This is a genomic window from Aquamicrobium terrae (assembly GCF_052978165.1).
The window spans coordinates 3,251,982-3,475,429 of record NZ_JBRKLZ010000001.1 but is presented as its reverse complement, the minus strand read 5'-3'; the positions used below and the strand labels follow the sequence as shown (position 1 = coordinate 3,475,429).

Genomic DNA, 223,448 nt, shown 5'->3' with positions numbered 1-223,448 from the left:
TCGACGCGGAACTCGACGGCGCCGCCCTTCGAAGCCTTGACCGCACCGGCCACGTCGGTGGTGACGGTGCCGACCTTCGGGTTCGGCATCATGCCGCGCGGGCCGAGCACCTTGCCGAGACGGCCGACGAGCGGCATCATGTCCGGCGTGGCGATGCAGCGATCGAAGTTGATCTCGCCCTTCTGGACGGTTTCGACCAGATCCTCTGCGCCCACGATATCGGCGCCGGCAGCCTTGGCCTCCTCGGCCTTGTCGCCACGAGCGAACACGGCAACGCGGACCGTACGGCCGGTGCCGTTCGGCAGGTTGACCACGCCGCGGACCATCTGGTCGGCATGACGCGGATCGACGCCGAGGTTCATCGACACTTCGATGGTCTCGTCGAACTTGACCGTGGAACGGTCCTTCAGGAGCTTGATCGCATCTTCGAGGGCATAGACCTTGTTCGGGTCCAGACCTTCGCGGGACTTCGCTACGCGCTTGGAAATCTTAGCCATCTGATCAGCCCACCACTTCCAGGCCCATCGAACGGGCAGAACCTTCGACCATGCGCATCGCCGCTTCCACGTCGTTTGCGTTCAGGTCCTTCATCTTGGCTTCGGCGATCTCGCGCACCTTGTCGCGGCTGATCTGGCCGGCCTTGGCCTTGCCCGGCTCCTTGGAGCCCGACTTCAGGTTGGCGGCCTTCTTCAGGAAGTAGGTCACCGGCGGCGTCTTCATGACGAAGGTGAACGACTTGTCCTGATAGTAGGTGATCACCACCGGAATCGGCGAACCCTTTTCCATCTCCTGGCTCTGCGCGTTGAACGCCTTGCAGAACTCCATGATGTTGATGCCACGCTGACCAAGCGCAGGGCCGATCGGGGGCGACGGCGTGGCCGACCCCGCGGGAACCTGAAGCTTGAGCTGGCCTGCAATCTTCTTAGCCATCTCTCATCTGCCTTGTTTCATGCCGGCCCGTTTCGGGAAACGCCGGCGGTTGCAGTCCGGTGGTGCGGTCCCGGCAGCCGGCTAAAGCCGCCCTTGCCTCCCACCATTAAAAGCGACGCAAGAGGTGCGCCGCCCTTGCGGTGCCGCCATACGGACGACACCGATACGGGTCAGCCCTTTTCGACCTGCCCGAATTCCAGATCGACAGGCACGGCGCGCCCGAAGATCGAAACCTCCACCTTGAGCCGCGCGCGCTCCTCGTCCACCTCCTGCACGAAACCGTTGAAGGAAGCGAAGGGGCCGTCGGAAACACGGATCGCCTCGCCCACCTCGAAGGTGACCGACGGCTTCGGCCGCTCCACGCCCTCCTGCACCTGGTGCAGGATGCGCTCGGCCTCCTTGTCGGTGATGTGCATCGGCTTGGCGGTGTGCTTGTCCTCGCCGAGGAAGCCGGTGACACGCGGCGTGTTCTTGACCAGCGAGATCACCGCATCGTTGAGATCGGCCTTCATGAGCACGTAGCCGGGGAAGAACTTGCGCTCGGCATCGACCTTCTTGCCGCGGCGCACCTCGACCACCTTCTCGGTCGGCACCACGATCTGCTCGATCCTGTCGCTCAGGCCCTTCTGGCGGGCCTTGTTCTCAATGTCGTCCGCCACCTTCTTCTCGAAGTTGGAATAGGCATGGACGATGTACCAGCGCGCGGTCATGTAAAGACTTCTCCGTATTCGCCGAACTTAACGCCCGATGCCGAGGATCAACTCGACGGCGAGGCCCATGAGCTGATCGGCGGCGAAGAAGAAGAGCATCGCCAGCAGCGAGAAGATCAGCACCATCACCGTGGAAATCAGCGTCTCGCGCCGTGTGGGCCACGTGACCTTGCTGACCTCGGTTCGAACCTGCTGAAGGAAGACGAAAGGATTGGTTGTCTTCGACGCCATATGCCGCTCTGCTTTCGGGACCCGTGGGCCGGACCCTCTGGATGATCCCGCCAGGCGGGACGTGAGGCATGAATTTCAAGGCTCGCAGCGAATCAGCAAACCATTCCGTTCATGCAAATCAGACGCGCAAAGCCGGATTCCCAGCTCCACGCGTCGCGTGTCTGTTAATGCCTACATAAAACCGATTCTTGGCACGCGCAAGTGGCAAGCATCCGTTTTACGACCACACGCCGCCTCGGAACCATCCAGTCGTCCCGTCCCGGCTATGCCTTCTTATGCCGCAAATCGCCCAATATGGCAATACACTGCCGAATTCACGCAAGTGCGGCAGGAAATGGCAGGGGCAGCAGGGCTCGAACCCGCGACCTGCGGTTTTGGAGACCGCCGCTCTACCAACTGAGCTATACCCCTAACTCATCGCGCTTTAGGCGCGACAGGCGCTTCCTAGTGGCTTGGACGCCGTCTGTAAAGAGAGAAAGCGCGTCCTGTGCCGCTTGAACAAGGCCTGTCCCGGCCGGCTAGGCCAGACGCCTGAACAGGCCGGGATAATTGGTGACGAAGCCGTCCTTGTCGAACTCGATTTCGGCGCGGAAATCGCTGACGAGCGATTCGTAGAGATAGCGCCTGCGCACGTCGAGGCAGGTGTAGCGCTGGGGATCGGCAAACACGTCGAGGCTCGGCACATCGATATAGGCGGTGCGGATTTCCGCGCTTTCGCCCTTCGCCAGGCCAAGGCGCCTGACCGGAAAGGTGTTGGTCAACGGCGTTATAGAAATGTCCGGGTCCACCGCGCCCGCCAGTTGCGGCAACGCCAGCCCCTCCCTCGTCCAGTTGCCAGCTCCATCGCCTTCCAGCCGCAGCGACGGGCCGCCGCTTACGGCAACCTCGACGCGCCGCGACCGCCAACCGTCATCGGCGACGAGGCGAAAGCTGGCGGCAAAATCCGCGGTGTCTGAGCCGATCACGACCGCTTCGGCGGTGAGCCAGCCGTCCCGTTCCGTCAAAACGACATGCTGCAGGCCCTGCCCGCTCCATTGCGCCCAGCGCAGCACCGTCATGGCATCCTCCTCCCGATCGAACGGTGCAGACTACCGCCAAGATGGAAAAGGGGCGACCCGAAGGCCGCCCCTTTCCGAGTTCCTGCTGACAGGAACCGTCAGCTTATTCGACGATTGCGGCGACGATGCCGGCGCCGACGGTGCGGCCGCCCTCGCGGATGGCGAAGCGCAGGCGCTCTTCCATGGCGATCGGCACGATCAGTTCCACGTCCACCGTCACGTTGTCGCCCGGCATCACCATCTCGGTGCCGGCCGGAAGCGTCACGATGCCCGTCACGTCCGTCGTGCGGAAGTAGAACTGCGGACGGTAGTTGGTGAAGAACGGCGTGTGACGGCCACCCTCCTCCTTCGTCAGAATGTAGGCCTCGGCCTTGAACTTCTTGTGCGGCTTCACCGAACCCGGCTTGGCCAGAACCTGGCCGCGCTCGACGCCGTCACGGTCAACGCCGCGCAGCAGCGCGCCGATGTTGTCGCCAGCCTGGCCCTGGTCGAGCAGCTTGCGGAACATCTCCACGCCCGTGCAGGTCGTCTTGGTCGTCGGGCGGATGCCCACGATCTCCAGTTCCTCACCCACCTTGACCACGCCGCGCTCGACGCGGCCGGTCACAACCGTGCCGCGGCCCGAGATCGAGAACACGTCCTCGATCGGCATCAGGAACGGCTTGTCGATCGGACGCTCCGGCGTCGGGATGTAGGCGTCGACCTCGGCCATCAGCTTGCGGATCGCGTCCTCGCCCAGCTCCTTCGAGGAATCCTCAAGCGCCGCCAGCGCCGAACCCTTGACGATCGGCGTGTCGTCGCCCGGGAACTCGTACTTCGACAGAAGCTCGCGAACCTCCAGCTCGACCAGCTCCAGAAGCTCCGGATCGTCAACCTGGTCGCACTTGTTCAGGAACACAACGATCGCCGGAACGCCAACCTGGCGGGCCAGAAGGATGTGCTCGCGCGTCTGCGGCATCGGGCCGTCAGCCGCCGAAACAACCAGGATCGCGCCGTCCATCTGCGCCGCACCCGTGATCATGTTCTTCACATAGTCGGCGTGGCCGGGGCAGTCGACATGCGCATAGTGACGGTTCTCCGTCTCGTACTCCACATGCGAGGTCGAGATCGTGATGCCGCGCGCCTTCTCCTCAGGCGCGTTGTCAATCTGGTCATACGCCCGGAAATCGCCGAAGAACTTCGTGATCGCCGCCGTCAAAGACGTCTTGCCATGGTCAACGTGACCAATCGTGCCAATGTTCACATGAGGCTTCGTGCGCTCGAATTTACCTTTTGCCATAGTCTCTTTCCTTGGGCGCGTGGACCTTTGGTTCAGTCGAATGCGGGGCGATTAGCGAGAACGGCCACAAAACACAAGTGTCTTTTGGCCGGCCGGGGTTCCGCCATGCCCCCGGAGCATGCGACTGCGGGTGAATGACGCAGATATAGGAAGCCACCGGCGCCACTTTAAGAGGGGCCCGGAATGCGGCCGAAACCGGCGGAAGCTCTTGGGTACTGGAGCAGGAGGATTGGAGCGGGTGAAGGGAATCGAACCCTCGTATTCAGCTTGGAAGGCTGCTGCTCTACCATTGAGCTACACCCGCATTTCAAGTCTCCGGTCCGGCAGTGGTGGAGGAGGTTGGATTCGAACCAACGTAGGCTAAGCCAACGGATTTACAGTCCGTCCCCTTTAACCACTCGGGCACTCCTCCAGTCTGCCGACGGAGCCTTGCTGCAAGGCATTTGCAAGGATGCCGGAGCCCCTTACGGATGCCCGTCATCAGCGAAGCGCCTTATGGCCGCAAGGTTGTTTTGTGTCAACCGCGCCGGAGGCGTTTTCTCCGCAGAATTTTCATGCATGCCGCAGACATAGGCAAAGCGGGCCTCCCCGGCTATAGGACAGCAATGAGCGACATGAAGAAAACCGGCACCCCGAAGGATTCCCACTACGCAAGGCTGCGCCGCGCCCATCGCGACGAGAAGGCCGGCGGGCCGCCCCAGCATCGGCCCCGGCGCAAGGTCGCCCCCGGCGAAGGGCCTGCGGACGGGCTAGTGCATCTGTACGGGCTGCACACGGTGCGGGCGGCCATCGCCAACCCGGCGCGCAAGGTGCGTTCCATGCTGGTCACCCGCAACGCGGCGGAGCGGCTGGACATCGGGGCGCTGGAGGCCCTGCCTTTTCCGGCCCGCCTCGCCGAACCGCGCGAGATCGAGAAGATCACCGGATCGGATGCCGTGCACCAGGGCGTGCTGATCGAGGCCGAGCCGCTGAGTCCCAAGCCGCTCGATGCGCTGGGCGAATCGAAACTGGTGCTGGTCCTGGATCAGGTGACCGACCCGCACAATGTCGGCGCCATACTGCGCTCGGCGGTGGCGTTCGGCGCCGGCGCGCTCATCACCACCGCGCGCCATAGCCCGGCCGAATCCGGCGTGCTGGCGAAATCCGCCTCCGGCGCCCTCGAACACATCGATCATATCGAGGTGCGCAACCTGGCGGAGGCATTACAGACCCTGCACGAGATGGGCTTCCAGAGCATCGGCCTCGATTCGGAAGGTCCGGCCGAGCTGGAAAAGACGTTTTCCGGCGACCGCATCGCGCTGGTTCTGGGGGCCGAGGGCAAGGGCCTTCGGCAAAAGACGCGCGAGACGGTGAGCGCGCTCGCCCGTCTCGACATGCCCGGCGCCATCCGCTCGCTCAATGTGTCGAATGCGGCGGCCGTGGCGCTCTACGCGGCAGGCAGGTTCCTGAACGCATAGTTCCCTTGCGCTTCCCAACGGAAGCGCGAGATTTCCGGTCAGATACTGTAACGGGCGGCACAACGGAACGCCGGTGGGAACATCCCGACGCCCCGTCTGCCACCCGCTACTGGTACTGGCTGTTCGCCAATCCCGTTCCTGCGATCAGGCTACATCATGCCCGGCCATGCGCTCCAGCGCGCGCACCATGGCCGAATGGTCCTCCTTGGCCCCGCCATTGGCGGCGCAGGAATTGAAGAGCTGCTGCGCAGTCGAGGTGTTCGGCAGCGACACGCCCAGCGAGCGGGCGCCTTCGAGCGCCAAGTTGAGGTCCTTCTGGTGCAGCTCGATGCGGAAGCCCGGATCGAAGGTGCGCTTGATCATGCGTTCGCCATGCACTTCCAGGATGCGCGACGAAGCCAGCCCGCCCATCAGCGCCTGCCGCACCTTGGCGGGATCGGCGCCGGCCTTGGAGGCGAACACCAGCGCCTCGGCCACGGCCTCGATGGTCAGCGCCACCACGATCTGGTTGGCCACCTTGGTGGTCTGGCCGACGCTGTTGGGGCCGACCAGCGTGACGTTCTTGCCCATCTTGTCGAACACCGGCCTGGCGCGCTCGAAAGCCTTCTCCTCGCCGCCGACCATGATGGTGAGCGAGGCCGCCTTGGCGCCGACCTCGCCGCCCGAGACCGGGGCGTCGAGATAATCGCAGCCGAGCTCGTTGATCTTCCTGGCGAACTCCTTGGTGGCGATCGGGGAGATCGACGACATGTCGATGACCAGCTTGCCCTTCGACAGGCCCGAGGCGACGCCGTTGTCGCCGAACAGCACCTCGTCCACCTGCGGGGTATCCGGCACCATGGTGATGACGATATCCGCCGCCTGCGCCACCGCGGCATTGCCGGTCACGACCTTCAGGCCCTTGGCGACGAGATCCGCAGGCGGTTTCGACCTGTGGTCGGTGGTGACGACCGTGTAGCCGGCATCCAGCAGATGCCCGGCCATCGGTGCACCCATGATACCCAGCCCGATGAAGCCGATGGTGTCCATTGCTCTGTCCTTTCGATCCGTCACGCTGCCGCGCTGTCCTTGGCCGCCAGTTCACGCAGCCAGCCAAGACCGGCCTCGGTGCCGTCCTTGGGCTTGTATTCCGCACCGATCCAGCCGGAATAGCCGAGGCGGTCGATGAAGTCGTAGAGGAACGGGTAATTGATCTCGCCCGTGCCCGGCTCATGACGGCCCGGATTGTCCGCAAGCTGGATATGCGCGATGCAGTCGAGATTGGCCTCGATCGTGCGGGCGAGATCCCCCTCCATGATCTGCATGTGATAGATGTCGTATTGCAGATAGAGATTCTGCGAGCCGACCTTCTCGATCAGGTCGAGGGCCTGTTGCGTGCCGGTCAGGAAGAAGCCGGGAATGTCGCGGGTGTTGATCGGCTCGATCAGCAAGCGCACGCCCGCCTCGCCCAGCTTGTCGGCGGCGAATTTCAGGTTCTCGACGAATACCTTCTCAAGCTCTTCCCGCGAAGCGCCGGCCGGCGCGATGCCGGCAAGGCAGTTCACCTGACCGCAGCCGAGGGCCTTGGCGTAGGTGATGGCCTTGTCGACGCCGGCCTGGAACTCCTCGACCCGGCCCGGCAGGATGGCGATGCCGCGCTCGCCGCCGGCCCAGTCGCCCGAAGGCACGTTGAAGAGAACCTGCGTCAACCCGTTCTTCGTCAGGCGGGCCGCCACCTCCTCCGGAAAGTGGTCGTAGGCTCCGAGATATTCCACGCCCTTGAATCCGGCGCGGGCGGCGGCCTCGAAGCGGTCGAGGAAGTCATACTCGTTGAAGAGCATGGAAAGGTTGGCTGAAAACCGTGGCATAACGCTGTTCCCTGATAAAATGAATCTACTCCCCGGCGCGGCCTGCCGGCCGCGAGCCGGCTCAGTCGAGCATGACGATGGCCGTCGGGGCATCCTCGTTGCGCTCGGCAAGCTCCTCGAATTCGGTGATGTTGTCGATCTCGGTGCCCATGGAGATATTGGTGACCCGTTCGAGGATGAATTCAAGCACGACCGGCACCTGATGCTCTTCCATCAACCGCCGCGCCTCGGCGAAGGCGTGCTCGAACTCCTCCGGCCTGCGCACGCGCACCGCCTTGCAGCCCATGGCCTCGGCGACGGCGACGTGATCGACACCATAACCGACTTCCGAATGGCCGACCGTGTTGATGTTCTCGAAGGCGAGGCTGACTTCAAAATCCATCGAGAAGCCGCGCTGGGCCTGGCGGATCAGGCCGAGATAGGCGTTGTTCACGACGATATGGATGTAAGGCAGCTTGTGCTGGGCGCCGACGGCCAGTTCCTCGATCATGAACTGGAAGTCGTAATCGCCTGACAATGCAACGATATTCGCATCCGGCCGCGCCGCACGAACGCCGAGCGCCGCAGGCAGGGTCCAGCCGAGCGGGCCGGCCTGGCCGCAATTGACCCAGTTGCGCGGCTTGTAGACGTGCAGGAACTGCGCGCCCGCGATCTGGCTGAGGCCGATGGTGGTGACATAGGTCGTGTCGCGGTCGAACGCCCGGTTCATCTCCTCATAGACGCGCTGCGGCTTCAGCGGCACCTGCTCGAAATGGGTCTTGCGCTTCATTTTCTTCTTGCGCTGCTGGCATTCCTTGGCCCAGCCGGACCAGTCGCGCAGCTTGCCGGCCGTCTTCCATTCCGTCGCGACGTCGAGCAGCATCTTAAGCGCAGCACCGGCATCGGAGACGATGCCGAGATCGGGGGCGAAGACGCGGCCGATCTGGGTCGGCTCGATATCGACATGGATGAACTTCTTGCCCTTGGTATAGACATCGACGGAGCCGGTGTGGCGGTTGGCCCAGCGATTGCCGATGCCGAAGACGAAATCCGACTCGATCATCGTGGCGTTGCCATAGCGGTGCGAGGTCTGCAGGCCGCACATGCCGGCCATCAGCCGGTGGTCGTCGGGGATCGAGCCCCAGCCCATCAGGGTCGGGACGACGGGCACGCCGGTGATCTCCGCGAACTCGATCAGCAGATCCGAGGCATCGGCGTTGATGATGCCGCCGCCGGCGACGATCAGCGGCTTCTCCGCCTCGTTCAGCATGGCCAGTGCCTTTTCGGCCTGGATGCGGGTCATGGCCGGCTTGAAGTCCGGCAGCGGCTCATAGGCGTCGATGTCGAAGTCGATCTCGGCAAGCTGGACGTCGATCGGCAGGTCGATCAGGACCGGACCCGGCCGCGACGAGCGCATGAGGTGGAACGCCTTCTGCAAGGCCATCGGAACCAGATAGGGCTCCATGACGGTGACCGCCCACTTGGTGACCGGGCCGGCAATCGCCGCGATGTCGACCGCCTGGAAGTCTTCCTTGTTCAGCCGGGCGCGCGGCGCCTGCCCCGTGATGCACAGGATCGGGATGGAGTCGGCCGAGGCCGAATAGAGGCCCGTGATCATATCGGTGCCGGCCGGGCCCGAGGTTCCGATGCACAGGCCGATGTTGCCGGCCTTGGCGCGGGTGTAGCCTTCGGCCATGTGCGAGGCGCCCTCGACATGGCGGGCAAGGATATGGCGGATCGAGCCGCGCGCCTTCAAGGCGGAATAGAACGGATTGATCGCTGCCCCCGGCACACCGAAGGAATAGGAAATCCCCTCCTTCTCGAGAACGAGAACAGCGGCATCGACAGCACGCATCTTGGCCATGGCGGCACCTCCAGCAATTCAGATGCTGCAAGGATGACACCGGATCCGGTATTTTTCAATTTTTTCAAAAAAGTTTTTCATTTTTTGTTCTTTTCGTCAACATGATGATTTTTCGTTCATTTTCATTTTTCAGATCGTTCATCCGAAGCTCTCCATAAAAAACTTTTTCATTGCGATGCGGAGAAAATGGGGGACAATGAATCATGGATAAGATCGAGAAACGCCAGCGCGGGCGGCCACGCGCGTTCAATCCCTCCCCGGAAGCGGGACAGGTACAGTCGCTGGACCGGGCCTTGCGGATACTGGCCATCGTGGCGGAGGGAAGCGGGCTTTCGCTGAGCGAACTCGCCGACAGGTCCGGCATCGCCGCCGCCACGGCCTATCGCATGCTCACCACCCTCGAAGCCCACGGCATGGTCGAGTTCGACCGCACCGAGCAATTGTGGTCGATCGGCGTCGAGACCTATCGCATGGGCTCGGCTTTCCTGCGCGGGCGCAAGCTGGTGGACCGGGCGCGCGTGGTGATGCAGGAACTCATGGAGAAGACCGGCGAGACCGCCAATCTGGGGCTTGCCGAGGAAGATTGCGTGGTGTTCGTCAGCCAGGTCGAAACGCATCAGGCGATCCGGGCCTTCTTCCGCCCCGGCACGCGCACGGCCTTCCATGCCTCCGGCATCGGCAAGGCGGTGCTGTCCCATCTCGACTCCGAAAGGGTGTCGGCCATCATCGCCCGTTCCGGCCTGGAAACCTACACCGACCGAACGCACTCTTCCCTGACCGAGCTGATGCGGGATCTTGCCGATGCCCGAACGCGCGGCTGGGCGGTGGACGATGAAGAGCGCAACATCGGCATGCGCTGCGTGGCTGCCGCCATCTTCAACGAATATGGCGAGCCGGTGGGAGGCGTGTCCGTATCCGGCCCCACTGTGCGCGTCACCCCCGAGCGGCTGGCCCAGATCGGGCCGGCAGTGCGGGACGCGGCGGCGGAAGTCACCGTCCTCATCGGCGGCCGGCGTTGAGGAAGTGGCCTCCCCCTCAGCCCATGCCGCTCACATGGCGCAGATAGAAGGCGAGCACCACGAAGCCGATCATGAAGGCGACACCTGTCCAGTCGATCTTCATGCCCCTGAACACCCTGATGGTGTTGAGCAGCAACACCCAGGCGGCAAGCACGATCAAGGCGATGATGACGAAACGGATCATCTTCTCCCTCCGGGATGGCTCTTGCCACTGATGTAGGAAACGAAGCTGCGAGTTTCAGCCCATCCAGGGCGTCCCGGTTCGGATTTGTCTTTACTGGCGCGGCAAATATGCTAACCGAAGCGCGTTGCCCTTGTAGCTCAGCTGGTAGAGCAGCGGTTTTGTAAACCGAAGGTCGCGGGTTCGATCCCTGCCGGGGGCACCAGTTCTCCTGCCGAAAGCATTGCAGAAGCCGTATCGATATCCTGTTGAAAAAGTCTGACAGCTTCCGTTGCGCGCGCCGGATCTGGCAGGCGCAGCAGATAGGCCGGATGCCATGTCACCAGCGCCGGAACACCAAACATCGTGTCAATCGTCCGACCACGCAACACGGTCACGGAAGCGCGCTTTCCGGTCAGCGATTGGACCGCGGTCGCTCCCAGCGCCAGAATGAGCTTTGGTTTGACCAGTTCTATCTCGCGTTTCAGCCACCAGCGACAATGATCGATGTCGCCCCGGTTCGGGCTCTGGTGGATGCGCTTCTTGCCACGTGCAACGAACTTGAAATGTTTCACCGCGTTGGTGAGCCAGAGCTTTTCCCTTTCGATCCCGTGATCTGCCAGAGCCTTGTCGAGCAACTGACCCGCCGGGCCGGTGAAGGGGCGGCCGGTCAGGTCCTCGACATCGCCCGGCTGCTCCCCCACGATCATGAGATCGGCCTGGGAAGACCCCTCCCCGAACACCGTCCGGGTGGCGTTGCAGTGCAATGGGCATTGCATGCAGGCGGCGGCGTGTTTGCGCAACTCATCGATATTTGCCGCAAGCGCCCCTGTCCCTGCCTGCTCCACAGGTTCCCGAACTGAAGACCGGCGTGCAGCGAGGCGATCATGAAAAGCCGGTGTTGCAAGCTGCCTTTGCTGGTGAACCATGTGCGCCGCGCGCTGCCCCGCCCCCGCGACAAGAGCGGGTATCAGGGAAGCCTCCGGCAGATTCTTCCAGTATTTCTTCGGCATCTCCGCCTGCATCGCCTTCACCTTCAATCGCGCCGGATTGAAGATGGAAGCGTAGTAGGTGCGCCACAGCGCTTCGGTAGCATCCGACAGGTCCGGGCGGACCGCAGGCTTTTCCGACAGCGTAAGCTGACCGCCTTCAAGACCCGCGCTGCCCTTCGGCGTCAGGATCATCCAGTCCATGTCGGCGAAGCGCTTGGCGAAAAACGGGGCGGTGCGGGCAACGATATGATGATCCGGCTCGAACCAGGCCACGAAACGGCGGCGCGCTCCCGGCTTGCCGGAACATTCGCGGAAACGCACGAAAGCCGTCATCTTGTGGCAGTCGCGGCGCACGGATTTTTCCATGCGATGCAGGCGCTGCATGTCAGGATCGGGCAGAAAGCCGATCAGATGAGGGTCGCCCTGCAACCGCCACAAGGTTCGATAAAGCAGGGAGAAGCGGCCGGGATCGCTGTGGCAGACCACGGCCTCGGCCATATCCAGAAAGCGGCGCGGCACAGACGGCGTGGGGGCTTCCGCTCCGGGCAGCGGTACTTCGGTCGGCACTGCACCAAAAAGATCCGCATCGCGCTGCGACCATTCCACCTCCTCCGGCGGCACGCCGGCCAGAAGCAGCGAACGCGCCGCATCGCGCCACTCGCCAAGGTCGGCGGCACGGTGCAGACACACACGCGCACTCACAGCAACACCATCTGCTCGGGCTGCGGGGTGAAGAAATCGCGCAGATCGGACCGGTCGATAAGGCGCAGCGGCGTCCACCCGCGAGCGCACAGGAAGGCGCGTACCTTGCGGACCGAAATGTTCAGCCTTGCCAGATCGTCCAGCCCCAGGCTGCGCTGCCGGCGCGCGATGATAATGGCGGACACCGATTTCGTGCCCAGCCCCGGCACCCGAAGCAGCATCTCCCGCGAGGCCCGGTTGACGTCGACCGGGAAATCCTCGCGGTGCGAGAGCGCCCAGGCAAGCTTGGGATCAAGGTCGAGATCAAGCATGCCGTCCGGCCGGGCGGAGGTTATCTCGTCGATGCCAAAGCCATAGAAGCGATAAAGCCAGTCCGCCTGATACAGCCGGTGTTCGCGCATCAGCGGCGGTTTGGCGGGAGGCAGGCGGGAAGAGGCATCGGGTATCGGGCTGAAGGCCGAATAGTAGACGCGCTTGAGGTCATAGCTGCTGTAGAGCCGCGAGGATGTGCCGAGGATCGTCGCATCGCTCGCGCCATCGGCACCGACGATCATCTGCGTCGATTGCCCGGCCGGGGCAAACCGCTTGCGCCGCTTCGTAAACTTCGTCGGCTCGCTTGCATCCTCGATGCGCAGGCGCAAGTCGCCCATGGCGCGACGGATCTGCCCCGGCTGCTTCTCCGGCGCAAGATCGACAATGCCCTCATCCGTCGGCAGTTCGATGTTGATCGACAGCCGGTCGGCATAAAGGCCGGCTTCCTCAAGCAATCCTACCGACGCCTCGGGGATGGTTTTCAGATGGATATAGCCTTTGAATCCATGGGTCAGCCGCAGGTCGCGCGCCACGCGCACAAGCTGCTCCATCGTGTAGTCGGCGCTGCGGATAATGCCCGAGGACAGAAACAAGCCCTCGATATAGTTGCGCCTGTAGAATTCCAGCGTCAGCCATATCACTTCCTCCGGCGTGAACCGGGCGCGCTCGACATTGCTGGACGACCGGTTGATGCAATAGGCGCAATCATAAATGCAAAAGTTGGTGAGCAGGATCTTCAGCAGCGAAATGCAGCGCCCGTCCGGCGCATAGGCATGGCAGATGCCGGAACCTTGCGTAGACCCGATCCCACCATTGATGGAATCGCGCTTTTCAGTTCCGCTCGATGCGCAGGAAGCATCGTATTTCGCGGCGTCGGCGAGAATGGCGAGCCGCTCTTGCAGCGTCTTTTTCATGTATGTTCACTATATGTTCCGGATTGCGTTTTCAAGATCACGCAAGGGAAGGGTCGCTCTGGCAGGCTAACGGCGTGGCATGATCAGCCAGACGAGACCTGCAGCAATCACGCCGAGTCCCAGCCACAAAGGCAGCGGCACACCAAACACGGGCGGGCCATATTCGAACAGGCGCGGCGCGAGCCCAAGGGCGAAAGCGGCCGTAACGATAGAGACGGCGATACGCGTCGCCGCCCAGCGTATGTCGCCTCCGATGCGCTCCAGCCCCTGCAACTCGACGCTTGCCGAAATGCGCCCCTGCCGAACCCGCAGCGCCAGCAGACGGATCAAAGCCGGCAGGTCCGAGGCAAGGCCGGCGAGATCGAAGGCCAGCGCCCTGCCCTTGCCGGAAACCGCGCCGGGCGCATAGCGGCGCAGCATCTCGCTCTGCACCATGGGCGCGGCCACAGCTATGGCGTCGAATTGCGGATCGAGGCCGCGCATGACGCCATCGGCGGTGATCAGGGCCTTGAACAGCAAGGCAAGGTCCGGGGGGAGCGCCAGATCATGTTCGCGGGCCATGGTCACGAAGTCGCCGATGGCGACACCAAGCCTGAGGGGCGGAGCGCCATGGCGGGCAACGTATGCGTCGCAGGCAGCTTCGAGGCGCGACAGATCCGCGCCGGCACCGCCGGACCATTCGATGAGCAGATTGGCCACCCGGTCGCCGCTGCCCTCCACGATTGCCGCCAGCAGCACCAGCAACTGCTCGCGCCGGCGACCGCCCAGCCTGCCCACCATGCCGAAATCGATGAAGGCGACACGATCATCGGGGAGCGCACGCAGATTGCCGGGGTGGGGGTCGGCATGAAAAATGCCGTCGATGAGTGCCATGTGAAGGAACGCTTCCGTGCCGCGGCGCGCCAGCAAGGCGCCGTCATGGTGACCTGCGGCAAGCGCGACCCTGTCACTTGGCGCAGTTCCGTCGATAAACTCCTGAACCAGAAGGCGCTCACCGGTCCATTGCCGGAATATGCGGGGAATGACGATGAAATCCATGTCCGCCAGATTGGCGGCCACCGTCTCGCAATTGCGCGCTTCGGCGGCGAGATCGAGTTCCTCCGCCATGGCCGAACCGAGATGGTTCAGAATTTCACGGGGCCGGTAGCGAGCCAGATCAGGCCATTGGACTTCGGCAAGTGCCGCCGCATGCGAAAGCAATCGCAGATCGGCATCGACCAGAGGGCGCAGGCCCTCGCGCCTTACCTTCACGACAACCTCGGTGCCGTCCTTCAGCAAGGCACGATGCACCTGCGCGATGGAACCGGCCGCCAGCGCCTGCGTGTCGAACGACGCGAAGACGGCATCGACCGAACCGCCGATATCCCCTTCCACCTGCGCGCGGATCGCCTCCCACGGCTGCGGGGCGACATGGCTTTGCAGTTTTTCAAGCTCCGCCGTCCAATCAGGCGTCAGCAAATCGCCGCGCGTCGACAGGATCTGGCCGAGCTTGACGAAGGTCGGCCCCAGTTCTTCGAGCGCGAGTCGCAACCGTTCGGGTGCGTCAGCCTGCATGGCCTCCCCGCCATCCCGACGGGAAGAAGATGCGAGGCCCGAAAGCCCTATCCTGGCCAGAACGTCGTCTATGCCGAAACGGGCGATAACCGCGACGATTTCGGCAAGGCGCTTGCGGTCGCGTATGGCGACCAGACCCGTTTCGAGCAGACTCATGACATCCTGACCCTTCATCCCGCCAGATATCGATAGACGAGGTAGAGCAGCACCAGCCAGATGGCCACGAACAACGCCAGTATCACGACGATGGCGATCAGCGGCCGCTTGAACCAGCGTGCGATCCAGAGATCAGCATTTTCGCCTGCCTCGGCACGCACGCCCTGCGGCAACCGTCTTGCAATGAAGCCGACCAGCAGCGGCACGACCACCAGATCGTCGACCACGCCGAGCACCGGCACGGGAAAGGGGATGAGATCGATGGGGCTAAGCAGATAGAGCCCTGCAAACAGGCTCGCCGCTTTCAGATAGAAAGGGGTCCGCCGGTCGCGAAAGGCGTACCACAGCATCACGGCCTCACGGCGGAAAAGCATGAAACGCCGTTTCAGCAGGTTGAAGATCATCGCAATTCCTGTTCCCGAAATGAATTGCCGCTTTGGAAAAAGGAAGGGCACCGTCGGAAGCGCGTGATGTAGGGCGCGACTGCATAGAATCGAGGGCAGTTCCAACGCACAGTACAATCGAGGCCCGCAGGACAGGGGCTTCCCGGACCTGTTGAGACGCGCGGACCGCGCGCTTTACGCAAGTAAAGACAAGGCGGCCGTAATCGTGTGGAAACCGGCCTACCTAGTGCAGGGGAGCAACTGGCGCAGCGAAAGCTGCCGCCTCGTTCACGCTGGCGGCAGTTCGAACAGGCTGGCGCCGTTCCCCTGTAGCTGGATGTAACCGATGATGCGGAACCATCTGGCCACTTCCGGTTCTTCCAACCAGCTTCTCGACCGAATCGGCAGATTGCCGGTCAGTTCCTGAATGCGCCTTATATGCTTCTTGCAGAAACGCACCGTCGCGGCATTGAAGAACCCCTCGCGCGCCGCAAACGCCGTTTCGGCGGCGTGGTCGATTTCATGCCAAGTGATAATGGCCACCACCGTATCGCCATCCAGCAAGGCATGGGCGCGGCCTTCCTTCAAATCCATCATCAGGCTGTCCTGCGCACCCTCCAGGGTCAGGCCTGCCGCGACATAGTCCGCGGACATGCGACCGGAAAGGTCGCGGAATACCGTTTCGAGATCGCCGATCGTGGCTGTCCGTGCCCTCATTCCGTCTCCTTGTCGAAAAAGGGCATTATGACGCCGCGAAACGGCAAGGCCAAGCAAACTATGACCATCGAGCCCCGTTGTTGGGGCAAAGCTGTCCCGTTTCCATGACAGGCCGATGACTACAGGGGGCGCTTGGTCGGGCAGGCCACGCCTGTCGCCTCACCGCAGGTCACGGACGAGGATTGCGGGCGTGAGGCGCCGCCATCCGTGTGCTTTGCCAGCCCGGAAAAGGCCATGGCAAAGCCGGCCATGAGGAGAGCGATGATGAACATGCGTGTAAACGGCAATAGAGGTTCCTGTCGGTCAGGCCCCCGCCTTCCGTTTCCGGAGCAGCATGCGCCGCGTCCGTTTACGCCAGCTTAAGGCCAGTCTTAACAATGGTAAACCGGACAGGCCGGATGAAGGCGCGGCAATATGCAGCGGCTTTGCCAGCCAGCCCGACCCGTGTTAGGTCGCACATTTGCATCGCCACCGGGGATCGACGCCAGGACAATGAGAGACAAGCCAGGGACGGGGAAGCCAAGGCGGTTCGCATTCGTTTCCTCCGAGACGCCGGATGCGCGCACGGCGCTGGATGCGCTCGCCGCCGAATATGGACAGTTCCCGGTAGACGAGGCCGACGTCGTCGTGGCGCTGGGCGGCGACGGCTTCCTGTTGCAGACGCTGCGCGACACGATGGGCACCGGCAAGAAGGTGTACGGGATGAACCGGGGCACCATTGGCTTCCTGATGAACGAATATGCGCTCGACGCCCTGCCCGAACGCATCGGCGCGGCGGTTGCCGAAACCATTCGCCCGCTGGAAATGCGGGCCACCACCATGGACGGCGAGACGGTGACGGCGTTGGCCATCAACGAGGTGGCGCTGTGGCGCCAGTCCTACCAGACCGCCAAGATCCGCATTTCCGTGGATGGCAAGCTCAGGATGGAAGAACTGAGCTGCGACGGCGTCATGGTGGCGACGCCGGCCGGCTCCACCGCCTACAACCTTTCGGCGCACGGGCCGATCCTGCCGCTTGATGCGCCGCTGCTGGCACTGACGCCGGTGAGCCCGTTCCGGCCCCGCGCCTGGCGCGGCGCGCTGCTGCCGAACCGGTCCGAAGTGCGCTTCGAAGTCCTCGAGGCGGACAAGCGTCCGGTCAACGCGGCTGCCGACCATACCGAGGTCAAGAGCGTGCAATCGGTCACCGTGCGCCAGTCGAAAAGCGTCACCGCAACGCTGTTGTTCGACCCCAGCCATTCCTGGAACGAGCGTATCCTGAAGGAACAGTTCAGGTATTGATGGCGGTTTTTGCCGCTATAAAGCCGTTTCCATTAAGCTTAGATAGGGCAAATGCTGCGATTCTGCCCTGTTTGTGTTGACAAGACGCGGGCTTGAGCCTATCGCGATGCACATTATTGCGTGCCCGGACGGCACGCCGCGACGCAGACCGCCGCGCTACCCGAACCATCAAAGACAGCAAGCGAACTTGTCCTCAGACACCCAGACCGCTCAAGAAGCGTTGACATTCGCAGACCTCGGCCTATCGCCGAAGGTTCTTTCCGCAGTCGCGGATGCCGGCTACACGCAGCCGACTCCCATTCAGGCAGGCGCCATTCCCCATGCCCTCCAGGGCAAGGACGTGCTCGGCATTGCCCAGACCGGCACCGGCAAGACCGCTTCCTTCGTGTTGCCGATGCTGACACGGCTGGAAAAGGGCCGCGCCCGCGCCCGCATGCCGCGCACGCTGATCCTCGAACCGACGCGCGAACTCGCCGCGCAGGTCGAGGAGAACTTCATCAAGTACGGCAAGAACCACAAGCTCAACATCGCCCTGCTCATCGGCGGCGTGTCCTTCGACGAGCAGGATCGGAAGCTGGAACGCGGCGCCGACGTGCTGATCGCCACGCCCGGACGCCTGCTCGACCATCGCGAGCGCGGCAAGCTGCTGCTCACCGGCGTCGACATCCTCGTCATCGACGAGGCCGACCGCATGCTCGACATGGGTTTCATCCCCGATATCGAGCGCATATGCGAGATGATCCCCTTCACGCGCCAGACGCTGTTCTTCTCGGCCACCATGCCGCCGGAGATCACCAAGCTGACCGAAAAGTTCCTGCAGGCGCCGGTGCGCGTCGAAGTCGCGCGCGCCGCGAGCACGGCGACGACGGTCACCCAGCGGCTGGTCAAGTCCCGGTCGAAGCCCTGGGAAAAGCGCGATGTGCTGCGCAAGCTGATCAAGCAGGAAGAAGAAGACCTCAAGAACGCGATCATCTTCTGCAACCGCAAGGTCGAGGTTTCGGAACTGTTCCGGTCGTTGGCACGCCACGAGTTCAATGTCGGCGCACTTCATGGCGACATGGACCAGCGCGCCCGCATGACCATGCTGAGCAATTTCCGCGACGGCAAGCTCAAGCTGCTGGTGGCCTCGGACGTCGCCGCGCGCGGCCTCGACATTCCCGATGTCAGCCACGTCTTCAACTACGACGTGCCGATCCATGCCGAGGACTACGTCCACCGCATCGGCCGCACCGGCCGTGCCGGCCGCCTCGGCAAGTCCTTCACCATCGCCACGCGCAGCGACACCAAATATGTCGAGGCCATCGAGAAGCTTATCGGCCAGACGATCGAGTGGCACGATGGCGATCTTTCGACGGTCGAGGAGAGCGAGTCTGCGGACGAAGCGCCCCGCCGGGGCAAGGGCTCGTCCCGCCGCGGCGGACGCAAGGATGAGGGCCGCGAGCGCAAGCCGCGCGGCGGACGCCATCACGATGCGGCACCCAGCGAGGCCAAGGCCGAGGCTCAGGAGGAGCCGGCGCCGAAAAGCACCTCGCGCCCTGCCGGCAACGAGCGCAAGCCGCGCGACTGGGCCAATGACGACGCCCGGCCGGCCCGCGAGCACCGTGGCCGCCGCCGGAACGACGACGATGGCGACACGCCGGTGGGCTTCGGTGACGATGTGCCGGCCTTCATGCTGATCGCGGCCAAGGTCTGAGCGAAAAGGCTTCCAAACGAAAAGGGCGGATCAATGCAATCCGCCCTTTTCGTTTCATGCCCGCCGATGCCGGTCAGATAGCGGTTCCGGTCCAGTTGACGATCTGCGCCGCGGCATCGCCGAATGCCCGGTCGAGCGCCGAAACATAGGCCTGGTTGCCGCTGCCGGAGACCGGGGCCGAAGCGGTGAAGCTTTGCGCCGCGCGCACTTCGCCGGTGCGGTCGTTGAGCAGCCGCACGAACAGTTCCACCACCGCTTTTTGGCCGCCGGCGACCTGCACGTCGAAGGCGCGTATCTCGGTGATCACCTGATAGTCGATCGCCAGCCCCTCGCCCGGCTTGCCGACACCGGCGAAGCGGCCTGAGCGCTGGAAGGTTTCGGCCAGCCGTGCCTGTACGATCAAAGGCAGGCGGTCGGCCCATTGGGCCCCCTTCAGATACTGGATCGAGCCGTCCGCCGGCTTGATGACGATGTTCTGGCCATCGAACGCTTTCAGCGCCGCCGGCTCGGCAATCAGGATCTGCCGGCGGCTGAGGCTGCCTGAGTTCACGCTGGCTGCCGACAGCTCAAAGGTGTCGAGCGGTGCCGGGCCGCCGCCGGGCAGCGCGGCGCACCCCGCAAGGGTACAGGCGAGCAAGGCGGCCACGAAACGAAACTTCACGGAACTCACGGATGCGACCCTCGCCTTCAAAAGCTCGGTTGCTGATGGAATTCGGACGGGGATGGCTGGTGTTGCAGACAGGCGATCAACTGGCATCAACGGCGAACCCTTCCGTCATATTGCCTCACTTCCCCCTCGCCACCCGACAGGATGCGTTGCGGATTGCGTTGCAGGTCGGTGACGGCCTGCTCGATGCGGTTGATCGAGCGGCGACTGTCGTTGACCAGCGCCTCGACATTCTGGAGCCCCTTGCCGGAGAAGCGGGCCAGATTGTCGGTGATCGTGCCGAGCCGCGCATTCAGCGTGTCCGCCACCTGCTTGAAGGATCTCAGCGTCTCGCGCGCATCCGCCATCACGCCGTCGGCCTGGTCGGAGCCCAGCAAGTTGTCGACCTTGACCAGGATGCCGTCGACGCGCACCGAGGCGTTGTTCAGCCGCTCGGCAAGCTGGCGGGCATCGGAGATGGTCTGGTCGATATCGTCGGCACGACCGCTGAACTTCTCGGTGACCTGCGCGACATCGGCGGCCGCCTTGTTGGCGTTCTCGCTGGCGGTGCGGATATTCGCGAGCGCCTCGCGCACGTCCCTCGGATCGACGCCGTCCAGAACGCCGTCCACCTTGGCCAGCGTGGTCTGCGTGCGCTGGGCGAATTCATTGATGGAAGCGACCGCCTTGTCGACTCCCTCGATGACATCGTCGAACTTTTCGCCCGACCTGTTCAGGTTCTTGGTGAAATCGTCGATATTGGTGACGATCTGCCTGACCCGATCCTGATCGATCGAGTTCAGCAGCCCTTCGGCGGCCTTGATGGTGCCGTCCAGCTTGCCGGAAACGCCCTGCAACTCCTCGGACAGCGAGCTGACGCTGCTGAGGAATCTGTCGATGGAATCGGCATTGCTGGCCAGCGCATCGGAGAATTTCTGGGCGTTCTCGACGGTCTGGGTCAACGGACCGCGCACATCCTTGGTAAACCCCTCCAGTTGGGTCAGCACCTGGTCGGCACGCGAGAAGATGTCTTGCGCGGTCTGCAACAGATTGGTCACCGCCGACGGATTGGCGGTGATCTCGGCGATCCTGCCTTGCGCCTCGGCCTCATCGAGCAGCTTCGGCTCGTCGCGGTTGGCGCCCTTCAGCTCGATATTGGCCTGCCCGGTCAGGCCGGCCAGCCCGATATCGGCCTGCGTCGAACGCGTTATCGGGGTCAGCCGGTCAACCTCGGTGTCGGCAATGGCGACGCTCGGATTTTCCACGTCGATATAGACGCGGCGCACATCGCCCACCTTGACGCCATTGAACAGCACGAAGCTGCCGCGTCCCAGCCCGGAGGCGGAGCCGGGGATGCGCACGCGCATCACTACCGTCTCGCCGCGCTCGCCGATCGCCGCCGTCCAGTAGACGAAGCCGAAGGCGGCCAGGATCGCAGCCAGGGTAAAGATGCCGACGATGACGTAGTTGGCTCTTGTTTCCATTGCTTCACTTATCGCTATGCGCGGGCTTTCAGATCAAGTTGGCGGGCACGTTTTCCGCGGAAATAGGACTTTACCCACGGTTCTTCACTCTTGAGCATATCTTCGATGGTGCCCTCCACGATGACGCGCTTCTTGCCGAGCACCGCAACGCGGTCGCAGGCGGTGAACAGCGAATCAAGGTCATGGGTGACCATATAGACGGTCAGGCCCATGGTATCGCGCAGCTTGACGACCAGTTCGTCGAACTCGGCCGCGCCGATCGGGTCGAGGCCCGAGGTCGGCTCGTCGAGGAACACGATGTCGGGGTCCAGTGCCAGCGCGCGCGCCAGCGCCGCACGCTTGATCATGCCGCCCGACAGTTCGGACGGGAATTTGTAGGCCGCATCCGCCGGCAGGCCGACCAGCTCGATCTTGAGCATCGCCAGCTCGTCCATCAGCTTCTTCGGCAGGTCGAGATATTCGCGCATGGGCACCTGCACGTTTTCCAGCACCGTCAGGGCGGAAAACAGCGCCCCGTGCTGGAACAACACGCCAAGGCGCATATCGATCCGCATTCTTTCGGCTTCGCTCGCCTCGTCGACATCGACCCCGAACAGGCGGATGGTGCCGGACCGCTTGGGCGTGAGGCCCAGAATGGTGCGCAGGAGCACCGACTTGCCCGAGCCGGAGGCGCCCACGAAGCCGAGGATTTCACCACGCCTCACCTCGAGCGAAAGGTTCTCCAGAACCGTCTTGGTGCCGAAGGCCACGGTCACGTCCCGCGCCGACAGGACCACCTCGCCCTGCCCTTCCGTTTCGGGCATTTCCGCCAGATTTCCGCTCACCGCCACCATCTCAGAAATCGATCGCCGCGTAGAACATGGCGAACAGGCCATCGAGCACGATGACCACGAAGATCGCCTTCACCACCGATGTGGTGACCTGCCGACCCAGCGATTCGGCGCTGCCGCCCACCTTCATGCCTTCCACGGAAGCGATGGTGCCGATGATGATGGCCATGAACGGAGCCTTGATCAGCCCCGCCGAAATGGTGCTGACATCGATGGCCACCCGCAGCCGGTCGATGAAGGCGGCGGGCGGAATGTCGGAATAGAGCCAGGCGGCCACAATGCCGCCGCCGAGGGCGGCGAAATTCGCCAGTATGGTCAGGCAGGGCAACGCGATGACCAGCGCCACCAGCCGCGGAAACACCAGGACACCGATCGGATTGAGGCCGATCACCTTGAGCGCATCGACCTCCTCGCGCATCTTCATGGAGCCGATCTCGGCGGTGATGGCGCTGCCCGAACGGCCGGCGATCATGATGGCCGTCAACAGCACGCCAAGCTCGCGCAGCACCAGCACGCCGACCAGATCGACCACGAATATGTCGGCGCCGAAATAGCTGAGCTGGTAGGCGCCCTGCTGGGCGACGATGGCGCCGACGATGGCCGACATCAGGAACACCACCGGGATGGCTCCGACCCCCATGCGGTCGATCTGGTTGAAGATCGCCGCCGGGTTCACCGCATGGCCGCGGCCGAGCTTCATCTGTGCCCCGCGAATGGTGGCGCCGAGGATGTTCATGCCGGCGATGAAATCGTCGCGCATCGAATAGACGCCGCGCCCGACCAGCTCCAGAAAGCGGATGAGGATGTTGACCGAGGGTTCCGGCGCCGCCTCGCTGCGACGGCGCGAGATTTCCCCGACCGCTCCCAGCAATATGCCGGCGACGTCGCTCTGGCCTTCGACCCGGACGGTCGCACCACGCGATTCGGAGGCCACGACCAGCCGGTCGATCAGCCATGCGCCGGCGGTGTCGAGCTTCTCGATGGCCGACAGGTCGAGAACCAGCGGCTGGCCGGCCACGCGCCGTTCGACATTGCGCATCTGCCCGTCGACATCGGCAACCGTGCGCGTCGTCCATATGCCCGAAAGGGCGCAGACCAGCCCGCCATCGCGCTCGTCGAGCGCGACGCGCGGCTTGTGCGCGTCCCTCTCCGCCTTCGATGCGCTTGCGTCGCGTTTGCCGATGGTCAACATGGCACCCTGTTTAACCCGGCCACGCCGGGCTGTCGATTTGCAGGCACCCCTTCAAGGCTGCCGGGGAGAAAGAAAGATATGGCGCGTGTCATTTCGGTCGAGGTCGAAAAATTCCCGATTGCCGGAAGCTTCACCATCTCGCGCGGCTCCAAGACCGAAGCGGAAGTCGTGACCTGCACGATCCGCGACGGGAACAATGCCGGACGCGGTGAATGTGTTCCCTACAGGCGTTACGGCGAGACCGTGGAGGGCGTATGCGCGGCGATCGAGGAGATCTCCGCCCGAATCGCCGCCGGCCTCGACCGGCAGGCGCTGCTGGACGCAATGCCGGCAGGAGCGGCCCGCAATGCGGTGGATTGCGCGCTATGGGACCTGGAAGCCAAGGCGTCCGGCCGCACGGTCGCAAGCCTCGTCGCACGGCAGGCAGGGCCGCTGGAAACCGCCTACACGCTTTCTCTCGGCGAACCCGAAGCCATGGCCGCTCAAGCGCGCGCCAACGCCACGCGGCCGCTGCTCAAGGTCAAGATCGGCGGCGGCGGGGACGACATCGCCCGCATCCGTGCCGTGCGTGAGGCAGCCCCGCAAAGCCGCATCGTCCTCGATGCCAATGAAGGCTGGACCGAAAGGGACATCGAACGCAACCTTAGCGCGGCGGCCGAACTCGGCGTTGCGCTGGTGGAGCAGCCCCTGCCGGCCGGCAAGGATGGCATGTTGCGCGACATTGCCCATCCTGTGCCGATCTGCGCCGACGAAAGCGTTCATCAGGCTGCCGATCTGGCAGCTCTTGCCGGGCTCTACGATGCCGTCAACATCAAGCTCGACAAGGCGGGCGGGCTCACCGCCGCGCTAATCCTGCGTGATCGGGCCCGCGAACTTAGGCTGAAAGTCATGATCGGCTGCATGGTCGGCACGTCGCTGGCCATGGCCCCGGCCGTGCTGCTGGCGCAAGGCGCGGATTTCGTCGATCTCGACGGGCCCCTCCTTCTGGCCCGCGACCGCGAGCCCGGCCTCGCCTATGAAGGTTCGCTCGTTTTTCCGCCCCGGCCGGAACTGTGGGGTTGATCATCGCCCCCTGTCGGTTATGGCTTCGGTGCAAGGCCGACTGCCTCGCAATTGCCACGGTGCGTGCTAAAACACGCCTCGAACGACCCTGAAGCGGGTCACGATCTTCCAGATGCCTGGCCCGCTTCGGATTCTTGTTTTTTACGCATGTCCTTGTCCCGAAACCGGTTCCCACTTTCGGGAGACATGCTCTTAGGGGGACTGCTTTCATGGATAACGGCAACGGCAAAAGAACACGCTCCGACATCGAAGAGGCGGCGCTGTTCTTCCACCAGCATCCGGTGCCGGGAAAGCTGGAAATCCAGGCCACCAAGGCGCTCGGCAACCAGCGCGACCTGGCTCTGGCCTATTCGCCCGGCGTGGCCGCCCCCTGCCTCGAAATCCAGGACAACCCCGAAACCGCCGCCATCTACACCACCCGCGCCAATCTGGTCGGCGTGGTTTCCAACGGCACGGCGGTGCTCGGCCTCGGCAATATCGGCCCGCTCGCCTCCAAGCCGGTGATGGAGGGCAAGGCCGTCCTGTTCAAGAAATTCGCCGGCATCGACGTGTTCGACATCGAGATCGATGCGCCCGAGATCGACCAGATGGTCAGCACCATCTCGGCGCTGGAGCCGACCTTCGGCGGCATCAATCTGGAAGACATCAAGGCGCCCGAGTGCTTCGAGGTCGAGGAGCGGCTGAAGGAGCGCATGAACATCCCCGTCTTCCATGACGACCAGCATGGAACGGCCATCATCGTCGCAGCCGCCATCCTCAACGGGCTGGAAATCGCCGAAAAGAAGATCGAGGACGTCAAGATCGTCACCTCGGGCGCGGGCGCTGCGGCCCTTGCCTGCCTCAACCTGCTGGTCTCGCTCGGCGCGAAGATCGAGAACATCTGGGTCACCGACCGTTTCGGCGTCGCCTACAAGGGCCGCACCGAGGAGATGGACCGGTGGAAGGAGCCCTATGTCAAGGACACCAAGGCCCGCAAGCTGGCCGATGTGATCCGGGGCGCCGACGTGTTCCTCGGCCTTTCCGCCGCCGGCGTGCTGACGCCGGACCTGCTCAAGCTGATGGCCGAGAAGCCGCTGGTTCTGGCGCTTGCCAATCCCTCGCCAGAGATCATGCCGGAAGTCGCGCGCGAGGCACGGCCGGATGCGATGATCTGCACCGGCAGGTCGGATTATCCCAATCAGGTCAATAACGTACTGTGCTTTCCTTACATCTTCCGTGGAGCGCTGGATTGCGGCGCCAGGGCCATCAATGAAGAGATGAAGATGGCGGCGGTGCGTGCCATCGCCGCGCTCGCCCGCGAGGAACCGTCCGACGTCGCCGCCCGCGCCTATTCGAGCGAGACGCCGATGTTCGGGCCGGACTTCCTCATTCCCTCGCCCTTCGATCCGCGCCTCATCCTGCGCATTGCGCCGGCCGTTGCCAAGGCCGCGAGCGACACCGGCGTGGCGACGCGGCCGATCACCGATATGGCGGCCTATATCGACAAGCTGAACCGCTTTGTCTTCCGCTCCGGACTGGTGATGAAGCCGGTGTTCACCACCGCGCGAAACTCGGCGAAAAACCGCATCGTCTATGCCGACGGCGAGGACGAGCGGGTGCTGCGCGCCACGCAGGTGGTCATCGAGGAAGGCATCGCCAAGCCGATCCTGATCGGACGCCCGCACGTCATCGACGTGCGCCTCAGGCGCTACGGCTTGCGCATCCGCGCCGGCGAGGACTTCGAACTCATCAACCCCGAGGACGATCCGCGCTATCGCGACTACGTCGACCTGCTGATCCGGATCGCGGGCCGTCGCGGCGTGACGCAGGAGGCCGCGCGCACCATGGTGCGCACCGACAACACGGTGATCGCGGCGCTCGCCCTCCAGCGCGGCGACGGCGATGCCATGCTGTGCGGGCTGGAAGGCCGCTTCGGCAAGCACCTGCGCAATGTCTCGCTGATCATCGGCCCGCGGCCGGGCATCCAGGATCGCGACCTGTCGACGCTGTCCATGCTGATCACCCAGCGCGGCCCCCTGTTCTTCACCGACACCTATGTGACGGTGGATCCGTCGGCCGAGGAGGTGGCGGAGATGACGATCCTGGCGGCCGAGGAGATCCGCCGATTCGGCATCGAGCCCAAGGCGGCGCTGCTGTCGCATTCCGACTTCGGCTCGCGTGATGCGCCGAGCGCCCACAAGATGCGGCGGGCGGCCGAGATCATCCATGAGATCGCGCCCGACCTCGAATGCGACGGCGAGATGAACGCCGATTCGGCGCTGTCGCCGCTGCTGCGGCAGCGCGTCTATCCGCATTCACGCCTGAAGGGTGAAGCCAACCTGCTGGTCTTCCCCAATCTGGATTCGGCCAATATCGCCATGGCGACGGTCAAGCAGATGATGGATGCGCTGCATGTCGGCCCGATGTTGCTGGGCGCCGCCATGCCGGCCCACATCCTCACCCCGTCCGTCACATCGCGCGGCGTGGTCAACATGACCGCCATCGCGGTGGTCGAGGCCGCCCAGAAGGCGCAGGCGACCGTGGATGTGGAATTACTGGCGGCCGCATCGAAGTAGCGGCAAGGCGGGGTTAACCGGCCGCTGCTAGCCTGTGCGCTGCTAAGGGGCAGCGAGGTTGGCGTGGCGGGCACGGTTCGCAGACTGGCGGCGGGCATGATGTGGACATTGGGGCTGGCGGCCACGCTGGCCGTGTCCGGCATCGCCACCGCCCATGCCGTGCCGTCCTGTCGCCAGCTCGAGGCCGAACTCACCCGTGCATCCGGCTCCGGTGGCGCCAAGGCGACAAGGAAATATGACGACGCCATCACCCGGCAACGCCAGCAGATCGACAAGGCCCGCCAGCGCGCCAGAAGCGCCGGCTGCGGCTTCTCCTTCTTCGCCCGCCCGGGCTCGCAATGCGGCGAGCTGAACGCCACCGTCAAGCGCATGCAGGCCAATCTTCAAAGCCTGCAACAGACCCGCGAACGACTGGGCAAGACCGGCAGCAGCTCCGACCGCGCCCGCATCCTGGCCGCCCTCGACGCCAGGGGATGCCGGCCGAAGAAGAACTCTGCCACAGCGGCAGCGGGCGACGGCGCCGCACGGACCGACGCCAATGCGGGCGTCGTCATCCGTGGCACCGGCAGTTCGTCGATCTACTATCCGCTGAACCGGCCCTACCGCACCCAATGCGTGCGCACCTGCGACGGCTATTTCTTCCCCATGTCGAAATCGGCCACGCCGGCTGATTTTCAGCGCGACCAGAACCGATGCGAGGCGGCTTGCCCCGGCACGCGCGTGGAAATGTTCTATGGCGAAGGCGCGGCGGCAGAGCCCGCGAACATGATCTCGGCGGTCACCGGAAAGCGCTATGCGGACCTGCCCAACGCACTCGTGTTCCGGCGGCTGGACATTCCTGTCGATCCGGCTTGCAGTTGCGGGGCTGCAACCCCGCAGGGCGGCGCCTCCTTTGTCGGCGGCAATGGAGCACCGGGCACGCGGATCATGGCAAGGCCCGGCTCGTCGGTGCTGAGCGTGGAAGCACCGCGCGGGCGCGCCGGCACGGCAAAGGCACAGCCTTCCGCGCCTGCGCCCGAGCGCGAGGCAGGCGAAGACCGCAAGGTCAGGGTCGTCGGGCCGACGTTCCTTCCGGACCAATGAGCGGCAGCAGTTCGGCCAGTTCAGGACCGGATTCGCGTCCCGTCAGCGCCAGCCGAAGCGGCGCGAACAGTTCCTTGCCCTTGCGGCCTGTCGCCTTGCGAGCGGCAGCGGTCCATTTCTTCCAGACGCCTTCATCCCAAGGGGCCTCGGGCAGCAGATCGAAAGCCTGACGCAGGAATTCGCGGTCCTCGGCCTCGAATTCCTGCGCTTCCATCGGCCCCTCGTTGACGATGCGCCACCAGTCACGCGCATCCGCCAGCTTGTCGAGATTGCCGCGCACCGCGTTCCAGAACGCTTCGGCCCGTTCGTCGGAAATGCCGAGCAGGGTCAGCCTGTCGCGCACATCCTCGAACGGCATTTGGTGCAGCAGCGTACGATTGAGGACGTACAAATCGTCCGGGTCAAACTTGGCTGCGGACTTGGACGTCGAGGCCGGATCGAAATGCTCGGCCAGCTCGGCCATGGTGGCAAGGGCCTGCACATTCTCCGATGTGCCGATCAGCACCGCCAGCGATGCGATCGCCATCGGTTCGACCCCGGATTCGCGCAGGCTCTCGACCGAAAGCGCGCCGGTGCGCTTGGAAAGCCCCTCACCGGAAGAGGTGGTGAGCAGATTGTGGTGGCCGAAGACCGGCGGCTCCGCCCCCAGCGCCTTGAACAGCGCGATCTGCACGCCGGTGTTGGTGACGTGGTCGTCGCCACGGATGACATGGGTGATGCCCATGTCGATGTCGTCCACCACCGAAGGCAGCGTGTAGAGATAGGTGCCGTCCTCACGCACCAGCACTGGATCGGACAGCGAGGCCAGGTCGACCGTTTCCTCGCCACGCACCAGATCGTTCCACTGCACCTCGGTGCGCTGCGGCTCGGCCGGATCGGTGATGAAATTGGGCAGCAGGAAACGCCAGTGCGGGCGCCGTCCATCCGCCTCATACTGGGCGATCTCGTCCTGCGTCAGCGCCAGCGCCTCGCGCCCGTAGACGGGCGGCAGGTTGCGCGTGCGCCTGATCTTGCGGCGCAAATCCAGCTCTTCCGGCGTCTCGTAGCAGGGATAGAGAACTCCCGCCGCCTTCAGCTTCTCGACCGCCTGGTCGTACACGTCGAAACGCCTCGACTGATATTCGATGCTGTCGGGGAAGATACCCAGCCAGTGCAGATCGTAGAGGATCGAATCCGCGAATTCCTTGCGCGAGCGTTCCAGGTCGGTGTCGTCGAAACGCTGGATGAAACGGCCGTTGTTCTTTTGCGCGAACAGCCAGTTGAACAGGGCCGTGCGGGTGTTGCCGATATGGATTCGGCCGGTGGGCGAAGGGGCGAAGCGGACAGTAACGGTCATCCTCGGGGGCGTAATGGATGGCGTGCAGGTTGACAAGACAACCATTCGCACAGCGCTGTATCATTTAGTTGGCGGCATATGGCATCAACGCACCAGCCGCATGTACATGCCATCATTGGACACTTCAAAGCCGAAAGCTTCGTAGAAGGACTGCGCGTCGGTGGTGCGCAGGCTGAAAGCCAGTACCCCGGCGAGCTCCGGATGGTCGAGCAGCGCCCCGACCAGCTTCTTGCCGATACCGGCGCCGCGCCGGTCGGGCCACACGACCACGTCGCACAGATAGGCAAAGCAGGCATAGTCGGTCATGACACGGCCAAAGCCGACCTGCTCGCCGTCAATGAAGGCGGCCACGCACAGCGAATTGTCGAAGGCGCGGCGGTTGCCGGCGTCGGTGCGCCGCTTGCCCCAGTAGCTGGCCCGGATCAACCGCGAGGCGGCCTCGAAGTCGATCCGGTCGCGGTCGAAGGAAATTTCGACCTCCGGCCTGTCAGCCACGGTCCCGGAACCTGTTGGTGATCGGATAGCGGCGGTCGCGGCCGAAATTCTTCTTCGTGATCTTCACGCCGGGAGCAGCCTGCCGGCGCTTGTATTCGGCGATGTAGAGCATGTTCTCCACACGCGCGACCGTCTGGCGGTCATGTCCGCGCGCGACGATGTCGTCGACGCCCATCTCGTGCTCGACCAGGCATTCGAGAATGTCGTCAAGCACCGGATAGGGTGGCAGCGAATCCTGATCGGTCTGATTTTCGCGCAACTCGGCGGAGGGCGCCTTGTCGATGATGTTGGCTGGGATCACCTCCCCGGACGGTCCGAGCGCGCCCGGCGGCACCATCGTATTGCGCCAGCGCGAAATGGCGTAGACCTGCATCTTGTAGAGGTCCTTGATCGGATTGAAGCCGCCGTTCATGTCGCCATAGAGCGTGGCATAGCCGACCGACATCTCGCTCTTGTTGCCGGTGGTCACCACCATGGAGCCGAACTTGTTGGAAATCGCCATCAGAAGCGTGCCGCGCGCACGGCTTTGCAGGTTCTCTTCCGTAATGCCGGGCTCGGTGCCCTCGAAGAGTTGCGTCAAGGCATGCTGGAAGCCTTCGACCGGCTCGGCAATCGGCACGATGTCGTAGCGGCAGCCGAGCGCGCGCGCGCAATCCTCGGCATCCTTGAGCGATTCCTTCGAGGTATAGCGATAGGGCATCATCACGCAGCGCACCCGCTCTTCGCCCAGCGCATCAACGGCCAGAGCCGCGCAGATGGCCGAGTCGATGCCGCCCGAAAGGCCAAGCACGACGTTCCTGAAACCGTTCTTGTTCACATAATCGCGCAGGCCCAGCATGCAGGCGCGATAATCGGCCTCCTCCTTTTCGGGAATCTGCGACATCGGCCCCTGCTCGCAAGCCCAGCCTTCTCCGTCGTTGTTTCGCGCGCCTGCGGCGACGCGGACGCGCTTCCACGTGGTGACGGCCAGCGTCTCCTCGAACTGGCTCATCTGGAAGGCGAGCGACTTGTCGGCCCCGATCGCAAACGAGGCGCCGTCGAACACCAGTTCGTCCTGCCCGCCGACCTGGTTGGCATAGATCAGCGGCAGGCCGCTTTCGATCACCTGCCGGATGACGACCTGCTGGCGCACGTCGACCTTGCCGCGATAGTAGGGCGAGCCGTTGGGCACGATCAGCAGTTCGGCCCCGCTTTCGGCCAGCGTCTCGCACACGCCATGCTCGCCCCAGATGTCCTCGCAGATCGGGATGCCGAGACGCACGCCGCGGAAATTGACCGGTCCCGGCATGTCCGGGCCGGGCTGGAAGACGCGCTTCTCGTCGAACTCGCCGTAGTTCGGCAGGTCGACCTTGAAACGCTCGGCAAGGATCTTGCCGCCATCGGCAACGATGACGGCATTGTGGGTGCCGCTCTTGCGCTTCAGGGGAACGCCGATGACGATGCCCGGTCCGCCATCGGCCGTGTCGTTCGCGATATCCCCGGCCGCCCGCTCGCAGGCCTTGAGGAAGGCCGGCTTCAGGATCAGGTCCTCCGGCGGATAGCCGGCGATGAACAGTTCCGTGAAGAGGACGAGGTCGGCGCCCTGGCGGGCCGCATCCGCCCTCGCCTCCCGTGCCTTGGCAAGATTGCCGGCAACGTCACCCACCGTAGGGTTGAGCTGGGCAATGGCGATACGGAGGATGTCGGGAGCGGTCTTCTTGGTCATGGATGCCGGTTTAGCGGGAGTCCGCGCCGAAGGAAACAGCCAGCCTATACCGGCGTGCCGACCAGGCGCTCCAGTATGGCGACCAGCCAGACGCCGCCCGCCAGCACCACGGCGATCAGCACGGCCAGCGAGCCGCAATCCTTGGCAAGCTGGATGTCGACGTTGAATTCACGGCTCACGGCATTGCAGGCCGCCTCGATGCCGGTGTTCAGCACCTCGATGAGGATAAGGAACAGCACCGCGGCGATCAGCAGCGCGTAACCCGCCCAGGACGACGACACCAGCCAGCCCACCGGAATGGAGATCAGCAGCAGGATCAGCTCCTGCTGGAAGGCTGTCTCGCTGCCCGCCAGCCGGCGGAAAGCGCGGACCGAGTTGAAGAACGCATCGACCAGCCGCTTCATGTCCTGATTGTCTCCTGAAAGTCGCGAGCGAGGAACGGCACGATTGTGACCGTTCGATGGAACGCCTGCCTTATCCACCAGCGATCAGGAATCGGCAACCTTGATGGTGGGCGGAGACTGCTCGAACTGCGGCAACCCGTCGGTGATTTCGTAATAGTCACCCTTGTCCGCCACGAAGATATGACTTTCCGCGACCAGTTCCGACGGGGTGTCGAAGGTGCCGGCGGTCACCGAGATCTCGTCCAGATCGTTATGCTTCCAGAACATCACCGAGCCGCAGGTGCCGCAAAAGCCGCGCCGGGCAAAATCCGAGGCGGCATACCAGACAAGCGCTTCCTCCCCTTCGATGGCGATGTCGGCCATGGAGACGTTGGTTGCGGCCAGGACGTGGCCCGTCTGCCGGCGACATTGCGAGCAATGGCAATAGACCACGCTGCGCAGCTCTCCCCTCGTGGTGAAGCGCACCTTGCCGCACAGGCAGGCGCCCCGACGCTCATTCGACATGATTTCCTCCTCGATATCCCGCTGCTCGCGGCTTCCAATATGCACGTTTTTAATAAAGCTTTAGCCGACACCGAATAAGACTTTTTCGGCGGGGCTCGTATGGGGGCATGGAACCTCGCTACATATCTGGGTCACCGGATGCTCCCGACCCGGCGAACGCCTGCCAAGCAAGCCGGAACAAGGGTCGAACGGGTGTCATCCATGCAGCCGGCAGCAGCCTCCCCGGAAAGTCCCCAGAAGGACATCGCAGGCGCGGTGCTGGCCACCATGCGCCGCCTGGGCGTCATCGGCCTGCCGCGTAACTACGAGATCTTCTACGAAGCCATGACCGGCACCGATCCGGCTCTCGGCCTCGCGGTCGTCGCCCTCGGCAACCATCCCACCCAGCAGGAGCTGGACGACATCGGCAGGCGCTTCTTCACCCATCACCATGGCCAGAGCGTCGTCGAGCAGGCACGCGAGGTGCTGGCCCGGGAACTGGAGGACGTCGCCTCGCTGCTGCGCACCGAGCGCACGCAGGTGGAGAAATACGGCCGCATCCTGAACGAAACGTCGGACGGGCTGGCCAACCGCTCGATCATCTCGCGCGAACTGCTGCAGAAGATCGTCGGGGCGGTGGCCGCTGCGACCAGTTCGAGCATCGATCGCGGCAAGCAGGTGGAAAGCACGCTCAGCGACAAGTCCGCCGAACTCGAGGCCGTGAAGTGCAAGCTGGAGGAGTACAAGCGGCTCGCCGACACCGATCCGTTGACCCAGATCCTCAACCGCCGCGCCTTCGACAAGGAAATCGCGCGCATCTACAGCAGCCGCAAGGACATATTGTTCAATGCGCTGATCCTGGCCGACATCGATAACTTCAAGAAGGTCAACGACCGTTTCGGCCATCCGGTCGGCGACAGGATCATTCGTACGATCGCCAACATATTGCAGTCCAGCGTGCGGCGGGGCGTGTTCGTCGCCCGGACCGGGGGCGAGGAATTCGCCCTGATCGTCGAGGGCACCAGTGAAGACACCACTCTGGAGATCGCCGAGCGGCTGCGCAGGCTGGTCGAACAGACCCGGTTCACCGATCCGGCGACCGGTGCCGAATACGGCCCGGTCACCATCTCCATGGGCATTTGCATGGCCGCCGAGGCGGAAAGTTCCGGCGACCTCTACAGCAAGGCCGACAGGGCACTGTACCGCTCCAAGGTCACCGGTCGCAATCGGGTGACGAAGCACTCGTCCATCGCCGGCCAGAGCGGCAACAAATGGCTGCTCTACCGGAAGGACTGACCGGCCAGCTCTCCGCTTTCAATCATCATCCCAACCCCTGAAACGAAAAAGGCGCCCTGCAATGAGGGCGCCTTTCACATTCAAGTCCTATGCCGTCAGGCGGTCGCGGCCTGCTTCTCCACGACCGGGCTGTTCTTGCGCAGCAGGTCGGAGACCAGGAAAGCAAGCTCAATGGCCTGGTCGGCATTGAGGCGCGGATCGCAATGGGTGTGGTAGCGGTCCTGAAGCTCCTCGGCCGTGATGGCGCGGGCGCCGCCGGTGCACTCGGTGACGTTCTTGCCGGTCATCTCGACATGAATACCGCCCGGATGGGTGCCTTCGGCGCGATGCACGTCGAAGAAGGTCTGCACCTCCCTCAGGATCTGGTCGAAGGGCCGCGTCTTGTAGCCGGCCGCGGTGATGGTGTTGCCGTGCATCGGATCGCACGACCAGACCACCGACCTTCCTTCGGCCTTCACCGCCCGCACCAGCTTCGGCAGATGCTCTTCCGCCTTGTCGGAACCGAAACGCGCGATCAGCGTCAGGCGGCCCGGCTCGTTCTCCGGGTTCAGCCTGTCGATCAGATCAAGGAGGCCGTCCGCAGTCATCGACGGACCGCATTTGAGACCGAGCGGGTTCTTGATGCCGCGGCAGTACTCGACATGGGCGTGATCGGGCTGGCGCGTGCGGTCGCCGATCCAGATCATGTGGCCGGAGGTCGCGTACCAGTCGCCGGAGGTGGAATCGACGCGGGTCAGCGCCTCCTCGTAGCCGAGCAACAGGGCCTCGTGGCTGGTGTAGAAGTCGGTTTCCCGCAACGCATAGTTGGTTTCCGAGGTGATGCCGACGGCCTTCATGAAGTCCATCGTCTCGGTGATGCGCCGGGCGAGCGATTCATACTTCTCGCCCTGCGGGCTGTCGGCCACGAAGCCCAGCATCCAGCGGTGCACGTTCTCGAGGCTGGCATAGCCGCCCTGCGCGAAGGCGCGAAGCAGGTTCAGCGTCGCCGCCGACTGGCGATAGGCCATGACCTGCCGGCGCGGATCGGGAATGCGCGAGGCCGCCTCGAAATCGATGCCGTTGATGATATCGCCGCGATAGCTCGGCAGCGTCACCTCGCCCCGCGTCTCGTTGTCGGCGGAACGGGGCTTGGCGAACTGGCCGGCAACACGGCCGACCTTCACCACCGGCTGCGAGCCGGCGAAGGTCAGCACGACCGACATCTGCAGGAAGACGCGGAAGAAGTCGCGGATGTTGTCCGCGCCATGTTCCGCGAAGCTTTCGGCGCAATCGCCGCCCTGGAGGAGGAATGCGTCACCGGCAGCCACGCTGGCAAGCTGCTTCTTCAGCTTGCGCGCCTCGCCTGCAAAAACGAGTGGCGGAAAGCTGGAAAGCTGGGCCTCGACGGCCCTCAGGGCGTCGGTGTCCGGATAAGCCGGAACCTGCTGGATCGGCTTTGCTCTCCAAGAATTCGGGGACCACTTCGTCATTGTCTTAACCACTCTTTATTGCGGGGCCAGCGCCCCATCACTCCCCTATATAAGTATAGGAAACGTCGCTCCATACATGAAGCGGCGTATCTGTGCCAGTCCGCAATTTACCTTACGTCTGCTCTACCATCGGAGCCGGGCTCACCGCTCACGGCTGACCCCACCGCAAAGTGATTCGATTCGGGGTCAAAACCTGCTCGATGACGGGCCGGTCACGCTCGAAATGGCCTTCCCCGTCGCGCATAGCCGGCTGCCGATACTTGGCCAGTTTACCATGCGTTAACCATCAGGCCGATTCAAGACATCTCCAAATCAATTTGATTTTGTTGATCTTTTTCCGGCGCACTCAGCCTTTTGCACGTATAGCGCGCTGTTGCGCGGAGGCAACTTCAGCCAGTCGGCGCATGGCTACGCCCATTATCTTCATTGAATCTGATCAAGGAGTGTTACCATTTGTAACAGAGAAAGAGAGGTTTAAGCGAAACGTGTTGAGGCTCGGCAGAGCGCGCCCAGAGGCGAAAGGAACCGGCGAAAGAAAAACGCCGCCGCTCCGCACGCCGGTGTCTGCGATGCTTTCGTTCTGGAGCCTGATGCGGGCCTACTGGTTCTCCGACAAGTGGAAGGAAGCTTGGAGCCTGACGCTGGTGGTGGCCTTCCTGACCGCCCTTTCCAGCAAGGCCGGCGTTTGGTTCGCGGAGGCTTCCGGCGAGCTGATCAACTCGATCGCCTATTTCCACAGCAGCACCAACGAGGCGCCGCTCGCCACCCTGCTCGGCCATGCTGCCTTCCTCGTCGCGCTCGTCATCTTCAAGGACGCGGGCATCACGGGAACCAAGAGCTTCGTTTCGGCAACCCTGCACCGGCGCTGGCGCGGCTGGCTGAACGGCAGGTTCAACGATGCGCTGCTGGATGCCAACCACACCCACTTCCACGCCCAGCACGGAGCCGACACCGCGCCCGACAACATCGACCAGCGCGTGCAGGAATCGATCAAGGGCATGACCGGCGGCGCCATCGGCCTTGCCATGGGCGTGATGGCGGTGGCCAGTTCCGTCTTCTTCGTCGGCCAGAAGCTGCTCGAAACCTCCACGGAAGTGCGCGGCTTCGAGTTCCTGGGCGAATATGGCAGTGTCGTCTTCGCCCTTGTCGCCGTTGCCGCCTATGTCCCGGTGAACACATGGATCGCCGTCAAGCTCGGCGGCATGCTGGAGCGGCTTTCGATCAGGATGCAGAAGGCGGAGGGCAGCTATCGCGGCGAGCTTTCGACGCTGCTGCGGCGCAGCTTCCACGTTGCTTCTGCCCGTGGCGAAGCCGTGCAAAGGACCATGCACGAGCGGCTCTACACCGAGATCGACCGCACATGGAGCCGGCTGATCTGGGTGAATGCAGGCTACGGCTCGTTCGAGCGCATCTACAACTTCGTCGGTGCGCGCGTCGTCGCCTATGCGCCGGGCCTGCTGCCCTTCGTCCATAACCGCATCGACCTGAAGGGCTACATAACCGGAGCCGAACTGGTCAATTCACTGATCAGCCAGTGCTCCTGGTTCATTCACGTCATGCCCGCCATCGCCACGCTGCGCGCCAACAGCCGCCGCGTCATCGACCTGGCGCGAGCCATCGAGAACGTGCAGAAGCCGGTGGAGTTCTACCGGCGCACCGGCGACAGCGACTTCCGCTACACCACCCAGAACCCGGTTTTCGGCCTCAGCGTGCAGAATTTGCGCCTCAACCATCAGGGCCACGGCAGCGAACCGTTCCTGGTCTGCGACCGGCTGGGCTTCCGCCGTGGCGAGTGGACCTTCCTCAAGGGCGAATCCGGTTGCGGCAAGACCTCGCTGATCAAGGCGCTCAACGGCTTGTGGCCCTATGGCGGCGGCACCATCGCCTTCCCGCAGGGGGTCACGACTTTCTACGCGGCACAGGAAGTGAAGCTGCCTCCGGTCACGCTCAAGGAACTGGTCTGCCTGCCTCAGGGACCGGAGAACCACCATGACGCCGCGGTGGCGGCAGCGCTGCACAAGGCGGGACTGGGCGAATTCATCGAGCATCTGGCGGACGAGGCAAAGGCCGGAAAGAGCTGGGACCAACTCCTGTCCGGCGGCCAGAAGCAGAAGCTGGTCGTCGCCCGTATCCTGCTGCACAAGCCCGGCCTGCTGTTCCTCGACGAGGCGACCGGCGCGCTCGACCCCGAAAGCAAGATCGCCTTCCACCAGGCCATCAAGGACAATTGCCCCGGCGTCACCGTCATCAGCGTCATGCACGAAGCGGTGCCGCCGCGTTCGGCTTCAGGCGAGGAGTTCTATCACAGCGTGCTGACCATCGCCGACGGCGTGGCCACCAAGGAGCCGCTCGCGCCCAGCCTGCCGGCCGAGATCACCGAAATCCTCACCCAGCCATCGGCGCTTGCGGAAGGCTGGCTGCGCATCCCCCGCCGCCTGCGGGCCGTCACCCGCAACGAGGGTCAGGCTCGCCTTCCCGGTTGACTTGCCCGGCAACCCTCCTATGTTGCGGCCGCTCGCAGCCTTCAACCAAACCTGCGAGTGGAAAGGTCAACCCGCCATGTCTGGCGACAGTCACAGTCGAATAAAATCGCCGTCTGCCTGACGTGACCCTTTCGGGCTCGCCTCCGGCCGACGGCAAGGAGTGAGCCCATGAACAAGTTTTCGCCCGTTGCGAACGGCGATGCCATCGCAATCGCCCGTGTCCTCGCCAATGATCACGTCGCCGACATCGTCGAGGCGCTGAACAGCGAGCCCCGCGAACTCGCCTCCGAACTGCTGGCCCAGGTGCCGTTCGAACGGGCCGTCGAGATATTCGACCAGCCCGAGCTCGACGGCGCCCCCGAGCTGATCGCGGCCCTGCCCCGCGATCGCGCCGGCAAGCTGCTTGCGGAAATGTCGGCGGACCGTGCCGCCGATGTGCTGCGCGAGCTCACGGAGCCTGCCCGCTCGGAACTCCTGCATGCGCTGGCGCCGCCGCTGCGGCATTCGCTGCTGTCGATCCTGGGCTATCCGGAAGGCAGCGCAGGCTCGATCATGACCACGGAATATGTCTGCGTGCCGCCCGACTGGACGGTCGCGCGCACGCTGGACTATATCCGCCAGGTGGAGCGTACCCGCGAAACGGTCTACGCCATCTATGTGGTCGATCCCGATACGCATCACCTGCTGCACGCCTTCGGCCTGAGAAGGCTGATCATCAGCCAGCCGGACGAAAAGATCGGCTCCATCGCGGCCGACACCACGCCGGTCACGGTGCCCCCGCTGATGGATGTCGAGCAGGTCGCGCAGCTCATCCGCAAATACGACCTGCTGGCGGTGCCGGTGGTGGACGAGGACAAGATTCTCGGCATCGTCACGGTGGACGACGTGCTGGACACGATGATCGAGGAAAACACCGAGGACGTGCACCGTTTCGGCGGCATGGAGGCGCTGGACGAGCCCTACATGAAGATGGGCTTCCTCTCCATGATCGGCAAGCGCGGCGGCTGGCTGTGCGCCCTGTTCCTCAGCGAAATGCTGACGGCGAGCGTCATGCAGCATTATGAGGTCGAGCTGGAAAAGGCCATCGTGCTCACCCTGTTCATCCCGCTCATCATGAGCTCGGGCGGCAATTCCGGTTCGCAGGCCACCTCGCTGGTGATCCGCGCGCTTGCCCTGCGCGAGCTGACGCTGGCGGACTGGTGGCGGGTGGCCATGCGCGAGTTGCCGAGCGGCGTCGTGCTGGGCGCGATGCTCGGCACGGTCGGCATGGCCCGCATCGTGCTGTGGCAGTATCTCGGCCTCTACGATTATGGCCCCTACTGGCACCTGATCGCGCTTACGGTGGGCCTCGCATTGGTCGGCATCGTCACCTTCGGCTCGCTGACCGGCTCGATGCTGCCCTTCGTGCTGAAGCGCATCGGCTTCGATCCCGCCAGCGCCTCGGCGCCTTTCGTGGCCACGCTGGTCGACGTGACCGGCCTTGCCATTTACTTCACCGTGGCGGCCATGGTGCTCACCGGCACCATTCTTTAAGCCAGGTCACGGGCGGGCGGATCAGTCGATCCGCTCGCCTTTCTTCACCCGGTAGCTCGGCTTGTACATGGTGACGAATTCCTCGGCCGCGGTCGGATGGACCGCCATGGTGCGGTCGAAATCGTCCTTGGTGACCCCCGCCTTCAGCGAAATGCCGAGCAGTTGCGCCATCTCGCCGGCATCCGGCCCCATGATGTGGGCGCCGACCACCTTGCGCGAGGCAGCGTCGACCACCAGCTTCATCAGCATCTTCTCGTCGCGGCCGGAAAGCGTGTTGCGCATGGGCCGGAACGAGGCGCGATAGACTTCCAGTTCCTCGAATTTCTTCGCCGCCTCATGTTCGGACAGGCCGACCGTGCCGATCTCCGGCTGCGAGAAGACGGCGGTGGCGATGAGGTCATGGTCCGGCGCGGTCGGATTGTCCTTGAATGCCGTCTCCACGAAGCACATCGCCTCGTGGATCGCCACGGGCGTGAGCTGCACCCGGTCGGCCACGTCGCCGATGGCCCAGATGTTGTCGACATTGGTGCGCGAATAGCGGTCGACCACAATGGCGCCGGTCACCGAGGTTTCAACGCCTGCGGCCCCGAGCCCCATCCCTTCGGTGTTGGGCGAGCGCCCCATGGCGAGCATGAACTGGTCGACGGTGCGCGTCTCCCCATTGTTCAGCCGCACGTCGAGGCGGCCGTCGTCACGGCGCACGACCTCTTCTGCCACGGCGTGACAGACGATCTCGATGCCCTTGTTGGCCATCGCCTCGTGCAGGCCGGTGCGCAGGTCCATATCGAAGCGATTGAGGATTTCCATGCCGCGATAGACCAGCGTCGTCTCGACGCCCAGACCATGGAAGATGTTGGCGAATTCGACCGCGATATAGCCGCCGCCGCCGATCATGATGGATTTCGGCAGGGTCTCCAGATGAAATGCCTCGTTGGAGGTAATGCAGTGCTCATGGCCCGGAAGCGCCGGATGGGGTGCTGGACGCCCACCGGTGGCGATCAGGATCTGATCCGCAGTGATCGTGCGTCCCTCTCCCGCCAGCCGCACCGTGTGGCGATCGACCAGCTCGGCGCGCGTATCGAAGATCGTGGCGCCGGCCCCCCCCACGTTCCTGCGATAAATACCTTCAAGGCGGGCAATCTCGCGATCCTTGTTGGCAAGGAGCGTCTGCCAGTCGAAGCTGACCGGCGGAACGCTCCAGCCATAGCCGGCGGCGTCCTCGAAATGCTCGCTATATTGCGAAGCGTAGACAAACAGCTTCTTCGGCACGCAGCCGCGAATGACGCAGGTGCCGCCGAATCGATATTCCTCGGCTATGGCCACGCGCTTGCCGAGTGCGGCCGCCACCCGTGCCGCCCGCACGCCGCCCGAACCGCCACCAATGACGAAGAGGTCGTAATCGTAAGCGGCCATGTGAGGAATCCCTTGAGCGGAAAGAATGCCCGACAGGTAAGACGCACAGGCCAAAAAGAAAAGCCCGGCACAAGCCGGGCTTTCTGCATTGTCGTTTCGGCGGCGCGTGGACCGGTCGGATCAGTTGCCGCTCGCGGGGGCCTGCCCCGCGGCCGGAGCCTCCGTCCCGTCTGCCGGCTGCACCTGAGCGCCCGGGGCGGACTGCAAGACCTCACCGACTTGCTGGGCGAGGTCGCGGGCAATGCCGTTCTGCCAGATCTCGGCGGCGCGAACCAGTTCGCGCGAGACGATCGGGCCGCTCTCGAGCAGCTTCTTGCCTGCGGCCGAATTGTAGAAAGCGGCGATTGCCGTCAGGTCTTCCTCGGAAAACACCTTGGCATAGGCGGTGGCGGCTTCGCGCTCCAGATCGGCGCGGCGCGAGGCCATCGCCAGGGCCTTGCTCGAAACCGTGCTGCTGATGAGTTCCTGGAGATCGGGATTCTTCTGGATCAGGCTTGCCTGCAACGCGGCGGCGGCCTGCGGCAGGATGCCATCGAAGGAATCGGTCGCGCCAATCGCGTCCACCGCATCGCGCGCCGCCTTCAAATGGCTCTCGGAAATGTCCTGTGCGAAGGCCGGCATGGCCAGGCTCAGCACGGCGGTCGCCGCAAGCGCGGTCGCAAGGCGACGAATCCGGTTCTGAAATTTCATGATCGGCAGGGCTCCCTGATTTACCGGACAGCGTGGATTGTCTCGATGCCGCCGCTGCCGGCGACAATCGCCGCAGACGCCAGCCCGATGAAAAGACCGTGCTCCACCACACCCGGAATGGCGTGCAAAGCATTCGATAGCGCTCTTGTATCCGGAATGCGGCCAAAAGATGCATCCAGGATGAAATGGTCGCCGTCTGTAACAAATGGCTGTGAACCCGTCATCCGCAATTTGATTTCGCCCGACAGGCCGAGCTTCTTCGCGGCGGCGGCAATGGCGAGTTCGGTGGCACGCAGGCCGAAGCGGTTGACCTCGATCGGCAACGGGAAGCGGCCCAGCGTTTCGACCAGCTTCGACTTGTCGGCGATGACGACCATGCGCGCCGAAGCGGCCGCCACGATCTTTTCACGCAGCAGCGCGCCGCCCCCGCCCTTGACCAGGGTCAGCTCCGAATCGATCTCGTCGGCGCCGTCGATGGTGAGGTCGAGTTCCGGCGTCTCCTCCAGCGTGGAAAGCGGAACGCCGAGCTCGCCGCACAGCGCCGCCGTACGCTCCGAGGTCGGCACGCCAACGACGTCGAGGCCGGCAGCCACTTTCTCCGCCAGCAGGCGCACGAATTCCTCGGCGGTCGAGCCGGTGCCGATGCCCAGCCGCATGCCGTTTTCGACATAGCCGAGCGCCTCGCGCGCCGCCTCGATCTTCAACTGCTTCTGGTCCATGCGGTGCCTGCCCTTTTTCGCGATGCCGGCTCCTAGCATTTTTGTCGTTCCGGTCAAAGCTTCGTATCGATGCACGCGGCCGCGAGCCCGTGACAGAGGGCACGCTTGCATGTGCAGGCCTTGCGGGCTATCGCCTGCATGAAAAAGCAGGGAAAACCATGTCCAGACCCACCATCGTATTCGACCTCGACGGCACATTGGTCGACACCGCGCCCGACCTCATGGACAGCCTGAACCACACACTGGCGGTCGGAGAGCTTGCCGCCGTGGACGAGGCTGCTTTCCGGCGCTTCGTCGGCAATGGCGGGCGGGTGATGATCGAGCGCGCCTTCGCGGCCCAGAACAGGCCCCTGCCCGTCGAGGAGCATGACCGGCTGCTGGGCGTGTTCCTCGAACACTACACCGACAACATCCCCGGAAGGTCGCAGCCATTCCCCGGCGTGGCCGATGCCATCGCCCGCTTCGAGCGGGACGGCTATCTGCTGGCGATCTGCACCAACAAGTATGAGGCGAACTCGCTGGCTCTGATCGAGTCGCTGGGGTTGAGCCGGCATTTCGCGGCCAATTGCGGCCAGGATACCTTCCCCTTCCGCAAGCCCGATCCGCGCCATCTCACCGAAACCATCCTGCGCGCCGGCGGCGATCCGCGCCATGCGCTGATGGTGGGCGATTCCCGCACCGACATCGACACCGCCAAGGCGGCCGGCATCCCGGTGGTGGCGGTGGACTTCGGCTATACCGACCGGCATGTGCGCGAATTCGACCCGTCGGTGATCGTCTCCCATTTCGACGAGATCACCCTCGACCTGGCCCGCGACCTGATGAGCGCCGCCGCGCTCTGAAGCCGGCACGCGGCAGTCCGCCTTCGCGTGATCGAAATGTTTGTGCGAAGGCGGCCGCGGGGTGGTTGACAGGAAGGGACGCCGCCCCTTATATCGCGGCGCGCTTGGCCGACAAGGCAACGAGCGGGCGATTAGCTCAGCGGGAGAGCACACCCTTCACACGGGTGGGGTCGCAGGTTCAATCCCTGCATCGCCCACCATCCAACCGCTTCATGCCGTTGGATGAGTTTACCGGCGAAAATCAACCGACAAGGCACGTGCTGTTCGGCCAGGGACACGCCAGCCTCATCAGCATGCGGGCACCCGAGTTCGCCCCGCTGAACGGTCTGGCCCTCACCCGGATGAGGTCGACCCGTCCCCATATGCTGCACCCCCTCGCCATATTGGCGTAGGTCCAAGTAATTTCACTCGCCTGCGAAATAGCCTAGCATGATCGCCAGGGGGCTGGAGACGTCTGCCTCGCAATGCACGCCGACATTGACCGCGTCGATCTTCACAAAGGTGCATCACATGGCAAGCAAACTCATAATCGATGTCGGCATGCACAAGGGCGAGGACACCGGTTTTTATCTTGAGCGCGGACACAAGGTGGTAGGGGTCGAGGCAAACCCGACGCTTGTTGCCGAACTCAGGTCCAAATTTTCCTCATATATATCGACGGGAAACCTCGTCATCATTGACAAGGCGATCGCGGAAGAGCCCGGAGTCGTTGATTTTTATATAAACGACCAAAATTCCGTGTGGGGTTCGATCGATCCCGCCTTCGTGAAGCGCAATGCAAGGGATGGTCACACCGCATCCCAGGTCATCCAGGTCCCGTGCATAACGATGGAGGACGTCGTCAGCAGGTTTCCGGACCCCTACTACATAAAGATCGATATCGAAGGCATGGACCTGTCCTGTTTGCGTTCGCTTTCCCGCTCTGCTTGCCGCCCCAAATATATCTCGATCGAATCCTCCGTGAGCAGCCCCGCCGACAGGTGGTCCGAAGAGCTGACCCTGTTCCAGGATATGGGCTATGACACCTTCAAATTCGTGGATCAGGCGCGTCTCGATCACCTGAACGGATCGATCCTGAACCGCGAGGGCAGCGCCACCACCTACAAGCATGTGCGCGAGGCAAGCGGTCCCTTCGGGGAGGAAACGCCCGGCGAGTGGATGAGGGTCGACCACGCCGCCAGCACGGCGCGTCGCCTGCGCAGGGAGTTCGAAACCTATTCACCCATGTCCAGCACGCCGCGGCCCGTCGTGAAAATGTTTCGCGGCCTGAGGAAGCTCCGGGGGCTCCCGGTTCCGGACGGCTGGTACGATCTGCACGCCCGGCATTCGTCTCATTGAGCGGCAGGCGCCGGACCGCCCGGAAATCTGAAGCATGCCGTCCGAAAGGGAAAACCGCTTTCGGGACAATGTCATACGCAAAAACAAAGACTTGAGGCGCAAGGAGCGAATTTGGAAGATCGCGACACGCTTCAAGCCCCTTCCGGCTCGGTCGCGCCCTTACCGATGGCCGCGGCCGCCGCCTCGTTTCCGGCACTGCCCTCCTGTCGGGGCGGTGCGAGCGGCGCGGGCATGGGTTGCGTGCCCTTGAGCAACTGCTTGCCGGCATAGAAGCCCCCAACGACCTGCAGGTCGAGCCGCTCGATGTCGCGGCGGCGCACCTCGTCCATCAGTTCCTCAGCCTCCTCTTGCGGAATACTGAGACGGTCCAGCGTGGCACGCCCGAACAGCAAGGCCGATTCCAGCGTTTCGCGGATCTGGTAGTCGACGCCGGCCTTCATGAGATCGATCGCCACGCTGCGGTCTGCCGCGCGCACCAGAAGCGGCGTTAGCGGAAACTCCGCCTTGACGTGCTGGACGATGCGCATGGCGGCATCCGGCTTGTCGATGCAGACCAGGATCGCCTTGGCATGCTCCGCCCCGGCGGCATGCAATATGTCCAGCCGCGTGCCGTCGCCATAATAGACCTTGAAGCCGAAATCGGCGGCGGCGCGGATCATGTCGACATCGTTGTCGATGATCGACACGTCCTCGCCGCGCAACAGCAGCGGCTGGCTGACGATCTGGCCGAAGCGGCCGAAACCGATGACCAGCACGCTGCCCTTAAGGTCGCGGGCGACCTCCACGCCGTCCAGCGACTGCGGGGACGGCGGCGTCAGCCGCTTCAGCACCATCATGGCGAAGGGCGTCAGCACCATCGATATGATGACGGTGGAGGTGAAAACCGCGTTCACCGCGCCGTCGATCAGGCCCACGCTCGCCGCCGTGGCATAGAGCACGAAGGCGAATTCACCGCCCTGCGCCATCAGCACGGCCCGCTCCAGCGCCTCCGCATGGGGCGTCCTCAGCAGGCGCGCGACAGCGTAGATGCCGAGCCCCTTGACCACCATGAACGCCAACACGGCCACCGCGACAAGGCCGACATTGCGGGCGATGACATCGAGGTCCAATGACATGCCGACGCCAAGAAAGAACAAGCCCAGCAATATGCCGCGAAAGGGTTCGATATCGGCCTCGAGTTGATGGCGGAACGACGATTCCGACAGCAGCACCCCGGCGAGGAACGCTCCCATGGCCATGGACAGGCCGCCAAGCTGCATGGCCAGCGCCGAACCGAGCACGACCAGCAGCGCGGCCGCCGTCATCACCTCGCGCGCGCCGGCCCGGGCCAGCACCCGAAACAGCGGGTTGAGCAGGAAGCGCCCGACCAGCACGAGACCGGCAACAGAGCCGAGCGCAATCGCCACGGACAGCCAGCGGGATTGGGTGCCCGTGTCGGCGGCGCCGGGAGCGATGAAGGCGACGAAGGCCAGAAGCGGCACGATGGCAAGGTCTTCCAGCAGCAGGATGGACACGATGCGCTGCCCCTTCGGCGTCGAAAGCTCGCCGCGCTCGTTGAGCAACTGGAAGACGATTGCCGTGGAGGTCAGCACGAAGCCCATACCGAAGACGAAGGCCACCGAGGCGGAATAGCCCAGCAGCATGCCGACGCCGGTGAGCAGCAGCCCGCAACAGCCGACCTGAAGCGCACCGAGCCCGAGGATTTCCCCGCGCAGGCTCCACAGGCGCGATGGCTGCATTTCCAGCCCGATGATGAACAGAAACATCACCACGCCGAGTTCGGCGACATTGATGATCGCGGCCGGATCGCTGAACAGGCCGAGGCCGAAGGGGCCGATGGCCAGGCCGGCGGCAAGATAGCCCAGCACCGAATCGAGCCCGACGCGCCTGAACAGCGGAACGGAAACCACTGCGGCTGCAAGCAGCACCACGACCGGGACAAGGTCTACGCCATGTTGTGCCGCCTCGCCTGCCATGCCGTGCCTTTCCCGCGATTTCGCGCGCCCGCACCCTGCAGTCTATGCGCATGGCGCGGGCGAGAAAACCGGTCGCCGTTCATTTCCGCTCCCGGCATCAACGTATTTGTGAACGGCCGGTTGCGATCGGCCTGCCTATACTGGCCCGTCGCCGCAACGTGGAGGAACAGTCGATGACACGCCTCACAGCGAAGGATTTCCCGCAGGAACTGCTCGAACTTTACGACTATTACGCGCATGGCAGGATCACCAAGCGTGAGTTCCTCGACCGTGCCAGCAAATTCGCGGTCGGTGGCGTCACGGCCGCTGCCATCCTGGCCTCGCTGAGCCCGGACTACGCGCTTGCCCAGCAGGTCGAGTTCACCGATCCCGATATCCTGCCCGAATACATCACCTACCCCTCCCCCAACGGCAATGGCGAGGTGCGCGGCTATCTGGTTCGCCCGGCCGCCGCCTCCGGGCCGGTTGCCGGCGTGGTCGTCGTTCACGAGAACCGCGGACTGAACCCCTATATCGAGGACGTGGCGCGGCGCGTCGCCAAGGCCGGCTTCGTCGCGCTCGCGCCCGACGGGCTGACATCCGTGGGCGGTTATCCCGGCAATGACGAAAAGGGCCGCGAATTGCAGCAGCAGGTCGATCCCGAAAAGCTGATGAACGATTTCTTCGCGGCGATCGAGTTCCTGACGAAGCATGACGCGACAACCGACAAGATCGGCATCACCGGCTTCTGCTATGGCGGCGGGGTGTCCAATGCGGCGGCGGTAGCCTATCCGGAACTTGCCGCCGCCGTGCCGTTCTACGGCCGGCAGCCCAGGGTGGAAGACGTGCCGCGCATCCAGGCGCCGCTTCTGATCCACTACGCCGAGCTGGACGCCGGCATCAACGAAGGCTGGCCGGCCTATGAGGCAGCGCTGAAGGAAAACGGCAAAACCTACGAGGCCCATATCTACCCCGGCGTCAATCACGGCTTCCACAACGACTCGACGCCCCGCTATGACGAAGCGGCGGCCAAGTTGGCCTGGGACCGCACCATCGAATGGTTCAAGCGTTACCTGGCGTAAGGCCAGGCCCGGGTTTGACGACAAAAGCGTCGCTGATGTAAGCGCGACCACCCCAAGAGATCGCTTCTGTTTTTCCTGCGAATCGCAGAAGTGCTCTATCTCCTTGTTTTCCTGCAATTCCCCGGGGAAAGCGGTTTCCGCTTTTCCGGGGTTGCCTTTGGTGTGGAGTCGCCCAGCGTGCAGAAGCTTGTCCAGATCGTCCTGATCACCGTCGTTGCAGCCATCGTCGTCGTGGGCTGGAGGTGGCATGGCTATGTCACCAACACCGAAAGCCCCTATGACGAGGTGGGGATCGAGCTGAACAGCCGCATGCCGGGGCCGATCAACAAATGGGGCTGCGACCGGCTGCATGCCACCTTCGGCAATGTGCTGCCGCCCTATGGGTGCCAGACCGGCGATGACGGCCGGTCCTGGCGATAGGATCATCCGGAAATACGCGGCAAGGCCCGGCGCGGAAGCGGCAAAAGGTCCGCGCCGGCCTACTTCTTCTTGTTCAGCGACGACACAGCCAGATTGGTGAGCTTGTTGTTGGCGGCCTTTTCCTGATCGAGGATTTCGGTCAGCAGATTATGCGCCTCGGTGTTGCCGAGCACCTTGGCCCATTCGCGCAGCGAACCGTAGCGCGAAATCTCGTAGTGCTCCACGGCCTGCGCGGCTGAAAGCAGCCCGGCATCCAGGGCCGTGCCTGTCGCCTCTTCCATCAGGCCTTCACTTTCCTTGATAAGCCCTTCAATGGCATCGCATTTCTCACCCTCGGGTTTGACCCCGATGGTCCCGAACACCTTTTTCAGCGTCTCGATCTGCCCTTTGGTTTCCTTGAGGTGGCCGTCGACCGCCTTCTTCAGATCCGGATTTTTCACGGCCTTGGAGACTTTCGGCAGCGCCTTGGTCAGCGCATTCTCCGCATAGTAGACATCCTTGAGCGTGTGCTCGAACAGGTCCGCCAGAGTTTTCATCGCTTGTCCTCATGAAAAGAGAGACCTCCCGCCTTCCCAAGAATGTGAACCCTCCCACTTGGTTCCGCCGGCATCGTAGGCCACGAGACAAATGGAAAACCCGCCACCCTTGCAGGTGGCGGGTTGGAACAGGCGGTAAAGCCGGTCGAAGCGGTCAGGCGTTGGCCGCCGCCACCGCCCGCTTTGCCATGACGACGACCAGATTGGCGCGATATTGCGGGGAAGCGTGCATGTCGCTCATCAGCCCCTTGTCCGGCACGGTAACGCCCTCCAGCGCCGCCGCATCGAACGACTTGGCCAGCGCGGCCTCGAGCGGGCGGGAACGGAAAACGCCGTCATCGCCGGCACCGGTCACGCCCACCCGCACCTCCTCCTTGCCGTTGGCCTTGCCCCTGGCCACGAATACGCCGACCATGGCATAGCGCGAGGCTGGATTGCGGAATTTCGCATATCCTGCCTTGGCCGGCGCCGTGAAGGTGACGGCGGTGATGATCTCGCCGTCCTTCAACGCCGTTTCGAACAGGCCCTTGAAGAACTTCTCGGCGGCGATCTCGCGCTTGTTGGTGACGATGGTGGCGCCAAGCGCCAGCATCGCGGCCGGATAGTCGGCGGCCGGATCGTTGTTGGCGATGGAGCCGCCGAGGGTGCCCTTGTGGCGAACGGCGGGGTCGCCGATCATCGAAGCCAGATCCGCCAGCGCAGGACAGGCCTTTTTCAGCTTTTCGTCGGCGGCGACCTCGGCATGCGTGGTCGCCGCCCCGATGGTGACGGCCTTGCCCGTCACCTTGATGCCTTTCAGCGCCGCGATGCGGGAGATGTCGATGACATCCGAGGGCGCGGCAAGCCGCGTCTTCATGGCCGGGATCAGGGTCATGCCGCCGGAAAGCAGCTTGGCATCGTCCCGCGCCAGCTTGGCGGCTTCGGCGACGGAGGCCGGACGGTGGTAGTTGACCGAATACATGATCGTGCCTCCCTCAATGCTTCCGGGGCTTCCGGGCCTGAAGCGCCGCCCACACCTTCTGCGGTGTCGCCGGCATGGTCAGGTCCTCGGTTCCGATGGCGTCCGTGATGGCATTGATGACGGCCGGCGGCGAGCCGATGGCCCCGGCCTCCCCGCAGCCTTTCATGCCGAGCGGATTGGACGGCGACGGCGTGTTCGAGGTCGAGACCTTGAACGACGGCAGGTCGTCGGCGCGCGGCATGGTGTAGTCCATGTAGCTCGCCGTCAGCAGCTGGCCGCTGCCGTCATAGTGGGTTCCTTCCAGCAGCGCCTGGCCGATGCCTTGGGCAATGCCGCCATGCACCTGCCCCTCGACGATCATCGGATTGATGATGTTGCCGAAATCGTCCGCCGCCACGAATTGCACGATGTCGGTGACGCCCGTTTCCGGGTCGACCTCGACCTCGCAGATGTAGCAGCCGGCCGGGAAGGTGAAGTTGGCGGGATCGTAGAACGCCGTTTCCTTCAGGCCGGGCTCCATGCCGGCCGGCAGGTTGTGCGCCGTGTAGGCCGCCAGCGCCATCTGGAACCACGGCACGTTCTTGTCTGTGCCGGCCACCTTCAAGGCGCCGTTCTCGATGACGATGTCGGCTTCGTCCGCCTCCATCAGATGCGCCGCGATCTTCTTGGCCTTGGCCTCGACCTTGTCGAGCGCCTTGGCGATGGCGCTCATGCCGACCGCGCCGGAGCGCGAGCCGTAGGTGCCCATGCCCATCTGCACCTTGTCGGTGTCGCCATGGACGATGGAGATGGACTCCAGCGGCACGGAAAGGCGCTCGCCCACAAGCTGGGCGAAGGTCGTTTCATGACCCTGCCCATGGCTGTGCGAGCCGGTCAGCACCTCGATCGTACCGACGGCATTGACGCGCACCTCGGCAGATTCCCACAAGCCCACGCCGGAGCCGAGCGAGCCGACTGCCGCCGACGGCGCGAGGCCGCAGGCCTCGATATAGCAGGAGAAGCCGATGCCGCGCAGCTTGCCTTCCTTCTTCGCCTTCTGGCGGCGCTTCTCGAAGCCGGCATAGTCGGCCGCCTTCATGGCCGCGTCGAGCGAGGTGGCGAAGTCGCCAGCGTCATAGTTCATGATGACGGGGGTCTGGTGCGGGAAGGCGGTGACGAAGTTCTTGCGCCGCAGTTCCGCCGGCGAAACGCCGAACTGGCGCGCCGCCACCTCCATCATGCGCTCGACCAGGAAAGCCGCTTCGGGTCGTCCCGCCCCGCGATAGGCATCGACCGGCGCGGTGTTGGTGTAGATGGCCCTCACATTGCCGTGGATCGCCGGGATATCGTACTGGCCGGAGAGCAGCGTCGCGTAGAGATAGGTCGGCGTGACCGACGAGAACAGCGACATGTAGGCGCCGAGATTGGCCAGGGTGTCGACCTTGAAGCCGAGAATCCTGTGGTCCTTGTCGAAAGCCATCTCGGCATGGGTGACATGGTCGCGGCCATGCGCATCGCACAGGAAGCTCTCGGTGCGGTCCGCCACCCATTTCACCGGAACGCCGGTCTTCTTCGAGGCCCACAGGCACACGATCTCTTCCGGGTAGATGTAGATCTTGGAGCCGAAGCCGCCACCGACGTCAGGGGCGATGACGCGCAGCTTGTTCTCCGGCGCGATATTGTAGAAGGCGCTCATCACCAGCCGAGCGACATGCGGGTTCTGCGAGGTCGTCCAGCAAGTATAGTGGTCTTCCGCCCGGTCGTAATGACCAAGCGCGGCGCGCGGCTCCATGGCGTTCGGCACCAGGCGGTTGTTGACGACGTCCATCTTGATCACATGCGCCGCCTGCTTGAAGGCCGCCGCAGTCTCCTTGGCGTTGCCGATCTCCCAGTCGAAGATCAGGTTGCCTTCCGCTTCCGGATGGATTTGCGGCGCACCCCTGGCGATCGCCCCGGTCACCTCCGTGACCGCCTTCAGCTCCTTGTAGGTGATCTCGACGGCCTCGGCCGCGTCGCGCGCATGGGCCTTGGTGTCGGCCACGACGACGACAACCGCGTCACCGACATAGCGCACCTTGTCGACGGCGAGCGGCGACCAGGCACCCATCTTCATCGGCGTGCCGTCCTTGGAATGGATCATCCAGCCGCAGATGAGATTGCCGATGCCGTCGGCCTTCAATTCCCTGCCGGTCAGCACACCGATGACGCCCGGCATCGACTGCGCCGCCTTGACGTCGATCTTCTTGATCTGCGCATGCGCGTGCGGACTGCGCACGAACGCCGCGTGCTTCATGCCGGGCACCACCATGTCGTCCACATAGCGGCCTGCGCCGGTGATGAAGCGCCTGTCCTCCTTGCGCGCCACACGCGCGCCGACGCCTTCGATACCCATAGTCGTTCTCCTCCAGAACCAGATGAGCCGATAGCGAATGAAGTCCGGCAAAGCGGGAAGAAGCGGAAAGGCGATGGATGATACCAATGCGGAAATGACAATTCCGCTATTTCGCTCTTCCCCGTTCGCTTTTCCTCAAGCCGCCTTCTTCGCCCTTCCCTTCGGCGCCTTGGCCATGGTCCTGGACGCGGCCAGGATCGCCTTGACGATGTTGTGATAGCCGGTGCAGCGGCAGATGTTGCCTTCCAGCTCGGCGCGCACGGTCGCTTCGTCCAGCCCCTGCGGGTGACGCCGGATCATGTCCACGGCGGTCATGATCATGCCGGGCGTGCAAAAACCGCATTGCAGGCCGTGGTGCTCGCGGAACGCCGCCTGCACCGGGTGCAGATCGCCCATGCCGGCAAGGCCTTCGATGGTGATCACTTCCGAGCCGGACGCCTGCACGGCCAGCATGGAGCAGGACTTCACCGCCATGCCGTCGACATGGACGACGCAGGCGCCGCACTGCGAGGTGTCGCAGCCGACATGGGTGCCGGTAAGCCCCAGGTGTTCCCTCAGGAAATGAACAAGAAGTGTCCGGTCCTCGACGGAGGCGCTGACCTGCCTCCCATTGACCGTCATTGATACATCCGACATGGAGCCTCCCCTGGGTTTTTAACCTTGGTACCCGGCATCCGACGAAACGCCGGCGAGGCGTTATTCTTATACGCAATAGCGCCGACGACAATAGCTGCCGTCGACGCAAGCACGCCAAGTTGAATGCGCCTAAAGTCTAATGTCGCAGGAATGCGCCGCCGAAGGAGGAGAATCCGTCAGGTGGCGCTGTCGGGTGGCGGAGCTTCCGCAGGTGCCGCCTGTCCCTTCTCGGCCGCCTCGCGCTCGGCCTCCTCCCGGGCGCGGCTGCGTTCGATCATGCGCGCGGTCCAGATCGAAATCTCGTAGAGGATGATGGTGGGGACGGCGAGGCCGATCTGGCTCAGCGGATCGGGCGGGGTCAGCACTGCCGCCACCACGAAGGCGAGGACGATTGCCCATTTGCGCTTGTCTTCCAGGGCCTTCGACGAGAGCAGTCCTACCCTCGCCATCAGGCTGGTGACCACCGGCAACTGGAACACCAGGCCGAAGGAGAAGATCAGCGTCATGATGAGACTGAGATATTCGGAGACCTTCGGCAGCAGCGAAATCTGCACCTCGCCCTCGCCGCCGGACTGCTGCATGGTGAGGAAGAACCACATCACCATCGGCGTGAAGAAGAAATAGACCAGCGAAGCGCCGATCAGGAACAGGATCGGCGAGGCGATCAGGAACGGCAGGAAGGCGGCGCGCTCGTTGCGATAGAGGCCTGGCGCGATGAACTTGTAGATTTGCGTCGCGATCAGCGGAAAGGCGATGACCATGCCGCCGAACATGGCGAGCTTGATCTGCGTGAAGAAGAATTCCTGGGGCGCCGTGTAGATCAGCTCGACCTTGGTCGGATCGAGGCCGGCCCAGCTCGTCGCCCATTTGAAGGGAATGACCAGCAGGTTGAACAGCGCCTTGGCGAAGAAGAAGCAGAACAGGAAGGCCACGAAGAACCCGCCGATCGACCACATCAGCCGGGTCCGCAGTTCCATGAGATGCTCGATGAGAGGCGCCGACGACTGGTCGATCTCATCCTTTTCGCTGGCGCTCACTTGGGCGTCCTCGTCGTCTTGCTTGCAGTCCTGGCGGCGCTCGGCTTGGCGGCGGGTTTCTTCCCGGCAGGCTTGGCTTCCGCCGCCTTGGCCGGCGCGGGCTTCGCCGGCGCCTTGCGGCTGGCGGCGGCCTTGCGACCGAACCCGTTCGTCGTGGCCTTCGGAGCGCTGGCCTTCACGGCAGCCGCCTTGGCGACTTTCGCTGTGCCCGGGGCCGCCGGCTTCGCCGCCCCTGCCCTGGCGGGCGGCGCCTTGTCACCGGCCGCCTGCACGGGCGGCACGGAAGCATCGGTCATGGCCGGAAACGGCGCCTCGGCTTCGGATGGCTTGGTCTCGGGAACCGGCGTCGCCTTCGGCTTGCCGGCGTCGTCGAGACTGGCCTTCACATCGGCCGCGGCCTTCTCGAAGGGATTGAGCTGCTTGCGAATTTCCGCCGCCGGATTGAGGCTGCGCAGCGAATCGACGGACTTCTTCACGTCCTCGAGTTCCGCTTCCTTCAGCGCCTCGTTGACCTGCTTCTGGAAATCATTTGCCATGCCGCGCATCTTGGCCGTCATCCGGCCGAAAGTGCGCAGCATCTGAGGCAAATCCTTGGGTCCGACGACCACGATCAGCACGACCGCGATCACCAGCATTTCGGACCAGCCGACATCAAGCATGACTACTCAACCCGAAAGGCGGAAACGGAATTAGCTCTTGCCGGCCTTTTCCTTGGAAGGCGAAACCGTTTCGTCGGCACGGTGCTCGACAGTGCGCGTATCGTCATCGTCGTCGGCCATGCCCTTCTTGAAGCTCTTGATGCCCTTGGCCATGTCGCCCATCAGTTCCGGGATCTTGCCGCGGCCGAATACCAGCAGCACGATCACCAGCACGATCAGCCAGTGCCAAATCGAAAACGAACCCATTGCACTCTCTCTCGTAAGTGTTCCAGAAACTGATCTATGCGCTTTCGCGCCCAGTTTCAAACGCAACTGGCACAATCTTCACGAATGATTTGAGAATGTCACGCGGTTTCGAGCAGCACGCCCGCGCAAATGCGCGCACCCCGGATCAGACGCTCAGTCTTCAGTCACCTTTGGGGTGAGCAGGCCCAGATCCTCCAGATCGAGATCGGTCAGCGGGTCCTCGTCCTCGGTCAGCGCGTCCGAATCGACGGGAGGCAGCGGAATGGCGAAATTGGCCGGCATGCGGCTGGACAAAAGGCCCGCCCCCTTCAGTTCCTCGATGCCCGGCAGGTCGCGCAGTTCCTCCAGCGAAAAATGATCGAGGAAGGCGTCGGTGGTGCCATAGGTAACCGGGCGGCCGGGCGTCTTGCGGCGGCCGCGCATGCGCACCCATTCGGTTTCGAGCAAGGTGTCGAGCGTGCCTTTCGAGGTCTCCACGCCGCGGATTTCCTCGATCTCGGCCCGGGTCACCGGCTGATGGTAGGCGATGATGGCCAGCACCTCCAGCGCGGCGCGCGACAGCTTCTTCTGCTGCACCGTATCCCGGCTCATCAGGAAGGCGAGATCACCGGCGGTGCGGAATGCCCACCCCTCGCCGACCCGCACCAGATTGACGCCCCGCACCGCATAGATGCGCTGCAGTTCAAGCATGGTCGCCGTCACGTCGACGCCATCCGGCAGGCGAGCCGCAAGCTGCTTTTCGCTGACCGGCCCGGCACTTGCGAAGACGATCGCCTCGGCCATGCGCACCACCTCATGCGCATTGGTGCGCACGAGCCGGGCGCGCGGATCGTCGCCGTCTTCCTCGTTGGGGAACGGGATGACGGATGCGTTGCCGCCCTCGCTCATCACGACGCCTCCCCGGCCGCGCGAGGCCCTCGCCCGCGAAGGTAGAGCGGCGCGAAGGGCTCCTGCTGGCGCATCTCGACCGCCCCCTCCCGGACCAGTTCCAGCGACGCGGCGAAGGAACTGGCGATGGCGGTGCGCTTGTCCTCGGGCGTGGCCAGATAGCGGATCAGGAAGCCGTCGAGGGCAGTCCAGTCGTCCAGTTCGCCGATCATGCGCGTCAGGATCTCGCGGGCCTGCTTGAGCGACCAGACGCCCCGCCTGGCGATCTGCACATTGGTGGTGGCCTGCCGCTGGCGCTGCGACGCATAGGCGCTCAACAGATCGTAGAGCGTCGCCGAATACTGGTTGCGCTTTTCGACGATGACGATTTCAGGCATGCCGCGTGCGAAGACGTCGCGGCCGAGGCGGTTGCGGTTGACCAGCCGGGTGGCCGCATCGCGCATGGCTTCGAGGCGACGCAGGCGGAATTGCAGCACCGCCGCCAGTTCCTCGCCGCTCTGACCCTCCTCGCCCGGCTGCTTGGGGATCAGCAGCTTGGACTTGAGGAAGGCGAGCCAAGCCGCCATGACCAGATAGTCGGCAGCCAGTTCAAGCCGCAGGGCGCGCACCCGGTCGATGAAAACCAGATACTGCTCGGCCAGCGCCAGCACCGAGATACGGGCGAGGTCTACCTTCTGGTTGCGGGCCAGATGCAGGAGCAGGTCGAGCGGTCCTTCGAAGCCGTCGACATCGACAACCAGTGCGGGATCGTCGCTGCGCCGGTCATCGTCGGCCCACAGCCGTTCCATCGGCGTGAGCCTCGGTGCCTTCTGCTCCCCTGCTGCCGTCTGCGCCACGTTTCCTTGCTCCTGACGGCCCTGCCGCCCTTGCCGGCGGGATCAGGCCACCGCCGCGAAATACTCCGCAAATTCCGCCCGAAGCTCTTCTTCGGCACCCTCGTTTCGCGTGCCGATCACGGCCAGCGCCTGTTCGGCACGCTTCCGCGCCCGGCCTTCCAGGGCCTTCGCCTTCGACGCGGCGGCCGCCATTTCCTCCATGACGCCGTTGCAGTGAAGAACGATATCGACGCCAGCCGCAAGGATTGCCGCCGCCTTGGCCCCGAAATCCCCAGAAAGTGCCTTCATTGAGATGTCATCGCTGATCAGCAGCCCGTCGAAGCCGATTTCCCCGCGTATCACTTCCTCCACCACCTTGCCCGAAGTGGTGGCCGGGCCCTTCGGATCGATGGCGCTGAACACCACATGCGCGGTCATCGCCGCCGGCAGGTCGTTCAACGCTCTGAACGGGGCGAAATCGTGTCGGCGCAGCTCGTCCAGCGATTCATGCACGGTCGGCAGCTCGAAATGCGTGTCGGCCGAGGCGCGGCCATGGCCGGGAATATGCTTCATAACCGGCAGCGCGCCGCCTTCCATCAAGCCTTCGGCCGAGGCCCGGCCAAGGGCGGCCACCGCATCGGGGTCGCGTCCATAGGCGCGCTGGCCTATGACGTCGTTGGCGCCCTCCACCGGCACGTCGAGGACCGGCAGGCAGTCGGCGGTGATGCCGTAGCGGGCAAGGTCGAATGCATGCATGCGCGCATGCAGCCAGGCGGCGCGCAGGCCGGCCTCGCGATCGCGCCTGTGGATTTCGCCGACGGCGGCTGCCGGCGGGTAGTTCGGCGCCAGCGGCGGCCGCAGGCGCTGTACCCGGCCGCCCTCCTGATCGATGAACACCGGCGCATCCTCGCGCCCGACACAATCGCGCATGGAAGCGACGAGATCGCGGATTTGCTCCGGCTCGCTGATGTTGCGGGCAAAGAGGATGAACCCCCACGGGCTTTCACCCCGATAGAAGCGGATTTCCTCGCGGGTGAGCGAATGGCCGGCACAGCCGAGGATGAGCGTCTTTGATTCGGTCATACGCTGAATCTAGAGGGTTCGGGCGGGAAAGGGAATCGCCCCTTCGGAATGCAAAAGAGCCGGCGCGTTTCCGCACCGGCCCGGTTCGACTGGATATCCCGGCGTCCGTTACTTCGAGACGAAGCAGGCGCCGCCGGCAGCCTTGTACTTCTCGCACAGGCTGATCGCCTCGGCGCGCGAGTCCGCGGCAACGCGAACCCGGTAGAAGGTGCCCTTGCCGGCCACCTCGGCCTTGACGATGTTGACGCTGCGGCCCTCCAGCACGCTTGCGTAGCGGCGGGCGAGGTCCTGATAGGTGGACTGCGCCGCCTCGACGCTCGGCTGCGAGGCGATCTGCATGGCCCAGGTTCCCGCTGCCGCCGCATTCGGATCGAGCGCGGCAACCTGTCCGGGCTTGACCTCGCCAACGATATCGACGGGTTGCTCGGCCGGACGCTGGGGCGCGACGGGCGCTGCCGAAGGCGTATTGGCCGACTGCTGCGGAGCGGCGGGCGTCACGGCCCCGGTCTGCTCGGCGCCCGGCGCGCTGACCGCCTGCGGGGCAGGATCGGTCGGCTCCGTTGCCGCGATCTGCTGGGCGGGCGCGGGATCCTCGCGCGGGACGAGCGTTCCATCCGGCCTGACGACCATGGTGCGCACCTTGCGCGGCGCCACCGCCGGCACCTCGTCCGCGGCCGCATCGTTCTCGACGAGAGCCGGCGCGACACGATCCTCGGACTTGCCGGCCGGCTGCGCGGCTTCATCCACCGGCAACCCGCCCACGACGCGGGCTTCGGGAGCCGTGGAGGTCACGTCGATCGGCTGCTCGGCATCGGAAACCAGCTTTTCCTGGGTAGGGGCCGCAGGTCTGCCGCCCTTGGCCACCATGTCATAGACCTTGTTGTCCTGATTGGGGATGACGGTGCCGCCGGGGTTTTCCGGCTTGACCTTGATCGGCGCGTCATCAGCCTTGACCAGCACCGGCGCATCGCCGGAACCGCCACCGCCGAAGGACAGGGCAAAGGCTCCGATGCCGCCGATCAGCGCCACCGCGCCGACAACGGCGGCGGCCAGCAGCATGCGATTGCGCGGACGCTGCTCTTCCGTCTCGCCCGCTTCGGACATGGTTTCGCCGGCGTCCGGGTCGTAGTCGAACCCGTCATCGGCAGCCGCCTGCGGCGCATAGGGCTGGCTGGCGGCCGCGTCGAACTCGAAGTCATCGAACGCCTGGTCATAGGCATCGGCCGTGACCTGCGCCGAACCACCGGCGGCAGCCTGCTCCGGCTGCTGGCGGGGCGCCTGGAAAGCAGCGGCCTGCTGCGCCGGCTCCGGTGCGGGCGTCGGCTCGCCGACATTCATCTCGTTCAGGAGGCTGGAGAACTCGGCATCGAGGTCGTCATACGCCGGCGCTTCCGTCTTGTCCTCCTCGAAGGGGACATCCGGAATATCGAGATCGTCGGCAAGGGCCACGGCCTTTTCGGGAATCTCGATCGTCTCCAGCTCCGGTATTTCGGCAACCGGCGGACGGGCCGGCGCTGCCGCCACCTCGGACAGTTCCGAATAAGCCGCGGGCGTTTCTGCCCCGACCTGATCGGTGGTGCGATAATCCTGCTCCACCTCATAGCTGCCGGCAGCGGGCTCCGCCTCGTAGTGGTAGGCGGTGGCGCCGTTCTGCTGGACAGGCTGGGCAAAGCTCACCTGCGGCTGGACGGGATCCGGCTGCGGGCGGATGAAGGGCGTGCCGCGGCTCCAGTTATGCGCCTGGGCAGCGGCTGCGGCGACCGCGGCGGCGGTCGGAATGAACGGCTTCAACGCCTCGACCGGATCGGCCGAGGTCTCATCGGCATACTGCTCCCGCGCGTCGTCCGCGTGGGAGGCGGCGTCGAAGGCTGCAAGATCGATATCGAGGTCGAAGTCGTCCGGATTGGACACGGATTCCTGCGGCTGGGCCGAAGCCTCGTACACCGGTGCGGCGGCCGGCTCGACATGAACGTCGAGGGGCTTTTCCAGTTGGAAATCGGGCTCGTAGGCCGGCTCCGGGCGCGCCGACATCCTGTTGAGCAGCGCATTCAACTCGTCTTCGAGCGACGCGGCGGGCGCTTCAGGCGCGGCTTCCGGCTCGGAATATTCGTAGCTGTCCTGGCTGTAGGCCTGTTCCGCGCCGTAGTCCTGTTCCTCGGCATAGCCGGCCTGGGTGGGCTGCTCGTCGAAAACGGCGGCGGCCAGAGCGCGCTCGAAATCGTCGCCCTCTTCGTGAGGCTCGCTCGCGACCGGCTCCTGCGGCGCAGGGATTGCGGCTTCCGGCTCGTCGAAAACGAAATCGGAATCGTCGAACGCCGGAAACTCTTCCGCGGAAGCGGTCTCCCGGGGTGCATCCTCCTCAAATTCGGAGGCGAACGAAGCTTCGATCTCGCCGAGTTCCTGCTTGTCGGACTGCGGGGCATCCGGCAGGTCCGATGCCAACATCTTCTCGAAATCAGCAAAGTCGGGATGCTCTTCGGGAGCGGCCCCGGCAGACGCCGGCGGCGCGGCATCGGCGGACTGGTCGAAGGCGGATTCGTCGAAGAAGAAATCCTCGGCAGGCTGGGCGGCCCGCTCCTCGCCGGCATAGGGCTCCGCGACGGACTCTTCAGCTTGCGGATAGGCGGCTTCGGGTGCCGGCGCGGGCTGCGGCTCCTCGCCGAACTCGCCCATCAGTTCCTTCTCGAGGTCGATGGCGAAATCGTCCTCGGCCGCAGGTTGCGAACGGGCCTCGTCTTGCGGCTTGACCGGAACGCGCGGATCGAAACCCATGATCCGGGTCAGTTCCGCGAACGGATCGTCTTCCGCGATATCGTCGCGGTCTGCTATCCTCAGCTGGGTTCTGTCTGCCATCGTCGTTCCCGAACTCGCACAATCGGACGCCATCGACGTCGCGTAGGTTGGCCCCTACCAGCGCAATGTGGGCAAATGGTGACAGGTATTCCGCTGTAGTCTAACGCATCTCTTTCGGTGCATCGGCACCGACAAGCGTCAGACCGGACTGAAGAACGTCAGCAACGGCCTGCACCAGCCCTAGTCTGGCAAGCGTCAATTGTGGATCGTTAACCTTAACAAAACGTAAGTCGGGGTTATCGGTGCCACGATTCCAGTGTGCGTGGAAGGAACTTGCCAGGTCATAGAGGTAGAATGCCAGCCGGTGCGGCTCCTGCGAGGACGCCGCCTGCTCGATCAGCCTGGGATATTCCGCGAGCTTGCGGATCAGCCCGATCTCGCCCTCATCCGACAGGCCCGAAACGGCAGCCGACAGCGTCTCGCGGCCTGGTTCGGCGATGCCCATCTGCTCGCGCGCCTGCCGCAACACGGAATGGCAGCGCGCCGAGGCATACTGCACGTAAAACACCGGGTTGTCCTTCGACTGCTCGGTCACCTTGGCGAAGTCGAAGTCGAGCGGCTCGCTGTTCTTGCGGTAAAGCATCATGAAGCGGATCGGGTCGCGCCCCACCTCCTCGACGACCTCCCGCAGGGTCACGAAATCGCCGGAACGCTTCGACATGCGCACCGGCTCGCCGTCGCGGAACAGCTTGACGAGGTTGCACAACAGCACCGTCAGCTTCAGGTCACCGCCGGAAATGGCCTTCGCCAGCGCTTCCAGCCGCTTCACATAGCCGCCGTGGTCGGTGCCGAGCACGAAGACCAGCTCGTCGAAGCCGCGCCCATATTTGTCCTTCATGTAGGCCACGTCGCCGGCGAAATAGGTGTAGGAACCATCCGACTTGACCAGCGGCCGGTCCATGTCGTCGCCGACATCGGTGGAACGGAACAGCGTCTGCTCGCGGTCCTCCCAATCCTCGCTCTTCTCGCCCTTCGGCGGCGGCAGCTTGCCCTTGTAGACGAAGCCCTTGAAGGTCAGGTCGTTGATGGCGGTCTGGATCGCGCCGCCATTGCCGGCATGCAGGGTACGCTCGGAAAAGAACACCTCGTGATGGACGTTGAGCAGCGCGAGGTCATCGCGGATCATCACCATCATCGCGTCGATGGTGCGGTCCCTGACCAGTGCCAGGGCCTCCACCTCGGGCATTTCCAGCAGCTTGCCGCCGAACTCCTTGGCCAGGTCCTGCCCGACGGGCATGAGGTAATCGCCCGGATAGAGACCGGGCGGGATTTCGCCGATCGTCTCGCCCAGCGCCTCGCGGTAGCGCAGGAAGGCTGAGCGGGCGAGCACGTCGACCTGCGCGCCGGCGTCGTTGATGTAATATTCCTTGGTCACCTCATAGCCGGCGAAGTCCATGAGGTTGGCCAGCGCATCGCCCACCACCGCACCGCGACAGTGGCCGACATGCATCGGCCCCGTCGGGTTGGCCGAGACATATTCGACGTTCACCTTGCGCCCGCCGCCGAATTTCGAGCGGCCGTAGTCGGCCGCCTGCGCGAGGATACCGGTCAGGTGGTGCTGCCAGAAACCGTCGGTAAGGCGCAGGTTGACGAAGCCCGGCCCCGCCACTTCGGCGCTGGCGACATCGGCATCCCGGGAGAGCGCCGCCACGAGGCGTTCTGCCAGCGCGCGCGGATTCTGGCCGGCCGGCTTGGCCAGGACCATGGCCGCATTGGTGGCCAGATCGCCGTGGCTGGCATCGCGTGGCGGCTCGACGGCGATGCGCGACAGATCGAGCGCGGCCCCGTTCTTGTCTTTCAGATCAAGCGCTTCTACGGCTTTGATGATCCGCGCGGTGAAGTCGGCGAAGATGTTCATTCCAAATCTCGTGAGCTAACAGGCCTCGTTTGGCCAAGACTGCCAACAGTATGAACGTCATCCCGGAAGCCAAGTCGAGCGGAGCGAGAATGGCTATCCGGGATCCATTCCATAACCTGCAATCGTTCCGGCATGGATCCCGGACAATTGACCTGCGCTTCGCTCCGGTCACTTTCCGGGATGACGGCGCCTGCTCGACAGCCGCAGCAAAATCGGCTTCGCCCTAGCTCAAATCCGGCGTGTGGTCAAACAGGCGCCGGTGCTCCTTGAGTGCATAGGTGTCGGTCATGCCGGCGAGGAAATCGGCCACATGGCGCGCCTTGACGCGGTCTTCCGCACGGTCGAGCCCCTCACGCCAGCCCTCGGGCATGGCGCGGGGATCGGCAAAATAGGCATCGAACAGGTCGGCGACGATCCTCTCGGCCTCGGCGCGCACGCGCATGACTTCCGGGTGCCGGTAAAGGTGCTTGTAGAGGAACGCCTTCAGCTCCTTCTCCTCGGCGGCCACTTCCGAAGTGAAGGTGACGATGGTTTCGCCAGCCGCGCGCACCGCCTCGGCGCTGACGGGCCGCAGCCGGGCAAGGTTCGCGCCGGCGGCCGAAATCACGTCCTCGACCATCATGGTGATCTGGCGTCGCATCAGCTCATGACCGATGCGCACGTCGTCGAGCGCAGGATAGCGCTCGCGCACGGCACACAGGATCTTTCCCGGCAGTGCAAGGTCTTCCAGCATGTCGAGTTCAAGCAGGCCGGCGCGCAGGCCGTCGTCTATGTCATGGGTGTTGTAGGCGATGTCGTCGGCAATCGCCGCGCACTGGGCCTCGATGCCGGCATGGCGGTCCAGTTCCAGGTCGTGCAATTCGTTGTACGACCGGATGGTGGCCGGCAGCGGCCCGGCCAGCGCCTCGCCCTTCGCATCGACCAGCGGCCCATTGTGCTTGACCAGGCCTTCCAGCGTCTCCCAGCTCAGGTTGAGGCCGTCGAACTCGGCATAGCGGCGCTCCAGCCGGGTGACGATGCGCAACGACTGGGCGTTGTGGTCGAAACCGCCCCAGGCCGCCATCTTCTCGTTCAGCGCATCCTCGCCGGTATGGCCGAACGGCGTGTGGCCGAAATCGTGCACCAGCGCCACCGCCTCGGCGAGGTCCTCGTCACCCCGCAGCGCGCGCGCCAGCGCGCGGGCGATCTGCGCCACCTCGATCGAATGGGTGAGACGGGTGCGGTAGTGGTCGCCCTCGTGGGCGATGAACACCTGCGTCTTGTGCTTGAGGCGGCGGAAGGCGGTCGAATGGATGATGCGGTCGCGGTCGCGCTGGAACGGCGTGCGCGTCGGGCTTTCCGGCTCCGGGAACAGACGCCCGCGCGTGCGGGCCGGGTCCGTGGCGTAGGGCGCGCGCGGCCGGTAGCCGAAACCGATATTGCCGAGCCGGGCGGTTCCGGCCTGTCCTTCGTCCATGCTTTCCCCAGTGGTCGTGCCAGCGGTCGGGTGTGGGCGCATACCCACGACCGATTGTTGACTTGCTGGCGTGACGTACATACCTATCATGCGAAATCAAAAGCAAGGTGACGCCATGAGCGCGAACGCCGCAACCGCCATCAATGTCGAAGTGACCGAAGCCGCCGCAAAGCGCATCGCCCGCATCGTCTCCGACGAGCCGGGGAAAACCGCCCTGCGCGTTTCCGTCGAAGGCGGTGGCTGTTCGGGCTTCTCCTACAAGTTCGATCTGGTCGAGGGGCCCGACGATGGCGACGTCGCCATCGAGAGGGACGGCGCCACGGTGCTGATCGACGACATCTCGCTGGTCTATATGGGCGGCTCCATCATCGACTTCGTCGACGACCTGATGGGCCAGTCCTTCCAGATCAGGAACCCGAATGCCGTGGCTTCCTGCGGCTGCGGCACCAGCTTCTCGATCTGACCATGCCACGCGCCGGCGCGGTCCGTCAGGTCGCGCTGTCGGCGGGGCGCGATCTCGACGCTACCCTCGCCTATTGGCACGACGTGCTGGGCTTTCAGCCCCACGCCCGCTTCGACCCGCCCGGAATAGCCTTCATCCTGGCCGGCGGGGTACGGCTGCTGTTCATGGACGGGGTGCCGCCGGGCACCGTCTATCTCGACATCGACGGATTGCTGGACTTCCACGAAAAGGCCGATGCGGCGGGCGTTCCCTTCACCGCAGCGCCTGCCCTCTCCTTCCACGACAAGGACGGCCTGTTCGGCCCTGCCGGCGACAAGGAATGGATGGCCTTCCTCAAGGACCCGGCCGGCAACACGATCGGCCTCATCGAACGCCGGCAGGATTGAAAAGGCCGCCCTGCGGCGGCCTCTCCATCATTGCTTGATCGACGACAGCTAAGCCTCGGACGACATCGCCGCCTCGCGCAGGCCGTGCGCATCCCCGGTGGCGCCATTGAAGACCAGATTGAGCAGCACGGCGGCAATCGACGCCAGCAGGATGCCGGAATCGACCAGCGGGCCGATAGCCTTGGGCAGCCAGATGTGGAAATCGGGCGCCACCACCGGGATCATGCCGAAGCCGAGCGCAATCGCCACGATGAACAGGTTGTTGCGGTTGCCCTTGAAGTCGACGGCAGACAGGATGCGGATGCCGGTGGCCGCAACCATACCGAACATGACGATGCCGGCGCCGCCAAGCACGACGGTCGGCACGGCTTCCACCAGCGCGCCCATTTTCGGGATCAGCCCCAGCACCACCATGATGACGCCGCCGGCGACGCAGACGAAACGGCTGCGAATGCCGGTGACGCCCACCAGCCCGACATTCTGCGAGAAGCTGGTATAGGGGAAGGTGTTGAAGACGCCGCCCAGCACGGTGCCGAGGCCGTCCATGCGCAGCCCCGCGGACAGCGATTCGGGCGTGATCTTCTTGCCTGTCATTTCGCCCAGGGCCAGGAACATGCCCGTGGATTCGATCAGCACCACGATCATCACCAGCACCATGGTGAGGATGAGAACCGGGTCGAAGATCGGCATGCCGAAATGGAAGGGCATGATGGGCGCGAACCAGGCGGCGTTGGCCACCTTCTCGAAATGCATCATGCCGAGCAGGCCGGCGATGATGCCGCCGGCGATGATGCCGATCAGCACCGCCACATTGGACAGGAAGCCCTTGCCGAACCGCGCCACGCTGACGACGATGGCAAGCACCACCAGCGACAGGACGATGTTGGACACCGGGGCGTAGGCCGCGTTCGGCACGGTAGGGGCAAGCGCCAGCCCCGCGGGAACGGCCGGGACGGCCCCGCCCTCCGCGCCGGCCGCATCGGCGACAGCCTTCAGCCATGCGGCATGCTCGGGATTGACGAGCTTCGGAGCGGTCGGCCCCACCGGCATGCCGAAGATCCAGTTGATGCCGATCTTCATGATCGACACGCCAATGACGAGGATGATGGTGCCCGTGACCACCGGCGGGAACAGCCGCAGCATGCGGCTGACGAACGGTGCGATGAGGATTGTTATGATGCCCGCGCCGATGATGGCGCCGAAGATCATGCGCGCGCCCTCCTGGCCCGGATTGGCGACCGCCATGGAAACCATCGGGCCGACGGCGGCGAAGGTCACGCCCATCATGACCGGCAGCTTGATGCCGAACCACGGCGTGGCGCCGAACGATTGCAGGATCGAGACGATACCGCAGACGAAGAGGTCGGCCGAGATCAGGAATGCGACGTCCGCAGGCTCCAGTTGCAGCGCCCTGCCCACGATCAGGGGCACCGCGATGGCGCCGGCATACATGACGAGCACATGCTGGAGACCGAGCGTGAACAGGCGCGGCGCCGGCAGCATCTCGTCGACGGGATGCGTCGATGCTGTTGACATGTTGTCCTCCCTTTGCGCAACAGTCCGGAAGCGGGTTCCATAGACTGCCGCGATGGTGCAGGATCGCAACGATCGGGCAAAGAGACCATCAAGAACTGTTTGAAATAATCGCGAGAATTTCATGAAGATCGCCACCTGGAACATCAACGGCGTGCGCGCCCGCATCGGCAATCTCACCCATTGGCTGCGGGAGAGCGCGCCGGACATCGTGTGCCTTCAGGAGATCAAGACCGTCGACGACCAGTTCCCCAAGGCCGAGATCGAGGCGCTCGGCTATAACGTCGAAACCCATGGCCAGAAAGGCTTCAACGGCGTGGCGCTGCTTTCCAGGCTGCCGTTCGACGAGGTCAATCGCGGCCTGCCGGGCGACGATGCGGACGAGCAGGCCCGCTTCATCGAAGGCGTGTTCTCGACGCCGAAGGGGGCGCTGCGCGTCGTCTCGCTTTACCTGCCCAACGGCAACCTGATCGATGATCCGGTGAAGTTTCCCTACAAGCTTTCATGGATGGACCGGCTGGAAGCCTGGGCGCGCGAGCGACTGGCGCTTGAGGAGGCGCTGGTGCTGGCCGGCGACTACAACGTGATTCCAGAGCCCATCGACGCAAAGAACCCCCAGGCCTGGGTGAACGACGCCCTGTTCCAGCCGCAGACCCGGCAGGCCTTCCGGCGGCTGAAGAACCTCGGCTTCACCGAGGCGGTCCGCGCCGTCACCGACAAGGCGGACGTCTATACGTTCTGGGATTATCAGGGCGGCGCCTGGCAGAAGAACAACGGCATCCGCATCGACCATTTGCTGCTGTCGCCCGAAGCCGCCGACAGGCTGGGCTCGGCCTCGATCGAGAAGCACGTGCGGTCGTGGGAAAAGCCGTCCGATCACGTGCCGGTTGCGGTCGAACTGGAGCTTGAGGCGGCGTAACCCGCGTCAACGCGGCTTGCCGGCTGGATTTCAACCCGGCAGGAATGACGGCAGCATAGAGCAGAAAGCTACTGGTTGATGCCCTTGGCCAGCATGTCGTCGGCCAGCGCTATGGCGGTGCGGCGGTCAGCCTCGGCCGCCAGCGCGAAGGCTTCTTCCTGCATGCCGCGTATCCAGCCCTGGTCGGGCGGCTGCGCACGTTCCAGCGCGGCGGTCATCATGGCAAGGCCACGCACCACCTTGCCGCTGTGGAACAAAAGGTTGCCGAGCGTCGCCTGCGCGCCGGCATGGCCCTTCTCCGCTGCGAGTTGCAGCCAGCGGCCGGCCTGCTTGGCACTGGCCTTCATGCCGCCCTCGCCGGTCAGGAACATCTTGCCCATTTCATACTGGGCGTTCGGATTGCGGTAGTTGGCGGCGGCCCGCATGAAATATTCCTGCGCGGCCACCGGATCGGGCTGCACGGGCGTGCCGGGTATGCCCGTCTTCAGATAGTCGCCCAGCGCCACCAGCGCATCGGACACGTAGCTCTCTTCCGGAGAGCCCGGTTCGACATCCTGCGCCGCGATCTCGCTGAAGAACTTGTAGGCCTCGTAGTCGTTGCGGGTGACGCCGTCGCCCTCGGCATACATGCGCGCCAGTTTCCAGGTGGCGCCGATCTGGCCGTTCTCGGCCGCATAGCGATAGGCTTCGACAGCCTGCTCCTTGTGTCCGCTCTGATAAGCGGAAAAGCCGAAGCGGAACACAGCGAAGGGGTTGGATTTCGGCTTCACGCCGGTCTTGTCGTCAAAGACATTGTCATCGAAGGCAAGGGCGCGGTCCGTCGCCGACAAGGCCGCACAGGCCATCACCGCCCAGACGAGACAGGAGCGCAGCCGCCGCGCCATATTTCCCGAGGAGCCGGCCGCGCCTTGCGCCGAGAACGGGCGCGCACGAACGGTCCCTTCCCTTGCGGGAAGCACCATAGAACCTGAGCGGGAAATAGCCGGGACTTCCATACTCTTCCTTGCGCCTGCCACACCGCCGGCACACACTCTTCGATCGCGCATGACGACAAGGTGCAGCCGATATTCCAGCGGACCCCGTTCTTATGTCTTGCCGCTTTTGCCGGGGCCCTAATGAAGTGCTCCGGGTTTATGGCGGGAAGTAGGCGGTTCTCGCTGCGGCAGGCCTAGCACAGGGGAAGTTGAACGACTGTTGCAGATTCACCACAAACTCGACACGTCCCTAATCCTTGGTGAAGAGCGGGGGCATGCCGGAGTTGTGAAACAGAATCCGGAAAGGCGCTTAAGCGATTGAAGACAAAAGAAAAGCCCGGCGATTGCCGGGCTTGAAATTCTGGTCTTGCCTTCTACCACTTCGTTTTGAACGAAACCTGACCGGCATAAGAAACGTCACCATCAACTGTATAGCCGAATGAATGTCCAGGACCCACGCCGCCGCTTCCGAGAGCAGCTTGGGGCACGGTCCTTCCTGTCAGATAGCTTACGGCCCCGCCAAAGCGAAGCTCACCGCCCAGCACATCGGTCAGGGAAACACCGCCAGCCAGGATGTACGTATCGGTCAGCGCATCTTCGGTCGTGGAAACCCCACGGTCCCATGTCAGGCTGACGAAACCCGAAATGCTGTCGGTGAATTTGTGGCCAATGCCGCCCGTAACGGTCCAACCATCGCGAAAGAAGTATTCCTTGCGATTGTCCCCTCCACCAACAGTCGGAGGAGCAACAATTGTGTAGTCGAGGGTTTGCAGCACGCTCCAGTCCGTCCACTTGACGGACGCGAATGCCAGCCAACCCGGCGCAATGCCGGTCTGAACCTTCAGCTCCAGACTTTGGGGCAATGTTCCGGTGCCGAACGTGTCAAACGTGACTGGGAATGCGGCCGAGGACCATGTACCGTCCGGCTTGTGCTTGACCTCGGAGCGGTACAGGACCTGAGCGCGCAACGCATACTCCGGGATTTCATAGGCTGCACCAATACGATAGCCTGCCCTATAGTCGTCCTTGAAACCAAGCGTTGCCGGAGCAGCACCTCCTAGAAGAACTGTCTCCGAATAGGTGAAGTCTTCGGCAAACACGCCCCCCAAAACCCACAAATTACCGGGACCCACATTGAACTTGTAGCCGCAAGTCAGACCAAATTCGTTGGTCGAGAATTTTGTGGCCATGGTTCCTTTGCGACCGGCAGTAAAAGTAAGCTCCGCCTGTATGGCTTGAGGTCCATAGACGGAAGAAGCTCCGAACGGCGTCGTGTAGGTGCCAGCGCACGACATATCGTCCGTGATATTGAACTTGATGGCAGCGGACGGGATAACATAGTGCTCGGTGTATTTTCCGTCCGTTCCCTTTACCGAGACACCCGGAGCAATGTTAACGGTATCATAGCCGCGCTGCGGAGCCACGAAGGTCGCTCCTGTGCGCATGTTGAAGTTGCCCTGCTCGAACAGGATATCCGTGTCCGCCGTGCCGCGCGAGAACCCGCCGGCCTGCGCCGCGGCCGTGCCAAGAAGAGAAAGCGCGGTTGCTGCCGCAAGCGCCGCCAAACCCTTTTTATTCATGAATTCCTCTCCCCGAAAATTCGTGGTTGCTAGCTAGAACCAATTCGAAGTGGCGATGCAACATCGATGTTCATGGCGTACAAGTACGGCTTTTCGACACGATCCCGAACAGACTTAACGACATCTTCGAGAACGGCCGAAACTGGCCAATTTTGGCCCCGCCAATCTTAAATTCCGGATAAATCCGACCGTCCAAAGGGAAAAACGCCCCCTTTTCGACCCGGATTTGCCCGATTGTTACATTCCGGCAACAACGGGTCCAAATCTTCCGTTTACGTCAATTCTTACGTTACGGGAGACAGCCACAAAGCAGGATGACGGTGCGTGAGGCAGCGCATCCCTGCGTGCCCGAATTGCCCGGCGAAAAACGATGCGGCCCGAGGACGATCCAGTCCTCAGGCCGCATTCATTTCCGGTAAAAGTCGCTGGAGCAGCGGGCGTTCTGACGAACGCTGCTCCAGCTTGGTTTCCTTGGCCGCATTTATGCAACGCCAGACGATTCCGTCCGGCTGCAAAATGCTCTATCCGGCGGAACGCACCCGTTCGAGCGCCACGCCAAGCCGTTGCTGGGTTTCCTCGAACTCGGCCAGTTTCTCGCGCTCGGCCGTCACAACCTCTTCCGGCGCGTTGGCGACGAACTTTTCGTTCGACAGCTTCTTGGCCAGGCGCGCGATCTCCTGCGTCACCTTGGCGACCTCCTTCTGGAGGCGGGCGGCCTCGGCCTTGAGGTCGACCAGTTCGCCCAGCGGCAGGCAGACCGTAGCCTCGCCCAGCACCATCTGAGCGGAGCCCTTCGGGGCCGCATCGGCCAGCGAGATGTCGCCGACGCGGGCCAGCCGGCGGATGGCCGTCTCATGGCGGGCCAGCCGCTCACGCGTGGTCTCGTTGGCGTCCACCACGACCAGCGGCGCGATCGCCGCCGGCGGCACGTTCATTTCCGAACGCACCGAGCGGATGCCGGACACGAGATCGACCAGCCAGTTGATATCGGCCGCGGCCTCCGCATCCTCGAATTCAGGGGCCGGCCAGGTCGCGTGGCACAGCAGCGTCGACCGCTCACGGCCCTCGCCAGCCGTCTGCGCCCACAGCTCCTCGGTCATGAACGGCATCATCGGGTGCAGGAGCTTGTAGATCTCATCCAGCACGAAGGCGAAACAGGCACGGCTTTCGGCCTTGGCAGCCTCGTCGTCGCCCATGAACACCGGCTTCAAAAGCTCGACATACCAGTCGCAGACGAGGTTCCACACGAAGCGATAGGCCGCCCCCGCCGCCTCGTTGAAGCGATAGGTGGCGATGCCCTCGGTTACGGCGCGCGCCGCACGCGTCAGCTCGGTCAGGATCCAGCGGTTGACAGCCAGCTTGGCGTCGCCCAGCCAGAAATCGTCGTCGCGCGCCACGCCGTTCATCTGGGCGAAGCGCGTGGCGTTCCAAAGCTTGGTGCCGAAATTGCGGTAACCGGCAATGCGGGCCGGGTCGAGCTTCACGTCGCGGCCCTGGGCGGCCATGATGGCCAGCGTGAAGCGCAGCGCATCGGCGCCGTATTCGTCGATCAGTTCCAGCGGATCGATGACGTTGCCCTTGGATTTCGACATCTTGGCGCCGTGCTTGTCGCGCACCAGCGCATGCACATAGACGGTGTGGAAGGGCTCCTCGTCCATGAAGTGCAGGCCCATCATCATCATGCGAGCCACCCAGAAGAAGATGATGTCGAAGCCGGTCACCAGCACGTCGGTCTGGTAGTAGGTCTTCAGTTCGGGCGTCTGGTCCGGCCAACCGAGCGTCGAGAACGGCCACAGGGCCGAGGAGAACCACGTATCGAGAACGTCCTCGTCACGGGTGAGAATCTCGCCCGGCTCGAAATTCTCCAGCCGTTCCTCGACCCAGGCCTTCCAGGGGCCTTCCTGGGCCAGATAATACTGGACGGCGGCGTCCAACGCCTCCTGCTCCGTCTTCTCCACGAAGACATGTCCATCCGGGCCATACCAGGCCGGAATCTGATGGCCCCACCAGAGCTGGCGCGAGATCGTCCAGGGCTGGATGTTCTCCATCCAGTCGAAATAGGTCTTTTCCCAGTTCTTCGGCACGAAATTGGTGCGCCCCTCGCGCACCGAGGCGATGGCCGGCTTCGCCAGTTCGGCGGCATTCACATACCACTGGTCGGTGAGGAAGGGCTCGATCGGCACGCCGCCGCGATCGCCGTGCGGCACCGTGTGCCGGTGCGGCTCGATCCTGGCGAGGAACCCGCCCTCCTCCATGATCTTCACGATCAGCTTGCGCGCCTCGAAACGGTCGAGGCCGTGGAGCTGGTCCCACACGCCCTCGCGCGCCGGCGTCACCTCGACGCCTTCGAGGAAATCCTCATTGTCCTTGATGTTGATGGCCGCCTCGACGGTCAGCACATTGATGGCAGGCAGCTTGTGGCGCTTGCCGACCTCGAAGTCGTTGAAGTCGTGCGCAGGCGTGATCTTGACCGCGCCCGTGCCCTTCTCCGGGTCCGAATATTCGTCGGCGACGACCGGAATGGAGCGCCCGACGATCGGCAGCACGACCTTGCGCCCGACCAGCTTCCTGAAGCGCTCGTCATCCGGGTGAACGGCGACGCCGGTATCGCCCAGCATGGTCTCGGGGCGCGTGGTGGCGACGGTAACGTAGGTATCCGGATTCTCGGGATCGTAGGTGACGCCCTCGACCGGATAGCGGAAGTGCCACAGATGGCCGTCCATCTCCTTCTGCTCGACCTCGAGGTCGGAAATGGCGGTCAGCAGCGCCGGATCCCAGTTCACAAGGCGCTTGTCCTTGTAGATCAGCCCTTCCTTGTAGAGCGTGACGAAGACCTCCAGCACCGCCTTCGAGAGGCCCTCGTCCATGGTGAAGCGCTCGCGCGACCAGTCGCAGGAGGCGCCGAGGCGCTTCAACTGGTTGAAGATGGCGCCGCCGGATTCGGCCTTCCATTCCCAAACCTTGTCGATGAATTCCTCGCGGCTGAGGTCGCGGCGGTGGATCTGCTTTTCCATAAGCCGGCGCTCGACCACCATCTGCGTGGCGATGCCGGCATGATCCATGCCCGGCTGCCACAGCACGTTCTTGCCCCGCATGCGCTCGAAACGCACCAGAATGTCCTGCAGCGTGTTGTTGAGCGCATGGCCCATATGCAGGGAGCCGGTGACATTGGGCGGCGGAATGACGATGGCGAAGGCTTCCGCGCCATCCTCCGCACCGGCGCCGGCCCGGAAAGCATCCGCCTCGTCCCAGGTTTTGGCTATTCTCGGCTCGACGGTCTTCGCGTCGTAGGTTTTTTCAAGCATGGAGTGAGGTCCGGACTGTCGGGATTCGTCATCACGGTAAATCGGATGGGCCGCGCCAAGTCAACCGCGACGCCGCTCCATCGCGCTTGACCACCTGCGCCGTGATCGTCTAGCGTCCAGCCGCTGCTGTAGGGCGCATCGGCTTCGGGCCGGAGGGGCATTGCCCGCCTACGACATCTTCAACCGATATGCGCCATGCCAAACCTCGAACACGCCCGAAAGCAGGCCAAGCTTCATCTGAAGTGGCACCGTGAAGGCCATTATCCAGTGGCGGCGGCAATCCGCGCGCTGTTGCCACGCTTCCACGGCCTGAGCGACCGGCAGATCCTCGACAGCGAATTCAAGCTTGCCGACGCGCAGGAACTGGTTGCCCGCAAGGCGGGGTCCGAAAACTGGGAAGCGCTCAAAAAAGGAACCCTGACCATGAGCACCCCGATCCCCCAAGAGAAGGAGCCGCTTCTCGCCCTGGCCGAACCGCAGCTATTTGTCGCCGACATTAGCCGTGCCTGCGATTTCTACACCGGCAAGCTCGGTTCAGCATCCGCTTCACCTATGGGGAGCCGCCGTTCTATGCGCAGGTTTTCCGTGATGGCGCGCGCCTCAACCTGCGTTGTGTCGACAAGCCGGTGATGGACGGCGACCGGGTCAGGCAGGAACATCTGGTCGGGGCGACCATCGTGCTCGACCACGGCATCAAGCAACTGTTCCTGACCTATCAAGCCGCCGGCGTATCCTTCTTCCAGCCGCTCAAGACAGAAGCCTGGGGCGCACGCACCTTCATCGTCACCGATCCGGACGGAAACCTCATCTGCTTCGCGGCAGATGAAAACAGCGGCTGACGCGCGTTTCAGGCGACTCAAGGCTCGGCGATCAACGCCCGCAGAACCGGCACCAGCGCCAATGGCAGGTCCTCTGCGATCAGGCCCGGCCCGAAATGGCTGCCTGCCTCGGCATGCATCCACACCGCCGCGCAGGCCGCCTCGAAGGCCGGCATGCCCTGCGCCAGCAGTCCGGCGACAAGCCCCGCCAGCACATCGCCCGAGCCGGCGGTCGCCAGCCACGGCGCGCCGTTGGCGTTGATGGCTGCACGGCCGTCCGGCGCGGCGATCACCGTGTCCGGCCCCTTGGCAATGACGATGCCATGGCAGCGGGCCGCCGCCTTCCGCGCCCTCTCCGGCTTGGACAGGACCTCATCGGTCGCCAGATCGGGGAACAGGCGGGCGAACTCGCCGTCATGCGGGGTCAGCACCAGCGCCGGCCCATCCTTTGGAGCCGCCGCCGCAAACAACAGGTCCGGCTGCTGGCGAAAGGCCGTGAGGCCGTCGGCATCCAGCACCAGCCCTTCCACGCCGCCCTGCGCGCCCAGCACGGCCAGCGCGAAATCGCGTGCCTTTTCGCCCACCCCGAAGCCGGGGCCGAGCACCAGCGCCGACGGGCGGCGCTCGGCAAGGAAAGCCTCAAGCTCGGCCGTGTCGTCGATCTTGCGCAGCATGATCGAGGTGAGATGCGCGGCATTGACCATGAGCGCATTGGCCGGCGACAGCACGGTGACCGCCCCTGCCCCGCTGCGCGCCGCCGCAAGCGCCGACAGACGCGCGGCACCGGTAGAGGCTGGTCCGCCGGAAAAGACGCCGACATGGCCGCGCCGATATTTGTGGGTGTCGACATCCGGCACGGGCAACGCCGTCAGCCAGAGCGCCGGGCCGTTCTCGAACGTCCTGACCTGCAACCCGCCTATGACAGCATCGCCGATGCCGATATCGGCCACCACCACCTCACCGCAGTGGCCCCGCCCCGGCATCAGCAGGTGACCGGGCTTTTTGCGCGCGAAGGTGACGGTCAGTTCAGCATAAAAGGCAGGGCCTGTCGCCCGCCCGCTGTCGCCCGAGATGCCGGAAGGCAGATCGACGGCAACCACCGGCAGACCGAGCCCCGCGACGCGTTCGACCGCGCGCGCGGCCTCTCCGTCCAGCGGTTTGGACAGGCCTGCCCCGTAAAGCGCATCGACCACGATCGAACCGGGAGCAGCCGAAAAATCGGCCAGCGGCAGCGGCTCCAGCGGACATTCGGCGGCGGCAATGGCCGCGTCGCTTCCCGCCCGGGGTGGACCGGACGCCCAGAGCGACACCGCCGCGCCGCTTTCGGCCAGCAACCGCGCGACGACATAGCCGTCGCCGCCATTGTTGCCGGGCCCGCACAGCACGTGCACCGGCCCGGCCGCCGGGTAGCGCGCAAGCACCTCCCGCGCGATGGCCGCGCCGGCATTATGCATCAGCCCGATGCCGTCGAAGGGGCCGGCCTCGATCGCCCTTTTGTCGGCCTCCCCCATTTCGGCGGGCGAAAGGAGTTCTATGCGCATCGGGTGATTTTCTCCCAGATTTCGACGTTCAGCGCGAGCGCATACAGCATAAAGCATAAACGCAACCCGGGACGATGGGTGCGCAGGTGCAGAGCTGCGCGCAAAATAACCAGGCTGCCTAAATTTTATGCAAGGACTGGCTGGACATTGCCGCCGGCCTGCCTTCCACTGGCTGCCGCCTGACCTTGCCACCCCTGTCGCACTGGCGGAAATCACGATGAGTCCCGCTCCCTGTCGGAATTGGCACGGATCATGCTTGATGTTGCGCGAGCGGGGTTTCGCGCCCCTTTGCATTGGAGGTCCAGTTCATGAAGAAGATCGAAGCGATCATAAAGCCGTTCAAGCTCGACGAGGTGAAGGAGGCCCTTCAGGAAGCCGGCCTGCAAGGCATCACCGTCATCGAGGCCAAGGGCTTCGGTCGCCAGAAAGGCCACACCGAGCTTTACCGGGGCGCCGAATATGTCGTCGACTTCCTGCCCAAGGTGAAGATCGAGCTCGTGCTGGGCGACGACGCGGTGGAAACCGCGGTCGAGGCGATCCGCAAGGCCGCCCAGACCGGGCGCATCGGCGACGGCAAGATCTTCGTCTCCAATATCGAGGAAGTCGTCCGCATCCGCACCGGCGAGACCGGCACCGACGCCATCTGATTTCTCCCTCCAATCCTTCTCTCCCAAACGCAAGGAAAGCCTGAAAATGACCACAGCCGCCGACATCATGAGGCAGATCAAGGACAACGACGTGAAGTTCGTCGATCTGCGCTTCACCGATCCGAAGGGCAAGCTGCAGCACGTGACCATGGACATCGCCGAGGTCGAGGAAGACATGTTCGCCGACGGTGTCATGTTCGACGGCTCGTCCATCGCCGGCTGGAAGGCGATCAACGAGTCCGACATGGTGCTGATGCCCGATCCGGAGACGGTGCACATGGACCCGTTCTTCGCCCAGTCGACCATGGTCATCCTGTGCGACATCCTCGATCCGGTGTCCGGCGAATCCTACAATCGCGACCCGCGCGGCATCGCCAAGAAGGCCGAGGCCTACATGAAGGCCGAAGGCATCGGCGACACCATCTATGTCGGTCCGGAAGCCGAGTTCTTCGTTTTCGACGACGTCAAGTACAAGGCCGATCCCTACAACACCGGTTTCAAGCTCGACTCGACCGAACTGCCGTCCAACGACGACACCGACTACGAGACCGGCAATCTCGGCCACCGTCCGCGCGTCAAGGGCGGCTACTTCCCCGTGCCGCCGATCGATTCGTGCCAGGACATGCGCTCCGAGATGCTCACCGTGCTCACCGAAATGGGTGTGCGCGTCGAAAAGCACCACCATGAGGTGGCCGCGGCCCAGCACGAGCTCGGCATCAAGTTCGACACGCTGGTACGCAACGCCGACAAGATGCTGATCTACAAGTATGTCGTGCATCAGGTCGCCAATGCCTACGGCAAGACGGCCACCTTCATGCCGAAGCCGATCTTCGGCGACAACGGCTCGGGCATGCACGTCCACATGTCGATCTGGAAGGACGGCAAGCCGACCTTCGCCGGCAATGAATATGCCGGCCTGTCGGAGAGCTGCCTCTACTTCATCGGCGGCGTCATCAAGCACGCCAAGGCCATCAACGCCTTCACCAATCCGCTGACCAATTCCTACAAGCGGCTGGTGCCGGGCTACGAGGCACCGGTGCTGCTGGCCTATTCGGCCCGCAACCGCTCGGCTTCCTGCCGCATCCCGTTCGGCTCCTCGCCGAAGTCGAAGCGCCTGGAGGTCCGCTTCCCCGATCCGGGCGCGAACCCCTACCTCGCCTTCGCCGCGCTGCTGATGGCCGGTCTCGACGGCATCAAGAACAAGATCCATCCCGGCCAGCCGATGGACAAGGACCTGTACGACCTGCCGCCGAAGGAACTGAAGAAGATCCCGACCGTCTCGGGCTCGCTGCGCGAGGCGCTGCAGAACCTCGACAAGGACCGCGCCTTCCTGAAGGCCGGCGGCGTGTTCGACGACGACCAGATCGATTCCTTCATCGAACTGAAGATGGCCGAGGTGATGCGTTTCGAGATGACGCCGCATCCGATCGAGTACGATATGTACTACTCGGTGTGAGCGATCGGAACCGACTCCAGGCAAGGCCCCGCACGATGTGCGGGGCTTTTTTCCAGCCTTCGCGCCCGTTCCTGCCGCCACCGGCCATTCTTTTTTCGATTGCAGCCATCATCCGCAGATTGTTTGTCGGATATGTCTTGGCATTCGCGGCAGGATCGACTAGATGAGCCCCGCGCCTGCTGCTTTGCGGCGGCACGGCGTACAGGCAACCTTTGGTCAGGGATGCCGAAACGGCCTGGCCGTTGTTCGATGGGAAGTGTGCACTCCCGACCAGCACGGCGAAACCGGCCGATGCCTGCACACAAGACGGAGAGGTGGCCGAGTGGTTGAAGGCGCACGCCTGGAACGCGTGTATAGGGGCAACTCTATCGAGGGTTCGAATCCCTCTCTCTCCGCCATATACATTTGATTTCATTTACTTTTTCCGCCTTCGCCAAAGCTGCCGCACTGGCAAACCCAATGACCCCCTCAATTCCAACACAATCGGCATCTACAAAGGCGAACATCAGCCGGCTGCGGCTTGGAACGTCCTGCGAGATGCGTGGTGAGGTTCGGGCAAGCGGTTGCTGTATTTGATCCGATCGAACCGCGTTGACCATGAATGTACCGGCAGCGCGTTGACATCTCGGAAGTCGAAGGAAAGCGGGCTCAAGCCCGCTTTTTTGTTGGCTGCCCTGCGAAAGCGGAACTCCTTGGCCGATTTCGAGTTTTGCGGTGAAAGGAGAGCCAGTATGATTCGACTGCTTACACTCGCCGGCCTCGCGTGGCTGGCCTGCCGTGTCTTCCAGGAAAACACCCACCGTGAGCCAGCGGCTCTCATCCCCTCCCCGGGCCGCATGCGGCGCCAGGTCGCTGCGGCCAAGCTGCGGTCCGCCGCCGAGGGTCGGTAAAGTCAACCTTCCGGTCCATCATCAGATACATCAAGAACACAACCAGTGATTGCGTAAATCACTGGAACAATTCATTGAATCTCGCGTTGCCTAAAACCACCCCGCTGCAGGGCCTGCCGACGAGATGAAATGGAGCCGGAAATGGTTGACAGCACCGAAGAGATGAGCGGCGCCGAAATGGAGCAGATAAAGATCATATTCAATACGCTTTATCTGTGCATAGGCTATGCACTCAGGCATGTGGAGAACCGCGAGGGCGCCGAGGCTGCTTCCGATCTGAAAAACAACATGCTGGAGTCGCTTAAGAGCGGCGACATCAACATGGCTCTGCTGGAAGAAACAAAGACTTTCGATCTGGTCGTTTCCAAGATCGAAGAACTGACCTGGGCCGACGCCTAGGTGACGATCCCGCGTCCGGGCCCTGCTTCTTTCAATGCGGCGCGCTCATCGCTCCGGGCCGGCCGGTCCAGCTCACGCCTGAAAAATCCCTCGCCCACGCTGGCCTTGGCCGTCGAATCTGTCGTCGGTTGGATGCCTTGCCAATGTTCTTGTTTTGTTCTATAATTTGTCGCTATGCAAATGGCATTCGACTTCGGTGCTGTCGGGGATATGACGTGGATACGGGACCGGCTGAGGGCCCGCTTCGGCTCTCCCGCCCCGATCCCGGCCAGAGCCCCTATCGACCAACTCGTCAGATCATCGATCAGCGGGCGGACGTATGACCATATATCGTGGGGTGCCTATCGGCGGCTCGTCGAAACCTATCCCGCATGGTCCGGGCTCGCGAGGGCAACACGCGGCGACATCGAGACAACCATTGGCGATGTGACGTTTCCAGACGTCAAGGCCCGGCAGCTTCATGCCACGATCAACATCATAGCCGCGAGTCAGCCGGATTTCGACCTGACGTTCCTCGGCAAGCTGGACGTCGAAACTGCGCTTGCGTGGCTCGAGCGTTTGCCGGGTGTCGGGCGCAAGGTCTCGGCATCCACGCTCAATTTCAGCACATTGCAAATGCCGGCGTTCGTCGTCGACTCCCACGTTTTAAAGGTAATGGGCCGGTTCGGGTTCGTTCGATCCAAGCCGGAGACGAAAACCACCTACGAGGTGGCGATGGCGATCATGAGCGACTGGAGCGCCGGCGACCTGGTGGAACTCCACATATTGATGAAACATCTGGGCCAGACCCTCTGTCATAAGCATCGCCCGTGCTGTCGGGATTGCCCGATCAACGAGCGATGCCACGCGTCTCCTGTGCGTTCGCAACGTCACGACCTCCATTGAGGTACGGCCATCCTGCTGGTCCATGGCAGCCGGCGCGAAACCGCGAAGGAGCCGCCGACTATTTCTTCGCCCGTCTGGCCTGATTGAACTTCACCGCCGCGCGAACGAGGTCCTGAAGCGCGGTTTCGTCGATCTCATCGCCTTCGAAAAGATCGATGGCCCGCCATACCTTGCCGCCCAGGCCGGCATTGAAGAGGCCCTTTGGGTCAGGCAGGCTGGCCCCATGCGCGAAGGTCAGCTTCACCTTGTCCTTGTGGGCGTTGCCGACCAGAAGATTGCCGTCGCGGGACCATACCGGGCTGCCCTTCCACTTCCATTCCTCGACAATGCCGGGATTGGCACCCAGAATGGCCTTGCGCACCGTGGCCAGCGTCGTGCCGCGCCAATCCTGCAGGCCGGCGATCAATTGGTCGATCTGCTCGGATGCATTCATCACGTCCTGTCCATCATTCGGGCTTCGCTTTGAAGTTCGGCGCAACCTCGCGCCGGCCCGGATCATAGAGCCGATAGTCCGGCAGGTCAGGCGTGAATTTTCGGCTTCGATATTCCTCTCCCGTCAGATTGCCAGATATTCGTTGCGAAGCTCCTCGCTTTCGAGAAGCTCCCTGGCCGCGCCGGCAAAGACCAGCTCGCCGGTATCGAGGATGACGGCGCGGTCGGCCAGCCGCAGCGCCGCGACCGCGTTCTGCTCGACGATGATGGTGGTGATGCCGCGCTCCTTGATGCCGTAGACGATGCGCTCGATCTCCTGCACGATGACCGGCGCCAGTCCCTCATAGGGCTCGTCCAGCAGGAGAAGCTTCACCTCCCGCGCCAGCGCGCGGGCCACGGCCAGCATCTGCTGCTCGCCGCCGGACAGGGTGACGGCCTCCTGCCTGCGCCGCTCCGCCAGCCGCGGGAAATGCTCGTAAAGCTCCTCCACCGACATGCCGTGCCCCGGCGCCACCTGTGCCAGTATGAGGTTTTCCTCCACGGTCATGCCGGGGATGATGCGCCGGTCCTCCGGCACGAGCTGGATGCCGGCGCGCGAGGCCTGCCAGGACTTCATGGCGTGGAGCGGCTGGCCCTCCAGCCATATTTCGCCCGAACGCAATTGCGGATCGTCCATGCGGGCGATGGTGCGCAAGGTGGAGGTCTTGCCGGCGCCGTTGCGGCCGAGGAGTGCCAGGATCTCGCCCTTCTTCACGTCGAGCGTGACGCCCTGTACGATATAGCTTTCGCCATAATAGGCATGGATGTCCCGCACGGCGAAGAAAGCCTTGGACGGATCGGCCTCGGTGGCGGCCGAAATCGCTTCCCGTTTCATGGTCATGACGTTCATTGCACGCTCCCGCCGAGATAGGCTTCCTGCACGCGCGGGTCTTCCTTGATCTCCTGCGGAAGGCCCGACGCGATGATGCGCCCCTGCGCCAGAACCGAAATGCGGTCGGCCAGCGAAAAGACGACATGCATGTCGTGCTCAATGATGACCTTGGTCATGCCGCTGGACTTGATCTTGCGCAGCAGTTCGATCGTGCTGTTGGTGTCGTGCCGGCTCATGCCGGCCGTCGGCTCGTCGAGCAACAGGAGGCGCGGGCGCTGGATGAGGCACATTGCCAGTTCCAGCCGCCGCTTGTCGCCGCGCGACAGGGCGCCGGCATGGTCCTCGCGGCGGCCGTGCAGGCCGATGTCGTTGAGGATGTCCTCGGCCTCCTCCCGGATCCCGCGCTCGGACTCGACGCTGCGCAGCATGTTGATGCGGAAGGCCCCGTCACGCCGGGCAAAGGCCGGCGCCATGACGTTGTGCAGCACCGGCAGGTCGGGGAAGATTTCCGGCGTCTGGAACACCCGCGAGATGCCGAGCTGGTTGATCTCGTAGGGTGCCTTGCCGGTCAGCACGGTGCCGTCGAACACGACCGCGCCGCTCGACGGCGGAATGCGGCCGATGATGACGTTGAGCAGCGTCGACTTGCCGGCCCCGTTGGGTCCGATGATGGCATGCGTCTTGCCCTCCTCGACCTGAAGGTCGATGTCGGACAGGGCGCGCAGGCCGCCGAAGTTCTTGTGAACGTCGGCCGCGTGCAGGATGATGTTGGAGGGTGTGTGGTTCATCGCGCCTTCCTCCTATTCCGCCGGCTGGGTCGAGCCGACGCCGTCGCGTGCGTCTTTTCGTCGTTTCAGGCGCGCCACGAAGCGATTGAAGCCTTCGACCAGGCCGCCCGGCAGGAAGACCACGATCAGCACGAACATCAGGCCGAGCGTCAGGTGCCAGCCCTCGCCTACGAATTTCGACAGTACCGTCACCACGAAGCCCTGCACGCCGTCGGGCAGGAAGGAGAAGAAGTTGTTGAGCATGTTGGTGTTGATGGCCGAGAAGATGTTCTCGAAATATTTGATCAGCCAGGCACCGATGACCGGTCCGAACAGGGTTCCGACGCCGCCCAATATGGTCATCAGCACGACATTGCCGGACTCCGTCCACTTCATGCGCTCGGCCCCCGCCAGCGGGTCGGTGATCGACAGAAGGGCGCCGGCCAGCCCGGCGAACATGCCCGAGATGACGAAGGCCGCCAGCGTATAGGGCCGGGTGTTGAAACCGGTATAGTTCATGCGCGTCTGGTTCGACTTGATGCCGCGCAGCGCCATGCCGAAGGGCGAGGCGAAGATCTTCTGCGACACGTAGAAGGCGAGGATCAGCACCACGGCGCACAGATAGAAGCCCATGTAGCCGCTGACCGAACTGCCGAGCAGCGTGGGCTGCGGCAGGCCGGCGATATTGGCCTGCGCCCCGAAAATGGCGTCGATGTAGCGCGGATCGTTGCGCGCCAGCAGCAGGCCGGTCTCGCCATTGGTGATGGGCGTCAGCACCGAATAGGCCAGGCTGTAGCTCATCTGGGCGAAAGCGAGGGTGAGGATGGAGAAATAGATGCCGGTGCGGCGCAGGCTGAAATAGCCGATCAGCAGCGCGAACAGGCCGCTGACGATGACTGCGAAGACCATGGCCGGCATGATGTCCATGGTCAGCAGCTTGAACGACCACACCGTGGTGTAGGAGCCGACGCCGAGGAAGGCGGCATGGCCGAAGGACAGGTAGCCGGTGAGGCCGAACAGGATGTTGAAGCCGATGGCGAAGATCGCATAGATCGCGAACTTCTGCATGAGGCCGGGATAGGCGGCGCCGAAGGGCGCCAGCCAGATCGGCATGGCCAGCACCACGGCAGCGAAGACTGCCAGTGCTGCGAGGTCCTTGCGAGAAAGCGAGAACATGGCGGATCAGCTCTCCATGATTCCGCGCCGTCCCATCAGGCCGCGCGGGCGCACGAGCAGGATGACGACTGCGACGAGGTAGATGATGACCTGGTCGATGCCGGGAATGAGGGATTTCACCTCGGTCATCGATGCGAAGGATTGCAGGATGCCGAGCAGGAAGCCGGCGGCCACCGCCCCGGGCAGCGAGCCCATGCCGCCGACCACGACGACGACGAAGCTCAGCACCAGGAAATCCATGCCAAGATGGTAGTTGGGCGCCAGAAGCGGCGTGTACATGACGCCGGCCACGCCCGCCACCACGGCCGCCAGGCCGAAGACGATGGTGAAGCGGCGGTCGATGTCGATGCCCATCAGCCCGACGGTCTCGCGGTCGGACATGCCGGCGCGCACCACCATGCCGAAGGTGGTGAATTGCAGGAAGGCGAAGACGCCGCCGATGACCAGCGCCGAGAACAGCAGATAGATCATACGCCACCACGGATAGGTCAGCACATGCGGCGCCATGCCGAACCAGGCGCCGATGTCGGCCGCGCCGCGCAGGTCGCTCGGGATCGGCTGCGGGACGGGATTGGCGCCGAAGAAGCTCTTGACGATCTCCTGCAGGACGATGGCCAGGCCGAAGGTGACGAGGATCTGCTCGGCGTGGGTGCGCTTGTAGAAATGCTTGATGATGCCGCGTTCCATGGCGATGCCGATGAACAGCATCACCGGGATGGCGAGCAGGATCGAGATCGGCACCGAATAGTCGACCAGAACGGCACCGAAATCGCCGAACCAGTTCTGCACCAGCGGCGTGCGCACCTCCACCGGCGCGCCCCACGGCGACAGCTTTTCCGGATCGATGGTCACCGTTTCCAGGGTGATGAGATAGCGGAAGGTGACGGCGCAGAAGCAGCCGAGCATGAACAGCGCGCCATGGGCGAAATTCACGACGCCAAGCGTGCCGAAAACCAGTGTGAGGCCAAGGGCGATCAGCGCATAGGCGCCGCCCTTGTCCAGCCCGTTGAGCAACTGGGCCAAGAACACGTTCATCTAAGTAATCCTTCGGTGCGAGACGGTGCGCATTGCGAACGCCCGGGAGGAGGACGGCGCGGTCCCACGCCCCGCCGGCATGATGCAGGCGGGGCATGGGCCGGTATCGCCGTCAGCACTCGTTGGGTTCGTAAGGGCCCAGTTCCCCGCCGAAGACCGAGGCCTCGTAGGTGACGTCCTCGCGCGTCGTCTTGCCGATCACGTTGAGCACGTCGAACCGGCTCGACGGGTTCTCGTTGCCGCGCACGACCAGAACTTCCTTGAAGCACTGGTGGTCGGTGTCACGATAAAGCGTCGGCCCGTTGCCCATGCCGTCGAACTCGAAGCCTTCGAGCGCCTTGATGACTTCCGGCGGGTAGAAGGTGCCGGCCCGCTCCACCGCGTCGGCATAGAGAATGGCCTGCACATAGCCGGTGTGGGCCGACTGCGACGGCGGCGCGCCATAGGCCTCGCCATAGGATTTGGTGAAGGCCTTGGTGCCCTCGTCATCCAACGACCATTGCCAGTTGGATGTGCCGATGATGCCCTTCACCGCCTCGCCCGCGCCAACCGCCATCAGTTCGGAGAACATCGGCACGACGATCTCGAAATTCTTGCCGTTGGCCTGCCGGTCGCGCAGGCCGAACTGCACCGCCTGCGGCAGCGAGTTGACCATGTCATGGCCGTAGTGGTTGAGGATGAGCACGTCGGCGCCCGAATTCAGCACCGGGGTGAGGTATTGCGAATAGTCGCCGAGGCCGAGCGGGGTGCGGACCGTGGCCACCGTCTCCCAGCCGAGCGCCTCGGTGGCGTTCTTGATCGATTCCTCCTGCGTCCAGCCCCAGGTGTAGTCGGCGGTCAAATGATAGGCGCGCCGGTCGGTGCCGTATTCCTTGGCCAGGAACGGCGCGATGGCGACGCCGGACTGGTAGGCATTGAAGAAATGCCGGAAGCCGTAGCGGCGCTTGTCCTTGCCGGTGGTGTCGTTGGAGTGCGTCAGGCCGGACATGTAGATGACGCCCATTTCCTGGCACAGGCTCTGCTGGGCGATCGCCTCGCCGGAGGTGACCGAGCCGGTGACCATGATGGCCCTGTCGCGCTCGATCATGCGGCGGGCGCCGTCGCGGGCGGCGTCGGTGTTGGTCTGGGTATCGCCGGTCACATATTCGACCTTGCGGCCGAGCACGCCATTGCCCTTCAGCGCAAGCGGCTTGAGCGTCTTGAGCATGCCGCCGTCGCCCTCGCCGTTGATATGCTTGACGGCCAGCTCGTAGGCCTTGAGCTGCTCCAGCCCCTCCTCGGCGTAGGAGCCGGTCTGCGGCACGTTGAAGCCGAACACGATCTTGCCGCTGGTCGGGTCGTTGCAGAAATTCTGGGCCCATGCGCCCTTGGTGAAAATATGCGGCGTGCCGAGCGCCACGATGCCGGCGCCAGCGCCCTTCAGCAGGCTGCGCCTGTTGGTCCGAAAATTAGCCATTTCATCTCCTCCACGCGTCCGAATGTTCGGCTTCGCGCGAAGAGACTGTCACAGTTTGTTATATTCTCAATAAGTATTTGACATTAAATATGTTTTTTGTCAAAAATTGGAAATCAGTAAATTCACTTTAGTAAAGAATTTACAATGGCGAATAGCAGGATCCCAATCGGGGTGCGCATAAGGCGCAGGCGCCTGGAGGCCGGCCTGTCACAGGTGGCGCTGGCGCGCACGCTGGGGATTTCGGCCAGCTATCTCAATCTGATCGAGAACAACAAGCGCAGCATCGGTGGCAAGCTGCTGCTGCGCATCGGCGAGCGGCTGGGCATCGACCTAGAGCATCTGTCGGGCGAAAGCGAGGCGCGCAACATCGCGGCCATCGGCGAATTGATCGCCGATCCGCTGATGAGCGGCATCGAGATCGAACCACAGTCGATCCGCGATCTTGTCGCCCGCTTTCCGGAAGCGGCGGCCGCGCTGGCCCGCCTGCACCGGGCCTATGCCGATGCGAACATGGAGATCGAGGTGCTCCAGCACCGGCTGAAATCCGACCCGCTGCTATCCCAGCTCCTGCATGAGATCCTCAACCGCATCGCCGGCATCAAGTCCGGCGCCGAGATCCTGGCCGACATTCCCGATCTCACCGATGACGAGCGCAGGCGCTTCATCGCCACCATCAACACGGAAGCGCACGATCTGGTGCCGACGACGCAGAGCCTCGTCGCCTATTTCGACCAGACCTCGGCGCGCCAGCGGCCGGTCTCGCCGATCCGGGAGGTCGACGAAGCGCTCATCGTCCACAACAACCATTTCCCGCAACTGGAGACGGTTGCCGAGGCGCTGCGCCGCGAGCTTGCCGAAACGGACGCGATCGAGGAAGACGGGCTTGCCGCGGCCCTGGAAAGCCGCTTCGGCATCGCCTGCCGCATCGGCGGCGAGTCGCCTCCGGCCACCGCGGATAAGCCCGGGCTTGTCTTTTCGGACAGCATGCCCCGCCCCGCGCGCATCTTCCGCATGCTTCGCACCTACGCCTCGAAAGCGGCCGCCGACAGCCTGGCGGACACCATGGCAAGGCTTGAGCTGTCGACCGAGGAGGCCAGGGGGCTCGCCCTGCGCGCCCTCTCCTCCTATGTCGCCGGGGCCGTGATGATGCCCTATGACGATTTCCTCGGCATGGCCGAGGAGCGCCGCTACGACGTCGAACTGCTGAGCTCGCTGGCCGGGGTCAGCTTCGAGCAGGCCGCGCACCGGCTGGTGACGCTTCGCCGCAAGGGGCGCGAGGGCCTGCCCTTCGGCTTCCTGCGCGCCGACCGCTCCGGCCGGCTGACCAAGCGCTTTCCCCTGCCCGGCCTGACCATTCCCGGCTTCGGCCATGGCTGCCTGCTGTGGCCGATCTACGACGCGTTCTCGACGGGCGGCGTGGTGCGGCAGGTGTCGCTCTTTCCCGGCGGCGGGCGCTTCCTGCTGGTGGCAAGGACCGTCTCCAAGCACGCCGCGCGCTTCGGGCAAAAGCCGCTGGTGTTTTCGATCATGCTGGCCTGCGACATCGTTCATGCCGACCGCACCGTCTATGGCGACGGGCTCGACCTCGGCGACAGGCCGGTCGAAGTCGGCCCCTCCTGCGTGCCCTGCCCGCGCCTTCAATGCAGCCACAGGCAGGAAATTCCGGTCTAGGCATTTCCATTTTTGCCGGGACTTGTCCCCCCCCCCCCCTCTCCCCGCAAGCGGGGAGAGGGGGAGGACGCCAGCGTTGCTAACCGTCCCAGCAAGGGGGATGAGAGGCGATCTCGTCTGGACCAGAATTGCTAAACCTGCTCGGCGACCGGGGCGCGCTGCGTTCCCTGCCACAGCGGCAGCACGATGCGGAAGCAGGCGCCCGGCAGCGTGCCGTGGGTCAGTTCCAACCGCCCGTTCAGCTTGCCGACGATCTTGTTGCTGATGTTGAGGCCAAGGCCCAGCCCTTGTGAATCGGGCGCTCCGTCCGGCTCCGCGCGCACGAACTTCTCGAAGATTTTCTTGTGGTAATCCGGCGGAATGCCGGAGCCGTTGTCGGAAATGTCGACGACATAGCCATCATCGGTCAGCCGCGACGATATGTGGACCACGGGCTCCTTCGCGTCGTTGTGCGAAATGGCGTTGGCGATGATGTTGATGAACACCTGGCTGAGCCTGCCGGTGTCGGCCAGCACGATGCAGCTTCCGGCCCGCGCCCCGCTTTCGATCGACACGAAGCGTTTGCGGGCCAATGCCTCGCAAACCGCGATGGCCTGATCGAGAACACCCTCGGCATCGACCGGCACGTTCTCCCAGTCGCGCTCCCCCTGCTCCAGCGCACTGAGATCGAGAATCTCGTCGAGCAGCTTGGTCAGCCGCACGCTCTCATTGTGGATGGTGGTGATGAAGCGCGCCCGCTGCTGGGGCGTCAGTTCCTCCGGCACCATCAGGATTTCGGCGAAGGACCGGATCGAGGTCATGGGCGTTCGCACTTCATGGCTGACCTGCGACAGGAATTCGTCCTTTTGCTGATGCAGCTCCTTCAGCAGCGCGTTGGCCTCCTTCAACTGCTGCGCCGTCGAGTGCAGCTCCTGCGACTTCACCTCCAGCGCATGCGAATATTCGATCGCCTGCTGGGTCTCGTCGGCGATCTGCATCATCTCTTCCAACGAGATCGCATCGCCGGCGATGGCCTTGGTGAGCAGGATATGGGCCGAGGCCGAGCCGATCGAACCGGCGAGTTCCCGCTCCAGCCGGGCGATGAAATCGGCCGAGACGCCCTGCTGCGGAGCGGTCTGCCGGTGCGGCACGCCGGCCGACGCGAACAGCGCCCGCGCCCGGCTCCACCCCAGAACCCGCTCGGCCACGAAGAACAGCTCGCTTGTGGTGGCCGAGCCCCGCAGGATGCGCGGCTGGAAGGAGGCGGAGCGCCGGAATACATCCACGAAAAGCGAGGCCTGGATGCGCTCCAGCGCGTTCTGGCTGGTCAGCGCCGAAACGCACAGCAACATCGAGATATTGGCCAGCATGCTCCAGAACACGGAGTGGACAAGCGGATCCATGCCTTCCATGCCGAACAGGGCCTCCGGCCGCAACGCCCGGATGCCCCACGGGCCGTTGGCCATCACATCGGCAATGACGGGGCTGAACGTGTCGAAGGACGGCAGGAACAGCGTCCAGGCCCAGACGACGAAGCCGGCCGATATGGCCGCCAGGGCGCCCCTCATCGTGGCCGTGCGCCAGTAGAGCGCCGCCAGCATTGCGGGCAGGAACTGGGCGACGCCGGCGAACGAAATCAGGCCGATGGGCGCCAGCGCATCCGAGCCCTGCGTCAGCCAGAAATAGAGGAAGCCGAGCAACAGCATGCCGGCAATCGAGATGCGGCGGCTGCGCAGCAGCAGCCGGGCGATGTCGCGCTCGCCGGCTTCCTCCCCCGGCGATGCGGCTCGCAGCGCCAGCGGCACGACGATATGGTTCGACACCATGATCGAGAGCGCGATCGAGGCGACGATGATCATCGAGGTGGCGCTGGAAAAGCCGCCGATGAAGGCGAACAGCGCCAGCGCGTCATGCCCGGTCCTCATCGGCAGGGTGAGCACGAACATGTCCGGGTTCGAGCCCGGCGGCATGGTCGAGAGCCCGTAGAGCGCGATCGGCAGGATGAACACGCTCATGGCCAGCATGTAGCAGGGGAAGGCCCAGCTTGCGGTGCGCAGATGGTCCTCGTTGGAGTTCTCCACCACCGTGATCTGGAACTGGCGCGGCAGGCAGATCACCGCGCAGGCGGAAAGGAACAGCACCGCCACCCAGCGGCTGCCGAAGGGCTCTGCCTCGTGGATGCGCACACCGGCCTCGACCGCGCGCGCATAGATGTCGGAAATGCCGTCGCTGACGCCGAAGACGACGAACACGCCGACTGCCACCAGCGCCAGAAGCTTCACCACCGCCTCGAAGGCGATGGCGGCCACAACGCCCGGATGCTGTTCACGCGCATCGACATTGCGGGTGCCGAACAGGATGGTGAACACGGCCATGCCGATGGCGACGCCGAGCGCCAGCGTCACCTCGTCCAGCGTCGCCAGATGGTCGGTCCCGGCACCCTTGGCGACCGACACGGTCTGGATGGAGGTGGTGATGGCCTTGAGCTGCAGCGCGATATAGGGGGCGATGGAGACCACCGCGATCAGCGTGACCAGCACCGCCAGCCGGCTCGACTTGCCGAAGCGCGAGGACAGGAAGTCGGCGATGGAGGTGATGTGCTGGCTGTGGGCGATGCGGATGAGCTTGCGCAGCAGGAACCACCAGCCGACGAAGACCAGCGTCGGCCCCATGTAGATTGCCGCGAACTCGAGGCCGCTGCGGGCGGCGGTGCCGACCGCCCCGTAGAAGGTCCAGCTCGTGCAATAGACGGAGATCGACAGCGTGTAGATGGCCGGCGACCTGAGGAAGCCGGCATTGCCGCTCTTGGCACGCGCATCGGACAGATAGGCGAGCAGGAACAGCAGCCCGACATAGCCGACCGCGGTCAGGATGACGAAATCCGGCGAAAGCATCATGTGTCACCGGGCGGATCGGCCGGCAACGGCGAGACATTCTCCGCCAATGCCTTCGGTGCCGCCTCGCGGAACTGGCGGCGGCGCGAAAGCAGGATCGCGCCGACGATGACCAGAAGCCAGACACCGAACAGGTAGAGCACTTCGACCGGCACGCCGAAGGGCATCCGCCTGCCTTCGAACAGGTTGAGCAGCGGCGGCATCAACAGGACGACGCCGAAGAACGGCACCAGAAGCGCGACGTCCTCGCGCTCCGACCGCTCCTCCTTCGAAGGCGTGGGCGAGCCGGGCGAGCTAGGCATGGGCAGCGGAACAGGGCTGGCTGTCGAGGATGCGGCGAACCGCATCCACCACCTCGCCATTCGCATAGGGCTTGGTGATGAAACCGTCCGCCTTCAGGTCCATCGCCGCCTGCCGGTCATATTGCTGGCCGCGCGCCGTGAGGATGACGACGGAGGTGGACGCGAACGCCTCGTTGGAGCGCAGCGCCTTCAGAACGTCGAGGCCACCACGCTTGGGCAGCATGATGTCGAGCAGGATCATGCGCGGCCGGAACCGCAGGGCCGCCTCCAGCGCCGCCTCGCCGTCGCGCGCGACACCGACGGACCAGCCGCACCGGGTGAGAATGAACTCGAGCGACTCCGATATGGCCTGTTCATCTTCGACAATGAGAATATCCCTCATCACAGCAGCCCCTCCCAAAGGCTGTGATCGGTACGGCCGCGCCTTCATCAGGACGGCCCTGCCGGACTTGCAAATATCCGGTCTTGTTCTTGTGCCCCCTATCCCAGTCCAAACGGCAGGGTAAATCAAGCCATCTAAAGTCGCAGACGCGCCGGAGCCTCCTTAAAGCGGGGCGCGGCCTTCCAGATTCACTGCCGGCAATCTTCAGCCCTGAAATGAAGAAAACAGGTGCAGCCAAGCCCCGGCGCCATGGCGCAAGCAATGCACTGCACGAAGTGACAAGCTGCTGAAAACAGACGGCAATCATAGTTCGGATGCAAAAACAGCGCCGCACGTCCATGCGGCGCTGCCTCCAGTCCGGTATCGCTCAACCTGCCGAAAAGCGCGGTTTCGCCCGGCCCGCCTTCCGTAGACGAACGCGCCGGGCGCCAGGCTCAGAACGGAATTTCGTCGTCGAGGTCGCGGCCACCGCCGCCACCGCCGCCGCGCGAACCGCCGAAATCGCCCGGGCCGGACTGGCCGAAGTCGGACCCGCGTCCACCACCGCCACCGCCGGAATAACCGCCGCGCTCATAGCCGACCTGTCCGCCGCCTTCACCCTGGCCACGAGCGTCGAGCATCTGCAACTCGCCACGGAATTTCTGCAGCACCACCTCGGTGGTGTAGCGGTCCTGCCCGGTCTGGTCCTGCCATTTGCGGGTCTGGAGCTGGCCCTCGATATAGACCTTCATGCCCTTCTTCAGATATTGCTCGGCCACCTTGGCGAGATTGTCGTTGAAGATCACGACATTGTGCCACTCGGTCTTTTCCTTGCGTTCGCCCGACATCTTGTCACGCCAGGTTTCAGAGGTGGCGATGCGCAGGTTGACGACCGGATCGCCGGAGTTCAGCCGCCGGATTTCAGGGTCTGCTCCCAGATTGCCGACCAGAATGACCTTATTGACGCTGCCCGCCATGACGCTGTCTCCACGCTCGTCCTAAATTGGAAGTCTGATGCACCTTACAGTCTGCCGCGCCGTTTGGCCCGCGTGCCGCACCTGTTTCCCCAAAAGGTTTTTTTGTTCCTCTTATGTTCTAAATTCTCACGCCAAAGTCAAGGGAAACATGACATCGCCGCCGACCCTTTTCCCCGGCGTGAACTGGCGTCGGCAGGCGCGGGCGCCTATAGTGGCGCCATGAAACCGTTGCACATGGCCATCTGCGCTGCGCTGTCCCTCGCCCTTTCCTGCGGGGCGGCGATGGCCGGGGCCAAAGCCGGGGCCTCGACCCCTTCGGCGCCGGCCCAAAGCGGCCTGCCCGGCGTGGACGGCGGCTACAGCATCGTGACGCCCTTGCCGCCGGAACCCGATGACCAGCCCCGGTCCGGCCAGTTCGGGCATTTCAAGGTCGGAGATTTCGACGTGAAAGTCTCCGGCAAGCTCACCTTCGATATCGGCGTCGGCTCGTTGCGGCCACCCAAGCGCTGAACTGGGCATGTTGCCCTTCGATCCGGCGCGCCCTTTCTCAAGTGCTCCATCAAGCAATGAGCCCCGCCGCTGCGTTTGCTGCGGACGGGGCTTTTGATGGGCTCAACCCAAGATGCCGGGAGTGGTTTACCGGCTTTGAATTTCGGATGCTTCGCGGCGTTCAGCCGACGATCCGACAAAAGTCTCTGATTGTAGGGGGAACGATCGGGACGCTTTCGTTTCGCGGAAATTTCCGGCCGAAAAGCTGCCGATCGCGGCTCCGGTCAGGCGCGGAGCCCTTCGGGACTGTCCGGTGGGGTCATACCTCTCTCCTTCTGTCCGTTTCACCATAGGGTCCGAAAGCACTTCATCCGCACGCGCATCATCCATTCTGCGGCGTCTCGCAGATGCCATGCGCCTCGCGAAGATCAGCCTCTTGAGGCGATCGGCTTCCGTACTTGGAAAATCTGGCGTCTCCACCGCGTTCCGTCAACAGTCCAAAGCGGACTTGAGCAAAATGTGATCTTTGTAACAGGCGGCACCCGGATTTTGTCAGGAGCCTGTTCGTTTTTTGTTCTTTCTGCTTGCCTGTCCTGGCGAAAGGCGCTTAAACGCTGCGTGGAAAGTCGCGGCCTCTCTCGAAACCGCGCCGGGACGACCTATATTGGCGGAAGGCCGGGGAAGCCCGCCATTCCGAAACATTTCAGATCGAGGCGGCGGAACGGCCATGGCCGACCACAAGTTCATTTCCATTCGCGGCGCGCGCGAACACAATCTCAAGAATGTCGACCTCGACCTGCCCCGCGACTCCCTGGTGGTGATGACGGGCCTGTCGGGCTCGGGCAAATCCTCGCTCGCCTTCGACACCATCTATGCCGAGGGCCAGCGCCGCTATGTCGAGAGCCTGTCGGCCTATGCCCGGCAGTTCCTGGAGATGATGCAGAAGCCGGACGTCGACCAGATCGACGGCCTGTCGCCCGCCATTTCCATCGAGCAGAAGACCACCTCGAAGAATCCACGCTCGACGGTCGGCACCGTCACCGAGATCTACGACTATATGCGCCTTTTGTTCGCGCGCGTCGGCGTACCCTATTCGCCGGCCACCGGCCTGCCTATCGAGAGCCAGACCGTGTCCCAGATGGTGGACCGGGTGCTGGCGCTTGAGGAAGGTACGCGGCTTTACCTGCTGGCGCCCATTGTGCGCGGCCGCAAGGGCGAATACCGCAAGGAGCTGCTGGAGCTTCAGAAGAAGGGTTTCCAGCGCGTCAAGGTCGACGGCACTTTCTACGAGATCGCCGACGTGCCGGCGCTGGACAAGAAGTACAAGCATGACATCGACGTGGTGGTCGACCGCATCGTGGTGCGGCCGGACCTCGCCACCCGCCTGGCCGACTCCATGGAAACGGCCCTGAGGTTGGCCGACGGGCTGGCCGTGGCCGAGTTCGCCGACAAGCCGCTGCCGCCGGAGGAGACGGCCGGTGGCGGTGCTGCCAACAAGTCGCTCAACGACACGCATGAGCGCATCCTGTTCTCGGAAAAGTTCGCCTGCCCGGTGTCCGGCTTCACCATTCCGGAGATCGAGCCGCGCCTGTTCTCATTCAACAATCCGTTCGGCGCCTGCCCGACCTGCGACGGGCTGGGCAACCAGCGCGCCATCGATCCGAACCTGGTGGTCCCGGACGACAATGTCTCGCTGCGCAACGGCGCCGTGGCGCCATGGGCGAAGTCCACCTCGCCCTATTACGCGCAGACGCTGGAAGCGCTCGGCAAGGTCTACGGCTTCAAGCTTGGCGACAAGTTCAAGGACCTGTCCGACGAGGCGCGCGATGCCATATTGCACGGCACCGGCAAGCGCGAGGTGACGTTCAACTACGACGACGGGCTGCGCTCCTACCAGACGACCAAGACCTTCGAGGGCGTGATCCCCAATCTCGAGCGGCGCTGGAAGGAGACGGAATCGGCCTGGATGCGCGAGGAGATCGAGCGCTTCATGTCGGCTACCCCCTGCCCCGCCTGCAACGGCTACCGCCTCAAGCCGGAAGCGCTGGCGGTGAAGATCGCCGGCAAGCATATCGGCGAAGTGACAGAGCTTTCGATCCGCAAGGCGGACACCTGGTTCAACAAGCTGCCCGGCCAGCTCAACGACAAGCAGAACGAAATCGCGGTGCGCATCCTCAAGGAAATCCGCGAGCGGCTGCGCTTTCTCAACGATGTCGGCCTCGATTACCTGACGCTGTCGCGCAATTCCGGCACGCTGTCCGGCGGCGAGAGCCAGCGCATCCGCCTGGCCAGCCAGATCGGCTCCGGCCTCACCGGCGTGCTCTACGTGCTGGATGAGCCGTCCATCGGCCTGCACCAGCGCGACAACACCCGCCTGCTCGACACGCTCAAGCATCTGCGCGACCTCGGCAACACGGTGATCGTGGTCGAGCACGACGAGGACGCCATCCTGCATGCCGACTACGTGGTCGATATCGGCCCGGCCGCCGGCGTGCATGGCGGCCGCGTGATCGCACAGGGCACGCCGCGCGAGGTCATGGCCAATCCGAATTCGATCACCGGCAAATATCTGTCCGGCGAGTTGGAGATCGCGACGCCGAGCGAGCGCCGGCCCGGCAAGAAGGGCAAGCGCATCAAGGTGGTGGGCGCACGCGGCAACAACCTCAAGAACGTGACGGCGGAAATCCCGCTCGGCACCTTCAGCTGCGTCACCGGCGTCTCGGGCGGCGGCAAGTCCACATTCCTGATCGAGACGCTGTTCAAGGCCGCCTCGCGCCGGATCATGGGCAGCAGAGAGCACCCGGCGGAGCACGACCGCATCGAGGGGCTGGAATTCCTCGACAAGGTCATCGACATCGACCAGAGCCCCATCGGCCGCACGCCCCGCTCCAATCCGGCGACCTATACGGGCGCCTTCACGCCGATCCGCGACTGGTTCGCCGGCCTGCCGGAAGCCAAGGCGCGCGGCTACCAGCCGGGCCGCTTCTCCTTCAACGTCAAGGGCGGGCGCTGCGAGGCGTGCCAGGGCGACGGCGTCATCAAGATCGAGATGCACTTCCTGCCGGACGTCTACGTCACCTGCGACGTCTGCCACGGCAAGCGCTATAATCGCGAAACGCTCGACGTGACCTTCAAGGGCAAGTCGATCGCCGACGTGCTCGACATGACGGTTGAGGAAGGCGTCGAATTCTTCTCGGCGGTGCCGGCGGTGCGCGACAAGTTGCAGACGCTCAAGGATGTCGGCCTTGGCTACATCCATATCGGACAGCAGGCGACGACATTGTCGGGAGGCGAGGCCCAGCGCATCAAGCTGGCCAAGGAACTGTCGCGCAGGGCGACCGGCAAGACGCTCTACATTCTCGACGAGCCGACCACCGGCCTGCACTTCCACGACGTGGCCAAGCTGCTCGAAGTGCTGCAGGAACTGGTCGAGCAGGGCAACACGGTCGTCGTGATCGAGCACAATCTGGAGGTCATCAAGACCGCCGACTGGGTGCTCGACCTCGGTCCCGAAGGCGGCGACGGCGGCGGCGAACTGGTCGCCACCGGTACGCCGGAGGACATCGTGGCCGAGCCGCGCAGCTATACCGGCCAGTTCCTGAAGGAGTTGCTGGAGCGCCGTCCCGGCGGGAAGCAGGTGGCTGCCGAATAGGCTTTATCGGCTCTCATTGTCGGTTCCCGAGGCAGACGATCACTGTCTGCCGAGCCACGCGCGAGGGCTGTGCGGCCGTTCCGCATCATCGGGCTGTAGCGGCGCGATGATCGGCGTACCTTCGAAAGCCACCGCACGGTTGCGGCCTCCCTGCTTGGCGCGATAGAGCCGGGCATCGGCGCGCTTGGTCAGCGTGGACAGCGTATCCCGCTCCATTGCCTCGGCGATACCGAAGCTGGCCGTAACCTGCATTTTGCCGTCCATCTCGCCGAAACTCGCCTCGCCGATGGCGGCGCGCAGCAGTTCCACCCAGCGCATGGCGTCCGCACTTGTCTGACCATGGAGCAGGATGGCGAATTCCTCGCCACCGATACGGCCGACCGGATTGCCCGGGCCGGCCGCTTCCGCGAGCAAGGCGCCAAACAGGTTCAGGACCGCATCCCCGGCACCATGGCCAAAAGTGTCGTTGATGCGCTTGAAATGGTCGATGTCGCACAGGACCAGCGACAGCGGGCGCTGCCACTCCCCGGCGAAAATGGCTTTCGCCCGTTCGTCAAACCCGCGCCGATTGAAAACGCCCGTCAGGCGGTCGCTGTCGCGCTCACGGCGCAGGTCGTCGATGACATCCATGACCGCCGCCGCCAGGATTGCCACCGCCAGGATCGCCACCGCCAGGGCGGAGCCGAGGACCGCCATGGAAAGCTGCAACGTCTGCCAGAAAAGGGCCTGTCCGAAGGCCCTCGCCCCAAGCGGAGGCGCTTCGAAACCGATGGTCAACATCGTGCGGACGAAGAACTGCGCCGAAAAGGCGAGCAAGACGACAAACAGCGCCCTGTCCACGAAACGCGCTCGCCAAAGGTGGCGCAGGCGCACCGTGGCCCACAGCAAGATCAGGCCATAGCCGAAATTCATCACGTAGACGCGCGCCAGCAGGTTGCGGTCCACATAGTAGAAATACCAGACCAGCCCGACGATCACGGCACCTGCCGCAAGGCCCCAGCCAAGGCCGAGCCGCCGGCCGGAGCGCTTGAGAAGACCTTCGGCGGTCAGCAGCACCGCCGACGTGTAGAAGATGCAGGATACCAGCGCATTGGCGCCGGGGGTGCGCGGCCAATAGACAATCTGGACACAGGCCCCGACCACAAACAGGGCACAGGCACCCGCAAGCAGAAGCAGATAGGGTCGCTTGCGGTCGATGGCCCAGGCGGCGGCAAACACACAGCCGAAGACGGCCAGCGTGCCCGGCCCGATCAGCGTCAGCGTCATCCTGACCGTCGTGTCGTCCATTCACCGCACCTGCCGCCGGGCGGTGGAACCGCCTGTGGATGAAAGAAGTCATATATCTGGTCGACACTTCCTGTTCGACAAGAGATTACCCCCCTTCCGTGGCATGGTGACAACTGTCAGCAGAGAAAACGACATGGTTTGCGCCATAGATGCCGGAATGGAATACTCCGCCCGCCACATTTTCCGATGACACTCCCGAGGAGCGACAGATGGCCAAGTCAGGAAAGATCCGTGCCGGCATGGGCGGCTGGACCTTCGAACCGTGGGACAAATCCTTCTATCCCGACAAGCTGGCCAAGGCCAAGCAGCTCAACTATGCGACGCGGCAGGTGCCGACGATCGAGGTCAACGGCACCTATTACTCCTCCTTCAAGGAGCCCACCTTCGTCAAATGGGCGACGGAAGCGCCTGACGGCTTCGTCTATTCGCTGAAAGGCAACCGCTTCGTCACCAACCGCCGTGTCCTGGGCGAGGCCGGGGAATCGATGACGCGCTTCCTCGGCTCCGGCGTCGCGGCATTGGGCGAAAAGCTCGGCCCGATCCTGTGGCAGTTCGCGCCCACCAAGAAATTCGATCCGCAAGATTTCGAGGCCTTCCTGAAACTGCTGCCGGAAAGCCAGGACGGGGTGAAACTCCGTCATGCGCTGGAAGTGCGGCATGACAGTTTCGCCACGCCGGAATTCGTGGCCCTGGCGCGGAAATATGGCGCGGCCATCGTCTATGCCGACCATGCCAAATATCCGGCCATTGCCGATATCACCGGCGATTTCGTCTATGCCCGCCTGCAAACCGGCAGCGACGACAACCCAGACTGCTACACGCCCAAGGCACTGGACGAATGGGCCGCCCGCGCCCGGACATGGGCCGAGGGAAAGGTTCCGGCCGACCTGCCCCTGGCCGATCCATCGACCCCGGCGCCGGTCCAGCCGCGCGACGTGTTCGTCTATTTCATCACCGAGGGCAAGGTGCGCGCGCCGTTCGGCGCCATGGCCTTGATGCGGCGGGTGAACGATTGAGGCTGCAAGCCCGACTTGCCACAGGCGCGACTTGAAAAAGTGATTCAAGTCGTTCGCGCCTTGAGTCGGAAAGATCGCCTATCTAGCTGAAATCATAACCGAAATGGATTTGGCGGGCGCGAGCATGCTGCCCGCCCCAATTTCACGTGCCGCGGGCCACGCGCTCGATCTCTTCGCGCACCAGACGCTCGACAAGTGTCGGAAGATTGTTGTCGAGCCATTCCTGCAGCATCGGCCGCAGCATTTCCTCGGCCATCTCATCCAGCGATTTCTTGCTGCGGGCCGCAAAGGCTTCCGAAAGTTCCTCGAAAGCTGCCGCCACCTGGCGGCTGGTCTTCTCCGAAACCAGGGTGGGCCGCGCCGCGGCGGCATCAGTCGCCTCGCCGGCAGTTGCCGGGTCATGCATGGCTGCGGGGATGTCGGGCGAAGCGGTCTCCCCCGCCGTGCGTTCCGTGGAAGCGGCGGCGGATCGCGAAGGCATGGCGGCCGCCAGAGCCATCGCCTGATCGGCCTGCGCCTTCGTTTCGGCAGGCTCCGCCTCGGCGACTTCGACCGGCACGTGCCAATCGTCCGGCGTCCGCAGCGGCCTGGCCGTCTGCTCGGCGGCTGGACGAGTCGAATCGGGCCGGGTGAAATCGATCCGGGTAAATGCCGGCGCGCTTGCCGAAGCCGGAGAAACGCTTTCCTTCGACTTTTCCTCGGGCGAGTTGGCCGCAAGCGAAAGGGCGGCCCCGGGCGCGGTACTGGCTGTGCCCAACGGCTCCGTCACGGAAGGTTTCACCGGAGCGTCTTCCGTTCCGGATCGAAGTTCGCTGCGGAATACATCGACCACGGTCGGTTCCGGGCCTTCCGCCGTCTCGGCTTCGGTTCCGGTTTCGCCAAAAGCCTCGGTGGGCTTGCGGCCGGAATCGCTATCCTCGATGATCCGGCGGATCGACGCCAGGATCTCTTCCATGGAGGGTTCGCGCTGCACACTGCTTGCCGTCGCCATCGTCACGTCCGCCGCCCCTGTGATTTCGCTGTCCTGGTCAGCCCTCGGTGCCGCCATACACCGCCGGCAGCATCCGAATCATACGCTTACAGCGTAGCGGACCCTGCGCCATGCGAGAATCCCCAAACGTGAAGCGCACTTCATTTCAACAGATTAGAAGTATTCCGCAGCACAGGCGCGAACCGCCTTGCGTTCGGAAAAGCCGACTTGCCGATGAACGCTCTCAACGGCAAGGTTGCGGCATGGCTCCCGGCTCGCGCTCGCTATCGCTCCCTTGGCCGGTATGACGGGGAGATTTTTTCCACGTCATCCCGACCTCGCAATAGGCTCAGCAAATAGAGAGTGTCGGAAATCCATGCCGGAATCTCGGAACGGGCGGCACAACAAAAAAGGCGCCGAAGCGCCTTTCCGGTCTTGTCTCAAAAGGCCGCCGGCTCAGCGGCCATCCGGCGTGCGCAGGCCATACCATTTGTCCTTGACCGCGTTGTAGTGCTCTTCCGGCTTGTACTTCGCCACCTGCAGGCCGAGGCGATCGACCGAAAGACGACCCATCGCCTGAAGAATGGCGTAGCTCGCCAGAACGACATCGCGCTCGGCGCTGGCCAGATTGATCTTGGCGGTGATGACGTCGCGCTGCGAATCGAGAACTTCCAGCGTGGTGCGCTGGCCGACATTGCGCTCCTCGATCACGCCGTTCAACGCAAGCTGGGCAGCGCTGACCAGCGCACGGTTCGCAACCACGGCCTCCTGAGCCGCAGCATAGGCCGTCCACGCGGCGGTGACGGCCTGACGAACCTGGTCGCGGCTGACGTCGACCTCGATGCGAGCCTGGCCGAGCCGTTCCTTGGACTGCCGCACCAGTGCCGAGGTGCGGCCACCCTGGTAGATCGGGATCGACAGGGTCGCGCCAATATTGGCGGAATTCGAATAGCCGTCGCTGCTTCCGACTCCCGGCAGGCTGGAACCGCCGCCCGAGGTGTCGCTGTAGCTGCGCGAAATGCCGGCCGAAGCGGTGACCGAAGGCAGCAATGCACCTTCCGCCGACTTCACGCCGAAGGCTGCCGCATCGACCAGATGGCTGGTTGCAAGAATGGCCGGATGCTCGGCGGCAGCAATGGTCACTGCCGAATCGAGGCTGCGCGGCAGAAGCTTGGAAAGCGGCGCGGCAGCCTTCAACTGGCCGGGCTCCTCGCCGATGATCTGCCGGTACAGCGCGGCGCTGGCCAATGCCTGGGCACGGGCGGCGCTGACCTGGGCTTCCGCGCCGGAGCGCGCCGCATCGGCCTGCGCCACGTCGGTGCGGGTGCCTTCACCCACCTCGAGGCGCGAGCGTGCCGCACGGGTCTGTTCGTTGAGGAATTGCAGATTCTGCTGGGTCAGGGCCGCGACCTGCCGGTCGTGGATGACGTTCATATAGGCCTGCGCGGCGGTGAACAGCATGTTCTCTTCGGTGTTGCGCAGGCTTTCCTGCGAGGCGCGCACCCGCGCCTCGGCCGCAGCGACGTTATTCTTGGTCTGAAAGCCGTCGAACAGCGTCTGGTTGACCTGGACGCCGAAGCTGCCCGAGGTCAGCCGCGTCGACATATCGCCGCGCCGCCGTTCCGTGTAGTCGATATTGGCCGAGCCCATCACCGTCGGCCGATAGCCCGACTTGGCGATGGCCACGTCCTCGTCGGTGACGCGGACGCCGGCGCGCGCGGAATTGACCGAGGAGTTGTTGCGGTAGGCCTTTGCCAGTGCTCCGGTGATGGTTTCGGCCGAAGCCGCGACTGGCGAAAGTGCCGTGGCGGCAACCAAAAGGGCGGCAAAAACGGTCTTGCTAAAGGACTGCACGTCGACCCTCAACTTTACAATCAATAACGGCGCGCTTCAGGCCGGGAGACAGCCCACACGCGCCTTCTTCATTATCCCGCCAGCACGATCCAGGCGGATCGCAAACGGATTCTCTCAACGCAGCAAGCGAACATGAGTACGCCCCCGCTGCAAGAGAAATTCGATCAGAACTCGAAAACTTTGCTGCGTTCGAATCCCGGTAGTGGCCTAATTGCCGCATTGAAGGCACGCCGGCCGGTCACAACCCCGTTGGTTTTCAGGAAAACCTTGGCGATTCCCGCATTGCCACGGCCCTCGACGGCCACCAGACGGCCACCTTCGGCAAGCTGTTCATGTAAGGATTCGGGCAGTTCGTCCACGCTGCCCTGGAGCACGATGACATCATAGGGAGCGGCGGCCTTCCAGCCCTCCCGAAGCTCGCCTTCCACGACCGCAACATTGCCGCAACCGAGTGCGGCAAGCGTGTCGCGCGCCCAGCCGGCCAGGACGGGATCGTTCTCCAGTGCGGTGACCGAACCGGCCACCTTCGACAGGATGGCCGACGAATAGCCGGTGCCGCAACCGACATCGAGCACGCTATCGGTGGGCTGGATTTCGGCAAGCTGCAAAAGCCGGGCGAGCGGCGACGGCTCCATCAGGAAGCGCGGTCCGCCCTCGCCGCCGGCGATGCGGATGTCCTCGTCGATATAGGCGAGGTCGCGCAGGGTTTCATCGACGAACAGTTCGCGCGGAACGGAGAGGAAAGCGGCAAGCAGCGAAGCGTTCGTCACGTCGGTGGTGCGAAGCTGCCCATCGACCATTTTGACACGAAGCTCGGTGAATTCAGCGCTCATCTGCAAGCTGTCCCGCTTTGGCGCGCATCGCGCGCTCCCAAACCATTGGAACGCGGACAATCCTGCCGCTTGCAGGACGCCGTGGGACTTTGGAGGCCTCGCCCGGAATCGAACCGGGGTGCAAGGATTTGCAGTCCTCTGCGTAACCACTCCGCCACGAGGCCTCACGCTGTCCAAGCGTTCCAGCGGCCTCAATAGGTTAGCCCCTTTTCGCCGTCAAGCCGAACAGAGCCATTCTGGAAAATATCCTTTCGGCGCCCAAACCGGCCTGGGGCAAACATGCGCAAACGCCCGTTTCCTAGCGCCGCCGCCGCCGCTCCCACCACACGGCGAAGCGCCGCCGCCACCGCCGCACCAGCGCAAACTCATAGGAAAGCACCAGAAGCCCCAGGGGAATCATCCAGAAGCCGAGCACGGGCAGGAAGCCGAACAGACCGAACACGATCAGCACCACGCCTATGGCGACACGCGCGCGCCTCGACCGCGGCAGGGTGAACTCCTTGCCCAGCAGCGTGATCTTGCGCCGCGGAGGCCAGTCGCATTCGCTTAAGGGGTCGTCCTGAATCATACCACTCCATGGGCCTTGGCTGAACGCGACGGCGAATCCACCGCTTCATCGACGCGGTAACGCGCCCGCAAAGAAACTCGCCGCCGGACTATCCGTTCCAGGCCTTCCAGCCTGCGTGCGCAAGCCAATATGGCCATGCCGCTGCGACATTTCGAGCAGGCCTGTGCAAATGGAGTAAAAAAATGCAAATTGCTGCTTTGCAAAGCTGAAAGGGGTTTGCTATAGGCTGCCCCGTTCACGCAAGAGCCTGCTGTTCCCCGGTAGCTCAGCGGTAGAGCAACCGGCTGTTAACCGGTTGGTCGCTGGTTCGAATCCGGCCCGGGGAGCCATTTCATCTTTCATTTCCGCTTCTCTGCAAGCAGCCGCGCGAAAGCGCGGCGGGCGCCGCAAGGTGTCGCCGCCTGCTACAGCACACGGAAATAACAATCCTTTATTTTCAACGGGCTAGCCGAAATACCCGGCCGGCGGGTTGCGGGCGGGGGCTGCTTCCTTATCCTTTCGCGGCGGCATCCGCAGGGTGCCGCACCGACGAAAATAAAGAGATAGCAAGGAGGTGGATCGGGTGGCTGACACCGAAAATATCTTCGAGGAATTGCCGGACATGGATACGTTCGGCGGCCGGTTTTCCAGGGCTCTTGATGCATGTGACCTCGATGCGCGCGGGTTCGCGCGCCGCATCGGCGTCAGGACCGCGACCGTGCGGGCCTGGGAAACCGATCGCACCATGCCGAACTTTCATCGCCTGACCAAGATCGCCGGGCTGCTCGGCGTCAGCATCGCCTGGCTGCTGCATGGCGTGGGCCAGGGCCCCAATGAATCGGGTGCCGAGGCCGAATCTCCCGAGCATGTCGGCGAGCAGCTTGCCAAGCTGAAACTGCTGCATGCCGAGACCGGGCAACTTATTTCCCGGTTGCAGGGCGACCTCGACCGCATGGCGGCGGCCGGCCGCTGACGCGGGCCGGAGACACGACGGCATCCTGAAAACTAATAGTTGTCGGCGGCGGTGTTCACGCAGGTGACAAGTCGCCGCGACTAGGCTATGCATTCGTTCGTCGGGGGCCTAACGGCCTCAACTGTTTGCGGGAGAGAACAGCGCAAGGCTGTCGCCGAAGGGGAAATCGCCCGAAATCTCTCAGGCAAAAGAACCGTAGACAGGACGACACTCTGGAAAGTCGGGGCCTAACCACCCTGCGCCGAAGGTGTAAGTGCAGCCGACAGAGTTCCGGGTGCACGAGTCTCTCAGGCTTCAGACAGAGGGGCACGGAGGACCGCCGCAGCGGTCGGTTTCGTGTTGTTCTGGAGAAGTCATGGCAGGCGATGATACAAGGCACCTACCCCTAGAAGATCTGCATCAACAGGCCGGAGCGCGTTTTGGCGCCTTTGCCGGCTGGTCCATGCCGCTGACCTATCCGGCCGGCGTCATGAAGGAACACCAGCACACCCGCGAACATGCGGGTCTGTTCGACATTTCGCATATGAAGCTGTTCGAGCTTTCCGGCGCCGGTGCCGGCGCGCTGCTCGACCGCGCCTGCCCGCTCGATTCGGCGGCGCTGCCCCTGCTTCAGTCGAAATATTCCTTCCTGCTCAACGATGAAGCCGGCATCCTCGACGACGTGATCGTCACGCGGCTGGGCGACGACCGCTTCATGCTGGTGGCCAATGCCGGCAATGCGGCGGCCGACGAGGCGCATCTGCGCAAGCTTGCCGAAGGGCTCGACGTGGCCATCAATCCGCTGGAGCGCGTCTTCCTCGCCCTTCAGGGGCCGGAAGCCGAGGCGGCCCTCAACAAGGCCGGCGTCGAGACCGGGTCGCTGTCCTTCATGCACGGCATGGAGCCGCGCGCCGACTGGTTCGTGACCCGCTCCGGCTATACGGGCGAGGACGGGTTCGAGATCGCCGCGCCGGAAAAGGATGCCCGCGCGCTGCTGGAAAAGCTGCTTGCCGACGAGCGGGTGATGTGGGTGGGCCTTGCCGCCCGCGACAGCCTGCGCCTCGAAGCCGGGCTGTGCCTGCACGGCAACGACATCACGCCCGACACCAATCCGGTCGATGCCGGACTGATGTGGGCGGTGCCGAAGAGCGTGCGCGCCGAAGGCAATTTCGTCGGTGCGGAAGCCCTGCGTGCCCTGATTGCCCGCGGCGCCGCTGAAAAACGCGTCGGCCTCAAGCCGGAAGGTCGCCAGCCTGTGCGCGTCGGCGCAGCCCTTTTCGACGCCGACGGCAATGCCGCCGGCCGTATCACCTCGGGCGGCTTCGGCCCCTCGGCCGGTCATCCGGTCGCGATGGGCTATGTCCCCGCCGCCCTGGCAGCCGTTGGAAGCAGGCTGTACGCCGACGTGCGCGGCACGAAAGTGCCGGTCGACGTGCATGCCCTGCCCTTCACTCCGCATCGCTACCGCAAAGGATAATTTCTCATGGCAACGATCTACTACACCGAAGACCACGAATGGCTGAGCGTCGAGGGCGACATCGCCACCGTTGGCATCACCGACTATGCGCAGGAACAGCTCGGCGACCTCGTCTTCGTCGAACTGCCGGAAGCCGGCAAGAGCCTGAGCAGGGGCGACACGGCCGTGGTGGTGGAATCGGTCAAGGCCGCTTCCGACGTCTATGCGCCGGTGGACGGCGAAGTGACCGAGGCGAACGAAGCGCTCACCTCCGAGCCGGCGCTGGTCAACTCCGCCGCCACCGGTGACGGCTGGCTGTGGAAGATGAAGCTTTCCGACAAGTCCCAACTCGACGGCCTCATGGATGAGGCGGCCTACAATGCCCATATAGGCTGACAGGATAACAAGATGACCACGGCACCCTACGCTTTCACGGATCGTCACATCGGCCCCGGCGACGATGACATCCGCGCCATGCTCGCCCGGATCGGCGTCCCCTCGGTCGAGGCGCTGATCGACCAGGCGGTTCCGAAATCGATCCGTCTCGACCGGCCGCTCGACCTGCCGGCTGCGGCCAGCGAAGCCGAAGCTCTGGCCGAGCTTTCGGCCACCATGTCGCGCAACACCGTCATGAAGAGCTTCATCGGTGCGGGTTATCATGGCGTGCAGGTGCCGCCGGTCATCCAGCGCAACCTGTTCGAGAACCCGGCCTGGTACACGGCTTACACGCCCTATCAAGCCGAGATCAGCCAGGGCCGTCTGGAAATGCTGTTCCATTTCCAGACACTGGTGGCCGAGCTGACCGGCCTGCCGGTCGCCTCCGCTTCGCTGCTCGACGAGGCCACGGCGGTCGCCGAGGCCGTCGGCATCGCCGTTCGCCACCATCGCGACAAGCGCACCAAGGTGGCGCTGGCCGGCGTTCCCCTGCCGCAGACGCTCGACGTGCTTCACACGCGCGCCGAACCGCTCGGCATCGAGATCGACGGCGCGACCATCGACAACAACACCGCCGCCCTCATCGTCTCCTGGCCGGACGCCAACGGCGTCTATGGCAACCACAAGGCCGCGATCGAGAAGGCGCGTGCCGCCGGCGCCGTGGTCGTCTTCGTCTCCGACCCGCTGTCGCTGACCGTCACCAGCGCACCGGCAAGCCTCGGCGCCGACATCGCCGTCGGTTCCATGCAGCGCTTCGGCGTGCCGATGGGCTTCGGCGGCCCGCACGCGGCCTACTGCGCCGTATCCGACAAGCTTACCCGCCTGATGCCCGGCCGCCTCGTCGGCCAGTCGGTCGATGCACATGGCCGTCCCGGCTATCGCCTCGCGCTTCAAACGCGCGAGCAGCACATCCGCCGCGACAAGGCGACCTCCAACATCTGCACCGCGCAGGCGCTGCTGGCCAACATGGCGGCCGCCTTCGCGATCTGGCATGGCCCGGCCGGGCTCCAGGCCATCGCTTCGCGCATCCACGCGCTGGCGAACGGGCTGGCCGAAGGCCTTGCCGCCGCAGGGGTGAAGGTTCTGGGCTCCAGCCGCTTCGATACCGTGACCGTCGAGGCAAAGGGCAAGGCCGAGGCCATTGCAGCCGAGGCTGAAAAGGGTGATCGCCTGCTGCGCGTCATCGATGCCGACCATGTCAGCATCGCCTTCGACGAGACCTCGACGGAAGCCGACCTGGAAGCCATCGCCGCCCTGTTCGGGGCCAAGGCCAAGGCATCCAGCGCCAGCAGCCTCCCCGGCAAGCCGCGCGGCAGGGAATTCCTGACCCAGCCGGTGTTCCACGAAAACCGCTCCGAAACCGACATGATGCGTTTCCTGCGCAGGCTGGCCGACAAGGACCTGGCGCTCGACCGCGCCATGATCCCGCTCGGCTCCTGCACCATGAAGCTCAACGCTGCGGCCGAAATGATGCCGGTGAGCTGGCCGAACATCGCCAACCTGCACCCGTTCGCCCCCAAGGCGCATTCGGTCGGCATCCGCGCCATGATCGACGAGCTCGAGGCGTGGCTGGCCGAGATCACCGGCTTCGATGCCGTGACCTTGCAGCCCAACGCCGGCAGCCAGGGCGAATATGCCGGCCTTTTGGCCATTCGCGGCTATCACAAGTCGCGCGGCGAAGGGCATCGCAACATCTGCCTTATCCCCTCCTCCGCGCATGGCACCAACCCGGCTTCCGCCGCCATGGCCGGCATGAGCGTGGTGGTGGTGCGCTGCACGGATGACGGCAACATCGACATCGACGACCTCAAGGCCAAGGCCGAGCAGCACGGCGCCAATCTCGCCGCGCTGATGTTCACCTATCCGTCCACGCATGGCGTGTTCGAGGAAGGCGCCAAGGACATCTGCGCCATCGTGCACGGGCACGGCGGCCAGGTCTATTTCGACGGCGCCAACCTCAACGCGCTGGTCGGGCTGGCCCGCCCGGGCGACATCGGCGCGGACGTGTGCCACATGAACCTGCACAAGACGTTCTGCATCCCGCATGGCGGGGGCGGTCCGGGCGTCGGCCCGATCGGCGTCAAGGCGCATCTGCAGCCCTACCTGCCGGGCCACGTCGTGGAAGGTTCGGAGCATGCTGTGTCGGCCGCGCCCTTCGGCAGCGCCTCGATCCTGCCCATCACCTGGATGTACATCCGCATGATGGGGCCGGATGGCCTGAAGAAGGCGACCGAGATCGCCATCCTCTCCGCCAACTACCTCGTGGCGCGGCTGGGCAACCACTATTCGGTGCTCTACCGGGGTCGCGGCGGGCGCGTGGCGCATGAGTGCATCCTCGACACCCGCGTGCTCAAGGACCGCTCGGGCATCACCGTGGACGACATCGCCAAGCGGCTGATCGACTACGGCTTCCACGCGCCGACCATGTCGTTCCCGGTGGCCGGCACGCTGATGGTCGAGCCCACAGAGTCCGAACCGAAGGCCGAGGTGGATCGCCTGTGCGAGGCGCTGATCGCCATCGCCGACGAGGCGGCGAAGGTCGAAAAGGGCGAATGGCCGGCAGACGACAATCCGCTGGTCAACGCGCCGCATACGGCGGCGGAGACGCTGGCGGGCGACTGGGCGCACCCCTATTCGCGCATGGAAGCCGCCTATCCGGCCGGCAATGCCGATACCATCGTGAAGTACTGGCCGCCGGTGTCGCGCATCGACAACGTGGCCGGCGACCGCAACCTGGTCTGCTCCTGCCCGCCGGTTTCGGCATACAGCGACGCGGCAGAGTAAACCGCCCGCAGGACATTGCAAAAATCTCGGGAGGCCGGCGTTAAAATGCCGGCCTTCTGCCTTTCCGGACGGGTCCAACCCTTGCCCCGGCGGAAAATCGCCTGTATTGCCTGCATACGCTCCCGAACAGAACCGGAACCTCGGTCGCGCCCTGCTGCAAAGCGTGGCAAACTCTCAAGTGATTCGCAGCCTCCGCTCACGGACTCGCATGGACGACAGCAACGATCTTTTCGCCCGCATCGAAGACAAGCCTCAGCCGGTGCGCACGCCATCGCGACCGGCCGACCCGCTCGTGCAGGCGGCCCGCAAGGCCGCCGCTCCCGCGCCGGCCGCTTCTCCGCCAAAGGACAGCGGCGACGGCTACAGCGCCGCCGACATCGAGGTTCTGGAGGGCCTGGAGCCGGTGCGGCGCCGGCCCGGCATGTATATCGGCGGCACCGATGAAAAGGCGCTGCATCATCTGTTCGCCGAGGTGATCGACAACTCGATGGACGAGGCCGTGGCCGGTCACGCCAGTTTCATCGAGGTCGAACTCTCGGCTGACGGGTTCCTGACCGTGACCGATAACGGCCGCGGCATTCCCGTCGACATGCATCCGAAATTCAAGCGGCCGGCGGTCGAAGTGATCATGACCACGCTGCATTCGGGCGGCAAGTTCGACTCCAAGGTCTACGAGACCTCCGGCGGCCTGCACGGCGTCGGCGTGTCCGTCGTCAACGCGCTGTCGGAGGAGCTGGAGGTCGAGATCGCCCGTGGGCGCAAGCTCTACCGCCAGCGTTTCTCGCGCGGCAAGCCGCTGGGCGAACTGGAGCATCTGGGCGACGTGCACAACCGGCGCGGCACCAGGATCCGCTTCAAGCCGGACGACCAGATTTTCGGCAAGGGCGCCAAATTCGAGCCCGCGCGCCTCTACAAGATGACGCGCTCGAAAGCCTATCTGTTCGGCGGCGTCGAAATCCGCTGGAATTGCGATCCGTCGCTCATCGGCGAGAAGGACAACACGCCGGCCAAGGCCGAGTTCCATTACCCCGGCGGCCTCAAGGACTACCTGGCCGCCTCGCTCAACGGCGATTTCCAGGTCACGCGCGAAATTTTCGCCGGCAAGACCGAGCGTCAGGGCGGCCATGGCTCCGTGGAATGGGCGGTGACCTGGTTCGGCGGCGACGGCTTCCTCAATTCCTACTGCAACACCATCCCGACCGGCGAAGGCGGCACCCACGAAACCGGCTTCCGCAACGTGCTCCTGCGCGGCCTGCGCGCCTATGCCGATCTCACCGGCAACAAGCGCGCCTCGGTCATCACTTCCGAAGACGTGATGATCTCGGCCGCCGGCATGCTGTCGGTGTTCATCCGCGAGCCGGAATTCGTTGGCCAGACCAAGGATCGCCTGGCCACCGTCGAGGCGGTGCGCATCGTCGAAAGCGCCGTGCGCGATCCGTTCGACCACTGGCTGGCGGCCAATCCGCAGGAAGCCACCAAGCTGCTCGACTGGGTGATCCAGCGCGCCGACGAGCGCGTGCGCCGCCGTCAGGAGCGCGAGGTGTCGCGCAAGACGGCCGTGCGCAAGCTGCGGCTTCCGGGCAAGCTGGCGGACTGCACGCAGAACGCGGCGGCCGGCGCGGAACTGTTCATCGTCGAGGGCGATTCGGCGGGCGGTTCGGCCAAGCAGGCGCGCGACCGCGCCAGCCAGGCGGTGCTGCCGTTGCGCGGCAAGATCCTCAACGTCGCCAGCGCCGGCCATGACAAGCTGACCGCGAACCAGACAATTTCGGACCTGATCCAGGCGCTGGGCTGCGGCACCCGCTCGAAATACCGTGAGCAAGACCTGCGCTACGACCGCGTCATCATCATGACCGACGCCGACGTCGACGGCGCGCACATCGCCTCGCTGCTCATCACCTTCTTTTATCAGGAGATGCCGCAGCTCATCAAAGGCGGTCATCTCTACATGGCGGTGCCGCCGCTCTATTCGATCCGGCAGGGCGGCAAGGTGGCCTATGCGCGCGACGACGCCCACAAGGACGAGTTGCTGCGCACCCAGTTCACCGGGCGCGGCAAGGTCGAGATCGGCCGTTTCAAGGGTCTGGGCGAGATGATGGCGCACCAGCTCAAGGAAACCACCATGGACCCGAAGAAGCGCACGCTGCTGCGCGTGGAGGTGCTCGACGAGGAAGCCTCCACCCGCGACGCGGTCGACGCGCTGATGGGCACCAAGCCCGAATCCCGCTTCCGCTTCATCAGCGAACGCGCCGAATTCGCCGAAACTGACGCGCTGGACATCTGACACCGCGATGCGCGCCGGGACCAGAATGCGGGACCGGCTCGCAGGATTGATACGCCCCACGCGCAGCGACTGGATTTTTGCGCTGCGCACCACGCTGGCGGGGCTGGTCGCGCTGCTCGTCGCCTATGCACTGGGGCTCGGCCAGCCGCATTGGGCAATGATGACGGTGTTCATCGTCGCCCAGCCGGTTGCCGGCATGGTGCTGGCAAAGGGCTTTTTCCGCTTGGCCGGCACGCTGGCGGGCGCGCTGGCCGCGCTGTTCTTCGTCCCGGTTTTCGGCGGCAATGCGTGGCTGTTCTTGGCGATACTCGCCCTGTGGATCGGGCTTTGCACCTGGCTTTCCTCGCTGCTGCGCAATCCGGAAGCCTATGGCGCAGCCCTTGCCGGCTACACCGCCCTGATCATCGGCCTGCCGGCCTTCACCGAGCCGCAGCTTCTTCATGAACTGGCGCTGACGCGCTGCGGCGAGATCATCGTCGGCATCGTCTGTGCGGGACTCAGCAGCCGGCTGATGCTGCCGCAACTCGCCAGCGAGGCCCTGAGCCTGCGGCTGGCCCGCTCCATCAACGATCTCGCGGCCTATGCAGCCGGAGCCTTTTCCGGCGCCGAGATCACAAAGCTGCGGGCGCTGCATCGCAAGCTGATCGCGGACACGCAGGCGCTTGGCGAGATGCGGGCCTATGCCCGGCTCGAAACACCGGGCCGGGCGAGCCGCGCGCAATCCCTGCGCCGCACGATCGGCCATCTTCTGTCGGCCATCTCAGCGGCCCGCATGCTGCATGCCCACGCCATGCCCGACAACAAGACGCTGCGGCCGGTAAGGGATGCGCTGAAATCGGTGGTGGACGACCTTGCCACCGACGGACTGGACGACACCGGTCCCTTCATCGCACGCCTGGACGATGTCGCCGCCCGGACATCCACCCTGCCACGCGACATGGGAACCGACGATCCCGTCGCCACCGCCTCGCGCTTTGCCCTGGCGGCCGAGTTCACTCACGCCCTGAAAGGCGCCTTGCGCGGCCTCGACATGCTGCGGCAGGAGCCGCGAGACAGACTGCGCACGCGCCGGCAACCCGCGTTGCTGATCCACCGCGACCGCCATGCGGCATGGCGCAATGCCGTGCGCGCTATGGTGGCGACCGCGCTCGTCGCAGCCTTCTGGCTCGAAACACAATGGTCGGCCACGGAAGGCACCGTCATCATCGTGGCGGTCGTTTCCAGCCTGTTCGCGGCGCGCCCCTTCCCGGTCAAGGTTGCATGGGGCTTCTTCAAGGGCACCCTGCTCGCGCTGCCCTTCGCCTTCGTGGTGGGCCAACTCCTCCTGCCGGCCTTTCCCGGATTCTTCTGGTTCACGCTGTTCGCGGTGCCGATCCTGGTGCCGGCGACGCTGGCGATGGCCAATCCGCGCCTGACCGGCGTGGCAACGGCGTTCGCCATCAACTTCCTTGCATTTCTCAGCCCGCATCAGGTGATGACCTACGATCCGGTGGAATTTCTTGCCGGTTCGGGTTCCATCCTGATCGGGATTCTGCTTGCCATGGGTGTCTTCCAGGTAGTGCTTCCGGTCGACCCGCAGCAAACGGCGGAACGCATCGTGCGGGCCATGCGCGAGGATCTGGCGCGGCTGTGCCTGCATGAGCGCATTGCGCGGCGTTCCGCCTTCGAAAGCCTCGCCTATGACCGCATCAGCCAGTTGATGCCGCTGCTGCAAGCCAAGGGCAAGGACGGCGAAATCCTCATCGGCGGCAGCGTGGCGGCGGTGACGGCCGGGCTGGAAGTGTTGCGGCTGCGCAAGTTGCAGCTCGGCGGCGTGCTGACGCAACCCGCCAGGGACGCAGCCTCCCGGTTCCTGCGCGACATCGCGCGCGGCCTGCTCGTGCCGCCGTCCGGCCATTCATGGGACACGATCATCGCCAGGACCCGACAGGAAGCGCAGGACATCGCCGAGGCCGGTACGACCGAGGCCTTGCAGGCAGCGGCGGCCATGCGCGTCATCGCGGCGGCGATCGAGGATCACCCGGCCTTCTTCAACCGCAGGGCGTGAAGCGTTCCGTCAGGCGGCGGCGATAGCCAGCGCGTGGCCGCGCGCGTTTTCGCGCAGCGCATCGAGATGGATGGATTTCACCAGCGTGGCCAGTTCACCTTGCGCGCCCTGCCCGCCGAGCTCCTTCAGCATCAGCCAGCTCACCTCCTGCACCCCGGCGACGCGCTTGCCATTGGCAACCTCTCGCCAGACCTTGAGCGCCCGCAGGATGACGGCGTGGGTGGCCTCGGTCAGGCCGGCGCCGGTGAGCAGCGCGCGCAACGCCACATCGTTGCCGGCGGCGAGAAGGGAAGCCACCCGCTGCTCGCTGCGGCGGGTCAGCACCACCAGCGCGCTGCCGAAGAAATCGATCTTGCCATGCGCCACGGTGCGAATGAGGAAGGACGCCGTGAGGTCGCCGCGCAGGCGCAGATGTTCCGCCAGCGCGGCATGTTCGTCGCCTTGCGTGCCTTCGATCAGGGTCAGCGAAGCCTTGATGCAGGCATCGCGCATCAGGCGCTCGGCTCGTGCAGCGCCCATCAGCGCCTGCACCAGGGGCGACCCCTTCAACGTCTCGCCGAGCTTGACCAGCAGCATGTGTCGGCAATCCGCCGGCAGGCGCATGTCCGCGATCAGTGCCTCGCGCACCGCGCCTACATGGCCGAAGCGCTCGGCCATACGCCGAAAGCTCAGCGAGGCGATGTCGGCGCCGCAATTCTTCAGCAGCACCACGCAGGCATCGGCCTCGCCGATCTCGGCGATGGCGGCGGCCACCGGCATCGAGACCGACGGGCGGTCGGCCACCAGCTTCTGCGTGGCCACGGTGCCCGCCGCGACGCGGTCGATCAGGTCGGCATCGGTCAGCAGCGGCGAGCGCGCGACGACGAGCGCGGCCACTTCCGGCTGGTCCGCGGCAAGAGCGGCGATAACCTGCGGCGGGGCATGGCGGCTCATCGACAAGGCTTCGGCCATGGCCTGCCGGACCTTGGAGGACGGATCGTCCAGCAAAAGGGTGAGTGCCGCCTCGGCGGCGCACCGGTCCTCGAAAGGCAGGGTGTGCTGCACATAGGCGTTGGCAAGGGCGGCGGCGGCGGCGGCGCGTTCCGAAACCTTCGCCGTGCAGATCCACTTGAGGAAATGCGAAACAACCATCACTTGCGCCCAACCCCCGAAAGCCAGCCCCGGCTCTGAAATCCACGATAGGCCCAATGGCTTAATAAAGCGTTCACCATGTTTTCCCGGGCGTCTGCCGCTTGCAGCGCGCGCGGCAGGGTCCTATCAAAAGTGCAAAAGGAGGAGAGCGCCATGGCCGGATTGTATCTTGAGGAATTCGAGGTCGGGCATGTCTTTCGCCACGCGCTGCGCAAGACGGTGACCGAAAGCGACAACATGCTGTTTTCGGTCATGACGCTGAACCCGCAGCCCCTGCACATCGATTTCGAGTTCGCATCGAAGACCGAATGGGGACGGCCGCTGGTCAATTCGCTGTTCACCCTCGGCCTGATGATCGGCATCGCCGTCAACGACCTGACCGTCGGCACCACCGTCGCCAATCTCGGCATGAAGGACACGGTGTTCCCGCACCCGCTGTTCCACGGCGATACGGTGCGGGTGGAGACCACTGTGATCTCGGTGCGCAAATCGAAATCGAAGCCCGACCGCGGCATCGTCGAACTGGAGCACCGGGCCTACAACCAGCATGACGTTCTGGTGGCCAAATGCCTGCGTCAGGCGATGATGCTGAAGAAGCCGGTCTGATGCGGTCGCTGCTGTTCGTTCCCGGCGATTCGGAAAAGAAGCTGGAGAAGGGCTTTGCCTCCGAAGCCGACGTGGTGATCGTCGATCTGGAGGATTCCGTCGCGCCTTCCAACAAGGAGAGCGCCCGGCGCATTGCCGCAGAGTTCCTTGCCGCACGGTCGAAGATGCAGAAGCCGGCCGTCTATGTCCGGGTCAACGACCTCACGACCGGCCTGACGGATGCCGACCTTGCCGCGCTGGTGCCGGCCCGGCCGGCCGGCATCATGCTGCCCAAGTCGACCAGCGGCGCGGATGTCGAGCGGCTTTCGGTCAAGCTGCGCGTGCAGGAGGCCGAGCAGGAACTGCCGGACGGCGGCATCTCCGTCATCGCCATCGCCACCGAAACGGCCGCTTCCCTCTTCACCGGCGCGACCTATGCGGGCGCGAGCCAGCGCCTTGCCGGCCTGACCTGGGGCGCGGAAGACCTGTCGGCCGCCATCGGCGCACGAGCGGCGCGGGATGCGGACGGGCGCTATACCGACGTGTTCCGGCTTGCCCGCGCCGTCACCCTGCTTGCCGCCTCGGCGGCGGAAGTGGCCGCCATCGACAGTGTCTATCCGGATTTCCGCGATCTGGCAGGGCTGGAGGCGGAGTGCATCGAGGCCGAGCGCGACGGTTTCACCGCCAAGATGGCGATCCACCCGGCACAGGTGTCGGTCATCAACGCCGCCTTCACCCCCACACCCGAGGCCGTCGAACATTCGGCGGCGGTGGTGGCCGCCTTCGAAGCGGCGGGCAATCCCGGCGTCGTCGGCATCGGCGGCAAGATGTACGACCGCCCGCATCTGCGCCTGGCCGAGCGGCTGCTGGCCAGGGCGCGGGCGGCGGGCGTTACCGGCTGAACCTTAACCCTGCCACGGGCCTGAATAATCGGCATAGAGCGCGGCCGGATCGGGGCGCGGACGCTCCGGCGCCGTGCCTTCATAGCTGCCGATATGCACGAAGCCGATGACGCGCTCATCCGGCGCAAGCCCCAGGATCGCCCTGCCCTCCGGCACTTCGGAATACCAGTTGGTGATCATGTTGGTGCGGTAGCTCAGCGCGTTGGCCGCAAGGATGAGGTTCATCGCGGCCATGCCGCCCGACAGGAACTTCTCCCAATCGGGAATCTTGGGATGCTCCTTCGGCGTGGAGACGACGCCAATCACCACCGGCGCCCGCGAGAAGCGGGTAAGCTCCTGATTGCGCCGGCCTTCCGGCAGCGGGCCTTCGCGCTCCTCGGCAAGGGCCGCCAGCTTGCGGCCGATCTCCTCACGCGCCTCGCCGCGATAGACGATGAACCGCCAGGGCGCCAGCCGGCCATGGTCGGGGACACGGCTGGCCGCGGCGATAATCTTCGCGATCTCGGCATCGTCCGGCCCGGGTGCCTGCAAATCCTGGATCGGCACGGAAGCTCTGGCCAGCAGGAAATCCATGATCGTCGCGTTCATCTTGCAATATCCCTGGAAAGGTCGGCGGCTCGGGTCGGGTCCCTCGGGAAGCGGCCCGGGCAGTGCCTGAAATGGGAAGCATCCGCGGTCGGGATGCAGTCGGGCCTTGAAATTGCCACCGCCTTGCGGTTCAAGGCAAGACATGTTTGCAGCGGCCCGCCGTCTTTTCCCGATTCCCATGACCCCGGCCCCGATGGCCCCTATCTTCATGGGCATGCTGTGCGCGGCCATGGCGCTGCCGGCCGCGGCGCAGGAAGACGACGGGCTGGGAGACCTCAAGCTGCCCGGTATCTCCAGCTATGCCACGCCGCAAAGCGACCGTTCGCTCGCCACCAGTTCCGGCGGCACCGTGACGCTGAGCGCCCAGCTCAACGAAGGCGGCGAGGAGATCACCCGGGGCATGGTCTGGCGTGTGTTCAAGCCCGAACCGGATGCCGACGGCAAGCTGCCGCTGGTGGCCTCGGCGCAGGGCGGCACCTCGATCTTCGATCTGGAGCCCGGAAGCTATCTGGTCCACGCCTCCTATGGCCGCGCCGGCGCCACCAAGCGCATATCGGTCGGCCGGCAGGCCCAGCACGAAAGCTTCGTGCTCAATGCCGGCGGCCTGAAGCTCGACGCCACGGCAGCCGGCGGCGGACGCATCCCCCCGGCCAAGCTGCGCTTTTCGATCTACGAGGGCGACGGCGAGGACAGTGGTGATCGGGCACTCGTCCTGCCCAATGTTCAGCCCAACACCGTGGTGCGGCTCAAATCCGGCACCTATCATGTCGTGTCGACCTACGGGTCGGTGAACGCTATCATCCGTTCCGACATCCGCGTCGAGGCCGGCAAGCTCACCGAGGCGACGGTGGAACACCATGCAGCCGAAGTCACGCTCAAGCTGGTGCGCGAGGCCGGCGGCGAAGCCATCGCCGACACCTCGTGGTCGGTGCTCAACGAGGCGGGCGAGCAGGTGAAGGAAAGCGTCGGCGCCTTTGCCCCCATGGTGCTGGCGGATGGCGACTACACGGCCATCGCCAAGAATCGCGACCGCATCTACCAGAAGGACTTCAAGGTCGAGCCCGGCCAGAACCGCGAAATCGAGGTGGTCGCCTCGGAAGCCTCGGCGGTCGATCCCGAAGCCGCCGACTGAGTGTTCACCGCATCTCGGCTTGCAAGAGCCGCCCCTGCATGACACATAGGTCCTGTTCTCAGGGCGGGGCGAAATTCCCCACCGGCGGTATGCGGCTCGAATAGAGCCGCGAGCCCGCGAGCGCTTTCCCCGCAGCGGGGAAAGGTCAGCAGATCAGGTGCGATGCCTGAGCCGACGGTTACAGTCCGGATGAAAGAGGACATGCAGGCGCCGTCGTTTACGCGGGCGGCAAGCCTTCATGTGATCGCCTTGGGTGACGTGTCTGTTGCTGAAAGGAGATCACATGACACAAGCCCACTCTGCTTTTTCCCGTCCCGTGCGCTACGCCTTCATCAAGGCCAACTGGCACAAGGACATCGTGGACCGCGCGCTGGAAGGGTTCACGCAGCTCATTCCCGCTTCCCAGGTCGATGTCTTCGATGTGCCCGGCGCATTCGAGATGCCGATGCTGGCCCGCGACCTTGCCCAGTCCGGCCGCTATGCCGCCGTCGCGGCTGCGGCGCTGGTGGTCGATGGCGGCATCTACCGGCATGATTTCGTGGCGCAGGCGGTGGTCGACGGATTGATGCGCGCTGGAATGGACACGGGCGTCCCGGTGCTTTCGGTGTCGCTCACCCCGCATCATTATCAGGAAACCGAGCATCACAACCGCATCTTCTCCGAGCATTTCGTGCAGAAGGGCCGCGAGGCGGCCGAGGCGGCGCTGATGATCGGCAAGACCCGCGCCCAGCTCGCGGCCTGACATTTCCATCCGAAAACGAGAACGGCGGCGGATTTCTCCGCCGCCGTTTTCGTTCGAACGCCTGTTGGCCCGTCAGGCAGCGCGGGCGCGTTTGAGGTCGGGCGGCGTCGCCTCGTCGGACAGCGAGGTCACGGCCTCGTCGAGTGTCATCGAATGCTGGTCGCGCGAACCGAGGCGGCGCATGTTGACCGTACCCTCCTCAGCCTCGCGCTTGCCGCAGACGAGGATAACCGGCACCTTGGCAAGGCTGTGCTCGCGCACCTTGTAGTTGATCTTCTCGTTGCGAAGATCGGTTTCCGCCGCCAGACCCGCCTGCTTCAGCCGTGCCACGACCTGGCGCGCATAATCGTCGGCGTCGGAGGTGATTGTCGCCACCACCACCTGCAAGGGCGCGAACCACAGCGGCATCTGGCCGGCATGGCTCTCGATGAGGATGCCGAGGAAGCGCTCCAGCGAGCCGCAGATGGCGCGGTGCACCATTACCGGCTGCTTCTTCTCCGAATCCGCGCCGATATAGAAGGCCCCGAAGCGCTCCGGCAGGTTGAAGTCCACCTGCGTGGTGCCGCACTGCCATTCGCGGCCGATGGCGTCGCGCAGCGTATATTCGAACTTCGGCCCGTAGAACGTGCCCTCGCCCTCGTTGATGCCGGTCTTGATGCGGTTGTCCTCGCGCGCCATTCGCGCCAGTGCGCGGCGCAGGATGTCCTCGGCGTGGTCCCATGCCGCATCGGTGCCGACGCGCTTTTCGGGCCGCGTGGCCAGCTTCACCACCACCTCGTCGAAACCGAAATCCTTGTAGACCGACATCATCAGGTCGTTGATCTTGAGGATTTCCGCCTCGAGCTGGTCCTCGGTGCAGAAGATATGCGCATCGTCCTGGGTGAACGCGCGGACCCGCATGAGACCATGCAAGGCCCCCGACGCCTCATAGCGATGCACATTGCCGAATTCGGCAAGCCGGATCGGCAGATCGCGGTAGGACTTCAAGCCATGCTTGAAGATCTGTACATGGCCGGGGCAGTTCATCGGCTTGAGCGCAAACACGCGCTGGTCGGCATCCGGATCGTCCGGATGGGTGAAGGCGTGGGCCGACTTCACCGCGAACATGTTCTCCTGATACCAGCCCCAGTGGCCCGATGTCTCCCACAGGCTCTTGTCCAGCACCTGCGGCGCATTCACCTCCTGGTAGTCGTCGCCGAGGCGGCGGCGCATATAGGCAATGAGGTTCTGGAACATCTTCCAGCCCTTGGCGTGCCAGAAGACGACGCCCGGCCCCTCCTCCTGGAAGTGGAAGAGGTCCATCTCACGCCCCAAGCGGCGATGGTCGCGCTTCTCGGCCTCCTCCAGCATGTGCAGATACTGGTCGAGCTGTTCCTGCGTCGCCCAGGCGGTGCCGTAGATGCGCGTCAGCATCGGGTTGTTGGCATCGCCGCGCCAATAGGCGCCGGCCACCTTCATCAGCTTGAAGGCGCTGCCGATCTGGCCGGTGGAAGCCATATGCGGGCCACGGCACAGGTCGAACCAGTCGCCCTGATAATAGATCTTGAGGTCCTGATCCTCCGGGATCGCCTCGACCAGTTCGACCTTGTAGGCCTCGCCCTTGTCGCGGAACACCTGCTTGGCCTTGTCGCGCGACCACACTTCCTTGGTGAAGGGTTTGTTGCGCTGGACGATCTCGCGCATCTTCTTCTCGATGGCGGGGAAATCCTCCGGCGTGAAGGGTTCGTTGCGGGCGAAGTCGTAGTAGAAACCGTTCTCGATCACCGGACCGATGGTCACCTGCGTGCCGGGCCACAGTTCCTGCACCGCCTCGGCCAGCACATGCGCGGCATCATGGCGGATCAGTTCCAGCGCGCGCGGATCGTCGCGGGTGACGATCTCGACCTTGCCGGAGCCGCCCAGCGGGTCGGACAGATCGCGCAAGGCGCCGTCGAACGTGTAGGCGACCGCCTTCTTGGCCAGCGACTTGGAGATGGATTCGGCAAGTGCGGCGCCGGTCGTGGCGGCATCATAGTCGCGAGACGAACCATCGGGAAATGTGAGGGAAACGGAATTCGACACAGGTGTTCTCCTATCCAGTCCCGCAAACGAGCGCGGGTGGGTTGATGCCGGATGCGTCCGGCGGCAGCGGTGTCATAATCGGCGCAGCCACGGCCGTAAAGCCATGGCTGCATCAGGAGGCAGCACCGCGACGCTTTGCGCCGATCTCCCGATACCGCCAGGGCAGGAACCAGCGGAAACGCGGGGCGAGCTGTTCCGGCACATTGTCGATGCCGTGCGTGCCGCCCGGCCCGCAGCGCAGGAACCGGAACAGGCCCATCCAGCCGCCTGCCCACAGGCCGTGGCGGGCTATCGCCTCGTAGGCATATTCCGAACAGGTCGGCAGGTGCCGGCAGGTGTTGCCGACGAAGCCGGACAGGGTGAGCTGATAGAGCCGCACCACAGACGTGCCGAACACGCGGCCCGGCGTCCTGCGCCACGGGCCGGACCAGTTGCGCCCTCTCCGGGGGTGCTGCGGCGCATGTGAATGCCGGTGCGTCACGCTCCTGTCCCGTTTCGTGGCTCTGCCCTGCTCCCTCGCCCACAGATGCGATCTCGGTGCGCCGATTGCAATGCGGCCGATCCGCCGCGTCAAGCAGGCGTGAACAGTGCGTCGCCGAATGCTTCGGTTTGAACAGACGCTTCGCCCGCTCTATCTTTCGGTTCAACACGCATCCCGCCACAATCCCGGATCATGGCGCCGGCGATCCCCGACCGCCGGGCGACAGGGGTGCCCAACCATCGCCCCGGTGCGTTGCCGGACAGGAGGCTGACATGCCCGACACCATCGAACTTGGACTGGACACCTTCGGCGACGTCACGCTCGGCCCGGACGGCAAGTTGCTGCCGCAGGCGCAGGTGATCCGCAACCTCATCGACCAGGCCGTGCTGGCGGACCAGGTAAGCGTGGATTTCATCGGCGTCGGCGAGCACCATCGCGACGATTTCGCCGTTTCGGCGCCGGAAGTGGTGCTGGCGGGCATTGCCGCGCGCACGGAGCGCATCAAGCTGGGCTCCGCCGTCACGGTGCTGAGTTCGGACGACCCGATCCGCGTGTTCCAGCGCTTCTCGACCGTCGATGCGATCTCGAACGGCCGGGCCGAGGTCATCCTCGGGCGCGGATCGTTCACCGAGTCCTTCCCGCTGTTCGGATTCAAGCTCTCCGACTACGAGACCCTGTTCACCGAAAAGCTCGACCTGTTTGCCGCCCTGCTGAAAAATGGCCCGGTGACCTGGCAGGGGTCGGTGCGCCCGCCGCTTGCCGACCAGCGCGTCTATCCGCCGATCGAGAACGGCACGCTCAAGACCTGGATCGGCGTCGGCGGCAGCCCGGAATCGGTGATCCGCGCGGCGCGCTATCACCTGCCGCTGATGCTCGCCATCATCGGCGGCGACCCTAAGCGCTTCAAGCCTTATGCGGATCTCTACCGCGACGCGCTGGCGCAACTGGGGGCTCCCACCCTGCCGATCGGCGTGCATTCGCCCGGCCATATCGCGGAGACCGACGAGCAGGCGCGCGAGGAGCTTTGGCCGAGCTACAAGAAGATGCACGACCGCATCGGCGGCGAGCGCGGCTGGGGTCCCGTCTCGATCACGGCCTTCAATTCCGAGGCGGACATGGGCTCGCTCTATGTCGGCTCGCCGGAAACCGTGGCGAAGAAGATCGCCGCCACGGTGAAGGCGCTTGATGCTGCGCGCTTCGACCTGAAATACTCGTCGGGGCCGATGGAGCATGGGAAGATGATGCGCTCGATCGAGCTCTACGGCACCCGCGTCATTCCCATGGTGCGCGACCTGCTGGCGGACAGTTGAGGGGTCTTTACGGCCGGGCCGATCACGCGGCTTTTTCGGCCTTGGTCTTCTCGATCTGGTCGATGCAATCGACCACCGCGTCGAACACCAGCATGGTCGAGGCGTGGCGGGCCTTGTAGTCGCGTACCGGCTCCAGATATTTCAGGTCGTCGAACCTGCCCTGCGGCGGCGCGCCGTTTTCCTTCAGCATCTTCAGCATGGTCTCGCGCACGTCCCGCAGTTCCTGCGCGCTGGCGCCGACGACGTGCTGCGCCATGATCGACGACGAGGCCTGCCCAAGCGCACAGGCCTTCACGTCCTGCGCGTAATCAGTGACGATACCGTCCTGCATGGCGAGATCGACGGTGACGGTGGAGCCGCACAGCTTCGAATGCGCCTTGGCGCTCGCATCGGGCTTGTCCAGCCGGCCGATCCGCTCGATATTTCCCGCGAAGGCCAGAATTTTCCTGTTGTAGACGTCGTCGATCATAATTTTCCGGTCCGTCGCCGTCTGGCGAACAGCGATTGCCGCTTCCGCACTTTCAATCGCAGCGCCCGACCAATATATAATGGTGATGTTTCGGGAACGGCAAGGCACCATTGCGCGTCTATGTCGCCGGAACCCAGTCACGCCGCATTCGGGCCGTTTCGCGATCCCGTAATAGGCAGTGGTCCGTTCAACTCGTTCCTCCATCGAGGGGAACTACGGGAGACGCCTTTATGGACGCCGTCATCAAGAAGATCATGCCCGCCTCCGCGTATATGGAAAAGCCCGTCACCGACCGGCCGAGCCAGCAGGAGGTGGAAACCGCCGTGCGCACGCTGTTGCGCTGGACCGGCGACAATCCGGATCGCGAAGGCCTGGTCGACACGCCGAAGCGCGTCGCCAAGGCGTTCCTCGAAATGTTCAACGGCTACGACATGTGCCCGGCCGAGGAACTTGGCCGCACTTTCGAGGAAGTCGCCGGCTATGACGACCTCGTGCTGGTGCGCGACATCCAGTTCCACTCGCATTGCGAGCACCACATGGTGCCGATCATCGGCAAGGCCCATGTCGGCTACCTGCCGGACGGCAAGGTCGTCGGCCTGTCCAAGATCGCCCGCGTCGTCGACATCTTCGCCCACCGCCTGCAGACGCAGGAGGCCATGACGGCGCAGATCGCCAACGTCATCCAGGACGTGCTCAATCCGCGCGGCGTGGCGGTGCTGATCGAGGCCGAGCATATGTGCATGGCCATGCGCGGCATTCGCAAGCAGGGCTCGACCACGCTGACCTCGACCTTCACGGGCACCTTCAGCGACAATGCGGACGAGCAGATCCGTTTCATGACCATGGTGCGCGGCGGCCTGGTGCGCTGAGCGCGCCCCGCCGCCTTCACCGGTCCAATACCCAAGGAGAGCAGCCGTGACGGCGCTGACCTTCGCCCCTGCCCCTGCCGACAAGCAGGCCCTCGAACAGGAAGGCGCCGCCTTCACGCCACGTTTCGATGCCAATGGCCTTGTCACGGCGGTGGTCACCGATGCCGCCGACGACATGCTTTTGATGGTGGCGCATATGAACGAGGAGGCGCTGGCGCTGACGCTCGAAACCGGCATCGCACACTACTGGTCACGCTCGCGCAAGGCGCTGTGGAAGAAGGGCGAAACCTCCGGCAACATGCAGCACGTGGTCGAGCTGCGCACGGACTGCGACCAGGATGCGGTGTGGCTGCGCGTTAAGGTCGCAGGCCATGATGCAACCTGCCACACAGGCAGGCGTTCCTGTTTTTATCGAATGGTGGAGCTTCGCGACGGGAAGGCCATCCTTTCCGGTGATGGAAGTACCCCGCTGTTCGATGCAAAGGCCATCTATCTAAAGTCTGACTAACCCACTCGGAAACTTGCCCTTAAACTGATTCACCTTTTCGATACGGGACGGCTCTAGACTGAAACTGGGACAAGGGAGATCGTGATGCTCGAATGGGCGTCATTGCGCGGCAGGCCAGATGTCCGGGAAGCAAACGGGCTTTCTTCGGCAACCAGCACGGTCGAGCCCGCCCCTGCCCCGAACAAGGGCATCGCGCTTGCACTGGGCGGCGGCTGCGCCCGCGGCTGGGCTCATATCGGCGTGCTGCGCGCGCTGGACGAGGCCGGCGTCGAGATTTCCATGATCGCGGGCACCTCCATCGGGGCGCTGGTCGGCGGCTGCTATCTGGCCGGCAAGCTCGACGAACTGGAGGATTTCGCCCGCAGCCTGACGCGGCGGCGTATCTTCGGCCTGCTCGACATCACCCTGCGCGGCAGCGGCCTGTTCGGCGGCCTCAAGCTCGATGCGCGGCTGCGCGAGCATCTCGATGGCACCCGTTTCGAGGACCTGCCCAAGCCCTTCGTCAGCGTCGCCTCCGAAATCCATACCGGGCATGAGATATGGCTCACCAAGGGCTCGCTGATCACCGCCATGCGCGCCTCCTATGCGCTGCCGGGCGTGTTCGAGCCGGTCAACTGCAACGGGCGCATGCTGGTCGACGGCGCGCTGGTCAATCCGGTTCCGGTTTCGGTATGCCGGGCGCAGGAACAGCCGGCGGTGGTCGCCGTCAATCTCAGCTCCGACAATTTCGGCCGGGCCGCCGTCATCCGCCACAGTGCGGGCGAGTCCGGGGACGATAGGCTGCAGGCCGAACAGGCCATGCTTCCTGTCCTGTCCAGACAGCACTCGGCGCACGACGCCCGGCTCGGCATCACCGGCGTGATGGTGGAAGCGTTCAACATCATTCAGGACCGCATTTCGCGGGCGCGGCTGGCCGGCGATCCTCCGGATTTTTCGCTGCACCCCAAGCTCGGCCACATCGGCCTTACCGAATTCCACCGCGCCGGAGAGGCGATCCATCTCGGCTACGAGACCACCCTGGCCCATGCGGCGGAGCTGAAGCGGCTGCAAAGCGTGCTTGTCTGAAATCACCCGCCAAATGGAGGAGGATTGCTGGACCCTCCGGCATTCTCACAGCCGGGATTGAAGCTGCTGATCTCGCATATGCACTTCTGGATCTGCAAACGCTCGGCTTCAGACAATTCCGAGCATTGAACATCCGCCAGGGATTTCTTCCCGTCCACATTGACGGTGGTTTTGGAGCGTGACGCATAGCTGATAAGGCCGGCGGTAATTCCCGTGGCCGTACCGTTCGCGATCGCGCCGCCGACGACCGCAGTCATGCCCGGCGACGAGCCGGTGGCCTGCGACACGAGCCGACTGTCCCGGTTCTTCCCATTGCCCAGACGGAAAGTCTTGATGTCGGTGACCACCGGGCTGGCCCCCGATTTATCCGCACCGATCGTCACCACATCCTGATATCGCGAGCCGTCCGCAAGCTGATAGGGGTCGAGCACCTTGGTTTCGGGCGCAGCGCATCCGACCGCCAGCGAGCAAACCCCGAACAAAACTATCCGCAAACGCATCAGCCCCCGCATCATGTGCTTTGACGGACGCGACATGAGCCCCCTGCCCACGACGTCCGGATGCGGCGCAATCTAGAAACGGGTGGAAAGCCCGCAACCCCCAATTGGGGACCCCAGCCGCAGGTGCGGTTTCGCGCACGGCTGCGGAGAAGGCGGTAGCATCTTCAAAATCCGCAAGAAGCGTGTAACGGTAGGCAGCGCGGAATCATCGTTCAGGGGAAAACGATGGGGGCAGATCACCAGGAGGCTCTCGGGTCGCTGCTTGAGGCGGTGCAGGCTCCGGGACAATGGTCGCAGGCCTTGCGATCTGTCGCATCCAGCTTCCGTGCCGACCATGTGTTCGCCTATCTGGTCAGCCCCGACAACACACAGCCCTATACGTCCTCCGGAAGCAGGGAAATCCTGGAAAAGGTCGTGGCCGACAACTGGCACGAGCGCAACCCACGCATGCTTCGCGGCCTGCATCACGCGCGATCCGGCCAGGTCGGCATACTGACCGACTGGCGCCTTTTTTCGCCGGATGAGATCGCGCGCGAGCCGTTCGAGCAGGAATTCGCAATCAGGTTCGACTGCGTTCACTACGCCGGTTCGTTCATTCCCATCGACAGAGATTCGTTCCTCGTTCTCAGCATGGAGCGGAGCAAACGCCGCGGAGCCTTTCTGGGAGCCGAACTCGATGACGTTGCGCGCTTCATCGAAATGACTAACACGGCCCTCAGCTATGCCATTCGCGCGCAAAAGGCGGTGACGACCGGCCTGGTGGATTCGCTGAGCACCGAGAAAACCGCCTGGGCCTGGCTCGACGGCCATGCGCGGCCTTGCCACTACTCGGCCAGTTTCAATGCCATGGTCGGCCGCTTCTTCGGCAGCAGGAACGGACGTCTTGCGCCTCTTTGCGGAGATACCGACAGGTTCGGCTTTCTGGTTGCCATGGCCGCCGTGGGTGAGCAGATCAATATGAGTCTGACCGTTGCCAATCCGGCGAACCCGGCAGACACGGCTACGGTCAGGATCGTCCCGCTTCGAACCATCGCCCGCGACATGGCCTCCCGGGGCGACGTGCTTCTCTCGATCGAGGTCAACCCGATACAGAGGCCGTCGATAGAAGACATCTTGACCCGCGATTACGGACTGACGAAAGCGGAAGTCCGGCTTGCCTTGCTGATCTCGGAAGGAAACAAACTGCGATCCGCGGCGGAAACGGAACGGATCACCTACGAGACGGCGCGGTCGCGGCTGAAGATAATCTTCAACAAGCTTTCGGTCGGCAGGCAGGCCGATCTCATCCTGAAGATGAGCGAACTTCTTAAAGGCTAGGCCGGAGCGGCGTCCACGATCCTGAACTGGGCGCTGCGATTGCCGTTCCAGTAATTCGATGACAGCGAACCGGCCGCGTGGATCGTCGCGCCACGGCTCTTGAACAGGAAGTCGCCGAGCGCGGTGTCGGCCGCCCGGAAGGCGATGCCCGGGATGCGGCCGCCGCTTTCCGAGCGCAGTTCGGCTCTGATGTGATTGGCCCCGACCAGACGCGCATCGACCAGGCGATGGCGCGGCAGGGCGAAGACCGGCGCGACATGGCCGGTTCCGTAGGGTCCGGCCTTCTCAAGCGTATCCAGCAGTTGCAGCGACACGCCCTCAGCTGCGAGCGCTCCGTCGATGAGCAGGCTTTCCTGATCCTGCAAACGGAACACATCGGCGGCCGCGCGCTCCTCGAAGAAGGCCCGCAGCGCGCCGAGCTTCCCCTGTTCCACGGTGATGCCGGCCGCCATGGCGTGGCCGCCGCCCTTGACCAGCAAACCTGCTTCCACCGCCTCGCGTACCATGCGGCCGAGATCGAAACCCGGAACGGAACGCCCGGAACCGCTGCCGATGCCGCTCGCGTTGAAGGCAATGGCGAAGGCCGGCCGCCGCGCGTGATCCTTCAGCCGCGATGCCAGAAGGCCGACAATACCGGGGTGCCAGGCCGGATTGGCGGTGACCAGCACCGCCGGCCCGTTGCCGCCGGCAAGCTCGGCGTCGGCCTCGGCGCGCGCCTCGGCCAGCATCACGGTTTCCATGGCCTGCCGTTCCTGGTTGAGGCGATCGAGCGTCTCGGCGATCGCCTGCGCCTCGACCGGATCGTCGGTCGCCAGCAACCGGCTGCCCAGCGCGGCATCGCCGATGCGCCCGCCGGCATTGATGCGTGGGCCGATGAGGAAGGCGAGATGGAAGGCGTTGATCGGCTCGCCGATGCGCGCGGCCTGCGCCAACGCGGCGAGCCCGGCATTCGACTGCCGGCGCATGACCTGCAATCCCTTCACCACGAAGGCGCGGTTGACGCCGACGAGCGGCACCACATCGCAGACCGTGGCCAGCGCCACCAGATCGAGCAAGCCGAGCAGGTCCGGCTGGCTGCTTCCCGGCCTGCGGGCGCGCAACAGTTTCGCGGTCTGCACCAGCGTCAGGAACACAACGCCGGCGGCACACAGATGCCCCTGTCCCGACAGGTCGTCCTCGCGGTTCGGGTTGACGACCGCCGTGTCCGCCGGCAGCGCCCCGCCCACCTGATGATGGTCGAGCACCACCACCTCCGCGCCCGCCTCCCTCGCCGCCTCGATGGATGAGGCGGAATTGGTGCCGCAGTCCACCGTGACGATCAGCGAGGCACCGCGCGACACCAGTTCCCGCATGGCGTCGGGGTTGGGGCCGTAGCCTTCAAAAATGCGGTCGGGAATGTAGATTTCGGACTCGACCCCGAAATGGGCGAGGAAGCGCTTGAGCAGGGCCGAGGAAGCGGCGCCGTCGACATCGTAGTCGCCGAAGATCGCCACCTTCTCCTTGCGCGTGACGGCGTCGGCCATGCGGCTCGCCGCCCGCTCCATGTCGGTCAGCGAAGCCGGGTCGGGCAGCAGGTCGCGGATGGTGGGATCGAGAAAGCGCGCCGCATCCGCCGTCTGCACGCCGCGCCCGGCCAGCACGCGCGCCACGATATCGGGCACGCCGTGGCCCTGCGCGATCGCCAGCGCAATCATGTCCTGGCGATCGGTGAGCCTGTGCTCCCAGAAGATGCCGGTCGCCGAGCGCCGGACATCGAGGAAGAGACGCTTGTCGGCCATTATCGCTCGCACCCCTTGCGGGTCACGAAACCATAGGCCGACAGCTTCAGCACCGGGCTCAGAACTTGTCCAGGTCCTGATGGCGCGCCTTGATCTCGCGCACGGTACGCGAGGACGAACGCAGCACGATGGTATGCGTGGTGATGAAGTTGCGGCCGAACTTCACGCCCGACAGCATGTTGCCGTCGGTGACGCCGGTGGCGGCGAACAGCACATCGCCGCGCGCCATCTCGTCTGCGCGATAGGCCTTGTTCGGATCGCTGACACCCATGCGCGCCGCGCGCTCGATCTTCTCCGGCGTATCGAGGATGAGGCGACCCTGCATCTGGCCGCCGGTGCAGCGCAGTGCCGCCGCCGCCAGCACGCCCTCGGGCGCGCCGCCGATGCCCATATAGATGTCGATTCCGGTTTCCTCCGGATCGGTGGTGTGGATGACGCCGGCCACGTCGCCGTCGCCGATGAGGCGGATGGCGGCGCCCGTGCCGCGCACGGCCTCGATCAGCCTGGCATGGCGCGGGCGGTCGAGGATACAGGCAGTCACCTCGCCGACCGGCACACCCTTGGCCTTGGCAAGGCGGGCGATATTCTCGGCCGGCGGCGCATCGATGTCGATGACGTCGGCGGCATAGCCGGGACCGATGGCGATTTTGTCCATGTAGACGTCCGGCGCGTTGAGCAGGCTGCCCTTCTCGGCCAGCGCCACCACGGCCAGCGCATTGGGCAGGTTCTTGGCGCAGATGGTGGTGCCTTCCAGCGGATCAAGCGCGATGTCCACCGCCGGCCCCTTGCCGGTGCCGACCTCCTCGCCGATGTACAGCATCGGCGCCTCGTCGCGCTCGCCCTCACCGATCACCACCGTGCCCTTGATGGCGAGGCGGTTCAGTTCGGTGCGCATGGCATCGACGGCGACCTGATCGGCGGCCTTCTCGTCACCGCGTCCACGCAGGCGGGCGGCTGCCACCGCCGCGCGCTCGGTAACGCGCACCAGTTCCATGGTCAGAACCCGGTCGAGGCCCGCGCTGATCTTGTCTGCCGCATTCATGATCTTGCTCAATCCCTTTTGCCGTGCTCCATCCCGGAGCGTCATCCTCTTTTGTCAAAGGCGCATGGCAACGGCAAGCCCCGCCGCGGCCCTCGACAAAAAATCAACAATATCAATCGATTGAAAGCAGATCAGAGTATTTCCGCTTTTCTTCGAATCGCGAAGACACTCTAACTATCCATTTTGACGCAATTCCGGACGCAACCGCGCCGCACATGTGCCGGAATTGCTCTATTCGGCTCGTTCGATCCGGATGACCTGCGGCTTGTCGACCAGATGGCCGTCCTGGGTGATGCCTTCGACCGCCTTGCGGACCGCCGCTTCCGAGGTCTCGTGGGTCACGAGGATCACGGTCTTCTGGGTTTCAGGGTTGGCGCCATTGGCGTGCTGGACGATGGATTCCAGCGAAATCTCGCTCTCGGCCATGCGCCTAGCGACGGCGGCGAACACGCCAACGCGGTCGTGGACCGTGAGGCGGATGAAGTAGCCGCCGGCGTGGGAGCGCATGCGCGCCTTCTTGTAGGGCTGCAATTCCTTCGCCGGCCGGCCGAAGACCGGCCCGTGCTGGAAACCGGGGCGGCTCTTGGCGATATCGGCAATGTCGCCGACAACCGCGGACGCCGTCGCGTTGCCGCCGGCCCCGGGGCCGGACAGCAGCAATTCACCCAGAATGTCGGTCTCGATGGCAACCGCGTTCGTCACGCCATGCACCTGCGCGATGACGGAAGCCGTCGGCACCATCGTCGGGTGCACGCGCTGCTCGATGCCGCTTTCGGTGCGCAAGGCGACGCCCAGCAGCTTGATGCGGTAGCCCAGCTCGCTGGCGGCGCGGATGTCGGCCTGGGTGATGTTCGATATGCCTTCCAGGTAGATGTCGTCGGGAGCGATGCGGCTGCCGAAGGCAAGGCTGGTAAGGATGGAGAGCTTGTGCGCCGTATCGTTGCCTTCGATGTCGAAGGTCGGGTCGGCCTCGGCATAGCCCAGCCGCTGCGCATCCTTCAGGCAGTCCTCGAAGGACAGACCCTCGGCCTCCATGCGGGTGAGGATGTAGTTGCAGGTGCCGTTGAGGATGCCGAACACGCGGCTGATCGTATTGCCGGCCATGGCCTCGCGCATGGTCTTGATGACCGGGATGCCGCCGGCCACCGCCGCCTCGTAGTTGAGCAGGATGCCCTTCTCTTCCGCGATCTCGGCCAGCGCCACGCCATGGCGGGAAAGCAGCGCCTTGTTGGCAGTGACCACATGGCGGCCGGCTTCCAGCGCGGCGATCACGCTGGCCCGGGCCGGGCCGTCCTCGCCGCCGATCAGCTCGACGAACACGTCGATGTCGGCGCTGCGCGCCAGTTCCACCGGATCGTCGAACCATTTGGCGGCGGAAAGATCGATGCCGCGGTCGCGGGTCGCATCGCGCGCCGAAACGGCGGTCACGGTAATTTCACGGCCGCACTGGCGGGTGAGTTCGGCGGCCTTTTCCGCCAGAACCCGTGCGACCGAGGCACCCACGGTGCCAAGGCCGGCTATTCCAACGCGCAATGCTTCAGCCATGAGAGGCTCAGTCCCTTCTTCAAAAAATGTAAAATGCGGCGGGGCTGTCAGCGGTTGGCCGAAAGCGGAACCACATTGTGGAGTTGCGCCGCATCCGTGGAGAGGAAGCGCTTGATGTTGCGCGCCGCCTGGCGGATTCGATGCTCGTTCTCGACCAGCGCGATGCGCACATAGTCGTCGCCATGCTCGCCGAAGCCGACGCCGGGCGCGACGGCCACGTCGGCATGCTCGATCAGCAGCTTGGAAAATTCCAGCGAGCCGAGATGGCGGAACTGCTCCGGGATCGGCGCCCAGGCGAACATGGTGGCCGCCGGGGCCGGCACGGTCCAGCCAGCGCGGGTGAAGGAATCCACCATCACGTCGCGGCGCTTGCGGTAGACCTCGCGCACTTCGGCGATGTCGGCGCCATCGCCGTTCAGCGCCGCCGTCGCCGCGACCTGGATCGGGGTGAAGGCACCATAGTCGAGATAGGACTTCACCCGCGTCAGCGCCGCGATCAGCCTCTCGTTGCCGACCGCGAAGCCCATGCGCCAGCCGGGCATGGAGAAGGTCTTCGACATGGAGGTGAACTCGACCGCGCAATCCATCGCGCCCGGCACTTCCAGCACCGAAGGCGGCGGGTTGCCGTCGAAATAGATCTCCGAATAGGCGAGGTCGGAAAGGATGATGATGTCGTTCTTCTTCGCGAAGGCGACCACGTCCTTGTAGAAGTCGAGCGAGGCGACCAGCGCCGTCGGGTTCGACGGATAGTTGAGGATCAGCGCCAGCGGCTTGGGAATCGAGTGGCGCACGCCCCGCTCCAGCGCCGGGATGAAGCCGTCATCGGGCTCCACCTGCATGGAGCGGATGACGCCGCCGGACATGATGAAGCCGAAGGCGTGAATCGGATAGGTCGGATCCGGGCACAGCACCACGTCGCCGGGCGCGGTGATGGCCTGCGCCATGTTGGCGAAGCCTTCCTTGGAGCCGAGCGTGGCGACCACCTGGGTGTCGGGATCGAGCTTCACGCCGAAGCGGCGCGCATAATAATTGGCCTGTGCCCGGCGCAGGCCGGGAATGCCGCGCGAGGAGGAATAGCGATGGGTGCGCGGGTCGCGCACCACTTCGCACAGCTTGTCGACGATCGCCTTCGGCGTCGGCAGGTCCGGATTGCCCATGCCAAGGTCGACGATGTCGGCGCCACGCGCCCGGGCGGCGGCCTTCAGACGGTTGACCTGCTCGAACACGTAAGGCGGAAGGCGGCGAACCTTGTGAAACTCTTCCATGGCAATTCCAGCGATCGCAAACCGTAAAATTCAGGTGGCGCGGTATAACCCTATTTGCAGGTCGGGTCGAGGGCGGGATCGCACTTGCCTTCGATCTCCCTGAGCGTGTCCTTGGCGTGGGTGGCGCCAAGCTTGCGCAGGGCCGCGCTGTCGTTTCGAGCACCCGCCGCGCGTCCCGGATTCTGGGCTGTCCTGCGGTCGGCCTCGAGCGCCGCGAGCTTGGCTTTCGCCTCGCTATCGGTGAATTGCGGCGCCGCCTGTCCGGGCTTGATATTGAGGTTGGGGAAGGTCCCGGTATCGCGCGGACCGACCACATTGCCGGCGGCAACGGAAGACGCGGACGACTGGCTGTCAGCGGCCGGCCCGCCGGCGCAGGCCGAAAGCGCCAGCAGCATCGCGGCGGCGGCCATCGTGAAGGAGAATTTTGCGCTCAAATCCGCCGCTTTTTCGATACCAGTTGTCATCTTGAATCCGTGAAATCCGGAATAGACCGTGTTGGACCCTATCCGCTTACTCATGATAGCATGTCAACCGTAAGGGCCAGGGAGGAATTGCGCGACCATGTCCGAAAAAGCGGGCCAAGGCAAAGGCGAAAGTGACGCCCACTCCTCCATCGACCAATATCTGGTGAAGGACCCGGAGCTTTTCGCCATAAATCTGGCCCGCATGATCGAGCAGGCCGGCAAGGCCGCATCCGCCTGGGTGGAGCCGCGCGAAAAAGGCGAGTTGCGCGATCATATCGCCGAGCCGATGGCCGACATGGTGAAGACCTTCTCGCGGCTCGCCGAATACTGGCTGTCCGAGCCGCAACGGGCGCTGGAAGCGCAAACGCGGCTGTTCGCCGCCTATATGAATGTGTGGACCCGAGCCATCCAGCGCCTGAACACGGCGCCCGACGCCGCGCCGGTTGAAGATGCCGTGAAGCCAGAGCGCGGCGACAAGCGCTTCCAGGATCCCGAGTGGGGCCGCAACGCCTTCTTCGACTTCCTCAAGCAGACCTATCTGGTGACCTCGAAATGGGCCTCGGACCTGGTGGAGCAGACCGAGGGGCTGGACGAGCACACGAGGCAGAAGGCCAATTTCTACGTGAAGCAGGTGTCGGCGGCGATGTCGCCGTCGAATTTCCTGTTCACCAATCCCGAGCTGTTCCGCGAGACCATGGCCTCCCACGGCGAAAACCTGGTGCGGGGCATGAAGATGCTGGCCGAGGACATCGCCGCCGGCAAGGGCGAGCTGAAGCTTCGGCAATCCGACTACACCCGCTTCTCGATCGGCGAGAACATCGCCGTAACCCCCGGCAAGGTGGTGGGTCGCAGCGACGTGGCCGAGATCATCCAGTATTCGCCCACGACGGAGAAGGTGCTGAAGCGACCCCTGCTGATCTGCCCGCCATGGATCAACAAGTTCTACATCCTCGACCTCAACCCGGAGAAATCCTTCATCCGCTGGGCGATCGAGCAGGGTCACACCGTGTTCGTCATCTCCTGGGTGAACCCCGACGAGCGCCACGGCGCCAAGAGCTGGGAAGCCTATATCCGCGAGGGCCTGCAATACGGGCTCGACACGGTCGAGAAGGCGACGGGGGAGCGCGAGGTCAATGCCATCGGCTATTGCGTGGGCGGCACGCTGCTGGCGGCCGCGCTCGCGCTGCTGGCGCAGGAGGGCGACGATCGCGTGCGCTCGGTCACCTTCTTCACCACGCAGGTCGACTTCACCTATGCGGGCGACCTCAAGGTGTTCGTGGACGAGGATCAGGTCAGCGCGCTGGAGCGCGCCATGCGGGAAAAGGGCTATCTGGACGGCACGCGCATGGCGACGGCCTTCAACATGCTGCGCTCCAGCGACCTCATCTGGCCCTATGTCGTCAACAACTATATGCGCGGCAAGGATCCCCTGCCCTTCGACCTGCTCTACTGGAACGCCGACTCCACGCGCATGACGGCGGCCAACCACTCCTTCTATCTGCGCAACTGCTATCTGGAGAACACGCTCTCGGCCGGACGCATGGAGCTTTCGGGGCGGACAATCTCGCTCTCCGACATCACCATTCCCATCTACAATCTGGCCGCCAAGGAAGACCACATCGCCCCGGCGCGCTCGGTATTCCTGGGCTGCAGGTTCTTCGGCAGCGACGTGGAATATGTGATGGCCGGGTCCGGCCATATCGCCGGCGTGATCAACCCGCCGCATCTCAACAAGTACCAGTACTGGACCGGGGGCAAGCCGCAAGGCGAATTCGACGCCTGGTTCGCCAAGGCCAAGGAAACGCCGGGCTCGTGGTGGCCGCACTGGCAAGAATGGATCGAAAGACAGGACGGCAGGCGCGTTGCCGCCCGCGTTCCGGGAGAGCAGATTCAGCCTCTGGGTGAGGCGCCGGGTACATACGTACGGGTGCGTGTGTAACATTCTGTAATGTCTGGTGAGTTGACGACCGGCGCGAAGCGGGTGAAATGGCTCCGTCAACTCTCTGGTAATCTTATTCTGTCGATAGTCGCTGAATTCTCAGCAAGGTTGCCGATTTGACACAGGTCCCGTTTGCGAACCGGGGGACACGATCAAGTCGACGCTGACGCCACAACGCCTGCGTCGATGCGATATCGGACGGAAAGCAAGGGAGTTTTGTTTTGAAATCAGCAGGATCGCGCCTCGCAAAAGGTGAATGCCGTCTCATAACGGCTGCCCTCCTGTCCGTCCTCCTTGCTTCCTGCTCCTCGACCGGCGACCCGGCACTCTCCGTCGGCATGCCCGGCTACAATGCCGCTGAGCTTTCGTCTGCCTCGACCTCGACGCCGTCCTTCGCCGCCGATTCGGATGCTGCGGTTTCCACCGAGCCCCAGCAGCTCATGAGCGCGGAGGGCGACACCGAACTGCCCGATCAGGTGGCCTTCATGCCGGCCGCCAAGCCCGGCGCCTCCCTCACGGCGCTCGCGGCGGTGGATGAAGAGGCCCAGAACACGCTGCAGGCACAGGCCACGGCGCTGGGGCAACCGGCCCCCACGGAGGAAAGCCAGCAGGCGGCCGCCCCTGCTCCGGAAACCAAGCCTGAGGGGCCGGCCGTGCAGACGGCTTCCGCACAGGCGGACCAGCAGCAGCCGGCGGAATTCTTCGTGACCGCGACCGATCCCGCACCCCAGGCGGAAGCGCCCAAGAAGAAGGGCTTCCTGGCCTCGTTCTTCGGAGCCTCTTCGGCCTCAGCCGCGCCGGCCGCGAAGGCAAAGCCGACCGTGCAGCAGGCCAAGCCCGCCGCCAAGCCGGTGGTGACGCTCGCCTCGGCAGAGCCGGCAAAGCCGATCATCGCCTCGGCGAATGTCGACCGCAGCAAGTTTTCGGAAGATTCGCTTCCCGGCGTCCGCCAGAACGCCCTGTTCGAGATCAAGCGCAAATCCGGTGTCGACGACGACAGCGACATCGACCTCAACGAGGACGAAGGCTTCGGCTCCTATCAGGTCGCATCGGCCGCCGGCCTCGCGCGCCTCGCCCCCAACGGCCTCCTGAAGCAGACCGAAAGCGTGGACGTGGCCTGTCTCAAGCCCTCGCTGGTGCGGGTGCTCAAGACCATCGAGAATCACTACGGCAAGAAGCTGGTCGTCACCTCCGGCTATCGCGACCCGAACCGCAACAAGCGTGCGCGCGGCGCCAAGAACTCGCTGCACATGTATTGCGCGGCCGCCGATATCCAGATGCCGGGCGTCAGCAAGTGGGAACTGGCCAACTATCTGCGCTCCATGCCGGGCCGCGGCGGCGTCGGCACCTATTGCCACACCGATTCAGTGCATGTGGATGTCGGCCCCGAGCGGGACTGGAACTGGCGCTGCCGCCGGCGCAAATAGGCCCCTGTTCCGCGGTTTCCGGGGCCGAATTGACCGATCCGGTCCCCCTCGAAATCATTTCGAGAAAAAAGTTGTCGCAAGGCAGGTTGATGGGTTGCCCGTTTCGCACAACCCAACTATATACCGCCCTCATCTGAGCGCGCCCATCGTCTAGCGGTCAGGACGCCGCCCTTTCACGGCGGAAACAGGGGTTCGATTCCCCTTGGGCGTACCAGCATTTTCAGGCAGTTCTCCACAATTCCTGAAGTCCGGCATCAGCATCGCTGCGTGCCCGACAATTGGCCTGCGTAACACGCTTTTGCAATTCGTCATTGGCACCCCGGCACCGGCGATGCGATTTAGTGGGGAGCGGCGAACCTTCGGGCGAGCTTGCGGGGGCGGTATCAGGCAATGCTCCTTCGGGAGCGCCGCCCTTTCATACCCCTTCCCCAAAGCGCATCGATTGATCCGGCAGGCACCCGTGCTATGGTGGCACCGGCGGGTTCCGAAAGACGGGTTGCAGAATTGAGCGGAGCGGATCAGGTCAGCGGTCGGCAGATCGCAGCCGGCAGGGTTCTGGCAGGCGTGGGGCAGGAGAAGCTCGCGAAGCTGGCCAGCATTTCCGTCACCACGCTGCGGCGCATGGAATCCAGCGAAGGGCCGGCCAGCGGCCTTCCCAACAATGTGCGGGCGGTCAGAAGCGCGCTGGAGAAGCTGGGCATCCGCTTCATTCCCGAAAACGGCGGCGGCGCGGGCGTGCGCCTGAAATTCAATTCGTCCGAGGTCCGGCGGATCGCCACGCTGGAAAGCGAAGGCGGCATCGTCGGCGAAGACGACTTCTGAGCCATCCCGACATTTTCCCCTCGCGCCGGGCAACCCCGGCTGCCATGGATATTGCAGAAGGAACAGGCATGACCGACACCGTGGTTCGCGACAGCAACGGCAATCAGCTCAACGAAGGCGACAGTGTGACCCTGATCAAGGACCTCAAGGTCAAGGGCACTTCGGAGACGATCAAGCGCGGCACTTTGGTGAAGAACATCCGCCTGAACGGCAACGCCGGGGAGATCGAGGCTAATACCAGACAGGTCAAGGGCCTGGTGCTGAAGACCGAGTTCGTCAGGAAGGCCTGACCGCGCCCGCAGCCCGACGGGAGCGGCCGGCCACTTTGTGGAACTTGTGCAAGAAGCCCGGCGACAGCCCCGGATTAACCGAACTTTGACTCTCCTGTCCCATATCGGGAAGCATGAGCCAGAGTGACGAAAAACAGGTTCCCCGCCGCTGGGAAACGCTTATCTGCCTTGCGCGCGTGGGTGTGCTTTTCGCCCCCGCCTTCGTCGGCCTGCTGGCGCTGGCCATCCTCTCGGCCCGGGAGCCTGCGAAAACCGTTCCGCATGGCATAGACCCCTTCATGACGGGCTCGACCCGCCGCTAGGGCAGCAAGCATTCTAACGACCCGGCCCGCTGCTCCAGCTTGGTTTCCTTGGCCGCATTTGTGCAACGCCAGACGATTCCGTCTGGCTGCAAATGCTCGAGGCCCTTCGCGGCTTCAGGCGGTGCCGTCTCGCTGGCACATGTAGCTGCCCTGAAGCTCGGCCTGGACGGCATCCTGAAGGCCGAGGATCTCGGTGCGGATCGCATCGTCGCCCAACCCGGATCGCCGCAGTTCGGCAACGATGCCGGCGATGCGCTCGCGCCAGAACAGATTTGCAGCCGGGCCGTGCACGACCTTGAGGTCGTTCACCATGGAACGGATGAGCCGGGTGCGGGAATGAAGCGGGAAAGGAATCAGGTCAGCCATGGCGGCATGCTTGAACTGTCATGGTTTACAGTTGGTGAACGCGATGCGTTTCTTTGTCTTCAGGATCGAAACACCCGCCAATCTTGAAAGCGTCACATAGGGTTAACATATTTGTTGTAGGCGGGTGCTGCTTGGTACCTGCCCTTTTCTTCAACCGAAAGCTCTTTGGATTCAGGAGGACCTGATGAGCACAAGGACGTTCGACAGTCCCGTTTTCGTGAAGAATGGCGACCGCCTCGTGCAGGAAATCGCATGCCTCGAGGATGCGCTCGAATTCCTGTACGACTGGCCCAGGAACAGGCGCGGACCGATCCATGCCACGGCCCTGAGGGCCTGCCAGAAGGCATTCGAGACCGACTATCCGCTCAGCGCGGCGCGCAGCGCCTTCGTCGGATTCGCCAAGTCCTGCCGTATCCTGGAGGATATCAGCACGGTCATGCCATGGGTGCAGACTGTGAGTTCCCCATCCGGCGGCATTCGCACCTGACGAGGCGACGGTTCCCCGGCCCTGCTGAATCCCGAATGATCAGAGCTTGGCGGCGCGCAGCACCTGGTTGATGCGGGACTGCCAGCCGGGGCCGGTGGCCTTGAACTTGGCGATCACTTCGGGATCGAGCAGATTTTCCATGCGTATCCCCTCGGGCGGCGGTGGCGGGCGACGCCAGCGCCGCCTTTCGTCGATGGCGTTCAGCACGTCGCTGGCCGAGCGCGCCTCGCTTTCCGAAAGGCTGCACAGCACCCTGTCGCCGAACACGGCCGGCGTTTCGTCTTCGCCATCCCACACGGTCCACAGGTTGGTGGGGTCAATGACGATACTGAATCGTTTCTCGCGAATCGACATCTTGCTGCTTCCGGTATGCGCCCCGACAGCAGGTTGTTTTCGATTCCTATCGCTGGAAGATTAATATGAACAGCGAGATTGTATTCAAATAAATATCTGTTTTTATTAAATTTTTATGCGTTCAGCCGAACCTCGGACGGATGCTTTCCGCGCGGGCTTCTCCCGCTCAGTTGAAACGCGGCAAAGCCTCGGCCGCGCTCGTTCCCGGCATGGCCGCATCCCGGGCGAGAAGGCCGCTGACCCGGCAGAACGCCGTCAAGGCCCGGCACGCCTCCTCGGTCGGCACGACATCGACGCTGGCGCCGAAGCAGGCGTCGAACGCCGCCTGGAAAAGCGGCCCCTGCCGGCCCACCGGCCAGTTCTGAAGAAAGTCCAGCGCCTGCTCGATGCCGTAGATTTCCTCGACCGGAGCACCGGCCGACGGCGAAATGCGCACCGGTACCGCGAATTGCAGCCTGTCCATTGCATGCCTCATCGGAATAGGGCGACTGCGGAACGGTCTTCGTGCCAATGGCCGGCCCACGGGCCGCCGCAATTGCCCTGCCTTGCACTTCGATTGTGTCACCAATGCGATTCGCCGCCGGGAGGTTCCGCAAAGCGGCCCGATTTCCGCGCACGGGTTGAAGCCAAGTGAAATCGGTGCCACATGATGGTCAACCAATCTCGAAGCCAGTCATCCGAACCCAGTCGCCCCAAACCAGTCGCCAAAGCCATGACAACCTATCTCGACGCAGACACTGCACCGCTGCGCAATACCGGCCAGATCCGTCTTTACAACGAGGAAGGCTTTGCCGGCATGCGCAAGGCCTGCAATCTGACGGCCCAGTGCCTCGATGCGCTGGCCGACATCGTCCAGCCCGGCGTGACGACCAACACGATCGACCGCTTCGTGTTCGAGTTCGGCATGGATAACGGCGCCCTGCCCGCGACCCTCAACTATCGCGGCTACACCAAGTCGACCTGCACGTCCATCAACCATGTCGTCTGCCACGGCATCCCGGACGACAAGCCGCTGCGCGACGGCGACATCGTCAATATCGACGTCACCTACATCGTCGACGGCTGGCATGGCGACGCCAGCCGCATGTACCCCGTGGGCAACATCAAGCGCGCGGCGGAACGGCTGCTCGAAGTGACCTATGAGTGCCTGCTGCGCGGCATCGCGGCCGTGAAGCCCGGCGTGCGCACCGGCGCCATCGGCGCCGCGATCCAGAGCTACGCCGAGGGCGAGCGCTGCTCCGTGGTGCGCGATTTCTGCGGCCACGGCGTCGGGCGGCTGTTCCACGACGCGCCGAACATCCTGCACTACGGCAATGTCAGCGACGGCGTGGAGATGCGCCCCGGCATGATCTTCACCATCGAGCCGATGATCAATCTCGGCCGGCCGCATGTGAAGGTGCTGTCCGACGGCTGGACCGCGGTCACCCGCGACCGCTCCCTTTCAGCCCAGTATGAGCACACCGTCGGCGTGACCGAGAACGGCTGCGAGGTGTTCACCCTGTCACCCAGGGGGCTCGACCGGCCGGGCCTACCAGCCTAACATCGATAGTATCGGCAGCATTGCCGGCATGCGCGATGCGTTGGGGGGCTTGGCGGGCGTATGAGCAAGAACAGCGACGAATTGCGCGGGTATCTGGCCGAGCAACCCATGCCGCCACCCCGCAAGGAAAGTGTGGCGGTGGAAAAGCCGCACTACCTCGGCCATCGCGATCGGTTGCGCGAGCGTTTCCAGTCCGCCGGCCATGGCGCCCTGCCCGACTATGAACTGCTGGAACTGCTTCTGTTCCGCCTCATCCCGCGCGCCGACACCAAGCCTGTCGCCAAGGCGCTGCTTGCCCGCTTCGGCACGCTGGCCGAGGTGCTGGGTGCGCCGACGAACCTGTTGCAGGAGGTCAAGGGCATCGGCCCGGCCGTGGCGCTCGACCTGAAAGTGATTGCCGCCGCCGCACAGCGCATGGTGCTGGGCGAGATCAAGGAACGCGAGGTGCTGACCTCGTGGACGCAGGTGCTCGACTATTGCAAGGCGGCGATGGCCTTCGAGCAGCGCGAACAGTTCCGCATCCTGTTCCTCGACAAGAAAAACGGCCTCATCGCCGACGAGGTGCAGCAGACCGGCACCGTCGACCACACGCCGGTCTATCCGCGCGAAGTGGTGAAGCGGGCGCTGGAACTGTCGGCCACCGCCATCGTGCTCGTCCACAACCATCCCTCGGGCGATCCGACGCCCTCGCGGGCCGATATCGACATGACGAAGGAGATCGTGGAGACCGGCAAACGGCTCGGCATCATCGTCCACGACCACATCATCATCGGCAAGAAGGGCTACGCCTCGATGAAGGGGCTGCTGCTGATCTGAGGGAAGGCGGCGGCTGTTTCAGTTCGTCTTGGCAGAATCGGGTGCGGGCACGTCCGACTTCTGCTTGCAGCCCTTCAGCCACACGTCATAGACGGCATGCTCGACGGCATTGAGGCCGGGGCTTTCGGCGAACATCCAGCCGGTGAAGATGCGCCTGATCTTGCGGTCCAGCGTGATCTCGTCGACCTCGACGAAGGAATCGGTCTTCGGCGCCTCGGCGCCGGGACGCGCATAGCAGACGCGCGGCGTCACCTGCAGGGCGCCGAACTGGACTGTCTCGTCGATATAGACGTCGAAGGAGATGATGCGGCCGGTGATCTTGTCGAGCCCGGCGAACTCGGCCACGGCGTTGGAGACGCGCTCGCCGGCGGCCTTGTCCTGCGCATAGGACGCGCCGGAAAGCCCACCGATCACGGCCAGAGCGGCCGCCGCGCAGGTCCAGTTACGGCCGATTACCCTCATGCAGAAACACCGATTGTTGCGCCAGCAATGATTCGAAAGGCTAGCGGGCGTTGCGGACGAGGCAACCAGCTAAACGCCAAATGTGGCAAGAAATGCCTCAGGAAACCGGATTCGTTCAGGAACCCGGCGTCCAGGCGTCGTAGTCGCCGGTCACCTGCGGGCGATGGCCGGTGCCCAGGATTGACCCCTTGGGGCGATAGGCGGCCGGTGTGCCGGTGAGGTTCGGCTGGTACGGCTTCTGCCATTCGCGCGGCTTGTAGTCTTCCCTGGTCGGCGGCACGTCGACGCGATGGTGGATCCAGCCATTCCAGCCCGGCGGAATGGCCGAGGCTTCCGAATAGCCGTTATAGATCACCCAGCGGCGCGTACGGCCTTCGGAATCGACGCCGCCCTCGTAATAGACGTTGCCGAACTCGTCCTCGCCGACGCGCGTGCCCGCACGCCAGGTGTAGAAACGCGTGTTCAGGTTCTGGCCGTTCCACCAGGTGAAAACCTGCAGGAGAAACTTCTTCATCCAATCCTCGCCGGGCAAAAACCGCCTGCCCGCTGCTTATGACCCCGCCATATGGCAATGACAAGCGTTTTGGGCAAGCCTTTTGCTAGTGCAGTGCACAATGCGCCTTGCCAAGCCGCTGTCATATTTCTAATGCTGCCTGCCGATCGGGGCCATGCGGCAAAATACCGGAGGGAGAGAATGGCACCTGTCTTGTCGGCCGAATCTCACGCCAGAACCGAAGCCATCCGTGCCCGCAAGGGCGGCGAGCCGGTCGTGTGCCTCACCGCCTACACTTATCCCATCGCCAGGCTGCTCGAACCGCATGTCGACCTGCTGCTGGTCGGCGACAGCGTCGCCATGGTGCTGCATGGGCATGACACCACGCTCGGCGCGACCATGGAAATGATGATCCTGCACGGAAAGGCCGTCATGCGCGGGGCGCGCAATGCCTGCGTGGTGGTCGACATGCCGGCCGGCAGCTACGAGGGTTCGCCCGGGCAGGCGCTGGCGTCGGCCCGGCGGCTGTTCGAGGAAACCGGCTGCCACGCGGTCAAGCTGGAAGGCGGCACCGACATGGCCGACCGCATCGCGGCGATCGTCGAAGCCGGCATTCCGGTGATGGGCCATATCGGCCTCCAGCCGCAATCGGTGGAGAAGGAAGGCGGCTACAAGATCAAGGGCAAGACCGACGAAAGTGTCGCCAAGCTGCTGGAAGATGCCCGCGCGGTGGAGCAGGCCGGAGCTTTTTCGGTGGTGATCGAGGGCACCATGGAGCCGGTCGCCGCCGAAATCACCCGCATCCTGTCGATCCCGACCATCGGCATCGGGGCAAGTGCGATCTGCGACGGGCAGGTGCTGGTCATCGATGACGCGGTCGGGCTCACCGTCGACCGGGTGCCGAAATTCGTCAAGGAATACGCCGACCTGCGCAACGAGGTCGCCAAGGCGGCGATGAGCTACGCCGCAGAGGTTCGCGCCCGCGCCTTTCCGACGCCGGACCATGTGTTCAGCAAGCCGGACGAAAAGGGCTGACATGGGCGGACCGCATATTTCCCGCACCGTCGCCGACCTGCGTGCCCAGGTGAAGGACTGGCGCCGGCAGGGCCTCGGCATCGCCATGGTTCCGACCATGGGCGCGCTTCACGAAGGCCATCTTTCGCTGATGCGCGAGGCGCTGTCGCGCGCCGACCGCTGCATCGTCTCCATATTCGTGAACCCGACGCAATTCGCGCCGACCGAAGACCTCGACAAATACCCGCGCCAGTTGGAGCGCGATCTGGAACGCCTGGCGGAAGTCGGCGTGCAACTCGCCTTCACGCCCGCGCCGGAGGAGGTCTATCAGAAAGGCTTTGCCACCAAGGTGGTCGTCGGCGGTCCGTCCGCGGGGCTGGAAACCGACTTTCGCCCGCATTTCTTCGAAGGCGTGGCCACCGTCGTCACCAAGCTGTTCCTGCAAGCCGCGCCCGATTGCTCCGTGTTCGGCGAAAAGGACTACCAGCAGCTTTGCGTGGTGCGGCAACTGTGCCGCGACCTCGATATTCCGGTCGAGATCGTCGGCGCGCCAACCGTGCGCGATGCACATGGCCTCGCCATGTCGTCGCGCAATGCCTATCTGGACGAGACCGGGCTCGCGGTGGCAAGGCAGTTGAACAAGGTGCTGCGCAACGCATCCGCCGCCATCGCCGGCGGGGCCGACCCCGAAACGGAGACAGCCAAGGCACGCGAGGCGCTGCTGCAAGCCGGCTTCAGGAGCGTCGACTATGTGGCGGCGCGCGAAAGCGGAACGCTCGCGCCATGGCGCGCGGAGACCGAAGGGCGGTTGCTGGCGGCCGCGTGGCTCGGCACCACCCGCCTCATCGACAATGTGGAGATCGCGGCACGGACGTGATCGACCGGCAGGCGTTCAGGAGAGCGGCTTTTCCATCACCACAATGGAAACCTCGTCCTGCACCGCCGGGGCATCGGCGACGGCAAAACCCCTTGCCCGATAGAAGCCTGTTGCCGGGGCGTTTTCCTGCTCGACCTCGAGCTTGAGCATGCGGGCCTCGGGAAAGCACTGTTCCACCTCGTCCAGCAGCATGGTGCCGATGCCCGCGCCCTGCCTTTCCGGCAGCACATAGAGCTGGCGCAGCCACACCACCTTGCCGTCATCGGTGGCGGCGGCGAAGGCCATGCCGGCAATCGCCTTGCCGTCGTCGGCTACGAGAAATTCCGAATGCGGATGCGTCAGCCGCGCCCGGAGCGAGGCCATGGAATGCCATTCGGCGGTGATCTCGTCCACCCGCCGCGGGCCGTAGATCGCATCGTAGGTCGCGTGCCAAGTCGCGGCGAGCAGGGCCTTGATCGCTTCAAGGTCATGCTCGCCGGCCGTGCGCACGAACATGCTATTCGATGCCCAGCTTAGCCTTGACCAGATCGTTGACCGCCTGCGGGTTGGCCTTGCCGCCGGTCGCCTTCATCACCTGCCCGACGAACCAGCCGGCCAGCGTCGGCTTGGCCCGGGCCTGCTCGACCTTGTCCGGGTTGGCGGCGATCACCTCGTCCACCGCCTTCTCGATGGCACCGGTGTCGGTGACCTGCTTCATGCCGCGCTTTTCCACGATCTCGCGCGGATCGCCGCCCTCGTTCCAGACGATCTCGAACAGGTCCTTGGCGATCTTGCCGGAGATGGTGCCTTCCTTGATGAGGTCGAGGATGGCGCCGAGCTGGTCGGGCGAAACCGGAGTCTCTTCAATGTCCTTGCCGGCTTTGTTCAAGGCTCCCAGCAAGTCGTTGATGACCCAGTTGGCGGCCAGCTTGCCGTCGCGGCCCGCCGTCACCTGTTCGAAATAGTCGGCAATCGCCTTTTCCGAAACCAGGATGGAGGCGTCGTAGGCCGACAGGCCGAGCTTTTCCACGAACCGCGTCTTCTTGTCGTCCGGCAGCTCGGTCAGGTCGGCGGCCAGCGCATCGACATAGGCCTGGTCGAACTCAAGCGGCAAAAGGTCCGGGTCGGGGAAGTAGCGATAGTCATGCGCCTCTTCCTTGGAGCGCATGGAGCGCGTCTCGCCCTTGTTGGCGTCGAACAGGCGGGTTTCCTGATCGATGCTGCCGCCGTCCTCCAGAATGGCGATCTGGCGACGCGCTTCATATTCGATGGCCTGGCCGACGAAGCGGATGGAGTTGACGTTCTTGATCTCGCAGCGCGTGCCGAAGCCCTCGCCTGGCCGGCGCACCGACACGTTGACGTCGGCGCGCATGGAGCCCTCGTCCATGTTGCCGTCGCAGGTGCCGAGATAGCGCACGATGGTGCGCAGCTTGGTGAGATAGGCCTTCGCCTCGTCCGACGAGCGCATGTCCGGCTTGGACACGATCTCCATCAGCGCCACGCCGGAGCGGTTGAGGTCGACATAGGACATGGTCGGATGCTGGTCGTGCATGGACTTGCCGGCGTCCTGCTCCAGATGCAGGCGCTCGATGCCGATCTCGATGTCCTCGAACTCGCCCTTTTTGTCGGGACCGACCGAGACGATGATCTTGCCCTCGCCCACGATGGGCTGCTTGAACTGCGAGATCTGATAGCCCTGCGGAAGGTCCGGATAGAAATAGTTCTTGCGGTCGAACACCGACTTCAGGTTGATCTGGGCCTTCAGGCCGAGACCGGTGCGGATCGCCTGCTTCACGCACTCCTCGTTGATGACCGGCAGCATGCCGGGCATGGCCGCATCGACCAGCGACACATTTGCGTTGGGCGCCGCGCCGAAGGCCGTCGAGGCCCCCGAAAACAGCTTCGACTGCGAGGTCACCTGGGCATGGACTTCCATGCCTATGACGATCTCCCAGTCTCCGGTCGCGCCGGAAATGAGGCGCTTGGGGTCGGGCGTGCGGGTATCTACGATGGTCATGTGCGGCCTGTCGTCTTTTCGGATGGACCGGAATACGTCTGCGTATCCGGCCGGTATAGAGCGTATCGCTTCGCTAGTCCAAACCGGACGTCCAAACAAGCGCAAAGCCGGCATAAAGCCGGCTCTGGCGGTTTTCATCCGCTTTGGCTATATGTGCGCCATCCGCAGGAGCCTTGATGTCTACGTCTTCTCAGTCCCGGTGAAGCCCTGACCTTCCAACCGAAGGCAGGGCGCGAAAACCACGAAGAGCCTCGCGCCGCATAGCTTGCGGCCGCGATTTTTTGTGTTGGCCGAAAGGCCAGGTTTTCCCGGAATTGAAAGATGAACATACCGCGCAACGAACAGCGCATCCTGCACCTGCTCGCGCAAGGCGGGCGTATCGAACTCGAAAAAGACGAGAACAAACGGATCGAGGACCTGTGGTGTCTCACCCGCGACGGCTGGGTCTACCCGGACTTTACGCTTGAACTGTTCCGCAGCCTCAAACGCAAGAAGGCCATAGCCTCCGCCAATGGCGGCCCCTATCGCATCACGCGGCGGGGGCTCGAACTGGTGCGGTCCCGGCCGGACAACAGGTGAAATGCAGCCGCTCCGCCCATGCCGACCGGCGGAGCGGCTTTGCTTCAGGCGGTTGCGATATAGGCCTTGATCTGCTCGGCCTCGCGTTCGACATCCTCGATCCGGCGCTTCACCACGTCGCCGATCGAGATGATGCCGTACAGCTTGCCGTCCTTCTCCACCGGCAGATGGCGGAAGCGCCCGGCCGTCATGATCTCCATGATCTCGTTGACCGTATGGTTCTCGTTGCAGATCTTGACCTTGGGCGTCATCGAATCGCGAACCGCCATGTCGAGGGCCGCCGCGCCATGCGAGGCCATCACGCGCACGATGTCGCGCTCGGAAATGATGCCGACGATCTTGCCCTCGGTATTGGTCACCACCAGTGCGCCCACCCGATGTTCGGCAAGCAGGCGGATCGCCTCGCCAAGTTTCTCGTTGGGGCCGAGCGTGAAAACGCCATAGCCCTTTTCCGCGAGAATGGCCTTAACCGTCATTGCGTCCTCCTCTGCGTTTGGCCGGCCTCGTACCGGCCATCACGTTCGCAGAGCCATGGTGCGCTCTAGCTGTCGGCTTTTCAAGCGCCGCGGCGCCGCAGATTCAGGGGCGGCGCGCCATACCGGCCTCGAACAGACGCAGGCCGAAGAAGCCGGCGAGGAAGCCTCCGATATGGGCCTCCCAGGCGATCTGGGCTTCCTCGCCCGGCACGATGCCGACAAGACCGGTGACAAGGTTGATCACCATCCACACGGCCAGGAAGGTGATGACCGCGCGCGAGCGCACGATCTCGCGCATCGGCAGGGGATCGCCGGCAAAGGCGCCCTTCCCGCCCGAGCGGTCGATGCGGAAGGCGAAACGCGCCGCCGCCCCCATCATGCCGGAGATGGAACCGGACGCACCGACCAGCGGCGCCTGCCCCAGCGGATGGATAAGGTAGAAGAACAACGCCGCCGCCAGGCCGGTGACCGCAAAGAAAACCGCGAAGCGCAGAGCGCCGAGGCGATTGGCAAGCGGCGAGCCGAACGCGGCCATCCACACCATGTTCACGGCAAGATGCGCGAAGCTGCCGTGCAGCAAGGCGTAGGTGAAGGGGCTGGTGAAGGCGTAGACATCCAGCACATATTCGCCGGAGTAGCGGATCGGCACGAAAGCGGTGCGGATGATGAGTTCGAAATCCTGATCCGGCGACAGCATGTAGGTCCGCACCAGATGGATGCCGATGCACAATGCCAGAAGAAGCAGCACGATGCCCGGCAGGTTGAACACCGGCTCGCGGCGCGGCACCGCCCGTCGAAGCGTGTCGTAGCGGTCGGCCGCGCGGTCAGGTTCGCTCATCGGGGATCATCCTGTTCGAAGGCTGCCATGTAGGCGAGGTCTGGCCGTTTTCCAAACGGTGAATCGCCATTGTGCGTCGAATCAGGGCGCGGAAAAGGGCGAATCGAATCAAAAAAAGAGGCCGTTCAGGGTCTTCCCCGAACGGCCGGTCGAGCCTCCCCGGCTCCTGACACTTTTGACTGAAAGACCGGCACCCTGGGCAGGCAGACCGCTTTCTGGAATGATTTCAACGTCTCACAGGAACGCGCCCGCCGCAATCTAAACCCTTTGTTAACCTTAACGGCCTCGATCCGTGCACAAGCCGCCACAAGGCTGGCACGGTTCCTGCTCCGCACCGCATGTAGGTCGACGGAAATGTCCTCCTGTTCATCGTTGGGACAATCAGACTTCAGATTGCACGGAGCGGAGCGAACATGAAACTGGCGGGATCCATCGCACTGTTCCATTATTGGAATCGGCTGCGCGACGGACGTTCTGCGCCGAAACGCACGGAAATCGAGCCGGCCGATATCAAGAAGCTGCTGGCCGACACGTTCATCCTCGAAAAAGACACGCGGGGCGAGGCCGTCTTCCGGCTGGCCGGCACGCGGCTGTGCGCCGCCTACGGGCGCGAGCTGAAAGGGTTCAGCTTCCCTTCCCTCTGGCGCCCGAAGGACCAGCAACTCATCTCCCGCCTGCTCGACAGCGTGTTCCACAAGCATTCGGTGGTGCTCATCGCCTATGAGGCGATCAGTAGGACAGGCCGCTCCGTTCCCTTCGAATTGCTGGCCCTGCCCCTCGAGGGCGGCCCGGAAAGCCTGCGCTGCCTCGGCGTCGCCGCCCCCGCACACAGGCCGTTCTGGCTGGGCGCCGACCCGATCGGCGATGCGGTGATCGACGCGCTGCGCACCGTCGACCCCAACGCAAAGAAGACCGCGCCACCCGAACGGCCGGCCATCGGCGCCCCCGAACTTGCCCCGATCGAACTCGATGCCGCCAGCACGCTGGCCGGCTATGGCAGGGCCCGCAGGATCCGTCACCTTCTGGTGCTGGATGGCGGCCGCGACGAGGAATAGGCCGCCACCTTCCCCTACGTCCCCATTTGCGGCTTGTTAACCTTCCTCGGTTAACACTTGTGGCAAGAATCCGCCCGATACAGGCGGGACGGCCAACGGGGTGTAGGCGGTTATGAATTCAGCGGCGAAGATCCAGGCGCCGTCCCACGTCGAAAGACGTGCGTTCCAGCGTGTCCGGGTCAAGGTCTACGGACGCTTCATGCTGGAGGACCGCTCGGAACATCCCTGCCAGGTCATCGAAATGTCTCCCGGCAACATGGCCCTGCGCGCCGATCGCGTCGGGCAGCCCGGCGAACGGATCATCGCCTATATCGACCATATCGGCCGCATCGAGGGCGTGGTGACGCGCACCTTCCAGAACGGCTTCGCCATGACGGTGATGGCCTCCGAACGCAAACGCGAGAAACTGGCGGCGCAGTTGACCTGGCTTGCCAACAAGCACGAACTCGACCTGCCGGAAGATCGCCGCCACGAGCGCGTGACGCCGCGCAATCCCGTCACCGTCCTGCATCTGGTGGATGGGCGCCAGTATCCGTGCCGCATCATCGACCTGTCGCTTTCGGGCGCGGCCGTCGAGATCGCGGTGAAGCCCGCCGTCGGCGTGCAGATCACGCTCGGAACCATGCGCGGCCAGGTGGTGCGCCATTTCGAGGACGGCGTGGCCATCGAGTTCGCTGTTCTCCAGCGCGCGGATTCACTGGACGCGGAATTCAACCGGCCTCGCAACTAGCACGTTACGCCAGCCAAAACCTTGGTCCCGCCCTGCCGCATTCCTGCGGCAACGGGTGATACCATCTGGCTGCGCTATCTCGGTTTCCACCATCGCTGATATCCGGCAGCAAAATCGCCGCTTGGCGAGCCATTGCCCGGCAATGCCGACGGTTGGAAAAAGATAAAATTTGAATCAAATTTGTTTCTTATTTTATTCTTGTTTCATATTAAAACGATCTAGGTTTTACTCAATATCTTCTTCGCGATTTTGCGTCAAATAAATCCGGACCTGTCATTGTCTCCTCAAACGGGGAGACTTCATAATGACCACCAATTGGGGCGCACCGCTTTTCGCGGCTCTGACACTGCTGATCGCATCGCTGGGAAGCGCCAATGCCGGAGGCAGCTATATGCAGACCGGTGCCCGCACCACGCAACCGGTCGGCCACTACGAATTCTGCCAGGGCCAGCCGCAGGAATGCCGCCAGAAGACGAACCGGAAGTCGCCTGTCGAACTGACCCGCAAGCTGTGGGCCACCCTGATTGCCGTCAACAACGACGTCAACGCCAGCGTTCTGCCGCGCACCGACATGGAAATCTGGGGCCGTGAGGAAGTGTGGTCCTATCCGGTCAATGGCGAGGGCGATTGCGAGGACTATGTGCTGGAAAAGCGCCGCCGCCTGATGCAGGCCGGCGTGCCGGCCGGCAACCTGCTGATCACCGTGGTGCGCCAGCCCAACGGCGAAGGCCATGCGGTGCTGACCGTGCACACCAGCATGGGCGATTTCATCCTCGACAATCTGGAAGGCAAGGTCCTGCCGTGGTCGGACACCGACTATACCTACCTGAAGCGCCAGTCGGTGCAGAACTCGGGCGTGTGGATGTCGATCAATGACGGGCGCGCCGACGCCGTGGCCAGCGTGCGCTGAAGCAGGCATCCGGGCTCACAGGAAAACCCGGTCGAGTCCCCCCACTCCCCGTCCCAAGACCGGGTTTCAGGAGCCGGCCCCTCCCCGGGCCGGCTCCCACTTTTCAACGAAAGGCCGGTCAGTCCGCCAGAAGCTTGAGGCCGGCCTTGAAGCGCCTGGCGTTCTCCACATAGTGGGCTGCCGACTGCCGCAGTTTCTCCACCGCCGCCTCGTCCAGCGTGCGCACGACCTTGGCGGGGGAGCCGACGATCAGGGAATTGTCGGGAAATTCCTTGCCTTCGGTCACGAGGGCACCGGCGCCTACCAGCGAGTTCCTGCCGATCCTCGCGCCGTTGAGCACCACCGCGCCCATGCCGATCAGGCTGTTGTCGCCCACGGTGCAGCCATGCAAAAGCGCGCGATGACCGATGGTGCACCCCTTGCCGATAGTGACCGGAAAACCGGGATCGGTGTGCATGACCGTGTGTTCCTGCACGTTGGAATCCTCACCGATGGTGATCGGTTCGTTGTCGCCCCGGATAACCGTGGCGAACCAGATACCGACATTGCGGCCGAGCGAGACATTGCCGATCAGGGTTGCGTCGGGCGCCAGCCAGTTGGTGTCCCTGTCGTCGAAATGCGGCTCCACTCCGTCGATTGCATAGGTCGGCATCTTGTCTCCTGAAACTGTCCTTGCGGCGCGAGCGCCTTTTACGCTCCCTTTACCATAAATCTCCACAGTCGCATGCGGCAGGCAGAAAATGCCTCGGCCATAACGGGACCTGTCGCGAAGCATGATGAAAGAGGCTGCGGCTCCACAACAATTCAGGATGGCCGATCCGCGGCTGATGACCAGGGTCTTCAAGGGCCTCGTCGTGCTGGCGCTGCTTTCGCTCGCCGTCACCGTCGCCGGAAGATGGTTCGGCGAACGCATCGCCATGGGCGGCCACACGGACGACATCGCCATCCAGGCCGTGGTCATCGGCGACAACCTGCTGGCGGTTCCGGCCAACATGATCCGGTTCGAGCAGGCAAGGCGCAGCGGCGATGCCGACCGGCTCGATCTCTATGTCCGCTATCCGCAGATGGAAGGCTACACGAACGCCAGCCGCGATGCGTTCAACCACGCCACCGGCAGCTCACCCATCCTGTTCCTCGGCTTTTCCGAACAGATGATGTCACGCGACATGAGCGGCCGCTTCGGGCCGATCTACAGTTCGCTGATCGCAAGGCCCGGCCAGCCCGGCCCCGGCGGCATCACATTCCACGAGTTTTCCGAGAAATCGGGCTATCTGGGCGAGAAGCTCGCCGTCGGAGAGCGGCCCGGCCGCGACCCGTTCGTGGCACGCTGCCTGACCGGCGCGGTAGCCGAAAAATCGCTCGCCTCTTGCGAGCGCGATATCCTGGTGGGCCAGCGCCTCAGCCTCACCTACCGCTTCCCGCAGCGCCTTCTCGGCGACTGGCAGGCGCTCGAGGCGGCGGTCGAGGCGCTCGCCGCATCCATGCTCGGAGACACCCCCGCGCAGGCGCGGTGAGGTTCCCTTCTTTCGGCAGATCAGCCGAGATCGATGTCGAGAATCGCCATCGAGAAATTGTAGTCGCCGTCGTCCTCGTCCTTGAACACGATGCCGAGGAATTCGTCGCCGACATAGACTTCAGCCGAGTCGTCCTTGCGCGGACGGGCCTTCACTTCAAGGCGCGGATTCTGGAAGACGCGCTTGAAATAGGCGTCGAGCTTTCGGATTTCGTCGGGTTTCAAGGATTCTCTCCGCTGACGGATTGCATGTGAGACGCGCTTCTTGCACGCGCTCATGGCGCTGTAAAGGCAAGGTTTCCGGCAGGGACGGCGCATGCCGCCCCCGCAGGAAACCTTCGACGGCCAGCGCCGGCCTCAGATATCGAAGCTGATCACGTGGTCCATCGCCTGCGAAGGCAGAAGCTGGTCCATCTCATGCGACGGCTGGTCGTCGCAGCTCGTTTCGCCGACGATGCGGGCCGGCACGCCGGCCACCGTCTTGTTGTGCGGCACAGGCGACAGCACCACCGAGCCGGCCGCCACCTTGGAGCAATGGCCGACCTCGATATTGCCGAGGATCTTGGCCCCTGCCCCGATCAGGACGCCGCGCCGTATCTTGGGGTGGCGGTCGCCGCCGGCCTTGCCGGTGCCGCCCAGCGTCACATTGTGCAGGATCGAGACGTCGTCCTCGATCACCGCCGTCTGGCCGACCACGAGGCCGGTTGCGTGGTCGAGGAAGACGCCCCTGCCGATGCGTGCGGCCGGGTTGATATCGGTCTGGAACACCGAGGACGACCGGCTCTGGAGATAGAGCGCGAAATCCTTGCGGCCGCGGTTCCACAGCCAGTGCGCCAGCCGGTGCGTCTGGATGGCGTGGAAGCCCTTGAAATAAAGCACGGGTTCGAGGAAGCGCTCGCAGGCCGGATCGCGGTCGTAATAGGCCTGGATGTCGACACGCACCACCGTCGACCAGTTGGCGTCATCCTCGCGCATGGCATCGAAGGTCTGGCGGATCAGGTCGGCGCCGACATCCTGGTGGGCAAGCCGCTCGGCCAGCCGGTGGATGACGGCATCCTCGAGGCTCGCCTGGTTGAGGATGGTGGAATAGAGGAATGCCGCCAGCAACGGGTCGCGGTTGACCGCCGCCATCGCCTCGTCGCGGATGGAACGCCAGATCGGATCGACGGGCTGCAGCACATTCTGGCGCAATAGGGTTTTCATCGGTTTCTCTCCGCCGCCCTGGCCTGCCGGCACCGGGCGAGTGACTGATATGGCCGGCGCATGAAGCGCCGCCGCAAACCACGACAGGCCGGAACGCCGCCCAGCCTCGTTGGAAAAAGATATAAAGCAGTTCCGGCGGGCGGTGAACTCAATTTTCCTGACAGGAGATTCAATTGGATTGCCTTGCCCCAAAGCCGGCCCGGCGGCGAAAAACCGTGCCGCCGGGCGCCTTCGCCACTGGCAAGGGGTGACATCGCTTCTCCCCGATATCCACATTTGCGACATACAAGATGTTGGGGTCATAAAACTTGCAGAAACGAACTCTTGACGACCCCCTACGAGTCGCCTTTTATTGGCCATGCGCTCCTGTTGTGGGCGCGGCCGGAAAGTTTCGAGCCCGGTCTTTTTCCCGGATAAAGCGCGTTTCGCCTGCATGTCGCCGTTCAGAACGGAAGATTGCGGATCGCATTTTTGTGCCTTGGAAACAGACAAAAGGGTCGAAATTTTTGTCGTTTAATACTATATTTAGTGTTTGCGATCACTCTTTCGGCTAGATAGTGTGATGCACTCCTCAGGCGAGGAATTGCAGCGGTTTTGGTTCCGGCAGGCGGTCGGGCTTCGGCGATCCCGCCATTGCTGGTGAAGTCGGTTTCCGGTTGCGTCGGGAAAGCGGACACAGGCCGCGTCTTCTGCCGCCATGCCGGGACAGGACGCTGCTTTTCGGGAAGCAAGTTGGGCGGACGACCCGAAAAGCGCTATATGTAGACAAAGGGACAAGCGAGATGCGCATCGAAAGGCACTTCACCAAGGCGGGCCAGTCTCCCTATGCGGAGATCGAGTTCCGCAAGGCGCTGTCGGAGATCAAGAACCCTGACGGGTCGATCGTGTTCCGGCTCGACAATATCGATGTGCCGGCGCAGTTCTCCCAGGTCGCGGCCGACATTCTCGCCCAGAAATATTTCCGCAAGGCCGGTGTGCCCGCGCGCCTGAAGAAGATCGAGGAAAACGACGTTCCTTCCTTCCTTTGGCGGTCCGTGCCCGACGAGGCGGCCCTTGCCGAACTGCCCGAGAACGAGCGCTACGGCTCCGAAACCGATGCGCGCCAGGTGTTCGACCGTCTCGCCGGCACCTGGACCTACTGGGGCTGGAAGGGCAAGTATTTCGACACGGAAGAAGACGCCCACGCCTTCAAGGACGAATTGTCCTACATGCTCGCCACCCAGCGCGTGGCGCCGAACTCGCCGCAATGGTTCAACACCGGCCTGCACTGGGCTTATGGCATCGACGGCCCCGGCCAGGGCCACTTCTATGTCGATCCCTTCACCGGCAAGATGACCCGCTCGAAGTCGGCCTACGAGCATCCGCAGCCGCATGCCTGCTTCATCCAGTCCGTGGGCGACGACCTCGTCAACGAGGGCGGCATCATGGACCTGTGGGTGCGCGAGGCGCGCCTGTTCAAATACGGCTCGGGCACCGGCTCCAACTTCTCGCATCTGCGCGGCGAAGGCGAAAAGCTTTCCGGCGGCGGCAAGTCGTCGGGCCTGATGAGCTTCCTCAAGATCGGCGACCGCGCCGCCGGCGCCATCAAGTCGGGCGGCACCACCCGCCGCGCGGCCAAGATGGTGATCGTCGATGCCGATCACCCCGACATCGAGGCATTCATCGACTGGAAGGTGAAGGAGGAGCAGAAGGTCGCCGCCCTCGTCACCGGCTCCAAGATCGTGCGCAAGCATCTCGACGCGATCATGAAGGCCTGCGTCAACTGCGAGGGCCAGGACGACGACTGCTTCGATCCCTCGATCAACACCGCGCTCAAGCGCGAGATCAAGGCGGCGAAGAAGAACGCCGTGCCGGAGAACTACATCCAGCGCGTCATCCAGTTCGCGCGGCAGGGCTATACCTCCATCGAGTTCAAGACCTACGACACCGACTGGGATTCGGAGGCCTACCTCACCGTTTCCGGCCAGAACTCGAACAACTCGGTCTCGCTGAAGGACGATTTTCTGCGCGCGGTCGAGAAGGACGGCGAGTGGAACCTGATCCGCCGCATCGATGGCAAGATGGCGAAGACCCTCAAGGCCCGCGACCTGTGGGAGAAGATCGGCTACGCCGCCTGGGCCTCGGCGGATCCCGGCCTGCACTTCAACACCACCATGAACGACTGGCACACCTGCCCGGCCGCCGGTCCGATCCGGGCCTCCAACCCGTGCTCGGAATACATGTTCCTGGACGACACGGCCTGCAACCTCGCCTCGGTCAACCTGCTGCCCTACCGCAACGCCGACGGCACCATCGACATCGCCGCCTATGAGCACACGGTGCGGCTGTGGACCATGGTGCTGGAAGTCTCCGTCATGATGGCCCAGTTCCCATCGCGCGAGATCGCGGAGCTGTCCTACAAGTACCGCACGCTCGGCCTCGGCTACGCCAATATCGGCGGCCTGCTGATGACCGCCGGCATTCCCTACGATTCCGACGAGGGCCGCGCGCTGTGCGGCGTGCTGACCGCGCTGATGACCGGCGTCTCCTACGCCACCTCGGCCGAGATGGCGGGCGAGCTGGGCGCCTTCGCGGATTATCCGCGCAACGCCGACAACATGCTGCGGGTGATGCGCAACCATCGCCGCGCCGCCTATGGGGAGAAGGACGGCTATGAGAAGCTGGCCGTCAACCCGGTTCCGCTCGAGGCCGAACATGTGTGGCAGAAGGAACTGGTCGAGCACGCCCGTGCCGCCTGGGACCGCGCCATCGAGCTTGGCGAGGAACATGGTTACCGCAACGCGCAGGCGACCGTGATCGCGCCGACCGGCACCATCGGCCTGGTGATGGATTGCGACACCACCGGCATCGAGCCCGACTTCGCGCTGGTGAAGTTCAAGAAGCTGGCCGGCGGCGGCTATTTCAAGATCATCAACCGCGCCGTGCCGGAAGCGTTGCGCACGCTGGGCTACTCCGAAAGCCAGATCGCCGAGATCGAGGCTTACGCAGTCGGTCACGGCAACTTGAACCAGGCACCGGGCATCAACCCGTCCACGCTCAAGGCGAAGGGCTTCACCGACGAGAAGATCGAGGCGCTGAACGGCGCGCTGAAGTCGGCCTTCGACATCAAGTTCGTCTTCAACCAGTGGACGCTGGGTGCCGACTGGCTGAAGGAAACCTTCGGCTTCACCGACGAGCAGATCAACGACTTCTCCTTCGAGATGCTGCCGGCCCTCGGCTTCTCGCGCAAGGAGATCGAAGCCGCCAACATCCATGTCTGCGGTGCGATGACGCTGGAAGGGGCACCCTTCCTCAAGGACGAGCACCTGCCGGTGTTCGACTGCGCCAATCCGTGCGGCAAGATCGGCAAGCGCTACCTGTCCGTCGAAAGCCACATCCGCATGATGGCGGCGGCGCAGCCCTTCATCTCGGGCGCCATTTCCAAGACCATCAACATGCCCAACGAGGCGACGGTCGAGGACGCCAAGAACGCCTACATGCTGTCGTGGAAGCTGGCGCTGAAGGCCAACGCGCTCTACCGCGACGGCTCCAAGCTCTCGCAGCCGCTCAACGCCTCGCTGATCTCCGACGAGGAGGATGACGAGGACGATGCGGTCGAGGCGCTGGTCGCCGCTCCCGCCGCCGCAAGGGCGGTCGAGGTGACGGAAAAGATCATCGAGCGCGTGGTGGAAAAGGTGGTGCGCGACCGCGAGAAGCTGCCGAACCGCCGCAAGGGCTACACGCAGAAGGCCGTGGTCGGCGGCCACAAGGTCTACCTGCGCACCGGCGAATTCGACGACGGCCGCCTTGGCGAGATCTTCATCGACATGCACAAGGAAGGTGCCGCTTTCCGCGCCATGATGAACAATTTCGCCATCGCCATCTCGCTCGGCCTGCAATATGGCGTGCCGCTGGAGGAATATGTCGAGGCCTTCACCTTCGTGAAGTTCGAGCCGGCCGGCATGGTGCAGGGCAACGACGCCATCAAGAGCGCCACGTCGATCATCGACTATGTGTTCCGCGAACTGGCGATCTCCTATCTCGGCCGCAACGACCTCGCCCATGTCGACACCGACTTCTCCAACACCTCGCTCGGCAAGGGCATCACCGAAGGCAAGGCCCTGCCCTTCTCCAAGGGCCTGACGCGCGGCGCCTCGCCGGTGAAGCTGGTCACCGCCACCGGCGAGCCCAAGGGCATGGCCGGCGGTTCTCCGGACAAGGCCGCGCCGCAGCGTTCCACGCCCACGGCCTATGCCTCCAACGTGCATCCGATCTCGGCCGGCGCCACGGCGCTGAAGACCGAGCCGGCAACCGAGGGCGCAATCGCCTTCAAGCGCGACTATGAGGAGCGGGCCAAGGAAGTGCCGGAAGAAGTTGCGGAAACCGCTGCCGAAGCGCTGTTCACCGACGCCGCGGCCAAGGAAGCGGCCGAGGCCAAGAAGCTTGCCGCCGCCCGGCGCCAGCAGTCCCTGATGCAGGGCTACACCGGCAACGAGTGCTCGGAGTGCCACAACTTCACCATGGTGCGGAACGGCACCTGCGAGAAGTGCGACACCTGCGGCGCGACCAGCGGCTGCAGCTGAGAAAACCTCAGATAAAAAAATGGCCCGGTCAAGTGACCGGGCCATTTGCATTTCCATAGGGCTGCAGCAGGATTTCCTAATCCGCCTCGGCGACCAGTTGCCTTCCGCCCACCCAGTTGCGCCATTGGGCTTCGGTGCCGTTGAAGACGTTGAGGTCGATATTGCCTTTCACGCCGTGCGACAGGCCCGAGCCCGAATATTGCCAGAACACCCATTTGCGGCCCGGATAGACCTTGGACGGATGCTGGGCCACGGCACGCAGCCAGAATGGATAGCCTTCAAAGGCACCCTTGAGGTTGTCGGCATAGAAATCGGGTGCGGTGTAGATGATCGGGCGCTGGCCGTAATGGCGCTCCAGCCGGTCCATGAAGACCTGCATCTTCTCGCGCACCTGTGCCGGCGACGGGCGCTTGCGGCAGCGCGATTCGCCGTTCCACTCCACGTCGATCACCGGCGGCAGCGCGCCGGCTACCCTCGGCACGTTGCGGATGAACCAGTCGGCCTGCTGGCTGGCCGGGCGGCACCAGTAGAAGAAATGATAGGCGCCGCGCCGGATGCCGGCCGCCGCCGCGCCGTTCCAGTTCTTCATGAACATCGGGTCGAGATGGTCGCCGCCGTCGGTGGCCTTGATGAAGGCGAAGTTGGCGCCCTGGCTGCGCAGTTTCATCCAGTCGATTTCGCCCTGCCAGCGCGAGACGTCCACGCCATGCACCGCATAATGCTTCGGCGCGACCTTGCCGAAATTGATCGGTTTGGCATCGCGGAAGCGCTGCGGATGGATGACCGCGTCGATCGCCTTGGCGGACCGCGTCGCCGGGCGCGGGGTCGGCACCAGCGCGACCGTTTCCAGCGATGGCATGCGGAAACCGGAATCGGTCTCGGTTTCGGTCAGCGCGGCGAGTTCCTCGGGCAGGTCCTGCTGTGCCGCTTCGGCGGCGGCCGGCGCGCCGGCCCCCACCTTGGCCGGGGGCGTCACCGGCCGGGCAATCGAGCTGGTCATTTCCAGCGAGGGGCGCGGCACGATATCCTCGATGCCGACGCGGGAACAGCCGGACGCCGCGAAACCAAGGACGAAAAGAGCCATGAAAGCTGAAGAACGCATCCGGGACCTGTACGCAAAACACATCGGCCGGCCCGGCAATCTGACGCCACTCCGGAACCCGGGGGCAATTATGAAGGATGAATTACCAAGAAAGTTTGAATCGAATTTTTAACACTTGCCGCGAATCACCCCACCCGGCTGGGCCGGGCGGGGCGGAACCTACGGCATCAGGCGCAAATGCCCTTCTCACGGCACTCACGCGCCACCATATAGGCAGGAGGCAGCGAAGGATCGTCGATACGGGCACGGGCACGTTCGAGCATCCAGCGCAGACCTTTGGGATTCACCTGGTCGCGTTGCATGACGAGCTGGACCATCGGGTCTTCCAGCAATTCGTCTAGTCTGCTCTTTTCCTGGCTCATAGCGTGCCTCTTTCGTCGGCCCCCGCCGATGCACCCTAAGATAGGTACCCAATCTTGACGCGCCAATGGCACTGAGGCGACTAACCTATGGCAAATGCGTGAAATTTCGCATCACCTATCCGATGTGGTATTATGGTACCAATACCGGCGAGCAGGCCGATCAGTGCTTCCTTGCCTGCACCAGATAGGCGTCGATCGCCTGCTCGCCCAGCCATTTCGCGGCCTCCAGCCGGTGCAGCCCCTCGACCAGCACATAGCGCTTGCCGTCATGGCGCACCTGGATCGGCGTTTTCATGCCGTTGTCGACAATATCCTCTGCCAGATGACGCACCGTCTCGGGATGAAGCGTCTTGCGGCGGGCCGCCGGCACGTAGATGTCGTCGACAGGGACTCTCTGCACTTTCAGCATATCGGCCAGCCTTGTTCCCGAGCTGCGATACGCGGCCCTCCGCCACCTTAATGCGTTTTTCCGGCACAGTCCCCGGCAATCGCCCCGGCTTGCGTGTCAGCGCTTCTTTCTGGCGCGGCTGGCCTCGTCGATCAGCATGTTGGCGATCTGCATGCGGATCATGGCGCGCTTGCGCAGATGCGGCGGCATCCGGTCGGGGTGGTTCGACAGGGCGAAACGGCGGCGCACTTCGCGCGGATCGACGCCCGGCTGCCCGAGGCCAAGCTCGGCCGCGATCGCCTCGGCATCGATAGACGGCAATTCCTCCGGAGCGGGCTCCGGCGCAGCGTTGCCTTGGTTGAGGGCAACCCGTGCCTGGTCGAGCAAGGCGGAGAATTCCGCGCCGAGATCGGCGCCGCTGTCGCGATATTGCGCGGCCAGGGCCTCTTCCGAGACCTTGATGCGCCCCGAATGCAGCTCGTCCACCACGGAAAGATAGTCGAAGGGAATCGCCGGGCTTGCAGCGGCCGGCGTCTCCTCGCCGGAGGGAGCGAAGAGATCGTCCAGCAGGGACGCGAAATCCATTTTTGCGCCGCTGGCTATGTCAGCCTCCCCGCATCGAACCGGAAGCAAATGCTAGCGGCCGTTCGTTAAGATTGGATAGCCCAAACCCGGCGCACTTTAATTTCCCGAAGGCATGGCAGCCATGCGAATGTTGCACCGCACAATCGTCATGAAAGGTGTATAAATGGAAGTCGGGAGGACATTGCAGGAGCCCCGTCATGGGTTTTGTCACCGAACTGTTCGCCCGCCCCCGTCCGCAGGAAGAAGTGCACTATAGAGCCGCTCTGGCGCTGCTCAATGCCATGAGCAAGGCCGACCGTGCCGATATCGGCATCAAGCCGGCCGATTTCCCCCGCATCGCCCGCGAGATGTCGCTGCGCTAGAGTCTTTGGGCAGCGGTGGCGAATCGCCAGCCGATTGCATAGGCTCCTCCTCCACAGCGCCGCATTCATGCGCTACCCGGCCGGCATGGCAGGAGAGACAGCCCGATGAAAGATGTACGCGCACCCATCCTCGCAACGATCCTCGCCGGTTGCCTGATCGCGCCGGCGCTTTCCCAGAACGCTCCGGCCGGCACGGACGCGGCCTATATCGACGACCGTTCCGACCCGGCGGCGCTGATCCGTTCGCTCTACAGCGCCATCAACCGCCACGAATTTGCGCGGGCCTGGGACTATTTCGGCGACACCAAGCCGGCTGCGGATTTCGAAAGCTTCGCCAAGGGCTATGAGGGCACGACCTCGGTCGATGTCGAAACCGGCGGCGTGTCCGAAGAAGGGGCCGCCGGCAGCATCTACTACACCATCCCGGTGGCGATCCGCGCAAAGCAGCAGGACGGCGGCGAGCAAGTGTTTGCCGGCTGCTACACGCTGCGCCAGCTCAGCGCCCAGACGCAGGAACCACCGTTCAAGCCGCTGCATATCGAAAAAGGCGAGCTGGAGCCGAGCACATCGGCCTTCGAGCAGGCGCTGCCGGCAAGCTGCGGCGACGGGCCGATGCCGCCCCAGCGCGACACGGTTCTCGAAGCGGCCAGGGCGGTATTTGCCGCGAGCCATGGCGAGCGCTGCGATGCCGCCGCTGCAGCCGAGGCCGACGACGCGGCGGAACCTGCCGACTACACGATCCGCTACCGCACCAAGGCGGACGACGCCGAGAAGGAGGCGCGGCTGTTCCGTTTCCTGTGCATGCGCGGCGCCTACAACACGACCTTCGCCTTCTTCATGACCGATGACGGGGGCGGCGTGCGGCCACTCCAGTTCGCCACGCCCGAACTCGACATCCACTACGTGAACAACGACCCGGAGGCCGGGGTCGAAGCCGTCAACGTCATCGGCTTCAACAGTGTCGATGAGCTGGTCGACGCCGACTATGACGAAGCCAACCACACGATCGTTTCCCACGCCAAATGGCGCGGGGTGGGCGATGCGTCCTCGACGGGTACATGGCTGTTCAGGAACGGGCTGTTCTCACTGGTCCAGTACGACGTCGACGCCTCCTATGACGGCGAGGTCAATCCGGAAACGGTTCTGGACTACAACATCGCGCCGTGAGACGTGGCCTCAGGGGGCTGCCGAGAGCATCCAGTTGAGCGTCTCGCGCCAGTCGGTCATGCGGATGGGCGTGCCGTGCGTGCCGGTCTCGAAGCGCACGAAGCGCGCCGGATAGCCCTTCGACTTCGCCAATATGGCGCGGAAGAAGGCTTCCTGCTTCTCGACAGGGAACACCGGGTCCTTGCTGCCCTGCCCGAAAAAGACGGGAACGCGGCGCTTGAAGGCCGGGCTTGCCAGGAACCCCTCGTCCCACAGGGAGCCGAGCAGCAAGAGGCCATCGATCTCGGCACTGGTGTCCTTGCGCGCGGCCAGCTTCCAGCACAGCGCGCCGCCCATCGAACCGCAGGCGACGAAGATCCTCGCTCCGGGCGACCGCTGGACATAATGGTTTATCAGCGCCGCGATTTCGGATGCGCCCCTGTCGCCGAAATCGGAGAAGTCCGGCGACAAATAGAGCCCGCCATTGGATGCCATCAGGTTCTTGAGGCGGTTGAAGTTGCCGCCGAAGGTGAAATCGTCCATGCCCTGCCGGCGGCTGCCGCCCTGCCCGTGCAGATAGAGCAAGATGATGCCGGCGCCTTCGGTGCGCCCGACGGCGAAATGCCGGACGGCACCGGCATCGGTGTTCAGCACCAGGTCCTTCTGCACCTTGCGCACGCCGGTGGACACATAGGCGCCGCGAACCCGGCGCTCGGGAATCTGGTCACGCTCGTTGATGTCGCGCATCTCGCGATAGTCCACGACGCGGTAAGCGCCGCCGGGCTCGCCGGACAGCAGGCCGGGATAGGCGAACAGGTCGTCCTTGTAGGGCTTCAGCGTGAGGGATTGCGCGCCGGCGGGCGCGGCCAGCAGCAGGATCGACAGGAACAGGGCGAGATGGCGCATCGCCTGGGCTTTCGCCGGAGCACGGGCGCTTGTCAACGTCATCTCGCCAGCCGGGTGCGCATTGTCACGTCCGCGGCACGCCGCCGGCATTGGCCAGCGCCTCGGGCGTATCGACATCGACGGCGGCACCGGGACCGATGTCGACATCGATGACGTCGACATCGCCTGCTTCGACCAGATGGCGCGCACCGGTGTCGCCGTGAAGGTCGGCGACCGCCGCGAACAGCGAGCGCGGCAGGATGACCGGATTGCCCCGCTTGCCGTCATAGGCGGCGCGCACGATGGAAGCCCCGCCGCTGGCACGGAACACGCCGATCAGGCGGTCGATATCGTCGCTGGTGACGCCGGGCATGTCGCCCAGAACGACAAGGACGCCGTCGGCCGATGCGGGCACGGCGGCGATCCCCGCCTTGAGCGAGGTGGACAGGCCCTCGGCGAAGTCGGGGTTGTGAACCAGCACCAGGTCGAGGCCTTGCAGGGCCTCCTCCACCAATTCGCGCTGGTAGCCGGTGACGAGAACGGTGCCGGCCGTCTTGGCGGCCAGCACGCGCGCGGCGGTGCGACGCACCAGCGGCTCGCCGTCGAAAAGGGCAAGCAGCTTGTTGGAGCCGCCCATGCGGCTGGAGCGGCCGGCGGCCAGCAGCACCGCCTGCACCTGCGGATGCGGCGGCGCCGGCATGGGCTCGCGCGGCTGCGGCCTGGACGGGATTTCCATCAAAAGACCTCCCACACCCATCGCGGCGATGTCGCCGGACGTGACCCCGATGCCGGCGAAGATGCGGTCCAGCACCCAGTCGAAACCGTTGGGGCGCGGGCTGCGGGCACAACCCGGCGCGCCGAGCACCAGCTTGCCCTCGCGCTCGCCCAGCACGAACAGATTGCCGGGGTCGACCGGCATGCCGGAGCGCAGCACCTTGCCGCCGGAGGCGCGGATCGCGGCGGGAATCACGTCGTCCTCGGGATCGCTCATGGCCGAGGCGCCGAAGACCAGCACCATGTCGCTGCGGCCGGCAAGATCGTCGATGGCATCGGCCACGGCGCCCGTCTCATGCGGAGTGCGCAGCTCGCCCGAAATGCTGCTGCCGGAGCGCAGCAAGCGGTCCTCGGTGACGCGCGTGGTCTTGTCCAGGACGCTGCCCTTCACCCCCGGAAGCACGGTCTGCACGATGCCCACCCGGTGGGGCCGGAAGGCATGCACGGCAAAGGCCGTCCGACCCGCGGCCAGCCGCACGATGGCCTCCACCGCCTCCGAACGCATGGCGAAGGGGATGATCTTGACGGTCGCGACCATCTGGTCGGCGGCGACGTGAACATGGGACGCCAGCGTGGCCACGGTAGCGTCGGGATCGACGGCGTTGACCGCGTCGATCAGCGCCTTGTCCACCGTGAACAGGCCTTCGCGCCCGGCAAAGATGTTGACGCGGCCGGTGGCGGCGGGCTTGGCGACCGCCCCGTCGAACCCGAGCGCCGCGGCGATGCGGGTCGCGGCCTCGTTCTCCTCGACATCGTCCGCCTCCAGCATCGCCACGATGACCTCGGCGATGCCCGCGGCACGGAATGTCTCGACATCCTCGGCGGTCAGCACATGCGCCTTGCGCAGACGCTTGCCGCCCACCGCGATCGAATGCGCCAGCATGGTGCCTTCGGCTTGCCCGACGGGAACCGGACCGAACTTCATGCCGCATGCTCCTTCGTCTCGATGCCGCGCGTGCGGAACGTGCGTATGATTTCGGCCAGCACCGCAACGGCAATTTCCGGCGGGCTCGCCGCCGCGATGTCGAGGCCGATGGGCGAGTGGATACGCGCGACCTGCCCGCTGCTCAAGCCGGCGGCCAAAAGCCGCTCGACCCGCTTTGCATGGGTCTTTCGGCTGCCCAGCGCCCCGACATAGAAGCAGCCGGCCGCAAGTGCTGCCTCCAGCGGCATGTCGTCGATCTTGGGATCATGGGTGAGCGCGGCAAGCGCCGTGTAGCCGTCCAGCGGCGTCTCGGCCAGAACGTCCTGGGGCCAGCGCGCCTGCAGGTGCACATCGGGAAAGCGCTCGGGGGTCGCAAAGGCCGTGCGCGGATCGATGATCTCGACCGGATAGCCGGCGATACGGGCCATCGGCGCCAGCGCCTGGCTGATATGCACCGCGCCTATGATGACAAGACGCGGCTGCGGCACATGGGCATTGAGGAACAGCGTGCGGCCTTCGACCTCGACGCTGCGAGACTTTCCGGTGCGGAACGCCTCCGCCACCGCCTCGCCCAGCGCGCCCTCCGCCGCGTCTCCCTGCCGCAGCAGACGGCTTGCGCCGTCGCCCAGATCGGTGACGACGATGGCGGCCCGGCGCGCACGGCGCTCTTCATTCAGCGCTTCAAGGATATCGAGTTTCACCGGCTGCCTCCCCCGGGACCAATTCTAGCCGAGCTTCTCGACATATACACGAATGCGCCCGCCGCAGGACAGGCCGACCTGCCAGGCGGTTTCGTCGGCAACGCCGAATTCGAGCATTCTGGCCGTGCCGGAGCCGATCACGTCGAGCGCTTCGGCCACCACCGCGCCTTCCACGCAACCGCCCGACACCGAGCCCTGGAAATTGCCCTCCGCATCGATGACCAGATGGCTGCCGGCCGGACGAGGGGCCGAGCCCCAAGTCTCGACCACGGTGGCGAGCGCCACGTCGCGCCCCTGCCGCACCCAGTTTTCCGCGATGGTGAGCGGATCGCGGGCTTCGTCAATGGCTACGATCGCTTCCATTTTCTCCTCCTTGCCGGCCCTCACGCCGCCTCGCCGTCCACGCGCCATCGGCGCGGGTCGGCCGATGCCGGGGACCGTTCATCCAGCGAAGCGCACAAATCGGCCAGCGCATCCAGATTATGCACCGCACGGAATTCGTCCACATGCGGCAGCATCGCCCGCACGCCGCGCGCCTTGGCCTCGAAGCCCTCGAACCGCAGCAGGGGATTCAGCCAGATCAGCCGGCGGCAGGATTTGCGCAGCCGCTCCATCTCGGCCGACAGGCGATCGACCGCGTCGCGTTCCAGCCCATCGGTGATGAGCAGGACGATGGCCCCCTGCCCCAGCACGCGCCGCGACCACAGCCGGTTGAATTCGGTCAGCGCCTCGCCGATGCGGGTGCCGCCCGACCAGTCCTTGACCGCCGCCGAGCACAGCGCCAGCGCCGCATCGGGATCGCGATGGCGCAGTTGCCGGGTCAAATTGGTGAGCCGCGTGCCGAAGGCGAAGGCATGCACGCGTCGCCGCTTTTCGGAGAGCGCATGCAGGAAATGCAGGAAGATACGGCTGTATTGGCTCATCGAGCCCGAAATATCGGCCAGCACCACCAGCGGCGGCCGGGTTTCGCGCGGCGCGCGAAATTTCGGCAGCATCAGCCGCCCTCCGGTCCGTGCCGCCGAACGCATCATGGCGCGCGGATCGACGCGGCCGCGCGAGGAAGGCCGGAAGCGGCGGGTGCGCATGCGGTCCGCAGGCAGGCGCATTTCGGCGATGGCGCGGCGCGCGGCCGCCAGTTCCGTGGCGCTCATCTGGGCGAAATCCTTGGCCCGCAGCACCTCGTCGCCGGAGCCGGTGAAGCGCGCATCGACCTCGATCTCCGGCGTCTCGCGTGCCGGCTGGCGCCTGGCATGCCCCTCAAACAGCGCATCGGCGACACGGCCTTGCGCGGCGCGCGGCCTTTCCCGCTCGCGCGTGTCCGGCGCGACCGGCGAGAACATGGCCAGCATCTTCTCGATCAGTTCGCGCGACTTCCAGAACAGCCGGAACGCCTCGTCGAATGTCTCGTGATCCTCGCGGCGCGAGACGAGAACGGCATGCAGCGTCCAGTAGAAATCGTCGCGCGAGCCGATGCCGGCCGCCAGAACCGCCTCGATGGCATCCTTGACCGAGGCCGGCCCCACCCGCAACCCGGCCTTGCGCAGGGTACGGGCGAAATAGACGATGTTGTCGGCGATCCGGCCGTCGATGGCAGACGTATTCATGTTACTCCGCCGCCGCCAGTTCGGCCTTCACCTCGTCGAGGATACGCCGGCCCTCGCCGCTGCCGATGCGGGCGATGTCGTCCTGATACTTCAGCAAAACGCCGATGGTGTCGGACACGGTTTCGGGGTCGAGCGCCACCTTGTCCAGTTCGGTCAGCGCGCCGGCCCAGTCGATGGTCTCGGCCACGCCCGGCGCCTTGAAAAGATCGATCTGGCGCAGCTTCTGCACGAAAACCACCACTTCGGCCGACAGCCGGCTGTTGGCCTGCGGCACCTTGCGGCGCACGATCTCCAGCTCGCGTTCGGCGCTCGGATAATCCACCCAGTGGTAGAGACAGCGGCGCTTCAGGGCGTCATGAATCTCGCGCGTGCGATTGGTGGTGATGATGACCAGCGGCGGCTCTTCGGCCCGGATGGTGCCCAACTCGGGCACCGTGACCTGGAAATCCGACAGGATTTCGAGCAGGAAAGCCTCGAAGGCCTCGTCGGCGCGGTCGAGCTCGTCGATCAGGAAGACCGGCGCCGCGCCCCTGGTGCCGGTCAGCGCCTCCAAAACCGGGCGGCGGATGAGGTATTTCTCGGAAAAGACATTGCGCTCCATGTCGGAGCGGTCGACCTTGCCGGCCGCCTCCTCCATGCGGATCTCGATCATCTGGGCGGCGTAGTTCCACTCATAGACGGCGGACGCCACGTCGAGCCCCTCATAGCACTGCAGGCGGATGAGGCGGCGCCCCAGCGTCCCGGCCAGCACCTTGGCGATCTCGGTCTTGCCGACGCCCGCCTCCCCTTCCAGGAACAGCGGCCGCTTCATGCGCAGGCTGAGGAACAGCACCGTGGCCAGTGCACGGTCGGCCACATAATCGGCGCCATTGAGCAGTTCGAGCGTTTCGTCGATGGTTTGCGGCGCGGGGCGCGGGGTCGATCGTGTCATTTCGCCTCCCTGCCGTCTGCCGGTCAAAGCACCGTGTAATTGCGGTCGTAATACATCAGCGGTTCGAGGTTATCGCCGATACGCAGGCCTGTCACGCGGCCGAACAGCACCCGGTGCGTGGCGATATCCTTGGTGTCGATGAGTTCGCAATCGAACACCGCCATCGCGTCGGTAAGGGTCGGCGCACCGGTGGCGATGGTGTCCCATTCGCCCGCCTTGAACCGCTCCGCCATGGTCGGCAAACCGGTCTGGCCCGAAATGGCGGCGGCGAGCGGCTGGTGACGGGCGCCCAGCGTGTTGAGCGCGAAATTGCCGTTGGCCAGGAAGACGTCGTTCTTGGGGTTCTCGCGGTTGAGGCAGACCAGTACGACAGGCGGCGTATCCGACACCGAACAGGAGGCGGTAACGGTGGCGCCACGCAACCCGCCGGGCCCGTTGGTGGTCACGATCTGGACGTGGCCGGCAAATTTGGCCATCGCATCGCGATAAGCCTGTGGTCCGATATCGTTTTTCTTGAGCACCGGCGGCAATCCAGTTGAATTCCATCGTTATATAAGGCGGTCGCCAAAAGGCCACAAGCAAAGCCGGCCCGCAAGGAGAGAGGCCTGGCCAAGGAGGCCTGCATGTTGCGCAAGGCGCTCCCAGCCTCTACAGCAGGGGCGAACTGGTGGTTCGTTTCCAACATTTGCATCCCATCTGTATTGGGCGCGAGGCAAATGTTGGAAACAAAAGAACCACTGGCAAGTTTATGATTTTAGTGGAATTTTTGAATTTGACATTCGATCTGGAGGCCGACATCAAGCGGATATCGAATGTCAAATTCATTCTACTAGCACAAAAGCTGAAGGACGCGTTCAGGCACCGATGCGCACCGCCCAGGCCATAGCAACTGCCCTCGCCGGCCTCTTGCTCGCCTTCGGGGCCCGCGCGGAGCCGTTGGCGATCGGCGTTGCCACACCGCTTTCCGGCCCCTCCGAATTGCTGGGCCGGCAGGTCGAAACCGGCGCCAAGCTTGCCGCAATCGCCTCCGGCACCGAACTCAGGATCGCTGACGATGCCTGCACCGCCGAGGGGGGCGCGGCGGCGGCTGCCGGGTTCGTGGAAGCCGGCGTCAAGGCTGCCGTCGGCTTTCTGTGCACCGAATCGATCGAGGCGGCAGCGCCGATTCTTAAAGACGCCGGCATCCCTATCCTGACGGTGGGCGTGCGCACCGAAAATCTGACCGAGCAGCGCGCCCGCACCGGATGGCCGGTGTTCCGGTTCGGGCCGCGGGGCGACGACGAGCGCAATGCCGCCGCCGCCATACTGACCCGCCTGTGGAAGGACGAGCTTTTCGCCATCGTCGACGACGGCACCATATATGGGCGCGAACTCGCCGAGACGCTGCGGGCACAGGCCGAGCAGGCTGCGCTGAAACCGGTGTTCGTCGATACTTTCCGTCCCGGGCTCGACAACCAGATCGCACTGGTCGGCCGGCTGCGCCGGGCCGGCGCGACGCATGTGTTCGTCGGCGGCGATGCCGAGGATGTCGCCGTCATGGGCCGCGACGCGGACGAGATGGGGGCCGACATCGTGTTTGCCGGCGGCGAGGCGCTGCGCGCGGCCACGGATGTGCCCCTTGCCACAGGAACGCTGATGATCTCCCTGCCGGAATGGGCGGAAGCGGCCGACCGGCCGGTGCTGGACGCATTCCAGGCGGCCGGCGCGCTGGCGGAAGGTTATGCGCTGCCCGCCTATGCCGCGGTTCAGGTCGTAGAGACGGCGGCGGTCGAGGCCGACCGGACCGGCAAGACGCTTGGCGAGGTGTTGCCGGCACAGGAATTCTCCACCGCCATCGGCCCGATCCGTTTCGACGAAAAGGGTGACCTGACGCAAAACCCCTATCGCGCATGGCGCTTCGACGGCCAGCGCTTCGTGCCCATGGAGGGGCAATGATGTTTCGCACAGGCCCCCGCAACCTCATCACCGATGTTGCCGGCCTGCGGGTCGGCAACGCCGCCGACGCGCGCATCAGGTCCGGCGTCACCGCCGTGCTGTGCGAGGAACCGACGGTCGCGGCCGTACAGGTGCTGGGCGGTGCGCCCGGCACCCGGGAGACCGATCTTCTGGAGCCGCACAACACTGTCGAGACCGTCAATGCCGTGGTGCTTTCCGGCGGTTCCGCCTTCGGGCTCGACGCCGCAGCCGGCACGCAGGCGTGGCTGCGCGAACAGGGCATCGGCTTTGCCGTCCAGGATCAGGTGGTGCCGATCGTGCCGGCGGCGATCCTGTTCGACCTCGCCAATGGCGGCGACAAGGACTGGGGCCGCTATCCGCCATATCGCGAACTGGGCTACGAGGCGGCGAGTGCGGCCGCGACGGATTTCGCCATCGGCAGCGCGGGGGCAGGCACCGGCGCGCTGACCGCCGGCCTGAAGGGCGGCCTCGGCTCGGCCTCGACGGTGCTGAACAGCGGCATCACGCTCGGAGCGCTGGTGGCCGTCAATCCGCTGGGCTCGGTCACCGTGGGGCGTAGCCGGCATTTCTGGGCCGCGCCCTTCGAGATCGGCGACGAGTTCGGCGGCCTCGGCCTGCCGCATCCCCTGCCCCCGGAAGCCCGCGAGGTGATCCTGAAATTCAACGAAAAGCCGCAGGGGGCAAGCACCACCATCGCCGTCATCGCCACCGACGCGGTGCTGACCAAGGCCTCGGCCAAACGGCTGGCCATCGCCGCCCATGACGGCTTCACCCGCGCCATCTGGCCGAGCCACACCCCCTTCGACGGCGACCTCGTGTTCGCGCTGGCCACCGGGCGCAGCGGCATCACGATTTCGCCCGAGCAGGCGATCGAACTGGGCGCGACCGCCGGCGCGGCCATGGCGCGGGCCATCGCGCGCGGTGTACATGCCGCCACGCCGGTGGAAGGCGATCCGTTTCCGGCATGGTCGGCGCGCTGACCGGGGCCGGTCAGGTCGGATCGTTCTTTTCTTCCTCGAACAGCTCGGCTGCGACATCGGCGTTCGCCGACAGCCAAACCTTGTCGCTGTCGACTTCCGCGATCAGACTGGTGGGAATGTAGTGGTGATGCCCCCTGTGCGAGCCCTGGCCGCTATCCTTCCTGGTGAGCTTGATGCGGTCGCCTTCGATGCGGTCGACGGTGCCGATATGCACGCCGTCGGCGCCGACCAATTCCATGTGCTCGCGAATCTTCGATGTATCGGCCATGATCGTTCTCCGTTGATTTCCGTGCCACAACGGTTGAACTGGTAATTGGATGCATCGGATCGAAGGGATAGCCACCATCATGACCCCGGCCAAAAACAGAAGCTTTCTCTTCCTTGCCGCGTTCACGGTTTTGACAGCGGCCAGCGGCGCGGCAAAGGCTGGCGACGTGGCGGAACTGGACATACTCGGCTTCAGCCAGGACGGCGGCATTTTCGCCTTCGAGGAATTCGGCGTCCAGGACGGGTCGGGCTTTCCCTACGCCAACCGCTATTACGTCGACACGGCGACCGACAGCTATGTGCAGGGCACGCCGATCCGCGTGCGTATCGATGACGAGGCCGCCGGTTTGCAGGCCGCCCGCGACAAGGCCCGCGAACAGGGCGAAGCCATCGTCAAGCAATCGGAACTCGCCGCCAATCGCGGCTACACCGCCGGCAGCAACGCGGTGACGGAGCTTTCGGCCGATCCGCTGCGCATGGCGGTCAACCCGCGCCCGGTTTTCCCGGCCATCGACAAGCCGCTCGAGTTCCGGCTGGAAATCCTGCCTTTCGGCGAGGCGGAACAATGCCACGGCATGGGTGAAGCCAGCGGCTTCCGGCTGCTGCGCATCGACGCCACCGACGGCGGCATGACGCAACTCGTGCATGAGGACAAATCCGTGCCGCAAAGCCGCGGCTGCCCGACCGGCTATTCGATCGGCGCCATCCAGACCTTTTCCAGCCAAGGCAGCCCCAGCCACTATGCCGTGCTGATCGCCGTTCGGAAGGTCGGCTTCGAGGGGCCGGACCATCGCTGGATGGCGGTGACCGGCAAATTCTGAACCCGGCCACGCAGAGGGACACATCAAAGGCCGCATCGCGCGTTGAGGATTCGCGCCTGCTCTGTTAGGAGGCAGGCGACTTCCCCGATAAAGCTGAGGGCCTCAAGATGATCCCGCGTTATTCCCGGCCGGAAATGGTCGCCATCTGGTCTCCGGAGACCCGCTTCCGCATCTGGTTCGAGATCGAGGCCTATGCCTGCGACGCGCTGGCCGAACTGGGCGTGATCCCCAAGGAAGCTGCGAAAACGATCTGGGAAAAGGGCGGCGCGGCGAAGTTCGACGTCGAGCGCATCGACGAGATCGAGCGCGTCACCAAGCATGACGTCATCGCCTTCCTCACCCATCTGGCCGAGTTCGTCGGCCCGGATTCGCGCTTCATCCATCAGGGCATGACCTCCTCGGACGTGCTGGACACCTGCGTTGCCGTCCAGCTCACCCGCGCTTCCGATATCCTTCTGGCCGACATCGACGCGCTGCTGGCAGCCCTCAAGCGCCGCGCCTTCGAGCACAAGGACACCGTCACCATCGGCCGCAGCCACGGCATCCATGCCGAGCCCACCACCTTCGGCGTCAAGCTGGCCGAGGCCTACGCCGAGTTCAGCCGCTGCCGCGAGCGACTGGTGCATGCGCGCGAGGACATCGCCACCTGCGCCATTTCCGGCGCGGTCGGCACCTTCGCCAACATCGACCCCTATGTGGAAGAGCATGTGGCCAAGAAGCTCGGCCTCAAGCCCGAGCCGGTGTCCACGCAGGTCATCCCGCGCGACCGCCACGCCATGTTCTTCGCCACGCTGGCCGTCATCGCCTCCTCGATAGAGCGCCTCTCGATCGAGATCCGCCACCTTCAGCGCACGGAAGTGCTGGAGGCGGAGGAATATTTCTCGCCGGGCCAGAAGGGCTCGTCGGCCATGCCGCACAAGCGCAACCCGGTGCTGACCGAGAACCTCACCGGCCTTGCCCGCATGGTGCGTTCCTACGCCTTCCCGGCCATGGAGAACGTGGCGCTGTGGCACGAGCGCGACATCTCGCACTCCTCGGTGGAGCGCATGATCGGCCCCGACGCCACCGTGACGCTCGACTTCGCGCTGGCGCGGCTCACCGGCGTCATCGACAAGCTGCTCGTCTATCCCGAGAACATGGAGAAGAATCTCAACAAGTTCCGCGGGCTGGTGCATTCGCAGCGCGTGCTTCTGGCGCTGACGCAGGCCGGCGTGTCGCGCGAGGATGCCTACCGCCTCGTGCAGCGCAACGCCATGAAGGTGTGGGAACAGGGCAAGGACTTCCTCGAGGAGCTGCTGGCCGACCCGGAAGTGACGGCTGCCCTTTCCGAAGCCGAAATCCGCGAGAAATTCGACCTCGGCTACCACACCAAGCATGTCGACACGATCTTCAAGCGGGTGTTCGGCGAAAGCTGAGACAGGGCCGCCTCCGCCGGCAGGCTCACTCCCGGGCGGGAGTTCCCCGCTCGGCATCATGCGTGAAGGGGTCCATCAGGATAACGGTCCCCTTCCTACGCTGGTGACGATTGATAAGAGGCACCAGGCGGGTGAAGTGCCCGGTTCGGCAATGCGCATCGAGTGCTGCGCGATCCGGCCATTCTTCGATGAACAGGAAGTGGCCGGGATCCTTCCGGTCTGTAAACAGATCGTAGGCGATGCACTGCGGCTCCTGCCGTGTCTTTTCCACCAGTTCCGCATAGAGCGGCATGACGATGCCGATGCATTCGGGCTTGATGAAGTCTTCGGCGATGACCTTGAGCATGGCGCAACCCCCTGCATGGAAACGGACCCGAACCTGAGCGGTCGATTCCATCCCATCTAGCAAATGCCACGTTCAGGATATGTCAGGAGTGTCGGCATCCGGCGGCACGAATTCGCCCGCATCCGCCAATGCGCTTGTCACGACTCGCCGTTGCCGCTAGTTTCCACGGAACAGGCTTGGCCCGCGCCTCCTCCCTCCAATCGGGGAAGTATCGTACATACGGGGTGACCAGATCATCGAACCATCTGTTCGGGCATTCGCATAAGGAGGGATTGCGTTTCAGGCTCGCAATGGAGGTTCCTCGATGAGACTTTCGGCCCCTGTCCATCAACTGAAACGTCGTGCCAGGCTGGCGGCACGGAACGAGAAAATCGCCCTGCACGCGGCGTTGGACCGCATCGCGCGCGGCGAAGGCTTCGCAAGCTGGAGCCTGCTCGCCTCTCAATCCGCCGTGAACTCGCCGTCGAAAGCGGTGTTGTCGGGACTTGCCGACGGAGAGCTGTTCCTGCTGGGCGCCCGCCCCGGCCATGGCAAGACCTTGCTGGGGCTCCAGCTTCTGCTCGATGCGGCGCGGGAAGGCAGAAAAGCGGTCTTCTTCACCTTGGAATATACCGAGCGGGAAACCCTGGCCCGCATCCGCTCGCTGGACGCAAACAGCCACGCCGACAAGCTGGAAATCGTGGCTTCCGACGAAATCAGCGCCGATTACGTGATCCGATATCTTTCCGGTTCGGCGCGGGGAACGGTCGCCATCGTCGACTATCTGCAAATCCTCGACCAGCAGCGAAGCAAGCCGGCGCTTGACGACCAGTTGCTCGCCCTTCGGGATTTTGCACGAGCAACCGGCGTGGTGCTGGGGTTCATCGCGCAGATCGACCGGTCGTTCGACCCGGAAGACAGGTCCGTGCCGGACCTGCGGGACATTCGCCTGCCCAATCCCGTCGATCTGCGGTTCTTCACCAGAGCCTGCTTCCTGCACAATGGCGAGGTCCGGCTGCAAGATGTGGCGTGATCTATCCGCCTGCCGGAATGTGCGGTAAGCATTTCGGCAGGCACCATTCCGATGCCGGAGAACCCCGATGCCCGATCTGAACAACCTTGTGGCTTTCGCGCTGATCGCGCTCGGCATGGTTCTGACGCCGGGGCCGAACATGGTCTATCTCGTATCGCGCTCGATCTGCCAGGGGCGTGTGGCCGGGCTCATCTCGCTCGGCGGCGTGGCGCTCGGCTTCGTGTTCTACATGCTGTGCGCGGCCTTCGGCATCACCGCGCTGCTGATGGCCGTGCCCTTTGCCTATGACGCGATCCGGCTTGCCGGGGCCATCTATCTTCTGTGGCTTGCCTGGCAAGCCGTCCGCCCCGGAGGCCGGTCTGCGTTCCAGGTTAGGGACCTGCCGCAGGACAGCCCCCGCAAGCTCTTCCTCATGGGGTTCGTGACCAACCTTCTCAATCCCAAGATCGCGGTCATGTATCTGTCGCTGCTGCCGCAGTTCATCGATCCGTCGCACGGAAACGTGCTTGCGCAGGCTCTCGTCCTCGGCACGACGCAGATCGCCATCAGCGTTTTCGTCAACGCCCTGATTGCCATATCGGCCGGGACGATCGCTCTCTTCCTCGTCCGCCGCCCATCCTTTGCCGTTCTCCAGCGCTGGGTCATGGGAACGGTGCTGGCAACGCTCGCCGTAAGGATGGCGACCGAAGCGCGGCGCTGACCTAGCTTGCGATCGCGAAGGGCCAAGCCTCGCGGCCGCAAATTCTCGTGACTATGCCGCCTTGCCGGGAACGGTCCGGATGACCGTGCCCCAGGGGTCCTCGCGGCTGGTCTCGGCGGAAGCCTCGGCCGAGCGCATCTCCACCCAGGACAGGCCGCTGCGGCCGGGGTCGCGCCGGCCGGCACCGGGGCTCTGCCAGATATTGCCGGCGATGTGATGGTGATAGCCGCCGGACGACAGGAAGACGGCCTTGTCGCCATATCGGGCAACCGTGTCGAAACCGAATTCCCGGTGCCACCAGTCTTCCGCCTGCGCCGGATCGCCGACGCGCAGATGCACATGGCCGACCACCGTGTTCTCCGGCATGCCCTGCCATCCGGCATCGCCCGCCGGCACGGAGCCGACAACGCTCTCGATGTCCATGCGCGCGGTCGCCATCTCCACCTCGCCGTCGTGCCACTTCCAGCCGTCGTGCGGGCGGTCAGCATAGATTTCGATGCCGTTGCCTTCCGGATCGGTGAGGTAGAGCGCTTCCGAAACGATGTGGTCGGACGCGCCGTCGATCCTGATCCTGTCGGCGACGGCATGGGTGATCCAACGGCCGAGATCGGCCCGCGCCGGCAGGAGGAAGGCCGTGTGGAACAGGCCGGCCGAGCGCGGATCGTCCGGCTTGGCGGCCTTGTCCGATTCGATCACCAGCAGCGGCCGGCTGCCGGCGCCGAGCGTGATGGTTTCGCCGTCGCGCGACAATTCGGTCAGGCCGACGATGCTGCGGTAGTAGCCGGCGAGCGCCTCGGCATCGCGGGCGCGCAGACCGACGCGCGCCACGCTGGTCGGCGTCGTCGCGGCAAAGGGCAGTCCACTCATCCTGGTCTCCGTTGTGGACGTCTGCGCCCAGCCGGTGCCTGCCGCAAACGGCAGGACGCAGGCGGCGCCGACAAGGTTGCGTCGTGTCAGCTTCAAGCGAACCTCCGGCACGATCGTTCCCTGCAAATATCGGCCAATGTCTTTGTTCATACAATATTACAAACAAAGAACATATCGTTCATCAATATAAAACAATGGCCAGGCTGTTGCAGGACCGGGTCCCGCTCGCTACATGCGGGCCATGAAGGTCAAGGACGCAGACATACTCATCGTGCCCGGCTACACCAATTCGGGCCCGGATCACTGGCAGAGCCGCTGGCAGGCCAAGCTTTCGACCGCGCGCCGCGTCGAACAGGCGGAATGGTCGAAGCCGGTGCGCGAGGACTGGATCGCCACGGTCGCCAAGGCGGTGAACGAGGCGGAAAGGCCGGTCGTCATCATCGCCCATTCGCTCGGCGTGCCGAGCGTCGTGCAGGCGCTGCCGCATTTCCAGCGGCCGGTTGCCGGTGCGTTCTTCGTGGCCGCGCCGGATGTGGCCAATCCGGATATCAGGCCGAAGCACCTGATGACCTTCGGCCCCTACCCGCGCGATCCCCTGCCCTTCCCGTCGATCACGGTGGCGAGCCGCAACGACCCGTACTGCGCCTTCGAAGTGGCCGAGGACATCGCTTCGGCCTGGGGCTCGCTGTTCGTCGATGCTGGCGAATCCGGCCACATCAATTCCGAATCCGGCCACGGCCCGTGGCCGGAAGGCTCCTTCACCTTCGCCCATTTCATGAGCCGCCTGTAGGGTCGCCGGAAGCCTATTCGGCGCCGATCGAAGCCTTGAGGCTCGATACCAGTCCGGCAGCGCCCGATGCGATAAGCTGGTGCTCGGACCCGGTGGCGAGCAGCCGGTAGCCCATGCCCACGAAACGGCCGGCAATGGCGGGATCGGTGACGTAGATGCCGGCATGCTTGCCCGCCGCCCGCGCCCGCTTGGCGACCGAGGCGACAGTCTCCATCATCGCCTCCAGCGTCGAATCGACCTGCTGCCCTTCGGTCCAGGCTATCGAGAAGTCGCCCGGCCCGAGGAAAATGGCGTCGATGCCCGGCACGGCCAGGATGTCGTCAAGCGCCTCCAGCGCGGCGCGGGTCTCGATCATGGCGAAGGCCAAGGTGCGTTCGTTGCTGGTGCGCAGCCATTCCTGATGGTCGCCCTTGCCACGGCGGGGGAAGGCGTAGGTCGGACCCCATGAGCGCTGGCCGACCGGCAGATATTTCATCGCCGCGGCAAAGGCCTGCGCCTCGGCCGCGGAATTGATCATCGGCGCGATGACCGCCTCGGCTCCGAAATCCAGCGCCCGGCTGGCCATGTCGAAGCGCCCGACCGGCACGCGCACCAGCGCCGGCTTGCCCCTCGCCAGCACCGGCGCGAGGCAGCGCAGGACACTGTCCTCATTGTGGCCGCCATGCTGCATGTCGAGCGTGACGGCATCGAAGCCCTGTGCCGCCAGGATCTCGACGGTGAGCGCATCCGGCACGCCGGACCAGCACGTAAGCACCACCTCATCGGCGGCGAGACGTTCCCTGAGCGACATGAGGCCTCCTCGTCATTCGATTCCGGCAAGGACAGGAACCGATTGTATTGAAAACAAAAAAACCGCCCGGCATTGCCGGGCGGCCGATACGGTTTCAGGCAAGTTGGCCAAGTGCGGCGACGTGCTGTGCCTCGCCCATGCCGTCCGCCGCTAGAGCATTTCCACTTTTCTCCGAACCGCGGAAACGCTCTAGCTTTTTGTTTTGACGCAGTTCCGAACCCAAAACCGCTTCGCACTTTTGCTGCAATTGCTTTAGCCGTTCTTGACCTGCTCGGCGGCGGTGGCCAGCAGTTCTTCCATGGTGCGGCGGATCTGATGGTCGGACTGCTCGACGCCGGCCGTATCGAAATCCTTGCGCACCTTGCGGAACACGTCGTGGTCGCCTGCTTCCTCGAAGTCGGACTTCACCACTTCCTGGGCATAGGCTTCGGCGTCAGCCCCGCTCTTGCCGAGCTTTTCGGCGGCCCAGAGGCCGAGCAGCTTGTTGCGGCGGACAATCGCCTTGAACCTCTGTTCCTCGTCCAGCGCGAATTTGCGCTCGAAGCTCTCCTGCCGGTCCTTCATGTTGGTCATGGCGTTACCCTCCGGGTGCAAGCGATTCGAATTGCCCATGAATATGGAATGCGAACGCACAAACCAAAAGGGCAGGACACGGTCAATATGTGTTGTTGCGTGCCGCTACGACATATCGCACCCCGCAACATCCACCGAAAGCGGTGCATGGCGGCGATTCCAATTGAGGAAACGGTTCGTTTGCGCTAGAGACCCGGCTGAGCCCATGGTTGCCGCGACGAGCGGCCTGAAAAGGGACGGCCGACGGGCCTGTCCTTCGAACCAGAGAAAACACCGATATGAAGTCACGCCGCCGCATCTATGAAGGCAAGGCCAAGATCCTCTATGAAGGACCCGAGCCGGGCACCCTGATCCAGTTCTTCAAGGATGACGCCACCGCCTTCAACAAGAAGAAGCACGAAGTGGTGGACGGCAAGGGCGTGCTCAACAACCGCATTTCCGAGCACATCTTCACCCATCTCAACCGGATGGGCATTCCGACCCATTTCATCCGCCGCCTGAACATGCGCGAGCAGCTCATCAAGGAGGTGGAGATCATCCCGCTCGAGGTGGTGGTGCGCAACGTCGCCGCCGGCTCGCTGGCTAAGCGCCTCGGCATCGAGGAAGGCACCGTGCTGCCGCGCTCGATCATCGAATTCTACTACAAGGCCGACGCGCTGGACGACCCGATGGTGTCGGAAGAGCACATCACCGCCTTCGGCTGGGCGAGCCCGCAGGAAATCGACGACATCATGGCGCTGGCCATTCGCGTCAACGACTTCCTCTCCGGCCTGTTCCTCGGCGTCGGCATCCAGCTCGTCGACTTCAAGATGGAGTGCGGCCGCCTGTTCGAGGGCGACATGATGCGCATCGTCGTCGCCGACGAGATCTCACCGGACTCCTGCCGCCTGTGGGATGTCGCCACGCAGGACAAGCTCGACAAGGACCGGTTCCGCCGCGACATGGGCGGCCTCGTCGAGGCCTATCAGGAAGTGGCCCGCCGCCTCGGCATCATGAACGAGAACGATCCGCCCCGCCCCACCGGGCCGGTGCTCGTCGCCTCCGGCCTGCCCAAGGGCTCCAAGCCGCATTGACCTTTCCCGACAGGAGCGACAGAGCGTGATCAAGGCCCGCGTTACCGTAACCCTCAAGAACGGCGTGCTCGACCCGCAGGGCAAGGCCATTGAACATGCGCTCGGCGGACTCGGCTTCGACGGCGTCGGCCAGGTGCGGCAGGGCAAGGTGTTCGACATCGAACTGGCCCATGGCGACAAGGCCAGGGCGGAAGCCGACCTCAAGGCCATGTGCGACAAGCTTCTGGCCAACACGGTGATCGAGAACTACGCAGTGGAGATCGCCTGAGGTGAAATCGGCAGTCGTCCTCCTTCCCGGCCTCAATCGCGACCGCGACATGATCGCGGCGCTGACCAAGATCTCCGGCACGCCGCCGGTGACCGTGTGGGAAACCGACACAACGATCCCCGATGTCGACCTCATCGTCATTCCCGGCGGTTTCTCCTATGGCGACTATCTGCGCTGCGGGGCCATCGCGGCGCGCATGCCAGCCCTTCGCGCCGTGGCCGAGAAGGCGGCGCAGGGCGTCATGGTCATCGGCGTGTGCAACGGCTTCCAGATCCTCGTGGAAACCGGCATGCTGCCGGGTGCCCTGATGCGCAACACCTCGCTGAAGTTCGTCTGCCGCGAGGTGAAGCTGGAGGTGGCCAACGCCAACACCGCCTTCACCCGCAACTACCGTCCCGGACAGATCATCCGCTGCCCGGTCGCGCACCACGACGGCAATTACTTCGCCGACGCCGAGACGCTGGCGCGGCTGGAGGGACAGGGCCAGGTCGTGTTCCGCTACGCCGAGGGCACCAACCCCAACGGCTCGATCAACGACATCGCCGGCATCATCAACGACACGGGCAATGTGCTGGGCCTGATGCCGCACCCGGAAAACCTCGTCGAGGCGGCCCATGGCGGCACGGACGGGCGCGCCCTGTTCGAGAGCGCGCTCGGCATAGCCGCATGATGCCAGACCGTCCCGCCCTTGCCCGGCGGGATATCCACTGACAGAGTTTGCAGCTTCGAGACAGGCAGGCGAATGACAGCTATCTCCATGAGCTTCAGGTTTGCGGCCCTTGCGGTTGCCGGTCTTGCCCTCGCCTCCTGCCAGTCCGGCTCCAAGGGCACCTCGCAGCCGGCCGGGAAAAGTGCCGCGCTGCGCACCATGGAGCAGGTGGCGACCGCCGCGCACAAATGCTGGATCGCCAGCAAGGACCCGGCTTTCCGGCCTTACCAGATGGCCAATGAGCTGAACAATTTCGGCGGTACGCCGCGCTTCCTGCTGGTTCCGGCCAGGCACTATGGCGGCAAGCCGCTGCTGGTGGTGCAGGCAACCGGCAATTCCAGCCGCGTCGACGTGTTCGGGCCGCTGATGGGCGAGGCGCTGGGCGCGCGCATCAGTGCCGACATCGCGCGCTGGCAAGGCGGCAATTCGTCCTGTGCCGCCGCGGCATAGCCGACAGGCATTTTTCGCAACGGCCCGGCAGATTTGCCGGCCCCAGAATACCGGCAGGAAGTACAGTGCAGCAGACCATCCGCTATCCCCACCCGCCAACATGGATCGGCTGGGGGATTGCCCTGTCGATCCTTGCGGCAGTGGCGGGATACTGGGCGGAATTCCATACCGATATGGATGGGTTCCTGTTCGTCGAAAACGGCCCGGTGGAGGGCAGCCAGACCGTGGTGCTTTGCCTCGTGGCCCTGGTGTTTGCCGCGCGGGCATGGCGCAGCCGGGGTCCGGTGGCCTTCATCTGCATACCGGTCGCCTATATCCTCCTGCATGCCGCGATGCGCGAGACGCCGCGCTGCGACAGCCCCTTCTATCCCGGCGGCGTCTGCATGACCGCTCCGGCCAAATATACGCTTTCCGCCATCATGACCGCGATCATGGCGGTGCTGCTGTTCATCCGGCGCAAGGACTTCATGGATGCGCTGAAGCCGCGCTGGAGCTTCGTGTTCTGGCCGCTCGGCGTGGCCTTCGTCATCATACTGGTGGCCGAGTTCGCCGAGCACCGGCGCTATGAAGGCATCGAGGAAATGCTGGAAATGCTGGCCTATTGCTACTCGCTTGCCTGTTCGATCTGGATTTACCGACGCACCTGACTTACTGCGGTGCCAATGCTTAACTGAATGCCTCGATCGCTGCCGCGCAGGCGATCCCAGCCCCGAAGCCGAGCCCAGGAACCGATGACCATTCCCAACACCGTGCAGATCACTCCCGAGCTTATCGCCGCGCATGGGCTGAAGCCGGACGAATATCAGCGCATCCTCGACCTCATCGGGCGCGAGCCGACCTTCACCGAGCTCGGCATCTTCTCGGCCATGTGGAACGAGCATTGCTCCTACAAGTCCTCGAAGAAGTGGCTGCGCACCCTGCCGACCAAGGGCGACGTCGTCATCCAGGGGCCCGGCGAGAATGCCGGCGTGGTCGACATCGGCGACGGCGATTGCGTGGTCTTCAAGATGGAGAGCCACAACCACCCCTCCTATATCGAGCCCTATCAGGGCGCGGCGACCGGCGTCGGCGGCATTCTGCGCGACGTGTTCACCATGGGCGCGCGGCCGATCGCGGCCATGAACGCGCTGCGCTTCGGGGAGCCAGACCATCCCAAGACCCGACATCTGGTGGCCGGCGTGGTCTCCGGCGTCGGCGGCTACGGCAATTCCTTCGGCGTGCCAACCGTCGGCGGCGAGGTGAATTTCGACGCCCGCTACAACGGCAACATCCTTGTCAACGCCTTCGCCGCCGGCCTCGCCAGGACGGACGGCATCTTCCTCTCCGAGGCAAAGGGCGTCGGCCTGCCGGTCGTCTATCTCGGCGCCAAGACCGGCCGCGACGGCGTCGGCGGCGCCACCATGGCCTCGGCCGAGTTCGACGATTCCATCGAGGAGAAGCGCCCCACCGTACAGGTGGGCGATCCCTTCACGGAAAAGTGTCTGCTGGAAGCCTGCCTCGAGCTGATGGCGTCGGGGGCGGTCATCGCCATCCAGGATATGGGAGCGGCCGGCCTTACCTGCTCCGCCGTCGAGATGGGCGCCAAGGGCGACCTCGGCATCGAGCTCGACCTCGACAAGGTGCCGGTGCGCGAGGAGCGCATGAGCGCCTATGAGATGATGCTGTCGGAAAGCCAGGAGCGCATGCTCATGGTGCTGCGCCCCGAAAAGGAGAAGGAAGCCGAGGCGATCTTCATCAAATGGGGCCTCGACTTCGCCATCGTCGGCCACACCACGGACGACCTGCGCTTCCGCGTCCTCCATCAGGGTGAGGAAGTCGCCAACCTGCCGATCAAGGACCTGGGCGACCAGGCGCCCGAATATGACCGCCCCTGGGTGGAGCCGGTCAAGCCAGCGCCGCTCGCCGCCAACGACGTGCCGAAGGCCGATATTGGCGATGCTCTGCTGAAGATGCTCGGCGGGCCGGACCTGTCGTCGCGCCGCTGGGTGTGGGAACAGTACGACACCATGATCCAGGGCAATTCGCTGCAACGGCCGGGCGGCGATGCCGGCGTGGTGCGCGTGGAAGGCCATGAGAGCAAGGCGCTCGCCTTCTCCTCGGACGTCACGCCGCGCTATTGCGAGGCCGACCCGTATGAAGGCGGCAAGCAGGCCGTGGCCGAATGCTGGCGCAACCTGACCGCCACTGGCGCGCTGCCGCTGGCGGCCACCGACAACCTCAATTTCGGCAATCCCGAGCGGCCGGAAATCATGGGCCAGCTCGTTCATGCCATCAAGGGCATCGGCGAGGCCTGCCGCGAACTCAACTTCCCCATCGTTTCGGGCAACGTCTCGCTCTACAACGAGACCAACGGCCAGGGCATCCTGCCCACCCCCACAATCGGCGGCGTCGGCCTGCTCGGCGACTGGCAGAAGATGGCGCGCATCGGCTTCGCGGCCGAAGGCCAGCCCATCCTGCTCGTCGGCGCGCCGGAGAACTGGGGCACGCATCTGGGCCAATCGATCTATCTGCGCGACGTGCATGGCCGCACCGACGGCCCGCCGCCGCCGGTCGACCTCGCCCATGAAAAGCGCGTCGGCGACCATGTGCGCGATCTGATCGCATCCGGCGTCGTCACCGCCTGCCACGACCTTTCCGACGGCGGCCTTGCCGTGGGCCTGGCCGAAATGGCGATGGCTTCCGGCATCGGCGCGACCGTGTCCGCCCCTGCCGACGACCCGGTCCCGGCCTTCTTCGGCGAGGATCAGGGCCGCTATCTCGTCACCCTCGCGATCCAGCCCGACAGCGCCGAATGGCAGGCGCTGGCCGCCGAACAGGAAAAGCTCGGCATCGCCGTTCACCTCCTCGGCACGACCGGCGGCGCCGAATTGAAACTTGGGCAGGCGCATGCCATATCGGTTGAAGAACTGGTGGCCACGCACGAATCGTGGTTCCCGCGCTTCATGGGTACCTGACAGGGAAAACGACATGGCAATGGATGCACGCGAGATCGAGAGGCTGATCAAGGAAGGCATTCCTGACGCCCAGGTCACGATCCGCGATCTCGCCGGCGACGGCGACCACTATGCAGCCGAGGTGGTCGCCGAGAGCTTCCGTGGCAAGAGCCGCGTCCAGCAGCACCAGATGGTCTACGATGCCCTGAAGGGCAACATGGGCGGCGTGCTGCACGCGCTGGCCCTGCAGACCAGCGCGCCGGACTGAGACTTACTGCTTTCTCTCGAAGACGGTCAGAATCGGCCCGGCCGGATGCTTGCCGCCGATAACGACCTTGCCGCTGCCGGTCAGCGTCGATATGGCGCCGTCGAGGAACAGCGCGTTGCGGCATCCCAGTTCGTCGCGAAACAGCCGGGCGAAACTGCCGAGGCTGACCGGTTTGCGCGAAACGGCAAGCACGGTGCGGCCTTTGCCGTCGATGCCGACACCGTTGCGGATGTGGCGCGATGCGCCATCCGGTTCGAAACGCGGGTGGATTTCACCGTCGATGACCAGCATGGGGCCGGACTGCGTGGCATAGAGCGCGTCCTGCGCCGCCCGCTCATACGCCGAAGCTTCCATCACGGTGCCGCGTCCGTCCCGGCCGATCATGAACACGCCGTTGGGCTTCATGAAGAAATTGCCCTCGCCGTCCTCGAGGTTGAGAGGGACCTTCTCGCGCCCGTCCTCCACCAGCAGCCCGACCGGTGTAAGGTCCTTGTGGTACATGCCGCCATTCATGGACAGCAGCGGCTGACCGCCCTCCCCGGCCATCGCCGCATCGAAAGCCGCGACCGAGCCGAAGGGCCTGCCGCGCGCATCCGCGTAGGCAACACGCACGTCGTAGGCGGCCGGATCGAGCACGCACACGATATGCACCACACCCTCGAAAGCCACATCGCCGCAAGGGGCCGGCAGGGGAACGGAAGCCACCGGAGGAGGCGCCGGCGGCCTTGCCGGCCGCAACCACCACGCGACCCCCAGGCCAATGGCAAGCAAAGCGACGGTCGCTGCCGCGAGTGACATTTTTCTCATGCTTTCATCGTGTTTTCGGAGATAAGTCCTTCCGCTTCCCGACAAGGCCGGCCGAAGCGGTCTTGTTTCGAAACGCACTCGGGGCTATTTGAGTAGCAGGTTTGCGGCCTGACTTCCCCAGGCCCGAAAGGAATGGCCATGAGCGGAATCAGCGATTACATCGACAACGAAGTCAAGAACAGCGACGTGGTCCTGTTCATGAAGGGCACGCCGGGCTTCCCGCAGTGCGGCTTTTCCGGGCAAGTGGTGCAGATTCTCGACTATGTCGGCGTCGACTACAAGGGCATCAACGTGCTCGATTCCAGCGAGCTGCGCCAGGGCATCAAGGACTACTCCAACTGGCCCACTATTCCCCAGCTCTACGTCAAGGGCGAGTTCGTGGGCGGCTGCGACATCGTGCGCGAGATGTTCCAGGCCGGCGAGTTGCAATCCTTCTTCGACGAGAAAGGCATCAAGGTCAAAGGCGCCGCCTGACCTGTTTCTTCCTGCGCTGCCACGGTAGCGCCGCATATATCGGACAAAGGCGCTGGTGCCCCCAGCGCCTTTGCTGCTCTTTGAAGTCCCGCGATTCCGGGTGGAGATTGCTCCGTGTTGTGCCGGAATCGCCCTGTTTGAAACCCTGCGGTTCCCGGCGCAAAGCCACACTGCCGGCTTGCCGGAATCGCCCATTCTTTTAAAGGTAACCCTATGGACGCCACCGTTAAAACGGTACCGCCCAGGCTGATGGGCATGGGCAAGATGGAGTTCATCGCCATGATGGCGATGCTGATGGCGCTCAATGCGCTCGCCATCGACATCATGCTGCCGGGCTTGCAGGAAATCGGTGCCAGCCTCGGTGTGGAAAGCGAAAACCACCGCCAGTATGTCATTTCCGCCTACCTGCTGGGCTTTGCCATTGCCCAGCTCGCCTACGGCCCCCTTGCCGACCGCTTCGGCCGCCGCGGCCCGATGCTGGTGGGTCTGGGCATTTATATCGCGGCGGCCTTTGCCGGGGCGATCGCGCCGACATTCGCCAGCCTGCTGGCGATGCGCGTCCTGCACGGCATCGGCTCGGCAGCCACCCGCGTCATCACCGTCTCCATCATCCGCGACGTGTTCGGCGGGCGGCAGATGGCGGAAGCCATGTCCCTGGTGATGATGGTGTTCATGATCGTTCCGGTCATTGCGCCGGGCACCGGACAGGTCATCATGCTGTTCGGCGAATGGCACCTGATCTTCGTGTTCATGGCGTTCGCCGGCATTGCCGTGACGGCGTGGATGGCGCTACGCCTGCCCGAGACCCTCGATCCTGCCGACAAGCGCCCGTTCAACCTGCGCTCGATCGGCCAGGCTTTCGGCATCGTGCTCGGCAACCGGGTGGCGCTTTGCTACACGCTGGCCAGCACCTTCATCTTCGGTTCGCTGTTCGGCTTCATCAACTCGGCGCAGCAGGTCTATGTCGGCATCTACGGCCTCGGCACCATGTTCCCGGTGGCCTTCGCCGCCGTGGCGGCTTTCATGGCACTGTCGTCCTACCTGAACTCGCGCCTCGTCGGCCGCTTCGGCATGCGCCGGCTCTCGCACACCGCGCTGATCGGCTTCATGACGGTCAGCGGCATCTGGTTCGTCCTGTCGCTGTTCGGCACCATCCCGTTCCCGCTGTTCCTGCTGCTATTCGCGCTGGCCATGTTCCAGTTCGGCCTCATCGGCTCGAACTTCAACGCGCTGGCCATGGAACCGCTCGGCCACGTCGCGGGCACGGCATCCTCGGTGCTGGGCTTCATGGGCACCGCCGGAGGCGGCACCATCGGCGCCCTGATCGGCCAGGCCTTCAACGGCACCACGACGCCGCTTGCCGCCGGCTTCGTCAGCGTCGCGGCCATGGGCCTGGTGTTCGTTCTGATCGCCGAGCGCGGCAAGCTGTTCCAGCCGCACAACAAGCCGGTCTGATCGCGGGCTTAATGCGGGGCTGAACCGCCGAGGTTCAGCCCCGCAAAGTCGAACAGGCTGCGGTCGAGCAGATGCGAGGGGCGCACATTGGCCAGTGCCCGGATCATCGTGTCCTTGCGGCCGGGCATCTTCTTCTCGACATCGTCGAGCATCGCCTTCATCAGGTTGCGCTGGAGACCGTCCTGACTGCCGCACAGGTCGCAGGGGATGATGGGGAAGCGCATGGCGGCGGCGAATTTCGCCAGATCGGCCTCCGCGCAGAAGCTCAGCGGCCGCAGCACCATCACGTCGCCCTCGTCGTTGAGCAGCTTGGGCGGCATGGCGGCAAGGCGGCCGCCATGGAACAGGTTCATGAAGAAGGTCTCCAGGATATCCTCGCGGTGATGGCCCAGCACCAGCGCCGAACAGCCCTCCTCCCGCGCGATGCGGTACAGATGGCCGCGCCGCAGCCGTGAGCAAAGCGAGCAGTAGGTGCTGGTTTCCGGCAGCTTGTCGGTGACGATCGAATAGGTGTCCTGGTATTCGATGCGGTGGGCAATGCCGTTGGCATTGAGGTAATCGGGCAGGATGTGCTTGGGGAAATTCGGCTGCCCCTGGTCGAGATTGCAGGCCAGCAGATCCACCGGCAGCAGGCCGCGCCATTTCAGGTCGAGCAGCAGCGCCAGAAGCCCGTAGGAATCCTTGCCGCCCGACAGCGCCACCAGCCAGCGTTCGCCCGGCTTCACCATGGCGAAATCGTCGATTGTCTGCCGGGCCTGGCGCAGCAGGCGCTTGCGCAGCTTGTTGAACTCCACCGAGGACGGCACCGACGCGAACAGCGGATGGCAACCGGACCCGGCTTCTGTGTCTTCGGTAAGCGTCGGCATATCCATTGGCCAGCGTGCCTTAAGGTTTTGCGGATGCCCGGATTAGACCATCGGGCGGCCAAGTGAAATCAGGTTTCGGATTCTTCGCAAAAGAAAAGGCCGCCTCGAAGGCGGCCTTTGCATTTCGAAATCGCAGCCGGATCAGCGCGAATAGAACTCGACCACCAGGTTCGGTTCCATCTGCACCGCATAGGGCACGTCCGAGAGGCTCGGAACGCGGGCATAGGTGGCGACCATCTTGTTGTGATCGACTTCGATGTAGTCCGGCACGTCGCGCTCGGCGAGGCCGGCAGCTTCCAGAACGATGGTGAGCTGCTTGGACTTCTCGCGCACCTCGATGACGTCGCCGGCCTTGCAGCGATAGGAGCCGATGTTCACGCGGCGGCCGTTGACGTTGACATGGCCGTGGTTGACGAACTGGCGGGCGGCGAAAATCGTCGGCACGAACTTGGCGCGGTAGACGATGGCGTCGAGGCGCGACTCCAGCAGGCCGATCAGGTTCTCGGAGGTGTCGCCCTTGCGGCGGTTGGCCTCCTCGTAGGTCTTGCGGAACTGCTTCTCGGAAATGTCGCCGTAGTGGCCCTTCAGCTTCTGCTTGGCGCGGAGCTGCAGGCCGAAGTCGGACAGCTTGCCCTTGCGGCGCTGGCCGTGCTGGCCGGGGCCGTATTCGCGACGGTTGACCGGGGACTTCGGGCGGCCCCAGATGTTTTCGCCAAGACGGCGGTCAATCTTGTACTTAGCGGATTCGCGCTTGCTCATCGCATTCCCTTTCAAACAAAATACCCGCGGCCCCATGGCCGTGGGGAAGGAAACGCGCCCTCCTCTGGCCTCCGTTTTCGAGACCTGACAGGATCGTCCGCGCAAAGCGGCGGACCATCCACGGGACACGTCAAACGAAACAACCGGGCTTGCGGCCCGGTGCTTCGCGGCTTCCACTAGAGGGATCGGCGCGCCCTGTCAAGCAAAAGCGCCCCTTCGCCATGGCATGGTCATTTTCCGGCAGCCGGCTGGACCCCGTCGAAAGCCGCGCGCGCCGCCCGCAGCGCGGCCCTGTTTTCGGCGGCCCAATCGCCCAGCGCGCCGATCGGCACGGCGATCGAGCGGCCGAGGGCGGTCAGCGCATATTCCACTTCCGGCGGCGTGGTCGGGCGTACGGTGCGGCTAACCAGCCCGTCGCGCTCCAGCGAACGCAGCGTCACCGTCAGCATGCGCTGCGATATGCCCTCGATGGAGCGGCGCAGCGCATTGAAGCGCATCGGGCGCGGCTGGAGATTGATGATGACCAGCAGGCTCCAGGTGTCGCCCACCCGGTCCAGAACCTCGCGGATCGGGCAGCCGCCGCCCTCCTCGGCCTCGAAGCCGGGCGAAGCCTGAAGCAGCGACGCCGGCGCCTCGCCTTCGCTGTCAGATGATGCCGCGGCGTTTCCGGCAAGGGCGTTCATGCGGTTCCTCCGAGGTAACCTGCGCACAAAATCATGCGCTCTTTTCCCGATTCTGTATTCGGGCTATCTGGTTACTTATCATAACCTGATTATCAAAAATACCTATTTCGGATTTCCGACCGGCACAGCCAGGGAGACTACTCATGAAAATCGCAATCATCGGCGCGTCCGGTTACGTCGGCAGCGCCGTGCTCAAGGAAGCGGCCTCGCGCGGGCACACGATCACCGCCATCGCCCGCAACGCGGGCAAGATCGCCAGCCAGTCCGGCGTCACGGCCGTCGCCGCGGATGCCACCGACCCCGGGAAGCTGGCCTCGCTGCTTGCCGGCCATGACGTCGCCATATCCACCTTCAACGGCGGCTGGGGCGATCCCGACATCTACGCGAAGCACCTCGCCGGCTCGAAGGCGATCGCCGATGCCGCCAAGGCCGCCGGCGTGCGTCTGATCGTGGTCGGCGGCGCGGGCAGCCTGCTGGCGCCCGACGGCAGCCAGCTCGTGGATTCGCCGCAGTTTCCGGCCGAATACAAGGAGGGCGCATTGGCCGCGCGCGACACGCTGGAAGCGCTTCGAAAGGAAACCGGCCTGCAATGGTCATTCGTGTCGCCGGCCATCAACCTCGTGCCCGGCGAGCGCACCGCCAGGTTCCGGCTCGGAGACGACCATCCGGTGGTGGACGACAAGGGTGAGCCGCATTTCGGTGGAGGACCTGGCCGTGGCGTTGCTCGACGAGGCGGAAACGCCGAAGCACACCGGCAAGCGCTTCACGCTGGGATATTGAAGGCTAGTCCTTCGATTTCTTTTCAGGCAGGCCTTTGCGATCGGTCTCGGCGAATTCCTCGAGCTGCTTCTCGCTCATGGATTCGTACATCTCCTTCGAGGCGCCCCGGAGCTTGCTCTTGGGCGTCTCGCCGCGCTTGGCCGAAAGGGCGGCACCGGCGGCCTTCTGCTGGGCTTTGGATTTGGCGGGCATGGGTCTTCTCCTTTGCGGAGAAACGGCCGGCAGGCCCGCATGTTCCGTCAAACCGCGACGGTGAGCCCGAAACCCTGCATCAGCCGGCGCGCGGCAAAGTCCGGCTTTCCCGAGGTGAACACCGCAATGTCCGGCTCGCCACCGTTCGCGGACTCCAGCGGGCGCGGGCGGCCATCGACCAGCGACAGCGCCCGCCGTGCGATCGCCTCGGCCGGATCGAGCCAGTCCACCGGCCAGGGCGCGGTCTTGCGCATGCGGTTGGCCAGGAACGGATAATGGGTGCAGGCCAGCACCACGATGTCGGTGCGCCTGCCCTCCTGCTCCACGAAGCACGGGGCGATCTCGGCCTTCACCTGCTCCTCGTCGACGAAGCCGTCGCGCATATAGACCTCGGCGAGCGAGGCCAGCCGCTCGGACCCGACAAGCCGCACATGGCACTTGCTGGCCCACTGACGAATGAGATCGCGCGTATACTGCCGCTTCACCGTTCCCGGCGTCGCCAGCACCGAAACCAGCCCCGAGCGGGTGCGCTCGGCGGCGGGCTTGATCGCCGGCACGGTGCCGACAAAGGGGTGACCGGGAAAGCGCCGGCGCAAATCGTCGATCACCAGCGTGGAGGCCGTGTTGCAGGCGATGACCGAGATTTCCGGCCGGTAACGCTCCAGAAGGACGGCGAACAGGTCGAGCATATGGGCCCGCAGCGCCGGCTCCTCCCATGCCCCGTAGGGAAAGGCGGCGTCGTCGGCCACATAGACGAAGCGGCGGTCCGGCATCAGCACCCGCGCCTCGCGCAGCACGGTGAGCCCGCCGACCCCGGAATCGAACATCAGGATCGGCTGTTCAGCCATCGTCGGGCTCCTTGCGCTCCTGCCCCGTCCCGGCCTCGTCGTCGCTCGCCGCATGCAGGTCGCGGTCGGCGCGCGCCTTGCGCTCGGGATAGCCGACGCCGCGCGGTTCCTTCGGCGAGAAATAGTCCAGCGAGGCGATCACCCCGCGCAGCACGCGCAGTTCCGGCGCGGCAAAGCCGGCGCGGGTGAGAACCGAGCGCAGATTGTCGACCATCTTCGGCTTCTTTTGCGCCGGACGGAAATAGCCCCGCGCCTCCAGCGCCGCCTCCAGATGGGAGAACAGGCCGAACAGCTCCGCCTTGGTGGCAGGCGGCATGTCCGGACCGGAAAAATTGGTCCGGGTTTCGTCCTCGAGGCCGGACTTCATCCACTCATAGGACATCAGAAGCACGGCCTGCGCGATGTTGAGCGAGGCGAAGCCGGGATCGACCGGGAAGGTCACGATCTCGTCGGCCATGCCCACCTCGTCATTGTTGAGGCCGAAACGTTCGCGCCCGAACAGGATGCCCGTGCGCTGGCCATCCGTGCAGCGCGCCCGCAGCGCCCTGCCCGCCTCCACCGGCCCCGCCACCTTCTTGAAGCCGTCGCGCGCCCGCGCCGTGGTGGCGAAGACGAAATTGAGGTCGGCGATCGCGGCCGGCAGGTCGTCGAACACCCGCACCGCATCGATGACATGGTCCGCCTTGCTGGCCGCGGCCCGCGCCTTCTCGCTCGGCCAGCCGTCACGCGGATTGACCAGCCGCAATTCGCTGAGGCCGAAATTGGCCATGGCGCGCGCCACCATGCCGATATTCTCGCCAAGCTGCGGCTCGACGAGGACGATGACCGGACCGACGACAGGGGAATTGGAAAGGTGTTCTGGGGACGGCATGGGCTTCAATGCATTTCGCTTTGCGGCTTTTTGCTGTCCCTGACACATCCGGCCGCGAAATTGAAGCTCCCCCATGGCCCGGCGACGGGAGATGGCGTCGCTCGGGGGCGCGCTTGACCTCCTGCGGAGGCGAGGCGATCATTCCCTTATGATCGATCTTTCCGGACAGCTCCTCATCCTCACGGGCACGCCCGGCGCGGGAAAGACGACGACCGCGCGCAGCCTCGTCGAAAGCTGCGGCCAGCCGGCGGTGCATCTCCATGCCGACGATTTCTGGCACTTCATAAGAAACGGGTCCGTCCCGCCCTACCTGCCGGAAGCACACCGGCAGAACGAAGTGGTGATGAACGCCCTTTGCGCGGCTGCCGAAAGCTATGCCGATGGCGGCTATTTCGTGGTGATCGACGGCATCATAGGCCCATGGTTCCTGCCCGCATTCAACGCTGTCCGCCATCCCCTCCACTATATCGTGCTGCGTCCCGATCTCGACGAGGCGATAAGGCGCTGCCAGTTGCGCGGCGGCGAGACGCTGACCGACCCCATGCCGATCAGCGCCCTGCACAGCCAGTTCTCGCAACTGGACAGGCTGGACAGCCACCGGATCGACACCGCCGGGCTTGGCAGGCAGGAGATCCTGGAAGCCGTACGCAGGGCGCTCACGAGCGGTGAGTTTCGTCTCAATCCATAGAGCGCGGATAGAGCGCACGCACCGAAAATCAGACCCCATCAGGAACGCTGTGTTCGTTTGCGCACCTTCGCTTGCTTTGGTATAGGGGCGCATCCCCAACGCCCTACCGTTCCGGCAAGGCATTTTTTTCCAAGACGAGGCAGTTTCATGGCGAAGATCAAGGTGGCGAACCCGGTCGTCGAACTCGACGGCGACGAGATGACCCGCATCATCTGGCAGTTCATCAAAGACAAGCTGATCCACCCCTATCTCGACCTCGACCTCGAATATTACGATCTCGGCATCGAGCACCGCGACGCCACCAACGACCAGGTGACCATCGACGCCGCCAACGCCATCAAGAAGCACGGCGTGGGCGTGAAATGCGCCACCATCACGCCGGATGAGGCGCGCGTCGAGGAATTCAAGCTCAAGAAGATGTGGAAGTCGCCGAACGGCACGATCCGCAACATCCTCGGCGGCACCATCTTCCGCGAGCCGATCATCATGAAGAACGTGCCGCGCCTGGTGCCCGGCTGGACCCAGCCGATCGTCGTCGGCCGCCATGCCTTCGGCGACCAGTACCGCGCCACCGACTTCCGCTTCCCGGGCAAGGGCAAGCTGACCATCAAGTTCGTCGGCGAAGACGGCCAGACCATCGAGCACGAAGTGTTCGACGCGCCCGGCTCCGGCGTCGCCATGGCCATGTACAACCTCGACGAATCGATCCGCGAATTCGCCCGCGCCTCGCTGAACTACGGCCTGCTGCGCAACTATCCGGTCTATCTGTCCACCAAGAACACCATCCTCAAGGCCTATGACGGCCGCTTCAAGGACATCTTCCAGGAGGTCTACGAGCAGGAGTTCGAGGCGCAGTTCAAGGAACGCAAGATCTGGTACGAGCACCGCCTGATCGACGACATGGTCGCCTCCTCGCTTAAGTGGTCCGGCGGCTATGTATGGGCGTGCAAGAACTATGACGGCGACGTGCAGTCCGACACGGTGGCCCAGGGCTTCGGCTCGCTCGGCCTGATGACCTCGGTGCTGATGACGCCGGACGGCAAGACCGTGGAGGCGGAAGCCGCGCACGGCACGGTGACCCGCCACTACCGCCAGCACCAGAAGGGCGAGCAGACTTCGACCAACTCCATCGCCTCCATCTTCGCCTGGACGCGTGGCCTCGCCCACCGCGCCAAGCTGGACGACAACGCCGAACTGAAGCGCTTCGCCGAGACGCTGGAGCGCGTCTGCATCCAGACCGTCGAGAGCGGCTTCATGACCAAGGACCTGTCGCTGCTGATCGGTCCCGACCAGCCGTGGCTGTCGACCACCGGTTTCCTCGACAAGGTCGACGAGAACCTGCAAAAGGCGATGGCCTGACGCCATTTCGGCCGTCCGTTCCCATGGCACGATGGCCGGCCGATAAATTTTGAGTGCAGCGGCAGCCGCCGCTCGAAAACAGTCAGGGCGGTTTTCCGATACGGAAACCGCCCTTTCTTTTTTGCTGCTCGGCAGTCCCGCGCCCACTCGCAGGGCCCGCTTTCGCCCGGGCACGACTCACGGTAGTCTAAACTCGGCCAGGTTGTGATGCGGGGGACAGCGCACGCAGCCTTGCCTTTTTCGGTGTTCGTTCGAGTATCGGTTTCCAGGGACTCGAAGAACCACCTGTGGCCGATGCTCCCAATTCATGGAGAGGGACCATGCCACAGAAATTGGCAGCCGAATTCTTCGGTACATTCTGGTTGGTGTTTTGCGGGTGCGGATCGGCTGTGATTGCCGCGGCATTTCCCGAAGTCGGCATCGGCCTGCTCGGCGTCGCGCTCGCCTTCGGCCTCACCGTCGTGACCATGGCCTATGCCGTCGGCCGCTTTTCCGGCGGCCACTTCAACCCGGCCGTTTCCGTCGGCATGGCGGTCGGCGGACGGATGCCTGCCAGCGACCTGATCGGCTACATCATCGCGCAAGTGGTCGGCGCCATCGTGGCGGGGGCGGTCCTCTACGTGATCGCCTCGGGCCAGCCGGGCTTTGCCGCGGGCGGCTTCGCCTCCAACGGCTATGGCGAGCTTTCGGCCGGAAAATATCCGCTACTGTCGGCACTGGTGATCGAAGTGGTGCTCACCGCCTTCTTCATCTTCATCATTCTTGCCACCACCACGGCCAAAGCCTCCCCCGGCTTCGCGCCGCTGGCCATCGGCCTGACGTTGACGCTGATCCATCTGGTGTCGATCCCCGTCACCAACACCTCGGTCAATCCCGCCCGCTCGACCGGCGTTGCCCTGTTCGCCGAAACCGGCGCGCTCGGCCAGCTCTGGCTGTTCTGGGCGGCGCCGATCATCGGCGGCGCCATCGGCGCTGTGATCTGGAAGGCCATCTACGCCGACGAGTAGAAGAAGCGCTCAACGGAACAGGCGGCAGCGCGGCTGCCTGTTCCGGCCTGCACGCCACAACCGGCACCGCTCATATTGCTGATATGCCCGCACCCCCGCAAGCCGGGGATGCGGGCAATTGTGTTATACCTGCCATCAGCCGGGACAGGATCAAGCGTATCCGGATGTTTCGGGAAACCTCATGGAGAGCGGATTGGCACAAAACGTCTACGACAAGCCGGAATTCTTCAAAGGCTATAGCGGGCTGGCGCGCTCCGTCCACGGCCTCGACGGCGCGCCGGAATGGCCCGCCATCCGTGGGTTGCTTCCCGGCCTTGCCGGCAGGCATGTCGTCGATCTGGGGTGTGGCTTCGGCTGGTTCGCGCGCTGGGCGAAAGCACAGGGCGCGGCCTCGGTTCTCGGCATCGACCTGTCCGAAAACATGCTGGCCAGGGCGAGGACCGAGACGACGGACCCGGCAATCCGCTACCAGCGGGCCGATCTGGAAACACTGGACCTGCCGCACGAAGCCTTCGATCTCGCCTATTCCTCGCTGGCGTTCCACTATGTCGAGGATTTCGGGCGGCTGGCCGGGACGATCTTCCGCTCGCTGCGGCCGCAAGCGGGTTTCGTCTTCACCATCGAGCATCCGATCTACATGGCCTCCACCCGGCCGGGATGGCTCTCCGCGCCGGATGGCGGCCGCACCTGGCCGGTCGACCACTACGCCGTGGAAGGCGAGCGGCGCACCGACTGGTTTGCGAAGGGCGTGCTGAAATATCACCGCAGGCTGGCGACGACCTTGAACACGCTGATCGACGCCGGCTTCGCGATCCAGCGGCTCGTCGAATGGTCGCCGACGCCAGAGGAGTTGGAGAGGCAACCCGACCTTGCCGATGAGATCGAACGGCCGATGATGCTGATCGTCTCCGCCGGAAAATGACCTGAGGCTGGGGTGTTTGGTGCGCGTTGGAGACGGCCGGCAGGCTGTGCCGAATCCCATGGAGCTGCGATCGAACGGAAACCGCGCCAGCCACAGCGATTCAGATTGAGATAGTCTTGCTCCTCATCTCCCTGTCGAGGCTCTTTTTCCGCAAGCAGGGTAAGGGTAAGGGCCGCTTTCGGGACTATGACAGACGTAAAGACAACAACTTCAGGCGCAAGCGGCGAACCTGAAAGATCGCGACCCGCGTAGGCCGGATGCGCCAATCTGTTCTGCCTTGCGGTGCGGCAGTTGCAAAACCGCACCGCCCGGCGAAACGCCCCGCGATCAGGCCGAGGCGAGGGCCTGCGACACAGCCTGCAACGCCGCTTCGGCCTTGGCACCGTCCGGGCCGCCGGCCTGCGCCATGTCGGGACGGCCGCCGCCACCCTGCCCACCGAGCGCGGCAGAAGCCTTGCGCACCAGATCGACGGCAGAGAACCGGGCCGTAAGGTCGTCGGTGACCGCGACTACGACGCTGGCCTTGCTGTCCTCGCCGACCCCGACGAAGGTGACCACGCCGGAGCCCACGGACTTCTTGCCGTCATCGGCCAGCGACTTGAGATCGCGCGGCGACACGCCCTCGACCACCTTGCCGAGGAATTTCGTTCCATCGATCTCCTTGATCTCCGAACCCGCACCGGCGGCGCTGCCGCCACCGAGCGCGAGCTTGCGGCGCGCCTCGGCAAGCTCGCGCTCCAGCTTGCGGCGCTCCTCGACCAGCGCCTCGACGCGGGCCGGCACCTCGGCGGGCGAGACCTTGAGCACCGAAGCGGCCGACTTCAGCCGCCGCTCCTGCTCGTCCAGATACTGACGCGCGGCTTCCCCGGTCAGCGCCTCGATACGGCGCACGCCGGCGGCAACCGGGCTGTCCGACACGATGCGCACCAGGCCGATATCGCCGGTGGCGTTGACATGGGTGCCGCCGCACAGCTCGATCGAATAGGGCCGGTTGGCCTTTTCGCCATGCAGTGCCGTCCCCATCGAAACGACGCGCACCTCGTCGCCATATTTCTCGCCGAACAGCGCCATGGCGCCCTCGGCGCGGGCGTCGTCGACCGACATCAGCCGGGTCGTCACCGGCCCGTTCTGGACGACGATCTCATTGGCCATGCGCTCGACCTCTTCCAACTCCTCGGGCGAGATCCCCTTGTTGTGGGAAAAGTCGAAGCGCAGCCGGTCCGGCGCCACCAGCGAGCCCTTCTGGACGACATGGGTGCCCAGCACCTCGCGCAGCGCCTCATGGATGAGGTGCGTGGCGGAATGGTTGGAGCGCAGCTTGCTGCGGCGGGCGTGATCGACCTTCAGATCGACCGCCGCGCCGATCTTCACCGTGCCCTTCACGACCTTGCCGACATGCACGAAAAGGCCCTCGCCCTTCTTCAGGGTGTCCTCGACCGCGATGGAGAAACCTTCGCCGGAAATGGTGCCTGTGTCCCCCATCTGGCCGCCGGATTCGCCGTAGAAGGGCGTCTGGTTGACGACCACGGCCACCTGCTGCCCTGCCGCCGCCGCTTCGACTTCCTTGCCCTCCTGCACCAGCGCCTGGACGATGCCTTCGGCCTGCTCGGTGTCGTAGCCGAGGAATTCGGTGGCGCCGGCCTTCTCGCGGACGCCGAACCATACCGCCTCGGTCGCCGCCTCGCCGGACCCGGACCAATTGGCGCGGGCCTCGGCCTTCTGGCGCTCCATCGCCGCGTTGAAGCCGTCGAGATCGACGGCGATGTTGCGCTGGCGCAGCGCGTCCTGTGTCAGGTCGAGCGGGAAGCCATAGGTGTCATAGAGCTTGAACGCCGTCTCGCCATCCAGCCTGCCGCCGCTGCCGAGGCTTTCAGTCGCGTCGTTGAGCAGGGTAAGGCCGCGCGCCAGCGTCTTGCGGAAACGGGTTTCCTCAAGCTTGAGCGTCTCGGCGATCAGCTTTTCGCCCCGCACCAGTTCGGGATAGGCCTGCCCCATCTCGCGCACCAGCGCCGGAACGAGCCGCCACATCAACGGCTCCTTCGCGCCCAGAAGCTGCGCATGACGCATGGCGCGGCGCATGATGCGGCGCAGCACATAGCCACGGCCCTCGTTGGAGGGCAGCACGCCATCGGCGATCAGGAAGGACGAGGCGCGCAGATGGTCGGCAATGACGCGATGGCTGGCCCGGTTCGCACCCGTGGCCGGCACGCCCGTCGCCTCCTCCGAAGCGCGGATCAGCGCCTTGAACAGGTCAATGTCGTAATTGTCGTGCACGCCCTGCAGCACGGCGGCGATGCGCTCCAGGCCCATGCCGGTGTCGATGGACGGACGCGGCAGTTCGATGCGCTCCTCCTTCGTCAGCTGCTCATACTGCATGAAGACGAGGTTCCAGATCTCGATGAAGCGGTCGCCATCCTCGTCCGGGCTGCCGGGAGGGCCGCCGGGGATGTGATCGCCATGGTCGTAGAAGATTTCGGAGCACGGGCCGCAGGGCCCGGTATCGCCCATCGCCCAGAAATTGTCGCTGGTCGGGATGCGGATGATCTTCTCGTCCGGCAGGCCGGCGATCTTCTTCCAGAAATCCGCGGCCGCGTCGTCGGTGTGGTAGACGGTAACCAGAAGACGGTCCTTGGCCAGTCCGAATTCGCGGGTGATCAGGTTCCAGGCAAGCTCGATGGCGCGCTCCTTGAAGTAGTCGCCAAAGGAGAAATTGCCCAGCATCTCGAAGAAGGTGTGGTGGCGGGCGGTGTAGCCGACATTGTCGAGGTCGTTGTGCTTGCCGCCGGCGCGCACGCATTTCTGGGAGGTGGCGGCGCGGTTGTAGGGGCGCGTCTCCAGCCCGGTAAAGACATTCTTGAACTGCACCATGCCGGCATTGGTGAACATCAGCGTCGGATCGTTGCGCGGCACCAGCGGGCTGGAGGCAACGACCTCGTGGCCCTCCTTGCGGAAGTAGTCGAGGAATGCCGACCGGATCTCGTTCACGCCACTCATGAAAGATGCCTTTGTTCAGAAAACGCCGGCGACGCCAGCGTGGAAAACACCGCCTTTTAGCGGTCGGCCCGCACCCTGTCCAGAATGAGGGACGCGCCCCGATGCCTGGACGGCGGCATTGACGCCGGATCGACCCAAGACAGCACGACCGTGCCCTCAAACCGGCCCGAAAAGCAGGATCGCCGGCCCACAAGGAGCCAGCGATCCATCTTTAGCACGACTGCCTGCCGGAAGGACCGGCTTTCCCGTCAACTTCCGAAGATCAGCCTTCGCCGGCTTCCGCCTCGAAGCCGCCATTCTCGAGGAATTTTTCCGCGATCAGGCCGGCATTCTGGCGAAGCGCCATCTCGATCTCCCGCGCCGTATCGGGATTGTCGCGCAGGAACTGCTTGGCGTTCTCGCGACCCTGGCCGAGGCGCTGGGAGTTGTAGGAGAACCACGCCCCCGACTTCTCGACCACGCCGGCCTTGACGCCGAGGTCGATCAGTTCGCCGGTCTTCGACACGCCCTCACCATACATAATGTCGAACTCGATCACCTTGAAGGGCGGGGCAAGCTTGTTCTTGACCACCTTGACGCGGGTCTGGTTGCCGACCACCTCGTCGCGGTCCTTGACCGAGCCGATGCGACGGATGTCGAGGCGCACCGAGGCGTAGAACTTGAGCGCATTGCCGCCGGTCGTGGTTTCGGGCGAGCCGAACATGACGCCGATCTTCATGCGGATCTGGTTGATGAAGATGACCATGGTGTTGGAGCGCGAGATCGAGGCCGTCAGCTTGCGCAGCGCCTGGCTCATCAGGCGGGCCTGGAGGCCGGGCAGGGAATCGCCCATCTCCCCCTCGATTTCGGCGCGCGGCGTGAGCGCGGCGACCGAGTCCACCACCAGCACGTCGATCGCGCCGGACCGCACCAGCGTGTCGCAGATCTCCAGCGCCTGCTCGCCGGTGTCGGGCTGCGAGATCAGCAGATTCTCCAGATCGACCCCGAGCTTGCGGGCATAGACCGGATCAAGCGCGTGCTCGGCATCGACAAAGGCGCAGATGCCGCCCTTCTTCTGGGCTTCCGCCACCGTGTGAAGCGCCAGCGTCGTCTTGCCCGAGCTTTCGGGGCCGTAGACCTCGACGATGCGGCCGCGCGGCAGGCCGCCGACGCCAAGTGCGATGTCGAGGCCGAGCGAGCCGGTCGATACCGTTTCGATCTCGACCGCCTGCTCGTTTGCGCCCAGGCGCATGATCGAGCCCTTGCCGAAGGCGCGCTCGATCTGCGACAGGGCAGCGTCCAGAGCCTTTGATTTGTCCACCGAATTGTCCTCTACAAGCCGTAATGAATTCTGAGCCATGATACAGCACCCTTTGGTCGTCAATGATAGACGGACAATTCGTTGACCGCTCACATTTTTGTACCTCTTTTGTTCCAATTTGGCAAGAGAGGTTAATATACTGATTTTATTCGCCTATATTATATGTGTTCTATTTTTGTCTCATACCCATGGCGACATGATGATGCGCGGCCGTGGAGCATGAACGGGAGCAGCGGCGCGAATCGGCGCTGTGAGGTTCAGGGTGACGCCTCGCCGTCGCGCGCCGCGGCACGCAGACCGGCTTCATAGGCCTTGCGCGCCCACCCGGTCATCTCGTCGGGATCGTCGAGCGCGGCTTCCGGTACGGTCCAGTAGGGCATGGCCACCTCCCTGCCCTTCCCCCGGCCGCGATAGGTCCATTGCCGGGCACCGGCAGCCGCGAAATCGGGGGCGCTTGCCGCATCGGCCTTGAGCATCAACTCGCCGCGCAGCACGATGGCGACGATCACGCCGCGATGGTAGATGCCCTTGCCGCCGAACAGGCGGCGCACGCTGACCGGCCCGAGCCCCTCGAAGAGTTCTTCTATGCGCTCGTCATCCATGCAGGAAGCGTTTCAGGCCCCGGCGGCGGCACGGGCCTCGGCCAGCGCCTTGAGGTCGGCCGGCTTCAGTTCCACCGATTCGCCGCAGCCGCAGGCGGAAGACTGGTTCGGATTGCGGAACACGAAGCCGGTGCGCAGCTTGGTGACCTCGAAATCCATCTCGGTGCCGAGCAGGAACAGCGCCGCTTCGGGGGCAACGTAGACATTGGCCCCGCCATGCTCGACATGGTCGTCCGTCGGGCTCGGCTCCCTGACCAGGTCGACGGTGTATTCCATGCCCGCGCAGCCGCCCTTCTTGACGCCGACGCGGACGCCGTGTGCGCCTTCGCGCGTGGCAACGATCTCGCGAACGCGCTCCGCGGCCCTGTCTGTCACCAAAATGACGGCAAAGCGTGCCATGCTACTTTCTCCAAGCCATGCAGGTTAAAGGCCTGCCGGATGATTCCAACATTAAGATGGTGGAGTTTCGCCGCCGCCGCAAGGGCCGCGCCGGGGGCTCAATACCAACCGACGGCGATCTGCGCCTCTTCCGACATACGATCCGGCGTCCATGGCGGATCGAAGGTCATGTTGACCTCGACGCCCGAAACGCCCTCCACCGCGCTCACTGCGTTCTGCACCCAGCCCGGCATTTCGCCCGCCACCGGGCAGCCCGGCGCGGTCAGCGTCATGTCGATCTTGACGGTGCGGTCGTCCTCGATGTCGATGCGGTAGACCAGCCCCAGCTCGTAGATGTCGGCGGGGATTTCCGGGTCGTAGACGGTCTTCAGCGCCGAAATGATGTCGTCGGTCAGCCGTGCCAGTTCGTCGTCCGAAATGGAGGAGGGGCTTGCAGGGGTTTCGACCTGCCCTTGCCCACCGGTTTCAATCGCGGTCGTATCGTCCATATCCATCACCCGAAGAATTTCCGCGCCTTCTCCAGCGCCTCGGCCAGGACGTCGATTTCGGCCCTGGTGTTGTACATGCCGAACGATGCCCTGCATGTGGAGGTGACGCCGAAGCGTTTCAACAGCGACTGGGCGCAATGCGTGCCGGCGCGCACGGCAACGCCCTGGCGGTCGATGACCATCGACACGTCATGCGCATGGATGCCCTGCAACTCGAAGGAGACGATGGCGCCCTTGCCCGGCGCCTCGCCGAAAAAGCGCAGCGAATTGATGCCCCGCAGCCGTTCATGGGCATAGGCGGTCAGTTCGGCCTCATGGGCGGCGATACGCTCGCGCCCGATGCCGTCCATGTAGTCGAGCGCCGCACCCAGCCCGATCGCCTGCACGATGGGCGGCGTGCCCGCTTCGAAGCGGTGCGGGGGAGCGTTGTAGGTGACCATATCCTCGGTCACCTCCTCGATCATCTCGCCGCCGCCCATGAAGGGGCGCATCGCCTCCAGCCGCTCCTTCTTGCCGTAGAGGACGCCGATGCCGGAAGGGCCATAGACCTTGTGGCCGGTGAAGACGAAGAAGTCGCAATCGAGCTCCTGCACGTCGATGGGCATATGGACCGCGCTCTGGCTGCCGTCCACCAGAACCGGAATGCCGCGCGCATGCGCAATGCGGCAGATTTCCCTGATCGGCGTGACCGTGCCGAGCGCATTGGACATGTGGGTGATGGCGACCAGCTTCGTGCGGTCGGTCAGGCTTTTCTCGAAATCTTCCAGATGCAGCGCGCCGAGATCGTCGACCGGCACCCACACCAGCCTGGCGCCCTGCCGCTCGCGGATGAAGTGCCAGGGCACGATGTTGGAGTGATGCTCGAGGATCGACAGCACGATCTCGTCGCCCTCGCCTATGTTCGGCATGCCGAAGCCATAGGCCACGGTGTTGATGGCGGCGGTCGAGTTCGAGGTGAAGACGATGTTGTCGGTGGACGGCGCGTTGAGGAAGCGGCGAACGCTCTCGCGCGCCTTCTCATAGGCATCGGTCGCCGCATTGGAAAGGAAATGCAGGCCGCGATGCACGTTGGCGTATTCGTGGGAATAGGCGTGCTGGATGACGTCCAGCACCGGCTGCGGCTTCTGTGCCGATGCCCCGTTGTCCAGATAGACCAGCGGCTTGCCATGCACCTGCCGGGCAAGGATCGGGAAGTCGCGGCGGATCGCCTCGACGTCATAGGGCTTGTCGGCGACTGTCTGGTCCATGGTCAAAGTCTCGCACTTGATCGCGAAGGCCTCCCCCTCGTCATCGAGAGGGGGAAATCCAGCATGTACGGTTCCTGGAGCAGCGGAAGTTCTGACGAACGCGAGCCGCTGCTCCAGCTTGGTTTTCCAGCCGCATTTATGCACGCCAGACGATTCCGTCTGGCTGCAAAATGCTCTAGCCGTGCGTGGCGAACCAGTGGTCGAGCCGGGTTTCGAGCGCCTCGACGATCTGATCGTTCTCCAGTTCCTCGATGACCTCGGCCACGAACGCCTTCACCAGCAGGCCGCGCGCCGACTTCTCGTCAATGCCGCGCGACATCAGGTAGAAGAGATGGTCGCCGTGGATCTCGGTCACCGTGGCGCCATGGCCGCAGGCCACGTCGTCGGCGAAGATCTCCAGTTCCGGCTTGGTCGAGAACTCGCCGTCGTCGGACAGCAGCAGCGTGTTGCAGGCCATGCGGGCATCGGTCTTCTGCGCATATTGATGCACATTGATGCGGCCCTGGAACACGCCATGCGCCTTGCCGGTCACCACATTGCGCACGACTTCCACCGAGCCGGTATGCGGCACGGCATGGTCGAGCACCATGGTCACGTCGGTGTGGCTGTCGCCGGCGAGCAGGTTGACGCCGCGCAACTGGAAATCCGAGCCTTCGCCCGCCACCTTGACCAGCACTTCCTGGCGCACCAGCTTGCCGCCCGCGTTCATGACGAACAGGGTGAGCTTGGCGTCCTTGCCGATGACGGCCTTGAACTGGGCCAGATACTGCGCGGTCTCGGGCTGCTCCTGCACGATCAGCCACGTGACCTCGGCGCCGTCGCCGACATCGAGCTGGCTGACCGAGGTGGCAAGCCCGGCACCCTCGCCCGACTGGCGCTCCACGATCACCGCACGGGAACCCGCGCCGACATTGACCGCCAGGCGCACATGGCTCTGGCCGCCGGCCTGCAGATTCTGCAGCTCGATGGCCTTTTCCAGCTCGGTGCCCTCGGCGATGTCGAGCGAAATGCCGTCGGCAACGAAGGCGGCATTGATCGCGCCGACGGCGTCGTCCCTGCCGTAGGTTTCCAGCGAGGCGGCGAAGGAGCCGTCAGCCAGTTGTTCGGCAAGCGGCGCGAAGGACACGCCCTCGGACAGCGCGGGCGCGCCCGCGACCTTGCCGTCGACCAGCGTGACCAGCCCGGAACCTTTCAGGATCGGTTCCAGCGCCTTCAGGGCCGTTTGCGCCTCGAAAGCCGGGACCGAGCTCAGCAGGCGGCGCAGGTCGGTGTAGTGCCAGGTCTCGACGCGGCGGGTCGGAAGCCCGGCCTTGATCGCCTCGATGGCGTTGTCGCGCCGCACCGTCACCTCGCCGTCGCCCGGCAGAAGGCCGAGGCGTTCGCCGAACGCCTCGATCAGGGCCGTCTCGGCCGGCGTGCGCTGTGGGGTTGCATGTACGTTCATTGCATTCACCTCACCTTCGCGCCTCAGGCGGCTTCGCCGATTATGCCGGCATAACCGTTGGCTTCGAGATCGAGCGCCAGCGACTTGTCGCCGGATTTCACCACCTGGCCCTTGTAGAGCACATGCACGCTGTCGGGCACGATGTGCTCCAGCAGGCGCTGGTAGTGGGTGATGACGACGAAGGCGCGGTCGGGCGAACGCAGCGAATTCACCCCATCGGCCACGATCTTCAGCGCATCGATGTCGAGGCCGGAATCGGTCTCGTCGAGCACGCACAGCTTCGGCTGCAACAGCTTCATCTGCAGGATTTCGGCGCGCTTCTTCTCGCCGCCGGAGAAGCCGACGTTGAGCGGGCGCTTCAGCATGCTCATGTCCATGTTGAGCGTGCCGGCAGCCTCCTTCACGCGGGCCAGGAATTCCGGAATCTTCAGCGGCTCCTCGCCGCGCGCCTTGCGCTGCGCGTTCATCGCCACCTTCAGGAATTCCATGGTGGCGACGCCCGGTATCTCCATCGGATACTGGAAGGCGAGGAAGATGCCGGAGGCGGCGCGCTCGGCCGGGTCCATCTCGAGGATGGATTCGCCGTTGTAGAGGATGTCGCCCTCGGTCACCTCATAGTCCTCGCGCCCGGCGAGGATGTAGGACAGCGTCGACTTGCCGGAGCCGTTCGGGCCCATGATGGCGGCGACCTCGCCGGCCTTCACCGTCAGGTTCAGCCCGCGGATGATCTCGGTGCCATCCTCGGCGATGCGGGCATGCAGGTTCTTGATCTCAAGCATTTGTTCTTCCTGAATTTCTTCCAAAGCCCGTTGCGGTCTCCGAAACCGCCTTGCGTGCTTTCAGTCCTTGTTCTTTCGCATGTCGTTGTCCCGAAACCGGTCTCCACTTTCGGGCGACATGCTTTTCGACGGTCAGCCGACCGAACCTTCAAGCGAGATGCCGATGAGCTTCTGCGCCTCGACGGCGAACTCCATCGGCAGTTCCTGGATGACGTCCTTGACGAAGCCGTTGACGATGAGCGCGATGGCTTCCTCTTCGGGAATGCCGCGCTGCATGACGTAGAACTTCTGGTCCTCGGAAATCTTCGAGGTCGTGGCTTCGTGCTCGAACTGGGCGGTCGCGTTCTTGGCTTCCATGTAGGGCACGGTGTGTGCGCCGCACTGGTCGCCGATCAGCAGCGAGTCGCAGTTGGTGAAGTTGCGCGCATTGGTGGCCTTACGGTGGGCCGAGACCTGGCCGCGATAGGTGTTCTGCGAGAAGCCGGCGGCGATGCCCTTGGAGATGATGCGGCTCCTGGTGTTCTTGCCGAGGTGGATCATCTTGGTGCCGCTGTCGATCTGCTGATAGCCGTTGGAAACGGCGATCGAGTAGAACTCGCCCTGGCTGTCGTCGCCGCGCAGGATGCAGGACGGATATTTCCAGGTGATGGCCGAGCCCGTCTCCACCTGCGTCCACGAGATCTTGGATCGCGCGCCGCGGCAATCGCCGCGCTTGGTGACGAAGTTGTAGATGCCACCCTTGCCTTCGACGTCGCCCGGATACCAGTTCTGGACGGTCGAATACTTTATCTCGGCATCGTCGAGTGCGATCAGTTCGACCACCGCCGCGTGAAGCTGGTTCTCATCGCGCTGAGGTGCGGTGCAGCCCTCGAGATAGGACACATAGGCGCCCTCCTCGGCGATGATCAGCGTGCGCTCGAACTGGCCGGTGTTCTTCTCGTTGATGCGGAAATAGGTCGACAGCTCCATCGGGCAGCGCACACCCTTGGGCACGTAGACGAACGACCCGTCGGTGAAGACGGCCGAGTTCAGCGTCGCATAGAAATTGTCGCTCACCGGCACGACGGAAGCGAGATATTTGCGCACCAGTTCCGGACGCTCGCGGATCGCTTCCGAGATCGAGCAGAAGATGACGCCGGCCTTGGCCAGCTCTTCCTTGAAGGTGGTGACGACGGAGACGGAATCGAACACCGCATCGACCGCGACGCGGCCCGAGGCATAGACATTGTCGCTCGCCTCGTCATTGTCGGCGACGGGCTTCTGCACGCCGGCGAGGATTTCCTGCTCCCGCAGCGGAATGCCGAGCTTCTCGTAGGTGCGCAGCAGTTCCGGGTCCACCTCGTCGAGCGACTTCGGGCCGGCCTGATTCTTCGGCGCGGCGTAGTAGTGGATATCCTGGAAGTCGATCTTCGGATAGGAAACGCGGGCCCAGCTGGGCTCCTCCATGGTCAGCCAGCGGCGAAACGCCTCCAGCCGCCATTCGAGCATCCACTCCGGCTCCTGCTTCTTTTCCGAGATCAGACGGATGATGTCCTCGGTAAGGCCCTTGGGTGCCTTATCGGTCTCAATTTCCGTCTCGAATCCATATTTATACTGATCGACGTCGATCTCGCGGACTTGATCGATCGTCTCCTGCACTGCAGGCATAGGCGTTCTCCATCCTTATCGGGGGCAAGGCCCGACAGTTTTCAAACTATGGCATCGCCCAAGCGGGCGACGTACGTTCCATATAGTGCGTTCCGGCCGCGATTACACCCAGCCATCATGCACCGTTTGACCGGGCCAAGGCCCGCGGCCGCCCTCAGGCAGCCCTGCTTCCACCGGAACGGCGGGACGCGATGCCCGCCAGCGCCGAACGGAACAGTTCAAGGTCGTGCGTGTCCGTCGCCTGCCCGATGGACACACGCAGCGCACCCTGGATTTCATCGAAGCCCATCGCCGTAAGCACATGGCTCGCGCCAACCTTGCCCGACGAGCAGGCGGAGCCGGCCGACAGCGCCACGCCGGCGAGGTCGAAGGCGATCTGGGCCGTCTCGGCCTTGAGGCCGGGAATGGCAAAGAAACTGGTATTCGCCAGACGCGGCGCGGCGCGTCCGAAGATGACGGCATCGGGAACCAGTTCCAGCACCACGGCCTCGAACCGGTCGCGCAGGGCTCGCACGCCGGCGATGGAAGCGAGACCTTCGAATGCCGCGGCTGCGGCCGCCCCAAGCCCGGCGATGCCGGCAAGGTTCTCGGTGCCGCCGCGATGACCCTTCTCCTGCCCGCCCCCGGTGACCAGCGGCCTCGGCATCATCAGGTCGGCGGCCGCTACGATCGCGCCGACGCCCTTGGGGCCACCCATCTTGTGTGCAGAGAGAATCAAATAATCCGCGCAAGGCTTTGACATATCGAGCGGAATGCGTCCGGCCGCCTGCACGGCATCCAGCACCAGGACGCCGCCCGCGGCCTTCACCACGGACGCGATCTCCTCCAGCGGCTGGACCACGCCGGTTTCATTGTTGGCGGCGTGAACGGCCACAAGCGCCAGACCGGCGCCCTTGTCATGAGCGGCAAGCGCAACCGCCAGTTCGTCCAGATCCAGCAGGCCGTCACGGTCGACGCCGATGCGGGTGACCTGATCGGCTGGGAAACGCCCTCCGCCCAGCAGGCAGGGGTGATCGGCCGTTGAGACATAAAGTCGCCCCATGCGCAGGGGGGCCTTGCCCATCTGCCAGTCCGGCACGAGCAGCGTCGTTGCGGCTTCGGTGGCGCCGGAGGTGAAGACAACATGCTGCGGCTGGGCATTGACCAGCGCTGCCACCTGCCGGCGCGCATCCTCGATGACCCGGCGGGCCGCGCGCCCTTCGCCATGCACGGACGAGGGATTGGCCGCAACGTCCAGCGCTGCGACCACGGCCTCGCGCGCGGCGGCGAGCAGCGGCGCGCTGGCATTGTAGTCGAGATAGGCGCGGACAGCGGCCATTTCCCTGTCAAATTCTCCCTGCATGAAGCCACGCCACAAGCTGCGGCGTTATTTCCTTGAAATGTTAAGGCCAGCCGTCCTATCTACGCATCTGCGGCGTGGGTGGGCCAACCACTCAGTTTTGAACAATTCTAATCTAGCTTCTAAGAAGGCGTTTGGCCCACGTCAAGGTCAAATCTTGTGGGAAGCGTTCAAGAATTGTTCGGCCAGCGCCGGTCAGTTTGCAGTCGGAGTTTTTGATGCCTGAGGTCATTTTCACGGGTCCGGCCGGTCGGCTGGAAGGTCGCTACCAGCCTTCCAAGGAGAAGAACGCGCCGATCGCGATCGTCCTGCACCCGCATCCGCAGTTCGGCGGGACGATGAACAACAAGATCGTCTACGACCTCTTCTATATGTTCCAGAAGCGTGGCTTCACCACGCTGCGCTTCAATTTCCGCGGCATCGGCCGCAGCCAGGGCGCCTTCGACCACGGCACCGGCGAGCTTTCCGACGCCGCCGCCGCGCTCGACTGGGTGCAGTCGCTGCATCCCGATTCCAAGAGCTGCTGGGTTGCCGGCTATTCGTTCGGCGCATGGATCGGCATGCAATTGCTGATGCGGCGGCCGGAGATCGAGGGCTTCATGTCGATCGCGCCCCAACCCAACACCTACGATTTCTCGTTCCTGGCACCGTGTCCTTCCTCCGGCCTCATCATCCATGGCGATGCCGACAAGGTGGCTCCGGCCAAGGACGTGCAAGGGCTGGTGGACAAGCTGCACACGCAAAAGGGCATCACCATCACCCAGAAGACGCTGCCCGGCGCCAACCACTTCTTCTCGAACGAGTCCGAGCTTCTGATCGAGGAATGCGCCGACTATCTCGACCGCAGGCTTGCCGGCGAACTGGCCGATCCGCGCCCCAAGCGGCTAAGGTAACGGCTTCGCCAGAACCCCGCCGCTCACCGGCTTTTCGCATCCTGTCGTGGTCGGAAAGGTGAGCGGCAGCTTTTTCAGCGAACGAACCGCCAGATAGGCCCAGGCTTCCGCCTCGGTCGCGTCGCCGTCGAGCCCGGCCTCCTCGGCGGGTATCGCCTCCGCGCCCGCCTTGAGGTCGTGCATGATGTGCGGGTTCTTGCGTCCGCCTCCGCACACGATCCACAGCGTCGGCTTGTGCGGCAGATGCTCCACCGATTTCAGGATAGCGGCGGCGGAAACGGCGGCCAGCGTGCGCGCGCCATCGGCAAGCTCCAGCCCATCGGCCTCGGCCAGCGTGAAATCGCCACGGTCGAGCGATTTCGGTCCCGGCCTGTCGAAGAACGGCTTTTCCAGATAGCGGGCGACAACTTCCGCCGCCACGCCGCCCTCGCTGGCAATGGCGCCATCGACATCGAACGGAATACCCGCCTCGCGCACCACCCACTGGTCGATCAAGGCATTGCCGGGCCCGGTGTCGAACGCCACCGGATCGCCCTCCTGCGGCACGAAGGTGATGTTGGAAATGCCGCCTATGTTGACGAACACCACCGGAAACCGCCCGGCATGGACCTGCCGCAGCGAACGCGCCAGCGCCGCGTGATAGGCCGGCACCAGCGGGGCGCCCTGCCCGCCATGGCGCATGTCCTCGGCGCGCATGTCGAACACCACCGGCAGGCCGGTGAGGTCGGCAAGCCGCTGCCCGTCGCCAAGCTGCACGGTGAGCGCCTGCTGCGGCCGATGCAGCACCGTCTGGCCGTGGAAGCCGACGAGTTCCGGCTTGCCCCACGACTTCGCCTCGCCGTCGAGGAAAATCTTCACCGCCTCGGCATGACGGCGGGTGATTTCCTGTTCGAGCGCGGCGAGATCGCCGGGGCGCTCGCCGCGCTGCGCAATCTCTTTCGCCGTTTCCAGTCCCTGCTCGATCCGCCGCCTGAAATCGGCCTCGTAGGGTACGAACAGGCCCGGCCCCCGCTCGACGATATCGACGCCATCGGTGCGCAGCATGGCAAGGTCGATGCCGTCCATCGACGTGCCGCTCATCAGGCCGATTGCACAGATTGTCGCCATTTGGCTCGCCGTCCTTGTGATTCCTCGCCCGCAGATGCTAAACGCGCGCGGTCACACTTGCCACGCCGGCACAGCCTGCCGGTGCTTTCGGGAAAAGAAAAATGACCGCCTTCAAATCCGACTTCCTGCGCATCATGAGCGAGCGCGGTTTCATCCACCAGATTTCGGACGAAACCGGCCTCGACCAGCTCTTCGCCACGGAAACGGTGACGGCGTATATCGGCTTCGACCCGACGGCGCCCAGCCTGCACGCGGGCGGCCTGATCCAGATCATGATGCTCTACTGGATGCAGCAGACCGGCCATCGGCCCATCGCCCTGATGGGCGGCGGCACCGGCATGGTCGGCGATCCCTCGTTCAAGGACGAGGCGCGCAAGCTGATGACGCCGGAGACCATCCAGGCCAACATGGACGGCATCAAAAAGGTGTTTTCCAACTACCTGACCTTCGGGGACGGCCCGCGCGATGCGGTGATGGTCAACAATGCCGACTGGCTGCTGCCGCTGAACTATCTCGAATTCCTGCGCGATGTCGGCCGGCACTTCTCGGTCAACCGCATGCTGTCGTTCGATTCGGTGAAGCTGAGGCTCGACCGCGACCAGTCGCTGTCGTTCCTCGAATTCAACTACATGATCCTTCAGGCCTACGACTATGTCGAGCTGAACAAGCGCTACGGCGTGCGCCTGCAAATGGGCGGCTCGGACCAGTGGGGCAACATCGTCAACGGCATCGACCTCGGCCACCGCATGGGCACGCCGCAGCTCTACGCGCTGACCACGCCGCTGCTCACCACCGCCTCGGGTGCCAAGATGGGCAAGTCGCTGGGCGGCGCCATCTGGCTCAACCCGGACATGCTCAGCCCCTATGATTTCTGGCAATACTGGCGCAACACCGAGGACGCCGACGTGGAGCGCTTCCTGAAGCTCTACACCACGCTGCCGCTGGACGAGGTGGCGAAGCTGGCGGCCCTCGGCGGTGCCGAGATCAACGAGGCGAAGAAGGTGCTGGCCACGGAAATCACCTCCCTGCTGCACGGCCGCGAGGCAGCCGGGCAGGCAGCCGAGACGGCACGCAAGACCTTCGAGGAAGGCGCGCTGGCCGAAACCCTGCCGACAGTCGAGGTGGCACGGGATGCGCTTGAAGGCGGCATCGGCATCCTGTCGCTGCTGGTGAACGCCGGCCTTGCCTCCTCCAACGGCGAGGCCCGCCGGCATGTGCAGGGCGGCGCCGTACGCCTCAACGACCAGCCGGTGTCGGACGACAGGCGCATGGTGACGGTTGAGGATCTGAATCCGGAAAACGTCGCAAAGCTTTCTCTCGGCAAGAAAAAGCATATTCTGGTTCGTCCGGCCTGACCGGACGAAGGCATTTCCTTGTTCCAGGTGGGTGTGGCGAGCCGCGCGCACCCGGCCGGCTTGCTCTTGACTTGTCACCACAGAGAGCCCATCTGGTGGATCGGTTGCTGGCGCCTGCCGTCCGCGGATCGCATGATCCATGGTGAAGTCCAGCCTTATCGATGATGCTTCGGTTGTTTTCTCCCAAGGCGCATCATGGCAATGCGGGCTCCCATGCAGGAAGTCGCCTCCATTTTTTGGAGAGACCCGACATGTCTTTATTCCTCGATACACCCTCTTCACAGTCGCTGAAGGCAGAGGCAAAAAATCTTCGAGAGCATCGTGTCCGCGCCGGTCAGCCGATGACCCACAGCGCAGCTCTGGAAGAAGTAGCCCGCTCCCACGGCTACCGGGACTGGAACACCGCCCGCGCAACCTTACCGGATCGTACCGCCGTGCCTTTCCAAATCGGCATGCGCGTGCGTGGCTTCTATCTCGAACAGCCTTTTTCCGGCTTGCTGATCGGCGCGCAGCTTGTCTCCGGCATGCAGCACCTAACGGTCACCGTGCAGTTCGATGAGCCGGTCAACGTTACGCCCAACCTCATGTTCGCCGCCCACCGGAAGCGTGTCACCGCCACAGTCGATGCACGCGGGATTTCCCCGGCTCTGCGCGGCAACGGCCGGCCGCAGATGCGGCTCATGAAGGAATAGAAACTCCCTGCCCCTCCTTGCCGAAGGCGGGGCAGCCTCAATCCGGCACTATCTGTACTCGAAGATCGAACGAAAAATGCCCGGAGCTATCACCGATAGCGGGTTGATCTCCAGTTCCGGCTTCTTGACGTTGCCGCGCAGGCGGTAGGTCACGCCGATCAGGCCGCGGTCTCGGCCATTGCCGAGGATCGCGCCGACCAGCGGCAGTTCGCCGAAAATGCGGTTGAGGCCATAGGCCGGCATGAAGGTGCCGGTCATGTCCATATTGTCGTTCTGGTCGTAGAGAATGCCCTGAAAGGTCGTGCCGATCAGCGGCCCGCGCAGTACACCATTTGCGAGCCTCACATAGCCGGTGCCCTTTTCCACCTCGGTGAAGCCGCGCTCGAACTGGACGCGGGAGGCGTCGATATTGCCGCGCACCGCCTGGTTGAGGCTGCGGCTGTCACCCGCCGGCGTGGTCGAGACGATCGACGCCAGCTTGGGCTCGTTGACGACGAGGAAGTCGCGCGCGTCGACCTTGCCACGCAGCGGGCCGTCGCCCGTGCCTTGCAGGGCGATCGAGATGCCGCCTCCCCGCACATGCCGGTAGATATCAAGGAAACGCAGGATGGCGCCGGCATCGGCGGACCGCATCGACAAGGACCGCTGCCCGCCGCTGGCGCTGCCTTGCGCCGTGACGGTCGCGCCGCTGCTCGTCGCAGCACTTGCCTCGAGGCCGTCGATGCGCGAGCCGACCGCGTCATAGCTGAGCTTCAGGCCTTTCAGGACCTCGTCATGGAAGCCGGTGATCGTGCCGATGTCGGCGCTCAGTGAAATCGCATCGGCCTTGCCGCTCGCCTTGCCGGAGGCGCCCGCATCGGCGGAAAACTGCTTAATCAGCGAGCGGGCATCCAGCGATGCCCCCGACACGTCGACCTTGTAGCCCGAACCCGAGCGGCGGATGGAAACGGCGATGTCGTCCTCGCGGTTGAGCCTTATCCTGTCGAACGTCGCCGAGGAAAAGGCACCGCCCGAAAGCACCACGTCGCCTCGCGCCGAAAAGCTCTTGCCGTCGAGATTGAAGTCGGAAAGCCGGGTGGTGCCACCTTCGGTTTTCATCTGGAACGAGGCTTCGGCGGGTATGCCCGTCCCCTTGCTCCATCCCGCCCATGGAATGGTGAGTTTGGCGGCGGTCAGGTCGGTGCTGACGGCGCGCGCGCCGTCAGGCCGGTTTTCCAGCGCCACCTTGATCGTGCCTGCCAGCAGGCTGGACAGGCCGGGCATGAACTTCTCGCGCAGCTTGTCGTCGAGGATCAGCGCAACCTTGCGGCTGCGCTCCACGCCCGACGACTGCAACGGCTCGACCAGATTGACCTCTGCCGGAATGCCGTTGAGGCTGGCGGTCGCGGCGATGGTCGCCTTGCGCGGATCGACGACGATCGAGCCATCGGCATCGGCCACGCTCTGGCCGTCGAATTCGCGCGCCAGCGCCAGGTCCTTGTAGTCGAGCGCCACCAGCCAGTTGAGCTTGCTGGTGTCGGTGCCGGCCTGAAGCGGAATATCGGCCTTGACGTTGCCGGTCACCCGGCCGGAGAAATCCTCCGGCTTCATGCCGACATAGCGCATGGCATTGATCGGCTCGTAGGATGCGAGCTCCACGATGGCGTCGGCATCGCCCTCGACGTCGATATCCAGCTTGCCGATGACCGGGCGCACATTGGCATCGTCCACGACCAACGTGCCGTTGCTGGCTGCGGCGATGCGGCCGCTCGGCATGTACACGGTTCCGGATTCGAGCGAGATGCGCACTTGCGTGCCCTCGAACTCGACCCTGCCCACCGCATCGCGCACCGGTGGAATGCGCCCCGCCGTGTCGAAGCGGGAGCCCTCGACATCGAACCTGCCGGACACTTCCTCCGCCGTCAGCGGCAGGCCGCTGCCCAGCCGCCCCGGCGCCACGTCATAGCGCAGGCTGGCTTGCGGAACCCGGCCGCCGAACAGGTTCTTCAGCACCCATTGGCGGGCGCTGCCGGCAGCCATCCACGGCCACAATTGCTTGACGTGGGAAACCGGCATGTCGTGGACGTTGAGCGCCAGGAACAGGCCCGGCGTCGCCCCCTCCGCGAATTCGACCGTCGCCATCCCCACGGCCTCGCTGCCGGAGCCGGAACCGGAACGGACAGCGATCGTATCGGCAATGAGCTTGCGGCTCTCCACTTCGTAGACGCCCGCGATGCGGCTGAGGAAGCGCAGCGCCGGCTCCGAGGAATCGTCGGGCGCCAGCATCGAGCCGTCGCTGACGAAGTCATAGCGGTAGGCCGGCCGCTCTCCCGCCGAAGCCTCGGGCGGGCGCGGGCCGATCGAGCCCTGGAAAGCGAAGCTGGAACGCCCCGTCCTGACCAGCATCCGGCCGATATCGACCTTGTTGGAGCCAGCCTCGAGCGTCGCCTGCATGGCAATGTCGGCTGCCAGCAGCCCCCGGGTGCCGAAATCGAGCGCGGTGCCTTCCATGTTCAGCGAAGCCTGCAGGCGCGAAGGGGTGTCGCCGGTGCCTTCCGAACCTGTCAGGCGCAGCGTGCCGGCGCCGGGTTCATGCCCGGCGCCCGGCCAGAACGGTTCGAGCTTCGGCCCGGACAATTCGATGGTGGCGTCGAGATCGACGATCCGCAGCGTTTGCGGATCGCGCGCGGCAAGGCCGGCCAGCGTCACCGTCCGGCCATCGACCGTCGCGGTGGTGGAGAGTTCCATGCGGTCGGCGCCGGCCTGCCGCACGACGGCTTCGGCGATCTTCACCGAACGCACGCCCGCATCGGCAGGCAGCACCAGCTCGACATTGACCAGGCGGATGTTGCGCACCGATTCCAGCTTCACCGCATCAAGCGCCTCGCGCACGGCATCGAAAACCGCCACGATCACCTCGTCGGGATCGATCAGCCCCTGCCCGTTGCGCAAGGCGACCGTCCAGTCTCCCTTGCCGGCGGGCAGCGTGGCAAGGTCGATGCGGGCATCGGAAATCCTGGCGCTGGTAAGGCGCACCTCGCCCGTCACCAGGGGCAGGGCGCGCATGCCGAAACGCACCGCGCCCGCCTGCACCATGGGCTTGCCCTCGGCCGTCGTCAGGCTGACATCCTTGACCTGAAGGGCGAGGAAGCTCGATCCGTCCAGCGTGATGCCCGCCGCGCCGCCCGTCACCCTGACGTCGGTTTCGGCGAGCCTGCGAATGGCGTTCTCCGCTTCCTGCTGGAGGCGTGCCGTTCCGACGCCCGAGGCACCGATGGCGTAGATCCCCGCAACTGCCAGCAGGACGAGCGCCAGCAGCGCCAGCGCGCCGCGTTTCAGCCAGCGGAACCTGCGCCTGAACGCCGCGCGCCCCAGCGGCGGGGCGCAGCCGGCCGAAGGCATGGCGCTCAGATCGGTGATCTCGGCACGCCGGAACCTGATCTTCTCGTGCTGTGGCAGCTCCTGATCCAAACCAAATCCCAACGCCGGGAGGCCGGAGCGCGGCGCGATCTTTCCGATTCGCATGCCGCGCCTGAGGCCCTTGCCTTCATGCACGCCTGTCCGAAAGCGGCTCTCACCCCCGCGGATACGCTCTAGAGCGAATCCCGATAGAACCTTATATCGGTGAACCCTGCCGCGTAACCTCAAACAAGGGCATTGCTATGACCGCCACCAAGGAAATCGAACTCAAGATCGGCGACGAGGCTCCGCAGTTCTCGCTGCCCAAAGACGGTGGCGATGTGATCCGGCTCGCGGACTTCACCGGCCGGCCGGTCGTCGTCTATTTCTACCCGAAGGACGACACGGCAGGCTGCACCAGCGAGGCCATCGACTTTACGCGGCTGAAGCCGGAATTCGACAAGGCGGGCGCGGCAGTGATCGGCATCTCGCCGGACAGCGCCAGGAAGCACGACAAGTTCAAGGCGAAGCACGAGCTGAGCATCGCGCTCGCCGCCGACGAGGAGCACAAGGCCATCGAGGCCTATGGCGTGTGGGTGGAAAAGCAGATGTACGGGCGCAGCTACATGGGCGTCGAGCGCGCCACCTTCCTGGTCGGCCGCGACGGACGCATCGCCGCCATCTGGCGCAAGGTGCGGGTCAAGGGCCATGCCGAGGCCGTGCTGGAAGCGGTCCGCTCGCTCTGACAGGAACCTTCCTCCCCCGGGCGCGTTGGGATGGCAACCAACCAAGGAGGAAATATATGCGCAGCATTCTGCTTTGGGCGATTGGCGTGCCGATCCCGATCATCATCCTGTGGTGGATATTCGGGTGACCTGAATTCGCGGCAACCAAACCTCCAGACAACCTTTGCCCACCCGCTGCCCAGCAGCGGGTTTTTCTTTGCCCAAACCGCAATCCATTCAGCGGTTTTCCCGGGGCAAGGCATCTGCGATGCCCTGCGGACAAAGCTTTGTTAACCCTAACGCCGCATAAATCGGAGGTCGGCATGGTTAACGGGGCGTATCGTGACAGCAGGTCAGTCAGCGGTATTCGGCAAGCGCAGTGAACCCCATACGGTCATCATCGCCCGCGGCGACGAGATCCGGCACTTCACCGTGCGCCCCTGGCTTGCCGCCCTGCTCGGCTCCACGGTGATCGCCATCTCGCTCGGCTATCTCGCCGCCACCTCCTATCTCGTGCTGCGCGACAACATCATCAGCGCCTCGGCAGCCCATCAAGCCCGCCTGCAGCAGGCCTATGAGGATCGCATCTCGGCGTTGCGCGCGCAGGTGGACCGGATCACCAGCCGGCAGTTGCTCGACCAGCAGCTCATGGAAACCAAGGTCACGGAACTGATCGAGCGCCAGAGCCGCCTCAGCGACCGCCACGGCCGTCTGGGTCCGCTTCTCGACCGTGCCGGACGCGAGATCGCCGGGCAATTGCCGGCAACCGCCCCCCTGCCCGCCCGGCGTGAAAAGCCGGAAATCACCGGCTCGATCGAGCCCGCCGACAAGCCCGTCAGGGCCGCGGCGGCGGATGCATCACCCTTCGCAAGCTGGGCGCCGCGCACCGGCGAAGCCGAGCCGCTTCCGGCGATGGCCTATGCCGCCGCCGAGCCGCCCGCTTCGAAAGCCGACCGTTCAGACAAGCTTTTCGTCACCATCAACCGCTCGCTCAAGGCCATCGAGGACGACCAGCTTGCGCAAATCAGCCAGTTGGCCGATGCCGCCTCGGAAAGCGCGGACGCCATTTCCAATGCGCTGGAGACGGCGGGACTGCGGGTCGACCTCGACCTGCCACAGGACGGGACCGCCAAAAGCGATGTCGGCGGCCCGCTGATCCCCCTGGACGACACCACCATTTTCGACGCCAAGCTCAAGGAGCTGGACGAAGCCCTGCAGGTGCTGAGCTACGTCAAGCAGGAAGCACGGCGCCTGCCGCTGGCCAATCCGGCGCCCGGGCACACGGTGACCAGCACCTTCGGCGTACGCCGCGACCCGCTGATCGGTTCCGCCGCCTTCCACTCGGGCATGGATTTCCGGGCCGCCGTCGGCATGGAAGCCAGGGTCACCGCGCCCGGCACCGTGGTCAAGGCCGGCTGGAACGGCGGCTATGGGCGCATGGTCGAGGTGGACCACGGCCGGGGCCTGTCGACCCGCTATGCGCATCTCAGCGGCATCTCGGTCAAGGTCGGCCAGAAGGTCGAGACCGGAGATGTCGTCGGCCGCACCGGCAACACGGGCCGCTCCACCGGCCCGCATCTCCACTATGAGGTGCGCCACAACGGCACGGCGCTCAACCCGCTCCGCTTCCTCAAGACCGGCAAGGCCATCGCCCGGTACCTGTAGGACGGCTCAGTAGCCCTTCGCCGCTCCAGCCGTGGCGCGGCTGTCGATGGCGCCGTAATAGCGCGCGCCATCGCCCGCCTCGATCTGCTTCAGGTTCCTGCCGCCGACGAGAATGCCGGCCGCCTCGCCCCAGATCGTCCAGTCGGGATCGATGCCGACGTCATAGCCCATGCCGGCGAGAATCCGCATCGTGTCGGGCGACAGCGCATAGGGCTCGACATAGACCTTGTCCGGCAGCCACTGGTGATGGATGCGCGGCGCGTCGATGGCCTCCTGCAGGTCCATGCCATGGTCGATCACATTCATGATCGCCTCGAGCGTGATGGTGATGATGCGCGAGCCGCCGGGGCTGCCGATGACCATGAATGGATTGCCGTCCCGGGACACGATGGTCGGGCTCATCGACGACAGCGGCGACTTGCGCGGCTCGATGGCGTTGGCCTCGCCCTGCACCAGCCCGTAGAGGTTCGGCACGCCCGGCTTGACGGTGAAGTCGTCCATCTCGTTGTTGAGCAGGATGCCGGTGCCTTCCGCCACCTTGCCGGTGCCGAAGGAGCCGTTGAGCGTATAGGTGACGGCGACCGCATTGCCGTCCATGTCGATGATCGAATAATGCGTCGTCTCGGTCGATTCGCCGAAGCCCGCCGGCTTCAGCGCCTCGCTGACGCCGGCCCGGTACGGGTCGATGCGGGCGCGGATCTCCTCCGCATAGGCCTTGCTGGTCAGTTTCTCGACCGGGTTCTCGACGAAATCCGGATCGCCAAGCGCCGTGTTGCGGTCGACGAAGGCGTGGCGCATGGCCTCCACCATCAGCCGGGTGGTCTCGGCCGAGCCGTAACCCAGATAGGAGATCGGGTAGCCTTCGAGCACGTTGAGGATTTCGCAGATCACCAGCCCGCCCGAGGAGGGCGGCGGCGAGGAGACGATGTCATAGCCGCGATAGCTGCACTTCACCGGCTCCAGCTCGCGGACCTTGTACTGCTCGAAATCCTCCTTGGCCAGGATGCCGCCATTGACTTGGCTCGCCTTGACGATCAGGTCGGCGGTTTCGCCCTTGTAGAAGGCGTCGGTGCCACCTTTCGAGATGGCGGCCAGCGATTTGGCAAGGTCGGCCTGCACCAGCGTCGCGCCGAGTTCGTATGGCTTGCCGTCCTTGAGGAAGATCTTCGCCGCCGCCTCGTCCTTCGCCAGCATGTCGTTGCCGTCGGCAAAGGAGGCGATATCGCCGGGCTCCAGCACGAAGCCGTCGCTGGCCAGCTTGATCGCCGGCGCCAGAAGCTCCTCGCGCGGCTTGGTGCCGTATTTCTCGCGCGCCATCTCGAAGCCGGCGACGGAACCGGGAACGCCGACCGCCAGATAGGTATCGGTGCTGGCACCGGGAACCGGATTGCCGTCCTTGTCGAGATACATTGTCCTGGTCGCCGCCAGCGGCGCGCGCTCGCGGAAATCGAGGAACGTCGTGGTGCCGTCCTTGAGGCGGATCGTCATGAAGCCGCCGCCGCCCAGATTGCCGGCGGTCGGATAGACGACAGCCAGCGCATATCCGACGGCTACGGCCGCATCGACCGCGTTGCCGCCATTCTTGAGCACCTCGATGCCGACATCGGTCGCCAGATGCTGGGCCGTCACCACCATGCCGTTGTCGCCTTCGGCCGGCGCGGGCGAAGCCGCGTAGACCGGCACCACCCAGGCGGCGCCCAGCGAGAGCGCCACGGCAAAGGAAAGCCGCTTCAATTGTATCGGCTGCATGTCCACCTCTCCTTCTGGTTCTCCCAAACCCCGGAAAGGCCGATTGGAAAACAGTGTGGCAGGCTTGTCGAGCAACCAGACGCTGCAAACTGGCAGGCCAGCACGTTCCGCGGCAGTTCATTCAAGCGCGGGTGGCGGGCCGGCTCAATGCCTGGCGCATTTTTCTGTCGCAGCGCGCATTGCATCGCGGAATTTGGAATGATCGAACACGACGCGTCGCAGTTCCCGGTCGCAGCTATTGCCGTCCGGCCCCATGGCGGCACAAAGGCGAAGGATATCGGCACTCAGCGAAAGCGCGGCAGAAGCTTCGTCCACCTGGTCGTAGGCATCCAGACAATCCAGCGAGGCGGCTTTTGCGACCTTGTCCGCGGTCGGTCTGAGCACAACCAGCAATTCCTGCGCGCCGGTAGCGCCGGACAACAGCACATAGCCGACCAAGGAGCAGGTGAACACGTTTGCCTGTAGCATGTCGATCGTGCTCGAATATGCGATCTGGCAAAGCTTATTTTCAATTCGGCGGAGCGAACAGGGAGAGGAAATGGGGAAGTCCCTCGACCGATGGGAGTAATCCATTGGGTTTGGACGATCTAGTTCCCGATGAAGCGGCGGCGCATGGAGACGCACCACGCGGCGTGCCGATATGCCCTGCCAGGAATGCCCGGGAAAAATGGTGGGCGATGACGGGCTCGAACCGCCGACATCTTCGGTGTAAACGAAGCGCTCTACCAACTGAGCTAATCGCCCTTAGCGGGCCGGACCATTAAGCAGTTCCGGCCGGCTTCGCAAGTCCCCAGACGCGATTCAGCGGCTTGCCGGGGTGATAAGGAAAGCCGAAATCGGGCTTTCCAGAAAAACATTCAATCTTTTCACACAACCATCACCGGAGCGCTTGACACCTGCCGGGGAACCCCTTATCCACCCGCCCAACGACGAACACATCAACGGTGTCCGTCCAAGCGCGGGTGTAGCTCAGTCGGTTAGAGTGCCGGCCTGTCACGCCGGAGGTCGCGGGTTCGAGCCCCGTCACTCGCGCCATTTTTCAATAGTTTACCAGATTTTGTTCGAGAAACTCTGAAAGCCGGAGCGGCGTTCGGAGTTGCGGTCAGTCGACCCTTCCCGCCTGAAAATAGCCGATAGGCGGCCCCGGCAAACTCGGGGCGGCATCCCGCTCGACGCCATCGGCATTGCGCTGTTGGCCGGCGTGCTGGAACACGCCGTTTCAAGCGAGGCGCAGAGAGCCACCTCGGCCCGCGCTACCGCGATCTGAACAGCAAACCCTGGTCCGCGGTCAGGCGCACGGAAAGCGCCGGATTGCCCAACATCCCCAGCAATCAGAAATACCTCGGCCACGCCGACGGCCTGACCGGGTTGGGCAGCCTCGAAAGAACCGCAGCGGGGCTTTTCCGCCGCCTGCGGCAGCGCCTCGCGAACTGTCCGCTCCGCCAGGAACCGGGGGAAGCCAATGGCGGCCTGAACCGTCCGACAGGCGGATCGCGCGATATCCCCCGCCACCAGAAGGGCGGGATCATCGATCATGGCCTCGAACTCGGCCACCACCAGCACGGTTCCGGGCAATTCGCCCTGCAGTCTGGTGAGGTCGGTCAGGCGCCAACGCGCCCTCCCATGGGCTGCATCCGCCCGCGCTCGACGACGACCGGGCTGGCCATATGCCGGGCCACCGCGAGCCGTCCGCGGCCATCACGTTCGGTCATAGCGTGAACCAAAGAAAAACCCCGCCGGCAACCGGCGGGGTTTTGCTATTCACGAACGAGGCAGAACCTGCCCCGATACAGCGGCAGCGGATTAGTTGACCGCGTCCTTGAGGCCCTTGCCGGCGGTGAACTTCGGCACCGTGCGGGCCGGGATCTTCACCTCGGCGCCGGTCTGCGGGTTGCGGCCGGTCGACGCGGCGCGCTTCGACACCGAGAAATTACCGAAACCGACAAGCCGGACGTCCCCACCGTTCTTCAGTTCGCCGGTGATGACGGAGAACACCGCATCGACCGCCGACTGTGCGTCAGCCTTGGACAGTTTCGCAGCATCGGCGACAGCGGACACCAGTTCGTTCTTGTTCATAAAATTTCCCTTCCATGAGAAAACCAGGACGAAAGACTCATCCGGCAGGAGCCGAACTTTAAAAAGAAGCGCGACCGCAACCAAGCGAAATTCCGGCTTCGGGGGCTGAGAATCCCCTGTTTTCCGGGCTTTTCAAGTAAAAAAGCCGGGCACAGGGCCCGGCTTCTTCGATTGATGCAGCGCAACGTGAGCGAGCGCTAATGTGCCAGCGCCTTTCCGGCCTCGTCGGTGGTGTCGACGGCGGCCGGCGTTTCGGCAGGTTCCACCCACTCGATCGGCTCCGGCATGCGCACCAGCGCATGGCGCAAAACCTCTCCGACGCGGCTGACCGGGACGATCTCCAGGCCGTTCTTCACGTTGTCCGGTATCTCGGCCAGATCCTTGGCATTCTCTTCCGGGATCAGCACCTTCTTGATACCGCCGCGAAGCGCGGCCAGCAGCTTCTCCTTCAACCCGCCGATCGGCAGCACCCTGCCGCGCAGCGTGATCTCGCCGGTCATCGCCACATCGGCCTTCACCGGAATGCCGGTGAGCACCGAGACGATGGCGGTGGCCATGGCCACGCCGGCCGAGGGACCATCCTTCGGCGTCGCGCCTTCCGGCACGTGGACGTGAATGTCGCGCTTGTCGAAGAGCGGCGGCTCCACGCCGAAATCGATGGCCCGCGAGCGGACATAGGATGCCGCGGCGGAGATCGACTCCTTCATCACGTCCTTCAGGTTGCCGGTGACGGTCATGCGGCCCTTGCCGGGCATCATGACACCCTCGATCGTCAGCAACTCGCCGCCGACCTCGGTCCACGCCAGCCCGGTGACGACACCGACCTGATCGTCGGTCTCGGCCATGCCGAAGCGGTAGCGCTGCACACCCAGATAGTCGGCCAGGTTCTCCCTGGTGATCTTCACCGACTTCTTCTTGGTCTTCAGGATCTCGGTCACCGCCTTGCGCCCGAGCTTCATCAGCTCGCGCTCCAGAGAGCGCACGCCGGCTTCGCGGGTGTAGGTCTGGATGATGGCGCGGATGGCGTCATCGGTCACCGAGAATTCCTTCGGCTGCAGGGCGTGGTCGCGAACCACCTTGGGCAGCAGGTGCCGCTTGGCGATCTCGACCTTCTCGTCCTCCGTGTAGCCGGCGATCCGGATGATCTCCATGCGGTCCATGAGGGGCGCAGGGATGTTCAGCGTGTTCGCCGTCGTCACGAACATCACGCTCGACAGGTCGTATTCGACCTCGAGGTAATGGTCCATGAAGGTCGCGTTCTGCTCCGGATCCAGCACCTCGAGCAGCGCCGAGGACGGATCGCCACGGAAGTCCTGGCCCATCTTGTCGATCTCGTCGAGCAGGAAGAGCGGGTTGGACTTCTTGGCCTTCTTCATCGACTGGATGACCTTGCCGGGCATCGAGCCGATATAGGTGCGCCGGTGACCGCGGATCTCGGCCTCGTCACGCACGCCGCCGAGCGCCATGCGCACGAACTCACGGCCGGTCGCCTTGGCGATCGACTTGCCGAGCGAGGTCTTGCCGACGCCGGGCGGTCCGACGAGGCACAGGATCGGGCCCTTGAGCTTCTTCTGGCGGCTCTGCACGGCCAGGTACTCGACGATGCGCTCCTTGACCTTGTCGAGGCCGTAGTGATCGGCGTCGAGCACGTCCTGCGCGAAGTTGAGGTCCTGCTTGACCTTGGAGTTGCGGCCCCACGGAATGGACAGCAGCCAGTCGAGATAGTTGCGCACGACCGTCGCTTCCGCCGACATGGGCGACATGGTGCGCAGCTTCTTCAGCTCGGCGTCCGCCTTTTCGCGGGCCTCCTTGGAGAGCTTGGTCTTCTTGATGCGCGCTTCCAGCTCGGCCGCTTCGTCACGACCGTCCTCGCCCTCGCCGAGCTCCTTCTGGATCGCCTTCATCTGCTCGTTGAGGTAGTATTCGCGCTGCGTCTTCTCCATCTGGCGCTTGACGCGCGAGCGGATGCGCTTCTCCACCTGGAGTACGGAAATCTCCGCCTCCATGAAGCCCATGGCGCGCTCAAGACGCTCCTTCACCGAAAGGGTGGAGAGCATCTCCTGCTTCTCGGGGATCTTGATGGCCAGATGCGAGGCGACCGTATCGGCGAGCTTGGAATAGTCTTCGATCTGGCTGGCCGCGCCGACCACCTCGGGCGAAATCTTCTTGTTGAGCTTCACATAGTTCTCGAAGTCCGAGACCACGGAACGGGCCAGGGCCTCGATCTCGACCTCGTCCTCCTCCGGCTCCTCGAGCGTCACTGCGCGGGCCTCGTGGAAGTCGGCGCGGTCGGTGAAGCTTTCGATGCGCGCACGCGCGGTGCCTTCGACCAGCACCTTGACGGTGCCGTCGGGCAACTTGAGAAGCTGCAGCACATTGGCGAGCGTGCCAACCTCATAGATGGCGTCGGCTTCGGGATCGTCGTCGGCGGCATTCATCTGGGTGGCGAGCAGGATCTGCTTTTCCTGACCCATCACCTCTTCCAGGGCCTTGATCGACTTTTCACGGCCGACAAAGAGCGGCACGATCATGTGCGGAAAGACCACGATGTCGCGCAGGGGAAGGACTGCGAACACACCGTTGCCTGCGGACCGGGCTGTTTTGGCCATTGTCTAACCTTTCCTTCGCGCACGCCTTTGGCCGAACGCGAATCCTATATTAACGACCGGGGATCGTTCCGCCTACCACCGTTTGCGACGGAGGCTTTGCAGCGCGGACATCAGCCCCGAACTCATCCGTTAGGTGGATGCCGGCAAAGCAAAGATCAAGTGGCGATGTGCGCCATGAACCGGACGGAGGTCTAAAAGCGGTTTCCGGCGCGCTTCGCTCAAGCCCGTTTGGGGCCCGATCCACGCCTGCTTGTCCGGCCTGTCTGCCTTGCGGATGAGCCCGTCATCTGCCTGCCAAACATGCCCGGAGCCGCCGCGCGGCTCCGGGGCACGCCATTGTCAGGCGCTGACGTTACCCTTCTTTTCCTTGGCGTCGGAATAGATGTAGAGCGGACGCGCATTGCCGGACACCACCTCCTCGGAGATGACGACCTCGCGCACGCCTTCCAGCGCCGGCAACTCGAACATGGAGTCCAGCAGGATCGCTTCCATGATGGAACGCAGGCCGCGCGCGCCGGTCTTGCGCTCGATGGCGCGGCGGGCGATGGCGGCGAGCGCGTTCTCGTGGAAGGTCAGCTCCACATTCTCCATCTCGAACAGGCGCTGATACTGCTTCACCAGCGCGTTCTTCGGCTCGGTCAGGATCTGCACCAGAGCGGCCTCGTCGAGGTCCTCCAGCGTCGCCAGTACCGGCAGGCGGCCGACGAATTCCGGAATCAGGCCGAACTTGAGCAGGTCCTCCGGCTCGACCTGACGGAACAGTTCACCGGTGCGGCGCTCCTCGGGCGAGGCGACGCTGGCGCCGAAGCCGATCGAGGTCTTGCGACCGCGGTCGGAGATGATCTTGTCGAGCCCCGCGAAGGCACCGCCGCAGATGAACAGGATGTTGGCGGTGTCGACCTGCAGGAACTCCTGCTGCGGATGCTTGCGGCCGCCCTGCGGCGGCACGGAGGCGACGGTGCCCTCCATGATCTTCAGGAGCGCCT

Annotated in this window: 208 protein-coding genes, 11 tRNA genes, 4 pseudogenes and 2 riboswitches (2 of these 225 cut by a window edge); of the genes and pseudogenes, 91 read left to right on the top strand and 132 right to left on the bottom strand. The window is 64.3% G+C overall.

The window, feature by feature from the left end; translation table 11 throughout:
* The 9 genes from rplA to ACVCNR_RS17090 form a co-directional block, all read right to left on the bottom strand.
* Positions 1 to 497 carry the 5' portion of a 50S ribosomal protein L1 gene (rplA, locus tag ACVCNR_RS17130; protein WP_447075602.1) on the bottom strand. The gene continues 202 nt to the left of window position 1, outside the view, so 497 of the gene's 699 nt are visible here — the first part of the coding sequence; its start codon is at positions 495 to 497; its stop codon lies off the left edge, out of view.
* 4 nt (positions 498 to 501) lie between these two features.
* Positions 502 to 930 carry a 50S ribosomal protein L11 gene (rplK, locus tag ACVCNR_RS17125; protein ID WP_354199855.1) on the bottom strand — a complete coding sequence of 143 codons (429 nt, stop codon included), beginning with the start codon at positions 928 to 930 and terminating at the stop codon, positions 502 to 504.
* Between the two features lie 170 nt (positions 931 to 1,100).
* Positions 1,101 to 1,640, bottom strand: coding sequence for a transcription termination/antitermination protein NusG (gene nusG, locus ACVCNR_RS17120; protein WP_354199854.1), 540 nt, complete (start codon positions 1,638 to 1,640; stop codon positions 1,101 to 1,103).
* 27 nt (positions 1,641 to 1,667) lie between these two features.
* Positions 1,668 to 1,871: a preprotein translocase subunit SecE gene (gene secE, locus ACVCNR_RS17115; RefSeq protein ID WP_354199853.1), complete on the bottom strand. Its 204-nt coding sequence runs from the start codon at positions 1,869 to 1,871 to the stop codon at positions 1,668 to 1,670.
* A gap of 335 nt (positions 1,872 to 2,206) precedes the next feature.
* Positions 2,207 to 2,282: transfer RNA gene (locus ACVCNR_RS17110), tRNA-Trp, on the bottom strand.
* Positions 2,283 to 2,389: 107 nt separating this feature from the next.
* Complete coding sequence (locus ACVCNR_RS17105; RefSeq protein WP_447075601.1) at positions 2,390 to 2,929, bottom strand: putative glycolipid-binding domain-containing protein; 540 nt, start codon at positions 2,927 to 2,929, stop codon at positions 2,390 to 2,392.
* A gap of 103 nt (positions 2,930 to 3,032) precedes the next feature.
* Entirely contained in the window at positions 3,033 to 4,208 is a 1,176-nt protein-coding gene (gene tuf, locus ACVCNR_RS17100; RefSeq protein WP_447073292.1) for an elongation factor Tu, read from the bottom strand.
* A gap of 230 nt (positions 4,209 to 4,438) precedes the next feature.
* A tRNA-Gly gene (locus ACVCNR_RS17095) sits at positions 4,439 to 4,512 on the bottom strand.
* A gap of 23 nt (positions 4,513 to 4,535) precedes the next feature.
* A tRNA-Tyr gene (locus tag ACVCNR_RS17090) sits at positions 4,536 to 4,620 on the bottom strand.
* 193 nt (positions 4,621 to 4,813) lie between these two features.
* Here ACVCNR_RS17090 and ACVCNR_RS17085 point away from each other — a divergent pair.
* Positions 4,814 to 5,665: a TrmH family RNA methyltransferase gene (locus ACVCNR_RS17085; protein ID WP_447075600.1), complete on the top strand. Its 852-nt coding sequence runs from the start codon at positions 4,814 to 4,816 to the stop codon at positions 5,663 to 5,665.
* Between the two features lie 144 nt (positions 5,666 to 5,809).
* Here the strand turns inward: ACVCNR_RS17085 and ACVCNR_RS17080 are convergent, their stop codons facing one another.
* The 3 genes from ACVCNR_RS17080 to gcl form a co-directional block, all read right to left on the bottom strand.
* Positions 5,810 to 6,694: a 2-hydroxy-3-oxopropionate reductase gene (locus tag ACVCNR_RS17080; protein ID WP_354192468.1), complete on the bottom strand. Its 885-nt coding sequence runs from the start codon at positions 6,692 to 6,694 to the stop codon at positions 5,810 to 5,812.
* Positions 6,695 to 6,714: 20 nt separating this feature from the next.
* Positions 6,715 to 7,512: a hydroxypyruvate isomerase gene (hyi, locus tag ACVCNR_RS17075; protein ID WP_354192470.1), complete on the bottom strand. Its 798-nt coding sequence runs from the start codon at positions 7,510 to 7,512 to the stop codon at positions 6,715 to 6,717.
* Between the two features lie 61 nt (positions 7,513 to 7,573).
* Positions 7,574 to 9,355, bottom strand: coding sequence for a glyoxylate carboligase (gcl, locus tag ACVCNR_RS17070; protein ID WP_354192471.1), 1,782 nt, complete (start codon positions 9,353 to 9,355; stop codon positions 7,574 to 7,576).
* Between the two features lie 203 nt (positions 9,356 to 9,558).
* On the opposite strand from gcl, the gene bhcR reads away from it, so the two are divergent.
* The gene (gene bhcR, locus ACVCNR_RS17065) at positions 9,559 to 10,374 is read left to right on the top strand and encodes an HTH-type transcriptional regulator BhcR (protein WP_354192472.1); all 816 of its coding nucleotides are present in this window, start codon (positions 9,559 to 9,561) and stop codon (positions 10,372 to 10,374) included.
* Between the two features lie 16 nt (positions 10,375 to 10,390).
* Here the strand turns inward: bhcR and ACVCNR_RS17060 are convergent, their stop codons facing one another.
* Positions 10,391 to 10,558, bottom strand: coding sequence for a hypothetical protein (locus ACVCNR_RS17060; protein WP_354192473.1), 168 nt, complete (start codon positions 10,556 to 10,558; stop codon positions 10,391 to 10,393).
* Between the two features lie 126 nt (positions 10,559 to 10,684).
* Here ACVCNR_RS17060 and ACVCNR_RS17055 point away from each other — a divergent pair.
* Positions 10,685 to 10,760 (top strand) — tRNA-Thr (locus ACVCNR_RS17055).
* A gap of 88 nt (positions 10,761 to 10,848) precedes the next feature.
* Here ACVCNR_RS17055 and ACVCNR_RS17050 read toward each other — a convergent pair.
* From ACVCNR_RS17050 to ACVCNR_RS17025, 6 genes and pseudogenes are all read right to left on the bottom strand, one after another.
* Positions 10,849 to 12,216, bottom strand: a pseudogene (locus tag ACVCNR_RS17050) (UdgX family uracil-DNA binding protein); the annotation flags it as partial.
* An 8-nt stretch (positions 12,217 to 12,224) separates the two neighbouring features.
* Positions 12,225 to 13,454 (bottom strand): putative DNA modification/repair radical SAM protein, encoded by a 1,230-nt coding sequence (locus ACVCNR_RS17045; protein WP_354192475.1) that lies wholly within the window; start codon positions 13,452 to 13,454, stop codon positions 12,225 to 12,227.
* Between the two features lie 66 nt (positions 13,455 to 13,520).
* Positions 13,521 to 15,164: an ABC1 kinase family protein gene (locus ACVCNR_RS17040; protein ID WP_447075599.1), complete on the bottom strand. Its 1,644-nt coding sequence runs from the start codon at positions 15,162 to 15,164 to the stop codon at positions 13,521 to 13,523.
* A 14-nt stretch (positions 15,165 to 15,178) separates the two neighbouring features.
* Entirely contained in the window at positions 15,179 to 15,568 is a 390-nt protein-coding gene (locus ACVCNR_RS17035; RefSeq protein ID WP_447075598.1) for a YkvA family protein, read from the bottom strand.
* Positions 15,569 to 15,835: 267 nt separating this feature from the next.
* A complete protein-coding gene (locus ACVCNR_RS17030; protein ID WP_354193034.1) occupies positions 15,836 to 16,264 on the bottom strand; it encodes a hypothetical protein in 429 nt (142 codons plus the stop codon).
* A 119-nt stretch (positions 16,265 to 16,383) separates the two neighbouring features.
* Positions 16,384 to 16,551 carry a hypothetical protein gene (locus ACVCNR_RS17025; RefSeq protein ID WP_354192478.1) on the bottom strand — a complete coding sequence of 56 codons (168 nt, stop codon included), beginning with the start codon at positions 16,549 to 16,551 and terminating at the stop codon, positions 16,384 to 16,386.
* A gap of 205 nt (positions 16,552 to 16,756) precedes the next feature.
* On the opposite strand from ACVCNR_RS17025, the gene ACVCNR_RS17020 reads away from it, so the two are divergent.
* Positions 16,757 to 17,545 (top strand): NAD kinase, encoded by a 789-nt coding sequence (locus tag ACVCNR_RS17020; RefSeq protein ID WP_354192479.1) that lies wholly within the window; start codon positions 16,757 to 16,759, stop codon positions 17,543 to 17,545.
* 187 nt (positions 17,546 to 17,732) lie between these two features.
* Positions 17,733 to 19,238, top strand: coding sequence for a DEAD/DEAH box helicase (locus tag ACVCNR_RS17015; RefSeq protein ID WP_354192481.1), 1,506 nt, complete (start codon positions 17,733 to 17,735; stop codon positions 19,236 to 19,238).
* Between the two features lie 73 nt (positions 19,239 to 19,311).
* On the opposite strand, the gene ACVCNR_RS17010 is transcribed toward ACVCNR_RS17015, so the two are convergent.
* The 4 genes from ACVCNR_RS17010 to ACVCNR_RS16995 all read right to left on the bottom strand — a co-directional run bounded on the left by ACVCNR_RS17010 (position 19,312) and on the right by ACVCNR_RS16995 (position 23,390).
* The gene (locus tag ACVCNR_RS17010; protein WP_435521533.1) at positions 19,312 to 19,899 is read right to left on the bottom strand and encodes an ABC-type transport auxiliary lipoprotein family protein; all 588 of its coding nucleotides are present in this window, start codon (positions 19,897 to 19,899) and stop codon (positions 19,312 to 19,314) included.
* Positions 19,900 to 19,994: 95 nt separating this feature from the next.
* Positions 19,995 to 21,368: an MlaD family protein gene (locus ACVCNR_RS17005; protein ID WP_354192483.1), complete on the bottom strand. Its 1,374-nt coding sequence runs from the start codon at positions 21,366 to 21,368 to the stop codon at positions 19,995 to 19,997.
* A 14-nt stretch (positions 21,369 to 21,382) separates the two neighbouring features.
* A complete protein-coding gene (locus ACVCNR_RS17000; RefSeq protein WP_435521534.1) occupies positions 21,383 to 22,171 on the bottom strand; it encodes an ABC transporter ATP-binding protein in 789 nt (262 codons plus the stop codon).
* A gap of 31 nt (positions 22,172 to 22,202) precedes the next feature.
* On the bottom strand, positions 22,203 to 23,390 hold the full coding sequence (locus tag ACVCNR_RS16995; RefSeq protein ID WP_447075596.1) for an ABC transporter permease: 1,188 nt from the start codon (positions 23,388 to 23,390) through the stop codon (positions 22,203 to 22,205).
* 78 nt (positions 23,391 to 23,468) lie between these two features.
* On the opposite strand from ACVCNR_RS16995, the gene dgcA reads away from it, so the two are divergent.
* The 3 genes from dgcA to ACVCNR_RS16980 all read left to right on the top strand — a co-directional run bounded on the left by dgcA (position 23,469) and on the right by ACVCNR_RS16980 (position 28,090).
* Positions 23,469 to 24,452 carry an N-acetyl-D-Glu racemase DgcA gene (dgcA, locus tag ACVCNR_RS16990; RefSeq protein ID WP_447075594.1) on the top strand — a complete coding sequence of 328 codons (984 nt, stop codon included), beginning with the start codon at positions 23,469 to 23,471 and terminating at the stop codon, positions 24,450 to 24,452.
* A gap of 209 nt (positions 24,453 to 24,661) precedes the next feature.
* Positions 24,662 to 27,007 (top strand): NADP-dependent malic enzyme, encoded by a 2,346-nt coding sequence (locus ACVCNR_RS16985; protein ID WP_447075592.1) that lies wholly within the window; start codon positions 24,662 to 24,664, stop codon positions 27,005 to 27,007.
* A gap of 63 nt (positions 27,008 to 27,070) precedes the next feature.
* On the top strand, positions 27,071 to 28,090 hold the full coding sequence (locus tag ACVCNR_RS16980) for a DUF2865 domain-containing protein (RefSeq protein ID WP_447075591.1): 1,020 nt from the start codon (positions 27,071 to 27,073) through the stop codon (positions 28,088 to 28,090).
* Here the strand turns inward: ACVCNR_RS16980 and gltX are convergent.
* From gltX to ACVCNR_RS16955, 5 genes are all read right to left on the bottom strand, one after another.
* Positions 28,053 to 29,426, bottom strand: a complete 1,374-nt coding sequence (gene gltX / locus ACVCNR_RS16975) for a glutamate--tRNA ligase (RefSeq protein WP_447075590.1) — start codon at positions 29,424 to 29,426, stop codon at positions 28,053 to 28,055. The two genes, ACVCNR_RS16980 and gltX, sit on opposite strands and share 38 nt — an antisense overlap.
* Positions 29,427 to 29,510: 84 nt before the next feature.
* The gene (locus ACVCNR_RS16970; RefSeq protein WP_447075589.1) at positions 29,511 to 29,921 is read right to left on the bottom strand and encodes a GNAT family N-acetyltransferase; all 411 of its coding nucleotides are present in this window, start codon (positions 29,919 to 29,921) and stop codon (positions 29,511 to 29,513) included.
* Positions 29,914 to 31,626, bottom strand: coding sequence for an NAD+ synthase (locus ACVCNR_RS16965; protein ID WP_447075588.1), 1,713 nt, complete (start codon positions 31,624 to 31,626; stop codon positions 29,914 to 29,916). Before ACVCNR_RS16965 ends, ACVCNR_RS16970 begins: the two co-directional genes overlap by 8 nt.
* A 44-nt stretch (positions 31,627 to 31,670) precedes the next feature.
* Positions 31,671 to 32,030 carry a diacylglycerol kinase gene (locus ACVCNR_RS16960; protein WP_354192495.1) on the bottom strand — a complete coding sequence of 120 codons (360 nt, stop codon included), beginning with the start codon at positions 32,028 to 32,030 and terminating at the stop codon, positions 31,671 to 31,673.
* A gap of 84 nt (positions 32,031 to 32,114) precedes the next feature.
* Positions 32,115 to 32,534 carry a GFA family protein gene (locus tag ACVCNR_RS16955; protein ID WP_354192496.1) on the bottom strand — a complete coding sequence of 140 codons (420 nt, stop codon included), beginning with the start codon at positions 32,532 to 32,534 and terminating at the stop codon, positions 32,115 to 32,117.
* Between the two features lie 201 nt (positions 32,535 to 32,735).
* Between ACVCNR_RS16955 and ACVCNR_RS16950 the strand changes: the two genes are divergently transcribed.
* Positions 32,736 to 33,809 carry a GGDEF domain-containing protein gene (locus ACVCNR_RS16950; protein ID WP_354192498.1) on the top strand — a complete coding sequence of 358 codons (1,074 nt, stop codon included), beginning with the start codon at positions 32,736 to 32,738 and terminating at the stop codon, positions 33,807 to 33,809.
* A gap of 95 nt (positions 33,810 to 33,904) precedes the next feature.
* Here ACVCNR_RS16950 and ACVCNR_RS16945 read toward each other — a convergent pair whose 3' ends face one another.
* Complete coding sequence (locus ACVCNR_RS16945; protein WP_447075587.1) at positions 33,905 to 35,278, bottom strand: class II 3-deoxy-7-phosphoheptulonate synthase; 1,374 nt, start codon at positions 35,276 to 35,278, stop codon at positions 33,905 to 33,907.
* A gap of 569 nt (positions 35,279 to 35,847) precedes the next feature.
* Here ACVCNR_RS16945 and ACVCNR_RS16940 point away from each other — a divergent pair.
* Both ACVCNR_RS16940 and mgtE read left to right on the top strand, forming a co-directional pair.
* Positions 35,848 to 37,761 (top strand): ABC transporter ATP-binding protein/permease, encoded by a 1,914-nt coding sequence (locus ACVCNR_RS16940; RefSeq protein WP_447075586.1) that lies wholly within the window; start codon positions 35,848 to 35,850, stop codon positions 37,759 to 37,761.
* A 168-nt stretch (positions 37,762 to 37,929) separates the two neighbouring features.
* Positions 37,930 to 39,294, top strand: a complete 1,365-nt coding sequence (gene mgtE, locus ACVCNR_RS16935; RefSeq protein ID WP_354192502.1) for a magnesium transporter — start codon at positions 37,930 to 37,932, stop codon at positions 39,292 to 39,294.
* A 21-nt stretch (positions 39,295 to 39,315) separates the two neighbouring features.
* On the opposite strand, the gene gor is transcribed toward mgtE, so the two are convergent.
* From gor to rpiA, 3 genes are all read right to left on the bottom strand, one after another.
* On the bottom strand, positions 39,316 to 40,707 hold the full coding sequence (gene gor, locus ACVCNR_RS16930) for a glutathione-disulfide reductase (protein WP_447075584.1): 1,392 nt from the start codon (positions 40,705 to 40,707) through the stop codon (positions 39,316 to 39,318).
* Between the two features lie 120 nt (positions 40,708 to 40,827).
* Positions 40,828 to 41,397, bottom strand: a complete 570-nt coding sequence (locus ACVCNR_RS16925; protein WP_354192505.1) for a DUF2059 domain-containing protein — start codon at positions 41,395 to 41,397, stop codon at positions 40,828 to 40,830.
* A gap of 20 nt (positions 41,398 to 41,417) precedes the next feature.
* Positions 41,418 to 42,116: a ribose-5-phosphate isomerase RpiA gene (gene rpiA / locus ACVCNR_RS16920; RefSeq protein ID WP_354192506.1), complete on the bottom strand. Its 699-nt coding sequence runs from the start codon at positions 42,114 to 42,116 to the stop codon at positions 41,418 to 41,420.
* Between the two features lie 158 nt (positions 42,117 to 42,274).
* On the opposite strand from rpiA, the gene ACVCNR_RS16915 reads away from it, so the two are divergent.
* The 3 genes from ACVCNR_RS16915 (at position 42,275) to ACVCNR_RS16905 (ending at position 44,296) form a co-directional block, all read left to right on the top strand.
* The gene (locus ACVCNR_RS16915) at positions 42,275 to 42,958 is read left to right on the top strand and encodes a phosphoglycolate phosphatase (protein WP_354192507.1); all 684 of its coding nucleotides are present in this window, start codon (positions 42,275 to 42,277) and stop codon (positions 42,956 to 42,958) included.
* 125 nt (positions 42,959 to 43,083) lie between these two features.
* Positions 43,084 to 43,158 (top strand) — tRNA-Val (locus ACVCNR_RS16910).
* A 310-nt stretch (positions 43,159 to 43,468) separates the two neighbouring features.
* On the top strand, positions 43,469 to 44,296 hold the full coding sequence (locus tag ACVCNR_RS16905) for an FkbM family methyltransferase (RefSeq protein WP_447075582.1): 828 nt from the start codon (positions 43,469 to 43,471) through the stop codon (positions 44,294 to 44,296).
* A 131-nt stretch (positions 44,297 to 44,427) separates the two neighbouring features.
* Here ACVCNR_RS16905 and ACVCNR_RS16900 read toward each other — a convergent pair whose 3' ends face one another.
* Complete coding sequence (locus ACVCNR_RS16900) at positions 44,428 to 46,272, bottom strand: monovalent cation:proton antiporter-2 (CPA2) family protein (protein WP_447075581.1); 1,845 nt, start codon at positions 46,270 to 46,272, stop codon at positions 44,428 to 44,430.
* Positions 46,273 to 46,445: 173 nt separating this feature from the next.
* On the opposite strand from ACVCNR_RS16900, the gene yghX reads away from it, so the two are divergent.
* Together yghX and ACVCNR_RS16890 are read left to right on the top strand one after the other, a co-directional pair.
* The gene (gene yghX, locus ACVCNR_RS16895) at positions 46,446 to 47,333 is read left to right on the top strand and encodes a YghX family hydrolase (protein ID WP_447075580.1); all 888 of its coding nucleotides are present in this window, start codon (positions 46,446 to 46,448) and stop codon (positions 47,331 to 47,333) included.
* Between the two features lie 177 nt (positions 47,334 to 47,510).
* Positions 47,511 to 47,753 (top strand): hypothetical protein, encoded by a 243-nt coding sequence (locus ACVCNR_RS16890; RefSeq protein ID WP_354192510.1) that lies wholly within the window; start codon positions 47,511 to 47,513, stop codon positions 47,751 to 47,753.
* Between the two features lie 59 nt (positions 47,754 to 47,812).
* On the opposite strand, the gene ACVCNR_RS16885 is transcribed toward ACVCNR_RS16890, so the two are convergent.
* The 13 genes from ACVCNR_RS16885 to ACVCNR_RS16825 all read right to left on the bottom strand — a co-directional run bounded on the left by ACVCNR_RS16885 (position 47,813) and on the right by ACVCNR_RS16825 (position 63,152).
* A complete protein-coding gene (locus ACVCNR_RS16885) occupies positions 47,813 to 48,289 on the bottom strand; it encodes a YciE/YciF ferroxidase family protein (RefSeq protein WP_354192511.1) in 477 nt (158 codons plus the stop codon).
* Between the two features lie 154 nt (positions 48,290 to 48,443).
* Entirely contained in the window at positions 48,444 to 49,250 is an 807-nt protein-coding gene (locus ACVCNR_RS16880; RefSeq protein ID WP_447075579.1) for an FAD binding domain-containing protein, read from the bottom strand.
* Between the two features lie 13 nt (positions 49,251 to 49,263).
* Positions 49,264 to 51,621: a xanthine dehydrogenase family protein molybdopterin-binding subunit gene (locus ACVCNR_RS16875; RefSeq protein ID WP_447075578.1), complete on the bottom strand. Its 2,358-nt coding sequence runs from the start codon at positions 51,619 to 51,621 to the stop codon at positions 49,264 to 49,266.
* A gap of 135 nt (positions 51,622 to 51,756) precedes the next feature.
* Positions 51,757 to 52,257, bottom strand: a complete 501-nt coding sequence (locus ACVCNR_RS16870; RefSeq protein ID WP_447075577.1) for a (2Fe-2S)-binding protein — start codon at positions 52,255 to 52,257, stop codon at positions 51,757 to 51,759.
* 176 nt (positions 52,258 to 52,433) lie between these two features.
* On the bottom strand, positions 52,434 to 53,294 hold the full coding sequence (tatC, locus tag ACVCNR_RS16865) for a twin-arginine translocase subunit TatC (RefSeq protein ID WP_354192515.1): 861 nt from the start codon (positions 53,292 to 53,294) through the stop codon (positions 52,434 to 52,436).
* Complete coding sequence (gene tatB / locus ACVCNR_RS16860; RefSeq protein ID WP_447075576.1) at positions 53,291 to 53,953, bottom strand: Sec-independent protein translocase protein TatB; 663 nt, start codon at positions 53,951 to 53,953, stop codon at positions 53,291 to 53,293. Before tatB ends, tatC begins: the two co-directional genes overlap by 4 nt.
* Before the next feature lie 30 nt (positions 53,954 to 53,983).
* Positions 53,984 to 54,199: a twin-arginine translocase TatA/TatE family subunit gene (locus ACVCNR_RS16855; RefSeq protein ID WP_354192518.1), complete on the bottom strand. Its 216-nt coding sequence runs from the start codon at positions 54,197 to 54,199 to the stop codon at positions 53,984 to 53,986.
* Between the two features lie 153 nt (positions 54,200 to 54,352).
* A complete protein-coding gene (gene scpB / locus ACVCNR_RS16850; RefSeq protein ID WP_447075575.1) occupies positions 54,353 to 55,087 on the bottom strand; it encodes an SMC-Scp complex subunit ScpB in 735 nt (244 codons plus the stop codon).
* Positions 55,087 to 55,875 carry a segregation and condensation protein A gene (locus ACVCNR_RS16845; RefSeq protein ID WP_447075725.1) on the bottom strand — a complete coding sequence of 263 codons (789 nt, stop codon included), beginning with the start codon at positions 55,873 to 55,875 and terminating at the stop codon, positions 55,087 to 55,089. The genes scpB and ACVCNR_RS16845 overlap by 1 nt, the downstream gene beginning before the upstream one ends.
* 90 nt (positions 55,876 to 55,965) lie before the next feature.
* The gene (nagZ, locus tag ACVCNR_RS16840; RefSeq protein WP_447075574.1) at positions 55,966 to 56,985 is read right to left on the bottom strand and encodes a beta-N-acetylhexosaminidase; all 1,020 of its coding nucleotides are present in this window, start codon (positions 56,983 to 56,985) and stop codon (positions 55,966 to 55,968) included.
* A 108-nt stretch (positions 56,986 to 57,093) separates the two neighbouring features.
* Entirely contained in the window at positions 57,094 to 59,838 is a 2,745-nt protein-coding gene (locus ACVCNR_RS16835) for an SPOR domain-containing protein (protein WP_447075573.1), read from the bottom strand.
* Positions 59,839 to 59,938: 100 nt separating this feature from the next.
* Positions 59,939 to 61,696: an arginine--tRNA ligase gene (argS, locus tag ACVCNR_RS16830; protein WP_447075571.1), complete on the bottom strand. Its 1,758-nt coding sequence runs from the start codon at positions 61,694 to 61,696 to the stop codon at positions 59,939 to 59,941.
* Positions 61,697 to 61,919: 223 nt separating this feature from the next.
* Positions 61,920 to 63,152: a deoxyguanosinetriphosphate triphosphohydrolase gene (locus ACVCNR_RS16825; protein WP_447075570.1), complete on the bottom strand. Its 1,233-nt coding sequence runs from the start codon at positions 63,150 to 63,152 to the stop codon at positions 61,920 to 61,922.
* A 115-nt stretch (positions 63,153 to 63,267) separates the two neighbouring features.
* On the opposite strand from ACVCNR_RS16825, the gene erpA reads away from it, so the two are divergent.
* Positions 63,268 to 63,615 (top strand): iron-sulfur cluster insertion protein ErpA, encoded by a 348-nt coding sequence (gene erpA / locus ACVCNR_RS16820; RefSeq protein ID WP_447075569.1) that lies wholly within the window; start codon positions 63,268 to 63,270, stop codon positions 63,613 to 63,615.
* 2 nt (positions 63,616 to 63,617) lie between these two features.
* A complete protein-coding gene (locus tag ACVCNR_RS16815) occupies positions 63,618 to 64,001 on the top strand; it encodes a VOC family protein (protein ID WP_354192528.1) in 384 nt (127 codons plus the stop codon).
* A gap of 48 nt (positions 64,002 to 64,049) precedes the next feature.
* Here the strand turns inward: ACVCNR_RS16815 and ACVCNR_RS16810 are convergent, their stop codons facing one another.
* Positions 64,050 to 65,537: a nucleobase:cation symporter-2 family protein gene (locus ACVCNR_RS16810; RefSeq protein WP_354192529.1), complete on the bottom strand. Its 1,488-nt coding sequence runs from the start codon at positions 65,535 to 65,537 to the stop codon at positions 64,050 to 64,052.
* A gap of 121 nt (positions 65,538 to 65,658) precedes the next feature.
* On the opposite strand from ACVCNR_RS16810, the gene xth reads away from it, so the two are divergent.
* The gene (gene xth, locus ACVCNR_RS16805; RefSeq protein WP_447075568.1) at positions 65,659 to 66,453 is read left to right on the top strand and encodes an exodeoxyribonuclease III; all 795 of its coding nucleotides are present in this window, start codon (positions 65,659 to 65,661) and stop codon (positions 66,451 to 66,453) included.
* A gap of 68 nt (positions 66,454 to 66,521) precedes the next feature.
* On the opposite strand, the gene ACVCNR_RS16800 is transcribed toward xth, so the two are convergent.
* The 3 genes from ACVCNR_RS16800 to ACVCNR_RS16790 all read right to left on the bottom strand — a co-directional run bounded on the left by ACVCNR_RS16800 (position 66,522) and on the right by ACVCNR_RS16790 (position 72,312).
* Positions 66,522 to 67,298, bottom strand: coding sequence for a tetratricopeptide repeat protein (locus ACVCNR_RS16800; protein ID WP_447075724.1), 777 nt, complete (start codon positions 67,296 to 67,298; stop codon positions 66,522 to 66,524).
* A 503-nt stretch (positions 67,299 to 67,801) separates the two neighbouring features.
* Entirely contained in the window at positions 67,802 to 69,007 is a 1,206-nt protein-coding gene (locus ACVCNR_RS16795; protein WP_447075567.1) for an OmpP1/FadL family transporter, read from the bottom strand.
* A 521-nt stretch (positions 69,008 to 69,528) separates the two neighbouring features.
* The gene (locus ACVCNR_RS16790) at positions 69,529 to 72,312 is read right to left on the bottom strand and encodes a valine--tRNA ligase (RefSeq protein WP_447075566.1); all 2,784 of its coding nucleotides are present in this window, start codon (positions 72,310 to 72,312) and stop codon (positions 69,529 to 69,531) included.
* Between the two features lie 195 nt (positions 72,313 to 72,507).
* Here ACVCNR_RS16790 and ACVCNR_RS16785 point away from each other — a divergent pair.
* Positions 72,508 to 73,151: pseudogene (locus ACVCNR_RS16785) on the top strand (VOC family protein).
* 17 nt (positions 73,152 to 73,168) lie between these two features.
* Here ACVCNR_RS16785 and ACVCNR_RS16780 read toward each other — a convergent pair.
* Positions 73,169 to 74,671 carry an NAD(P)H-hydrate dehydratase gene (locus ACVCNR_RS16780; protein WP_354192535.1) on the bottom strand — a complete coding sequence of 501 codons (1,503 nt, stop codon included), beginning with the start codon at positions 74,669 to 74,671 and terminating at the stop codon, positions 73,169 to 73,171.
* A gap of 308 nt (positions 74,672 to 74,979) precedes the next feature.
* Between ACVCNR_RS16780 and ACVCNR_RS16775 the strand changes: the two genes are divergently transcribed.
* The 5 genes from ACVCNR_RS16775 (at position 74,980) to ACVCNR_RS16755 (ending at position 78,948) form a co-directional block, all read left to right on the top strand.
* On the top strand, positions 74,980 to 75,318 hold the full coding sequence (locus tag ACVCNR_RS16775; RefSeq protein ID WP_354192536.1) for a P-II family nitrogen regulator: 339 nt from the start codon (positions 74,980 to 74,982) through the stop codon (positions 75,316 to 75,318).
* Between the two features lie 46 nt (positions 75,319 to 75,364).
* Positions 75,365 to 76,774, top strand: a complete 1,410-nt coding sequence (gene glnA, locus ACVCNR_RS16770) for a type I glutamate--ammonia ligase (RefSeq protein WP_354192537.1) — start codon at positions 75,365 to 75,367, stop codon at positions 76,772 to 76,774.
* 308 nt (positions 76,775 to 77,082) lie between these two features.
* Positions 77,083 to 77,172: transfer RNA gene (locus tag ACVCNR_RS16765), tRNA-Ser, on the top strand.
* A gap of 633 nt (positions 77,173 to 77,805) precedes the next feature.
* The gene (locus ACVCNR_RS16760; protein ID WP_447075565.1) at positions 77,806 to 78,063 is read left to right on the top strand and encodes a hypothetical protein; all 258 of its coding nucleotides are present in this window, start codon (positions 77,806 to 77,808) and stop codon (positions 78,061 to 78,063) included.
* Positions 78,064 to 78,243: 180 nt separating this feature from the next.
* The gene (locus ACVCNR_RS16755) at positions 78,244 to 78,948 is read left to right on the top strand and encodes an endonuclease III domain-containing protein (protein WP_447075564.1); all 705 of its coding nucleotides are present in this window, start codon (positions 78,244 to 78,246) and stop codon (positions 78,946 to 78,948) included.
* 58 nt (positions 78,949 to 79,006) lie between these two features.
* Here the strand turns inward: ACVCNR_RS16755 and ACVCNR_RS16750 are convergent, their stop codons facing one another.
* The 6 genes from ACVCNR_RS16750 to ACVCNR_RS16725 form a co-directional block, all read right to left on the bottom strand.
* On the bottom strand, positions 79,007 to 79,381 hold the full coding sequence (locus ACVCNR_RS16750) for a DUF1801 domain-containing protein (protein ID WP_447075723.1): 375 nt from the start codon (positions 79,379 to 79,381) through the stop codon (positions 79,007 to 79,009).
* A 123-nt stretch (positions 79,382 to 79,504) separates the two neighbouring features.
* On the bottom strand, positions 79,505 to 80,260 hold the full coding sequence (locus tag ACVCNR_RS16745; protein ID WP_354193038.1) for an ABC transporter ATP-binding protein: 756 nt from the start codon (positions 80,258 to 80,260) through the stop codon (positions 79,505 to 79,507).
* A gap of 5 nt (positions 80,261 to 80,265) precedes the next feature.
* Entirely contained in the window at positions 80,266 to 81,039 is a 774-nt protein-coding gene (locus ACVCNR_RS16740; RefSeq protein ID WP_354192542.1) for an ABC transporter ATP-binding protein, read from the bottom strand.
* A gap of 12 nt (positions 81,040 to 81,051) precedes the next feature.
* A complete protein-coding gene (locus tag ACVCNR_RS16735; RefSeq protein WP_354192543.1) occupies positions 81,052 to 82,194 on the bottom strand; it encodes a branched-chain amino acid ABC transporter permease in 1,143 nt (380 codons plus the stop codon).
* 6 nt (positions 82,195 to 82,200) lie between these two features.
* Positions 82,201 to 83,229 (bottom strand): branched-chain amino acid ABC transporter permease, encoded by a 1,029-nt coding sequence (locus ACVCNR_RS16730; RefSeq protein WP_354192544.1) that lies wholly within the window; start codon positions 83,227 to 83,229, stop codon positions 82,201 to 82,203.
* A gap of 112 nt (positions 83,230 to 83,341) precedes the next feature.
* On the bottom strand, positions 83,342 to 84,685 hold the full coding sequence (locus ACVCNR_RS16725; protein ID WP_354192545.1) for a substrate-binding protein: 1,344 nt from the start codon (positions 84,683 to 84,685) through the stop codon (positions 83,342 to 83,344).
* Positions 84,686 to 84,829: 144 nt separating this feature from the next.
* On the opposite strand from ACVCNR_RS16725, the gene ACVCNR_RS16720 reads away from it, so the two are divergent.
* The gene (locus tag ACVCNR_RS16720) at positions 84,830 to 86,356 is read left to right on the top strand and encodes a helix-turn-helix domain-containing protein (RefSeq protein ID WP_447075562.1); all 1,527 of its coding nucleotides are present in this window, start codon (positions 84,830 to 84,832) and stop codon (positions 86,354 to 86,356) included.
* A gap of 131 nt (positions 86,357 to 86,487) precedes the next feature.
* Here ACVCNR_RS16720 and ACVCNR_RS16715 read toward each other — a convergent pair whose 3' ends face one another.
* From ACVCNR_RS16715 to ssb, 4 genes are all read right to left on the bottom strand, one after another.
* On the bottom strand, positions 86,488 to 89,232 hold the full coding sequence (locus tag ACVCNR_RS16715; protein ID WP_447075561.1) for an ATP-binding protein: 2,745 nt from the start codon (positions 89,230 to 89,232) through the stop codon (positions 86,488 to 86,490).
* On the bottom strand, positions 89,229 to 89,531 hold the full coding sequence (locus ACVCNR_RS16710) for a hypothetical protein (protein WP_447075560.1): 303 nt from the start codon (positions 89,529 to 89,531) through the stop codon (positions 89,229 to 89,231). Before ACVCNR_RS16710 ends, ACVCNR_RS16715 begins: the two co-directional genes overlap by 4 nt.
* Positions 89,524 to 89,913, bottom strand: a complete 390-nt coding sequence (locus tag ACVCNR_RS16705; RefSeq protein WP_447075559.1) for a response regulator transcription factor — start codon at positions 89,911 to 89,913, stop codon at positions 89,524 to 89,526. Before ACVCNR_RS16705 ends, ACVCNR_RS16710 begins: the two co-directional genes overlap by 8 nt.
* 434 nt (positions 89,914 to 90,347) lie before the next feature.
* Complete coding sequence (ssb, locus tag ACVCNR_RS16700) at positions 90,348 to 90,869, bottom strand: single-stranded DNA-binding protein (protein ID WP_447075558.1); 522 nt, start codon at positions 90,867 to 90,869, stop codon at positions 90,348 to 90,350.
* A 234-nt stretch (positions 90,870 to 91,103) separates the two neighbouring features.
* Between ssb and ACVCNR_RS16695 the strand changes: the two genes are divergently transcribed.
* Both ACVCNR_RS16695 and uvrA read left to right on the top strand, forming a co-directional pair.
* A complete protein-coding gene (locus tag ACVCNR_RS16695; protein WP_354192552.1) occupies positions 91,104 to 91,379 on the top strand; it encodes a hypothetical protein in 276 nt (91 codons plus the stop codon).
* A gap of 706 nt (positions 91,380 to 92,085) precedes the next feature.
* Positions 92,086 to 95,010: an excinuclease ABC subunit UvrA gene (gene uvrA / locus ACVCNR_RS16690; protein ID WP_447075557.1), complete on the top strand. Its 2,925-nt coding sequence runs from the start codon at positions 92,086 to 92,088 to the stop codon at positions 95,008 to 95,010.
* Between the two features lie 39 nt (positions 95,011 to 95,049).
* Here uvrA and ACVCNR_RS16685 read toward each other — a convergent pair whose 3' ends face one another.
* Positions 95,050 to 96,297, bottom strand: coding sequence for a GGDEF domain-containing protein (locus ACVCNR_RS16685; protein WP_447075556.1), 1,248 nt, complete (start codon positions 96,295 to 96,297; stop codon positions 95,050 to 95,052).
* Positions 96,298 to 96,506: 209 nt separating this feature from the next.
* Between ACVCNR_RS16685 and ACVCNR_RS16680 the strand changes: the two genes are divergently transcribed.
* The gene (locus ACVCNR_RS16680) at positions 96,507 to 97,313 is read left to right on the top strand and encodes a DUF72 domain-containing protein (protein WP_354192556.1); all 807 of its coding nucleotides are present in this window, start codon (positions 96,507 to 96,509) and stop codon (positions 97,311 to 97,313) included.
* A 142-nt stretch (positions 97,314 to 97,455) separates the two neighbouring features.
* Here the strand turns inward: ACVCNR_RS16680 and ACVCNR_RS16675 are convergent, their stop codons facing one another.
* From ACVCNR_RS16675 to ACVCNR_RS16655, 5 genes are all read right to left on the bottom strand, one after another.
* Positions 97,456 to 98,304, bottom strand: coding sequence for a PopZ family protein (locus tag ACVCNR_RS16675; RefSeq protein ID WP_447075555.1), 849 nt, complete (start codon positions 98,302 to 98,304; stop codon positions 97,456 to 97,458).
* Positions 98,305 to 98,739: 435 nt separating this feature from the next.
* A complete protein-coding gene (locus tag ACVCNR_RS16670; RefSeq protein WP_354192558.1) occupies positions 98,740 to 100,137 on the bottom strand; it encodes a TolC family outer membrane protein in 1,398 nt (465 codons plus the stop codon).
* 164 nt (positions 100,138 to 100,301) lie between these two features.
* A complete protein-coding gene (locus ACVCNR_RS16665; protein ID WP_354192559.1) occupies positions 100,302 to 100,970 on the bottom strand; it encodes a protein-L-isoaspartate O-methyltransferase family protein in 669 nt (222 codons plus the stop codon).
* Positions 100,971 to 101,060: 90 nt separating this feature from the next.
* Positions 101,061 to 101,134 (bottom strand) — tRNA-Cys (locus ACVCNR_RS16660).
* Between the two features lie 134 nt (positions 101,135 to 101,268).
* A complete protein-coding gene (locus tag ACVCNR_RS16655) occupies positions 101,269 to 101,538 on the bottom strand; it encodes a hypothetical protein (protein ID WP_354192560.1) in 270 nt (89 codons plus the stop codon).
* Positions 101,539 to 101,792: 254 nt separating this feature from the next.
* On the opposite strand from ACVCNR_RS16655, the gene ACVCNR_RS16650 reads away from it, so the two are divergent.
* From ACVCNR_RS16650 to ACVCNR_RS16620, 7 genes are all read left to right on the top strand, one after another.
* A tRNA-Asn gene (locus ACVCNR_RS16650) sits at positions 101,793 to 101,867 on the top strand.
* Between the two features lie 233 nt (positions 101,868 to 102,100).
* Positions 102,101 to 102,490 carry a helix-turn-helix domain-containing protein gene (locus ACVCNR_RS16645; protein WP_447075553.1) on the top strand — a complete coding sequence of 130 codons (390 nt, stop codon included), beginning with the start codon at positions 102,101 to 102,103 and terminating at the stop codon, positions 102,488 to 102,490.
* Between the two features lie 118 nt (positions 102,491 to 102,608).
* A riboswitch (glycine riboswitch) is annotated at positions 102,609 to 102,696 on the top strand.
* A gap of 149 nt (positions 102,697 to 102,845) precedes the next feature.
* Complete coding sequence (gcvT, locus tag ACVCNR_RS16640) at positions 102,846 to 103,946, top strand: glycine cleavage system aminomethyltransferase GcvT (protein WP_447075551.1); 1,101 nt, start codon at positions 102,846 to 102,848, stop codon at positions 103,944 to 103,946.
* Positions 103,947 to 103,952: 6 nt separating this feature from the next.
* Entirely contained in the window at positions 103,953 to 104,321 is a 369-nt protein-coding gene (gcvH, locus tag ACVCNR_RS16635) for a glycine cleavage system protein GcvH (RefSeq protein WP_354192564.1), read from the top strand.
* Positions 104,322 to 104,333: 12 nt separating this feature from the next.
* Entirely contained in the window at positions 104,334 to 107,144 is a 2,811-nt protein-coding gene (gene gcvP / locus ACVCNR_RS16630) for an aminomethyl-transferring glycine dehydrogenase (RefSeq protein WP_354192565.1), read from the top strand.
* A 208-nt stretch (positions 107,145 to 107,352) separates the two neighbouring features.
* Complete coding sequence (gene parE, locus ACVCNR_RS16625) at positions 107,353 to 109,428, top strand: DNA topoisomerase IV subunit B (RefSeq protein ID WP_354192566.1); 2,076 nt, start codon at positions 107,353 to 107,355, stop codon at positions 109,426 to 109,428.
* Between the two features lie 25 nt (positions 109,429 to 109,453).
* Entirely contained in the window at positions 109,454 to 111,475 is a 2,022-nt protein-coding gene (locus tag ACVCNR_RS16620; RefSeq protein WP_447075550.1) for an FUSC family protein, read from the top strand.
* A gap of 9 nt (positions 111,476 to 111,484) precedes the next feature.
* Here ACVCNR_RS16620 and ACVCNR_RS16615 read toward each other — a convergent pair whose 3' ends face one another.
* Entirely contained in the window at positions 111,485 to 112,606 is a 1,122-nt protein-coding gene (locus ACVCNR_RS16615; protein ID WP_447075548.1) for a DUF2336 domain-containing protein, read from the bottom strand.
* Positions 112,607 to 112,684: 78 nt separating this feature from the next.
* Between ACVCNR_RS16615 and ACVCNR_RS16610 the strand changes: the two genes are divergently transcribed.
* Positions 112,685 to 113,212, top strand: a complete 528-nt coding sequence (locus ACVCNR_RS16610) for a MaoC family dehydratase (protein WP_354192570.1) — start codon at positions 112,685 to 112,687, stop codon at positions 113,210 to 113,212.
* The gene (locus ACVCNR_RS16605) at positions 113,212 to 114,093 is read left to right on the top strand and encodes an HpcH/HpaI aldolase/citrate lyase family protein (RefSeq protein ID WP_354192571.1); all 882 of its coding nucleotides are present in this window, start codon (positions 113,212 to 113,214) and stop codon (positions 114,091 to 114,093) included. Before ACVCNR_RS16610 ends, ACVCNR_RS16605 begins: the two co-directional genes overlap by 1 nt.
* Positions 114,094 to 114,096: 3 nt before the next feature.
* Here ACVCNR_RS16605 and ACVCNR_RS16600 read toward each other — a convergent pair whose 3' ends face one another.
* Positions 114,097 to 114,681: a nitroreductase family protein gene (locus ACVCNR_RS16600; RefSeq protein WP_354192573.1), complete on the bottom strand. Its 585-nt coding sequence runs from the start codon at positions 114,679 to 114,681 to the stop codon at positions 114,097 to 114,099.
* A 193-nt stretch (positions 114,682 to 114,874) separates the two neighbouring features.
* Between ACVCNR_RS16600 and ACVCNR_RS16595 the strand changes: the two genes are divergently transcribed.
* Entirely contained in the window at positions 114,875 to 115,813 is a 939-nt protein-coding gene (locus tag ACVCNR_RS16595) for an RgsD C-terminal domain-containing protein (protein ID WP_354192574.1), read from the top strand.
* 50 nt (positions 115,814 to 115,863) lie between these two features.
* A riboswitch (FMN riboswitch) is annotated at positions 115,864 to 116,018 on the top strand.
* A 78-nt stretch (positions 116,019 to 116,096) separates the two neighbouring features.
* Positions 116,097 to 116,555 (top strand): 6,7-dimethyl-8-ribityllumazine synthase, encoded by a 459-nt coding sequence (locus ACVCNR_RS16590; protein WP_354192576.1) that lies wholly within the window; start codon positions 116,097 to 116,099, stop codon positions 116,553 to 116,555.
* A gap of 72 nt (positions 116,556 to 116,627) precedes the next feature.
* Here the strand turns inward: ACVCNR_RS16590 and thrS are convergent, their stop codons facing one another.
* Positions 116,628 to 118,616 carry a threonine--tRNA ligase gene (thrS, locus tag ACVCNR_RS16585; protein WP_354192577.1) on the bottom strand — a complete coding sequence of 663 codons (1,989 nt, stop codon included), beginning with the start codon at positions 118,614 to 118,616 and terminating at the stop codon, positions 116,628 to 116,630.
* 112 nt (positions 118,617 to 118,728) lie between these two features.
* The gene (yidD, locus tag ACVCNR_RS16580) at positions 118,729 to 119,097 is read right to left on the bottom strand and encodes a membrane protein insertion efficiency factor YidD (RefSeq protein WP_354192578.1); all 369 of its coding nucleotides are present in this window, start codon (positions 119,095 to 119,097) and stop codon (positions 118,729 to 118,731) included.
* 272 nt (positions 119,098 to 119,369) lie between these two features.
* On the opposite strand from yidD, the gene ACVCNR_RS16575 reads away from it, so the two are divergent.
* Positions 119,370 to 120,407, top strand: coding sequence for an LLM class flavin-dependent oxidoreductase (locus ACVCNR_RS16575; protein ID WP_447075547.1), 1,038 nt, complete (start codon positions 119,370 to 119,372; stop codon positions 120,405 to 120,407).
* A gap of 22 nt (positions 120,408 to 120,429) precedes the next feature.
* On the opposite strand, the gene ACVCNR_RS16570 is transcribed toward ACVCNR_RS16575, so the two are convergent.
* A complete protein-coding gene (locus ACVCNR_RS16570) occupies positions 120,430 to 120,876 on the bottom strand; it encodes an iron-sulfur cluster assembly scaffold protein (protein WP_354192581.1) in 447 nt (148 codons plus the stop codon).
* A gap of 230 nt (positions 120,877 to 121,106) precedes the next feature.
* On the opposite strand from ACVCNR_RS16570, the gene folE reads away from it, so the two are divergent.
* From folE to ACVCNR_RS16555, 3 genes are all read left to right on the top strand, one after another.
* The gene (gene folE / locus ACVCNR_RS16565; RefSeq protein ID WP_354192582.1) at positions 121,107 to 121,745 is read left to right on the top strand and encodes a GTP cyclohydrolase I FolE; all 639 of its coding nucleotides are present in this window, start codon (positions 121,107 to 121,109) and stop codon (positions 121,743 to 121,745) included.
* A gap of 46 nt (positions 121,746 to 121,791) precedes the next feature.
* Positions 121,792 to 122,253 (top strand): phosphoribosyl-AMP cyclohydrolase, encoded by a 462-nt coding sequence (gene hisI, locus ACVCNR_RS16560; RefSeq protein ID WP_447075545.1) that lies wholly within the window; start codon positions 121,792 to 121,794, stop codon positions 122,251 to 122,253.
* An 84-nt stretch (positions 122,254 to 122,337) separates the two neighbouring features.
* Entirely contained in the window at positions 122,338 to 123,318 is a 981-nt protein-coding gene (locus tag ACVCNR_RS16555) for a patatin family protein (RefSeq protein ID WP_447075544.1), read from the top strand.
* 2 nt (positions 123,319 to 123,320) lie between these two features.
* Here the strand turns inward: ACVCNR_RS16555 and ACVCNR_RS16550 are convergent, their stop codons facing one another.
* Positions 123,321 to 123,854, bottom strand: coding sequence for a hypothetical protein (locus tag ACVCNR_RS16550; RefSeq protein ID WP_447075543.1), 534 nt, complete (start codon positions 123,852 to 123,854; stop codon positions 123,321 to 123,323).
* Between the two features lie 300 nt (positions 123,855 to 124,154).
* Here ACVCNR_RS16550 and ACVCNR_RS16545 point away from each other — a divergent pair, with 300 nt between their 5' ends.
* Positions 124,155 to 125,135 carry a helix-turn-helix transcriptional regulator gene (locus ACVCNR_RS16545; RefSeq protein ID WP_447075542.1) on the top strand — a complete coding sequence of 327 codons (981 nt, stop codon included), beginning with the start codon at positions 124,155 to 124,157 and terminating at the stop codon, positions 125,133 to 125,135.
* On the opposite strand, the gene recJ is transcribed toward ACVCNR_RS16545, so the two are convergent.
* The 5 genes from recJ to ACVCNR_RS16520 form a co-directional block, all read right to left on the bottom strand.
* Positions 125,132 to 126,913, bottom strand: coding sequence for a single-stranded-DNA-specific exonuclease RecJ (gene recJ / locus ACVCNR_RS16540; protein WP_447075541.1), 1,782 nt, complete (start codon positions 126,911 to 126,913; stop codon positions 125,132 to 125,134). The genes ACVCNR_RS16545 and recJ overlap by 4 nt on opposite strands.
* 58 nt (positions 126,914 to 126,971) lie before the next feature.
* Positions 126,972 to 127,955 carry a class II fructose-bisphosphatase gene (gene glpX, locus ACVCNR_RS16535; protein ID WP_354193039.1) on the bottom strand — a complete coding sequence of 328 codons (984 nt, stop codon included), beginning with the start codon at positions 127,953 to 127,955 and terminating at the stop codon, positions 126,972 to 126,974.
* A gap of 231 nt (positions 127,956 to 128,186) precedes the next feature.
* Positions 128,187 to 129,500, bottom strand: coding sequence for a homoserine dehydrogenase (locus ACVCNR_RS16530; RefSeq protein WP_354192588.1), 1,314 nt, complete (start codon positions 129,498 to 129,500; stop codon positions 128,187 to 128,189).
* A gap of 47 nt (positions 129,501 to 129,547) precedes the next feature.
* Positions 129,548 to 130,765 carry an LL-diaminopimelate aminotransferase gene (locus ACVCNR_RS16525; protein WP_354192589.1) on the bottom strand — a complete coding sequence of 406 codons (1,218 nt, stop codon included), beginning with the start codon at positions 130,763 to 130,765 and terminating at the stop codon, positions 129,548 to 129,550.
* A 50-nt stretch (positions 130,766 to 130,815) separates the two neighbouring features.
* Complete coding sequence (locus ACVCNR_RS16520) at positions 130,816 to 131,229, bottom strand: hypothetical protein (protein WP_447075539.1); 414 nt, start codon at positions 131,227 to 131,229, stop codon at positions 130,816 to 130,818.
* A 97-nt stretch (positions 131,230 to 131,326) separates the two neighbouring features.
* Here ACVCNR_RS16520 and ACVCNR_RS16515 point away from each other — a divergent pair, with 97 nt between their 5' ends.
* The 6 genes and pseudogenes from ACVCNR_RS16515 (at position 131,327) to ACVCNR_RS16490 (ending at position 136,009) form a co-directional block, all read left to right on the top strand.
* Positions 131,327 to 133,168, top strand: coding sequence for a PHA/PHB synthase family protein (locus ACVCNR_RS16515; protein ID WP_447075537.1), 1,842 nt, complete (start codon positions 131,327 to 131,329; stop codon positions 133,166 to 133,168).
* Positions 133,169 to 133,389: 221 nt separating this feature from the next.
* Positions 133,390 to 134,595, top strand: a complete 1,206-nt coding sequence (locus ACVCNR_RS16510) for a YcbK family protein (RefSeq protein WP_447075536.1) — start codon at positions 133,390 to 133,392, stop codon at positions 134,593 to 134,595.
* 139 nt (positions 134,596 to 134,734) lie between these two features.
* Positions 134,735 to 134,809, top strand: a tRNA-Glu gene (locus tag ACVCNR_RS16505).
* Between the two features lie 290 nt (positions 134,810 to 135,099).
* Positions 135,100 to 135,342: pseudogene (locus tag ACVCNR_RS16500) on the top strand (helix-turn-helix domain-containing protein); the annotation flags it as partial.
* A gap of 143 nt (positions 135,343 to 135,485) precedes the next feature.
* Positions 135,486 to 135,707, top strand: a complete 222-nt coding sequence (locus tag ACVCNR_RS16495) for an alkylphosphonate utilization protein (RefSeq protein WP_354192594.1) — start codon at positions 135,486 to 135,488, stop codon at positions 135,705 to 135,707.
* Between the two features lie 113 nt (positions 135,708 to 135,820).
* Positions 135,821 to 136,009 carry a hypothetical protein gene (locus ACVCNR_RS16490; RefSeq protein ID WP_354192595.1) on the top strand — a complete coding sequence of 63 codons (189 nt, stop codon included), beginning with the start codon at positions 135,821 to 135,823 and terminating at the stop codon, positions 136,007 to 136,009.
* Positions 136,010 to 136,123: 114 nt separating this feature from the next.
* Here ACVCNR_RS16490 and ACVCNR_RS16485 read toward each other — a convergent pair whose 3' ends face one another.
* The gene (locus ACVCNR_RS16485; RefSeq protein ID WP_447075534.1) at positions 136,124 to 136,375 is read right to left on the bottom strand and encodes a DUF6074 family protein; all 252 of its coding nucleotides are present in this window, start codon (positions 136,373 to 136,375) and stop codon (positions 136,124 to 136,126) included.
* A gap of 184 nt (positions 136,376 to 136,559) precedes the next feature.
* Here ACVCNR_RS16485 and ACVCNR_RS16480 point away from each other — a divergent pair, with 184 nt between their 5' ends.
* Positions 136,560 to 136,862, top strand: coding sequence for a DUF982 domain-containing protein (locus ACVCNR_RS16480; RefSeq protein ID WP_447075533.1), 303 nt, complete (start codon positions 136,560 to 136,562; stop codon positions 136,860 to 136,862).
* Between the two features lie 39 nt (positions 136,863 to 136,901).
* On the opposite strand, the gene ACVCNR_RS16475 is transcribed toward ACVCNR_RS16480, so the two are convergent.
* Both ACVCNR_RS16475 and ACVCNR_RS16470 read right to left on the bottom strand, forming a co-directional pair.
* Positions 136,902 to 137,216 (bottom strand): BrnA antitoxin family protein, encoded by a 315-nt coding sequence (locus ACVCNR_RS16475; RefSeq protein ID WP_354192598.1) that lies wholly within the window; start codon positions 137,214 to 137,216, stop codon positions 136,902 to 136,904.
* A 166-nt stretch (positions 137,217 to 137,382) separates the two neighbouring features.
* Positions 137,383 to 137,652 carry a DUF982 domain-containing protein gene (locus tag ACVCNR_RS16470; RefSeq protein WP_435521526.1) on the bottom strand — a complete coding sequence of 90 codons (270 nt, stop codon included), beginning with the start codon at positions 137,650 to 137,652 and terminating at the stop codon, positions 137,383 to 137,385.
* A 276-nt stretch (positions 137,653 to 137,928) separates the two neighbouring features.
* On the opposite strand from ACVCNR_RS16470, the gene map reads away from it, so the two are divergent.
* Together map and radC are read left to right on the top strand one after the other, a co-directional pair.
* Complete coding sequence (gene map, locus ACVCNR_RS16465; protein ID WP_354192600.1) at positions 137,929 to 138,756, top strand: type I methionyl aminopeptidase; 828 nt, start codon at positions 137,929 to 137,931, stop codon at positions 138,754 to 138,756.
* Positions 138,757 to 138,816: 60 nt separating this feature from the next.
* Positions 138,817 to 139,572 carry a RadC family protein gene (radC, locus tag ACVCNR_RS16460; RefSeq protein ID WP_354192601.1) on the top strand — a complete coding sequence of 252 codons (756 nt, stop codon included), beginning with the start codon at positions 138,817 to 138,819 and terminating at the stop codon, positions 139,570 to 139,572.
* A gap of 18 nt (positions 139,573 to 139,590) precedes the next feature.
* On the opposite strand, the gene ACVCNR_RS16455 is transcribed toward radC, so the two are convergent.
* Positions 139,591 to 140,034 carry a DUF2155 domain-containing protein gene (locus ACVCNR_RS16455; RefSeq protein WP_354192602.1) on the bottom strand — a complete coding sequence of 148 codons (444 nt, stop codon included), beginning with the start codon at positions 140,032 to 140,034 and terminating at the stop codon, positions 139,591 to 139,593.
* A gap of 115 nt (positions 140,035 to 140,149) precedes the next feature.
* The gene (locus tag ACVCNR_RS16450; RefSeq protein ID WP_447075531.1) at positions 140,150 to 140,548 is read right to left on the bottom strand and encodes an NADH:ubiquinone oxidoreductase subunit NDUFA12; all 399 of its coding nucleotides are present in this window, start codon (positions 140,546 to 140,548) and stop codon (positions 140,150 to 140,152) included.
* Between the two features lie 180 nt (positions 140,549 to 140,728).
* On the opposite strand from ACVCNR_RS16450, the gene panB reads away from it, so the two are divergent.
* Both panB and panC read left to right on the top strand, forming a co-directional pair.
* On the top strand, positions 140,729 to 141,562 hold the full coding sequence (gene panB / locus ACVCNR_RS16445) for a 3-methyl-2-oxobutanoate hydroxymethyltransferase (RefSeq protein WP_447075530.1): 834 nt from the start codon (positions 140,729 to 140,731) through the stop codon (positions 141,560 to 141,562).
* A 1-nt stretch (position 141,563) separates the two neighbouring features.
* On the top strand, positions 141,564 to 142,418 hold the full coding sequence (panC, locus tag ACVCNR_RS16440) for a pantoate--beta-alanine ligase (protein WP_447075529.1): 855 nt from the start codon (positions 141,564 to 141,566) through the stop codon (positions 142,416 to 142,418).
* Between the two features lie 15 nt (positions 142,419 to 142,433).
* Here panC and ACVCNR_RS16435 read toward each other — a convergent pair whose 3' ends face one another.
* Both ACVCNR_RS16435 and gatB read right to left on the bottom strand, forming a co-directional pair.
* A complete protein-coding gene (locus ACVCNR_RS16435; protein ID WP_447075528.1) occupies positions 142,434 to 142,913 on the bottom strand; it encodes a GNAT family N-acetyltransferase in 480 nt (159 codons plus the stop codon).
* Position 142,914: 1 nt separating this feature from the next.
* Entirely contained in the window at positions 142,915 to 144,414 is a 1,500-nt protein-coding gene (gene gatB, locus ACVCNR_RS16430) for an Asp-tRNA(Asn)/Glu-tRNA(Gln) amidotransferase subunit GatB (RefSeq protein WP_447075527.1), read from the bottom strand.
* Between the two features lie 321 nt (positions 144,415 to 144,735).
* Between gatB and ACVCNR_RS16425 the strand changes: the two genes are divergently transcribed.
* Positions 144,736 to 144,993, top strand: coding sequence for a YjhX family toxin (locus ACVCNR_RS16425; protein WP_354192610.1), 258 nt, complete (start codon positions 144,736 to 144,738; stop codon positions 144,991 to 144,993).
* Between the two features lie 44 nt (positions 144,994 to 145,037).
* Here the strand turns inward: ACVCNR_RS16425 and ACVCNR_RS16420 are convergent, their stop codons facing one another.
* Positions 145,038 to 145,469, bottom strand: coding sequence for a CBS domain-containing protein (locus tag ACVCNR_RS16420; RefSeq protein WP_447075526.1), 432 nt, complete (start codon positions 145,467 to 145,469; stop codon positions 145,038 to 145,040).
* Positions 145,470 to 145,572: 103 nt separating this feature from the next.
* Positions 145,573 to 146,307, bottom strand: coding sequence for a rhomboid family intramembrane serine protease (locus ACVCNR_RS16415; protein ID WP_447075525.1), 735 nt, complete (start codon positions 146,305 to 146,307; stop codon positions 145,573 to 145,575).
* 413 nt (positions 146,308 to 146,720) lie between these two features.
* Between ACVCNR_RS16415 and ACVCNR_RS16410 the strand changes: the two genes are divergently transcribed.
* The 3 genes from ACVCNR_RS16410 (at position 146,721) to ACVCNR_RS16400 (ending at position 149,002) form a co-directional block, all read left to right on the top strand.
* Entirely contained in the window at positions 146,721 to 147,362 is a 642-nt protein-coding gene (locus ACVCNR_RS16410; protein WP_447075524.1) for a PAS domain-containing protein, read from the top strand.
* 112 nt (positions 147,363 to 147,474) lie between these two features.
* Entirely contained in the window at positions 147,475 to 148,092 is a 618-nt protein-coding gene (locus ACVCNR_RS16405; RefSeq protein ID WP_354192614.1) for a PilZ domain-containing protein, read from the top strand.
* A gap of 304 nt (positions 148,093 to 148,396) precedes the next feature.
* On the top strand, positions 148,397 to 149,002 hold the full coding sequence (locus tag ACVCNR_RS16400; RefSeq protein ID WP_354192616.1) for a transglutaminase-like cysteine peptidase: 606 nt from the start codon (positions 148,397 to 148,399) through the stop codon (positions 149,000 to 149,002).
* A 118-nt stretch (positions 149,003 to 149,120) separates the two neighbouring features.
* On the opposite strand, the gene ACVCNR_RS16395 is transcribed toward ACVCNR_RS16400, so the two are convergent.
* Complete coding sequence (locus ACVCNR_RS16395) at positions 149,121 to 149,654, bottom strand: gamma carbonic anhydrase family protein (RefSeq protein ID WP_354192617.1); 534 nt, start codon at positions 149,652 to 149,654, stop codon at positions 149,121 to 149,123.
* 175 nt (positions 149,655 to 149,829) lie between these two features.
* Here ACVCNR_RS16395 and ACVCNR_RS16390 point away from each other — a divergent pair, with 175 nt between their 5' ends.
* Entirely contained in the window at positions 149,830 to 150,516 is a 687-nt protein-coding gene (locus ACVCNR_RS16390) for a hypothetical protein (protein ID WP_447075523.1), read from the top strand.
* A gap of 20 nt (positions 150,517 to 150,536) precedes the next feature.
* On the opposite strand, the gene ACVCNR_RS16385 is transcribed toward ACVCNR_RS16390, so the two are convergent.
* A complete protein-coding gene (locus ACVCNR_RS16385; protein WP_183829203.1) occupies positions 150,537 to 150,740 on the bottom strand; it encodes a DUF3126 family protein in 204 nt (67 codons plus the stop codon).
* Between the two features lie 132 nt (positions 150,741 to 150,872).
* On the bottom strand, positions 150,873 to 151,718 hold the full coding sequence (gene cysE, locus ACVCNR_RS16380) for a serine O-acetyltransferase (protein WP_447075522.1): 846 nt from the start codon (positions 151,716 to 151,718) through the stop codon (positions 150,873 to 150,875).
* Positions 151,719 to 152,500: 782 nt separating this feature from the next.
* Between cysE and ACVCNR_RS16375 the strand changes: the two genes are divergently transcribed.
* Entirely contained in the window at positions 152,501 to 156,280 is a 3,780-nt protein-coding gene (locus ACVCNR_RS16375) for a vitamin B12-dependent ribonucleotide reductase (RefSeq protein ID WP_447075521.1), read from the top strand.
* A 76-nt stretch (positions 156,281 to 156,356) separates the two neighbouring features.
* On the opposite strand, the gene ACVCNR_RS16370 is transcribed toward ACVCNR_RS16375, so the two are convergent.
* The 4 genes from ACVCNR_RS16370 to ACVCNR_RS16355 form a co-directional block, all read right to left on the bottom strand.
* Positions 156,357 to 157,382, bottom strand: coding sequence for a glycoside hydrolase family 25 protein (locus ACVCNR_RS16370; RefSeq protein WP_447075520.1), 1,026 nt, complete (start codon positions 157,380 to 157,382; stop codon positions 156,357 to 156,359).
* A gap of 167 nt (positions 157,383 to 157,549) precedes the next feature.
* On the bottom strand, positions 157,550 to 157,744 hold the full coding sequence (locus tag ACVCNR_RS16365; protein ID WP_354192624.1) for a hypothetical protein: 195 nt from the start codon (positions 157,742 to 157,744) through the stop codon (positions 157,550 to 157,552).
* A gap of 160 nt (positions 157,745 to 157,904) precedes the next feature.
* Entirely contained in the window at positions 157,905 to 158,153 is a 249-nt protein-coding gene (locus ACVCNR_RS16360; RefSeq protein WP_354192625.1) for a ParB N-terminal domain-containing protein, read from the bottom strand.
* A gap of 96 nt (positions 158,154 to 158,249) precedes the next feature.
* Complete coding sequence (locus tag ACVCNR_RS16355) at positions 158,250 to 158,717, bottom strand: hypothetical protein (RefSeq protein WP_354192626.1); 468 nt, start codon at positions 158,715 to 158,717, stop codon at positions 158,250 to 158,252.
* Between the two features lie 197 nt (positions 158,718 to 158,914).
* On the opposite strand from ACVCNR_RS16355, the gene ACVCNR_RS16350 reads away from it, so the two are divergent.
* Together ACVCNR_RS16350 and ACVCNR_RS16345 are read left to right on the top strand one after the other, a co-directional pair.
* Positions 158,915 to 159,079, top strand: a complete 165-nt coding sequence (locus ACVCNR_RS16350; RefSeq protein WP_447075518.1) for a hypothetical protein — start codon at positions 158,915 to 158,917, stop codon at positions 159,077 to 159,079.
* Between the two features lie 105 nt (positions 159,080 to 159,184).
* Positions 159,185 to 160,246, top strand: coding sequence for a DUF1176 domain-containing protein (locus ACVCNR_RS16345; protein WP_354192627.1), 1,062 nt, complete (start codon positions 159,185 to 159,187; stop codon positions 160,244 to 160,246).
* A 9-nt stretch (positions 160,247 to 160,255) separates the two neighbouring features.
* On the opposite strand, the gene ACVCNR_RS16340 is transcribed toward ACVCNR_RS16345, so the two are convergent.
* From ACVCNR_RS16340 to ACVCNR_RS16310, 7 genes are all read right to left on the bottom strand, one after another.
* Positions 160,256 to 161,131: an alpha/beta hydrolase family protein gene (locus ACVCNR_RS16340; RefSeq protein WP_447075721.1), complete on the bottom strand. Its 876-nt coding sequence runs from the start codon at positions 161,129 to 161,131 to the stop codon at positions 160,256 to 160,258.
* Positions 161,132 to 161,195: 64 nt separating this feature from the next.
* Positions 161,196 to 162,809: an NTP transferase domain-containing protein gene (locus tag ACVCNR_RS16335; RefSeq protein ID WP_447075516.1), complete on the bottom strand. Its 1,614-nt coding sequence runs from the start codon at positions 162,807 to 162,809 to the stop codon at positions 161,196 to 161,198.
* Positions 162,806 to 163,510, bottom strand: a complete 705-nt coding sequence (locus ACVCNR_RS16330; RefSeq protein ID WP_447075514.1) for an XdhC family protein — start codon at positions 163,508 to 163,510, stop codon at positions 162,806 to 162,808. The genes ACVCNR_RS16335 and ACVCNR_RS16330 overlap by 4 nt, the downstream gene beginning before the upstream one ends.
* 24 nt (positions 163,511 to 163,534) lie before the next feature.
* A complete protein-coding gene (locus ACVCNR_RS16325; protein ID WP_447075512.1) occupies positions 163,535 to 163,873 on the bottom strand; it encodes an XdhC family protein in 339 nt (112 codons plus the stop codon).
* A 20-nt stretch (positions 163,874 to 163,893) separates the two neighbouring features.
* A complete protein-coding gene (locus ACVCNR_RS16320; RefSeq protein ID WP_447075510.1) occupies positions 163,894 to 165,114 on the bottom strand; it encodes a vWA domain-containing protein in 1,221 nt (406 codons plus the stop codon).
* Position 165,115: 1 nt separating this feature from the next.
* Positions 165,116 to 166,045, bottom strand: a complete 930-nt coding sequence (locus ACVCNR_RS16315) for an AAA family ATPase (protein ID WP_447075508.1) — start codon at positions 166,043 to 166,045, stop codon at positions 165,116 to 165,118.
* Between the two features lie 23 nt (positions 166,046 to 166,068).
* Complete coding sequence (locus ACVCNR_RS16310) at positions 166,069 to 166,566, bottom strand: flavin reductase (protein ID WP_447075506.1); 498 nt, start codon at positions 166,564 to 166,566, stop codon at positions 166,069 to 166,071.
* 343 nt (positions 166,567 to 166,909) lie between these two features.
* Here ACVCNR_RS16310 and ACVCNR_RS16305 point away from each other — a divergent pair, with 343 nt between their 5' ends.
* Together ACVCNR_RS16305 and ACVCNR_RS16300 are read left to right on the top strand one after the other, a co-directional pair.
* Entirely contained in the window at positions 166,910 to 167,980 is a 1,071-nt protein-coding gene (locus ACVCNR_RS16305) for a branched-chain amino acid ABC transporter substrate-binding protein (RefSeq protein WP_447075504.1), read from the top strand.
* Entirely contained in the window at positions 167,980 to 168,981 is a 1,002-nt protein-coding gene (locus ACVCNR_RS16300; RefSeq protein ID WP_447075720.1) for a P1 family peptidase, read from the top strand. Before ACVCNR_RS16305 ends, ACVCNR_RS16300 begins: the two co-directional genes overlap by 1 nt.
* 10 nt (positions 168,982 to 168,991) lie before the next feature.
* On the opposite strand, the gene ACVCNR_RS16295 is transcribed toward ACVCNR_RS16300, so the two are convergent.
* Positions 168,992 to 169,249 (bottom strand): DUF2171 domain-containing protein, encoded by a 258-nt coding sequence (locus ACVCNR_RS16295; RefSeq protein ID WP_354192638.1) that lies wholly within the window; start codon positions 169,247 to 169,249, stop codon positions 168,992 to 168,994.
* Between the two features lie 79 nt (positions 169,250 to 169,328).
* Here ACVCNR_RS16295 and ACVCNR_RS16290 point away from each other — a divergent pair, with 79 nt between their 5' ends.
* Together ACVCNR_RS16290 and purB are read left to right on the top strand one after the other, a co-directional pair.
* Positions 169,329 to 170,069: a DUF2259 domain-containing protein gene (locus tag ACVCNR_RS16290; RefSeq protein WP_354192639.1), complete on the top strand. Its 741-nt coding sequence runs from the start codon at positions 169,329 to 169,331 to the stop codon at positions 170,067 to 170,069.
* 107 nt (positions 170,070 to 170,176) lie between these two features.
* Positions 170,177 to 171,484, top strand: coding sequence for an adenylosuccinate lyase (gene purB, locus ACVCNR_RS16285; protein ID WP_447075503.1), 1,308 nt, complete (start codon positions 170,177 to 170,179; stop codon positions 171,482 to 171,484).
* Between the two features lie 25 nt (positions 171,485 to 171,509).
* Here purB and ACVCNR_RS16280 read toward each other — a convergent pair whose 3' ends face one another.
* Positions 171,510 to 171,830, bottom strand: a complete 321-nt coding sequence (locus tag ACVCNR_RS16280; RefSeq protein WP_447075502.1) for a putative quinol monooxygenase — start codon at positions 171,828 to 171,830, stop codon at positions 171,510 to 171,512.
* 304 nt (positions 171,831 to 172,134) lie between these two features.
* Here ACVCNR_RS16280 and ACVCNR_RS16275 point away from each other — a divergent pair, with 304 nt between their 5' ends.
* Positions 172,135 to 172,842: a DNA helicase gene (locus tag ACVCNR_RS16275; RefSeq protein ID WP_447075501.1), complete on the top strand. Its 708-nt coding sequence runs from the start codon at positions 172,135 to 172,137 to the stop codon at positions 172,840 to 172,842.
* Between the two features lie 67 nt (positions 172,843 to 172,909).
* Entirely contained in the window at positions 172,910 to 173,542 is a 633-nt protein-coding gene (locus ACVCNR_RS16270) for a LysE family translocator (RefSeq protein WP_447075500.1), read from the top strand.
* Positions 173,543 to 173,593: 51 nt separating this feature from the next.
* Here ACVCNR_RS16270 and ACVCNR_RS16265 read toward each other — a convergent pair whose 3' ends face one another.
* A complete protein-coding gene (locus ACVCNR_RS16265; RefSeq protein WP_447075498.1) occupies positions 173,594 to 174,409 on the bottom strand; it encodes a VOC family protein in 816 nt (271 codons plus the stop codon).
* Between the two features lie 241 nt (positions 174,410 to 174,650).
* Here ACVCNR_RS16265 and ACVCNR_RS16260 point away from each other — a divergent pair, with 241 nt between their 5' ends.
* Positions 174,651 to 175,199: an RBBP9/YdeN family alpha/beta hydrolase gene (locus ACVCNR_RS16260; protein WP_354192646.1), complete on the top strand. Its 549-nt coding sequence runs from the start codon at positions 174,651 to 174,653 to the stop codon at positions 175,197 to 175,199.
* Positions 175,200 to 175,212: 13 nt separating this feature from the next.
* Here the strand turns inward: ACVCNR_RS16260 and ACVCNR_RS16255 are convergent, their stop codons facing one another.
* Together ACVCNR_RS16255 and ACVCNR_RS16250 are read right to left on the bottom strand one after the other, a co-directional pair.
* The gene (locus ACVCNR_RS16255) at positions 175,213 to 175,989 is read right to left on the bottom strand and encodes an HpcH/HpaI aldolase family protein (RefSeq protein ID WP_447075497.1); all 777 of its coding nucleotides are present in this window, start codon (positions 175,987 to 175,989) and stop codon (positions 175,213 to 175,215) included.
* 252 nt (positions 175,990 to 176,241) lie between these two features.
* Positions 176,242 to 176,562 (bottom strand): DUF1476 domain-containing protein, encoded by a 321-nt coding sequence (locus ACVCNR_RS16250; protein ID WP_354192649.1) that lies wholly within the window; start codon positions 176,560 to 176,562, stop codon positions 176,242 to 176,244.
* Between the two features lie 278 nt (positions 176,563 to 176,840).
* Here ACVCNR_RS16250 and purC point away from each other — a divergent pair, with 278 nt between their 5' ends.
* The 7 genes from purC to ACVCNR_RS16215 all read left to right on the top strand — a co-directional run bounded on the left by purC (position 176,841) and on the right by ACVCNR_RS16215 (position 182,263).
* The gene (gene purC, locus ACVCNR_RS16245; protein ID WP_447075496.1) at positions 176,841 to 177,635 is read left to right on the top strand and encodes a phosphoribosylaminoimidazolesuccinocarboxamide synthase; all 795 of its coding nucleotides are present in this window, start codon (positions 176,841 to 176,843) and stop codon (positions 177,633 to 177,635) included.
* A 25-nt stretch (positions 177,636 to 177,660) separates the two neighbouring features.
* Positions 177,661 to 177,903: a phosphoribosylformylglycinamidine synthase subunit PurS gene (purS, locus tag ACVCNR_RS16240; protein ID WP_354192652.1), complete on the top strand. Its 243-nt coding sequence runs from the start codon at positions 177,661 to 177,663 to the stop codon at positions 177,901 to 177,903.
* A 1-nt stretch (position 177,904) separates the two neighbouring features.
* The gene (gene purQ, locus ACVCNR_RS16235) at positions 177,905 to 178,573 is read left to right on the top strand and encodes a phosphoribosylformylglycinamidine synthase subunit PurQ (protein WP_447075495.1); all 669 of its coding nucleotides are present in this window, start codon (positions 177,905 to 177,907) and stop codon (positions 178,571 to 178,573) included.
* A gap of 72 nt (positions 178,574 to 178,645) precedes the next feature.
* A complete protein-coding gene (locus ACVCNR_RS16230) occupies positions 178,646 to 179,062 on the top strand; it encodes a hypothetical protein (protein WP_447075494.1) in 417 nt (138 codons plus the stop codon).
* Positions 179,063 to 179,127: 65 nt separating this feature from the next.
* Entirely contained in the window at positions 179,128 to 179,709 is a 582-nt protein-coding gene (locus tag ACVCNR_RS16225; RefSeq protein WP_354192657.1) for a hypothetical protein, read from the top strand.
* 84 nt (positions 179,710 to 179,793) lie between these two features.
* A complete protein-coding gene (purL, locus tag ACVCNR_RS16220; protein ID WP_447075493.1) occupies positions 179,794 to 182,016 on the top strand; it encodes a phosphoribosylformylglycinamidine synthase subunit PurL in 2,223 nt (740 codons plus the stop codon).
* Between the two features lie 13 nt (positions 182,017 to 182,029).
* Entirely contained in the window at positions 182,030 to 182,263 is a 234-nt protein-coding gene (locus ACVCNR_RS16215; RefSeq protein WP_354192660.1) for a BolA family protein, read from the top strand.
* Positions 182,264 to 182,266: 3 nt separating this feature from the next.
* Here the strand turns inward: ACVCNR_RS16215 and ACVCNR_RS16210 are convergent, their stop codons facing one another.
* Positions 182,267 to 182,968 carry a phosphodiester glycosidase family protein gene (locus ACVCNR_RS16210; RefSeq protein WP_447075492.1) on the bottom strand — a complete coding sequence of 234 codons (702 nt, stop codon included), beginning with the start codon at positions 182,966 to 182,968 and terminating at the stop codon, positions 182,267 to 182,269.
* Positions 182,969 to 183,208: 240 nt separating this feature from the next.
* On the opposite strand from ACVCNR_RS16210, the gene grxD reads away from it, so the two are divergent.
* Both grxD and ACVCNR_RS16200 read left to right on the top strand, forming a co-directional pair.
* Positions 183,209 to 183,544 (top strand): Grx4 family monothiol glutaredoxin, encoded by a 336-nt coding sequence (grxD, locus tag ACVCNR_RS16205; protein WP_354192662.1) that lies wholly within the window; start codon positions 183,209 to 183,211, stop codon positions 183,542 to 183,544.
* 255 nt (positions 183,545 to 183,799) lie between these two features.
* Positions 183,800 to 184,999: a multidrug effflux MFS transporter gene (locus ACVCNR_RS16200; protein ID WP_354193043.1), complete on the top strand. Its 1,200-nt coding sequence runs from the start codon at positions 183,800 to 183,802 to the stop codon at positions 184,997 to 184,999.
* A gap of 8 nt (positions 185,000 to 185,007) precedes the next feature.
* Here ACVCNR_RS16200 and ttcA read toward each other — a convergent pair whose 3' ends face one another.
* The 3 genes from ttcA to ACVCNR_RS16185 form a co-directional block, all read right to left on the bottom strand.
* Positions 185,008 to 185,871 (bottom strand): tRNA 2-thiocytidine(32) synthetase TtcA, encoded by an 864-nt coding sequence (gene ttcA / locus ACVCNR_RS16195; protein WP_447075490.1) that lies wholly within the window; start codon positions 185,869 to 185,871, stop codon positions 185,008 to 185,010.
* A gap of 135 nt (positions 185,872 to 186,006) precedes the next feature.
* Entirely contained in the window at positions 186,007 to 186,624 is a 618-nt protein-coding gene (gene rpsD, locus ACVCNR_RS16190) for a 30S ribosomal protein S4 (protein WP_354192664.1), read from the bottom strand.
* 230 nt (positions 186,625 to 186,854) lie between these two features.
* Entirely contained in the window at positions 186,855 to 187,307 is a 453-nt protein-coding gene (locus tag ACVCNR_RS16185) for a winged helix-turn-helix transcriptional regulator (protein ID WP_447075489.1), read from the bottom strand.
* Between the two features lie 143 nt (positions 187,308 to 187,450).
* On the opposite strand from ACVCNR_RS16185, the pseudogene ACVCNR_RS16180 reads away from it, so the two are divergent.
* A pseudogene (locus ACVCNR_RS16180) lies at positions 187,451 to 188,087 on the top strand (NAD(P)-dependent oxidoreductase).
* Between the two features lie 3 nt (positions 188,088 to 188,090).
* Here ACVCNR_RS16180 and ACVCNR_RS16175 read toward each other — a convergent pair.
* Genes ACVCNR_RS16175 through ACVCNR_RS16165 form a run of 3 tightly spaced genes read right to left on the bottom strand, consistent with a single transcriptional unit; the run spans position 188,091 to position 189,998 of the window.
* Positions 188,091 to 188,279: a DUF3008 family protein gene (locus ACVCNR_RS16175; RefSeq protein WP_354192668.1), complete on the bottom strand. Its 189-nt coding sequence runs from the start codon at positions 188,277 to 188,279 to the stop codon at positions 188,091 to 188,093.
* 47 nt (positions 188,280 to 188,326) lie between these two features.
* Positions 188,327 to 189,127, bottom strand: coding sequence for a glutamate racemase (murI, locus tag ACVCNR_RS16170; protein WP_447075488.1), 801 nt, complete (start codon positions 189,125 to 189,127; stop codon positions 188,327 to 188,329).
* Positions 189,120 to 189,998 carry an RNA methyltransferase gene (locus tag ACVCNR_RS16165; protein ID WP_447075487.1) on the bottom strand — a complete coding sequence of 293 codons (879 nt, stop codon included), beginning with the start codon at positions 189,996 to 189,998 and terminating at the stop codon, positions 189,120 to 189,122. Before ACVCNR_RS16165 ends, murI begins: the two co-directional genes overlap by 8 nt.
* Positions 189,999 to 190,149: 151 nt before the next feature.
* Between ACVCNR_RS16165 and ACVCNR_RS16160 the strand changes: the two genes are divergently transcribed.
* From ACVCNR_RS16160 to ACVCNR_RS16145, 4 genes are all read left to right on the top strand, one after another.
* Entirely contained in the window at positions 190,150 to 190,686 is a 537-nt protein-coding gene (locus ACVCNR_RS16160) for an AAA family ATPase (protein WP_447075719.1), read from the top strand.
* A gap of 147 nt (positions 190,687 to 190,833) precedes the next feature.
* Complete coding sequence (locus tag ACVCNR_RS16155) at positions 190,834 to 192,045, top strand: NADP-dependent isocitrate dehydrogenase (RefSeq protein ID WP_354192672.1); 1,212 nt, start codon at positions 190,834 to 190,836, stop codon at positions 192,043 to 192,045.
* 320 nt (positions 192,046 to 192,365) lie between these two features.
* A complete protein-coding gene (aqpZ, locus tag ACVCNR_RS16150) occupies positions 192,366 to 193,052 on the top strand; it encodes an aquaporin Z (RefSeq protein ID WP_447075485.1) in 687 nt (228 codons plus the stop codon).
* Between the two features lie 193 nt (positions 193,053 to 193,245).
* A complete protein-coding gene (locus ACVCNR_RS16145) occupies positions 193,246 to 193,974 on the top strand; it encodes a class I SAM-dependent methyltransferase (protein ID WP_447075718.1) in 729 nt (242 codons plus the stop codon).
* Between the two features lie 327 nt (positions 193,975 to 194,301).
* Here the strand turns inward: ACVCNR_RS16145 and alaS are convergent, their stop codons facing one another.
* From alaS to ACVCNR_RS16095, 10 genes are all read right to left on the bottom strand, one after another.
* Positions 194,302 to 196,968, bottom strand: coding sequence for an alanine--tRNA ligase (alaS, locus tag ACVCNR_RS16140; RefSeq protein ID WP_447075484.1), 2,667 nt, complete (start codon positions 196,966 to 196,968; stop codon positions 194,302 to 194,304).
* A gap of 262 nt (positions 196,969 to 197,230) precedes the next feature.
* A complete protein-coding gene (recA, locus tag ACVCNR_RS16135) occupies positions 197,231 to 198,307 on the bottom strand; it encodes a recombinase RecA (RefSeq protein WP_354192678.1) in 1,077 nt (358 codons plus the stop codon).
* A gap of 218 nt (positions 198,308 to 198,525) precedes the next feature.
* Complete coding sequence (locus tag ACVCNR_RS16130) at positions 198,526 to 198,870, bottom strand: TfoX/Sxy family protein (RefSeq protein ID WP_354192679.1); 345 nt, start codon at positions 198,868 to 198,870, stop codon at positions 198,526 to 198,528.
* 12 nt (positions 198,871 to 198,882) lie between these two features.
* Complete coding sequence (gene sufA / locus ACVCNR_RS16125; RefSeq protein WP_447075482.1) at positions 198,883 to 199,269, bottom strand: Fe-S cluster assembly scaffold SufA; 387 nt, start codon at positions 199,267 to 199,269, stop codon at positions 198,883 to 198,885.
* Positions 199,270 to 199,367: 98 nt separating this feature from the next.
* Entirely contained in the window at positions 199,368 to 199,757 is a 390-nt protein-coding gene (locus tag ACVCNR_RS16120; RefSeq protein WP_354192682.1) for an SUF system Fe-S cluster assembly protein, read from the bottom strand.
* Between the two features lie 5 nt (positions 199,758 to 199,762).
* On the bottom strand, positions 199,763 to 201,004 hold the full coding sequence (locus ACVCNR_RS16115; RefSeq protein ID WP_447075480.1) for a cysteine desulfurase: 1,242 nt from the start codon (positions 201,002 to 201,004) through the stop codon (positions 199,763 to 199,765).
* A gap of 175 nt (positions 201,005 to 201,179) precedes the next feature.
* On the bottom strand, positions 201,180 to 202,448 hold the full coding sequence (sufD, locus tag ACVCNR_RS16110; RefSeq protein WP_447075479.1) for a Fe-S cluster assembly protein SufD: 1,269 nt from the start codon (positions 202,446 to 202,448) through the stop codon (positions 201,180 to 201,182).
* 23 nt (positions 202,449 to 202,471) lie between these two features.
* Entirely contained in the window at positions 202,472 to 203,227 is a 756-nt protein-coding gene (gene sufC / locus ACVCNR_RS16105) for a Fe-S cluster assembly ATPase SufC (RefSeq protein WP_354192685.1), read from the bottom strand.
* 132 nt (positions 203,228 to 203,359) lie between these two features.
* Entirely contained in the window at positions 203,360 to 204,874 is a 1,515-nt protein-coding gene (gene sufB / locus ACVCNR_RS16100; RefSeq protein ID WP_447075477.1) for a Fe-S cluster assembly protein SufB, read from the bottom strand.
* Positions 204,875 to 205,028: 154 nt separating this feature from the next.
* Positions 205,029 to 206,192: a cysteine desulfurase family protein gene (locus ACVCNR_RS16095; protein ID WP_447075475.1), complete on the bottom strand. Its 1,164-nt coding sequence runs from the start codon at positions 206,190 to 206,192 to the stop codon at positions 205,029 to 205,031.
* Positions 206,193 to 206,431: 239 nt separating this feature from the next.
* Here ACVCNR_RS16095 and ACVCNR_RS16090 point away from each other — a divergent pair, with 239 nt between their 5' ends.
* Complete coding sequence (locus tag ACVCNR_RS16090; protein ID WP_354192688.1) at positions 206,432 to 207,106, top strand: alpha/beta hydrolase; 675 nt, start codon at positions 206,432 to 206,434, stop codon at positions 207,104 to 207,106.
* Here the strand turns inward: ACVCNR_RS16090 and ACVCNR_RS16085 are convergent.
* Positions 207,098 to 208,213, bottom strand: coding sequence for an anhydro-N-acetylmuramic acid kinase (locus ACVCNR_RS16085; RefSeq protein WP_447075473.1), 1,116 nt, complete (start codon positions 208,211 to 208,213; stop codon positions 207,098 to 207,100). The two genes, ACVCNR_RS16090 and ACVCNR_RS16085, sit on opposite strands and share 9 nt — an antisense overlap.
* Before the next feature lie 101 nt (positions 208,214 to 208,314).
* Between ACVCNR_RS16085 and tyrS the strand changes: the two genes are divergently transcribed.
* Together tyrS and ACVCNR_RS16075 are read left to right on the top strand one after the other, a co-directional pair.
* Positions 208,315 to 209,568, top strand: a complete 1,254-nt coding sequence (tyrS, locus tag ACVCNR_RS16080; RefSeq protein WP_447075471.1) for a tyrosine--tRNA ligase — start codon at positions 208,315 to 208,317, stop codon at positions 209,566 to 209,568.
* A gap of 251 nt (positions 209,569 to 209,819) precedes the next feature.
* Complete coding sequence (locus tag ACVCNR_RS16075) at positions 209,820 to 210,260, top strand: glyoxalase superfamily protein (protein WP_354192691.1); 441 nt, start codon at positions 209,820 to 209,822, stop codon at positions 210,258 to 210,260.
* Positions 210,261 to 210,308: 48 nt separating this feature from the next.
* On the opposite strand, the gene ACVCNR_RS16070 is transcribed toward ACVCNR_RS16075, so the two are convergent.
* Positions 210,309 to 213,710: a hypothetical protein gene (locus ACVCNR_RS16070; RefSeq protein WP_447075470.1), complete on the bottom strand. Its 3,402-nt coding sequence runs from the start codon at positions 213,708 to 213,710 to the stop codon at positions 210,309 to 210,311.
* Positions 213,711 to 213,901: 191 nt separating this feature from the next.
* Here ACVCNR_RS16070 and bcp point away from each other — a divergent pair, with 191 nt between their 5' ends.
* Positions 213,902 to 214,384: a thioredoxin-dependent thiol peroxidase gene (gene bcp, locus ACVCNR_RS16065; RefSeq protein WP_447075468.1), complete on the top strand. Its 483-nt coding sequence runs from the start codon at positions 213,902 to 213,904 to the stop codon at positions 214,382 to 214,384.
* Between the two features lie 318 nt (positions 214,385 to 214,702).
* A complete protein-coding gene (locus tag ACVCNR_RS16060; protein ID WP_447075717.1) occupies positions 214,703 to 216,028 on the top strand; it encodes a M23 family metallopeptidase in 1,326 nt (441 codons plus the stop codon).
* A 6-nt stretch (positions 216,029 to 216,034) separates the two neighbouring features.
* On the opposite strand, the gene ggt is transcribed toward ACVCNR_RS16060, so the two are convergent.
* From ggt to ACVCNR_RS16045, 3 genes are all read right to left on the bottom strand, one after another.
* Positions 216,035 to 217,777: a gamma-glutamyltransferase gene (ggt, locus tag ACVCNR_RS16055; RefSeq protein ID WP_447075466.1), complete on the bottom strand. Its 1,743-nt coding sequence runs from the start codon at positions 217,775 to 217,777 to the stop codon at positions 216,035 to 216,037.
* A gap of 144 nt (positions 217,778 to 217,921) precedes the next feature.
* On the bottom strand, positions 217,922 to 218,230 hold the full coding sequence (locus ACVCNR_RS16050) for a hypothetical protein (protein ID WP_447075464.1): 309 nt from the start codon (positions 218,228 to 218,230) through the stop codon (positions 217,922 to 217,924).
* Positions 218,231 to 218,445: 215 nt separating this feature from the next.
* Positions 218,446 to 218,521, bottom strand: a tRNA-Val gene (locus ACVCNR_RS16045).
* 214 nt (positions 218,522 to 218,735) lie between these two features.
* Here ACVCNR_RS16045 and ACVCNR_RS16040 point away from each other — a divergent pair.
* Positions 218,736 to 218,812 (top strand) — tRNA-Asp (locus ACVCNR_RS16040).
* A gap of 12 nt (positions 218,813 to 218,824) precedes the next feature.
* Here ACVCNR_RS16040 and ACVCNR_RS16035 read toward each other — a convergent pair.
* From ACVCNR_RS16035 to clpX, 4 genes are all read right to left on the bottom strand, one after another.
* On the bottom strand, positions 218,825 to 219,352 hold the full coding sequence (locus tag ACVCNR_RS16035; protein ID WP_447075462.1) for a hypothetical protein: 528 nt from the start codon (positions 219,350 to 219,352) through the stop codon (positions 218,825 to 218,827).
* Positions 219,353 to 219,580: 228 nt separating this feature from the next.
* A complete protein-coding gene (hupB, locus tag ACVCNR_RS16030) occupies positions 219,581 to 219,853 on the bottom strand; it encodes a DNA-binding protein HupB (RefSeq protein WP_447075460.1) in 273 nt (90 codons plus the stop codon).
* 197 nt (positions 219,854 to 220,050) lie between these two features.
* The gene (gene lon, locus ACVCNR_RS16025) at positions 220,051 to 222,462 is read right to left on the bottom strand and encodes an endopeptidase La (protein ID WP_447075459.1); all 2,412 of its coding nucleotides are present in this window, start codon (positions 222,460 to 222,462) and stop codon (positions 220,051 to 220,053) included.
* Positions 222,463 to 222,801: 339 nt separating this feature from the next.
* On the bottom strand, positions 222,802 to 223,448 hold the 3' portion of the coding sequence (gene clpX / locus ACVCNR_RS16020; RefSeq protein WP_447075458.1) for an ATP-dependent Clp protease ATP-binding subunit ClpX. It continues 628 nt past the right edge of the window; 647 of the gene's 1,275 nt are visible here — the last part of the coding sequence; its start codon lies beyond the right edge, outside the window; the stop codon is at positions 222,802 to 222,804.

What these genes read in the sequence shown, in the direction of transcription:
- rplK (WP_354199855.1), bottom strand. Translation starts at nt 930, where the DNA reads ATGGCTAAGAAGATTGCAGGCCAGCTCAAGCTTCAGGTTCCCGCGGGG.
- nusG (WP_354199854.1), bottom strand. Translation starts at nt 1,640, where the DNA reads ATGACCGCGCGCTGGTACATCGTCCATGCCTATTCCAACTTCGAGAAG.
- secE (WP_354199853.1), bottom strand. Translation starts at nt 1,871, where the DNA reads ATGGCGTCGAAGACAACCAATCCTTTCGTCTTCCTTCAGCAGGTTCGA.
- ACVCNR_RS17105 (WP_447075601.1), bottom strand. Translation starts at nt 2,929, where the DNA reads ATGACGGTGCTGCGCTGGGCGCAATGGAGCGGGCAGGGCCTGCAGCAT.
- tuf (WP_447073292.1), bottom strand. Translation starts at nt 4,208, where the DNA reads ATGGCAAAAGGTAAATTCGAGCGCACGAAGCCTCATGTGAACATTGGC.
- ACVCNR_RS17085 (WP_447075600.1), top strand. Translation starts at nt 4,814, where the DNA reads ATGAGCGACATGAAGAAAACCGGCACCCCGAAGGATTCCCACTACGCA.
- ACVCNR_RS17080 (WP_354192468.1), bottom strand. Translation starts at nt 6,694, where the DNA reads ATGGACACCATCGGCTTCATCGGGCTGGGTATCATGGGTGCACCGATG.
- hyi (WP_354192470.1), bottom strand. Translation starts at nt 7,512, where the DNA reads ATGCCACGGTTTTCAGCCAACCTTTCCATGCTCTTCAACGAGTATGAC.
- gcl (WP_354192471.1), bottom strand. Translation starts at nt 9,355, where the DNA reads ATGGCCAAGATGCGTGCTGTCGATGCCGCTGTTCTCGTTCTCGAGAAG.
- bhcR (WP_354192472.1), top strand. Translation starts at nt 9,559, where the DNA reads ATGGATAAGATCGAGAAACGCCAGCGCGGGCGGCCACGCGCGTTCAAT.
- ACVCNR_RS17060 (WP_354192473.1), bottom strand. Translation starts at nt 10,558, where the DNA reads ATGATCCGTTTCGTCATCATCGCCTTGATCGTGCTTGCCGCCTGGGTG.
- ACVCNR_RS17045 (WP_354192475.1), bottom strand. Translation starts at nt 13,454, where the DNA reads ATGAAAAAGACGCTGCAAGAGCGGCTCGCCATTCTCGCCGACGCCGCG.
- ACVCNR_RS17040 (WP_447075599.1), bottom strand. Translation starts at nt 15,164, where the DNA reads ATGAGTCTGCTCGAAACGGGTCTGGTCGCCATACGCGACCGCAAGCGC.
- ACVCNR_RS17035 (WP_447075598.1), bottom strand. Translation starts at nt 15,568, where the DNA reads ATGATCTTCAACCTGCTGAAACGGCGTTTCATGCTTTTCCGCCGTGAG.
- ACVCNR_RS17030 (WP_354193034.1), bottom strand. Translation starts at nt 16,264, where the DNA reads ATGAGGGCACGGACAGCCACGATCGGCGATCTCGAAACGGTATTCCGC.
- ACVCNR_RS17020 (WP_354192479.1), top strand. Translation starts at nt 16,757, where the DNA reads ATGAGAGACAAGCCAGGGACGGGGAAGCCAAGGCGGTTCGCATTCGTT.
- ACVCNR_RS17005 (WP_354192483.1), bottom strand. Translation starts at nt 21,368, where the DNA reads ATGGAAACAAGAGCCAACTACGTCATCGTCGGCATCTTTACCCTGGCT.
- ACVCNR_RS17000 (WP_435521534.1), bottom strand. Translation starts at nt 22,171, where the DNA reads ATGCCCGAAACGGAAGGGCAGGGCGAGGTGGTCCTGTCGGCGCGGGAC.
- ACVCNR_RS16995 (WP_447075596.1), bottom strand. Translation starts at nt 23,390, where the DNA reads ATGTTGACCATCGGCAAACGCGACGCAAGCGCATCGAAGGCGGAGAGG.
- dgcA (WP_447075594.1), top strand. Translation starts at nt 23,469, where the DNA reads ATGGCGCGTGTCATTTCGGTCGAGGTCGAAAAATTCCCGATTGCCGGA.
- ACVCNR_RS16985 (WP_447075592.1), top strand. Translation starts at nt 24,662, where the DNA reads ATGGATAACGGCAACGGCAAAAGAACACGCTCCGACATCGAAGAGGCG.
- gltX (WP_447075590.1), bottom strand. Translation starts at nt 29,426, where the DNA reads ATGACCGTTACTGTCCGCTTCGCCCCTTCGCCCACCGGCCGAATCCAT.
- ACVCNR_RS16965 (WP_447075588.1), bottom strand. Translation starts at nt 31,626, where the DNA reads ATGACCAAGAAGACCGCTCCCGACATCCTCCGTATCGCCATTGCCCAG.
- ACVCNR_RS16960 (WP_354192495.1), bottom strand. Translation starts at nt 32,030, where the DNA reads ATGAAGCGGCTGGTCGATGCGTTCTTCAACTCGGTCCGCGCTTTCCGC.
- ACVCNR_RS16955 (WP_354192496.1), bottom strand. Translation starts at nt 32,534, where the DNA reads ATGTCGAATGAGCGTCGGGGCGCCTGCCTGTGCGGCAAGGTGCGCTTC.
- ACVCNR_RS16950 (WP_354192498.1), top strand. Translation starts at nt 32,736, where the DNA reads ATGCAGCCGGCAGCAGCCTCCCCGGAAAGTCCCCAGAAGGACATCGCA.
- ACVCNR_RS16945 (WP_447075587.1), bottom strand. Translation starts at nt 35,278, where the DNA reads ATGACGAAGTGGTCCCCGAATTCTTGGAGAGCAAAGCCGATCCAGCAG.
- ACVCNR_RS16940 (WP_447075586.1), top strand. Translation starts at nt 35,848, where the DNA reads ATGCTTTCGTTCTGGAGCCTGATGCGGGCCTACTGGTTCTCCGACAAG.
- mgtE (WP_354192502.1), top strand. Translation starts at nt 37,930, where the DNA reads ATGAACAAGTTTTCGCCCGTTGCGAACGGCGATGCCATCGCAATCGCC.
- gor (WP_447075584.1), bottom strand. Translation starts at nt 40,707, where the DNA reads ATGGCCGCTTACGATTACGACCTCTTCGTCATTGGTGGCGGTTCGGGC.
- ACVCNR_RS16925 (WP_354192505.1), bottom strand. Translation starts at nt 41,397, where the DNA reads ATGAAATTTCAGAACCGGATTCGTCGCCTTGCGACCGCGCTTGCGGCG.
- rpiA (WP_354192506.1), bottom strand. Translation starts at nt 42,116, where the DNA reads ATGGACCAGAAGCAGTTGAAGATCGAGGCGGCGCGCGAGGCGCTCGGC.
- ACVCNR_RS16915 (WP_354192507.1), top strand. Translation starts at nt 42,275, where the DNA reads ATGTCCAGACCCACCATCGTATTCGACCTCGACGGCACATTGGTCGAC.
- ACVCNR_RS16905 (WP_447075582.1), top strand. Translation starts at nt 43,469, where the DNA reads ATGGCAAGCAAACTCATAATCGATGTCGGCATGCACAAGGGCGAGGAC.
- ACVCNR_RS16900 (WP_447075581.1), bottom strand. Translation starts at nt 46,272, where the DNA reads ATGGCAGGCGAGGCGGCACAACATGGCGTAGACCTTGTCCCGGTCGTG.
- yghX (WP_447075580.1), top strand. Translation starts at nt 46,446, where the DNA reads ATGACACGCCTCACAGCGAAGGATTTCCCGCAGGAACTGCTCGAACTT.
- ACVCNR_RS16885 (WP_354192511.1), bottom strand. Translation starts at nt 48,289, where the DNA reads ATGAAAACTCTGGCGGACCTGTTCGAGCACACGCTCAAGGATGTCTAC.
- ACVCNR_RS16880 (WP_447075579.1), bottom strand. Translation starts at nt 49,250, where the DNA reads ATGTATTCGGTCAACTACCACCGTCCGGCCTCCGTCGCCGAAGCCGCC.
- ACVCNR_RS16875 (WP_447075578.1), bottom strand. Translation starts at nt 51,621, where the DNA reads ATGGGTATCGAAGGCGTCGGCGCGCGTGTGGCGCGCAAGGAGGACAGG.
- ACVCNR_RS16870 (WP_447075577.1), bottom strand. Translation starts at nt 52,257, where the DNA reads ATGTCGGATGTATCAATGACGGTCAATGGGAGGCAGGTCAGCGCCTCC.
- tatB (WP_447075576.1), bottom strand. Translation starts at nt 53,953, where the DNA reads ATGCTTGATGTCGGCTGGTCCGAAATGCTGGTGATCGCGGTCGTGCTG.
- ACVCNR_RS16855 (WP_354192518.1), bottom strand. Translation starts at nt 54,199, where the DNA reads ATGGGTTCGTTTTCGATTTGGCACTGGCTGATCGTGCTGGTGATCGTG.
- scpB (WP_447075575.1), bottom strand. Translation starts at nt 55,087, where the DNA reads ATGAGCGAGGGCGGCAACGCATCCGTCATCCCGTTCCCCAACGAGGAA.
- ACVCNR_RS16845 (WP_447075725.1), bottom strand. Translation starts at nt 55,875, where the DNA reads ATGGAACGGCTGTGGGCCGACGATGACCGGCGCAGCGACGATCCCGCA.
- nagZ (WP_447075574.1), bottom strand. Translation starts at nt 56,985, where the DNA reads ATGACCGAATCAAAGACGCTCATCCTCGGCTGTGCCGGCCATTCGCTC.
- ACVCNR_RS16835 (WP_447075573.1), bottom strand. Translation starts at nt 59,838, where the DNA reads ATGGCAGACAGAACCCAGCTGAGGATAGCAGACCGCGACGATATCGCG.
- argS (WP_447075571.1), bottom strand. Translation starts at nt 61,696, where the DNA reads ATGAACATCTTCGCCGACTTCACCGCGCGGATCATCAAAGCCGTAGAA.
- ACVCNR_RS16825 (WP_447075570.1), bottom strand. Translation starts at nt 63,152, where the DNA reads ATGGACGAAGGACAGGCCGGAACCGCCCGGCTCGGCAATATCGGTTTC.
- erpA (WP_447075569.1), top strand. Translation starts at nt 63,268, where the DNA reads ATGAGCGCGAACGCCGCAACCGCCATCAATGTCGAAGTGACCGAAGCC.
- ACVCNR_RS16815 (WP_354192528.1), top strand. Translation starts at nt 63,618, where the DNA reads ATGCCACGCGCCGGCGCGGTCCGTCAGGTCGCGCTGTCGGCGGGGCGC.
- ACVCNR_RS16810 (WP_354192529.1), bottom strand. Translation starts at nt 65,537, where the DNA reads ATGTCAACAGCATCGACGCATCCCGTCGACGAGATGCTGCCGGCGCCG.
- xth (WP_447075568.1), top strand. Translation starts at nt 65,659, where the DNA reads ATGAAGATCGCCACCTGGAACATCAACGGCGTGCGCGCCCGCATCGGC.
- ACVCNR_RS16800 (WP_447075724.1), bottom strand. Translation starts at nt 67,298, where the DNA reads ATGGCCTGTGCGGCCTTGTCGGCGACGGACCGCGCCCTTGCCTTCGAT.
- ACVCNR_RS16795 (WP_447075567.1), bottom strand. Translation starts at nt 69,007, where the DNA reads ATGAATAAAAAGGGTTTGGCGGCGCTTGCGGCAGCAACCGCGCTTTCT.
- ACVCNR_RS16790 (WP_447075566.1), bottom strand. Translation starts at nt 72,312, where the DNA reads ATGCTTGAAAAAACCTACGACGCGAAGACCGTCGAGCCGAGAATAGCC.
- ACVCNR_RS16780 (WP_354192535.1), bottom strand. Translation starts at nt 74,671, where the DNA reads ATGCGCATAGAACTCCTTTCGCCCGCCGAAATGGGGGAGGCCGACAAA.
- ACVCNR_RS16775 (WP_354192536.1), top strand. Translation starts at nt 74,980, where the DNA reads ATGAAGAAGATCGAAGCGATCATAAAGCCGTTCAAGCTCGACGAGGTG.
- glnA (WP_354192537.1), top strand. Translation starts at nt 75,365, where the DNA reads ATGACCACAGCCGCCGACATCATGAGGCAGATCAAGGACAACGACGTG.
- ACVCNR_RS16760 (WP_447075565.1), top strand. Translation starts at nt 77,806, where the DNA reads ATGGTTGACAGCACCGAAGAGATGAGCGGCGCCGAAATGGAGCAGATA.
- ACVCNR_RS16755 (WP_447075564.1), top strand. Translation starts at nt 78,244, where the DNA reads ATGGCATTCGACTTCGGTGCTGTCGGGGATATGACGTGGATACGGGAC.
- ACVCNR_RS16750 (WP_447075723.1), bottom strand. Translation starts at nt 79,381, where the DNA reads ATGAATGCATCCGAGCAGATCGACCAATTGATCGCCGGCCTGCAGGAT.
- ACVCNR_RS16745 (WP_354193038.1), bottom strand. Translation starts at nt 80,260, where the DNA reads ATGACCATGAAACGGGAAGCGATTTCGGCCGCCACCGAGGCCGATCCG.
- ACVCNR_RS16740 (WP_354192542.1), bottom strand. Translation starts at nt 81,039, where the DNA reads ATGAACCACACACCCTCCAACATCATCCTGCACGCGGCCGACGTTCAC.
- ACVCNR_RS16735 (WP_354192543.1), bottom strand. Translation starts at nt 82,194, where the DNA reads ATGTTCTCGCTTTCTCGCAAGGACCTCGCAGCACTGGCAGTCTTCGCT.
- ACVCNR_RS16730 (WP_354192544.1), bottom strand. Translation starts at nt 83,229, where the DNA reads ATGAACGTGTTCTTGGCCCAGTTGCTCAACGGGCTGGACAAGGGCGGC.
- ACVCNR_RS16725 (WP_354192545.1), bottom strand. Translation starts at nt 84,685, where the DNA reads ATGGCTAATTTTCGGACCAACAGGCGCAGCCTGCTGAAGGGCGCTGGC.
- ACVCNR_RS16720 (WP_447075562.1), top strand. Translation starts at nt 84,830, where the DNA reads ATGGCGAATAGCAGGATCCCAATCGGGGTGCGCATAAGGCGCAGGCGC.
- ACVCNR_RS16715 (WP_447075561.1), bottom strand. Translation starts at nt 89,232, where the DNA reads ATGATGCTTTCGCCGGATTTCGTCATCCTGACCGCGGTCGGCTATGTC.
- ACVCNR_RS16710 (WP_447075560.1), bottom strand. Translation starts at nt 89,531, where the DNA reads ATGCCTAGCTCGCCCGGCTCGCCCACGCCTTCGAAGGAGGAGCGGTCG.
- ACVCNR_RS16705 (WP_447075559.1), bottom strand. Translation starts at nt 89,913, where the DNA reads ATGAGGGATATTCTCATTGTCGAAGATGAACAGGCCATATCGGAGTCG.
- ssb (WP_447075558.1), bottom strand. Translation starts at nt 90,869, where the DNA reads ATGGCGGGCAGCGTCAATAAGGTCATTCTGGTCGGCAATCTGGGAGCA.
- ACVCNR_RS16695 (WP_354192552.1), top strand. Translation starts at nt 91,104, where the DNA reads ATGGCCATCTGCGCTGCGCTGTCCCTCGCCCTTTCCTGCGGGGCGGCG.
- uvrA (WP_447075557.1), top strand. Translation starts at nt 92,086, where the DNA reads ATGGCCGACCACAAGTTCATTTCCATTCGCGGCGCGCGCGAACACAAT.
- ACVCNR_RS16685 (WP_447075556.1), bottom strand. Translation starts at nt 96,297, where the DNA reads ATGGACGACACGACGGTCAGGATGACGCTGACGCTGATCGGGCCGGGC.
- ACVCNR_RS16680 (WP_354192556.1), top strand. Translation starts at nt 96,507, where the DNA reads ATGGCCAAGTCAGGAAAGATCCGTGCCGGCATGGGCGGCTGGACCTTC.
- ACVCNR_RS16675 (WP_447075555.1), bottom strand. Translation starts at nt 98,304, where the DNA reads ATGGCGACGGCAAGCAGTGTGCAGCGCGAACCCTCCATGGAAGAGATC.
- ACVCNR_RS16665 (WP_354192559.1), bottom strand. Translation starts at nt 100,970, where the DNA reads ATGAGCGCTGAATTCACCGAGCTTCGTGTCAAAATGGTCGATGGGCAG.
- ACVCNR_RS16655 (WP_354192560.1), bottom strand. Translation starts at nt 101,538, where the DNA reads ATGATTCAGGACGACCCCTTAAGCGAATGCGACTGGCCTCCGCGGCGC.
- gcvT (WP_447075551.1), top strand. Translation starts at nt 102,846, where the DNA reads ATGGCAGGCGATGATACAAGGCACCTACCCCTAGAAGATCTGCATCAA.
- gcvH (WP_354192564.1), top strand. Translation starts at nt 103,953, where the DNA reads ATGGCAACGATCTACTACACCGAAGACCACGAATGGCTGAGCGTCGAG.
- gcvP (WP_354192565.1), top strand. Translation starts at nt 104,334, where the DNA reads ATGACCACGGCACCCTACGCTTTCACGGATCGTCACATCGGCCCCGGC.
- parE (WP_354192566.1), top strand. Translation starts at nt 107,353, where the DNA reads ATGGACGACAGCAACGATCTTTTCGCCCGCATCGAAGACAAGCCTCAG.
- ACVCNR_RS16620 (WP_447075550.1), top strand. Translation starts at nt 109,454, where the DNA reads ATGCGGGACCGGCTCGCAGGATTGATACGCCCCACGCGCAGCGACTGG.
- ACVCNR_RS16615 (WP_447075548.1), bottom strand. Translation starts at nt 112,606, where the DNA reads ATGGTTGTTTCGCATTTCCTCAAGTGGATCTGCACGGCGAAGGTTTCG.
- ACVCNR_RS16610 (WP_354192570.1), top strand. Translation starts at nt 112,685, where the DNA reads ATGTTTTCCCGGGCGTCTGCCGCTTGCAGCGCGCGCGGCAGGGTCCTA.
- ACVCNR_RS16605 (WP_354192571.1), top strand. Translation starts at nt 113,212, where the DNA reads ATGCGGTCGCTGCTGTTCGTTCCCGGCGATTCGGAAAAGAAGCTGGAG.
- ACVCNR_RS16600 (WP_354192573.1), bottom strand. Translation starts at nt 114,681, where the DNA reads ATGAACGCGACGATCATGGATTTCCTGCTGGCCAGAGCTTCCGTGCCG.
- ACVCNR_RS16595 (WP_354192574.1), top strand. Translation starts at nt 114,875, where the DNA reads ATGGCCCCTATCTTCATGGGCATGCTGTGCGCGGCCATGGCGCTGCCG.
- ACVCNR_RS16590 (WP_354192576.1), top strand. Translation starts at nt 116,097, where the DNA reads ATGACACAAGCCCACTCTGCTTTTTCCCGTCCCGTGCGCTACGCCTTC.
- ACVCNR_RS16575 (WP_447075547.1), top strand. Translation starts at nt 119,370, where the DNA reads ATGCCCGACACCATCGAACTTGGACTGGACACCTTCGGCGACGTCACG.
- ACVCNR_RS16570 (WP_354192581.1), bottom strand. Translation starts at nt 120,876, where the DNA reads ATGATCGACGACGTCTACAACAGGAAAATTCTGGCCTTCGCGGGAAAT.
- folE (WP_354192582.1), top strand. Translation starts at nt 121,107, where the DNA reads ATGGACGCCGTCATCAAGAAGATCATGCCCGCCTCCGCGTATATGGAA.
- ACVCNR_RS16555 (WP_447075544.1), top strand. Translation starts at nt 122,338, where the DNA reads ATGCTCGAATGGGCGTCATTGCGCGGCAGGCCAGATGTCCGGGAAGCA.
- ACVCNR_RS16550 (WP_447075543.1), bottom strand. Translation starts at nt 123,854, where the DNA reads ATGTCGCGTCCGTCAAAGCACATGATGCGGGGGCTGATGCGTTTGCGG.
- recJ (WP_447075541.1), bottom strand. Translation starts at nt 126,913, where the DNA reads ATGGCCGACAAGCGTCTCTTCCTCGATGTCCGGCGCTCGGCGACCGGC.
- glpX (WP_354193039.1), bottom strand. Translation starts at nt 127,955, where the DNA reads ATGAATGCGGCAGACAAGATCAGCGCGGGCCTCGACCGGGTTCTGACC.
- ACVCNR_RS16530 (WP_354192588.1), bottom strand. Translation starts at nt 129,500, where the DNA reads ATGGCTGAAGCATTGCGCGTTGGAATAGCCGGCCTTGGCACCGTGGGT.
- ACVCNR_RS16525 (WP_354192589.1), bottom strand. Translation starts at nt 130,765, where the DNA reads ATGGAAGAGTTTCACAAGGTTCGCCGCCTTCCGCCTTACGTGTTCGAG.
- ACVCNR_RS16520 (WP_447075539.1), bottom strand. Translation starts at nt 131,229, where the DNA reads ATGACAACTGGTATCGAAAAAGCGGCGGATTTGAGCGCAAAATTCTCC.
- ACVCNR_RS16515 (WP_447075537.1), top strand. Translation starts at nt 131,327, where the DNA reads ATGTCCGAAAAAGCGGGCCAAGGCAAAGGCGAAAGTGACGCCCACTCC.
- ACVCNR_RS16495 (WP_354192594.1), top strand. Translation starts at nt 135,486, where the DNA reads ATGACCGACACCGTGGTTCGCGACAGCAACGGCAATCAGCTCAACGAA.
- ACVCNR_RS16490 (WP_354192595.1), top strand. Translation starts at nt 135,821, where the DNA reads ATGAGCCAGAGTGACGAAAAACAGGTTCCCCGCCGCTGGGAAACGCTT.
- ACVCNR_RS16485 (WP_447075534.1), bottom strand. Translation starts at nt 136,375, where the DNA reads ATGGCTGACCTGATTCCTTTCCCGCTTCATTCCCGCACCCGGCTCATC.
- ACVCNR_RS16480 (WP_447075533.1), top strand. Translation starts at nt 136,560, where the DNA reads ATGAGCACAAGGACGTTCGACAGTCCCGTTTTCGTGAAGAATGGCGAC.
- ACVCNR_RS16475 (WP_354192598.1), bottom strand. Translation starts at nt 137,216, where the DNA reads ATGTCGATTCGCGAGAAACGATTCAGTATCGTCATTGACCCCACCAAC.
- map (WP_354192600.1), top strand. Translation starts at nt 137,929, where the DNA reads ATGACAACCTATCTCGACGCAGACACTGCACCGCTGCGCAATACCGGC.
- radC (WP_354192601.1), top strand. Translation starts at nt 138,817, where the DNA reads ATGAGCAAGAACAGCGACGAATTGCGCGGGTATCTGGCCGAGCAACCC.
- ACVCNR_RS16455 (WP_354192602.1), bottom strand. Translation starts at nt 140,034, where the DNA reads ATGAGGGTAATCGGCCGTAACTGGACCTGCGCGGCGGCCGCTCTGGCC.
- ACVCNR_RS16450 (WP_447075531.1), bottom strand. Translation starts at nt 140,548, where the DNA reads ATGAAGAAGTTTCTCCTGCAGGTTTTCACCTGGTGGAACGGCCAGAAC.
- panB (WP_447075530.1), top strand. Translation starts at nt 140,729, where the DNA reads ATGGCACCTGTCTTGTCGGCCGAATCTCACGCCAGAACCGAAGCCATC.
- panC (WP_447075529.1), top strand. Translation starts at nt 141,564, where the DNA reads ATGGGCGGACCGCATATTTCCCGCACCGTCGCCGACCTGCGTGCCCAG.
- ACVCNR_RS16435 (WP_447075528.1), bottom strand. Translation starts at nt 142,913, where the DNA reads ATGTTCGTGCGCACGGCCGGCGAGCATGACCTTGAAGCGATCAAGGCC.
- gatB (WP_447075527.1), bottom strand. Translation starts at nt 144,414, where the DNA reads ATGACCATCGTAGATACCCGCACGCCCGACCCCAAGCGCCTCATTTCC.
- ACVCNR_RS16425 (WP_354192610.1), top strand. Translation starts at nt 144,736, where the DNA reads ATGAACATACCGCGCAACGAACAGCGCATCCTGCACCTGCTCGCGCAA.
- ACVCNR_RS16420 (WP_447075526.1), bottom strand. Translation starts at nt 145,469, where the DNA reads ATGACGGTTAAGGCCATTCTCGCGGAAAAGGGCTATGGCGTTTTCACG.
- ACVCNR_RS16415 (WP_447075525.1), bottom strand. Translation starts at nt 146,307, where the DNA reads ATGAGCGAACCTGACCGCGCGGCCGACCGCTACGACACGCTTCGACGG.
- ACVCNR_RS16410 (WP_447075524.1), top strand. Translation starts at nt 146,721, where the DNA reads ATGAAACTGGCGGGATCCATCGCACTGTTCCATTATTGGAATCGGCTG.
- ACVCNR_RS16405 (WP_354192614.1), top strand. Translation starts at nt 147,475, where the DNA reads ATGAATTCAGCGGCGAAGATCCAGGCGCCGTCCCACGTCGAAAGACGT.
- ACVCNR_RS16400 (WP_354192616.1), top strand. Translation starts at nt 148,397, where the DNA reads ATGACCACCAATTGGGGCGCACCGCTTTTCGCGGCTCTGACACTGCTG.
- ACVCNR_RS16395 (WP_354192617.1), bottom strand. Translation starts at nt 149,654, where the DNA reads ATGCCGACCTATGCAATCGACGGAGTGGAGCCGCATTTCGACGACAGG.
- ACVCNR_RS16390 (WP_447075523.1), top strand. Translation starts at nt 149,830, where the DNA reads ATGACCAGGGTCTTCAAGGGCCTCGTCGTGCTGGCGCTGCTTTCGCTC.
- cysE (WP_447075522.1), bottom strand. Translation starts at nt 151,718, where the DNA reads ATGAAAACCCTATTGCGCCAGAATGTGCTGCAGCCCGTCGATCCGATC.
- ACVCNR_RS16375 (WP_447075521.1), top strand. Translation starts at nt 152,501, where the DNA reads ATGCGCATCGAAAGGCACTTCACCAAGGCGGGCCAGTCTCCCTATGCG.
- ACVCNR_RS16370 (WP_447075520.1), bottom strand. Translation starts at nt 157,382, where the DNA reads ATGCGTTCTTCAGCTTTCATGGCTCTTTTCGTCCTTGGTTTCGCGGCG.
- ACVCNR_RS16365 (WP_354192624.1), bottom strand. Translation starts at nt 157,744, where the DNA reads ATGAGCCAGGAAAAGAGCAGACTAGACGAATTGCTGGAAGACCCGATG.
- ACVCNR_RS16360 (WP_354192625.1), bottom strand. Translation starts at nt 158,153, where the DNA reads ATGCTGAAAGTGCAGAGAGTCCCTGTCGACGACATCTACGTGCCGGCG.
- ACVCNR_RS16355 (WP_354192626.1), bottom strand. Translation starts at nt 158,717, where the DNA reads ATGGATTTCGCGTCCCTGCTGGACGATCTCTTCGCTCCCTCCGGCGAG.
- ACVCNR_RS16350 (WP_447075518.1), top strand. Translation starts at nt 158,915, where the DNA reads ATGGGTTTTGTCACCGAACTGTTCGCCCGCCCCCGTCCGCAGGAAGAA.
- ACVCNR_RS16345 (WP_354192627.1), top strand. Translation starts at nt 159,185, where the DNA reads ATGAAAGATGTACGCGCACCCATCCTCGCAACGATCCTCGCCGGTTGC.
- ACVCNR_RS16340 (WP_447075721.1), bottom strand. Translation starts at nt 161,131, where the DNA reads ATGCGCCATCTCGCCCTGTTCCTGTCGATCCTGCTGCTGGCCGCGCCC.
- ACVCNR_RS16335 (WP_447075516.1), bottom strand. Translation starts at nt 162,809, where the DNA reads ATGAAGTTCGGTCCGGTTCCCGTCGGGCAAGCCGAAGGCACCATGCTG.
- ACVCNR_RS16325 (WP_447075512.1), bottom strand. Translation starts at nt 163,873, where the DNA reads ATGGAAGCGATCGTAGCCATTGACGAAGCCCGCGATCCGCTCACCATC.
- ACVCNR_RS16320 (WP_447075510.1), bottom strand. Translation starts at nt 165,114, where the DNA reads ATGAATACGTCTGCCATCGACGGCCGGATCGCCGACAACATCGTCTAT.
- ACVCNR_RS16315 (WP_447075508.1), bottom strand. Translation starts at nt 166,045, where the DNA reads ATGACACGATCGACCCCGCGCCCCGCGCCGCAAACCATCGACGAAACG.
- ACVCNR_RS16305 (WP_447075504.1), top strand. Translation starts at nt 166,910, where the DNA reads ATGCGCACCGCCCAGGCCATAGCAACTGCCCTCGCCGGCCTCTTGCTC.
- ACVCNR_RS16300 (WP_447075720.1), top strand. Translation starts at nt 167,980, where the DNA reads ATGTTTCGCACAGGCCCCCGCAACCTCATCACCGATGTTGCCGGCCTG.
- ACVCNR_RS16295 (WP_354192638.1), bottom strand. Translation starts at nt 169,249, where the DNA reads ATGGCCGATACATCGAAGATTCGCGAGCACATGGAATTGGTCGGCGCC.
- ACVCNR_RS16290 (WP_354192639.1), top strand. Translation starts at nt 169,329, where the DNA reads ATGACCCCGGCCAAAAACAGAAGCTTTCTCTTCCTTGCCGCGTTCACG.
- purB (WP_447075503.1), top strand. Translation starts at nt 170,177, where the DNA reads ATGATCCCGCGTTATTCCCGGCCGGAAATGGTCGCCATCTGGTCTCCG.
- ACVCNR_RS16280 (WP_447075502.1), bottom strand. Translation starts at nt 171,830, where the DNA reads ATGCTCAAGGTCATCGCCGAAGACTTCATCAAGCCCGAATGCATCGGC.
- ACVCNR_RS16275 (WP_447075501.1), top strand. Translation starts at nt 172,135, where the DNA reads ATGAGACTTTCGGCCCCTGTCCATCAACTGAAACGTCGTGCCAGGCTG.
- ACVCNR_RS16270 (WP_447075500.1), top strand. Translation starts at nt 172,910, where the DNA reads ATGCCCGATCTGAACAACCTTGTGGCTTTCGCGCTGATCGCGCTCGGC.
- ACVCNR_RS16265 (WP_447075498.1), bottom strand. Translation starts at nt 174,409, where the DNA reads ATGAGTGGACTGCCCTTTGCCGCGACGACGCCGACCAGCGTGGCGCGC.
- ACVCNR_RS16260 (WP_354192646.1), top strand. Translation starts at nt 174,651, where the DNA reads ATGAAGGTCAAGGACGCAGACATACTCATCGTGCCCGGCTACACCAAT.
- ACVCNR_RS16255 (WP_447075497.1), bottom strand. Translation starts at nt 175,989, where the DNA reads ATGTCGCTCAGGGAACGTCTCGCCGCCGATGAGGTGGTGCTTACGTGC.
- ACVCNR_RS16250 (WP_354192649.1), bottom strand. Translation starts at nt 176,562, where the DNA reads ATGACCAACATGAAGGACCGGCAGGAGAGCTTCGAGCGCAAATTCGCG.
- purC (WP_447075496.1), top strand. Translation starts at nt 176,841, where the DNA reads ATGAAGTCACGCCGCCGCATCTATGAAGGCAAGGCCAAGATCCTCTAT.
- ACVCNR_RS16230 (WP_447075494.1), top strand. Translation starts at nt 178,646, where the DNA reads ATGACAGCTATCTCCATGAGCTTCAGGTTTGCGGCCCTTGCGGTTGCC.
- purL (WP_447075493.1), top strand. Translation starts at nt 179,794, where the DNA reads ATGACCATTCCCAACACCGTGCAGATCACTCCCGAGCTTATCGCCGCG.
- ACVCNR_RS16215 (WP_354192660.1), top strand. Translation starts at nt 182,030, where the DNA reads ATGGCAATGGATGCACGCGAGATCGAGAGGCTGATCAAGGAAGGCATT.
- grxD (WP_354192662.1), top strand. Translation starts at nt 183,209, where the DNA reads ATGAGCGGAATCAGCGATTACATCGACAACGAAGTCAAGAACAGCGAC.
- ACVCNR_RS16200 (WP_354193043.1), top strand. Translation starts at nt 183,800, where the DNA reads ATGGGCAAGATGGAGTTCATCGCCATGATGGCGATGCTGATGGCGCTC.
- ttcA (WP_447075490.1), bottom strand. Translation starts at nt 185,871, where the DNA reads ATGGATATGCCGACGCTTACCGAAGACACAGAAGCCGGGTCCGGTTGC.
- rpsD (WP_354192664.1), bottom strand. Translation starts at nt 186,624, where the DNA reads ATGAGCAAGCGCGAATCCGCTAAGTACAAGATTGACCGCCGTCTTGGC.
- ACVCNR_RS16185 (WP_447075489.1), bottom strand. Translation starts at nt 187,307, where the DNA reads ATGAACGCCCTTGCCGGAAACGCCGCGGCATCATCTGACAGCGAAGGC.
- ACVCNR_RS16175 (WP_354192668.1), bottom strand. Translation starts at nt 188,279, where the DNA reads ATGCCCGCCAAATCCAAAGCCCAGCAGAAGGCCGCCGGTGCCGCCCTT.
- murI (WP_447075488.1), bottom strand. Translation starts at nt 189,127, where the DNA reads ATGGCTGAACAGCCGATCCTGATGTTCGATTCCGGGGTCGGCGGGCTC.
- ACVCNR_RS16165 (WP_447075487.1), bottom strand. Translation starts at nt 189,998, where the DNA reads ATGCCGTCCCCAGAACACCTTTCCAATTCCCCTGTCGTCGGTCCGGTC.
- ACVCNR_RS16155 (WP_354192672.1), top strand. Translation starts at nt 190,834, where the DNA reads ATGGCGAAGATCAAGGTGGCGAACCCGGTCGTCGAACTCGACGGCGAC.
- aqpZ (WP_447075485.1), top strand. Translation starts at nt 192,366, where the DNA reads ATGCCACAGAAATTGGCAGCCGAATTCTTCGGTACATTCTGGTTGGTG.
- alaS (WP_447075484.1), bottom strand. Translation starts at nt 196,968, where the DNA reads ATGAGTGGCGTGAACGAGATCCGGTCGGCATTCCTCGACTACTTCCGC.
- recA (WP_354192678.1), bottom strand. Translation starts at nt 198,307, where the DNA reads ATGGCTCAGAATTCATTACGGCTTGTAGAGGACAATTCGGTGGACAAA.
- ACVCNR_RS16130 (WP_354192679.1), bottom strand. Translation starts at nt 198,870, where the DNA reads ATGGATGACGAGCGCATAGAAGAACTCTTCGAGGGGCTCGGGCCGGTC.
- sufA (WP_447075482.1), bottom strand. Translation starts at nt 199,269, where the DNA reads ATGGCACGCTTTGCCGTCATTTTGGTGACAGACAGGGCCGCGGAGCGC.
- ACVCNR_RS16120 (WP_354192682.1), bottom strand. Translation starts at nt 199,757, where the DNA reads ATGGACGATACGACCGCGATTGAAACCGGTGGGCAAGGGCAGGTCGAA.
- ACVCNR_RS16115 (WP_447075480.1), bottom strand. Translation starts at nt 201,004, where the DNA reads ATGGACCAGACAGTCGCCGACAAGCCCTATGACGTCGAGGCGATCCGC.
- sufD (WP_447075479.1), bottom strand. Translation starts at nt 202,448, where the DNA reads ATGAACGTACATGCAACCCCACAGCGCACGCCGGCCGAGACGGCCCTG.
- sufC (WP_354192685.1), bottom strand. Translation starts at nt 203,227, where the DNA reads ATGCTTGAGATCAAGAACCTGCATGCCCGCATCGCCGAGGATGGCACC.
- sufB (WP_447075477.1), bottom strand. Translation starts at nt 204,874, where the DNA reads ATGCCTGCAGTGCAGGAGACGATCGATCAAGTCCGCGAGATCGACGTC.
- ACVCNR_RS16095 (WP_447075475.1), bottom strand. Translation starts at nt 206,192, where the DNA reads ATGGCCGCTGTCCGCGCCTATCTCGACTACAATGCCAGCGCGCCGCTG.
- ACVCNR_RS16090 (WP_354192688.1), top strand. Translation starts at nt 206,432, where the DNA reads ATGCCTGAGGTCATTTTCACGGGTCCGGCCGGTCGGCTGGAAGGTCGC.
- ACVCNR_RS16085 (WP_447075473.1), bottom strand. Translation starts at nt 208,213, where the DNA reads ATGGCGACAATCTGTGCAATCGGCCTGATGAGCGGCACGTCGATGGAC.
- tyrS (WP_447075471.1), top strand. Translation starts at nt 208,315, where the DNA reads ATGACCGCCTTCAAATCCGACTTCCTGCGCATCATGAGCGAGCGCGGT.
- ACVCNR_RS16075 (WP_354192691.1), top strand. Translation starts at nt 209,820, where the DNA reads ATGTCTTTATTCCTCGATACACCCTCTTCACAGTCGCTGAAGGCAGAG.
- bcp (WP_447075468.1), top strand. Translation starts at nt 213,902, where the DNA reads ATGACCGCCACCAAGGAAATCGAACTCAAGATCGGCGACGAGGCTCCG.
- ggt (WP_447075466.1), bottom strand. Translation starts at nt 217,777, where the DNA reads ATGCAGCCGATACAATTGAAGCGGCTTTCCTTTGCCGTGGCGCTCTCG.
- hupB (WP_447075460.1), bottom strand. Translation starts at nt 219,853, where the DNA reads ATGAACAAGAACGAACTGGTGTCCGCTGTCGCCGATGCTGCGAAACTG.
- lon (WP_447075459.1), bottom strand. Translation starts at nt 222,462, where the DNA reads ATGGCCAAAACAGCCCGGTCCGCAGGCAACGGTGTGTTCGCAGTCCTT.